Source organism: Deinococcus ficus (assembly GCF_003444775.1).
Lineage (GTDB): Bacteria > Deinococcota > Deinococci > Deinococcales > Deinococcaceae > Deinococcus > Deinococcus ficus.
This window is the reverse complement of record NZ_CP021082.1, coordinates 1-230,686: the sequence shown is the minus strand read 5'-3', so window position 1 is coordinate 230,686 and position 230,686 is coordinate 1. Positions and strand designations below refer to the sequence as shown.

191 protein-coding genes and 1 pseudogene are annotated in these 230,686 nt (G+C 68.7%); 79 read left to right on the top strand and 113 right to left on the bottom strand.

The genetic code is table 11. The features are described 5' to 3' along the window. Positions 1-55 precede the first annotated feature (55 nt). On the top strand, positions 56-856 hold the full coding sequence (locus tag DFI_RS14635) for a hypothetical protein (protein ID WP_027464003.1): 801 nt from the start codon (positions 56-58) through the stop codon (positions 854-856). Positions 857-868: 12 nt separating this feature from the next. Here the strand turns inward: DFI_RS14635 and DFI_RS14630 are convergent, their stop codons facing one another. Together DFI_RS14630 and DFI_RS14625 are read right to left on the bottom strand one after the other, a co-directional pair. Beyond that, complete coding sequence (locus tag DFI_RS14630; protein ID WP_027464004.1) at positions 869-1,852, bottom strand: phosphotransferase enzyme family protein; 984 nt, start codon at positions 1,850-1,852, stop codon at positions 869-871. 82 nt (positions 1,853-1,934) lie between these two features. After that, positions 1,935-2,378: a VOC family protein gene (locus DFI_RS14625; RefSeq protein WP_027464005.1), complete on the bottom strand. Its 444-nt coding sequence runs from the start codon at positions 2,376-2,378 to the stop codon at positions 1,935-1,937. A 134-nt stretch (positions 2,379-2,512) separates the two neighbouring features. Between DFI_RS14625 and DFI_RS14620 the strand changes: the two genes are divergently transcribed. Together DFI_RS14620 and DFI_RS14615 are read left to right on the top strand one after the other, a co-directional pair. Further along, positions 2,513-3,643 (top strand): hypothetical protein, encoded by a 1,131-nt coding sequence (locus DFI_RS14620; protein ID WP_027464006.1) that lies wholly within the window; start codon positions 2,513-2,515, stop codon positions 3,641-3,643. 162 nt (positions 3,644-3,805) lie between these two features. Continuing rightward, positions 3,806-5,041, top strand: a complete 1,236-nt coding sequence (locus tag DFI_RS14615) for an aminopeptidase (protein WP_027464007.1) — start codon at positions 3,806-3,808, stop codon at positions 5,039-5,041. Between the two features lie 6 nt (positions 5,042-5,047). On the opposite strand, the gene DFI_RS14610 is transcribed toward DFI_RS14615, so the two are convergent. Next, positions 5,048-5,473, bottom strand: coding sequence for a response regulator (locus tag DFI_RS14610; protein ID WP_022802711.1), 426 nt, complete (start codon positions 5,471-5,473; stop codon positions 5,048-5,050). Between the two features lie 293 nt (positions 5,474-5,766). Here DFI_RS14610 and DFI_RS14605 point away from each other — a divergent pair, with 293 nt between their 5' ends. Further along, positions 5,767-7,233, top strand: coding sequence for a SulP family inorganic anion transporter (locus DFI_RS14605; protein WP_027464008.1), 1,467 nt, complete (start codon positions 5,767-5,769; stop codon positions 7,231-7,233). Positions 7,234-7,329: 96 nt separating this feature from the next. Continuing rightward, positions 7,330-8,970, top strand: coding sequence for a diguanylate cyclase domain-containing protein (locus tag DFI_RS14600; RefSeq protein WP_043779379.1), 1,641 nt, complete (start codon positions 7,330-7,332; stop codon positions 8,968-8,970). A 24-nt stretch (positions 8,971-8,994) separates the two neighbouring features. Here the strand turns inward: DFI_RS14600 and DFI_RS14595 are convergent, their stop codons facing one another. Continuing rightward, entirely contained in the window at positions 8,995-9,633 is a 639-nt protein-coding gene (locus DFI_RS14595) for a hypothetical protein (RefSeq protein WP_027464009.1), read from the bottom strand. A gap of 86 nt (positions 9,634-9,719) precedes the next feature. After that, positions 9,720-13,037: an ATP-binding protein gene (locus DFI_RS14590; protein WP_155864596.1), complete on the bottom strand. Its 3,318-nt coding sequence runs from the start codon at positions 13,035-13,037 to the stop codon at positions 9,720-9,722. Positions 13,038-13,088: 51 nt separating this feature from the next. On the opposite strand from DFI_RS14590, the gene DFI_RS14585 reads away from it, so the two are divergent. Next, positions 13,089-13,283, top strand: coding sequence for a hypothetical protein (locus DFI_RS14585; RefSeq protein ID WP_022802714.1), 195 nt, complete (start codon positions 13,089-13,091; stop codon positions 13,281-13,283). A 47-nt stretch (positions 13,284-13,330) separates the two neighbouring features. Continuing rightward, positions 13,331-15,010 carry a thiol-activated cytolysin family protein gene (locus tag DFI_RS14580; protein WP_027464010.1) on the top strand — a complete coding sequence of 560 codons (1,680 nt, stop codon included), beginning with the start codon at positions 13,331-13,333 and terminating at the stop codon, positions 15,008-15,010. A 220-nt stretch (positions 15,011-15,230) separates the two neighbouring features. On the opposite strand, the gene DFI_RS14575 is transcribed toward DFI_RS14580, so the two are convergent. Further along, on the bottom strand, positions 15,231-15,692 hold the full coding sequence (locus tag DFI_RS14575; protein WP_051308224.1) for an RrF2 family transcriptional regulator: 462 nt from the start codon (positions 15,690-15,692) through the stop codon (positions 15,231-15,233). A 258-nt stretch (positions 15,693-15,950) separates the two neighbouring features. Here DFI_RS14575 and nirK point away from each other — a divergent pair, with 258 nt between their 5' ends. Together nirK and DFI_RS14565 are read left to right on the top strand one after the other, a co-directional pair. Beyond that, complete coding sequence (gene nirK, locus DFI_RS14570; RefSeq protein WP_051308226.1) at positions 15,951-17,408, top strand: copper-containing nitrite reductase; 1,458 nt, start codon at positions 15,951-15,953, stop codon at positions 17,406-17,408. A gap of 53 nt (positions 17,409-17,461) precedes the next feature. Next, positions 17,462-17,764: a cupin domain-containing protein gene (locus DFI_RS14565; protein ID WP_027464012.1), complete on the top strand. Its 303-nt coding sequence runs from the start codon at positions 17,462-17,464 to the stop codon at positions 17,762-17,764. A 73-nt stretch (positions 17,765-17,837) separates the two neighbouring features. On the opposite strand, the gene DFI_RS14560 is transcribed toward DFI_RS14565, so the two are convergent. From DFI_RS14560 to DFI_RS14520, 9 genes are all read right to left on the bottom strand, one after another. Beyond that, positions 17,838-18,710 (bottom strand): hypothetical protein, encoded by an 873-nt coding sequence (locus tag DFI_RS14560; protein WP_155864597.1) that lies wholly within the window; start codon positions 18,708-18,710, stop codon positions 17,838-17,840. After that, entirely contained in the window at positions 18,707-19,882 is a 1,176-nt protein-coding gene (locus DFI_RS14555; RefSeq protein WP_162145440.1) for a zinc ribbon domain-containing protein, read from the bottom strand. Before DFI_RS14555 ends, DFI_RS14560 begins: the two co-directional genes overlap by 4 nt. Positions 19,883-20,125: 243 nt before the next feature. Further along, a complete protein-coding gene (locus DFI_RS14550) occupies positions 20,126-20,650 on the bottom strand; it encodes a hypothetical protein (protein ID WP_027464015.1) in 525 nt (174 codons plus the stop codon). 457 nt (positions 20,651-21,107) lie between these two features. Next, a complete protein-coding gene (locus tag DFI_RS14545; protein ID WP_027464016.1) occupies positions 21,108-21,815 on the bottom strand; it encodes a hypothetical protein in 708 nt (235 codons plus the stop codon). 298 nt (positions 21,816-22,113) lie between these two features. After that, the gene (locus tag DFI_RS14540; RefSeq protein WP_027464017.1) at positions 22,114-22,785 is read right to left on the bottom strand and encodes a hypothetical protein; all 672 of its coding nucleotides are present in this window, start codon (positions 22,783-22,785) and stop codon (positions 22,114-22,116) included. A gap of 95 nt (positions 22,786-22,880) precedes the next feature. Beyond that, positions 22,881-23,249, bottom strand: a complete 369-nt coding sequence (locus tag DFI_RS14535) for a hypothetical protein (protein WP_155864598.1) — start codon at positions 23,247-23,249, stop codon at positions 22,881-22,883. 86 nt (positions 23,250-23,335) lie between these two features. Continuing rightward, positions 23,336-23,569 (bottom strand): hypothetical protein, encoded by a 234-nt coding sequence (locus tag DFI_RS14530; RefSeq protein ID WP_027464019.1) that lies wholly within the window; start codon positions 23,567-23,569, stop codon positions 23,336-23,338. A gap of 90 nt (positions 23,570-23,659) precedes the next feature. After that, positions 23,660-24,082: a hypothetical protein gene (locus DFI_RS14525; protein WP_155864599.1), complete on the bottom strand. Its 423-nt coding sequence runs from the start codon at positions 24,080-24,082 to the stop codon at positions 23,660-23,662. 422 nt (positions 24,083-24,504) lie between these two features. After that, entirely contained in the window at positions 24,505-24,864 is a 360-nt protein-coding gene (locus DFI_RS14520; RefSeq protein ID WP_155864600.1) for a hypothetical protein, read from the bottom strand. A gap of 2,796 nt (positions 24,865-27,660) precedes the next feature. Here DFI_RS14520 and DFI_RS14515 point away from each other — a divergent pair. The 3 genes from DFI_RS14515 (at position 27,661) to DFI_RS14505 (ending at position 31,963) form a co-directional block, all read left to right on the top strand. Next, positions 27,661-28,820 (top strand): IS3 family transposase gene (locus tag DFI_RS14515; RefSeq protein WP_118375897.1). Its coding sequence is split into 2 segments (ribosomal slippage): positions 27,661-27,925 and positions 27,925-28,820, totalling 1,161 coding nucleotides; the frame shifts between segments, so codons are not numbered across the junction. A gap of 849 nt (positions 28,821-29,669) precedes the next feature. Beyond that, positions 29,670-30,167 carry a hypothetical protein gene (locus tag DFI_RS14510; protein WP_027463684.1) on the top strand — a complete coding sequence of 166 codons (498 nt, stop codon included), beginning with the start codon at positions 29,670-29,672 and terminating at the stop codon, positions 30,165-30,167. 560 nt (positions 30,168-30,727) lie between these two features. Further along, positions 30,728-31,963 (top strand): MFS transporter, encoded by a 1,236-nt coding sequence (locus DFI_RS14505; protein ID WP_027463683.1) that lies wholly within the window; start codon positions 30,728-30,730, stop codon positions 31,961-31,963. Here the strand turns inward: DFI_RS14505 and DFI_RS14500 are convergent. Then, positions 31,935-32,573 carry an ArsR/SmtB family transcription factor gene (locus tag DFI_RS14500; RefSeq protein WP_051308058.1) on the bottom strand — a complete coding sequence of 213 codons (639 nt, stop codon included), beginning with the start codon at positions 32,571-32,573 and terminating at the stop codon, positions 31,935-31,937. The genes DFI_RS14505 and DFI_RS14500 overlap by 29 nt on opposite strands. 1,055 nt (positions 32,574-33,628) lie before the next feature. Here DFI_RS14500 and DFI_RS14495 point away from each other — a divergent pair. After that, on the top strand, positions 33,629-34,492 hold the full coding sequence (locus DFI_RS14495) for an ABC transporter substrate-binding protein (protein ID WP_244940394.1): 864 nt from the start codon (positions 33,629-33,631) through the stop codon (positions 34,490-34,492). 237 nt (positions 34,493-34,729) lie between these two features. Here the strand turns inward: DFI_RS14495 and DFI_RS14490 are convergent, their stop codons facing one another. Genes DFI_RS14490 through DFI_RS14450 form a run of 9 tightly spaced genes read right to left on the bottom strand, consistent with a single transcriptional unit; the run spans position 34,730 to position 44,606 of the window. Then, positions 34,730-35,821, bottom strand: coding sequence for an aminopeptidase (locus DFI_RS14490; RefSeq protein WP_027463681.1), 1,092 nt, complete (start codon positions 35,819-35,821; stop codon positions 34,730-34,732). Between the two features lie 12 nt (positions 35,822-35,833). Continuing rightward, positions 35,834-36,622 (bottom strand): SDR family oxidoreductase, encoded by a 789-nt coding sequence (locus DFI_RS14485; RefSeq protein WP_027463680.1) that lies wholly within the window; start codon positions 36,620-36,622, stop codon positions 35,834-35,836. A gap of 3 nt (positions 36,623-36,625) precedes the next feature. Further along, the gene (locus DFI_RS14480; protein ID WP_081425921.1) at positions 36,626-37,309 is read right to left on the bottom strand and encodes an RraA family protein; all 684 of its coding nucleotides are present in this window, start codon (positions 37,307-37,309) and stop codon (positions 36,626-36,628) included. Continuing rightward, positions 37,306-38,931 (bottom strand): DUF885 family protein, encoded by a 1,626-nt coding sequence (locus tag DFI_RS14475; RefSeq protein ID WP_027463678.1) that lies wholly within the window; start codon positions 38,929-38,931, stop codon positions 37,306-37,308. Before DFI_RS14475 ends, DFI_RS14480 begins: the two co-directional genes overlap by 4 nt. After that, a complete protein-coding gene (locus DFI_RS14470; protein WP_027463677.1) occupies positions 38,928-40,064 on the bottom strand; it encodes a Gfo/Idh/MocA family protein in 1,137 nt (378 codons plus the stop codon). The genes DFI_RS14475 and DFI_RS14470 overlap by 4 nt, the downstream gene beginning before the upstream one ends. After that, positions 40,061-41,140 (bottom strand): ketopantoate reductase family protein, encoded by a 1,080-nt coding sequence (locus DFI_RS14465; protein ID WP_027463676.1) that lies wholly within the window; start codon positions 41,138-41,140, stop codon positions 40,061-40,063. The genes DFI_RS14470 and DFI_RS14465 overlap by 4 nt, the downstream gene beginning before the upstream one ends. A gap of 43 nt (positions 41,141-41,183) precedes the next feature. After that, positions 41,184-42,077, bottom strand: coding sequence for an oligopeptide ABC transporter permease (gene opp4C, locus DFI_RS14460; protein ID WP_081425920.1), 894 nt, complete (start codon positions 42,075-42,077; stop codon positions 41,184-41,186). Beyond that, a complete protein-coding gene (locus tag DFI_RS14455; RefSeq protein ID WP_027463674.1) occupies positions 42,070-43,023 on the bottom strand; it encodes an ABC transporter permease in 954 nt (317 codons plus the stop codon). The genes opp4C and DFI_RS14455 overlap by 8 nt, the downstream gene beginning before the upstream one ends. A 47-nt stretch (positions 43,024-43,070) precedes the next feature. Further along, complete coding sequence (locus DFI_RS14450; RefSeq protein WP_081425919.1) at positions 43,071-44,606, bottom strand: peptide ABC transporter substrate-binding protein; 1,536 nt, start codon at positions 44,604-44,606, stop codon at positions 43,071-43,073. A gap of 279 nt (positions 44,607-44,885) precedes the next feature. On the opposite strand from DFI_RS14450, the gene DFI_RS14445 reads away from it, so the two are divergent. Genes DFI_RS14445 through DFI_RS14435 form a run of 3 tightly spaced genes read left to right on the top strand, consistent with a single transcriptional unit; the run spans position 44,886 to position 48,087 of the window. Next, complete coding sequence (locus DFI_RS14445; protein ID WP_027463672.1) at positions 44,886-46,082, top strand: hypothetical protein; 1,197 nt, start codon at positions 44,886-44,888, stop codon at positions 46,080-46,082. 17 nt (positions 46,083-46,099) lie between these two features. Continuing rightward, the gene (locus DFI_RS14440; protein WP_027463671.1) at positions 46,100-46,888 is read left to right on the top strand and encodes an IclR family transcriptional regulator; all 789 of its coding nucleotides are present in this window, start codon (positions 46,100-46,102) and stop codon (positions 46,886-46,888) included. Beyond that, positions 46,885-48,087: a M24 family metallopeptidase gene (locus DFI_RS14435; protein WP_027463670.1), complete on the top strand. Its 1,203-nt coding sequence runs from the start codon at positions 46,885-46,887 to the stop codon at positions 48,085-48,087. The genes DFI_RS14440 and DFI_RS14435 overlap by 4 nt, the downstream gene beginning before the upstream one ends. A gap of 55 nt (positions 48,088-48,142) precedes the next feature. Here DFI_RS14435 and DFI_RS14430 read toward each other — a convergent pair whose 3' ends face one another. Genes DFI_RS14430 through DFI_RS14420 form a run of 3 tightly spaced genes read right to left on the bottom strand, consistent with a single transcriptional unit; the run spans position 48,143 to position 50,215 of the window. Beyond that, positions 48,143-48,850, bottom strand: a complete 708-nt coding sequence (locus DFI_RS14430) for a class I SAM-dependent methyltransferase (protein ID WP_051308056.1) — start codon at positions 48,848-48,850, stop codon at positions 48,143-48,145. Beyond that, positions 48,850-49,764, bottom strand: coding sequence for an NAD(P)/FAD-dependent oxidoreductase (locus DFI_RS14425; RefSeq protein ID WP_027463669.1), 915 nt, complete (start codon positions 49,762-49,764; stop codon positions 48,850-48,852). The genes DFI_RS14430 and DFI_RS14425 overlap by 1 nt, the downstream gene beginning before the upstream one ends. Next, complete coding sequence (locus DFI_RS14420; protein WP_027463668.1) at positions 49,754-50,215, bottom strand: Rrf2 family transcriptional regulator; 462 nt, start codon at positions 50,213-50,215, stop codon at positions 49,754-49,756. The genes DFI_RS14425 and DFI_RS14420 overlap by 11 nt, the downstream gene beginning before the upstream one ends. Before the next feature lie 183 nt (positions 50,216-50,398). Between DFI_RS14420 and DFI_RS14415 the strand changes: the two genes are divergently transcribed. Next, entirely contained in the window at positions 50,399-51,226 is an 828-nt protein-coding gene (locus tag DFI_RS14415; protein ID WP_027463667.1) for a MerR family transcriptional regulator, read from the top strand. Positions 51,227-51,326: 100 nt separating this feature from the next. On the opposite strand, the gene DFI_RS14410 is transcribed toward DFI_RS14415, so the two are convergent. The 4 genes from DFI_RS14410 to DFI_RS14395 all read right to left on the bottom strand — a co-directional run bounded on the left by DFI_RS14410 (position 51,327) and on the right by DFI_RS14395 (position 54,967). Next, positions 51,327-52,457 (bottom strand): retropepsin-like aspartic protease, encoded by a 1,131-nt coding sequence (locus tag DFI_RS14410; protein ID WP_027463666.1) that lies wholly within the window; start codon positions 52,455-52,457, stop codon positions 51,327-51,329. A 193-nt stretch (positions 52,458-52,650) separates the two neighbouring features. Continuing rightward, on the bottom strand, positions 52,651-53,466 hold the full coding sequence (locus DFI_RS14405) for an alpha/beta fold hydrolase (RefSeq protein ID WP_027463665.1): 816 nt from the start codon (positions 53,464-53,466) through the stop codon (positions 52,651-52,653). Positions 53,467-53,632: 166 nt separating this feature from the next. Further along, complete coding sequence (locus tag DFI_RS14400; RefSeq protein ID WP_027463664.1) at positions 53,633-54,112, bottom strand: GNAT family N-acetyltransferase; 480 nt, start codon at positions 54,110-54,112, stop codon at positions 53,633-53,635. A 48-nt stretch (positions 54,113-54,160) separates the two neighbouring features. Further along, positions 54,161-54,967, bottom strand: a complete 807-nt coding sequence (locus DFI_RS14395; protein ID WP_155864573.1) for a carboxypeptidase regulatory-like domain-containing protein — start codon at positions 54,965-54,967, stop codon at positions 54,161-54,163. Between the two features lie 375 nt (positions 54,968-55,342). Between DFI_RS14395 and DFI_RS14390 the strand changes: the two genes are divergently transcribed. Together DFI_RS14390 and DFI_RS14385 are read left to right on the top strand one after the other, a co-directional pair. Further along, the gene (locus tag DFI_RS14390; protein WP_043778879.1) at positions 55,343-57,868 is read left to right on the top strand and encodes an Ig-like domain-containing protein; all 2,526 of its coding nucleotides are present in this window, start codon (positions 55,343-55,345) and stop codon (positions 57,866-57,868) included. A 110-nt stretch (positions 57,869-57,978) separates the two neighbouring features. Next, on the top strand, positions 57,979-58,287 hold the full coding sequence (locus DFI_RS14385) for a hypothetical protein (RefSeq protein ID WP_027463663.1): 309 nt from the start codon (positions 57,979-57,981) through the stop codon (positions 58,285-58,287). A 246-nt stretch (positions 58,288-58,533) separates the two neighbouring features. Here the strand turns inward: DFI_RS14385 and DFI_RS14380 are convergent, their stop codons facing one another. Next, positions 58,534-59,049, bottom strand: coding sequence for a DUF3592 domain-containing protein (locus DFI_RS14380; RefSeq protein WP_162145428.1), 516 nt, complete (start codon positions 59,047-59,049; stop codon positions 58,534-58,536). A 480-nt stretch (positions 59,050-59,529) separates the two neighbouring features. Between DFI_RS14380 and DFI_RS14375 the strand changes: the two genes are divergently transcribed. Then, on the top strand, positions 59,530-59,877 hold the full coding sequence (locus tag DFI_RS14375; RefSeq protein ID WP_043778875.1) for a KGG domain-containing protein: 348 nt from the start codon (positions 59,530-59,532) through the stop codon (positions 59,875-59,877). 728 nt (positions 59,878-60,605) lie between these two features. On the opposite strand, the gene DFI_RS14370 is transcribed toward DFI_RS14375, so the two are convergent. The 3 genes from DFI_RS14370 to DFI_RS14360 form a co-directional block, all read right to left on the bottom strand. Next, on the bottom strand, positions 60,606-61,283 hold the full coding sequence (locus DFI_RS14370; protein WP_051308052.1) for a DUF1989 domain-containing protein: 678 nt from the start codon (positions 61,281-61,283) through the stop codon (positions 60,606-60,608). A gap of 4 nt (positions 61,284-61,287) precedes the next feature. Then, positions 61,288-62,088 (bottom strand): guanitoxin biosynthesis heme-dependent pre-guanitoxin N-hydroxylase GntA, encoded by an 801-nt coding sequence (gene gntA / locus DFI_RS14365; protein WP_027463660.1) that lies wholly within the window; start codon positions 62,086-62,088, stop codon positions 61,288-61,290. A 637-nt stretch (positions 62,089-62,725) separates the two neighbouring features. Continuing rightward, positions 62,726-63,766, bottom strand: coding sequence for a zinc-dependent alcohol dehydrogenase family protein (locus DFI_RS14360; RefSeq protein ID WP_027463659.1), 1,041 nt, complete (start codon positions 63,764-63,766; stop codon positions 62,726-62,728). A gap of 120 nt (positions 63,767-63,886) precedes the next feature. On the opposite strand from DFI_RS14360, the gene DFI_RS14355 reads away from it, so the two are divergent. Further along, positions 63,887-65,269 (top strand): serine hydrolase domain-containing protein, encoded by a 1,383-nt coding sequence (locus DFI_RS14355; protein ID WP_027463658.1) that lies wholly within the window; start codon positions 63,887-63,889, stop codon positions 65,267-65,269. 232 nt (positions 65,270-65,501) lie between these two features. Here the strand turns inward: DFI_RS14355 and DFI_RS14350 are convergent, their stop codons facing one another. Continuing rightward, entirely contained in the window at positions 65,502-66,887 is a 1,386-nt protein-coding gene (locus tag DFI_RS14350) for a phage tail protein (protein ID WP_027463657.1), read from the bottom strand. Positions 66,888-67,533: 646 nt separating this feature from the next. Here DFI_RS14350 and DFI_RS14345 point away from each other — a divergent pair. Next, on the top strand, positions 67,534-68,964 hold the full coding sequence (locus tag DFI_RS14345; RefSeq protein WP_051308050.1) for a carboxypeptidase-like regulatory domain-containing protein: 1,431 nt from the start codon (positions 67,534-67,536) through the stop codon (positions 68,962-68,964). Between the two features lie 61 nt (positions 68,965-69,025). Here DFI_RS14345 and yedA read toward each other — a convergent pair whose 3' ends face one another. Continuing rightward, entirely contained in the window at positions 69,026-69,928 is a 903-nt protein-coding gene (gene yedA, locus DFI_RS14340) for a drug/metabolite exporter YedA (RefSeq protein WP_027463656.1), read from the bottom strand. 356 nt (positions 69,929-70,284) lie between these two features. Next, positions 70,285-71,223: a DUF5996 family protein gene (locus DFI_RS14335; RefSeq protein WP_027463655.1), complete on the bottom strand. Its 939-nt coding sequence runs from the start codon at positions 71,221-71,223 to the stop codon at positions 70,285-70,287. A gap of 289 nt (positions 71,224-71,512) precedes the next feature. On the opposite strand from DFI_RS14335, the gene DFI_RS14330 reads away from it, so the two are divergent. From DFI_RS14330 to DFI_RS14320, 3 genes are all read left to right on the top strand, one after another. Continuing rightward, positions 71,513-71,887, top strand: coding sequence for an SET domain-containing protein-lysine N-methyltransferase (locus DFI_RS14330; protein WP_199805835.1), 375 nt, complete (start codon positions 71,513-71,515; stop codon positions 71,885-71,887). 468 nt (positions 71,888-72,355) lie between these two features. Next, a complete protein-coding gene (locus DFI_RS14325) occupies positions 72,356-73,627 on the top strand; it encodes an MFS transporter (RefSeq protein ID WP_118375978.1) in 1,272 nt (423 codons plus the stop codon). 317 nt (positions 73,628-73,944) lie between these two features. Then, positions 73,945-74,952: a Gfo/Idh/MocA family protein gene (locus DFI_RS14320; protein ID WP_027463653.1), complete on the top strand. Its 1,008-nt coding sequence runs from the start codon at positions 73,945-73,947 to the stop codon at positions 74,950-74,952. Positions 74,953-75,169: 217 nt separating this feature from the next. Here DFI_RS14320 and DFI_RS14315 read toward each other — a convergent pair whose 3' ends face one another. Beyond that, positions 75,170-75,724, bottom strand: a complete 555-nt coding sequence (locus tag DFI_RS14315) for a hypothetical protein (RefSeq protein WP_051308048.1) — start codon at positions 75,722-75,724, stop codon at positions 75,170-75,172. Between the two features lie 405 nt (positions 75,725-76,129). On the opposite strand from DFI_RS14315, the gene DFI_RS14310 reads away from it, so the two are divergent. Then, positions 76,130-77,134 (top strand): serine hydrolase domain-containing protein, encoded by a 1,005-nt coding sequence (locus DFI_RS14310; RefSeq protein WP_051308046.1) that lies wholly within the window; start codon positions 76,130-76,132, stop codon positions 77,132-77,134. 366 nt (positions 77,135-77,500) lie between these two features. Here the strand turns inward: DFI_RS14310 and DFI_RS14305 are convergent, their stop codons facing one another. Continuing rightward, entirely contained in the window at positions 77,501-77,974 is a 474-nt protein-coding gene (locus tag DFI_RS14305; RefSeq protein ID WP_051308044.1) for a GNAT family N-acetyltransferase, read from the bottom strand. A gap of 124 nt (positions 77,975-78,098) precedes the next feature. On the opposite strand from DFI_RS14305, the gene DFI_RS14300 reads away from it, so the two are divergent. After that, on the top strand, positions 78,099-78,440 hold the full coding sequence (locus tag DFI_RS14300) for an NAD(P)-binding domain-containing protein (protein WP_027463651.1): 342 nt from the start codon (positions 78,099-78,101) through the stop codon (positions 78,438-78,440). Positions 78,441-78,825: 385 nt separating this feature from the next. On the opposite strand, the gene DFI_RS14295 is transcribed toward DFI_RS14300, so the two are convergent. Beyond that, positions 78,826-79,977 (bottom strand): aminoglycoside phosphotransferase family protein, encoded by a 1,152-nt coding sequence (locus DFI_RS14295; protein ID WP_027463650.1) that lies wholly within the window; start codon positions 79,975-79,977, stop codon positions 78,826-78,828. Between the two features lie 239 nt (positions 79,978-80,216). Here DFI_RS14295 and DFI_RS14290 point away from each other — a divergent pair, with 239 nt between their 5' ends. Next, positions 80,217-81,191 (top strand): NAD-dependent epimerase/dehydratase family protein, encoded by a 975-nt coding sequence (locus DFI_RS14290; protein WP_043778868.1) that lies wholly within the window; start codon positions 80,217-80,219, stop codon positions 81,189-81,191. Positions 81,192-81,450: 259 nt separating this feature from the next. On the opposite strand, the gene DFI_RS14285 is transcribed toward DFI_RS14290, so the two are convergent. Then, positions 81,451-83,271, bottom strand: a complete 1,821-nt coding sequence (locus DFI_RS14285) for an ATP-binding protein (protein ID WP_051308042.1) — start codon at positions 83,269-83,271, stop codon at positions 81,451-81,453. A 228-nt stretch (positions 83,272-83,499) separates the two neighbouring features. Between DFI_RS14285 and DFI_RS14280 the strand changes: the two genes are divergently transcribed. After that, a complete protein-coding gene (locus DFI_RS14280) occupies positions 83,500-86,238 on the top strand; it encodes a GAF domain-containing protein (RefSeq protein ID WP_027463649.1) in 2,739 nt (912 codons plus the stop codon). Positions 86,239-86,374: 136 nt separating this feature from the next. On the opposite strand, the gene DFI_RS14275 is transcribed toward DFI_RS14280, so the two are convergent. Next, positions 86,375-88,786: an EAL domain-containing protein gene (locus tag DFI_RS14275; RefSeq protein ID WP_081425917.1), complete on the bottom strand. Its 2,412-nt coding sequence runs from the start codon at positions 88,784-88,786 to the stop codon at positions 86,375-86,377. 145 nt (positions 88,787-88,931) lie between these two features. Between DFI_RS14275 and DFI_RS14270 the strand changes: the two genes are divergently transcribed. Together DFI_RS14270 and DFI_RS14265 are read left to right on the top strand one after the other, a co-directional pair. Continuing rightward, the gene (locus DFI_RS14270; protein ID WP_027463648.1) at positions 88,932-89,516 is read left to right on the top strand and encodes a TetR/AcrR family transcriptional regulator; all 585 of its coding nucleotides are present in this window, start codon (positions 88,932-88,934) and stop codon (positions 89,514-89,516) included. Next, positions 89,513-90,820 (top strand): glycosyltransferase, encoded by a 1,308-nt coding sequence (locus tag DFI_RS14265; protein WP_051308040.1) that lies wholly within the window; start codon positions 89,513-89,515, stop codon positions 90,818-90,820. Before DFI_RS14270 ends, DFI_RS14265 begins: the two co-directional genes overlap by 4 nt. Before the next feature lie 512 nt (positions 90,821-91,332). Here DFI_RS14265 and DFI_RS14260 read toward each other — a convergent pair. Further along, positions 91,333-94,434, bottom strand: coding sequence for a YhgE/Pip domain-containing protein (locus tag DFI_RS14260; protein WP_051308037.1), 3,102 nt, complete (start codon positions 94,432-94,434; stop codon positions 91,333-91,335). A 222-nt stretch (positions 94,435-94,656) separates the two neighbouring features. Between DFI_RS14260 and DFI_RS14255 the strand changes: the two genes are divergently transcribed. Next, the gene (locus tag DFI_RS14255) at positions 94,657-95,208 is read left to right on the top strand and encodes a P-loop NTPase family protein (RefSeq protein WP_081425916.1); all 552 of its coding nucleotides are present in this window, start codon (positions 94,657-94,659) and stop codon (positions 95,206-95,208) included. Positions 95,209-95,422: 214 nt separating this feature from the next. Here DFI_RS14255 and DFI_RS14250 read toward each other — a convergent pair whose 3' ends face one another. Then, positions 95,423-98,173, bottom strand: a complete 2,751-nt coding sequence (locus DFI_RS14250) for an HD domain-containing phosphohydrolase (RefSeq protein WP_051308036.1) — start codon at positions 98,171-98,173, stop codon at positions 95,423-95,425. A gap of 227 nt (positions 98,174-98,400) precedes the next feature. Between DFI_RS14250 and DFI_RS20965 the strand changes: the two genes are divergently transcribed. The 3 genes from DFI_RS20965 to DFI_RS14240 all read left to right on the top strand — a co-directional run bounded on the left by DFI_RS20965 (position 98,401) and on the right by DFI_RS14240 (position 102,039). Continuing rightward, positions 98,401-98,535 (top strand): hypothetical protein, encoded by a 135-nt coding sequence (locus DFI_RS20965; protein WP_276345307.1) that lies wholly within the window; start codon positions 98,401-98,403, stop codon positions 98,533-98,535. Positions 98,536-98,770: 235 nt separating this feature from the next. Beyond that, on the top strand, positions 98,771-100,852 hold the full coding sequence (locus DFI_RS14245; RefSeq protein ID WP_027463646.1) for a tetratricopeptide repeat protein: 2,082 nt from the start codon (positions 98,771-98,773) through the stop codon (positions 100,850-100,852). A gap of 617 nt (positions 100,853-101,469) precedes the next feature. Further along, positions 101,470-102,039 carry a DUF1349 domain-containing protein gene (locus DFI_RS14240; protein WP_043778863.1) on the top strand — a complete coding sequence of 190 codons (570 nt, stop codon included), beginning with the start codon at positions 101,470-101,472 and terminating at the stop codon, positions 102,037-102,039. Positions 102,040-102,646: 607 nt separating this feature from the next. On the opposite strand, the gene DFI_RS14235 is transcribed toward DFI_RS14240, so the two are convergent. The 6 genes from DFI_RS14235 to kdpB form a co-directional block, all read right to left on the bottom strand. Continuing rightward, entirely contained in the window at positions 102,647-104,833 is a 2,187-nt protein-coding gene (locus DFI_RS14235; protein WP_027463644.1) for an APC family permease, read from the bottom strand. Between the two features lie 99 nt (positions 104,834-104,932). Next, positions 104,933-106,021 carry a universal stress protein gene (locus tag DFI_RS14230; RefSeq protein ID WP_027463643.1) on the bottom strand — a complete coding sequence of 363 codons (1,089 nt, stop codon included), beginning with the start codon at positions 106,019-106,021 and terminating at the stop codon, positions 104,933-104,935. A gap of 3 nt (positions 106,022-106,024) precedes the next feature. Further along, a complete protein-coding gene (gene kdpC, locus DFI_RS14225; RefSeq protein ID WP_027463642.1) occupies positions 106,025-106,684 on the bottom strand; it encodes a potassium-transporting ATPase subunit KdpC in 660 nt (219 codons plus the stop codon). Continuing rightward, a complete protein-coding gene (kdpA, locus tag DFI_RS14220; RefSeq protein WP_027463641.1) occupies positions 106,681-108,384 on the bottom strand; it encodes a potassium-transporting ATPase subunit KdpA in 1,704 nt (567 codons plus the stop codon). The genes kdpC and kdpA overlap by 4 nt, the downstream gene beginning before the upstream one ends. Continuing rightward, a complete protein-coding gene (gene kdpF / locus DFI_RS14215; RefSeq protein ID WP_081425915.1) occupies positions 108,385-108,465 on the bottom strand; it encodes a K(+)-transporting ATPase subunit F in 81 nt (26 codons plus the stop codon). A gap of 210 nt (positions 108,466-108,675) precedes the next feature. Beyond that, positions 108,676-110,715, bottom strand: coding sequence for a potassium-transporting ATPase subunit KdpB (gene kdpB / locus DFI_RS14210; RefSeq protein WP_027463640.1), 2,040 nt, complete (start codon positions 110,713-110,715; stop codon positions 108,676-108,678). Positions 110,716-110,883: 168 nt separating this feature from the next. Here kdpB and DFI_RS14205 point away from each other — a divergent pair, with 168 nt between their 5' ends. The 3 genes from DFI_RS14205 (at position 110,884) to DFI_RS14195 (ending at position 115,990) form a co-directional block, all read left to right on the top strand. Continuing rightward, positions 110,884-112,449, top strand: a complete 1,566-nt coding sequence (locus DFI_RS14205; protein WP_043778858.1) for a sensor histidine kinase — start codon at positions 110,884-110,886, stop codon at positions 112,447-112,449. Continuing rightward, complete coding sequence (locus DFI_RS14200; protein WP_027463638.1) at positions 112,442-113,098, top strand: response regulator; 657 nt, start codon at positions 112,442-112,444, stop codon at positions 113,096-113,098. The genes DFI_RS14205 and DFI_RS14200 overlap by 8 nt, the downstream gene beginning before the upstream one ends. Positions 113,099-113,902: 804 nt before the next feature. Further along, positions 113,903-115,990, top strand: coding sequence for a hypothetical protein (locus DFI_RS14195; RefSeq protein ID WP_155864572.1), 2,088 nt, complete (start codon positions 113,903-113,905; stop codon positions 115,988-115,990). 99 nt (positions 115,991-116,089) lie between these two features. On the opposite strand, the gene DFI_RS14190 is transcribed toward DFI_RS14195, so the two are convergent. From DFI_RS14190 to DFI_RS14170, 5 genes are all read right to left on the bottom strand, one after another. Continuing rightward, positions 116,090-117,634, bottom strand: coding sequence for a glycoside hydrolase family 36 protein (locus DFI_RS14190; RefSeq protein ID WP_081425914.1), 1,545 nt, complete (start codon positions 117,632-117,634; stop codon positions 116,090-116,092). A 55-nt stretch (positions 117,635-117,689) separates the two neighbouring features. Beyond that, positions 117,690-119,759 (bottom strand): beta-galactosidase, encoded by a 2,070-nt coding sequence (locus DFI_RS14185; protein WP_043778854.1) that lies wholly within the window; start codon positions 119,757-119,759, stop codon positions 117,690-117,692. A gap of 29 nt (positions 119,760-119,788) precedes the next feature. Further along, entirely contained in the window at positions 119,789-120,676 is an 888-nt protein-coding gene (locus DFI_RS14180; protein WP_051308034.1) for a carbohydrate ABC transporter permease, read from the bottom strand. Continuing rightward, positions 120,673-121,566, bottom strand: a complete 894-nt coding sequence (locus DFI_RS14175; protein WP_051308032.1) for a carbohydrate ABC transporter permease — start codon at positions 121,564-121,566, stop codon at positions 120,673-120,675. The genes DFI_RS14180 and DFI_RS14175 overlap by 4 nt, the downstream gene beginning before the upstream one ends. A gap of 78 nt (positions 121,567-121,644) precedes the next feature. After that, entirely contained in the window at positions 121,645-122,916 is a 1,272-nt protein-coding gene (locus DFI_RS14170; RefSeq protein WP_027463634.1) for an ABC transporter substrate-binding protein, read from the bottom strand. 313 nt (positions 122,917-123,229) lie between these two features. On the opposite strand from DFI_RS14170, the gene DFI_RS14165 reads away from it, so the two are divergent. Beyond that, on the top strand, positions 123,230-124,354 hold the full coding sequence (locus DFI_RS14165) for a LacI family DNA-binding transcriptional regulator (RefSeq protein ID WP_081425913.1): 1,125 nt from the start codon (positions 123,230-123,232) through the stop codon (positions 124,352-124,354). 292 nt (positions 124,355-124,646) lie between these two features. Here DFI_RS14165 and DFI_RS14160 read toward each other — a convergent pair whose 3' ends face one another. From DFI_RS14160 to DFI_RS14150, 3 genes are all read right to left on the bottom strand, one after another. Further along, positions 124,647-126,209, bottom strand: a complete 1,563-nt coding sequence (locus tag DFI_RS14160) for a glycerol-3-phosphate dehydrogenase/oxidase (RefSeq protein ID WP_027463633.1) — start codon at positions 126,207-126,209, stop codon at positions 124,647-124,649. 106 nt (positions 126,210-126,315) lie between these two features. Next, positions 126,316-127,836, bottom strand: a complete 1,521-nt coding sequence (glpK, locus tag DFI_RS14155) for a glycerol kinase GlpK (RefSeq protein ID WP_027463632.1) — start codon at positions 127,834-127,836, stop codon at positions 126,316-126,318. Positions 127,837-127,957: 121 nt separating this feature from the next. Then, positions 127,958-129,724, bottom strand: a complete 1,767-nt coding sequence (locus tag DFI_RS14150; RefSeq protein ID WP_244940392.1) for an alpha/beta hydrolase family protein — start codon at positions 129,722-129,724, stop codon at positions 127,958-127,960. A gap of 216 nt (positions 129,725-129,940) precedes the next feature. Between DFI_RS14150 and DFI_RS14145 the strand changes: the two genes are divergently transcribed. After that, positions 129,941-130,978, top strand: coding sequence for a sugar-binding transcriptional regulator (locus DFI_RS14145; protein WP_370568105.1), 1,038 nt, complete (start codon positions 129,941-129,943; stop codon positions 130,976-130,978). Positions 130,979-131,273: 295 nt separating this feature from the next. Here DFI_RS14145 and DFI_RS14140 read toward each other — a convergent pair whose 3' ends face one another. Continuing rightward, positions 131,274-132,524: a glycoside hydrolase family 1 protein gene (locus DFI_RS14140; protein WP_022802338.1), complete on the bottom strand. Its 1,251-nt coding sequence runs from the start codon at positions 132,522-132,524 to the stop codon at positions 131,274-131,276. A gap of 306 nt (positions 132,525-132,830) precedes the next feature. Here DFI_RS14140 and DFI_RS14135 point away from each other — a divergent pair, with 306 nt between their 5' ends. From DFI_RS14135 to DFI_RS20290, 3 genes are all read left to right on the top strand, one after another. After that, on the top strand, positions 132,831-133,571 hold the full coding sequence (locus DFI_RS14135; protein ID WP_027463630.1) for a carboxypeptidase-like regulatory domain-containing protein: 741 nt from the start codon (positions 132,831-132,833) through the stop codon (positions 133,569-133,571). 340 nt (positions 133,572-133,911) lie between these two features. Beyond that, positions 133,912-134,820 (top strand): hypothetical protein, encoded by a 909-nt coding sequence (locus DFI_RS14130; RefSeq protein WP_155864571.1) that lies wholly within the window; start codon positions 133,912-133,914, stop codon positions 134,818-134,820. Positions 134,821-134,913: 93 nt separating this feature from the next. Then, positions 134,914-135,474, top strand: coding sequence for a hypothetical protein (locus DFI_RS20290; RefSeq protein WP_162899085.1), 561 nt, complete (start codon positions 134,914-134,916; stop codon positions 135,472-135,474). A 19-nt stretch (positions 135,475-135,493) separates the two neighbouring features. Here DFI_RS20290 and DFI_RS14120 read toward each other — a convergent pair whose 3' ends face one another. The 6 genes from DFI_RS14120 to DFI_RS14095 all read right to left on the bottom strand — a co-directional run bounded on the left by DFI_RS14120 (position 135,494) and on the right by DFI_RS14095 (position 140,196). Next, positions 135,494-136,249, bottom strand: coding sequence for an SDR family oxidoreductase (locus DFI_RS14120; protein WP_027463627.1), 756 nt, complete (start codon positions 136,247-136,249; stop codon positions 135,494-135,496). Between the two features lie 240 nt (positions 136,250-136,489). Continuing rightward, the gene (locus DFI_RS14115) at positions 136,490-137,089 is read right to left on the bottom strand and encodes a PepSY-associated TM helix domain-containing protein (protein ID WP_027463626.1); all 600 of its coding nucleotides are present in this window, start codon (positions 137,087-137,089) and stop codon (positions 136,490-136,492) included. Between the two features lie 34 nt (positions 137,090-137,123). Beyond that, on the bottom strand, positions 137,124-137,708 hold the full coding sequence (locus tag DFI_RS14110) for a DUF2271 domain-containing protein (RefSeq protein ID WP_022802349.1): 585 nt from the start codon (positions 137,706-137,708) through the stop codon (positions 137,124-137,126). Between the two features lie 38 nt (positions 137,709-137,746). After that, positions 137,747-138,700, bottom strand: a complete 954-nt coding sequence (locus DFI_RS14105) for an FAD:protein FMN transferase (RefSeq protein ID WP_244940390.1) — start codon at positions 138,698-138,700, stop codon at positions 137,747-137,749. A 357-nt stretch (positions 138,701-139,057) separates the two neighbouring features. Then, complete coding sequence (locus DFI_RS14100; RefSeq protein ID WP_043778846.1) at positions 139,058-139,690, bottom strand: LysE family translocator; 633 nt, start codon at positions 139,688-139,690, stop codon at positions 139,058-139,060. Positions 139,691-139,965: 275 nt separating this feature from the next. Further along, complete coding sequence (locus tag DFI_RS14095; RefSeq protein ID WP_022802352.1) at positions 139,966-140,196, bottom strand: glucose-repressible protein Grg1; 231 nt, start codon at positions 140,194-140,196, stop codon at positions 139,966-139,968. Positions 140,197-140,344: 148 nt separating this feature from the next. Between DFI_RS14095 and DFI_RS14090 the strand changes: the two genes are divergently transcribed. Continuing rightward, on the top strand, positions 140,345-140,818 hold the full coding sequence (locus tag DFI_RS14090) for a peroxiredoxin (RefSeq protein WP_027463623.1): 474 nt from the start codon (positions 140,345-140,347) through the stop codon (positions 140,816-140,818). Positions 140,819-140,843: 25 nt separating this feature from the next. On the opposite strand, the gene DFI_RS14085 is transcribed toward DFI_RS14090, so the two are convergent. Both DFI_RS14085 and DFI_RS14080 read right to left on the bottom strand, forming a co-directional pair. Continuing rightward, the gene (locus DFI_RS14085) at positions 140,844-141,746 is read right to left on the bottom strand and encodes an NmrA family NAD(P)-binding protein (protein ID WP_027463622.1); all 903 of its coding nucleotides are present in this window, start codon (positions 141,744-141,746) and stop codon (positions 140,844-140,846) included. Between the two features lie 223 nt (positions 141,747-141,969). Continuing rightward, positions 141,970-142,359 (bottom strand): VOC family protein, encoded by a 390-nt coding sequence (locus DFI_RS14080; protein WP_027463621.1) that lies wholly within the window; start codon positions 142,357-142,359, stop codon positions 141,970-141,972. Between the two features lie 622 nt (positions 142,360-142,981). On the opposite strand from DFI_RS14080, the gene DFI_RS20800 reads away from it, so the two are divergent. The 5 genes and pseudogenes from DFI_RS20800 (at position 142,982) to DFI_RS14060 (ending at position 147,282) form a co-directional block, all read left to right on the top strand. After that, a complete protein-coding gene (locus DFI_RS20800) occupies positions 142,982-143,497 on the top strand; it encodes an alpha/beta fold hydrolase (protein WP_211235362.1) in 516 nt (171 codons plus the stop codon). Continuing rightward, entirely contained in the window at positions 143,490-143,792 is a 303-nt protein-coding gene (locus DFI_RS20795) for a hypothetical protein (RefSeq protein ID WP_211235361.1), read from the top strand. The genes DFI_RS20800 and DFI_RS20795 overlap by 8 nt, the downstream gene beginning before the upstream one ends. Positions 143,793-143,825: 33 nt before the next feature. Beyond that, the gene (locus DFI_RS14070; RefSeq protein ID WP_027463620.1) at positions 143,826-144,386 is read left to right on the top strand and encodes a hypothetical protein; all 561 of its coding nucleotides are present in this window, start codon (positions 143,826-143,828) and stop codon (positions 144,384-144,386) included. Between the two features lie 685 nt (positions 144,387-145,071). After that, positions 145,072-145,947, top strand: coding sequence for a tyrosine-type recombinase/integrase (locus DFI_RS14065; RefSeq protein ID WP_043778840.1), 876 nt, complete (start codon positions 145,072-145,074; stop codon positions 145,945-145,947). A 550-nt stretch (positions 145,948-146,497) separates the two neighbouring features. Continuing rightward, positions 146,498-147,282 (top strand): annotated as a pseudogene (locus tag DFI_RS14060) (IS5 family transposase). 10 nt (positions 147,283-147,292) lie between these two features. On the opposite strand, the gene DFI_RS20285 reads toward DFI_RS14060, so the two are convergent. Continuing rightward, on the bottom strand, positions 147,293-147,709 hold the full coding sequence (locus tag DFI_RS20285) for a hypothetical protein (protein WP_155864569.1): 417 nt from the start codon (positions 147,707-147,709) through the stop codon (positions 147,293-147,295). Between the two features lie 281 nt (positions 147,710-147,990). Here DFI_RS20285 and DFI_RS14055 point away from each other — a divergent pair, with 281 nt between their 5' ends. The 4 genes from DFI_RS14055 to DFI_RS14040 all read left to right on the top strand — a co-directional run bounded on the left by DFI_RS14055 (position 147,991) and on the right by DFI_RS14040 (position 150,048). Continuing rightward, complete coding sequence (locus DFI_RS14055) at positions 147,991-148,263, top strand: hypothetical protein (RefSeq protein WP_081425910.1); 273 nt, start codon at positions 147,991-147,993, stop codon at positions 148,261-148,263. 846 nt (positions 148,264-149,109) lie between these two features. Continuing rightward, the gene (locus tag DFI_RS14050; protein WP_118375972.1) at positions 149,110-149,421 is read left to right on the top strand and encodes a hypothetical protein; all 312 of its coding nucleotides are present in this window, start codon (positions 149,110-149,112) and stop codon (positions 149,419-149,421) included. A gap of 125 nt (positions 149,422-149,546) precedes the next feature. Further along, positions 149,547-149,768 carry a hypothetical protein gene (locus DFI_RS14045; RefSeq protein ID WP_027463616.1) on the top strand — a complete coding sequence of 74 codons (222 nt, stop codon included), beginning with the start codon at positions 149,547-149,549 and terminating at the stop codon, positions 149,766-149,768. 37 nt (positions 149,769-149,805) lie between these two features. Continuing rightward, a complete protein-coding gene (locus DFI_RS14040; protein WP_027463615.1) occupies positions 149,806-150,048 on the top strand; it encodes an ATP-binding protein in 243 nt (80 codons plus the stop codon). Positions 150,049-150,261: 213 nt separating this feature from the next. On the opposite strand, the gene DFI_RS14035 is transcribed toward DFI_RS14040, so the two are convergent. Together DFI_RS14035 and DFI_RS14025 are read right to left on the bottom strand one after the other, a co-directional pair. Next, positions 150,262-150,648 carry a hypothetical protein gene (locus DFI_RS14035; RefSeq protein WP_118375971.1) on the bottom strand — a complete coding sequence of 129 codons (387 nt, stop codon included), beginning with the start codon at positions 150,646-150,648 and terminating at the stop codon, positions 150,262-150,264. 682 nt (positions 150,649-151,330) lie between these two features. Continuing rightward, on the bottom strand, positions 151,331-151,804 hold the full coding sequence (locus DFI_RS14025) for a response regulator (RefSeq protein WP_027463612.1): 474 nt from the start codon (positions 151,802-151,804) through the stop codon (positions 151,331-151,333). 398 nt (positions 151,805-152,202) lie between these two features. Between DFI_RS14025 and DFI_RS14020 the strand changes: the two genes are divergently transcribed. Next, complete coding sequence (locus DFI_RS14020; RefSeq protein WP_027463611.1) at positions 152,203-152,454, top strand: WGxxGxxG family protein; 252 nt, start codon at positions 152,203-152,205, stop codon at positions 152,452-152,454. A gap of 77 nt (positions 152,455-152,531) precedes the next feature. Further along, positions 152,532-152,996 carry a hypothetical protein gene (locus DFI_RS14015; protein ID WP_027463610.1) on the top strand — a complete coding sequence of 155 codons (465 nt, stop codon included), beginning with the start codon at positions 152,532-152,534 and terminating at the stop codon, positions 152,994-152,996. A gap of 154 nt (positions 152,997-153,150) precedes the next feature. On the opposite strand, the gene DFI_RS14010 is transcribed toward DFI_RS14015, so the two are convergent. After that, complete coding sequence (locus DFI_RS14010) at positions 153,151-153,369, bottom strand: hypothetical protein (protein ID WP_244940388.1); 219 nt, start codon at positions 153,367-153,369, stop codon at positions 153,151-153,153. Between the two features lie 147 nt (positions 153,370-153,516). Further along, positions 153,517-153,948 (bottom strand): response regulator, encoded by a 432-nt coding sequence (locus DFI_RS14005; protein WP_244940387.1) that lies wholly within the window; start codon positions 153,946-153,948, stop codon positions 153,517-153,519. 125 nt (positions 153,949-154,073) lie between these two features. Between DFI_RS14005 and DFI_RS14000 the strand changes: the two genes are divergently transcribed. After that, a complete protein-coding gene (locus DFI_RS14000) occupies positions 154,074-155,270 on the top strand; it encodes a sensor histidine kinase (protein ID WP_027463607.1) in 1,197 nt (398 codons plus the stop codon). Positions 155,271-155,985: 715 nt separating this feature from the next. Here DFI_RS14000 and DFI_RS13995 read toward each other — a convergent pair. Together DFI_RS13995 and DFI_RS13990 are read right to left on the bottom strand one after the other, a co-directional pair. Next, entirely contained in the window at positions 155,986-156,282 is a 297-nt protein-coding gene (locus DFI_RS13995) for a hypothetical protein (RefSeq protein WP_027463606.1), read from the bottom strand. Between the two features lie 68 nt (positions 156,283-156,350). After that, positions 156,351-156,596: a hypothetical protein gene (locus DFI_RS13990; RefSeq protein ID WP_027463605.1), complete on the bottom strand. Its 246-nt coding sequence runs from the start codon at positions 156,594-156,596 to the stop codon at positions 156,351-156,353. Between the two features lie 575 nt (positions 156,597-157,171). On the opposite strand from DFI_RS13990, the gene DFI_RS13985 reads away from it, so the two are divergent. After that, a complete protein-coding gene (locus tag DFI_RS13985) occupies positions 157,172-158,563 on the top strand; it encodes a S8 family serine peptidase (RefSeq protein ID WP_162145427.1) in 1,392 nt (463 codons plus the stop codon). Between the two features lie 79 nt (positions 158,564-158,642). Continuing rightward, a complete protein-coding gene (locus tag DFI_RS13980) occupies positions 158,643-161,240 on the top strand; it encodes an EAL domain-containing protein (protein WP_051308026.1) in 2,598 nt (865 codons plus the stop codon). 162 nt (positions 161,241-161,402) lie between these two features. Here the strand turns inward: DFI_RS13980 and DFI_RS13975 are convergent, their stop codons facing one another. Further along, positions 161,403-162,425 (bottom strand): GGDEF domain-containing protein, encoded by a 1,023-nt coding sequence (locus tag DFI_RS13975; protein ID WP_162145426.1) that lies wholly within the window; start codon positions 162,423-162,425, stop codon positions 161,403-161,405. Positions 162,426-162,801: 376 nt separating this feature from the next. Between DFI_RS13975 and DFI_RS13970 the strand changes: the two genes are divergently transcribed. From DFI_RS13970 to DFI_RS13960, 3 genes are all read left to right on the top strand, one after another. Beyond that, complete coding sequence (locus DFI_RS13970; RefSeq protein ID WP_118375970.1) at positions 162,802-163,656, top strand: hypothetical protein; 855 nt, start codon at positions 162,802-162,804, stop codon at positions 163,654-163,656. A 74-nt stretch (positions 163,657-163,730) separates the two neighbouring features. Beyond that, positions 163,731-165,050, top strand: a complete 1,320-nt coding sequence (locus tag DFI_RS13965) for a multicopper oxidase domain-containing protein (protein WP_027463603.1) — start codon at positions 163,731-163,733, stop codon at positions 165,048-165,050. Positions 165,051-165,137: 87 nt separating this feature from the next. Continuing rightward, on the top strand, positions 165,138-166,136 hold the full coding sequence (locus DFI_RS13960) for a transposase family protein (protein WP_118375969.1): 999 nt from the start codon (positions 165,138-165,140) through the stop codon (positions 166,134-166,136). A gap of 252 nt (positions 166,137-166,388) precedes the next feature. Here the strand turns inward: DFI_RS13960 and DFI_RS13955 are convergent, their stop codons facing one another. From DFI_RS13955 to menC, 11 genes are all read right to left on the bottom strand, one after another. Beyond that, positions 166,389-167,333: a homocysteine S-methyltransferase family protein gene (locus tag DFI_RS13955; RefSeq protein ID WP_027464056.1), complete on the bottom strand. Its 945-nt coding sequence runs from the start codon at positions 167,331-167,333 to the stop codon at positions 166,389-166,391. A gap of 166 nt (positions 167,334-167,499) precedes the next feature. After that, entirely contained in the window at positions 167,500-168,351 is an 852-nt protein-coding gene (locus tag DFI_RS13950) for a MurR/RpiR family transcriptional regulator (RefSeq protein WP_022802389.1), read from the bottom strand. 12 nt (positions 168,352-168,363) lie between these two features. Beyond that, positions 168,364-169,797, bottom strand: a complete 1,434-nt coding sequence (locus DFI_RS13945; protein WP_043779407.1) for a serine hydrolase domain-containing protein — start codon at positions 169,795-169,797, stop codon at positions 168,364-168,366. A gap of 72 nt (positions 169,798-169,869) precedes the next feature. Beyond that, the gene (locus DFI_RS13940; protein WP_244940386.1) at positions 169,870-170,982 is read right to left on the bottom strand and encodes a dipeptidase; all 1,113 of its coding nucleotides are present in this window, start codon (positions 170,980-170,982) and stop codon (positions 169,870-169,872) included. Further along, a complete protein-coding gene (locus DFI_RS13935) occupies positions 170,979-172,610 on the bottom strand; it encodes an N-acyl-D-amino-acid deacylase family protein (protein WP_027464054.1) in 1,632 nt (543 codons plus the stop codon). The genes DFI_RS13940 and DFI_RS13935 overlap by 4 nt, the downstream gene beginning before the upstream one ends. Next, positions 172,607-174,109, bottom strand: coding sequence for a serine hydrolase domain-containing protein (locus DFI_RS13930; RefSeq protein WP_027464053.1), 1,503 nt, complete (start codon positions 174,107-174,109; stop codon positions 172,607-172,609). The genes DFI_RS13935 and DFI_RS13930 overlap by 4 nt, the downstream gene beginning before the upstream one ends. A gap of 57 nt (positions 174,110-174,166) precedes the next feature. Then, positions 174,167-175,840, bottom strand: coding sequence for an ABC transporter substrate-binding protein (locus DFI_RS13925; RefSeq protein ID WP_027464052.1), 1,674 nt, complete (start codon positions 175,838-175,840; stop codon positions 174,167-174,169). Between the two features lie 78 nt (positions 175,841-175,918). Next, on the bottom strand, positions 175,919-176,932 hold the full coding sequence (locus DFI_RS13920; protein WP_244940385.1) for an ABC transporter permease: 1,014 nt from the start codon (positions 176,930-176,932) through the stop codon (positions 175,919-175,921). Next, entirely contained in the window at positions 176,929-177,957 is a 1,029-nt protein-coding gene (locus tag DFI_RS13915; protein ID WP_027464050.1) for an ABC transporter permease, read from the bottom strand. Before DFI_RS13915 ends, DFI_RS13920 begins: the two co-directional genes overlap by 4 nt. Further along, complete coding sequence (locus tag DFI_RS13910) at positions 177,951-178,703, bottom strand: GNAT family N-acetyltransferase (RefSeq protein ID WP_022802397.1); 753 nt, start codon at positions 178,701-178,703, stop codon at positions 177,951-177,953. The genes DFI_RS13915 and DFI_RS13910 overlap by 7 nt, the downstream gene beginning before the upstream one ends. Then, positions 178,700-179,830 (bottom strand): o-succinylbenzoate synthase, encoded by a 1,131-nt coding sequence (gene menC / locus DFI_RS13905; protein ID WP_027464049.1) that lies wholly within the window; start codon positions 179,828-179,830, stop codon positions 178,700-178,702. Before menC ends, DFI_RS13910 begins: the two co-directional genes overlap by 4 nt. Positions 179,831-180,256: 426 nt before the next feature. Between menC and DFI_RS13900 the strand changes: the two genes are divergently transcribed. Beyond that, entirely contained in the window at positions 180,257-180,739 is a 483-nt protein-coding gene (locus DFI_RS13900; RefSeq protein WP_051308248.1) for a DinB family protein, read from the top strand. A gap of 83 nt (positions 180,740-180,822) precedes the next feature. Here DFI_RS13900 and DFI_RS13895 read toward each other — a convergent pair whose 3' ends face one another. Then, the gene (locus DFI_RS13895; protein WP_022802400.1) at positions 180,823-181,821 is read right to left on the bottom strand and encodes an LLM class flavin-dependent oxidoreductase; all 999 of its coding nucleotides are present in this window, start codon (positions 181,819-181,821) and stop codon (positions 180,823-180,825) included. Positions 181,822-182,083: 262 nt separating this feature from the next. On the opposite strand from DFI_RS13895, the gene DFI_RS13890 reads away from it, so the two are divergent. Beyond that, entirely contained in the window at positions 182,084-182,680 is a 597-nt protein-coding gene (locus tag DFI_RS13890) for a TetR/AcrR family transcriptional regulator (protein WP_022802401.1), read from the top strand. Between the two features lie 524 nt (positions 182,681-183,204). On the opposite strand, the gene DFI_RS13885 is transcribed toward DFI_RS13890, so the two are convergent. Beyond that, positions 183,205-183,678 (bottom strand): GNAT family N-acetyltransferase, encoded by a 474-nt coding sequence (locus DFI_RS13885; protein ID WP_027464048.1) that lies wholly within the window; start codon positions 183,676-183,678, stop codon positions 183,205-183,207. A 182-nt stretch (positions 183,679-183,860) separates the two neighbouring features. Here DFI_RS13885 and DFI_RS13880 point away from each other — a divergent pair, with 182 nt between their 5' ends. Beyond that, positions 183,861-184,370 (top strand): NUDIX hydrolase, encoded by a 510-nt coding sequence (locus tag DFI_RS13880; RefSeq protein ID WP_027464047.1) that lies wholly within the window; start codon positions 183,861-183,863, stop codon positions 184,368-184,370. Between the two features lie 110 nt (positions 184,371-184,480). Here DFI_RS13880 and DFI_RS13875 read toward each other — a convergent pair whose 3' ends face one another. Together DFI_RS13875 and DFI_RS13870 are read right to left on the bottom strand one after the other, a co-directional pair. Continuing rightward, on the bottom strand, positions 184,481-185,545 hold the full coding sequence (locus DFI_RS13875; RefSeq protein WP_043779403.1) for a maleylacetate reductase: 1,065 nt from the start codon (positions 185,543-185,545) through the stop codon (positions 184,481-184,483). A gap of 81 nt (positions 185,546-185,626) precedes the next feature. Next, positions 185,627-187,300 (bottom strand): VOC family protein, encoded by a 1,674-nt coding sequence (locus DFI_RS13870; RefSeq protein ID WP_027464045.1) that lies wholly within the window; start codon positions 187,298-187,300, stop codon positions 185,627-185,629. A 74-nt stretch (positions 187,301-187,374) separates the two neighbouring features. Between DFI_RS13870 and DFI_RS13865 the strand changes: the two genes are divergently transcribed. The 3 genes from DFI_RS13865 to DFI_RS13855 all read left to right on the top strand — a co-directional run bounded on the left by DFI_RS13865 (position 187,375) and on the right by DFI_RS13855 (position 189,269). Further along, positions 187,375-187,803, top strand: a complete 429-nt coding sequence (locus DFI_RS13865) for a MarR family winged helix-turn-helix transcriptional regulator (protein WP_022802406.1) — start codon at positions 187,375-187,377, stop codon at positions 187,801-187,803. Positions 187,804-187,994: 191 nt separating this feature from the next. Next, complete coding sequence (wrbA, locus tag DFI_RS13860; RefSeq protein ID WP_027464044.1) at positions 187,995-188,597, top strand: NAD(P)H:quinone oxidoreductase; 603 nt, start codon at positions 187,995-187,997, stop codon at positions 188,595-188,597. A gap of 240 nt (positions 188,598-188,837) precedes the next feature. Next, a complete protein-coding gene (locus DFI_RS13855; RefSeq protein WP_027464043.1) occupies positions 188,838-189,269 on the top strand; it encodes a hypothetical protein in 432 nt (143 codons plus the stop codon). 211 nt (positions 189,270-189,480) lie between these two features. Here the strand turns inward: DFI_RS13855 and DFI_RS13850 are convergent, their stop codons facing one another. Continuing rightward, entirely contained in the window at positions 189,481-190,245 is a 765-nt protein-coding gene (locus DFI_RS13850; RefSeq protein ID WP_043779401.1) for a TetR/AcrR family transcriptional regulator, read from the bottom strand. 104 nt (positions 190,246-190,349) lie between these two features. Here DFI_RS13850 and DFI_RS13845 point away from each other — a divergent pair, with 104 nt between their 5' ends. Then, positions 190,350-190,754 (top strand): VOC family protein, encoded by a 405-nt coding sequence (locus tag DFI_RS13845; protein WP_027464041.1) that lies wholly within the window; start codon positions 190,350-190,352, stop codon positions 190,752-190,754. A 166-nt stretch (positions 190,755-190,920) separates the two neighbouring features. Here the strand turns inward: DFI_RS13845 and DFI_RS13840 are convergent, their stop codons facing one another. From DFI_RS13840 to DFI_RS13795, 10 genes are all read right to left on the bottom strand, one after another. Continuing rightward, complete coding sequence (locus DFI_RS13840; protein WP_027464040.1) at positions 190,921-195,285, bottom strand: HD domain-containing phosphohydrolase; 4,365 nt, start codon at positions 195,283-195,285, stop codon at positions 190,921-190,923. A gap of 330 nt (positions 195,286-195,615) precedes the next feature. Further along, positions 195,616-196,257 carry a hypothetical protein gene (locus DFI_RS13835; protein WP_027464039.1) on the bottom strand — a complete coding sequence of 214 codons (642 nt, stop codon included), beginning with the start codon at positions 196,255-196,257 and terminating at the stop codon, positions 195,616-195,618. A 6-nt stretch (positions 196,258-196,263) separates the two neighbouring features. Continuing rightward, a complete protein-coding gene (locus DFI_RS13830; protein WP_027464038.1) occupies positions 196,264-197,664 on the bottom strand; it encodes a selenium-binding protein SBP56-related protein in 1,401 nt (466 codons plus the stop codon). Positions 197,665-197,945: 281 nt separating this feature from the next. Then, a complete protein-coding gene (locus tag DFI_RS13825; protein ID WP_051308247.1) occupies positions 197,946-198,473 on the bottom strand; it encodes a cupin domain-containing protein in 528 nt (175 codons plus the stop codon). A 458-nt stretch (positions 198,474-198,931) separates the two neighbouring features. After that, positions 198,932-199,528 (bottom strand): hypothetical protein, encoded by a 597-nt coding sequence (locus DFI_RS13820; RefSeq protein WP_027464037.1) that lies wholly within the window; start codon positions 199,526-199,528, stop codon positions 198,932-198,934. A gap of 28 nt (positions 199,529-199,556) precedes the next feature. Continuing rightward, a complete protein-coding gene (locus DFI_RS13815; protein WP_081425990.1) occupies positions 199,557-200,873 on the bottom strand; it encodes an ABC transporter permease in 1,317 nt (438 codons plus the stop codon). Next, on the bottom strand, positions 200,870-201,472 hold the full coding sequence (locus DFI_RS13810; RefSeq protein ID WP_420810883.1) for an ABC transporter ATP-binding protein: 603 nt from the start codon (positions 201,470-201,472) through the stop codon (positions 200,870-200,872). Before DFI_RS13810 ends, DFI_RS13815 begins: the two co-directional genes overlap by 4 nt. Positions 201,473-201,615: 143 nt before the next feature. Next, the gene (locus tag DFI_RS13805; RefSeq protein WP_244940384.1) at positions 201,616-203,013 is read right to left on the bottom strand and encodes an efflux RND transporter periplasmic adaptor subunit; all 1,398 of its coding nucleotides are present in this window, start codon (positions 203,011-203,013) and stop codon (positions 201,616-201,618) included. Next, the gene (locus tag DFI_RS13800) at positions 203,010-204,047 is read right to left on the bottom strand and encodes a TolC family protein (protein ID WP_043779399.1); all 1,038 of its coding nucleotides are present in this window, start codon (positions 204,045-204,047) and stop codon (positions 203,010-203,012) included. Before DFI_RS13800 ends, DFI_RS13805 begins: the two co-directional genes overlap by 4 nt. Next, positions 204,044-205,330, bottom strand: a complete 1,287-nt coding sequence (locus DFI_RS13795) for a TolC family protein (RefSeq protein WP_244940383.1) — start codon at positions 205,328-205,330, stop codon at positions 204,044-204,046. Before DFI_RS13795 ends, DFI_RS13800 begins: the two co-directional genes overlap by 4 nt. Positions 205,331-205,618: 288 nt before the next feature. Between DFI_RS13795 and DFI_RS13790 the strand changes: the two genes are divergently transcribed. Both DFI_RS13790 and DFI_RS13785 read left to right on the top strand, forming a co-directional pair. After that, complete coding sequence (locus DFI_RS13790) at positions 205,619-206,299, top strand: response regulator (RefSeq protein WP_022802419.1); 681 nt, start codon at positions 205,619-205,621, stop codon at positions 206,297-206,299. Next, a complete protein-coding gene (locus DFI_RS13785) occupies positions 206,296-207,555 on the top strand; it encodes a sensor histidine kinase (RefSeq protein WP_043779397.1) in 1,260 nt (419 codons plus the stop codon). Before DFI_RS13790 ends, DFI_RS13785 begins: the two co-directional genes overlap by 4 nt. Positions 207,556-207,740: 185 nt before the next feature. On the opposite strand, the gene DFI_RS13780 is transcribed toward DFI_RS13785, so the two are convergent. Beyond that, complete coding sequence (locus tag DFI_RS13780; RefSeq protein ID WP_022802421.1) at positions 207,741-208,220, bottom strand: hypothetical protein; 480 nt, start codon at positions 208,218-208,220, stop codon at positions 207,741-207,743. A 512-nt stretch (positions 208,221-208,732) separates the two neighbouring features. On the opposite strand from DFI_RS13780, the gene DFI_RS13775 reads away from it, so the two are divergent. After that, positions 208,733-209,959, top strand: coding sequence for a TCR/Tet family MFS transporter (locus DFI_RS13775; RefSeq protein ID WP_027464032.1), 1,227 nt, complete (start codon positions 208,733-208,735; stop codon positions 209,957-209,959). 150 nt (positions 209,960-210,109) lie between these two features. Beyond that, positions 210,110-210,913 (top strand): GNAT family N-acetyltransferase, encoded by an 804-nt coding sequence (locus DFI_RS13770; RefSeq protein ID WP_022802423.1) that lies wholly within the window; start codon positions 210,110-210,112, stop codon positions 210,911-210,913. A gap of 67 nt (positions 210,914-210,980) precedes the next feature. Here DFI_RS13770 and DFI_RS13765 read toward each other — a convergent pair whose 3' ends face one another. The 5 genes from DFI_RS13765 to DFI_RS20280 are packed head-to-tail and all read right to left on the bottom strand — an operon-like array spanning position 210,981 to position 216,293. Beyond that, positions 210,981-212,216 (bottom strand): MFS transporter, encoded by a 1,236-nt coding sequence (locus tag DFI_RS13765; protein WP_022802424.1) that lies wholly within the window; start codon positions 212,214-212,216, stop codon positions 210,981-210,983. Then, a complete protein-coding gene (locus DFI_RS13760) occupies positions 212,213-213,592 on the bottom strand; it encodes an FAD-binding oxidoreductase (RefSeq protein WP_027464031.1) in 1,380 nt (459 codons plus the stop codon). The genes DFI_RS13765 and DFI_RS13760 overlap by 4 nt, the downstream gene beginning before the upstream one ends. After that, complete coding sequence (locus DFI_RS13755; protein ID WP_027464030.1) at positions 213,589-214,848, bottom strand: ATP-grasp domain-containing protein; 1,260 nt, start codon at positions 214,846-214,848, stop codon at positions 213,589-213,591. The genes DFI_RS13760 and DFI_RS13755 overlap by 4 nt, the downstream gene beginning before the upstream one ends. Before the next feature lie 18 nt (positions 214,849-214,866). Further along, entirely contained in the window at positions 214,867-216,120 is a 1,254-nt protein-coding gene (locus tag DFI_RS13750; protein WP_022802427.1) for an ATP-grasp domain-containing protein, read from the bottom strand. Then, positions 216,117-216,293 carry a hypothetical protein gene (locus DFI_RS20280; protein ID WP_162145441.1) on the bottom strand — a complete coding sequence of 59 codons (177 nt, stop codon included), beginning with the start codon at positions 216,291-216,293 and terminating at the stop codon, positions 216,117-216,119. The genes DFI_RS13750 and DFI_RS20280 overlap by 4 nt, the downstream gene beginning before the upstream one ends. 284 nt (positions 216,294-216,577) lie before the next feature. Here DFI_RS20280 and DFI_RS13745 point away from each other — a divergent pair, with 284 nt between their 5' ends. From DFI_RS13745 to DFI_RS13720, 6 genes are read left to right on the top strand one after another with little or no spacing between them, the layout of a single operon-like run. Beyond that, positions 216,578-217,873, top strand: a complete 1,296-nt coding sequence (locus DFI_RS13745; protein WP_027464029.1) for a lysine N(6)-hydroxylase/L-ornithine N(5)-oxygenase family protein — start codon at positions 216,578-216,580, stop codon at positions 217,871-217,873. A 17-nt stretch (positions 217,874-217,890) separates the two neighbouring features. Beyond that, positions 217,891-218,262 (top strand): cupin domain-containing protein, encoded by a 372-nt coding sequence (locus DFI_RS13740; protein WP_022802430.1) that lies wholly within the window; start codon positions 217,891-217,893, stop codon positions 218,260-218,262. Further along, positions 218,259-219,815: a class I tRNA ligase family protein gene (locus DFI_RS13735; RefSeq protein WP_051308242.1), complete on the top strand. Its 1,557-nt coding sequence runs from the start codon at positions 218,259-218,261 to the stop codon at positions 219,813-219,815. Before DFI_RS13740 ends, DFI_RS13735 begins: the two co-directional genes overlap by 4 nt. A 3-nt stretch (positions 219,816-219,818) precedes the next feature. Further along, complete coding sequence (locus DFI_RS13730) at positions 219,819-220,943, top strand: NAD(P)/FAD-dependent oxidoreductase (protein ID WP_051308240.1); 1,125 nt, start codon at positions 219,819-219,821, stop codon at positions 220,941-220,943. Beyond that, positions 220,924-222,186, top strand: a complete 1,263-nt coding sequence (locus tag DFI_RS13725) for an ATP-grasp domain-containing protein (RefSeq protein ID WP_027464028.1) — start codon at positions 220,924-220,926, stop codon at positions 222,184-222,186. The genes DFI_RS13730 and DFI_RS13725 overlap by 20 nt, the downstream gene beginning before the upstream one ends. A 25-nt stretch (positions 222,187-222,211) precedes the next feature. Beyond that, the gene (locus DFI_RS13720) at positions 222,212-223,063 is read left to right on the top strand and encodes an ABC transporter substrate-binding protein (protein WP_051308238.1); all 852 of its coding nucleotides are present in this window, start codon (positions 222,212-222,214) and stop codon (positions 223,061-223,063) included. 60 nt (positions 223,064-223,123) lie between these two features. Here DFI_RS13720 and DFI_RS13715 read toward each other — a convergent pair whose 3' ends face one another. The 3 genes from DFI_RS13715 to DFI_RS13705 are packed head-to-tail and all read right to left on the bottom strand — an operon-like array spanning position 223,124 to position 225,723. Next, positions 223,124-223,960, bottom strand: a complete 837-nt coding sequence (locus tag DFI_RS13715) for an isocitrate lyase/PEP mutase family protein (RefSeq protein WP_022802435.1) — start codon at positions 223,958-223,960, stop codon at positions 223,124-223,126. Next, complete coding sequence (locus DFI_RS13710) at positions 223,957-225,504, bottom strand: carboxypeptidase M32 (RefSeq protein WP_051308236.1); 1,548 nt, start codon at positions 225,502-225,504, stop codon at positions 223,957-223,959. The genes DFI_RS13715 and DFI_RS13710 overlap by 4 nt, the downstream gene beginning before the upstream one ends. 15 nt (positions 225,505-225,519) lie before the next feature. After that, entirely contained in the window at positions 225,520-225,723 is a 204-nt protein-coding gene (locus tag DFI_RS13705) for a hypothetical protein (protein ID WP_027464026.1), read from the bottom strand. A gap of 248 nt (positions 225,724-225,971) precedes the next feature. Between DFI_RS13705 and DFI_RS13700 the strand changes: the two genes are divergently transcribed. Further along, on the top strand, positions 225,972-227,942 hold the full coding sequence (locus DFI_RS13700) for an AfsR/SARP family transcriptional regulator (protein ID WP_027464025.1): 1,971 nt from the start codon (positions 225,972-225,974) through the stop codon (positions 227,940-227,942). A 310-nt stretch (positions 227,943-228,252) separates the two neighbouring features. Here DFI_RS13700 and DFI_RS13695 read toward each other — a convergent pair whose 3' ends face one another. Continuing rightward, complete coding sequence (locus DFI_RS13695) at positions 228,253-230,433, bottom strand: sensor histidine kinase (protein WP_244940382.1); 2,181 nt, start codon at positions 230,431-230,433, stop codon at positions 228,253-228,255. Positions 230,434-230,686 lie beyond the last annotated feature (253 nt).

Genomic DNA, 230,686 nt, shown 5'->3' with positions numbered 1-230,686 from the left:
ACGGCGCGGCGCAACGCCATGCACGCCCGGACCAGACGCGCTTTACACTGAACGGGTGAAACGACTCCTGTGCCTGACCGCGCTGTGCTGCGGCGTCCCGGCCTCCGCGCAGTCCTGGCTGAGCGCCGCCGTGCCCGGCACCGGCTGGCTGCTGCAGCAGCCGGGCACGCCGGGCACGGCGTACCAGGTGCGGGCCACTGACTGGACCGCGGACCGCAGCCGGCTGATCGTCCGCCTCACCCCCGTGCGGCTGACCGGTGAGCCCGCCCTCACCGGGGCCGCCCTGAACGGGTACCTGTACGCCCAGGGTGACGTCGCCTGGATCGTGTTCGAGGACGGCCCGGCCCGGTACGCGTGCGGGGTGCCCCTCGCCAAGACGCCACCCCCGGTGTACCCGCAGGCCAGCGCGGGGCGCAGCGTGCGGCAGGCCGCGCAGGGCAGCGAGCCGCTGCCTCAGGGCTGCCTGGTGAGCCGGACGCACCGGAACCTGTTCGTCAAGCTCACGGCCCTGCCGCAACCGCAACTGCGGCAGGTGTGGCAGCTCGGCTTCAACGGCCTGATCCAGACGCGGTACAACGTCGTGTGGGGCGCGCCCGCGCCAGCCGGGCAGGCCACTGCGGGCGCGGCCTACGACGTGGAAACCGGACGGGCCTACCGGGCGCAGCACCAGACCCTCCCCGGAAACCAGGGCAGCGTGATCACCGTTCAGATCGGCGAGGAACGGCTGTCCTGCGTGACTACGCCCGCCGACCAGGCCGGCAGCGGGTACGCCGGCATGATCTACCTGCAGGAACCCGGCAAGGCAGACCCCACGCCCACCCTGCAGGACTGCGACCTCGAGGTCATGAGTCCCTGACGGGCACGCGCCTCAAGAGGCCCGCCCCCCGCCTGCCGGGAGGCGGAACGGGGCGTCCAGCAGCGCCAGTTCCAGGAGCAGCGGCTCCTGGGCCGGGTCCTGCCAGGCGTCCGCGCTGTCCTGCAGCTGCCACAGGGACTCATCCATCCAGGCGCACAGCAGGACGTCCGCCCAGCAGGCCCGTTCCGCCGGCGTGAAGGTCACGAACTCCAGGTAGCCCGCCAGGAACCGCTGCCACTCCTCGGGCGTCCACAGGCGCTGCGGGCCGCGGTGCAGTGTGCCGTCCAGCGGGAACGACAGCGCGGTGATGGCGAGGTCGTACACCCTCGGCAGCCTCGCCGCGTTGTCCGGATCGATCAGCACGGGCGCGTCCGGCGTGACGTAGACGAGGTTCGCGGCCTTGTGGTCCCAGCTGCAGTTGACCAGCGGCAGCGCCTCCCCCTGCACCCGTGGCAGGGCCGCCTGAAGGTACCGCTCGGTGCGCTCCAGGAGCAGTCCTTCCAAGCGCCCGGCCTGCTCCGGGAACGCCTGCCGGACGTGCTCCACGATCACCTCGGCGTCCATAGCCAGACTCTCCCGGGGGAAGGCGCGGGCCGAGGCGTGCACATTCAGGCCGAAGTCACGCTCCGCTTCAAAGGCGTGGATCTGCCCCAGCAGCCGGCCGGCCGACCGGATCTCCCGGGGCGCTCCCGTGTACGGGCGCCCCTCCACGAAGGGATAGATCACCCACCGCTCCTCCCCGTCCGACGTCACCCGCGTCCGGGGGTTCGGACTGAACGCGCGTTCCGGCGCCACCACGCCCACCCCGGCGTCCCGCAGCGCCCCACTCCAGACCGCCACCGCCTCCCCGGACGTGCGGGCCGTGCGTTTGAGCACTCCAGTCCCGGACCGCCCCGGCAACTGCAGCTGCCAGACGGGCGCGTGGGCGTGCAGGGGCCGCAACGCCGCCTCCGGGGGAAGATTGAACAGGTCAAGGGGGGGCAGGTCCTGGGGCATGAGGGTCCTTTCAGGGCGAGTATAGAAAGGCGGCCGTCCCCGGACGTCCGCAAAATGACGCACGCCCCCAGGCCCGTGACGCTCAGCCGGGCACGCGGAGGTCCTCGGCCAGCGCAACGATGATCCCGGCCGGTCCGCGCACGTAACAGAGCCGGTAACGGCCTGCGTATTCGGCAACCCCTCCGATCAGGACCGCCCCGTGAGCCTGCAGGCGCTCGAGCGTCTCGTCCACGCTCTCCACGGCGAACATCACACTGCGCAGCCCGGGCATGTTGGGCGGCGCCGGGTCAGCCGGCTGCAGGGGTGGGTGACGGAAGCGGGTGAGTTCCAGCCGCCCATGCCCGTCCGGGGTGTGCATCATCACGATGTCCACCTGCACCCCATCCATGCCGTTGATGCGGTCCACCCAGGCGCCCTCCACGGGCGCGCGGCCGGCGACACTCAACCCCAGCGCAGTGAAAAACCCGGTTGCCGCCGCGAGGTCCTCAACGACGACACTGACGTGGTCCAGTCGCTTGACGGTCATGGTGCCGGCATCGTACTGCCGCGCAGGGCGCCGTCAGCCCCACGCCACGCCCCCGCTCTGCCCGGATGGCCGTTCTGCCATCCGGGAGCCATGCACCCCGGCCTACGGTGAGTCCCGAACCGAGGAGGACACCCATGATGACCGCCACCCTGTCCCTGACCCTGCTGACCACCGCGCTCACGACCCTTGGCGCGGGCAGTCCCACTCCACCCACGCCGCCTGGGAATCCCGTCGGCCTGGAACGCACCGTCACGACCCCCACGCCCGGCGACTCCCGCTTCACGCTCGCCGCGCAACCCGCTGTCATCCGCATCGATCCCGGCCGGAGCGGCACTGTTCAGGTGATGACCGAGCAACCTGGTGGTACCCCTGCCGCCGTGACCCTGACGGCCGAAGGACCTTCCGTCGGCAGCGGCCCGGAGAAGATCACGGCTGTGTTCGGCGGCCCGTCCGGCGCGGCACTCACGCTCACCGCCGGCACGGACGTCCCGGTGGGCCAGCACACCATCACCATCCGCGGGCGGAACGCGGACGCCGAGCACACCACGCAGGTCACGGTGATCGTCGAGCGCTGGCTGCTCGTGGATGACGACCGCTCAGGCAACAACTGGCCCGCGAACAACCCGGACGCCCCGGATTCCCACGCGGACCAGTTCGCCCGCGCGGCGCTCACCGCCTCCGGCCGGACCTTCGAGGTCACCGTGGTGCCCTACAGCGGCTCCGGGCAGGACAAAGACGAACCGGACGGTCCGGACGCGCAGGCGCTGTCCCGGTACAGTGGCGTGCTCTGGTACACCGGGAACACCACCGTCCACCCCCTCACCGATACCGACCGCGAGCAGCTCAGCGCGTACCTGAACATGGACGCCCGCCGGGTCCTGTTGTTCTCCCCGGGGTTCGTCCGGGACGGGACGACGAACGGCGCCACACCCGCCGCGCCCAGGGCGGCGTACGCTCCCCTGATCACCGGACATCTGGGCCTCGATCAGGTCGCCTTCCCCGGCGCGGCGGCCTTCGCCCTGACCGGCGAAGCGAACACGGTAACCAGCGGCCTGACCCTGAATGTCGCCAGTTCCGTGCGCGGTGTCCTGCGTCCCGCCGCGGGCACCTCGGCCCTGCTGAAAGAGGGCGCCAGTGTCATCGTGAGCGGGAAAGCCAACGTGGGCGCGCGCGGATCGTCGAAAGCGGTCCTCGCCGCGCTGAGCCTGTCGCACCTCAGCCGGGCGGACGCGGTGACCCTGCTCGGCAAACTCATGACCTTCTGAAACACTCCTGCGAGCGGGACAGAGTCCCCAGTTCCGCAGCACCCCAGGGACGTGTTCTGAAGCGGGCACCTCCTTTCCGCCAGCAGGCCCGGGCGTGCTGGCGCTGCGGTAGGCAAGAGCGCCCATCCCCAGGCAGTGACGGGTCGCCTATGCTGCGCTCCCATGACCGCACCTTTTGAACGGCGACTGGAGCGCTATGCCGAACTGCTGGTCCGTGTGGGCGTCAACCTGCAGCCCGGGCAGCGGCTCCTGCTCAGCGCGGACCTCGACGCCGCCCCGCTCGCCCGGCAGGTCGTCAGGCACGCCTACCTGGCAGGAGCGCCGCTGGTGAACGTGATCTGGAACGACGCGGAAAGCACCCGGCTGCGCCTGCTGCACGCCGCACCGGACACGCTCGCCGACTTTCCCGGCTGGCGCGCGCAACTGTGGCAGGACACCGCCGAACGGGGGGACGCGTTCCTGCACGTCACGTCCGAGGACCCAGCCCTGCTCGCCGGGCTGGCCCCCGACCTGGTCGACCGGGAGCGCCGGGGCCGGCAGCGGAGCCTCCAGGGCTTCGCGGACCTGATGCGCCGCAACGCCTTCCCGTGGTGCCGCGCCGCGGCGCCTGCGCCCGCCTGGGCGGCGCGGGTCTACCCGGACCTGCCCGCTGCGCAGGCGGTGTCCCGGCTCTGGGACGCCGTGTTTCACGCCAACCGGGTGGACCTGCCGGACCCCGTGCAGGCGTGGCGCGATCACCTCGCGGCCCTGGAGGCGCGCGCGGCCCTCCTGACGGCCCGGCAGTACCGCGCCGTGCACCTGCGGGGCCCGGGCACGGACCTTGAGGTGGGCCTGGCCGACGGGCACGTCTGGGTGGGGGGCGCCTCGCCCACCCCCGCGGGCGTGCCGTTCGCGGCCAACATGCCCACCGAGGAGATCTTCACCGCCCCGCACCGGACGCGGGTGACCGGCACCGTGCGCGCCACCAAGCCCCTGAGCCTGTCCGGCACCCTCGTCGAGGGCATTGAGATGCGCCTCGAGGCGGGCCGCATCGTGCACGCCCGGGCCGACCGCGGTGAGGAGGTGCTGCGCCGCGCCCTGGACACCGACGAGGGGGCACGCTTCCTGGGTGAGGTGGCCCTGGTGCCGGGCGCGTCGCCTGTCGCGGAGACCGGCACGCTGTTCCTGGACAGCCTGTACGACGAGAACGTCGCCTGCCACCTGGCGTTCGGGTACGCCTTCCAGGAAAACTTCGCGGGTGGGGACCAGCTGACCGGGGACGAGGTCGCCGCGCGGGGCGGCAACGACAGCCTCACCCACGTGGATTTCATGGTGGGCAGCGCAGACGTGACCGTCGACGGGCTGCGCGTGGACGGGTCGCGTGAACCGCTGCTGCGGGACGGGCAGTGGGCCTTCTGAGAGGTATCAGCGCGGCCGGTGGCCGACCTTGGCGCCCTTCCAGAAGCCCAGGAACGACTCGATCTGCGACAGGAACCCGGGGAAATCCGGCGCCTTGACCATGTAGGAGCTGGCGTGCAGTTCGTACGCGTCCCGGATGTCCTCCGGGCGGGTGGAGGTGCTCAGGACCACCACCGGAATCATCTGCAGGCGCGGGTCGGCCTTCATGATGCGGATCACGTCCAGGCCGGTCATGCCGGGCATGTTCAGGTCGGTGACCACCACGTCCGGCACCGGTTTTTCCTTCTGCTGCAGGTGCTCGATGGCTTCCCGGCCGCTGGTCATGGTGACCACCTGATTCACCCACTCGGGGTGTTCCGCGCAGGCTTCGCGGGCAAGTTCGAGGTCCGCGACGTTGTCGTCGATGACCATGATGTTCAGGCGGTGCGGCATGCTGCCCAGTGTAAGCCAGCCGCACCCGCGCCGGCCCGCGATCCAGACAACGTTTTCCCGCCTCACGGTCCGGGCGTTCGCCGCGCCTGACCGGTGGCGCGCGTGATTGTCACGCCCGGCCGGGTCTGACATACTGCCCGGGCCGCAGGCGCGGGTCCCCTGACCAAGGTCAGCCGAGTGATCCCCTGACGATAACTCCACCGGGCCGCACGTCCCTCACGGGACGACCGCGGATGGCCCGCCCACCTGCGCGCCCGCCAGGCGGAGTTCATCACGGCACCTCCGAGGTGTGCATGACCCCAAGATCCGTCCCCGCCCGCCCTTCCGGCGTGAGCGCCTACCTGAACGAGTGGGTGCGCAGTCCGCGCGCGGACCTGCTGTCCGGCGTGCTCGTCGCCCTGGCCCTGATCCCCGAGGCCATCGCCTTTTCGATCATCGCGGGCGTCCCCCCACAGGTGGGCCTGTACGCGAGCTTCATCATCGCGATGGTGATCGCGTTCGTGGGAGGCCGGCCCGCCATGATCAGCGCCGCCACCGGCGCGATGGCGCTCCTGATGACCGGACTCGTGGAAGACCACGGCCTGGAGTACCTGTTCGCCGCGACCGTGCTGACCGGCGTGCTGCAGGTGTTCTTCGGCTGGGCGAAACTCGCCCGGTACCTGAAGTTCGTGCCGCGGCCGGTGATGACGGGCTTCGTGAACGCCCTGGCCATCGTGATCTTCCTGGCGCAGCTCCCGCAGGTCGTCGGGGCCGGCTGGCCGACGTACGCCATGGTCGCCGCGGGCCTCGCGATCATCTACCTGCTGCCCAGGGTCACCAGGGCTGTGCCGAGCGCCCTGGTCGCGATCCTGGTCCTGAGCGCCGTGTCCATCCTCACCGGCGTGGACGTGCGGACAGTGGGGGACATGGGGGTGCTCCCGACGGCCCTGCCGCCCTTCCACCTGCCGGCCGTGCCCCTGACCCTCGAGACGCTGGACATCGTCTTCCCCGTGGCCCTCACGCTCACCCTGGTGGGTCTGCTCGAAAGCCTGCTCACCGCGCAGCTGATCGACGAGAAGACCGACACGACCAGCGACAAGAACGCCGAATCCCGCGGGCAGGGGATCGCCAACATCGTGACCGGGCTGTTCGGCGGCATGGCCGGGTGCGCCATGATCGGGCAGAGCATGATCAACGTCACCGGCGGGGGACGGGGTCGGCTGTCCACCTTCGTGGCCGGGGCGGTGCTGCTGCTGATCCTGGTGCTGCAGGACCTGCTGGTGCAGATTCCCATGGCGGCGCTCGTCGCGGTGATGATCATGGTCAGCCTCAGCACCTTCGACTGGAAGAGCCTGCGCGCCATGGCCACCCACCCGAGAGGGGAGAGCGTCGTCATGGTCGCCACGGTGGCGGCCACGGTCCTGACACACGACCTGTCCAAGGGCGTGCTGACCGGCGTGGTCCTCTCGGCGCTGTTCTTCGCACGCAAGGTCTCGCAGCTCTCCGGCGTCACCGCCGTGGACGCCCCGGACGTCACGCGCACCTGCCGCGTGACCGGCCAACTGTTTTTCGTCAGCACGCACGATGTCCTGCACCGCTTCGACTTCACGCCCCCACCCACCCGCGTGGTGATCGACGTGCACGGCGCGCACTTCTGGGACAGCAGCGCCGTGACGGCCCTCGACCAGGTGCTGCGCCGGTACCGCGCACAGGGCACGCCGGTGGAGTTGATCGGCCTGAATGGGGCCAGCGGGGCGCTGTTCGACCAGGTGATCCGGTGACCGGGTAACGGCGTTCTCCCGCGCTCCGGCTGAACCGTGAGTTAATGCGGGCCTGCGGTGAGGTTTGTGCGAGCCCGGGCCCCTATGCTCGTCAGCATGACCTGCCTCGTGGACAGCCTGGAGACGCCGGCTGCCGAACCGCTCCCGGCCGACCTCGCCGCGCAGATCGCGCTGGCGGACGATCTGCTGGTGATGCACCCCACCCGCGCCGAGCAGGTGGCCCGCAGCGCCATCGCGCTCGCCGAGACGCAGGAGGAGGGCGTTCAGGCTGGGCGGGCGGCCGTGCTGCTGGGCGGGGCGCTGTTCTTCCAGGCCCGCTACGACGAGGCCCGGGACGCGTTCGGGCAGGCGCTCGGCACTGCCCGCGCCCATCACGACCGGGTGCTGGAAGCGCGGGCGCTTAACGGCCTCGGGAACGTCGTCAGCTACCAGGGTGACTACGCCGGGGCGCTCGAGCACTTCATGGCCAGTTCCCGCGTGGCGCTCGACGCCGGGGACGAACTCGGCCGGGTGCGGGTGCTGAACAACATCGCGGCCGTCTGGTCGGAGCTCGGGGAGCACGGCAGCGCCCTGCAGCACCACCAGGAGGTCGTCACGGTGGCCGGCCGGGTCGGGGACGCCTCCCTGGTGAGCAGCGCGCGCGTGAACGTGATGGTCGACCATCACGCCCTCGGGGAGTACGGCCGGGCGCTGGACCTCGCCGAGACCCTGGTCCCGGCCCTGGAGGCGGCGGGCCTGCGCCAGCACCTGGTGGTCGCGCAGGCGTACCGGGCCGACAGCCTCCTGCGGCTGGGCCGCGCGCAGGACGCGCAGCAGGTCATCCTGGCTGCCCTGCCGCTCGCCGAGGCGATCGGGGAGCAGGCGCACACCTGCTTCCTGCTGGGCACCCTGGCGATGACGCACCAGCATCAGGGCCAGCCGGCGGTGGCGCTGCCGGTGCTCGAACGCGCCCTGGCGCTGGCCGGCGAGCACCGCCTGGCCGGTCAGGAACGCGACCTGCTGGGCCGGCTCAGCGAGGTGCGCGAAGCGCTCGGGGACTTCCAGGGCGCCCTGCGGGACCTGCGGGCGCATCACGCCCTGGAACGGCAGATTCACGCGGAGGACGTGGACCGCAAGACGCGCTTTCTCACCGCGCAGTTCCAGCTCGACTCGCTGAAACGCGAGGCGGAACTCGAGCGCCAGCGGGCCCGGCAGCTCGAGGAGGACCACTCGGCCCTGCAGGAGGACCACGCCCTGCTCGCGCACGTCGCCGCGCACGACGCCCTGACCGGACTGGCCAACCGCGCGCATTTCCAGGCCGTGGCCGAGCAGACCCTGGCCCGCGCCGGAGAGGCGGGCGTGGGCCTGCTGTTCCTGGATCTGGACGGCTTCAAGGCGGTGAACGACACCCTGGGTCACGACGCCGGCGACGACCTGCTGCGGCAGGTCGCCGGGCGGCTGCGGTCCCAGGTGAGGCGGGGGGACCTCGTCGCCCGCCCCGGCGGAGACGAGTTCACGGTTCTGCTTCCGCACCTGCGCACGCCGGGCGACGCGCGTCAGGTTGCCCAGAAGCTGCTGGGCGTCCTGACGGAGCCCTTCGTGGTGTCTGGGAACACCGTGACCATCAGCGCGTCCGTGGGCGTCGCCGTGTCCCCTCAGGACGGGACGGAACTCGCGGTCCTGCAGCGCCGCGCCGACGAGGCCATGTACCGCGTGAAACGCAGCGGCCGCGCCGGCGTGCAGACCAGTTCCGCCTGAGAGCCCACCCCACGCGGGCCAGGGTCACTTCCGGCAGGTCAGGTTCACGCGGAAGCTGGGGTCCGGCACGCTGAAGCGCGTCTTCAGGGCGGGGCTGACCTCGGGTTTGACTTCCAGCAGGAACTTCACCGGGGCCGGCAGCGGCTGGCCGCTGGGCACCTGCTGTTCGGAGTACAGGCGGAAGGTGTACACCGTCCCGCCGCCCTGCTGAATTTTGGCCATGGTCTTGTCCTGCCAGCCGCCGCCGCGCCCGTCACTCCAGCTGTCACCGCTCGCGAAGCTCACCGCGGCGGCATTGTCGTACGACAACCCGGCCTGGTTGAGCTGGATGGTCTGGTTGATGCCGTTCTTGAATTCGGCCGTGACCGCGTACCCGGGGTAGGCGCTGCCCTTGTCCTGGTACGTGAGTTCCACCTTGGTCACGCGCATGCGCACGATGCCGTTGAACAGCCACTCGTTGACGCAGCCTTCGACGCTGGCCTTCTGGTTCGCGCCGCCCGCGCCGGTCAGGGCGCGTTTGAGGTCGTCGAGCAGCACGTAGGTCTTCCCGCCGATGACGGTGGTGGTGAGGGTGGCCGGCTGACCGTTGAGGGTCAGGGTGACCTGAGCGGCCAGGGCCTGGCCGAGCGTCAGGGCCGTGAGAAGCGCCGTCGTCCGTTTCATAGGTGACCTCCGGGGGGCGGCGCGGAGCGCGCCGCTCAGGGACCCCTGGAGGGTAGGCCGCCCGGCGTTGCGGGGGCGTTGCAGTCTCAGGCCAGGGCCGGGGTGATCCGGCCCAGGAGCCGCTCGAGGGCGCCGCCGTGCGCCGGCCAGGACGCGGTGAGACGGGCGAGCCGCGCGTCCCGGTCCCGAGCCGCGGCCTCGTCACCCTGAGCGGCGCGGACGTGGGCGAGCAGCAGGGCGTCGAGGGCCGGGACCTCCTGTTCACCGGTCACGCGCGGTCCCGGCGTGATCCCGGGCGTGGCAGCCGTGAGCAGCGCGGCCAGGCGCGTGCTCGGCAGGGGTTCGCACAGCAGCGCCCGCACGCCGGCGTGATCCCCGGCGAGCAGCCGGCCCAGGCCCACCACCCAGGCGTGCCGCTCGCGTTCGTCCTCGTTGGGCGTGAGCGCGTCCAGCAGCGGCTCCGGCGGTGCACCGCAGCGCAGCAGCCCGGCCTCCACCTGCACGCAGGCGAGCTGGTGACGCAGATCGTCCAGGCCGAGCGCGGTGATCTCCTCCCGCAGCTGCCCGAGTTCCTCCGTGGTGGGCACAGCCCCGCAGCGCAGGCGGGCCTCGGTGAGGCGCAGCTGCCGCCGGGCGGCGACGGCCACCTCGCCCCGGTCCCGGGCTGTCGCGGCGGCCTCCGCCAGGCGCTGCAGGCCGCCCCCCAGGTCGCCGGCGAGGATCAGGGCCGTGCCGATGTTCGCCTGCGCGGCCGGCTGCGCCTGCGGCGGCAGGTGTGGCAGGGCCGCCCCGTACAGCGCGAGCGCGCGGGTGTACCCGCTCGCGGCGAGCATCAGGCCCGCCAGGTTCGCGCGGGCCGGGGCGCCCAGCGCGTCCAGGCCGTGCTGCTCGGCGAGCTGCGCGGCCGCCTCCAGGTGCGTGCGCGCGCGGGTCTCGTCCCCCATCACCGCCGCCAGCGTGCCGCAGGCGTGCTCGGTCTGCAGCAGCCGCTCCGGGTCGCCGAGCACGGTCGCCACGCGGCGCAGGTACGACGTTTCCTCCAGGCCCTCAGCGTGCGCGCCGCGGGCGATGGCGAGACTCACCAGCGTCAGGGACGCCTCGAACGCCCGGCGGGTGTGATCGAAGGGATCCACGTCCCGGGCGGCGAGCAGGTCGGCGCGCGCCGCGTCAAACTGCCCAACCTTCACGCGCGCCATGCCGCGCAGGTGCAGCGCCCGGGCCCGCACCGCCGGCAGGAGGTCCTCCACGGCCAGCACGCCTTCGGTCAGGGCGAGGGTGTCCGCGTACGCGGCGTCCATCAGGTGCAGCTGCGCTTCACGCAGGTTCAGTTCCGCCTGCCGCTGCCGGTCGGCGCCCACCCGGGCGCGCAGGCGAGGCAGGACCGCGCGGGCCTCCTCGGCCGCGCCGCTCAGCATCTGCAGGTCGAACAGCGCCGTCAGCACCGTCCAGGCCTGCGCGTCATCCAGGCCGAGGTTCAGGGCGCGCTCGAAGGCGCTCCTCGCCTCGGCCGGCGCCAGGGCGCTGCGGGCCGCCTCCCCGACCTTCACCCACGCCAGCGCGGCCTGCCGCGCGCACCCGCCGGCCTCGTAACACAGGGCGACGTCCTGCAGCGGCGCGCCGGTCGCGTGCAAGGCCCCGGCAAGTTCGGCGTGCAGCACCTGCGCTTCCTGCCCGGACAGCGCGCCGCGCAGCGCCTGACGCTGCAGGTCGTGGCGCAGCACGAACCCCCCGGCGACCTCGTGCGCGAACCCGCTGGTTTTCAGGAGTGCCGCCTGCTGCAGCACCTCCCACTCGCTGAGGTGACTCGCGCCGGCCAGCGCGGCCGCGCCGAGGGGCCGGGTCTGCAGGCACAGGACGTTCAGACACAGCCGCGCCGGGCCCGGCAGCAGGGCCGCGCGGGCCAGCACCGCCTCGGACACGCTGCGGGGAATCGCGAGGTGCCGGTACCCGCCGTCCTCGTCGAGCCGCGCCAGCCACGTCTGCCCGTCCGTGGGGTACACCTCCCCGCTCGCGAGCAGAGCCCGCAGGATCTCCTGAAAGAACAGCGGGTTCCCGCCCGAGCACTCGTGCAGCCGCGCGGCGAACTGCGCGCCCCCCTGCGCCTGTCGGCTCAGGAAGTGCACCAGGCTGAGCATGTCAATCTCCCCCAGGGGCGGCACCTCCGCCCGGCGCAGCGCCCCGCGCGCCTCCTGCTCCGCCACCCACGCCCCGGGACGGCCGCGCTGCAGTTCCAGCGCGCGGGCCGTGGCGACCACCTTGACCTGCTGCGCCGGCGAGCGCTGCGCGTTGAGATGCAAGACCCGGCCCAGCACCTCCAGGGTCGCGGCGTCCAGGTCGTGCAGGTCATCCACGATCAGGACGCGCCGCTCCGCGAGGGCCTCCATCAACGCCTGCGCGAGCCCGGCGTGCAGCGCCTCCTGGCGGGACGGCGTGAACTCCGGCGCCTCCCACTCCCGGCGCACCTGCGCCAGCGCGCGCCGGGCCGCCGCGCCGTATGGCACCTCGCCCACCTCCTCCAGCGTGAACAGCAGCGCCGAGAGCGGCGCGCCCGCCACCGCGCCGGACAGCATCAGCGAAGGCCCCAGCTGCCGGGCGACCTCCACCGCCAGGCGCGTCTTGCCCACCCCCGGTTCCCCCAGCAGCAGCCACGCGCCCGGCTGCAGGACGTCACGGAAAAGCTTCTCCCGCCCGACCAGCGGCAGGCGCGGCAGGGACGCCGCGGCCGGCAGGCTGCTGCCCTCCGCCAGTTGCGACAGCCACGCGCGGGTGGCCGGCAACGGCTCCCGCCCGAACTCCGCGCGCGTCATGCGCTCACACTCGCCGTACACGCGCCGCGCCGCGCCGGCGTCCCCCTGCAGGACGCACGCCCGCAGCGCCCGGGCGTACGCCGTCTCCGACAGGGGATCGACGCCCAACCAGGCCTCCGCGAGCGCCCGCACCTGAGCGTGCTCCCCCTGCCGCTCCGCGTCCCGGAGCGCCGCGTCCAGCCAGCGCAGGTACTCCGCCTCCCAGCGGGCCCGCTCCCGCCCCAGCCACTCCTCGGAAGGCGCACTCGCCGTCACCCACGGCAGCAGCAGCGGCCCCACCAGGTCCACCGCGGCCGCGAACGCCCCCGCGAGCGCCCGCTCCCGGGCCTCCTGCACGTCCACCTGTACGGCACTCCCCAGCGCCAGGCGCTCCGCGTCCGCGTCCACGAACCCCGCGAACGGCCCGCGCTTGAGGCGGTGCAGTTCCACCCGCAGGTTCGACCGGGCGTGCGGCGAGTCCGGCCACAGCAGGTCCGCCAGGGCCGCCCGGGCGACCGGGCCCTGCAGGGCGATGACCCCCAGCAGCAGGGGAGCGGTCGGCTCCCCCGGGCGGGGCGCGCGGGTCAGGCACAGCTGCATAGCCCACTTTAATGACATTTGCCGCCGCGTGTAACGGCCGGGCAACGCCGCGCGGCCTACCCTTCAGGCATGAGTGACCCGGTGACCCCCCCCGACAGCACCCTCGGCCGGTTTACCGTCACGGTGCGGCGCGAGCACGTCCTCGTGCAGGACCACGCCGACCTCAGCACTCACGACTTCGCCTCCCTGCTCGGCGCCTTCGGGTACCTCGAACAGGTCGTCCGGGACCGCCGCCAGGCCCGGCAGGACGGCGAGCTCCTCTGACGCCCCGCGGCCCCGCGCACGTCCTCTCGCCTTCAGGAGGTTCCGTCATGAACGCACGCCGCGCCCTGAGTGCCGCCCTGCTGTCCACCACCGCCCTCGCCCAGGGGCCCGTGATCCTGCCCGTCAACCCGGTCCGGCCCGGCCCCGTCATCCCGGTCATTCCCACCAACCCGGGCGTCACGCCGCCCGTGCGCACCGACCTGCTCATCCCCGTGGACCTCGTCGCGTACTTCCGCAACCTGCAGCGCAGCAGCCCCCTCACCAAGCCCACCGGCCTGAACACCAGTGCCCCCGGTCCCGCCGCCACCACGGCCGTGCCCGGATCCGGTGGCGCCCCGCTCGCCTGCACCACCCGGAAGGTCAACATGCAGTCCGCCCCGGAACGTTTCGCCGCCTCGGGATACGACCAGGACAAGCTCTGGCTCGGATCCCTGCTGCAGGCGCAGTCCCTCAAGGACGGCATCGGGGGCCTGCGCGCCGCGTACGTCCCCGAGGACAAACGCCTGCCACTCAAGATCACGTCCGCCGCGCCGGTCGCCATCGCCTCACAGACCATCCAGCCCAATCAGTCGGCGTACAACGTCGCCCTCGCGAAAATCCGCCAGGGCATGCAGGGCACCGCCCTGGGCTCCACCGTGTCGTACAGGATCACCGAGGAGAAATCCTTCGAGAGCAGCGCCCTGAAACTCGGCCTGAACGCCCACTACCTCACCGCCCGGGTGTCCGGCGAGTTCCAGTCGAGCACCACAACCTCCAGGAACCGCGTGACGGCCGTGTTCATGCAGGAAGCCTTCACGGAGAACGTCGCGCTCAATAGCGTCCCTGCCGCCGGCCTCTTCCACGACCTGAGCGTCGAAGGGGCCGCGGAGTTTGAGAAGACCCGGCAGTGGGGCCCGGGGAACCCGCCCGTGCTGGTCAACTCCATCACGTACGGCCGCCTGCTGTTCGTAAGCATGGAAAGCAACTACTCCGCCGCCGAGATGCAGATCGCCCTGAAAGCCGCCTACGAGGGCGCAGTGGCCGGTGGCGACGCCAGCCTGAACGTGCAGACCAGCAAGGTCCTCGCCGACTCGACCTTCGATGTGTACGCCGTCGGCGGGGACGAGGAGGCCGTGACCTCCCTGATCCGCACGCAGCAGCTCGCCAGCTACTTCGAGAAGACCACCAACCCCACCACCTTCCAGCCGATCAGCTTCACCGTGATCAACCTCGCCGACGGCACCAAGGCCGCCGATCTGCGGGCCGGCGAGTACGCCGAAACCACCTGCAACCTCGCGAGCATGAAGCTCTACCTGAAGGTGCAGGTCTACGCGCAGGACACGGACGACAACAGTTACGACGACGTGTACGGCACCATGCACGTCAACGGCACGCAGCTCTGGCGGCGCGGCACCGAGGACCCCTACGAGTTGTACCGCGGCACCACCGTGTACCTGTACCCGGAAGACACCCGGTACATCTACAACCGCGGCACCACCCCCTTCACGCTGGACGCCGACATGACCACCGACCAGTACGCGAAGTTCGAGGCGTCCTTCACGGACTTCGACAAGTGGCCTAACGGCGACGACTTCCTCGGCAGCGTGAACGAGAACATCAACGTCTCCGCTGTCGCAAGGTACTTCCGGGACAACCCAGGTGCGGGCTCGTACGCCTACCGGGACCTGCCCCTGCGCGCGAAAGACAACACCTACCAGATCAAGATCACCTTCTACCGCAACTGGTGAACGGCACCGGGACGATGGCCGGGTAGCGTTGAGCAGAACTTGCTGTCTGGCTACTGGCCACGTCTGTCAGGCGGCGACAACGAGAAACAGAGGGGGCCAATCCGGCAGGCCGAGGATCGGAGCGGCGCGGTCCACCCCGGATTCCCCCAGATGGTCCTGCCCTGGTCGTCTGGCGACGGAGGCTGATCTTCGGTCGGGCGTGCGGCTGTGGTTGAGCAGGTCAGCGGTATTCGGGATCGCACAGCTGGGCGAGGGTGATGCCCCCGAGGATCTCGCGGATGCCCAACGAGGCGCTGAGCCAGGCCCGTTTGAGGTTGCATTTTCCGGTGCGCTGCTGGGTGGCGCAGCGAGGCTTGGTTTGGCAGGGATCGAGGATGACCGGTCCGCTGATGGCCTCGATGATGTCCAGGAGTGAGATCTGCGCCGGGTCCACCTTGAGGGTGACGCCGCCTCCGCGGCCCTTGGCGCTGGCGACGTAGTTCATCTCTGTGAGGCGGCGCAGGACTTTGGTCAGGAAGGTGTAGGAGATCTGGAGTTGCTCTGCGATGGTGGCGGCGTTGGTTCCGGGATGCTGCGCGATGTTCAGTAGGGCGTGGATGGCGTAGCTTTCTTCGCGCTTGAGGAGGCTGCGCCAGGGATCGTGCGGGAGGATGGAAGAGCCGGCAGCGGGGAGCGCGGTCATGACCGGAGTGTAGTAAAAATGGACTGTGATGTCGAATTATTTGGTGCCATCCGGGTCCTTGGTCGGAGGGGATCTGAGTGTGGAATGCGGATTGGAGTCTTTTAGGCGGATGTCCCGGATAGATTTATTTGGATAGATTAGTCTAATTTTACAAGGGATCCAGGCACGGGAGCCGATACCAGAGACCAGCAGAGCAGGTGTCATCCTCCCGCGAAACTGGACAACAAAGTCCAATAAAGCCCTTGCGGGAGATTCACCATGTCACACAGCCACCCCAGCACCCTCGACAAAGCCATCACCACCAGCCGCAACGTCGTCATCACCTGCACTGTCACCCTCACCGCCGCCCTCCTCGGCATGACCCTGCCCAGCCTCCCCGGCAGCCAGAGCCACGCCCAGACCCCGGCGCACAGCATCCCGGCCGCCCCAGCCGCCGCCACCCCGACCGGCAAAGTGGTGGCCTACACCCTCGAAACCGTCATGGAAGGCGGGAAGATGGGCTTCAAAAGCCCCGACGGCACCTTCAACCCCGTCCTCCACGCCCAACCCGGCGACACCGTCAAAATCACCCTCATCAACGGCGACGGCATCCTCCACGACATCGCCATCCCGGAACTCAACCAGGACTCCACCGACATCGGCACCAAGGGCAGCCGCACCGAGCTGAGCTTCGTGGCCGAGAAGGCCGGCACGTTCACGTACATCTGCAACCTCCCCGGCCACGTCGCCGCCGGCATGACCGGCCAGCTCATCGTCGGCAACCCCGCCGCCACCCCGGCCGCCTCCGCTCCATCAATCGCCCGGAACCCCACCGACCTGCCCGCCCCGCTCGCCCGCCGCGCCCCCCAGCACCTCAAGTACGAGTTCGAAACGATCGAGAAAGTCGGGCACCTCGCCGACGGCACCACCTACAACTACTGGACCTTCAACGGCCAGGTGCCCGGCCCCTTCGTGCGCATCCGCGTCGGCGACACCGTCGACGTCACCCTGAAAAACCCCAAGGACAGTGTCGCCCCCCACTCCATCGACTTCCACGCCGTCACCGGCCCCGGCGGCGGCGCGGCCGCCACCCAGACCGCCCCCGGCGGTCAGACGAACTTCACTTTCAAAGCCCTCAACCCCGGCCTGTACGTCTACCACTGCGCCACCCCGATGGTCGCCCATCACATCACCAGCGGCATGTACGGCCTGATCCTCGTCGAACCCGAAGCCGGCCTCCCCAAAGTCGACCGCGAGTTCTACGTCATGCAGGGCGAACTGTACACCCAGAAAGCCATCGGAGAGAAAGGCGACGCGGGCTTCGACGTCGACAAGCTCCTCCACGAAGACCCCGAGTACTTCGTCTTCAACGGCAGCACCGACGCCCTCACGAAGGAATACCCCATGAAAGCCAAGGTCGGCGAGACCGTCCGCGTCTTCTTCGGCGTCGGCGGCCCCAATTACGCCAGCAACTTCCACGTGATCGGCGAGATCTTCGACACCGTCTACCCCGAAGCGTCCATGGCGAACGCGCCCATGAAGCACGTGCAGACCACCCTGGTCCCCGCCGGCGGCGCCACCATGGCCGAATTCAAACTCCAGGTCCCCGGCAACTACCCCTTCGTCGATCACGCGCTCAGCCGCATGGAACTCGGCCTCAAGGCCATGCTTCACGTCGAAGGTCCCGAGAACCACGCCATCTTCAAAGGCAAAGTGCAAAGCGGCGGCGGTCACTGACCCAGGCTCACCCCACCCCCCCCACGCCCCTTACCCTCCCCAGGAGACCGCAGATGATCAAACGCCTCGACCAACCCGGAGTGCTCGTCCAGGGCACCAAAGTCCGCGCCCTGCTCAAAGTTCTCGCGCCGCACGCCACCATCCCCACCCACACCCACCCCAACCACCACGTGATCGTCACCGCACTGAAAGGAGACGTCGTCCTCGAAACCCCCGACGAGCACCTCGCCCTCGCCCCAGGCGAACTCGCCTGGCTGGACGAGATCACCCCCCTCGCCCTGCGGGCCGGCGCGGCCGGCGCGACCTTCACCGTCACCCTCGCCCGCCAGCCCAAAACAGCAACGGCCAGCACCTGAGACACAAAGGAAGAGGCGGTGCCCGGCATGCCGGGCACCGCCTCCCCATTCCCAGTTTCTGCCAGCCCCCGAATCAGCCCGGCCGGCTGGCCCTGCCCGCCCGGTACGCCCGGGCTGTGGCCAGCGTTCGGGACAGATACGCGGGCGTCAGCCCAGCCCGAGCGCGCCCCGACGCCAGGAAGCACTCCACCACCCCGGTGTCCTCCGGTGGATCGCCGAGCCAGTACAGGAGCATCATCATCAGCGCCAGGTCGCCCTCGGACCGTGACGGATACCCACACCGGCCGCCCGCCCACAACGCCCCGAACCTCGCCCCGTTCCTGGCCCGGGACGCCCGGCGCAACAGGGCCTCAGGGTGAGCGACCGGAGCGCGCCGCCGCGCCGCAGGCCGCCCCACCACGGCCAACTGCACCGGGGCGTGACGCGCATGCCATCCCGCGAGGTCCACCGCAGCGCCCACCACCCCGGCACGGAGCTCCTCACCAGTCACCGTCAGAAACCCGTTGTGCACGAGATCGACGCCCGGAGCCCGCCGCCAGCCGTCCGGAAGCGTTCCCGGCACCAGCAGGTGGACGCCCTTCCCAGATGGGCTGGTCTCCACGTACGTGCCCGGCAGGTCTGCCATGATCTGCAGCGCTTCCGGCGTCAACTCCCCCTCCGGGGACCGGCAGTGATCGAGATCCACCCCCACCCACCCGAGGTCCGGCGTCAGACACAGGCCAACCCCGCTGGCCCGCCCCGACCGGACCAGCGCGGCGGCCCCTTCCACGCCCTGCCAGTGCGCCGGGTCACGGGCGTCCACCGCCACCCACCCGACCCCATTCCAACCAACCGGGACCTTCGCGAGGCGGCCTGAGGGACGCACCCGGCCCTGCCACGGCAGGAACCGCCGCACGCCCCGCAACGCAGGCGGCCACCCGGGCGGCAGGACCGGCCTGTCCGTCACGACCCGGCCTCCTCCAGGGCGCGGCGGCGCATATAGCGGGCGGCATTCACGTCCGCGTCATCGGAGTGCGTGCAGGTCCCGCAGGTGAACTGCCATTCGGTGACCGTGCCCGATTGGTCACACGCGCTGCAGGTACACGACGAACCCGTGGGCGATACCTCCACCACCCGTGAACCCGACACTGGCGACAGCGCCCGCACCCAATCCAGAACCGCGGTCGCGCCCGTCAGCATCATGCGCGTCACCCGCTCGCGGCCGTCCACACGCCCACTCATTCTCGTCCAGTTCGTGCGTTCCACCCCAACCACCTCGTGGGCCAGCACGACCTTCAGGACCTCATCGAGCTCCGCTGCCTGCCGCTCGAACACAGACCGCCGGACCAGGGCCGACGTCGATGCGGACACAAACGCCAGGTTCAGGTCGATGGCCGGATGTCCCTCCACCATCCAGCGCCCCCCGCCACTCGCTGCAGTCAGCACTCGCCGGAGACCCACGTCCACCCCGACAGCGTCTGCCACATTCGCCGCGGGCAGCCACCCATGCGGAATGCGCACCGACCAGGTCACTGTCCACCCGGGCGTGCCGTCCGGCCGGGTCACCCGCCGCAACGTGGCGTGATCGGCCCGCGCCGGCACCGCGGGACCGCCAGGCACCCGCGGCTCGTCGACTCCGAGCAGCGCCCCATAGCGGCGCAACGTGACATCCAGATCCGAGAGCGCAGGCCTGTACCCGTCGGAAGCGGCCCTAAGCATCGTGCTGACCTCCCGCTCAGTGCCGTGCCGGAAGGCCTGCCCCGCGCTCACCAGCGCGCCCGTCAGTCCCATTGGCAACTGCCACAGATCCGCCACCACCGCCGTGTCCAGGCCGTCGATCCATACCCGGTCCGGTCCGGTCGCCTGGATGCCCGCGTCCAGTGGAACGTGAACATGCTGGAATCCTGTTTGTAGTGTCTCGGCAGGGACCGTCCGCCCATGGTACCGGCTGGTCGCCCTGTGCACCTGGGAGGCGACGCCCCGCACGAGGGAGGGACTGACGCCCGGGAAGAATGCGCTGCAGACACCAGCGAGGTCATCGATGGAAATTTCCGGGACCGTGACCCGGGACCGTGGACTGGGGGCCGACAGGGGAGAGGCGGGATCCGCCAGGCCACCATGGCGGTACCAGGCGAGCATGTGCGACTGGCACGCCTGGGCGACAGCCTCCAGGTGCGCCAACGACGCTGCCTGAGCCGGGGTCGGATGCAGAGCAGTGGCCAGGCGGACAAGTGCGCGGTCGGGACGGGGGGTGGAACGGGGGTGTTGGTGTGTCATGGCAAACCGGCCTCCTGGGCCGGAACGGATCATGTGAGATGTGTGGTCCTGAGGAGATGGTGCGGTGTGGCCGGGGACGTCGGAATCGAGCGGCTCAGCCGACGGTCAGGCAGGGGCGTCGGCCGAGAATCGGTCCTCGCTCCAGGTGCTCCACTCGTCGTCGTCCTCGCCGTCGTCGCTGAACTCAGGCGGCACAGGGATAAACCGGACGTCCAGCGTCGCCTGTGCCTCGTTGTGCCAGGACACCACCACCACGCCGTAATCCAGGGGGCCACTGCCCCCACCCATGCCCACCACCTCCAACGGCATCGGCAGCCCTTCGACGTGGCACTGACGGGCATCCGGGGTGAATCGCAACGGGCGCCACCCGAGCGCAGCGAAGAGCAAGCCGCCTGGCACCTGCGCGAGTGCCTGCTCCCCAGCCTCGGATTCGGCCCACAGGGCAGCGGCCTGAATGGGGGTCGGATCGGAGGGAATGTCGTCAGTCCCCAGTGCCGATAGCCAGCGGCGTTCCGCGAGATCGACCGCAGTAAGCAGTTCCACCTCTGCCAGGCGCTCAGCCTCCGTCAGGTGATCGGGACGGTAATCCCGTTGGTCGTGCGGCGTGAGCCAGTAGATCTGTATGGTCATGTGTGCTCCATGCCCGACGGGTGCCTGGAATCCAAGAGGGTTCCCTGCAGAACCTGATCGGGTCCACCTGCGTGGTGCAGGGTGCCAGCGCGGGCCCTGTCTGGACCTACTTGGTTTGCGCGCTTTCACGCCCTTTCTTTGCACCCCCCGTGCCGGAGGCCGGAGGGGTGGGTCAGTTCCGTGCCCGTGTCGTAACTGGGTTTCGCCCACCTTCAGTTCTTTCCCCAAGTTGGCAGCTGACGATGCGTGACCGCCTGTCAGGAACGCCTCGTAAGCCGGCCCGATCGCACTGCCGGAATTGTCCGTCTGGCACAAGCAAAACCGCCGACGCATCAAGCATCCGCTGAGAGCCCATGTATATAAGGTGAAAACTGCCGCGGTGCCTGGAAGAAGCAGGGGGCGAGGCCGCCGTAGTCCCGCCCCGTCATCCATGGTCAGGTACCGACGGCGCGGCGGATCAGGTCGGCCGGCCGATGGACCTGAATACCTGCCGGAGCGTCATGCGTGAGGCACCAACAGAAAAGAGGGGAGAAGACCCGCCGGCCTCCTCCCGCTGTGTCATCCGTACATGGCCGCGCGCCGCTCCCGGGCCGCGAGTTGCCGCCCGGTCCGGGGCGACCGCGTCACCCAGCAGGACTTCCAGGTCCTCCACCGTGAGCAGCAGCGGGCCGCTCAGGCGGGTGTGCGTGAATGCGAGCGTCAGCGGCAGCAGATCGTGGATGTGCACGGTCGCCCCGGACCGGGCGGGCCACAAGGCCGTCTCGCCGAGGTGCAGGGTGCTGGCCACCCGGGTCAGCCAGCGGACCAGGTCATCCCCGAACCCGCTGCGGGAAACCTGCGCCCCAAACCGCACGGCCGGCAGGGTGAACACCATCACATCCCCATCGCCGGTGACGGATGTGTCATCCGCGACCGGCGCCTGTGCCCGCAGCGCCTGGGAGATCACGCCGAAGTTCGCGCCGAGGTCCACCAGCGTGACCAGCGGTGTCGGCTGCCCGCCGGTCTGCGGCATGAGCAGACTCAGGCGCGCCGACCCGCGCAGCAGGTTCCGGGCGAACCGGTCGCCGGGGCGGGGGTGCGCCAGTTCGGCCGCGTACGCCACCCGCATCACGCCCCAGGTGCACGGCACGTCCCCGCTCGTCCGCGCGTCGGGGAGGGCGGCCACCTACCCCGCCTCGTCCGGGCTGAGGAACACATGCCCGCTCTCACCGGGCAGGTCAAAGGGAAGCCGGAAGGGGTTCACGTCACGCCGCCGCCTGCTCAGGAAGTTGATCATGTCCCGCTCCGGACCGGGGCCGTGGCGCAGCCCGGCCCTGGTGAACAGAAACGGGGGAGAGCCTCACGAGAAAAGGGGAGAGCAGCCTGCGCCGCTCTCCCCTCGGTCGTCACGCGGCGGCCGTCTCCCGCTGCTGACTCAGGAACCCCCGCAGGGCACTGTGGTCATGCCGCCCGGTGAACAGCGCCTACAGGTCCGCGGCGGTCAGCATCAGCGGCGCGGCGAGGTCCACGTTCGCGAAGGACAACGCGCGTTCCCCGAGTTCCACCTGCACCACCGTCACCCCGTCACGCGGCCGGCTCAGTGACCACTGCCTCGCCCGCAGGTCCAGCCCGGCCTGCGCCAGCCACTCCAGGCTGTCGTCATGCAGTCCCGCGCGCGGCACCTGAGCCCTGAACTTCAGGGTCGGGGCGTGGAAGACCAGCACGTCCGACTCCGCGCTCACGTGGCACAGGCCGGTCGTGCCTTCCTCCGGGGACCGCAGGGCGCGGGCGATCACCTCGATGTTCCCGCCGCGGTCATGAATCAGACCCAGCTCCAGCCACGTGCCCTCGGTCAGGAGACCGACGTCCCTGGTGAGGGTCACGTCCAGTCGGATGTACCCGCCATTCACGACCAGGCGTTCACTCCGAGCGAGGCTGGGTGTCTGCGCGCGGACCGTCTCGCCGGTCGTGACCCGGGCCCGGATGGTCCCGAACGAGCAGGGCAGTTCACCCGGGGAGCGGGAGTCCAGCAGGTCCGCGAGTCCGGCTGCCTCCGCCGGGCTCAGGTGCACCGCGCCAACGTCCTGGTGTTCCAGGGTCGCCGCGAGGGACAGGACGTCAGGGTGAAGCCGCAGGCCGTTCAGGAAACTGATCATGCCCCCACCCGGACCGGGGCCGTGCCGCAGGCCGGACCTGGTGAACAGGAGAAGAGGGGGAGCAGCCTGAGCCGCCCCCCCTGTGTCCCCCTCGTCTACCGCCGGCGTCGCCAGGGTTCGGAGCCGCCCCGCTCCCGAATCACCGGGCCACCCTGCGGGCGGTCCAGGTCCGTGGGCGTCCGCGCCAGGGTCACCGGTTCGTCCGCCGCGAGGGAAGACAGGACCCCGACCATCCGCATCTCCCCGGGCAGATGCCTCCGCAAGGCCGCGACCACCTCCGCCACCACCCGGGACGCCGGGATCTCCACGACCCGCGCGCCGTGCCCCGTCATCGCATCGAGACCCGAACGCGGGACCGACCCGGCGGACACCACGACCAGGTGCTCACCCGCCGCGGCCGCCAACTCGAACGCAGACATCAACTCGCGGATCACCGGGTCGTCACTCGTCACAGGCTTCATCATGCCCACCCTCAGACCGGGGACGAGGCGACAGCCCGGCCCCGGTGAGCAAGAAAAGAGGGAGAGCGGACCATGCCGCTCCCCCCGAGTCACCTGTGGCCGGCACCATAGCCGAAGTCGTACGGCACGGCCCGCCCGTCCACTCCTGCCTGCCGCTCGACGATCTTCACGCCCAGCCGCCGGAGGGTGTCGACACTCACGCGGGGCTCCGGGCTGGTCGTGAGGTCCAGGCGCTGTCGCTTCCGTCCCCGCCCGACTTCCAGGAACTCGATTGTCGTGCGCGTGGTCACCTGGTCTGCTTCGCTCGGCATCTGGTTCGTCATGCCCACCTTCAGACCGGGGACGAGGCAACGCCCGACCCCGGTGAAAGAAGAAGAGGGGAGAGGTGGCTCGGCGCTGCCTCTCCCCCCACTTCACTTCGCGACGAGGGACCCGCCCGGGTGCCGGACCTGGTCCGCGTCCAGGGTCAGCACGAACGCGCCGCGTACCGGACCGGTCACCTCGCCCACCACCGGAGCACAGGCGGCCGTGACTCCGGACTCACTGAGCGCCTGGGTCGGAACCGCCCGGAACTCCCCAGCCGTGGCCGCCTCCTCCCACGGAACGAACACCGTCACCCGGGCCGGCCGGTCCAGGTGAGGCAGCAGGAGCCCCGCGTCCGCCCGGATCAGCAGACCCCGTCGGGCCTCCACGATCATCGCCACCCGCAGCGGCCGGGTCGGGCCACGCGCGTCCCGGGCCTTGATCCGCAACCTCACCAGGGCCAGTCGCCGGGCCTGGTCAAGCGGAGGAGTGGGTGGAGTGGACAGCAGCCGTGGAGAGGAAGAGGCACGCATGCTCACCTGTGGACCGGGGACGTGGCAGCGCCCGGCCCCGGTGAAGCCGAGCCCGAGAAGAGTCGAAGTCGAAGACGGGAGAGACCGTGACTCGTCACCCAGAGTCCGGCGCGCGGACAGCCCACCGGACCGGCAGCGTCCAACCATCGGGCGGCGGCGGGCGTGTCGTCAGACCGTCCGCCGGGGCAAACTCCCACGGCCGGACCAACCGGAAGACTGAGGCCAGACCCTCACCGGGCCAGGCCAGGGCCCATGCCCCGACCGGTTCACCGGCAGTGATCAGAGAGGACGAAGGCGAGGCCGGCAGTCCGGCGTGCGGAGGGTTCCTGAGGTGCTGCGCTCCTGTCCCCCCTCGCTGCCGGGGACCGTGCCCCACCGGGGCCGGGCACCGCCTTCCTCTCCACCCAAGGGTCGAGCCCCTGTCATCCGGCGTGGGCTGGCGCCTTCTTCTTCGGCAGAATCACCAGGCGGCTGACGCCATGAGGCAGCACAGTGTCCACCGACATCAGCACGCTCCGCCCCTGACCCGTCACGCGGGCCGTGCCCACTTCAAACCAGTCCGTCCCCCCACGCAGACCCGGACGGGTCACGAACAGGCGCAGCAGTTCCCCCGGCGCGAAGCCGCGGTTGTCCGCCAGCACCACCGGACTCGCCGGGATGGCACCCTTGAACTCCACATTCCAACCCCCGCCGTTCGGCTGACGGAATCCGGAACCGACGGTGACCCACTCACCTCCATCACGAACCAACACGGGGAACATCGAACGCAGAGCTGACTTCATACCCCACCCCGGCGGCGGACGTGCCCCAGCGGGGCCGGACGCCGGAAAAGAATCCACGGACCCCAGACGAGGACGAGCCGACTCGCCCCGATCACCGCTGCCGGGCGTGGGTCACCCGGAAGGAGCGCCGTCTCCCCGGGGAGGTTCACCTGCCATCCACCGGAAGGAGAGGAGTCATCAAGCGGAGGGAGAGGAGTCATCACGCGCAGGGAGATTCACCTGCCATCACCCCGAAGGGAGAAGAGCAGCACGCAACACCACCCCGGGTCCGGCGGGGACCGTGCCGCCAGGCCGGGCACCGGAACCCAGACTCGGAGCGAAGCCGCCCCGCCGTGAACGGGAAGCGGACCACCCGCGTGAAGAGTCACCGATCATCAAGCCCGGCGAGAGTCGCGAGCCTTTCACCGCACAGAGCCGTCCCGCCCGGGGAGGTTCACTTGCCATCACCCGGAAGGAGAAGGGCCGTCATGGCTGAGGAGAGTCACGGGCCGTACAGCGAAGGGGGAGTCACTTGCCGTCACCCGGAAGGAGAGGAGCCATCACCCCAGGGAGAGTCACCAGCCATCACCCCGAGGGGAGAAGAGAAGCACGCAACCCACCCCGCGTCCGGCGGGGACCGTGCCGCCAGGCCGGGCACCGGACGCTCGGCCCGCTTCGACATTGGCATGCCCCCTCCCACCTGCGGAGAATCACCGGCCGTCACCGCTGAGGGGAAGCAGCACGGGAACCGGGCATGCCCGCCTCGTCACCTGGGCCCGTCGCCACCCCCGGGAGCATCACCGGCCCTTACCCCGAAGGGAGGCAACGCGGCACGCCGCACCCCCCAGGGCCCGGCGGCGACCGTGCCGCGAGGCCGGACGCCGGACCCCAGGCCCGCCCCGCGAGCGCCAAGCCCAGAGCCCCGCACCACCCCCGACCCGGCTCGCCAGTCGACGCCCCGAGGCGACCACCCCGGCACGGCACACCCACCCTGCCCCGGCCGCGACCGTGCCGCCAGGCCGGGAGCGGGAAGCCAGGAACGCTGGCCGCACCCTCCACCCGGGACGCCAGCCATCCCACTGCCAGGGCAGGTGCCAGAGCCCCGAAGTGAGCAGCGCAGATGCTCACCCCACCCCGAACGCCAGGCCGCCACCCACCCCAACAGCAACACCCACCCCACCCCGGCGGCGACCGTGCCGACAGGCCGGACGCCGGAACCCCGCCAACGCCCACGCCCCCGCCACCCCAAAAACACCCCCCGACGCCAACCCCAAATGCCAACCAACAGCCCCCACCACCACCAAACCAACAAGGCCAGCAAAAACCCACCCAAAAACCCTGCACCCAAGACCAAAACAAACAAGCCCCACCCACCCGCACGAAAAAAAACAGGCATCCAAAGCGGCGGGTTGTCAGGCTAGGACTGTAAGACTTATGTAAAATCCTCATTTCTCTGGCCTTGTTCTGGCCTCCTGAATCAAGTTGCTTTCCAATACCATGAGAGAGGGAGTTTTCTGACTCCTGCGCACAGTCCGTGTTCGAGGAAACGCCTGCGAGTCTTCGCCTCTCTCAGCCTGATCGCCAAACGGAAATCACCGTTCCCGGAGTGAGCCCTGCCGTAGAAATCTCCACTTCGCCACAGGCGATCAACGGCGTTCTCGTGGAGACCCGCCCTCCAAATCGACTCTGTGACCGGGCGGTCAGAGTGGAGGCGATCAGGTTCAGCGAGCCCGTCTGGAGATGAGCGTTTCTGCTCAGGGGGTGCTCAACGAGAGCTGACCACCCTCTCGTCCCACCACTGCCAATCTCGTGAAGGCGTCGGCCGACATCGACGGTGGCCTCATTCCCACTCCGGGCATTCAGGTGCTCGCTCCCTCCTCGGAGGCTCACCGGCCAGTGTTTCAAACGCATCGGTCACTCCAGCGGGAGTTGGCCGATAACGCCAATCGTCTCTCGGTCTCTCCACGATTGAAGGGTCAGGCAACTCATGCCAGGGTGCCGAGAGTGCCACTCCAGAGTTTGATACAGGTGCACATCCGATCGTGATCAGGAGGGTCAGGAGGCGAACCTGGTTCGGAGGTGGCGACCAGGTCCCAACCCGACATTGACCGCCAATGTCTTCCCAGCCACCTGAGGGGTCAGCCCCCTCACCTGCGCCTGCGTGGACCGAGCGGCTGGCGCCACACCAAAACCAGAAGAGAGGGAGAGCCTCGATTGACTTGGACATGGGGCGATTCGGAGAGACGCGGCGGCGTGACCCGCGTGTGTCGGGCGGGTAAGCAGGGGAATGGAATGACGCCTTTTCGGAGATGTCCGGCCAGGCGGAGAGCTGAGTGAACGCCGGATGGGGCGACGACCAGACACCGTCAGTTGCTCCGGGCGGATGATCATCAAGTGATGGCTGGAGGAGGCGCGTCGGCCGGCCAGGCATTCGAGTTCGCTTGCTTGCTGGTCGGCGGTGGGCCGCGCAGGGTAGGGGCGGGCCGCCGGGGGAGGCGCCGTCCAGAGTCGTTCCCCTGCTGGAATCCGGTCAAACGCCGCGCGTGATTCATGGACGATGCGTGCATCTTCCCTTGCCCGCACTCATTCGGTGGATCAGGATCTTTGGAGCAAGGTCGGTCGGCGTGCCGGACGCTGGAGCCTTGCCGTGCACCTTTCGTAAGTGATGACGGGTGAGGTCAAAGGCCGGTCAAGGCCAGGTCGCCAGCGTCGCTTCAGTCTCAAGGGTGCCCGCGTTCAAGGGTTCATAGGGTGCCACCTGAGGGTGACCCGATATGGCGTAGATGGAGATAAGCCTCGAACATAGGAGGCGCCATCATGACGAACCGAAGAATCCATACCGCCGAGTTCAAGCGAGATGCTGTACAACTCGCCCGAACCAGCGGCAACCTCGCGGGCACCGCCCGCGACCTGGGCATCAACGCCTCTTTGCTGCGGAAATGGATGAATGCCGAGCAGCAGAGGGGGGAATCCGCCTTCCCCGGTCAAGGGAAGCAGGTGTTGACCCCGGAGCAACAGGAGATTCAGCGACTCCGCAAAGAGAACGAGATTCTGCGTCAGGAGCGTGAAATCCTGAAAAAAGCAGCGGCCTTCTTTGCCAAAGAAATCACACGATGAGGTACCAGTTCATCCGAGACCACCGCGAGCAGTACCGCCTGGACGTGATGTGCCGGGTCCTGGAGGTATCGGTGAGCGGGTACCACAGTTGGCGGAGAAGGCCGATTTCCAAGCGCACGCAGCAGGATGCGCTGCTCCAGCAGCGCATCCGAGACACTCACCAACGCAGCAAAGGACGTTACGGGGCACCACGCGTTCACGCAGAACTGCGAGCTGAAGGTCTCCGGGTCTCCCGGAAGCGGGTCGCGCGCCTGATGCGCCTGGGTGGTCTGCGGGCCAAAGGAAAGCGCCGTTGGGTGCAAACCACGCACAGCAGTCACACCATGCCGGTCTGCCCGAATCTGCTGGCACGCCAGTTTGAGGTGCAGCAGCCGAATCAGGTGTGGGCGTCAGACCTGACGTTCCTGCCCACCCGGGAAGGCTGGCTGTACCTGGCCGTCACCCTGGACCTGCATTCGCGGGCGGTGGTGGGCTACGCCATGGACACGCAGATGCCGGCCACCTTGCCGCTGGCTGCCCTTCAGATGGCTGCCCGGCGCCGTCTTCCATCTCCCGGTCTGATGCATCACAGTGACCGGGGCAGTCAATACGCGAGTGGGCTCTTTCAGGCAGAACTGGCCCGCATGCGGGCCAGAGGCAGTATGAGCCGCAAGGGGGATTGCTGGGACAATGCCGTGGTGGAAAGCTTCTTCAGCTCCCTGAAACGGGAGCTGATGGACGAGAACATCTTTGAGACTCGAGAGGTGGCCCGACAGGCGGTGTTCGAATTCATCGAGGTCTTCTACAACCGCCAGCGTCGCCATTCCACCCTGGGCTACTTGACGCCCCACGAGTTCGAACGGCAAGCTACAGCCGCTTAACTTCAGCTACGCAGTGTCGGGGCAAGCCCAACCTGACCCCACCCGAATGTTGCACGGGACCGGCTTCTGCCTGTGGCGAGGGAAGTGCGGGCGTGGTCATGACGCCTTGGGCGGACGTCCCCCGCTCGGACTGAGCAGGGCATCGAGGGACGAAGAAGCCGTGATGCCTGGCCGGCTGTGGCCCGCCGATCCTGATCACGGGTGGGAGCCGGGGCAGCCGAAAGGCGGCGCTGAGGATTCAGGCGCGGACACTCCTCTGCCTGGACGGGTGGTGGGGGCCGGCCGCCTTCAGGAAGGGTCGGGGACAAGCAGTGAGCCTGGGGGTGCGGCCCCTGTGCAGGGCGCTTCATCCCGTGCGGCCCTCTGACCGGTCCGGTCAACGGCTCGGGGTGTCAGATGCTCAGGCATCTGGAGTGCACGTCGGTCAGTGGGAGGGGACTGAACGGCGGCGTCAAGAGTGAGGGATCTGGAGAACTGAGATCGAAGGTCGGAGGGGGCTTCGCCCGCAGTCTCCGGTCACGCGTACCGGTTCACCGTCGAGCCTGGAGGTGCGAGCCTCGGGGGCGACGCGTGGTCCGTCCGCGGCTTCGGAGCCCCGCAGAGGGAGAGTGCGGCACAGGGCAGGCCCGCCCCTGATGTCCCTCCGCTGCCGCTTCACGGCTGGCCTTCCGCAGACAGCGCCGGCCGTTGACGGGAAGGCGGCGAGGTGCACTCAATGGACCGGGCCCGCCTGGCCTGTGGCGTTGGGCGGTCGCTCCTTAGTCCTGGCGACCGGTCGGCGTGATGGGTGCGGGGAGGTTTTGCCTCATCGCCACCGGGGAGTTCAGCCCACCCTCCTATACTCCGGGCGTGCAGACACCGTTCTCGACAAGTCGCCTGGAAGTAGGTTGGACGCTGATCGCCGCCAAGTATGACCTCGCGCCTCGCACCGCCCGGCGGTACGCCCTCACGTACAGTGACACCCTGTTCCGCCTGCGCGGCCGTCGACTCGCCCACAGCGGAAAGGGTCGGTCCCTGATGTTCACTGCGGACGACTGGGCGCTGTATCAGACCCTGCATGACCCGCGGACGGTCACGGGACCGGGTGACGTGGCGGCAGCGATGGTGAACTACTTCGTCGAGGTGGACCTGACCGGCACCCCCGGCGCGGGTCTGGTGGAACTGACTCGGGAGGTCCGGGCGGAGGTCCAGAGCCTGACCGAGCTGGTGGAGGAGCAGGGCCGGGCGTTGGCGGAGCAGACGAAGGTGATCGCCGCGCTGGGAGAGAAGCTCGCGGAGGCGACGGCGGTGTTGGATCACCTGAGCAAGGGCGTGAACATCCTGGCGGAAACGGCACTGGAACGCTGATCGTCCACGCGACCTCAGCCCGAGGAGGCCGGCGAGGCTGGGACGCGGGGCGGATGGGGTTCCCGTAACATCGGAGCGGGGAGCGCCGAGCACCCTTCTGCATCTCGTGAAGGTTGGGCCAGTGGACGGGGAAGTCCAGGTTGCCTGAGACAACCCAGGCGGAAGGGGGATTCACTCAGTCTCGCACGAGGAAACACCTACCTGCGGCCATTGAAGTCCGTAGACCCTCCTTATAGATCGGCTTGTGTTCGTGAAGAGCCCTCGCCGAAGCAGCTGACAGTACCGTGGATCAGGTCAGTGGTTCGGCAGGCTTGGGTTATGGCGCGCGGTGCCAGATGAAGGGAATGGGTTCAGTTTGATCAGGCCATTGAGGAACGCAACCCTACACGGAGCGGAGGCGTTGAGTGAGTTGCCGTTCTACTTTTCGGATTGCTGGGACAGAGATGAGGCTTCGTCGGTAAGTCACTGAGGGTCCACAGCGTCAATTGGGTTTGAGGAGAAGCATCGCTTGTCCACAGCACCCTCTGTTGCGTGGAGTAGCCGTGGGGAGAAGGTGGAGCATGACCACACCACCTACAGTTGACGCACCGGCCACCCTCTGGAATCGCCACTTCGTGATCTGGTGGCTGGGAACGGCGCAAAGTTCCCTGGGCACCGCGCTGGCCAGTATCGCCACCAGTTTTCTGGTGCTGCATCAGACTGGGAGTGCGGGGGCGATGGGCGTCAATCTCGCCCTGGCGCTGATACCGGCGCTGCTCTCGCCGCTCTTCGGCACCCTGGTCGACCGTCTGCCACTGAAGCTGCCATTGATCGCAGGCAACCTCCTGCGCGCCGCGCTGCAACTGGGCGTGGGATTCGCGGCCCTGCACGGGGACATGCCGTTGTGGGTCATTTACAGCGCGTCGTTCCTGACGGGACTCATTGGCGCGTTCTACGGACCGGCCAGTCAGGGCGTCACGCCCCGCCTGGTCCCCGCCGAGCAGTTGCAGCGGGCGAGTGGTCTGATGCAAGGGGCCTCGCAGACGATGCAGATGGTGGGGACGGTGGGTGGTGGTGCCCTGGTGGCCAGCATCGGCAAGGGCCCGGCCATGCTTTTGGACGGCCTGTCCTTCTTGGTCTTTGCACTGCTCCTGCTGCTGGTACGCCTCCCCACCCACACACGGCCGAATCAGGGTGAGCGGTTCTGGACGACCTTCCAGGGAGGGTTGAAGTACGTTCGCGGCCGCCCACTGTTGATCAGCCTGCCTGTGCTGGCCCTGTTGCTGAATGCTGCTTTTGCTCCGGTGCAGCTGCTGATTCCGGTCCGGATGGAAGCGCTGGGCGCTGGGCCGCAGGGGTTCGGGCTGTTCTTTGGTCTGGTGCTGGCTGGCCTGGCTTCGGGCAGCTTCCTGCTGGCCGGCCTGGGTCAGAAGGTGAGCCCCGAGCGGGCCTCGGTGGTCGGGATGGCAGGGATGGGCCTGGTGATGCTGGGCCTGGCACTTTCACAATCAGCGCCCCAGATGTATGTGCTGGCGTCCCTCCTGGGTCTGGTGAACGCACTGACGAACGTGGGCATCAGTGTGCTGTTCCAGAAATGGGTGGCGCCCGAGTATTACGGGCGGGTCGGGAGTCTGCTGAGTATGGTGGGCATGGCGGGGATGCCGCTGATCCTGCTGCTCCTCGCGCCCATTGCTGACCGGTTGACCGCCGGGGTGATCTTTGGTGTCGCGGGCATCGTGGGTTTGTCGGGCGCGCTGGCCTGGCAACTCATCTTGCGACGCGAATCGGTCAACTTTCCTCAACCTGTCCCGGCGTGAACAGCAGCGCCAGGATGCAGGGGGTCGCCTCCGGGTGGCCCCCCTCTTCCTGTGCCGTGACCCAGTCGTTGAGGTCATTGAGTCGCCGCTTGAGTTCCTGAATGGCCGCCGGTTTCAAGGTGGCGTTGCGGACCATGCCGTAGCCCCGGCGGTGGCTGGTCGGATTCCCCTGGGTGGCCAGGCTCATGTGGAGGTGCTGGTGGTCGTCCAGGACTATCTGAAGGACATTGTCCTCGTCGAAGCGGTACGTGTCCGCGACGGCCCGGCGGAACGCACTCAGAAAAGGGCGCTGCATCCCCTCGAGCCATTCTTCGACCGTTGCGGCGGCGGTCAGGGCCATCGGAACCTGGTACGTCTCGCTGACCGCCCGGTACAGCTTGATCGGTCGGCCACCGCGTGGGCGCTCGCCGACAACTTCGATCAGGCCGGCGCTTACCAGGCGCGTGAGCCGGTGGTGCACCTGCTTCACGGAGTTGTTGGTCACCTGGGCGATTTCGCTGGCGCTGGCTTCCTTGCCGATCAGCACAGCCAGGGCAGGCGCATAGGCGAGGTCGAGCAGCAGTCGCGCCTGCTCTGGCGTCTGCGCGACGAAGGGCTCATCGGACGGCACCGTTTAAGCTTGCCATACCTCAGGATCGTCAGGGTGTTTGCTGTGAACGACCCGAGGGGTCGTGATGGCCTGGGCATGGACCGGGTTGGGATGCCGCGTGAAAGTCAGGCCGAGATTCATCGGAAGCAAGGACGAGACATTGGTCAAATCAGAGGTCTAGCCTATCTATGCCCTAAGGCTGCTTAGGGATGAAACGAGAAATAATGGGCGGTGACCGCTCCTGCTTCATGGAAATCACCTCATGGCTGTTGCATTCCGGCACCTGCTCCAGCTGTCATTTCCCACGTGCTCATGACATGGCACCGGACGCAGTGGTCAGCCTGGTACAGAACGGTCCATGTCTGCGCCGGCCGAACGCTGTGTCTGACAGGGATTTTGTCGATTGTTCCCCAAACTTTCTATAGGCTTGACGATTTCCGTTTCCAGGGTCCATTACCCCTCGGGACGCGTCGCAGGCCCCTTCACGGCCCTCCTGTGAGCGAGGCGTAAATTTGCCGTCCAGAACGGCGAATTTCTGGAGCAATACGGCGGATTTGGACCATTTGCCTTATAGACAGCCCTCCGAGTCCAGATTCAGGGCACCTGGTCACGCCTGAACGCCCGCAATTCTCCCTTAACCGTCGGGATCTGTTCAGGGATCCTGGAAAGTGAATGGCCAGTCCGCTCGACCGTGAAACGGAACCATCCGTACCCGGTGCGGAATTTGCCGTGACTCACGGCCCTGCACGTTGACGCCCTGAACTGTGATGCATGTCCTGGACAGACGCTGAATACGGCGCTTTTTTGTTTCCTATCAAAGCCGCTCCGTGCGGCTTTTTCCTTTGAGGCGCCAGTACCCCCGGCCCATGGCACGTGTGAGCCCGGCGGCAACGGCCGGAGCACAGCACGGTCAGGCATCGCCCGTTCCGGTTGGGCGGAATCTGTCAGACTCTGCAGGCCTCTGAACGGCGGGCGTGAAGGCCGCGTTCGAAGCCCAAGGAGTTCCTATGCTGAAGCGGTTGAGTTCCGTTCTGTTGGTCTGCGCACTCGGAGGGGCCTCGGCGGTCACCTACCCCATGACGGTCACCCACACGGCCGGGTCCACCACCCTCCCTAAAAAACCCGTCCGGATCGTGGCGCTCGGGCCGCACGCGCTGGACCTGCTGCTGTCCCTCGGCGTTCAGCCGGTCGGATACGGTGAAGCGTCGACTTTCCTGAAAACGCCGGCTTTCGGGTCGCCCATTCGTGACATCAAGTACCTGGGCAGCCGCATCACCGGCAGCCCCATCAACGTCGGTGACCGCTTCAATCCGAACATGGAGATTCTGGCTGCCCTCAAGCCCGACCTGATCGTGGGCGAGGACTACGCGGCGCCCGTCTACCCGCAGCTCAGCCGCCTGGCACCGACCCTGCTGTTCAAGGGCATTGACCGGAATGAGTGGCAGAAGACGATGCTCGTGCTGGCGCAGGCCCTGGACCGGACGCAGGCGTACAACACCGTCCTGAAGGCCTACAACAAGGGCGTTCAGGACACCCGGGCGAAACTGGCCGGACCGTTCCGGAACAAGAAGGTGCTGGTCGTGTGGACGGCGGGCGGCGACGCGAAGTACACGTACACCATCAGTGGCCGCAGCGACTGGACGGGCGGGCTGCTCAACGACCTGGGCCTGAACGTGATCGACGGGGACAAGCGGGATCAGGTGATCAGCATCGAAGGCCTGGTGGCCCTCGACCCTGACGCCGTGATCGTGCTGGCTGCCGGGACGAGCACGCCGGCGCGGGCCCGCACGGACTGGAATGCCAACCCCCTGACCAGCCGGCTGCGCGCCACGAAAGCCAACCAGGTGTACTACTTCGACTATCACCTGTTCCGGAGGATTCGTGGACCGATCGCCGCGCAGCTGATCGAGCGGCAGCTGCTGAACGCCGTTCCCCGCTGAGGGAGAACGGCGGCCCGGAGCAGTGACGCCCCTCGCTCACGCCCTGCCGCCCGAACTGTGCTGCATCTCCTGGACAGGGCGTGCATACCGCGCTATATTTTCCCCTATCAAAGCCGCCCAGTGCGGCTTTTTCCCATTCACTCACCGGCACGCCGCAGATGCTGCTTTGGATTCGACGATGTGTCTCGGACATGAATGAGCATCACCTCGGTGCCCGCTCGGCGATGCTGAGCATTGTTAGTGAACGGCGGACTCGACGAACTGGCCGTCCACCTGGAAGTCCTCGCCGTCGAGTTGCATCCGGCCGCCCTGCCGCAGGTCGAGAATCATGTCCCAGTGCAGCGCGCTGGTGTTCGTTCCGCCGTTTTCCGGGTAGGCCTGTCCGACGGCGAGGTGGACGGTGCCGCCGATCTTCTCGTCGAACAGGATGTTCATGCTGGGCTGCTGGATACCTGCGTTCGTGCCGATGCCCAGTTCGCCGAGAAACCGTGCTCCGCGGTCCGTCTGGAGTGCGGCGTGCAGCACATCCTGGCCTTCGGACGCGGTCGCGTCGGTCACCTCTCCGTCGCGGAAGGTCAAGGTGACGCCGCGCACGAGCACACCCTCGTACAGGGTGGGCACGTCGAAGGTGACGGTGCCGTTCGCACTCGTTTCCAGGGGGGCGGTGAACACCTCGCCGGAGGGCATGTTGCGTTTGGCGTCGCTGTTGCTCCAGGAGCGGCCTTTCACGCTCAGGCGCAGGTCGGTGCCTGCGGCGGTGGTGAGCCGGACCTCGTCGGCGCGGCTGAGCCGGTCGATCAGGCGGGCCTGGAAGGCGCGCACCTCTCCCCAGCGCGCCACCGGGTTGGGGGCGTCCAGGAACATCGCTTTGGCCACGAAGTCCTCGTACTCGGCCAGGGTCATGCCGGCGGCGCGGGCGCCCTCCTCCGTGGGGTACAGGGTGAGGTTCCAGCGGGGGTGCAGGCGGCTCGGGCTGATGGGCGCCTGGCCGGCGCGGTACCGGGCGGCGCGCTGCGGGTCGAGACCGGGGGCCGAGGGGGTCGGCGTGAGAATGCGGATGGAGGCGTCGAAGGCCCGGGCGTCGTCCACGTCACCGGGATGCAGGGTGTCGAGAACGGCGTCGCTGGCGTAGCGCTGCACGTCCTCGACCTGGCCGGGGTAGCTCAGGCGGATGACCGGCCGCGCACCGCGCTGCAGCAGGGTGCGGTGCAGGGCCTCCACCAGGGGAAGGGCGAGGGTGCTGGCGGAGACCAGCACGCGGTCTCCAGGTTGCGCCGCGACGCAGTAGTCCGCGAGGAGGGTGGCGTGGCGGTCGGGATCGTAGGTCATGGGAACTCCGGGTCAGAAGGAGGTGACGGCGCCGCCGTCGACGAGCCAGGTGCTGCCGTTGACGTACGTGGCCGCTCCGGAGCACAGGAAGGCGGCGACCCGCCCGAACTCCTCGGGGGTGCCGAGGCGCCGCATCGGGATTTCCTGTTCGGACCGCTCGCGGACCGCCTGCCAGGTCGTGCCGCGCCGGCGGGCGGCGGCTTCGTCGAGCACCTGAATGCGTTCGGTGAGAATGCGGCCGGGTGCCAGGCAGTTGACCTGCACGTTGTCTGTCGCAAGTTCGATGCTCAGGGACTTGCACAGGCCCTGGACGGCCGGGCGGTAGGCGTTGGAAAGGGTCAGGTTCTCCAGTGGGCGTTTCACGCTGCTGCTGACGATGCTCAGCACGCGCCCGCCGCCCCCCTGCCGGAAGTGTGGCAGCGCGGCGTCCACGCTCCGGACGACGCTCATCAGGGTGAGCTGGAACGCGGTCATCCAGTCGCTCTCGCTGAGGGTGGTGAAGCTGCCGGCGGGGGGACCGCCGGCGTTACACACGAGGACCTTCAGGCCGCCGAGGTCCTGCGCGGCCTGATCGATGAAGCGGCGCAGGGCGTCCCCGTCGGCGACGTCGGCTTCGTACGCGTGGACGGGGCGGCCGGTCGCCTGTTCGATCCGGTCGGCGGCCGAGCGGGCGCGCTGGCCGTCACGGGAGCACAGGGCCACGCGTGCGCCTTCCTGGGCGAGGGCGAGGGCGGTGGCGTACCCGAGGCCGGCGCTGGCGGCCGTGACGACTGCCGGTTGATCGTGAAGGGTGAGGTCCATGACTTACACGTGCCCGTACTTGGTCAGGACGTCTGGAAGGCTCATGCCCGCGTCCAGGTCCTCGCGGATCCGCGCTTCTTTTTCGGTGAGCGCTTCGGCGCGTTCCAGCACCGTTTCCACGATCTCCTGTGGGATCACCAGGGCGCCGTCGGCGTCGGCGAGGATGAAGTCGTCCGGGCGGACGCGCACGCGGGCGCTGGTGGCGCCCGGCAGGTAGATGTCCACCTGCCAGGCGTTGACGGCCCAGCGGCCGATCGACTGCACCGGCGTGCGGTAGCGGGCGTAGACGGGGAAGTCCATTCGGGCCAGCCATTCGATGTCGCGGATGCCGCCGTCGACGAGCGCGCCGGTGCACCCGCGCAGCTGCATGCCCCGCGCGATGAGCTCCCCGAAGAAGCACACGCCCTCGGCGCCCCCTCCACTCCAGACGCTGAGGTGGCCGGGCGTCAGTCCACTGACCGCTTCCATCTTCTTCGGGTCGCCGGTGCCGGGGTAGGGCGTCATCTGCCCGCGAATGGTGTAGGCCCAGCCGGCCATGCGTTCCAGGCGCTCGCGGATGGGCCACAGGTCGCTGGCGAGGCCGCAGTCCAGGTGGCCCATCTCGTCGAGGATGTCGGCCACGTTGGCCGTGTCGACGCGCAGGAAGCGCTGCTGAATGTCTGTTTTCCGGTCCTGGGTGAGGGTCATGCGGTCTCCTGGGTGTGCGCTTGGCGCAGTTCCTCGGCGATCCATGAGACGGGTGCGTGGCCGTGGGCGAGCAGCGCGTCATGGAACGTCTGGGCGGGCAGGTTCAGTTCGGCCCGCAGGTCTTTGATGGCTTCGGTGCCGAGCCAGTACATCAGGCGGGTGGCGGGGAACATGGAGTTCCGGGTGGTTTCGCTCCAGATCCGGGCCGGGGCGAAATTTGCCTGGTCCCGGTAGAAGGCGCGCATGTCGTCCAGGCTCCACTCACCGAGGTGAAGTTTGATGTCGGCAATGCACGAGGCGGCATTGCGCCGCTCGAAGCTCTTGAGCAGCAGCGCCTCGGTGGGCGAATAGAAGCCTGGGGCTTCGAGGAGGAGGTCCTCGGCGTAGCAGGCCCAGCCTTCGACGCTGGTTCCGGCGCTGAGCATGGCGATGCCGCTGGCGCAGTCGGTGCCGGCCACGCGCGCCAGGACGCTGTCAGCGTTGCGGGCGCGGGCATTGTGGGTGTGATGGCCGATGCTGCCGTGGTGCACGGCGTGCACCAGCTTGATGACGCTGGTGTTGTGGGCACGCAGGTACGCGCCGAGGTCCTCGCCCGGCGGGAACACCCAGTACACGCTGCCGGTGCCCGGGCGCCGCGGCGCCGGGGAGCGGTAGAACAGGAAGTACAGGTCGGCGGTGCCGACCGCCCAGTCGGGCACGCTGCGGAAGTCGAGGTCGTAGGTACGCTCGGGCGTGACCAGGCCCGCGGCGGCGTCCAGGGCGGCTTCGTGTGACGCGCGGTAGGCGTCGGTGACGCGGCCGGGAGCCGGGGTGACCTGTTCCAGTCCGGCCACCTGCTCCTGCCAGGAATGGTGTGGCGTCAGGCGCGCGGCGTCCTCCTCGAGTTCCCGGCTGAGCCGTTCGAACGCGAGCGTGGCCTGTTCGAGCGCCTCGCGTGGCCCGAACGCGAGGCCGTGCCCTTCGCGCATCAGGAGGTCGAGGTGCGCTTCCCCGCAGGCGACAGTGCCGGTGGTGGGCAGGCGGCTGAGCTCGTCGGCGTGGGCGCGCAGGGCCCGGACCGCCCGGTACGCGGGGCCCTGCATCGGCGCCTGCCACAGTGGGTGGCGGGGCAGGCCGCGTTCCAGCAGGTTCGCCGTGGCGTGCGCTTCCAGGCAGGCGCGCCGGGTCCAGTCGCCCGGCGCGCCGCGGCCCTGGAGGTGCGCGCGGGCTTCCCCCAGGAATCCGGGCAGCGCTTCGAGGCGCACGCGCAGCGCGTCGGCCCGTTCGGCGGCGCCGCTGTGCTCCCCGGGGAGCAGCAGGGAAATCACGGAGAAGGCGGCCTCACCGGTCGCCCAGGCCGGGTTCTGCTGCCGGGGCGCGCGCCGGAGTTCGGCCTCGGTGACGGTGAGCTGCGCGCCGAGCAGCCCCGCGTCGAGGCGGGCGCCGGCCGTGGTGGGGCGGGAGGCGTGCCGCAGCCGGCCACGCAGGGTCGCCAGGGCGTCAAGTTCGGCGTCGACGCAGTCCAGGCTGGCGGGGGGCAGCTGGTGGTCATGGCCGGACAGACCCATGAAAGTCGCGTCCACCGGGCGGAGCTGGGCGTGCAGCCGGAGGTAGTCCTCGGCCAGACTGGACGCGTCGGTCATGCCGGGGTCCCGGCGTCCACCATGGGGAGGTCCACCCAGCGGCGCTCACGGTGAGACTGCACGATGGCGTTCACGGCCTCCTGGCTTTTCGCTCCGTCGTAGAAGGTGCATTCCTCCGGGGTGTCGTCCAGGATTTCGTCGACGAAGTGGCGCACGAGGTTGCGGTAGTAGAGTTCAGGCCAGGGCGTGTGCAGGGTCGTCCCCGGTGGGTAGGCGCTCTCCGGGAGCGCCACATCACGGAACTCTACCTGATCCGGCGTGGCGAAGCGGAGCGTCTCGGCGATGCCGTTCTCTTCGACCAGCCGGGCGACGGCCGCGCCCTTGCTGCCGTAGACCCTCAGTTCGACGCCGGGATAATTGCCGACGGCGATGTAGCTGGTCTGGAGCATGCCCTGGGCGCCACTGGCGAACTCGGCCAGGGCCACCGTGCCGTCCTCGACCTCGATGCGCTGCAGGCCTTCGCCGTACCCCCGCACGACGCGTTCCGGCACGAAGTTCTTCATGCTGCCGATCACGCTGGTGTACTCGCCGGCGCACCAGCGCACCAGGTCCAGCAGGTGGGAGCCGTACCCGACCACGGAGGAGGGAATCAACGTGGCGAAGTCTGCTCCCTGGGGCACCTGCCGCAGCGGGTAGTGCGGGTCCAGGAACTGGCTGTTCTGTTCCAGGCCGTGGATGTGGAAGATCTCGCCCAGCGTGCCGTCCGCGATCCAGCGCTGCAGCTGACGCACCGCCGGGGAGTAGCGGAAGGTGAAGCCGAGTTTGGTGCGCACGCCAGCCTCCCGCGCCTTGCGGGCGGCCATGAAGGCGTCGGCGGCATCATGCGCCAGGGGTTTTTCGCTGAGCACGTGTTTGCCTGCGGCGATGGCCGCCAGGCTCAGTGGCAGGTGCGTGTCGGTGGGCGTGCACACGTCGACCATCTGAATGTCCGGGTCCCTGAGCATCTCGCGGTAATCGGTGTAGACGCGCCGGGCACCGAACTTCTGCGCGAGGCGCTCAGCGCGCTCCGGCACGGTGTCGCAGATGGCCACCAGGTCCGCGCGTTCGTACGCGGCGTAGCCGGGCAGGTGGGCGGATTCGGCCCAGGCGTGCGCGCCGATCACGCCGACCCCGAGCGGGCGTGGGCCGCTCATGGCAGCGCCTTGCCGAGGCTGTTGACGTACGTCTCGAGCTCGTCGTAGTTGTGGAAGCCGAGTTCGCGGCGTCCGTCCTCGATCTCGTAGATCATTTCGCACAGGCGGGCGTTGAGCCTGGTGTCGGCACCGGCCTGCTGGCCGAAATCGATCAGCTTGCCGTTGCTCGAGCGGACTTCGCTGGGTCGGTTGCGGTACACGATGTCCCACCAGATGCCGCTGCCTTTTTTCTTGAAGGCGTGGGTCTGGGGCTTCTGGTCTTTTTTGAGCAGCCAGATGGCGTGGTGAATGTTGGCCAGCAGCTTCTGGGTGTCCTCCGGGGTGCTGGGCTTGTAGTTGGCCGGGTCAAAGAAGTCAAAGGCTTCCACCTGGATGCCGTTCGCCTCAGCGATTTCGAGCGCTTCCCGGACCACGGCCCCGGCGATGCGGGCGTAGCGTTCCACGCCCAGGCTGTCGGTCACAGGTGCGTTCACCAGGGCGCTGAAGACGACCTGGGCGCTGTACACCTCTTTGGCCCAGATCTGCCCCCAGATGTTGTCGGACAGCTGCACTTCCGTCAGGGCTTCCAGACACCGCGCCAGCTCCAGCAGCCGGGGGCTTCGCACACCGGTCATCTCTCCCAGTTGAATCGGGCCTTCGTGAACGAATTCGATGTGGCCAGGATCGACCAGCGCACCGCCGTAATTGGGGATGCTGCCCATGACGCGCTCCGCGCCGCCCAGTCCGGCGGCTTCCAGCCGGGCGATCAGGTCGGGTTCGTTGAAGCCGTTCTGGAACGACACCACGAACGTGTCCGGGCCGAAGAGCGGCAGGACGCTTTCCAGGGCGTCGAGGCTGTGCTGGGATTTGGTCGCGATCATCACGCACTCCAGCGGGCCGCTCAGCTCATGCGGGTGCACTGCGCGGACCTGAAAGTGGTGGTTGCCGCGGACCCCGTCCACGGTGAGCCCGTGGGCTTTGAGGGCGTCGATGTGCTCGGCCCAGCGGTCGGTGAGGGTGACGTCGTGTCCGGCCTGGGTCATCCAGGCGCCGGCGAGACCGCCGATCGCTCCGGAACCAACAATGGTGATGCGCATGGGAACTCCTGTGAAGGGGGACGAAGTGCGGATGGGGCGGGCTTCAGCTGCGGGGGTCGAGCGCGTCCCGGAGGCCGTCGCCGAGGAAGTTCACGGCCAGGACCGTGATCAGGATCATCAGGCCGGGGAAGATCGCCAGCCATGGGGCGCCGCTCAGCCACTGGCTGGCGCTGTTCAGCAGGTTGCCCCAGGTGGGCGTGGGGGGCTGCACGCCCATCCCGAGGAAGGACAGGGCCGATTCGAGCATGATGCCGGAGCCCACGGCGAGGGTGGTGGACACGACGATCGGACCGATCGCGTTGGGCAGGATGTGGCGGAACATGATGCGGTTGTTGCTGCCGCCCAGGGCGCGGGACGCTTCGATGTACTCGCGTTCACGCAGGCTGAGGAACTGGCTGCGCACCAGCCGCGCGGTGCCCATCCACCCCAGGCCGCCGATGATGCACACCAGCAGCAGGATGCCGGGGCGGGTCATCCCGGACAGCAGGATCATCAGGGGCAGCAGGGGGATGCTGAGCATGATGTCGGTAAACCGCATCAGCAGCGTGTCGATGTGCCCGCGGTAGTACCCCGACAGGGCGCCCACCAGCACGCCCAGGCCGGTGGCGATCAGGGCGCTGAACAGGCCGACGAGCAGGGAGATCCGCGCGCCGTACAGCACGCGCGTGAAGCCGTCGCGGCCCAGTTCGTCGGTGCCCATCAGGTGCGCCCGGCTGGGCGGCTGCGGCTGCCCGATGATGCTGAAGTCCTGCTCGTCGTAGGTGTACGGGGTGAGGAGTGGCGCACTTACGGCCAGGACGCCCAGGACGAGCAGCGTCAGCAGGCCGATCACGGCGAAGCGGTGCTTGCGGAACCGCCGGACGAAGCGGCGCCAGGGCGTGTCCGCCAGGCGGGGCCCGCGGGCAGGTGAGGCGGTGCGCAGGGTGGCGTCACTCATAACGGATCCTCGGGTCGGCGACGGCATAGGCGAGGTCGGCGACCAGGTTGCACAGGAGCAGGGCGAGCGAGCCGATCATCATCAGCGCCATCAGGACCGGGTAGTCGCGGCCGTTCATGCTCTCGATAAACAGTCGGCCGATGCCTGGCCACGCGAAGATGGTTTCCGTGATGACCGCGCCGGACACGATGCCCGCGAAATCCAGGGCGATCACCGTGATCATCGGGACCATCGCGTTGCGCAGAGCGTGCCGGTAGACCACCTGGCGCGGCGGGAGGCCCTTGGCGCGGGCGGTGCGCACGTAATCCTGCCCGAGCACCTCCACCATGCTTGAGCGCATGTAGCGGCTCCAGCCGGCCACGCTGGCGAACGCCAGGATCGACGCGGGCAGCACGAGGTGCCGCATCAGGTCGAGGGGGGAGCCGTCACCGATGGTGGTCATGCCGGCCGACGGCAGGAGCCGCCAGTGCACCGAGAACAGCAGCTGCAGCATCAGGGCCAGCCAGAACACCGGCATGCTGATGCCGAGGAACGACCCGAGCGTGATGACGTAGTCCACGGCACTGGACCGCCGCAGGGCACTCAGCACGCCCAGTGGAACGGCCACCAGCAGGGCGAGCAGGAAGCTGACGCCGCCCAGCGTGAGGGTCGGCCCCAGGTGCAGCGCCACTTCGCGCGTGACCGGCTGACCGGTCCGGATCGAGTACCCCCATTCGCCGGTGAGGAACCCGCGGACCCAGTGGAAGTACTGGATGTAGGCGGGCTGATCGAGGCCCAGGGCCAGCCGCATTTGCTCCAGCGCCTCGGGGCTGACGCTGGGGTTGTCGGCGTAGACGTCCAGCGGGGTGCCCGGCGCCAGGTGCAGCACCCCGAACAGGATCAGGGAGACGCCCAGGAGAAGCGGCACCATGCCGGCCATTCGCTTGACGAGGAAACTGACATTCACTCTCGCACCTCAAACTTCGGGGAGGGGCGAGCCCCTCCCCGGTTGACCTATCTGCGCAGATACCACTCGGCCACATCGACGAAGTTCGTCATGTTGGTCGGGTTCGGTGTGAAATTCACGAGCTTGTCGGTGACGGCGATCATGGAGATGTTGCTGGTGATCGGCAGGGACGGCAGGTCCTTCATCAGGGCCGTCTGGAAGTTGAACAGGATGGTCCGGCGGGCGGCGTCGTCCAGGGTGGTTTCGGCCCGCGCGAGCAGCTGGTCGATGGCGGGGTTGCTGTAGCCCTGTCCGTTGTTCACGCCTTTGCTGCCGAAGAAGACGCTGTAGACGGGATCGGCGGAGGTAATCCAGCCGCCGTACCAGAGGTCATAGGTGCCGTTGTAGCGGGCTTCGCGGAAGGCCACCCCCGACTTGTTGTCGGGTTTGAGTTCAACGCCGATGGTCTTGAGGTTGGCGATGATCACCTGCTGGGCGATCTCGTCGTTGGCCCGTCCGGCCTGCACCATCAGGTTGAAGCTCAGGCGCTGGCCGTTCTTGGCGCGGATCCCGTCGGCGCCGCGGCGGTAACCGGCGGCGTCCAGGATGGCGTTGGCGCGGCTCACGCTGTAGGGGTACTTGGGCACGTTCTTGTTGTAGGTGTCGAAGACCGGCACGACCACGCTGTCGATCGGCACCGGGTAGCCGCCGAGCGCCTTGGACACGGCGTCGCGGTTGATGGCGTGCGCGAAGGCCTGACGCACGGCGAGGTCGCGGAGCGCGGCCGGGCCCTTGAAGTTGAAGTCGAGGTGCTGCCACGAGAGGACCTTGTTCTGGACGATTTTCAGGTTGGGGAGCGCATCGAGCTGTTTGACCTGCGCGTAGGGCACGTTGTACGCGAGCTGGACCTCACCGGAGCGCAACTGGGTGACCAGGGTGTTGCTGTCCGGGATGATCTTGAAGTTCATGGCGTCGAGGTACGGCAGCTGCTGGCCCTTGGCGTCCTTGCGCCAGTAGTTGGGGTTGCGGGTGAGCGCCACGTACTGACCGCGGCGGAACTCCTTGACCATGAACGGTCCGGTGCCCAGCGGCTTGGTGTTGTAGGGATCGGTGTTCAGGTCCTTGCCTTCGAGGGCGTGCTTGGGCAGGATGCCGAAGGTGAAGAGCGTGCTGGCGAAGTCCGGGGCGATGCGCTTGTAGTGCACCACGGCCGTGAGCGGGTCGGGCGTGTCGATGCGCAGGATGTCCTCGGTGCCGTCCTTGCTCTCCGCGATGAATTTCGGGTTCTTGACGGCTTCCCAGGTGAACTTAACGTCCGCGGAGGTGAAGGGCTTGCCGTCGTGCCATTTCACGTTCGGGCGCAGCTTGTAGGTGATGGTCATGGTCTTGCCGTCGGCCGCGACCTTGATGCCGCCGTTTTTGACGGTGGGCACCTCGCGGGCCAGCACCGGCACGTACTTGGCGTTCTTGTCCGGGGCGAGGAGGCCTTCGACGACGGGGGCCACGGCGTCGTGCAGGAAGCCGGTGCTGTAGACGTTCAGCGTGTCGATGTCGTAGCTGAGGCCGACTGTGAGGGTGCCGCCCCGCTCCTGCGCCGCTGCCATTCCGGAGAGCAGAATGGCCGAGGTGAGAATGAGTCGAAGTGGATTTCGGAAGGTGGAACGGTGCTGCCGCTGCTTCTCCATACCCAGGACCTCCTGGACTGACCTTCCTCGGAAGGCCGTCAGTAACACGTTTTTGTTTTGTGTTGGGTGGAGTGTAGGAGGAAGGATGGTTCAAAGTCAATGCAATCCCCCTAGCTCATTCCACCATGCGGAATTATCTGGAGCGAGTATAATTCCGCATGGTGGAATTTTGAGGTAGGGTGAAGGCGGAGGAATCCCATGCAAATTCACGATCACACCACGCTCGACCAGCAGGTCGGCCGCCGCCTGACCGCCCTCACCATCGGAATGGACCGCCTCGAACGCCGGCTCTCCCGCGGCCACGGCGTGCTCGACAGCGAAGGCCTGGTGCCCATCTACCTGGGCGATCACCTCGTGCCCGCCCCGCAGTTCGAGGACTGGGACACCGTGCACTCCGAACTCGCCGACCTGGAACGTGACGTCAGCGGCTACCCGGCCGGGTCCCGCCGCGCCTTCCTGGAAGACATGCTCCGCTCGCTCAAAACCGCTGCCCGCCTGTTCGAAGGCGAGGAACTGAGCTTCAAGGAAAAACTCGAACAGCTCGTGGGGGTGCCCGCGGCCCCCGTCAGCCCCGACCAGATCGCCGGGATCCAGGCGGACCTCGACCGCCTGCTGCAGGAAGCCGGCTACGCCCACGGCACCCTCGCCGAACGCACCGCCCGCTGGGAAGCCGAACGCTACCTTCCCCAGGACCAGCTCGAAAGCACCTTCACCGCCCTGATGGCCAGCGCCCAGCAGCGCACCGACAGCATGATCTACCCCACCGGCGACTACCACATGGCCCTGAACATGGTCCGCGGCGTTCCCTTCACCGCCCGCTGCAACTTCAGCGTCGGCCAGATGGACCTGAACGTCGACCTGAACTTCACGCGCTCCGCCCTCAAGCACCTGGTCGCCCACGAGGTCTTCCCCGGCCACTCCACCCAGCTGCTCTACACCCGCGACCACGCCGAACGCGGCCTGAGCACGGCGGACGTGCTGCTGTGCACCGCCAATGCCGTGACCGGCTGCATCCAGGAAGGCATCGGCGACCAGGGCATCCACCTGATCGACTGGGTGGACAGCACGGACGACGCCATCTACATGACCCTGCGGCGGCTGCGCAGCTCCGCGGCCACCAGCGGCGCCTGGTACCAGATGGGTGAAGGCTGGGCCGAAGACCGCGTGCGTGACTACCTGGAACGCACCTGCTTCGGCCAGAAGGTCTGGATCGAAGGCCGAATCCGTTTTGCCAGCTATAGTTTCCGCGGGCCCTTTATCGCGTCGTACTGGTTCGGAGATGAGGCCGTCCGCACCGTGCGGGAACGCATCACGCCCCAGCAGCGCCCGGCCTTTATCGCATCCCTCTACGGCGAGATGCACTCCCCTCGCAGCCTCCTGATGTTCCAAGGCTGAAAAGACAGGCTGCCGCTATGAGTGAAAATGTCCAAAGTGTGGAACGGGCGCTCGACCTGATCAACACCATCGTCGAGGCGCAGCGTCCCCTGAGCATCGCCGAGCTGTCCCAGGCCATGGAGCTCGCGCCCAGCACCATTCACCGCATGATGCAGACCCTGTCCAACAAGGGCTACATCCATCAGGACCCCTGCACCAAGCGCTACGACATCGGCCCCGAGATCGTGCAGATCAGCCGCTCGCTGTACCTGCGTTACGACCTGGTGCGGCGCGTGCGCCCCTACCTGCAGGACCTCGTGGACCTCACGGGCGAAGCCGCTCACCTGGCCGAGCTGTACGGCACCACCGCGATGTACCTCAGTCAGCTCGAGCCGCTGAGCATGGTCCGGATGTTCACCACGCCCGGGTCCGTGGCGCCGCTGTACTGCAGCGACGTGGGCAAGCTCTTCCTAGCCGACCTGCCTCCGGGGCGCGTGGACGACATCATCCGCAAGACCGGGCTGCGCCCGCGAACCCCCAACACCATCGTGGACCTGCAGACCCTCGAAGCCGAACTGGAACGCGTCCGGGACCAGGGCTACGCGGAAGACAACGAGGAACGCGAAATCGGTGTCCGCTGCCTGAGTGCCCCCATCCTCAACGGCGCCGACAAGGTCATCGCCACCATCGGCATCGCCGGCCCGACCGCCCGCATCACCAAAATCCGCGTTCCCGAACTCAGCGGGTACGTCAAAAGCGTCGCCGAGCGCGCCTCACGCGACCTGATCCTGCAGCCGCAGGCCGAGCAGGAACCGAGGGAAGCGTGACGCCCCCCCGCCTGGAAATCGGCGCCGCCGAGTACGCCGAACGGCGCGCCCAGCTCGCGCGCACCCTGCAGGACCACGAGATCGACGTGATGGCGGTGTTCGGCCCCACCCGCGTGGCCTACCTGACCGGGTTTTTCTTTTCGGCCACCGAACGGCCCATCGCACTCCTGCTGGGCAGCGGCGGGGACGTCTGCATGTTCCTGCCGGAAATCGAGGTCGGACACTTCGCCATGCAGTGCCCGGACCTCCCCTCCCCCGTCACGTATCCGGAATACCCGGGGGGCGGCAGCGGCGTCCACCCGGTCCGGCAACTCGGCGCCCACCTGCGCCGCCAGTTCCCCCGGGCCGGGCGCGTCGCCGCCGACCACGACGGGTATGAGAACCGCTGGGGCTACCGCGGCCCCACCCTGTCGGACGTTCTTGACGCGCCCGTCGCGGTCCGGCTGGAACTGATCGACGACCTTCGCGCCGTGAAAAGCCCCGCCGAGATCGCCCTGATCCGCGAAGCCTGCCGGTGGGGGGACCGCGCCCACCGCCTGATGCAGGACTCCATCCGCGTCGGCAGCAACGAACTGATGGTCTCCCACGAGGCCAGCCTGAGCGCCACGCGCGAGATGCTGGCCGCCCTGGGCGAGTCGTACGTGCCCAAAGCCCGCGAAGGCCTCCCGGCCAACACCATGTTCATCACCGGCGCCAACACCGCCTACCCGCACGGGCTGCACCGCAACACCGGCGTGCGTGCCGGCGACGTGCTCGTCACCGGCGCCTACGGCACGGTCGGCGGGTACGAGAGCGAACTGGAACGCACCATGCACGTGGGCGAGCCGACCGCCGAATTCGTGTCCTACTTCGAGGCGATGGTCGCCGCTCAGGACGTGGCGCTGCAGGCCATCCGGCCGGGCCGCACCTGCGCGTCCGTCGAAGCCGAGGTGCGGGGGTTCATCCGCGACGAGCTGGGCCTCGACCACCTCGTCCGCCACCACACCGGGCACGCCTTCGGGCTCGAGGGACACGAGCACCCCTTCATTGACCTGGACGACCCCACCCCGATCCGCGAGGGGATGATCTTCTCCGCCGAACCCGGCCTGTACGTGCCCGGCCTGGCCGGCTTCCGCCATTCGGACACCGTCGTCGTCACGGCGCACGGCGCCGAACGCCTGAGCCTCTACCCGCGTGATCTGGCGAGCCTGGTGATCTAACGCCCGCACGGAGAACGCCCGCCACGGCAGCAGTGCAGGTTCACGGCCCGGTCACTCAGACCGGGCTTTCCTCCGTGTGGCCCGGGTCTCCCCCACGTACCGCCACCCATCCCCGGAAGGACAGGGCGGCGTAAAACAGGGCCACGTCCGCGAACCCCGCTTCACGCAGCAGGTCTTCCTCCTCGGCGGGGGAACACAGGGGGAGAAGCTGAGCCATCCGCTCTCCCGCCGCAGCCGCCTGCGCGGCGGCTGCGGGATCGCCGAAACGAACGGAGCGGGCCAGCCACTGCTCCGCGCCTGCAGCAGGCGGGGCGTGGTGGGCCACCACCAGGCGGGCGCCCGGCCGGAGCCGGCGGCGGATTTCCCGCAGGGTGTGGAGCCGCTCGGCCCGGTCGAGGAAATGCAGCGTCAGCAGGCAGGTGGCGCCGTCATAGGGCCCCTGGGGGGCCAGGTCGACGCGGCCCTCGATGAGGTCGATGCGGTCCCCCGCGGCGGCCGTGGCCTGCCGCGCCTGAGTCAGCATGACCGGGGAGGGATCGACGCCCGTGAAATGCCACCCTGGCTGCGCGCCGGCCATGGCGCTGAGTTCCAGGCCGCCGCCCGCGCCGACCACCAGCATCCGGGCCCCTGCCGGGGCCTGCTCGGCCAGCAGCAGCGTCACCATGCGGTGCAGGTCGTCCAGCCCCGGCACCTTCGCCCGGGTCTGCGCGGCGTACGACGTGGCCACGGCCGGGTCCGAGAACGGGTCGGGCCGGCCGGGCATCAGGTGCCCGTGCCGAAGATCAGGGACTGATGCAGGGCCACGCCGGCCATCACGCCGTCCGCCGCGGCCAGACTGGCGTTCCCGGCACGCAGCGTGATGTCGCCCGCCGCGAACACGCCAGGCACCGTGGTCCGCTTGAAGGCGTCGGTGGTCAGCAGGGGGCCCTGCGGGCCGTCCTCTGCGGCGCAGCCGAGCTGCTGCGCGAGGTCACTGGCGAAGCGGAGCCGGGTGCCGAGGAACAGCGCGTCGATCCCGAGGACCCGCTCGTCGGCGAGCTGCACGCCGCTCAGTTCAGGGGCGGTGCCCATCAGGGCGGTGACCGGGGCGGCTTCGACCTGAATGCCGCGCTGCGCGAACTGCTCCAGGGTGGCGGCGTCCGGGGTCTCGTGACCGTTCAGGAAGTACGTGACGGGCCCCCAGTCGGCAATGAGCAGGGCCTGGTGGGTGGACCACGGACCGGTGGAGAGCACGCCGAGGCGCTGGCCCTTGACCTCGTACCCGTGGCAGTACGGGCAGTGCAGGACGCTGACACCCCAGCGCGGCTGGAGGCCGGGAAGGTCGGGCAGCTGATCGACCACGCCGTAGGCCAGCAGGAGCCGCTGGGCTCGGAGGACGTCTCCTCCATCGGTGGTCAGGGTGAAGCCCCCGTCCTGCGACGCGGTGAGGGCCCGCGCCTGGAGGTGCGTGACGTTGGGGTACTGCAGGAGGTCCGCGCGGGCCTGCGCGATCATCTCATGCGGGGGGCGGCCGTCCTGACCGAAGAAGCCGTGGGAGTGCGCCGCGAAGCGGTTGCGGGGCTGGCCGCTGTCGAGGACGCACACGGGCCGGCCGCTGCGGGCGATCTGCATGGCGCCGGAGAGGCCGGCGACGCTGCCGCCCACCACGACGGCGTCGAAACTACCTTCAAAAGACATGAGTGGCCTCCTGCGGTCCGGGTTGCAGAGCGGCCCGCCGCTGCTGGAATTCCGCCGCGAGGTCGGCGAGGGTGAGGGTGCCGAGCTGGGCCGTGATCAGGGCTTCGGCCTCCCGGAGGGTGTCGTTCAGGGCGCGGTTGACGGCCTGCTCGACGAGGCAGGTGGGCTCCTCGCAGCGGTTGCCGAGTGCGAAGAGCCGGGGGGAGCCGAGGGCGCGGTACACGTCCAGCACGGTGACCTGGGCCGGGTTGCTGGTGAGTCGCCAGCCGCCGCCGTGGCCTTTTTCGGAGCTGACGATGCCGGTGTCGCGCAGGCCGGTCATGGTGCGGCGGACGACGACGGGGTTGGAATTGAGGGCGGCGGCGAGCTTGTCCGAGGGAATGGGGGCGGGGGCTTCCATCAGGTGGAGGAGCAGGTGGAGCACGCTGGAAAGACGGCTGTCGAGGTTCATGACACTTCAACTGTGTCATGAAACTGTTGAAGTGTCATGAGTGCGGAGGACCTGCATCCGTTCGGTGGGCATGGTGTCCGGGATGAGCGCCCAGGTGGCGAAGCCTTTGCCCGCCCCTTGACCCTTCCCCAGGGGCAGACCGCACACTGCACGTACCTATAGGCAGGACCTCCGGAGGGCAGCATGACGGACACCACCGACCCCCACCTCACCATCGGCGCCTTCGCCCGCGCCTCACGCCTGAGCCTCAAGGCGCTGCGGCTGTACGACGAACTGCACCTGCTGCCGCCCGCCCGCACCGACCACCTCACCGGGTACCGCTACTACGCCCCGGACCAGCTCGACCGGGCGCAACTGATCGGCCTGCTCAGGCAACTCGGCCTGCCCCTCAGCGCGGTACGCGCCGTCCTGGACGCCCCAGCCCCGGCACGGGCCGCGCACCTCCACCAGCTGTGGAGCGAACAGGAAGTCGAGCACGGCCGGCGGCGCTCCCTGGCCCGGTACCTCACCGAGAAACTGCAAGGAGACACCACCATGACCCACTACGAGATCCAGGAACGCTTCGTGCCCGCCCAGCAGGTCGCCACCCTCGCCCGCCGGGTGTACGTCGCTGACCTGCCGGCCTTCATCGAGGAGGCCGGCACCACCCTCACCGACCTGACCGGACCGCACACCTCCGGCGCCGCCATCGTGATTTACCACGGCGAGGTGAACGCCGACAGCGACGGCCCCGTCGAAGTCTGCGTGCCCTACCGCGGCGAGCTGACGGCCCCTCCCGAAGTCACCCTGCGTGAAGAACCCGCCCACCACGAGGCCTTCGTTCCCCTCACCCGCGACCAGTTCGAGTTCCCGGAGATCCTGCGCGCGTACGACGCCACCCGCCAGTACGTTCAGGAGCACGGGCAGTGCACGGCCCTCAGCCCCCGCGAGGTCTACCCGGTCAGCTGGGCCGGTCTGCCCGGGAACGCCTTCGCCGGCGACGTGGCCCTGCCGTTCGAGCCCAGCAGCTGAGACCGCCCCCCGGGCCCCCGGACTCGGAAGTCAGGATGGGCTTCCACTCAGCTGGCGCTGCCTGGCCGGAGGGGAAGAGACACCCGGGCCGGGAACCGACTCAGGGCAGGACCGCCACGACGGGCACGTCCACGCGCCGGGGCGTGCCTTCCCGGCGGAGCGTCACCGCCAGCACCTCGCCGGGCGCGCCGCTCAGAGCGTTCACCGCCTCCCCGAGATCACTTCCCTCCAGACACTGGTCACCGACGGCCACGACCTCATCGCCGGGGCTCACCTGCGCCCGCGTCGTGGGATGGGCCGAGTCCGCGACGCGGGCCACGACCCACCCCGCACCCCCAGAACGCAGGCACAGTCCCGCGCTCTGGGGGTCCTGCCTCCCCTCCACCACGCGCGGCTGAACGTGCAGACGCTGCCGGCCGTAGTCCATGGTGAACCGCAGGTGCCGCAGCACGTTCCCGGCCAGCGCCCCGACCACCGGCGCCGTCATCTGCGCGGACATGTACCTCTCGAACACGCCCGCCGGCCGGGTAACGAACCCGGCATTCCTCAGCCTCACGTCCCCGAGACGCGCTTCAGGCACCCGAACCATGCTCAGAAAAGCCTCGTCCCCGCCGCCCAGCATCTGCGCGCACCCGTACGCACCCCGGGTGACCGGCCAGTCGGGCCGCGCCGCCTGCCAGCGTTCCAGCACCGCACTGGAGATCATGCTGTAGGACGCCCCCGTGTCCAGCAGGAACCCCAGGCGCTCCCCGGCGATTTCGAGTTCGACACGCACAAACGCCGACTGCGGATGCACCGGGGCCTCGACGACGGCGCCCGCGTCAGCCGCGGCCCCCGGAGTGTCGAGATGCACCTCGCGCCCAGGGTAGTCGAAGGTCACCGTGAACTGACGAAAAAACCGCGCGGGCAGGAAGGCCGGTGCCTGAAAGGCGGCCGGCCCCACGCTGGGCCGGTCGATCATCAGGGTGGGGACGCCGTGGAGTGGGAGCGCCAGATCACCCGCATACACGGCCGGACTGGCTACGGGCGTCAGCTGGCTGCCCTCTTCCATGAAGGACTCACCGGCCCGCTCGAGGCGCAGCGCGCGGACCAGGGGCTCCGCGAGAATCACCGCCCCCCCGCCTGTGTCCAGCCACGTCCAGGCGAGCACGGACTGGTCCTGCCGACTGTACCGAAGCTCGACAAATGGCCGGTTGTGAACAATCAGGAGGGGAAGGGCGGGCGCGGCCATGGCTCAGCATACGAATGGCCGGCTGGCGGAGCCGCCCAGGTTGGGGGACTCTGCCGGATGAGCTCCGCCACAGGATGTGTGGGGGCCTTCATCCTGCGCACGTGTGGTCAGCCGGATCACCCGTGGCGGAGGGACCTCACATCCCACAGCAAGGGGTCCGGACGTGCTCGGAGTATGGACGTCAGCCCGCGGTTCAGGCCGTGTCCAGGCTGGTCAGGAAGTCCATGAGAAGGGCGGTGAAGGCTTCCGGTTCCTCAAAACTGGGCAGGTGCGCGGTGCCCTCCATCTCCCTGAAGTGGGCGCGGGGCAGCTGCTCCGCCATGCTCAGGCAGCGCTGGGCCACATGAGGGAAATCCAGGCTCCCGCAGATCAGCAGGGTGGGCGCCTGAATCTCCGGCAGGCGAGGCCAGGCAGGCCCCGCAGTCACTTCATCCCCCATGGACCCGGCACGCAGCGCGGCGCCGTTCATGTCCAGGAACAGCTCGCGCCGGGCGCCGCGCACCCGCTCAGCCGGGGCCAGGACCCCGTCCAGCCACACCCGCGCCTCAAGTTCGTTCAGGCGCGTCAGGTCTCCCGCCGTTTCGGCCGCGTCGAGTTCCTCCAACAGTGCTTCGACCGGTGGGAGGAAGGTACTGGGGCCCGGCGCCCCGCCGACCGCGGGGGCGATCAGCACCAGCGCCCTGACCCTCGCCGGGTGAGCGAGGGCGAAGTCCACCGCGATTCTGGCCCCCTGCGAGCAGCCGACGAGGGTCGCCCGATCGATGCCGGCGGTGTCGAGCACGGCGAGCAGGTCATCGACGTGGGAATACGCTTCCGGGGTGGCCTGCGCGCTCCCGAAGCCCCGGCGGTCGTAAGCGACGACGTGGTACTCGCCTGCAAGGCGCGGGATGACCTCCGCCCACATCCGGTGATCGGCGACCCCGGCGTGCAGGAAAATCACCGTCTCCCCATGCCCCGCGCTGATTCCAGTCAACGTCGCCTTGCCGCTCCTGACCTGCAGTTCTGTCATGAAATTCTCCTCTTGAGATCACGGCGGTTGTCGCCGGAACGTCTCTCGCGAACACCCCCGGTCCCGCCACCGGAGGGCGGGCGGGATGACCTGAGGCGCGGTCAGCAGCCAGGCTGGGAACGCGCGGCCGTGCGTCCATCCGAACCAGCCACGCTCCCAGCGCGATCTACCCCAATGGGGACAGCACGAACCGCGCGACGACCTCGTCGTCTTCCTGTTCACCGGTCTCCTGGAAGCCCAGGCCGCGGTACAGGTGGGCGGCGACCGCGTTCGTCGGGTGGTAGGACAGGGCGAAGCGGGTGTGGCCATGCTCGTGGTGCAGGTAGGCCAGCGCGGCGCGCATGGCCGCCTTGCCGTACCCGCGTCCCTGCACACCCTGGTCGATCATGACGCCGCCCAGCCAGCAGAACCCGTCGGCGGGATCCACCGCCCACATCAGGAAGCCCACCACCCCATCCCCGGTCAGGACCGCCAGCGGCGCCCAGCCCACCGGGCTGTAGTGACACAGCGCCAGGTTGAAGACGGGCGCGTTCACGTACTCCGTCTGATCCGGGTGCACCGTCAGCGCGGCGACGGCGCGCCAGTTCTGCGCCGTGACCGGAGCAACGAAAAGAGGAGAGGTGGTGTGTTCGGGGAGTTGGGTCATGCTGCTCCTGGTCACAGTACTGCGGCGGGATGGAAGAAATGGCGGCGTTCAGGGCAGCGGGGCAAGCTTCAGATTGACGTCGGTCATGACCCCGTACTGGGGCTCCTTGCGGAACATCAGGATGGTGGAGGGCGCGAAGGTGTCCTCGTCCTGGCGCATCACCAGCATGTTCCGCGGCGCGCCTCCTTCCGGCACGTGCCGGGCCGTGACCTTGTACCGGCCGATCGGCACGTCCGCGATGGTGTTGCCGTCCACGAAGCGCGTCAGGGTCTCGCCGGTACTGCCGTCGAGCAGCGGGCCGTCCGGGGTGAGGGTCAATTCCACGTCCCTGTTCTTGAAATCGCCCGCGCTGTAATTCCCGTACACCCACACGGTGCCGCCGTAGTAGTGGCCGTCGGGCCGCTCGCCCGAGGTTTTGAGCGTGAAATTGCGGAATGCGCCTGTGTCGGCCGTGAAGGCCGTTTCGTCGTTCACTTCCAGGCTGAGCTCGTACGTCTCGCCGTGGTAGCTGCGCTGGAAGCGCCCACCGGCGCGCCAGGTGCCCAGCACGTCACGCGGCAGTTCGAGGCGGTACCGCCCCTGTGCGTCCGTGACGCCGAGCACGTTCATGTTGTAGTACAGGGTGTTGTCCGCCCATACCTCGACGCCTGCCAGAGGCTGACCCTGCGCGTTTTTCACCACGCCCTGCATGACGTAGGGCGCGGGAGCGTCGGGATTCGTGGGCGCAGGCGTGCCTGGGGTGGCGGGGGGCGGAGTGGTTCCTCCGCCGCCGCTGGGTGGTGTGGTCCCGCCGCACGCGGCGAGCAGGGCAGTGAGGAGGAGAACGGTGAAGGTCCGGGTGGCGTGTACGGTCATGGTGGGCTCCTTGTCGTCCCGCCCGAGGCGGGCGTGACCGCACGTTAGGAAAGGCAGGATGGTTGAGGTATGACATGCTGGCGGTCGGGGCGCCCCTGGTGACCGGCCACGCCACGGCCAATGAGGGCACCTGCCCCCCGGAGTTGCCGAATGGGCCCCGACCGACCGCCTGATCGGGTGGCCGTGCCCTTCACAGCGCCAGCACACCCGGTGAACGGCCGCAGCACTCCTCGCTTTCCTCGTCATTGCGGAGCTTCATCCGCACCACCGCACGGCTGCGCGTTCGGCGGCGTGCACCGTGTGACGCGACCGCCGCCAGGTGGCGCAGAAGGCGCAACACCCACCAGCCATCCTGCGCTCTCTAGCGTGCCACCCATGCCATTTGCACCCTCGTCCACCCACAAGCGTCCCGCACTGCTGCTCGCCTGCCTCACCGCCAGTCTCCTCACCGCCTGCGGGCAGGGCGGCCCCCCGGCCGGCGCGCCCATCACCCGGCTGGAGGTGGATGCCCCCGTCAACCTCCTGACCTGGGAAGCGCAGACCGTGCAGTTCGGCGCCTCGGCCTACGACTCGGGTGGCGCGCGCGTGAGCACCCCGGTCACGTGGACGTCGAGTGCGCCGGACGTCGTGAGCGTCCGCGCGGACGGCACGGTGGTCGCGGGCGCCGCGATCGGCACGGCTGTCATTACCGCTGAAGCCGGCGGGGTGCGTTCGGCCCCGGTCACGGTGACCACCGCGCGCCTGCAGCAGGGCGCCAGCCTGGTGCGGGACGAGGCGATCGTCGCCGCCCCGGCACGGAACGCCGAGCCTGGCGACGGCGCCCTCGGCGTGCGCTTTCACGTCACCCTGCGTGGCGTCACCGTCACGCCAGGCCAGGTGCTGATCGCCACAGGTGACCTGCCGTTCGCGGGCCGGGTCGTGAGCGCGGAGCAGACGGCCGCCGGCACGCTCGTCACGCTGGAAACCGTCGCGATGACCGACGCCTACCGCGACCTGCAGGTGCGCCACCAGGAGCATCTCGACGCTTCCGGCCTGGTGCCGCTGACCGGCCCCGGCGCGCCTGTGCGGGTGCAGCGTCACCCGGACGGGCGCGTCACCCTTACCTACCGCGTTGCCGCCACGCCGTCCCTCCGGGCGCAGTCCACCCCGGCCCCCGCGCCCGCGGACGACGTCCTGCCCGGCCCGTTCGTCAAGAAGGACTTCAACGTCGGACCGTTCGCGTGCAGCAGCACCCTCGACACGTTGATTTCCGGTGAATTGATCAGCATCAAGCTCGACACGAAACTCGACGTGGATCTCGTCTCGACCATCTCGGACGGGCACCTCACGGCGTTCGGTGCGCAACTTGGCGGTGAGATCGTCGGGACCCTCGCGGGCGGCCTCGACGTGGACCTCGGCGTCCAGGGCGAACTGAAGTGCCGCGCGACGCTCGCACGTCTGCCCATCCCCGTGACCGGGCCGGTCTCGGCGTTCTTCTCCCCCACCGTGCCGGTCGGCCTGGGCATGCAGCTCGACGGGAAACTCAAGCTTGGCAAGGTCCAGGTCGGTCTCGAGGGCAAGCTCGGCGCGAAGATCAACGCGGGCTTCACGCTCGACGTGCCGACCGGCGAACTCAAGCCCACCTTCAAGCTCGAGCCGGTGAACACGCTCGTGCCGAACGTGAAGGTGCTCGGCGCGGCCGACGCGGCGCGCCTCGAAGGCGGCCTCGGCCTGCACGCGACCGCCGGCCTGGACTTCACGACCATGCCCTGGCTGGGTGCGGCCGCGCCGAGCTTCGGCGCGCTCGACCTCACCGTCGGCCCGCGGCTGGAAGGCAGCGTCGCGCCCATCGCGACGCAGGCCCGCGTGAGCGACTACTCGTCGAGCTTCGCGCTCAAACTGCTCGGCACGCTCGGCCCGGGTGATCAGCTTCAGGAGCTCCTGGCGGTCGCCGGAACGCGCAACCAGGTGAAACTCGGGAACTTCAGCGGCAGTTACGACGTGATGATCGGCCGCTCCCCGAACGGCACCCTGGGCGGTGACGGGGCCGTGAAGGCCGGGGAAACCGGGGCGGTCACGGTCGACCTGAACCTCGCGAACCTGTCCATCCTTCCGGGCGCCTACAACGTCGACGAGGTGCAGCTCTACCGCGAACGTGACGGCCAGCTCGTCCTCCTCGACCGCAGGAGCGCGCAGGGCACGCAGGCCCACTTCGACTTCACGTGGACGCCGGACGCCGCCGACGCCGGCACCGCGGTGGTGCTGCGCGCCTTCGTCACGACCCGCGCAGGCGGCAGCATTCCGCTGGAAATCGACGACGACGCCAAACTCAGCGTGAACGTCACGGCGCCGACCCCCCCGGAGCCCCCGGTCAACCAGACCGGCACCTGGACCGGCACCGTCACGTACGCCTGGTCGCGCACCAAGTCGTACACCGACACGTACGACAACCGCAAGACCGACCTTCAGGATCAGGGATCGCTGACCTGCACGTTCAGTGACGGGCAGCTGTCCGGGTCCAACGCGTACCGGGGCAAGCAGACCTGGACGCTCACGTCCTCGGCGCACGCGGTTGTCCAGCATGGCTGGTACCGCACCGTCACCGACAGCTCGGGCTCCTGGACCGCCACGAACGAAACGCTTGCGTATGGCGACGGCCTGCCGACGGTCGAGCGCAGCGGTGAGCGCACCGGCGGCGTGAACACGGTCACGCGGCAGTACGAGGGTGAGACCCTCGTGTCGGAGGTGGCCTCCGACAACTCCTTCTACCTGCACCTTCGCGCGGACTGCGGCGTGCAGGCGGAGCTCGACACGGATCCGGACCCGAACCGCGTCGTGTACTCGGCCCCGATCAAGACCTGGTACTCCGACGAGTATTCCGACGCGACCGAGACAGTCAGCGTGAACCTTGTGCGACGGTAAGGCGCGCGCGTACCACCGTGCGCGTCGCACCGGGTGGGAACGAATGCCTGGTCCCACCCGTACCTCAGACAGGTCCCCCTCCTACTCCTCACGCACACCCAGAGGTCCCCATGAATGTCCGTCTCCCCTCCCCCCGCTCCCAGAGGCTGCGTCCCTCCCCCCTGCTGGTGCTGGGCGTGTTCGTCGTCCTGGGCCTGTTCGTCGTCCTCCTCCGGCTCGGCAGCCTGACGGACCTCGGGTTCGTGCTGGGCCTTACCGGTCTCGTCGTGGGTGGGGGCGCGTGGGCGGCACGCTCGACGTCCCCCGTCCGCTACGGCCCCACCTACTCGGGCATCGGCATGTGGAGCACGTCGACGGTTGAGGTCAGCTCCGGCGGTGGGGACACGGGCGCGTGCGACGCTGGCGGCGACTGCTCCTAGGCCACGGACGTCGCGATGCCCGGCAGGGAAACGGATGAACTGTACCGGAAGCCTTGCGGATGCTGTACAGGACGGCGTTTCCTGCGAACACCCTGAACTGTGGTGTATGTCCTGGGCGCCTGGTGCATAGCGCGCTATTCTTTTCCCATCAAGCCGCCAAGTGCGGCTATTTCCTTTTCGTCCGGCGCACGTGATCGGAGGAACTCCAGCAGATCAGGAGGGATGGGGGCAATCTCCTTTGGACCGTCAGGCGGGCCAGAAGGTGATCCTGACTGTCCCCCGGTCCTGAGGTCCCCGCGTCAGCAGCAGGCCCGTACCGACGATGATCGCCGCCCCGGGCAGCAGGAGCCAGGCCCACAGACCCGGCTTCACGCCGGGCTCGAGGACGGCGCGCGCGCCATCCGGGGAGTGGTACACCCGAACCGAGCTGCCCGCCGGGTAGTGCCCGCTCTGCTGCTGCGCCCAGGCCTCACTGGAGGACCACGCCTCCATGAGTGAGAGCGACCCACCCTCATGGCTCTGGCCACCGGCTTCGTAGCGGTACGTGACGCGCGGCGTGAAGAGCCAGCCCTCGAACTCCCCCTGGTCGCCGAGTGAGGCGCGCCGCTCGACGGTGGACGTCAGTACCGTGCCCGTCACTGCCGGCCAGCAGCTGGAGGCGGCCACCTCCCGGAGGCCCTGGACGAGCGCCACGAGGATGACGAGGCCGATGAGCAGCAGCCCCAGGCCGACCACGATCCGCTTGTTGACCATTATTTGCATCTGCACCCTCTCCATGCGCTGCACCGTACGTGAACGTGGATGATTCGAGGATGGTTTCACTCGTGAGGGTAAGCCCCGGCACCTCGCCTCACTTCCGCAGCACTGCCGCTCCTGGTTCAAGGTGCTCCTGGCTGGACGGCCGCAGCATACGAGACACGAGAAGTTGTGAGCTGCGTCGGACGGCCTCCGCAACCCACCAGGGTCAGGCCCGGACGCTCAGTCCAGGTATGAGGGAGAAGCCCTGGGGATGCGCCCAGCGCGCCCTGGCTTTCCCGACGGCCCGGCTGGAGTGGCGGCTCAATAACGCGGAATGGCCGGCAAGATGAAGGGACATTCATCTGTTTGGAGAGGGACCCACAGTACGGCAGAGGCTGGCCTGAGTCGCCTGTCATCGCCTGAGGGCAGGCAACGTCCAGAGTACATGGAACAGGCGAACACGACAGGCACCGAGACCTGTAATTCCCCCAAGGAGGCATCACCATGACGAACAGCGACAGAAACCACACCAGCAGCAAGGGGGACGGCAGAACGCAGGTCAGCACCCGCCGCCGAGGATTCGCCGGCATGGACCCTGAACGCCAGCGTCAGATCGCCAGCATGGGCGGACGTGCCGCGCACGAGAGCGGCAACGCCCACGAGTTCACGTCTGAGGAAGCCCGCGAGGCCGGCCGCAAGGGCGGCGAGGCCGTCAGCCGCAACCGTGAGCACATGGCCGCCATCGGCCGCCGTGGGGGCGAAGCCTCCCGCAGTGGTGAGAACGGCAGTCGGCGTGAGGGTGCGGGCCGGTCACAGGCCGCAGCAGGCGGGCAGAACCGCGGAACCGATTGAGGTGAGGTTCCGCTGACTGGTCAAGAGTCAGCAGGAAGGGCGCCTTGAACGGGCGCCTTCATTTGTTGCATCCCGAGGACGCTCCCCGGACGCGAATGCCCTCGAACCGGCGCGGAGCGCGGTCCAAGCATCCGGTGACCCGTGAAGTCGCGCGTTTTACTCCGCCCACCCCGCCGATTGACCAGACGGCTGCGTCCTTGGGCAGAAGCGCGAACCGGGTGTGAAGGTGTCCGCCGCCCACGCGCAGGAGGTCGCGTTCGGGGGGCCCGAGGTGGACAGTCGGGCCTCCAGATGGGTACCGGGCGAATGGGGGCGTCACCACCCGCTTCCCCGTGTTCTGTGAATCACGTGGTCGGATGGTCTGGGTGGAGGCAAGGCCGCCAGCGACGGCCCATCACTTGCACCTCATTCTGCACGGGACCGGTGGGTGGGCTTTACAGGTGGAGGATGACGATTTCTTCCGGCGGCCAAGGACATGGCAGAAGATGCAGACCTCCACTGCTGCCTACTGAGGAGGTCGCACCTGGAAGGCGATTTCTCTGAAGCCGATGCGGCTCCCGGGAGGAAGAGAAGTGGCCTGCCAGGCGCGGCATGAGCAAGGCGCGCTGTCAGGACCTGCTGGCCGAGATGTGCTAGGTCAGGAAGTCCGACGGAGACCATCGTGGGGGCCAGCCGGGACCAGAGGGTGTGCCTGCACACGGGTTACCCATCGAGAGCACAGGTCACCCTCAGTGACTGTGTTTCCGATCCTGAGTTCCGCCCAATCTGCTCTGGTCCTCTTTGGCAGGCAGGACATAGAAGTCGATGGGTTTGAAGGTGCCGTTGTTGCTGCCCTCGGCGGAGCAGGCGGTCAGCCCCACGATCAGGTCCATCTCGGCGCGCAGTTCCAGCCGCTGCCCGGGCCTGGAGACGGGCGGGCCGATGTGCAGACGGCCGCTCGCGTCGACCAGCACGTTCATGAAGATGTTCAGCGTGGTCGGAATCTGGTCCGGCTGGATGCCGAAAGGCGCGAAGGCCGCCACCAGGTTCCCGAAGCAGCTGGGGTGACCCTCGGCCGTTCCGGGCGGGTAGAGCAGCTCGAACGTTTCCGGGGAGCAGGGCGTGAGCAGGAAGTCGTGGCGGCCCACGTCGTCCCGCAGCAGCGTGAACATCACCCTGGAGCGGTTCGAGTACAGCTTGTGTCCGCTGGTCAGGTAGATCGTCTCGTTGTAGTCGAAGGTGCGCCCGGACGACAGCCACTCCGCAGGCTCGTCCGCCGCGAAGGCCATCAGGTCCGCGACCTGCTCCCCCATGGGGTCAATGACGACCAGGGTCTCACCGCGAGAAAGGCGAAAGCCTGTGCCGGACTGCGGTGCGATGCGGGCGGGACGCTGCTCGGTGGGGCGGAGATCGGGGATTTGGGTCATCAGGTCAAGGTCCTTTGGTGTCATGGCCGAACGGGCAGCGGCCCCCTGCGGGCGCGCTGGGAAAGGGGGCCACCCAGCCAGGTTCGACGGCCCGGCCGGAATACTGCCGGGCTTCGGGCGCTTCACCGTGGTTGGCGAGGTTGGGGTTGAGACTGCCCTGCAGTGTCAGGTCCCGCGTGCGGATGGTGCTCTGCATACGGTCGAAGCGGCCGGTGTCCCGCAGCGACTGGAACTGCCGGTGGGCATTGAAGATCAGCGCCGGCACGGGAAAGCGGCGGGCGAGCCGGCTGCTGTGCGGATGCACGCCGACCACAAAAAAAGCCCGGCCGGCGAACGAAAAACCGAAGCGGGGATCGGTGGGGTCCGGAGATACCTCCGGGCTATAGGGAGCGGTGTCGAGGAGGTGCAGGGCGCGGAGCTGCGCCCAGAGCAGGCGTTCGAATTCCTGTTCGCTCATGGCCTCGTCCGTGTCGAATGTGGCCATCATGGTGGAGAACCCGCTGTCCATGGCGTCCTGATCCCGCGTGAAGCGCTCCAGGTCATGGGCCAGCCCGAGCGTGGCTTCCAGACTGCCGAGACCGGCGTACACGCCCAGCGCGTAGGCACTGGTGTTCACCGACGCTTTGGCCGCCACGCACGGAAACGTCGTGGCTTGAATGGTTTCACGCAGGGCCTGGTGAACCACCTCGGCCCGGGCGGTCACCGACCCGCGAACAGCCCGGAGCGCACCGGAGTCCACCAGGTGGTACTCGCCGGGCACGGTCGGCGGAAGGTGGGTGGGGTGATGGGTGGAGGAAATCGTCATGGGCAGCGCTCCTGAGGCGAGGCTGGACCCGTCGGAGGGTGGCCTCGCTGCGGGTCTCACCTTAAGGAGCGTGTTCCGGGCCGCCGTGTGGGCAGCGTTGGTCCGCTTTTGGAAAGAGCGAACGCTACCTTGAGAAAGTGGGCCAGACCGAACTTGAATTGTGCGCCCCGACGCTGTCCCCGTGGTGCGTTACGCACCTGATGCCCCGCCTGCGGGTCGAAGGCACGGCGGTCTCAGTGCTCTGTCGCCAGCGGGCCAGAGCCATGAACGTCGACCGGCGGGGGGCCGAACCGCGTGAGGAGCATCGACCGAGGGGATACCCCTGAAATTTGCTGCGCCAGATGCTCAGAATGTCCGCCCGGCTGAACTGTGGTGCATGTCCTGGGCACCTGGTGCATATGGCGGTATGCTGTTTCCCATCAAGCCGCCGAGTGCGGCTTTTTGCTTTTCCCATCAGCCTGGACGTGCCAGTGGGCGTTCCCAGGCAGCCGAGGTTCACGTTGTCCGTGCTGCTCGATGTGGTGAGCCCCCAGCTTGCGACAGGGATGCCTGGTGAACGTCCCCGCGGCCGGCCAGGATCCACCCTGACCGGGAGGCGTCTCCTGAGCGAACGCTCCCCCTGGACGGCTTCAGTGACTCAGAAGCGGTCGATGACGCTGACACCGGTCCCCACGAACCGGTCCATGGACACCAGCGCTTCGATGCCGGAGTCCAGCGTGAGCCGCTGGCCGATCAGGGCTTCCGGGTGAAGAAGCCCCGCCTCGATCATGCCCAGCATGTCCGGGTACGTGTGGGCCGCCATGCCGTGGCTGCCGTACACCTCCAGTTCCTTCGCGATCACCGCGTCCATCGGCAGGGGCGCCCGGCTGTCGTCACCCAGCAGCAACCCCACCTGCACGTGCCGGCCCCGCCGGCGCAGGCCGGCCACGGAGTTGAAGGCCGTCTGCGGGTGCCCCAGGGCGTCCAGGGACACGTGCGCTCCGCCGCCGGTGTGGTCGCGGATGGCCTGGACGGTGTCCGCGACGGACCGGCTGTTCACCGTGACTTCCGCGCCCAGTTCCCGGGCCCGCGCCAGCTTCGCGTCGTCGATGTCCACCGCGATGACCCGGGCGCCAGTGGCCCGGCCGATCATGACGGCGGACAGGCCGACGCCGCCGCAGCCGTGCACGGCGAGCCACTCGCCACCCCGCACGCGGCCCTGCTGCACCACCGCCCGGAAGGACGTCGCGAACCGGCACCCGAGGCTGGCGGCCGTCACGAACGACATGCTGTCCGGGAGCCGCACGAGGTTGTGGTCCGCGTAGTGAATCCCGACGTACTGCGCGAACGAGCCCCAGTGCGTGAACCCCGGCTGGAACTGCGCCTCGCAGACCTGCTGGTGCCCGGCCTGACACTCGGCGCAGTGACCGCAACCGGCGACGAAAGGAAGCGTCACGCGGTCCCCGGGGCGCCAGCGGCGCACGTCCGCCCCGACCGCCACGACGGTGCCGGCAATTTCATGTCCGGGGACGTGCGGGAGGCGGATGTCCGGGTCGTGTCCCATCCAGCCGTGCCAGTCGCTGCGGCACACCCCCGTGGCGCCGACCTCCAGGACGACCCCGTCACGCACCGGCGTGGGATCCGGGACGGCCCTGAGTTCCGGCCGCTCACCGAACTGGTCATAGACGACTGCGCGCATACGTCCCACGCTAACAACCCCACGCGGGGCCGTCCGGCCGCGTATAGACCGCCGGGAACCCCAGCCTCTCACCGGGTAGTCAGGCGCGGTCCGGCGTCCCAGGCGCATTACCCTGTGCGCATGCCCCTGCTCGAGACCGTGCGCGCCCTGTCCCCGTACCTGGAGTCCTGGCTGGAGTTTCAGCGCGACCTGGCCCGCGTGCCGGGGGTGCAGGTGGCCGTCCGGGTGGACGGTGAACTGGCCGCGTCGTTTGCCCTCGGCGTCGCCAGCGAGGCCACCGGAGAGCGGCTCACGCCGCGGCACCTGTTCCGGATCGCCTCGCATTCCAAGACCTTCACGGCCACCGCGGTCTTCCAGCTGGTGGAGGCGGGCGCGCTGCGCCTCGACGACGTGGCGGGCCAATGGCTGCCGGAACTGAAGGACTCGCCCGCGGCCGGCATGACAGTGCGGGCCCTGCTCGGACACCAGGCGGGCATCAACCGCGACGGCGCGGACAGTGACTACTGGCAGCAGCTGCACGACTTCCCCGGACGGGACGCCCTGATCGACCTGTGCCGCGCCGAGGCCGTGTACGCCCCCGATCAGTTCTTCAAGTACTCGAACATGGGGTACTCGCTGCTGGGCCTGATCATCGAGGCGGCCAGCGGCCAGTCGTACGCGGACTACGTGGCGGCCCACATCACCGCCCCGCTCGGCCTGCGTGACCTGGGGGCGGAACTGCCGCCCGAGCGCGAACCGGAACTGGCGGCCGGGCACAGCGCCCGGCTGGCCGGCCAGGACGCCCGGCGGGTGCTGCCCTCCTCGGATACGAGGGCGATGGCGGCCGCCACCGGGTTCTACGGAACGGCCGAGGACGTGACCGCCTACCTGGCGGCGCACGTCCCAGGCCGCCCGGAACTGCTGACGGACGCGTCCCGCCGCCTGATGCAGCGCAGGGAATCGGAGATCCACCGGCCGGTGCAGCGCTGGTACGGGCTCGGGTTCATGCTGGAGAAGATCGGGGACCGCATGGTCGTCGGTCACTCCGGCGGCTTCCCCGGTCACATCACGCAGTCGTGGCTGGACCCGCAGTCAGGCCTGAGCGTGTCCGTGCTGACGAACTGCCTGGGCGGCCCGGCGACCGAATGGGCGGCGAACCTCATCAAACTGATCGACCTGGCCATGAAGCCGCAGGCGGACGTGCCCGGCCGCCCGGCTGCTCCCCTGGCGCCCTTCACCGGCCGCTTCGCCACCGACTGGGGCGTCTTCGACATCGTCGATCTGAACGGCCGACTGGTGTCCCTGACCCCGCTGGGCGATCCCGCGCTGAGCGCCACGGAGCTGACGGTCGTCGACGCGCAGACCCTGCGGCCCGCGCCGGAAGCGGGCTTCGGCGCGGTCGGCGAACCCCTGCAGTTCCAGCGCACGGCCGGTCACGGCATCGAGTGGGTGCGGGTGGGCGGTGGGCGGGCGTGGCCCATCGCGGCGTACCGGGAGCGGGTGGGCCTTCCCGCCCTGGAATGAGCCGGGAGGAGCTGCGGCACGGGACGTCGTGGTCTGTCCTTGGGGGTCGATGACCAGGGGGGCGCTGGAGGCTTTCCGGGTGACCCCCTGAACCGGGCTGGACCGTGATCTGCAGCACCTCCGGACCACAGGTGGCCGGACGAGGAGGTGAGGTTCCGCACGCCCTGAGGTCATCGCCAGCAGAACGCGGGGACCCACTTGGGAGTCCCCGCGTTCTGCTGTTCAGCGACGGTCAGAAGGTCATGAACCGGGCGAGGAGGGTGTTGGCGTCGGCCTGGGCAATGTCATTGATCTCAAAGCCCGCGATGATCACCTTGGACGACCCGCTCGCGCCGGTCAGGGTCTTGCCGGTCGCGATCACCTGGTCTCCCTCCTTGAACAGGGTCTGGGTTCCGGCCGCGGGCGTCACGTAGCTGCGGAACGACCGGGCCGCCACCGGCACGTTCAGGCCCTGGGTCACGGTGTCCGCCTCGCCGGCGAGGACGTACGCGGGCATCATGATCGTCTCCCCCGACGCCGTCTGCGCCAGGCCGGCGCGCGTCACCAGGAACGGCCGGTACCGTTCGTCGGGCACCTGCAGCTGGTTGCGGCCCCCCACCGAGTTGCGCAGAACGGCCGAGGACAGCACGATCAGTTTCCGGCCGGGCGCGTCCACGAAGGTGCTCATGCTCGCGAGGTCATCGTTCGTCATGGCCGTCGCGAAGCTGCTGCCCGAGTAGTACACGATACCGCTGTACCGGCTGAGCTGGGCGGCGCTGGGCCCGTCGGGAATGTCGGGTTCGTAACCGCCCGTACCGGTAGGCACGACGAACACGTCGTAGGGCCGGCCCGCGGCGGTCATCGCCGCCCGCACGATCTTGTCGGCAGCCGAGTCGGGAAGGTACGCCGGGTTGGCGTGGTTGCTGTTGTTGCTGCTGTCGTCGTCATCCACCACCGCCCACCGCTCGACGTTCACGGTGACCTGCACGGTCTTCTCGACCGTTCCGTTCCGTCCACGCACCGTCAGGGTGTGGGGGCCGACGGCCACCTCCGCGCCGACGTTCAGCATGAGGGTCGTGCCCGACGCCCCGCCGAACGTGCCCTGAATGCGGTCCGGGCCGCTGCCCACACTCGCACCTTCCAGCGACAGGACCACCGTGCCCTCGGGGTTGGCTGGCCGCTCGACGGTGATCTGCGCGGAGCCGCTCCGCCCGGCCAGCACGGTGAGCGCGAGGGGCTGGGCGCTCAGGGTGAAGTCGGCGTCGCCCGGGGCGGGCGTCGTGACCGTGCGTTCCACGCCGCTGCTCGCTCCGGCCGTGTTGGAGGCCTTGAGACGGTACGTGTAGGCGGTGCTGGCCGTCAGGGTCGTGTCCGAGTACGTCAGGGTGTTGGTGGGCAGGTTCGCGGCGACCGCGGCGTACGCGCCGGTGTTCGTCTTGCGCTCCAGGGTGAAATTGGTGGCGTCCGGGACGGCACTCCAGTTCAGCTGGGCGGAGGTGCTGCCCGTGGCGGTCACGGTAAATGTCGTGGGGTTGCCGGGCACCGTGACGGGGGCCGGGCCGCCACCTCCGCAACTGGCGAGGGTGGCGGTGAGGAGCATCAAGCCCAGGGACAGCGTCGGCTTCTTCGTCGTGTTCATTCTCGTTCCTCCTTGTTTTCGCTGTCACCGTAGGCAAGGGGGGATGGCGCGAGGATGGCACCCGACCTGTCCTGTTGGGAAGGCGTCGCCGGCGCCGTCAGGACCGACCCGCTGAGGGGTGCGCGGGAGGACTCGCCCGCCCAACGGCGGTCACCCCGACGACGGCCGAACTGGCCCCTTTGAGTGAAAGGCCCGTGTCTGGATGTTCGGCTGGCGCGCTCAGGGCGGCCCTGGACCCTGTATGTGGAGCGGGCTGAGGTGTCCATCCCGGGCCTGTCATGCGGCGACCATCCTTATGGTTCTGACCTGCAGGGGGGGGCGCTCACCCTGGTTGCTTTTCTGCAGAATGCCGCTGCGAAGACTTTCGCGTGGAGGCCGGTGGGCGCGGGCCTCTATCGGCTCGCCGGGGGCGCAGCGCTGCACTCCTTCGGCTGCACTGACGGACCACACGGGTCGGGTGCGGTCGTCCTCATGCCCAGGGGCTGGAGGCCAGCGGATGTCGACTTCACCCCCGGGGCGCCCTGCCTGGCACCCGCTGGTGAGCGACGCCCGTCCCCACTGGCCGGGGTATGTCACAGGTCAGCCATCCACCTCTGACTACCGTGTCGGCACGACCGCGACTTCACGCTGCGTCCAGGAGACCCGAATGAAACTGACTTTGAAGCACGCCTTTGGCCCGCTGCTCGTGACTGCCGTGATGGCCGGCGGCATGGGCACGCCCTCACTCGCCCAGAAGGCCCCGGTCACGACCGCGGCGAAAAACCCCGTGAGCGGCGAGTGGACGGGCAAGCTCGACTGGATCGACGTCCGGTCGACCCTCACCTTGCAGGGCAACAAGGTCACCGGCACCTTCTACTTCGGGGATCGGCCGCACCCCATCGAGGCGGGCGTATGGGACGTGAAGACCGGACAACTGAGCTGCCGCTGGATGAACGGCAGCCGCCCCGTGACCGTCAAAGGCATCCTGAAAAACGGGACGTTCACGGGAACGGCCACCATCAGTGGCGGCACCGACCCACTCGTCATGAAGCGCGCGGCCCCTGCGCCCACCACTGCCGCACCGGCGCAGGTCACCCCCTACGTCATGCAGGGGGTCGTGCGTGACGCCGCCGGCCGGCCACTCGCGGGTGTGGAAGTGTTCGCCGACAACACGCTCTACTACAACGCGAACGTCCTCGCCCGCACGGACGCACAGGGCCGCTACCGCCTCGAACTGCCCAGGAACGAGCCGGGAACATGGAAACCGGGCGCGTACGTGAAGCGGGAGTACCACGGCGTCTTCTACGAACTGCGGTTGTACCCGGGGGACGACAGCCCCTTTGCGGCGTCCAAAGGAGCCGTGCGCGACTTCGTGTGGCGCCTGAGCGGCCGGCAGGAAGACGGCCTGCTGGGCAAGGTGGTGTACGTGTACGGCGAGGAAGGCGTCAATGTCGCGAATGTCGAGGTGACCTTGACGCCCAGCGGCCCGCTGATCGACGGCAGCGCGGGCAGGGCCATCACCCGCCGCGTGACGGGCGGCCGCATTGAGGACGTGCCCATTGGGCGCTACACGATGACTGCTCGGCTGCTGCGCGACGGTACTGCGCCCACCCCGCTCCTCGTCAGCCCCGGCCAGGGAGGCAAGTATGGGGCGTCGGCCACCAGTGATTTTCAGAAGACGAACTACGGCGTCATCATGGAGTTCACCGTGAAACTGGGCGCCGCGCCCGCGCCGGCGGCCGTGGGGAACTCAGGGGGCACCGCCGGCCGTTCGATCTCCGGGGTGCTGCAGTCCAGCGCGGACCTGCAGGGCACGGCCGTGATCCTCTGTGAGGTCAGGAACGGCGAGTGCGATGAATCTACGGAGCGGCAGACGAAGATCACGACGTCCGGCACGAGCGCATGGTACAGCTTCTCCAATGTCACCGAGGGAAAAAGCTACTTCATCTACGGCTGGAAGGACACCGACGGGAACGGCCGGGCGAATGCGGGGGATCTGGTCGGCATGTTCGGCGCGCAGTACGGCGTGAGCAGTGAGCCTCAGGCGGTGACGGCACCCAGCATGACCGCCGACTTCGACGTCACAGTCCTGAACTGAGGCGGCGCAGCGTGGTGCCTTTCAGATGAGCCCTGCATGTCCTTGTGCGTGAAAGCCGTGCTCAGTGAGCCGGGCCCTCTGATGCCGTCCGCCGGGGCCAGGCGACCAGCAGCACTCCGGTCAGGATGACCAGCAGGGCGGACCAGCCCAGGCCGCTCAGCTGCTCGCCCGCCAGAAACACGCCCAGCAGCACCGCCACCACCGGGTTGACGTAGGCGTAGCTGGTCGACAGGGCGGCGCGCGTGTGCGCCACGAGGTACATGTAGGCGCTGTAGGCGATCAGACTTCCGAACACCACGAGGTACGCCAGGGCCCAGGCACTGCGGCTGCTGACCGGCCCCCAGTGTTCTCCCACCACGACGCTCAGCAGGGCGACCACCGCCCCACCGGCCAGCATCTCGGCGGCGCTGGCCATCAGGCCGACTGGCAGCGGCAGCCGGCGTGACCACTGGCTGCCGAACGTCCAGCACAGCGGCGCCAGCACCAGCAGCGCGGCAGCGGTGGGCGTGGCGCGCAGCTCACCCAGGTTCAGCAGCACGATCCCGATCAGGCCGACCCCAATCCCCAGCCACTCGCGCGTCCCGGTGCGTTCCCCCCACAGACGGGCGAACACGCTGGCGAACAGGGGCGAAACGGCGATCATCAGGGCCGCGACGCTGCTGCTGGCCTCCCGTTCGGCCAGCGCCACCAGCCCGGTGCCGCCGCCCAGCAGCAGCGTGCCGATCACGCCACTCCAAGCCCATTCCCGCCGGGACGGTGCGGGCACGCCCCGCCAGCGCAGCACGGCGTACAGGAGGGCGCCGGCCAGCACGAACCGGACAGCCAGCATGCCCAGCGGCGGGAGGGTTTCGATGGCGACTTTCATGCCGTAGTAGGTGCTGCCCCACACCACGTACACGGTGGCCAGCGCGGCCAGGACTGGTGGGGTGAGGGCGGCGCGCGTGGTGTGGGTGCCGGAAACCATGCCCTCCAGCCTAGCGGCCCTCGGAGACCGGATCGCGGGGCCGTTCAGATCGGCATGAGGCGGCCATCCGTGAGGGCAGGGCACCTGCCAAGCCGTCCTGCCGCGGGCGGAGAGGCAGGGGATTCAGGGCGTGCTCTGGTTGGCATGCGTTTTGGGCTGGCACTTCGGCGCCTTCTCGACCAGTCGACGCGACCATGCGGAACCCGGCTGGCCTGCGACCCACCCGCCTGCCTGCTTCTGTGCTCTCCCAACCCGGACTGTCGTGCATGTCCTGGACAGGACATGCATACGGCGCTATTTTGTTTCCCATCGGAGCCGCTCAGCGTGGCTCCTTATTTTTTTTCCAGGACCGCGCCTCAGCGGATTGCCGGTTCCCTCCTGGCCGTCGCCTGTTCCAGTCCGTCTCGGTCCCAGGCGCCCAGGGTCGCGGCCGCCTCGTAGGTGGACTGCAGAAAGCTGAGCAGCGCCGTGTCTGGGTCCGCCGCACTGCGCACCGCCTCGTAGGGCAGGACGAATTCCCGCAGGTCGGTGCTGTAGTACGCCTCTGCCGGCGTCACTGCGGAAGAGGAGAACCCGTCCGGCTCGGGGTACGCGTAACTGTAGAACATCGGAAACGGGCTGGCGGCGCTGCCCGGCCAGAAACCCGCACTGCTCACCTCGTGCGTGTACGCCTCCCGGGCGATCCAGTCGGGCAGGTTCGGAATGCCCCCCGGGTGCGGCGGGGCGGTCTCCCCGGAAAAGCGGGTGACGGCAAGGTCACCGCTGCCCCAGAAGAAGTGGACCGGGCTGCACTTGCCCGCGAAGCGCGCCCGGAACTGCTGAAACACGCGCTGACTGTGCAGCAGGACCAGCCAGAACCGGTGGGCGGCTTCCGGGTCGTAGGACGCGTGCATGTGATCCTCCGCGAACGGCAGGTCATCCTCCAGTTCATTGGGGCGCCCATGAATGCTCAGGTCCAGCCCGAGGTCCCGCAGGACCCCGAACACCTGCTCGTAGAACGTGGCCACCGGCATCGGCTGGAGCGGCAGGGCCCGCCGCTGTCCGTCACTGAGCTGGATGAGCAGCTCATGGTCGATGAAGTCGAAGGTGAGTTCGAACGCGCCGTCGCCATACGGGATGGCCGTGGTGGTCAGCCCCCGTGGCGTGACTGACAGGGTGACGTGCCAGGAGTGGTTCACCCACGGGGTGTGCGCCGTGCGGATCTTCCCGACGATCTGCAGCCAGCGGTGCAGGGTGTGCCACGTGTCGGACCAGTCGCGGTAGTCCAGGCTGGGCCATGGGTGAGCTAACGTCATGAGTTCCTCCCTTCGTGGGCTCGAGCAGCAGATGCCTGGGGCCGCCCCGGCATTCCAGATGCTCGCATGATCACGGCGTGGAGGTGGGCCTCCTGTCGGGCAACCTGGATTCTGCCCTGTACGCTGGCGGTCAATCCTGATCCTCAGGGCCGCCGGGTGTTCTGGCCGGGTCGTCGCTGCGCACGGCGGCCTGGCGGTTCGCCCTTCGCCGCGGAACGGCCTGGGCAACGGGAGGGGGTGGGCCATCCGGCCGATTCGGGAGGCGAGGTCCGGCGCCTACAGTCTGTTCATGAGGTCACCCAGCCAGCCCACGACGATGTGGTTCGATCACCGCCTGGTGATGCGGCCCTCCCCCATCCATGGCGTCGGCACGTTCACGACCCAGGACATCACGGCCGGGGAGCTGCTGATCCTCGTGACTGGCGGCCTGATCTACACGCGTGAGGACCGGGACCTCGGGCGGGTGCGACTGGCCGGCGAGCTGTACAACGAAGAGGAGTTGCCTACGGGCGAACTCATCGTGACGCCGAAGGTGTTCCATTACTACATCAACCATGCCGACGAGCCGAACATCGTGGACCTGACCCGCCACCCCGCCTCGACGCAGTACGTGGCTCTCCGCGACATTCGCGCGGGAGAGGAACTCACCGCCCGCTACCTGTGACCCGGGGCGTGCCCTGGCGGGAGCAGTGAAGGTCAGGCTGGCTGGCCCTGCTGCATCTGTCCGATTCGGTGGATCTGAAGCGGTGTCAACCTGAGGTTGACCGGCCGGTGGTGCCGTGTCTGCCAGACTCGGCAATGGTTCTGATCAGGCTTGTCATGTTTATGGCCGTGTCCGCTTGTATCTGTTGAGAGTCGCAATACAGTGAGCGAATCGCACAATCCCTTGGTGGAATCTCGTCCTGCCACTGAGTGGGTCATTCCTAGACAACCGCCGACCTGTAAAAAATACTCGACGGTCTATACTGCTGGCTTTGAGCGCGAGTAAAGTTGCCTCTTCTCAAGCAGACTCAGGGGACCGATTGAAAAATTTCAGGGCGGTCTCATAAAAAGAAGCTTCGATCAGCGTCCGACGCCATAGGGTAGGCAGCACCTTCGGTGGGCTCCGCACTCGGGAGCCCGCCGTTTCCTTCTGCCCCCTCCAGATCCTCCGCCTGCCAGGAGCCCCACTGTGTCCCACTCATTCAAAGCGCTGTCGTCCCTGCGCCATGTGCCCGGATTCCCCCAGTTCTCCACCTCAGCCCTGCTCCTGGGAACGGCAGCTTCCTTTGCCGTGCCGTACATGCCCCTGTTCGCCAGAAATGAAGCCCACATGTCTCCGCTGCTGCTGGGAATCTTCATGACCCTGATGTCCCTCAGTGGCGTCCTGATCAGCACCAGGCTGGCCCGGCTGTCGGACGGTCCGCTGGGCAGCAAGCCCATCATGCTCACGGCGCTCGTCGGTGCCGCCGTCGGCTACGTGCTGCTCTGCACGACGCACAGTTTCGTGCCCTTGGTCCTGATCGCCAGCATCTTCCTGGGAACCGGCGCAGCGGCGTTCCCTCAACTATTCGCGTTCGCCAGGACCCACTTCACGCTGGCGGGTGATGAGCTTGCCGAGCGGAGCATGATCACGCTCCGGTCCATGTTCTCGATCGCGTGGATGCTCGGGCCGGCGGCCGCGGCCGTCATTCTGGAGGTCGCCGGGTTCAAGGGGCTGTTCCTGTCCACCGCTGCGTTCTACCTGCTGGTGTGCATTCCCCTCGTCCGGGCGAGCTCACGTCCCGTGAGCCGGACGCCGGTGGCTTCCGGGCCCGTTGCTGAAGTCTCAGCGCCTCAACGCCCCCTGGCTCTGGTGGCGCTCTGCTTCGTCCTGTTCGGCATGTCCAACACCATGGGCTTCATCGCTCTGCCGCTTCACGTGACCGGTGCCATGCACGAACCAAGCAGCACCGTGGGCTGGCTGATCGGTCTGTGCGCCTTTCTGGAGATCCCTTTTATTCTCGGCTTCGCGTTTTTTTCCGGCCGGTTTTCGAACGAACGGCTGATCATCCTCAGCCTGGGCATGTTCGTGGTGTACTTCATCCTGATGGCGGTCGCCCCCGCCGTGTGGGTACTCGCGGCCGCCCAGCTGATCCGCGCGGCGGTGATTGCGGTGACGTCCACGCTCGGCATGGCCTACTTCCAGGAGTTGATGCCCAACCGGACCGGGACCGCGCTGACGCTTTACGCGAACACGAACAGTGTGGGCGCCGTCCTGTCCGGCGTCGTCTCCGGTGCGTTTGCGCAGGCCTTCGGGTACCAGGCGGTGTTCCTGCTGTGTGCGGTGCTGACCGGCGCGGCGTTTGTCCTGCTGTCAGTCATTACGCGGCGCCCCTCGACGGGAGCGGCGGAACTGAGGGTGGCCGCCCCCAGTCCGAAGTGACCGCAGGGCTGCTCCAAGGTCTCCAAACGGTCACGACCTCCTCTGCCCCGTGACCATGACGCTGTCCTGGGTCCACCCACACCGCCCAATGTTCTCCCACTACTCCCGAACTCATTTCGCAACACGCCGCGGCGGAGGGAACGCGCCGCTGTCCCCCCCGATCCCAGAGGTGCCCGCATGAATTCACGGAAGATCCAGATGACCGAGCCCTTCGAATTCGCGGCAGACGCGTCCCGGTGGTCCTGGACGCAACCAGACGGCGCCCGGCCCGACACGGGGCAATCGCACCGAAGTGGCCAGGCGTGCCCGGTGAAGGCATGAAGCGGCAGGACAGCGTCTCTCCCGTCCGGGTCGGCGTGATCGGCCTGGGGGCCATCGGCCAGAGCCTGCTCAAGGCGTTGACCGCCCACCCTGAGATGCAGGTCACCGCGGTGTGCGATGTCAATGCCGCCCTGGCGGAAACGACGGCCCGGACGCTCTCGGCCTCGGCCTGGACCGACCACCAGAGCCTGCTCGCCGCCGCCGACCTGGACCTGGTGTACGTGGCCGTGCCGCCGCAGTACCACCACGCCATCACCCTGGACGTCATCGCGTCCGGTCGGCACGTGCTGTGCGAGAAGCCCCTGGCGCTTACGTTGAGCGAGGCGCAGGACATGCACCGTGCTGCGCAGGCGGCGGGCATTGTGCACGCCCTGAACCTGCCGCTGCATATGGACCCGGGGATCGAGACGTTCCGGCGCCTCGTTCGGGAAGTGGGGCCACTGCGCCGCGCTGAGTTGACACTCGTCTTCCCGCAGTGGCCGCGGCCCTGGCAGCACAATCCCTGGATCGGCGGGCGGGCGCAGGGCGGCCCCGTTCGAGAGGTCGGCCCGCACATGCTGCACGTCATCCTCACCACCCTCGGAAAGGTCACGCGGGTATGGGCCCACGCGGAGTACCCCGCGCACGACCCGGCCGCCTGTGAAACCGCGGCGCTGGGAACGTTCGAACTCGAAGGCGGATCCCTGGTCGTCGTGTCATGCCTGACGAACGTGCCGCGCCCCGAACAGGTGAGCCTCACGGTCTACGGTTCGAACGGCACTGCTGGACTGGTGAACTGGGCCTCGCCCGTGCTGGCCTGGGACCAGGGACCGCTTGAAGCGGTGGCGGTCGGGGAACCTCGGGTGCCTGCCGGGGAACGGCTGGTGCATGCCCTCGTGAGCCGGGTGCGCGGGGAGCCCGGGGACCTCGTGGACTTTTCCATGGGCGTCCGCATTCAGGCGGTCCTGGAGGCCTGGGAGCGTTCGTCCGCCGTGGGCTCCTGGGTGGACGTCCCGTCCACCTGAAGTAGACCTGTACGCGGAGGATGCCACTGGTCTCTGCGCCCTTCCTCGGTCGGTGGTGGGTTGCGCTTCTGCCCTGGCGTGGCGCCTGGGGTCATGCGTCACGCGGGTTAACGACCAGCAGGACGGTCAGCTCAGGGAGGCTGACCGTCCTGTTGGTCGCCCCTGCGTGGCGACATGGCAAAGGCGCCCGTGTGGGCGCCTCGCTGGGGATGTGTGGTCAGGCGTGGCTGAGGGTGGGCTGCGGGGCGCTGAGGGGCGCGGGGCGGCGGGCGAAGCCCAGCAGCATCACCAGGGCGCCCGCGGCGATCACGGCGTACCCGGCATAGAGGGCGATGCTGCCCATGAGCCAGAAGGCATACGCGGTCAGGAGGATGCTTCTCAGGCTGTCGCCCATGAACAGCGTCTGCCGCAGTTCACCCAGCTTGGCGACTTCCGCCTTGTCGGCCGTGGGGTCCTTGCTCGCTTTCATGAACGCGCCGCTGACCTCGGTGTACGTCTTGCCCTGACTGGAGGCCATCATGTGTTCCCAGATGTAGTTGTTCGCGTACACCTGCGCCTTGGGGCCGGTGTCCAGGTCCGTGCCCAGGTAGGGCTTCAGCGCATCCTGGGAGGCCTGGGGGAGATTGGCGATGCCTTCGGCGGCGGGCATCACGATGCGTTCCTGCTTGAGCTGGTCGGAGACGTACCCGTGCGCGAAGTTCCCAGCGACGGCGAGAACGATCCCCACGACGAAGAGGACGAGGCTGGCGATCATGCTGGTGGTCTTGTTCATACTCATGGCTCCTTGGAGCGGTAAGGGCGGTTCGGCGAACGCTTCAGATGAAGTGGTTGCGCCTGTGCAACCGCCGACCTGAGGGTAGAGTAGGCGCATTTCGAGGGCGAAGTGTCCCCGGGACACTTGCCCTTTTCGGCGTCCTGGCGCGAGTTTTTACCGGATTGTCCCGGGGCCCCGAAGCGGCCTCCTCGAGTTTCCCGTGCCACAACCACGTGACCGGCGTCAGTGTGGGTTCTCGCCGTCCTTCATGCGGCCGCTGCCTGCCGGTGGTCTGTTCCAACATGACCACCGGACCCCAGGCAAGACAGGGAAACGGTTTTGCCCGGGGAAGCCCCATGACGTCACCCAGAACGGTGATCGTGCATCGTGAAACTTTTCAGCCGACCCAAGCCTCTAATGGATATGCGTGCCCTGCTCTTCATGGCGGCCCTGCTGGGGTCCACCGCCGCTGGCATCGACTCCTCCAGCCTCAGGGCCGCTGCCGATTACTCCCGCGACCACCGCGGCAGCGCGGTCCTGGTGATGACAGGCGGCCAAGTGGTGTTCTCCGAGGGGCAGAACGGCTTTTCTCTGTCTCAGGCGCACATGCTGGCCAGCGGATCGAAATCCTTCGCCTGTGCGCTGGCGGTCGCGTTGATGGATCAGGGCGTGCTGTCGCTGGACGAGCGTGTCAGCACCACCCTGCCTGAATGGGCCACTGACCCCCTCAAGCGGCAAGTTACCGTGCGTCACCTGCTGAGCTTCACGAGTGGTCTCCCCGGGCGGATCGGGCCCAACGCCGTCCGCCTGAACGCGGACCTGTTCGGGAGCGCCCTGCACGCGCCCTTCCAGGCCCCGCCAGGCGGCCGGTTCACGTACGGGAACGCCCACCTCGCCGCGTTCGGACTGCTGGTGCAGCGCAAGACCCGACTGGACCCTGCCCTGGTCCTGCAACGCCAGGTGCTTGACCGGATCGGAGTGCGCGCGCAGTGGACGCGCGATCAGAAAGGGCAGCCGAACCTGGCCGGGAGCGCCAGCATGACGGCCCTCGACTGGGCAAAGTACGGGCAGCTGATCGTGCAGGGCGGGGTCTGGAACGGACGGCAGGTCCTCTCCAAAGAGGGACTGAAGCAGTGTTTCAAGGGCAGCGAGGCGCTGGCCACATACGGGCTGACCTGGTGGCTGAACGTGCCGTTCGGCGGGACGCTGGATGCCGGGGATGAGGTGCCCGTTCAGGCCGTAGGCGTGGGCAGCGGAGAGGCGCAGCAGATTGCACCAAGCGCACCGATGTCGATGGTCATGGCGGCCGGCGCACTGAACCAGCGGCTGTACCTGCTGCCAGAGGAGCAGACCGTGGTGGTCCGGTTCGGCGAGGGTGGCCCCTGGAGCGACGACGCGTTCCTGGCCCAACTGCTTGGGAAACGCTGACAGACAAATTGGCAAGCCAGCAGCATCCTCAGGGACCGGCAGACTGATCTTCAGGCCCGGCGCGGGCATCTCCTGGGCCAGGTCGCGCGGTCTGCGTGGACTGAGACATCAGTTGCATACGTCTCAGGGCACGTCCGGTCCCGAAGCCCTGGTGAACCTGGAGATGGGCGACCAGTGCTCCATTCCGTGTGAGGTCCGTCAGGAGATGGCCGTCAGTGCGTTAAAGGACTTGCCTGCAAGGCCCCACACCCTGAGGGTGTGACGCAGACAGCGGACGCCGTCCTCACACTTTCTGTGCCGGGAAGTGCGGTTTGGAAGCACATGCTGGCGGCCCGCCGGGGGGGAGGAATTTGAATCACGCCGCCGTCAGGTGGAGGGCTCGCTGGCGGGGTTCACGGACAGGTCCTTGCGCAGCAGATACAGCGTGCAGCCCGCCGGGTAGTCCTCCAGCACCCCGTAGACGCTGTAACCGCGCGCCTGATAGAACGCCGGGGCCTGAAAATCGAAAGTGGAGAGCTTGACGTGGCGAGCGCCCATCCGCTGGGCCTCCTGTTCAGCCTGGTCGAGCAGCATTCTGCCAATTCCCTGGCCTCGAGCCTCGTCACTCACCCACAACAGGTCCACGTCCAGCCACCCCCTGCGCACGGACCCGGCCAGACCGCCCACCAGGTGTTCCTCGCGATGCACGGTCAGCTCAAAGGGCACGGCGGTGTCCAGCTCGGCCGCCACACCCCGTGCAAAAGCCGGCGAGGTGGTGACGTTGTGACGGCCAAGGCGGTCTCGCAACCGCTCGCGAACGTCGTCGCTCATGGTCCGGGTGAGATGAACTGCTTTCAACATGGGCCTCCTGTCAGGCGCACATTATGCGGGCATCTCCCGGCCAGACGGTGATGGACCCAGCCATTGAACAGGGGCCGCCACACGTCAACAGAAAGGCGGAGTCCCCCGGTGCACTGGATGCCTCGTGCAGCGCCTCGCTCCGATCAGCGTTCTCGGCACCGGCATGATGAGCCGCACCCTGGCCCGCCGGCTGGCCGCAGCCGGGTACCCGGTCATGGTGGAGTGGCGTGATCCTGGCACGGCTCAGGCAGTGGCGCACGATCTCGTCGGCCCAGTTCGGGCTGGCAGACTCAGCGAAGCCGCCCGCGCCGGAGACGTCGTGGCCATCGCCTTCGAGCATGTGTCGGCCACCGGGGCGGACGCCGGGGAGCTCACCGGCAAGGTCCAGCTCGATTTGACCAGTGCCTGGGACACCACCCGGCAGCCCATTCCGCTGGCTGTTGGGCACACCTCCTCCGCCCCCTAGAAACTCGCGCGGCGGGCCCCAGGCGCGCACTTCGTCAAGAATCTCAATTTTCTCTCCGCCGAAGTGCTCGACCGGCCCAACTTCGATGGGATTGCGTCAGCCGGGCTTTACTGCGGAGATGACGAGGTGCCAAGGCGGTCGTGGCGCAATAGCTGGGGGGCTGGGTCTCGATCCCAGGGACGCCGGGCCGCTCTCCAGCGCTCGTCCTCTCGAACCGCTGGGGCTGCTGTGATTGCGTCTGGCCCGCCATTCTGGCGCAGGTCCGTTCTCGACGTTCACGTTGTTGTTCCGGTCTGCCCCGGGGCCCTCCCAGGCAGCGCCAGCACCGCTTCAGTGCTGCCTACAGTCCCTCAAGCTGCCTGGCCTGACCTTCACGCCCTTCTGCTCAAGGGTGGGCGGTCGATCCTGGCAAGGTGTCACCCGTCCAGTCCCAGAGCGCGCGGGCCTCGTCTGCGCGGGCGAGGCTCCACTCGCACAGGGCAGTCCACCGCGCCGCGAGCTCGTCGGGCGCCGCGCCGAACAGTTGTCGCGCCCGTGCCTGCCGCTGCTCCTGTGTCCAGAAGGCCACCAGGGTCGGTGCCGTCACGCCGAAATGAAGCGGCATCCACGCGGCGTACCCGAGCCGCACCAGACGCTCGTCCCCTGACCAGCCGGCCTGACGAAGCCCCGCGACGTACGCCGCGAACACCGCGGCCTCCAACGGCCCGATCTGCCCGACGTCCCACTCGCCGAACATGCAGGTGGAGCCCACCAGCGACACCAGGTCCCCGCCCTCCGGGCCGAGGCCGCACCACGCCCAGTCCAGCGCGACCACCGCCTCCGCCTGCATCAGAAGATTGCGGCGGTGGAAGTCGAAGTGGGAGAACACCTGAGGCAGGCGTCCCAGCACGCCCAGGAAGAACGCCCGCTGCTCCCAGGTCCGCTGAATCCGCTCGGTCAGCGCTGGGGTGAAGGCGGACGGCACCCTGTGTGGAGCCTCACCTCCCCCCGGGCCGAACATGCTGGACCACTGCCGGACCAGGTCCCGGAGCAGCCACGCCGTGTCCGGCAGGGGCCGTCGTGTCAGAACGCTCCCGTGCCACTCGCCCAGTTGCCGCGCCGCGCGGGTGTACTCGTCCAGCGTCCATCGTCTCCCGACGGACTCGGTCACGTGTTCCAGCCACAGCCACGTCTGCCCCTCCTGCTCGGTGACCGCGTAGGCACGCGGCGCCCGGAGGCCCGCGGACGGAGAGGTGAGCAGCCCGGAGCGGTAGGCCTCGACTTCCCTGGCAAGGAACAACAGGTGGCCGGGGTCAGCGTCCTCGTCGGGCGTGGTGAAGGTCTTGACGACCAGGGCCCAGGCCTGCCGTGATTGACCGGCCTGGGCGTGGCCGCGGACGAGAAACAGGCTGTCCTGACTGGTGACGCCCTGGTCGCTGAGGAGGGCGACCGTGAAGTCGGTGACCTGCAGGTCTGGGCGCCGAGCCGCTTGGCGGACGACCGGGTCAAGGGTTTGGGGCTGGAGGCGTTCAAGCGTGTGCAGGTTCGTTGAGGGCATGTCGACCTTGCTGACTCACGAGTGGCCTGAGGCCGCCACTCATGCTGGGTGCGCTGTCCACCGGGCGGCCCACCTCCTTGCGCGTCAGGGACGCCGTGATCGAAGTGCAATTGATTTTCTCCCTTCAGAAGACCGATGATCGGTTGCGCTTTTGAAGGGCGATTCCGCCAGGGGGGTGCACCTCACCGCCCGTTGTAGTGAGCATCGGTTGCGTCCACGCCGGGTGACGATAATGAACCATGCGTGCCTTTGTGACGGGAGCCACGGGCTTCATCGGCCAGCGCGTCGTTCATCACCTGCTTCGCCACGACCATCAGGTCACGGCGCTGGTGCGCCATCCGGAGGCGGCCACCCATCTCCGGGCGCTCGGGGTGCAGCTGATCCCCGGCGACGTCACCCGGCCACAGGGTCTGGTGGCCGCCATGCAGGGCCACGATTGCGTGTTGCACCTCGCCAACCGGTACAGCCTGTACGAACCGGACGAGGCCCTGTACGAGTCAGTGAATGTGGACGGCAACCGCCATGTCATGCAGGCGGCTTTGGAGGCGGGAGTGGGCAAGGTGGTGCACGTCAGCAGCATCGTGGCGTTCGGCGCTTCCCCCGATCAGCCGCTGAGGGAAGACAGCCGCGTGGGACCCCATGCGAACGCCTACGCCCGCACCAAGCACGCCGGGGACGAGGTCGTCCGGGCGTATGCCCGCCGCGGCCTGCCCGTCGTCATGATCTACCCGGGAGCGGTCCTGGGGCCGGGGGACCCGAAGGACACAGGCGCCTGGATCCGTCGGCTGGTGCGCCGGCAGCAACCCGCCCGGGTATTCGAATCCGGGGGATTTACGTTCGTGCATGTGGATGACGTGGCCGAAGCGATCGTCCGGGCCGCGGAGCGGGACGGGAATGCCGGAGAGAGCTACCTCATCGGACGCGAGTACCTGTCAAACAGGCAGTTCATGTCCCTGGTGAGCGAGCTGTCAGGCGTGCCTCAGCCGCGACTGGCCCTGCCGGACTGGCTGGCGCACGCAGCGGCGCGGGTGGCGGGGGCCGTGTCGCGCGTGACGGGTCGGCCCCCGCTGCTGGGCTTGTCGCCTGACACGGCCCGGCACCTCTCGCAGGGCTTCCGGTTCGACAGCGACAAAGCGGAGCGTGAACTGGGATTGACGTACACGCCGGTGCGGGAGGCTCTGCGCGCCGATATCGCGACCTTTCACGCCGGGTGAACGGAGCGCGCCGCCTGGCGCTCTGGCGCATGCGCAGGGCCGTGTCACGTCCACCCCGGGCCAACGTGGGATGCGCCGCCCTGAACGGCCTCTCCACGTCTCCCAGACTGGCCTGGGGAGAGCGGGTGCTTGATTCCTGAGAGCGAGGACGACCCGGCGAGTACCCCCTGACTGACCGCCCAGGGTGCGGACCCGCCAAGCGCCGTAGCCACCGCGGCCCAAAGGCGTGACCCGGGATGTGCACTGCGTTCCCCCTCGTTCAGGCAACGTGCCCTTTGGGCAGCGTGAAGCCGAAGGTGGCGCCCTCGCCGGGGCGGCCCTCGGCGAACACCTGGCCGCCGTGTTTCAGGATCAGGCGGCGGACACTGGCCAGCCCCACACCGGTCCCGCTGACCTCATCGGCCCGGTGCAGCCGCTGAAACAGGTTGAATAAGCGGTCCTGATACCGCGGATCGAAGCCCAGGCCGTTGTCTCTCACGCTGACCTTCCACGCGCCGCCCAGGTCTTCTGCCCAGATGCGGATGCTGGCCGGGTCGCGGCTCTGCGTGAATTTCAATGCGTTCTCCGTCAACTGGGTCAGCACCTGACTCAACGCCTCCTGGTCACCCCACACCTGGGGCAGGTCAGTCACTTCCCAGGCGACGTTCCGGGTCAGCAGATCGGGAAGCAGGGTCGTCTGAATCCGGGCCATGAGTTGATTCAGGTCGACCAAGCTGGGCTGCAGGGTCCGCTGGGCGGCGTTCGACAGGTCGAGCAGCCCATCGATCAGGGTGTTCATCTGCCGCCCCGACTGTTCGACGACGTCGAGGTAGCGGGCGCTACGCTCGTCGAGCCGGCCGTCCAGAGCTTTGCGCGCCAGTTCGAGAAAGCCGATCATGTGCCGCACCGGGGTCCGCAGGTCGTGTGACACCGAGTACGAGAACGCCTGCAGTTCCGCCGTCGACTCGGCGAGTTCCCGGGTGCGAAGGTCGAGCGCGTCGCGTTGTACGGTCACGGTGCGGGTCTGCCGCGCCCGGTCGAGGGCCAGGTCCAGACTGCGGCCGACCGCGCGGAAGATTCCTTTGCTGCGCTCATCCCAGACGGCCGAGGTCTGGGAGCCGATCATCAGAACGCTCTCCAGCGTTTCGTCCTTGAAGTACGGGTACCCGGCGGCCGCCTGGTAGATCCCGGATTCCGGAATCAGCAGTCCGGAGTCGCGCCAGTGGTCGATGAAGGTGGCGGTGTTCTGTTGAAGGCCCCTGGCGATGCTGGAGTGCTGCAGTGGAAAACCGCGTTGCAGCAGGGGCAGCAGGGCGGGATCGGCTGAGGGGCTCCAGACGCTGGCGCGGAACAGGTCGCCGTCCCGCTCGAAGTAGGCGGCTTCCACGTCACAGGTCTCGTGCAGCAGGGTGATGGCCTGACCCACCAGCTGGGAGAGGTTCGTTTCGCTGCCCACCGCCTCGGTGAACGCCACGAAGGCCGCCTGAGCGGCGCGTTCTTCCTCGAGCTGCCGGGTCTGGTCCTCCAGCTGCCGGGTGCGCTCGTGAACGTGGGCTTCCAGTCTACTGATCGCCTCTGCGCGGCCCAGGGCAATGGCGCACTGGGCGGACAGGATCCGGAGGAACCGCCGCTCCTCGGGCGAGAAATGATGGGGTGCGGCGAAGTCGAGCACGATGACCCCGAAGGGCCGGTCGTCGAGGAACATCGGCAGCGCGGCGTTGGCAATGGCCTCCAGGTCCCGGGTGCGGCGTTCGAGTTCCGGGTAGGCATCCCTTAACGCGCCGGCGTCCTCGAAGTACTGCGCCTCACGCAGGCGCAGGATGTCGGCGATCAGGACGTGGTCTTCGCTGGCGCTCTCCTGCGGGACGGCGATCGTCTCGCCGTCCGCGCCCCGGCGGCCTGTGATCTTCAGTGGCTGATCGGGCTGGTTCACCAGCAGCACGGTCCCGGCGTCCGCCCCAAGCGCGGCGAGGGCCGGGGCAAGCACCGTTTCGATGACCTCCTGCACCGTGCTGGTGGCAGCGAGGGCGTCGGTGATGTGCTGAAGGCGCTCTGCCAGTGGTGCGACGAGCTCCAGATCGGAGCCGGGCAGAGAAGTCATGCCTCAACATAACCGCTGGTTTGTCTGCGGGCCGTTGGCGGACGCTTCACCCAGCGCGGCCGAGCCCGCTTCCAGGCGGCGCCGAACGGGCACCATGGCGCCCGTTTGGCCCTGCAGGGCTCCCTGCGAAGGCTCTACACGGGACACTTCCCTTGCCTTGGGTGGGCCTACCTGCCATGGAACCTTCACGCCCGGCAGGGGTCGTCACCCCGCGGCCTAGAATGACGCGTGCTCAACGCCCAGACCGGTCCCGCTGCCGGTGCCGATTCACCGCTCCTGACCCTGAACCGCCTGCTCGCCACGGCCCTCACGGCCGGTGACGTGAAGCGCGTCATTCTGGAGCACGCCATACCTGCCAGTGGCGCCTGCGCCGGCAGCCTGATCAAGGTGGTCGACGCCGACACGCTGGTGATGGTGGGCTCGCACGGCTACCAGGTGCCCTTAACGGAGGTCTGGCAGCAGTTCCCGGCCGATCGTGGGTTCGCGGTGGCGGACGCCATTGCCCGTCAGGCACCGGTCTTCGCTTCCGCGCAGGACATCGAGCGGGACTACCCGGCGATGCACGGCCTGCTGCAGCCGGAGACGCGTGCCGTCGCTGTGCTTCCCCTGGTCGCCCGTGGGCAGGTGCTGTCCGCCGTCACCCTGTCGTTCACCCACGAGGACGCCATCTCCCCAGAGCGGCAGCAGTTCCTGCAGGCACTTTTCGAGGACTGCGCCCTCGCACTGTGCCGCGGCCGTCAGTACGACGACGAGCATTACGCCCGGGAACGCGCTCAGCTCCTGAGTCTGGCCAGCGAGGTGCTGGCCGCCTCGCTGGACGTGCCGGCCACGCTAGACCACCTCACGCGCCTCGCCATCGAACACGTGGCGGACTGGTGTGTCGTGTACCTGCCGGACGGCGATGGCCGGATGTGGCCGGAAGCGGTGGCGCATCAGGACCCCGGGAAGATCGATCTGCTGAGGTGGTACATCGGCCGCTACCAGGAAGACCCGGAGCGGCCAGGGTCGAACGGCTGGATCATGCGCACCGGGGAGCCGGTCCTGGTGCCGGTCGTGCCGGAGGCGGCCATCGACGCGCTGCCTGAGGAAGCGCAGCGCGAGGCGATCCGGTCGATGGGGCTGCACTCCGTGATCTCCGTTCCGCTGCCGTCTCCGCAGGGTCCCATCGGTGTGTTGGGGCTCGCCAGCAGCCACCTCGGCCGGGCGTATGGGGCGGACGATCTTCAACTCGCACAGGAGCTCGCGAAACGCGCGTCGGCCGCGCTCCTGAACGCCACGCAGCATCAGGCGTCCGTGCGGAGCGAGGAACGCTACCGCTCCCTGGTCGATGCCACCACGCAGACGGTCTGGACGGCAGACGTGAAAGGGGAACTGCACGGCGAGCAACCCGGCTGGGTCGCGCTGACCGGTCAGACCCCCGAACAGTTCCACGGGGTGGGCTGGGCGGAGCGCATTCACCCGGACGACCGGGGCAGAAGTGTCCGCGCCTGGCTGGCCGCCACGGAGCAGCGGGCCGTGTACGAACTGCAGCACCGCATCCGGGTGCGGAGCGGGGAGTACCGCACTTTCCACTCCCGCGCCGTTCCCGTCCTGGAGGCGGGCGGTCAGGTGCGCGAGTGGGTCGGCGTTTCGACCGACATCACGGCGCAGATTGAAGCGGAGCAGGCCCTGCGGGCCATGAACGCCACGCTGGAGGAGAAGGTGGCGGTCCGCACGCAGCACCTTCACGCGGCGCGGCGTCAGGCGGAAGTGCTCGCGTTGCTCGGGGACGCGCTGCAGCGCAGCACCTCGCCGGAGGAGGTCGCCCGAATCACGCTGGAAACCATCGGGAAGGAACTGGGGGCGAGCTGCATGATCGTCGCCCCGGTGGCCGACCATGCCCTGCTGCCCCGCACCACCTGGGGGGACCCGCCCCCGCTGGTCAGCCGGCAGCTGGCCCAGCCGGCCCTCAGGCTCGAGGACACGCCGATCCTGAAAAGCGTCGTGGACCAGGGCGAGGCCATCTACCTGGACTCGTATGCGGAGGACGCCCGCAGCGTGCCCGGGCTGGAGGAGTACGCCCTGGCCGTGGAGCCGATCCTCACGCAGGGCGGGGAAGTGAAGGGTGGTCTGGTCGCGTGGCGTCCTGCCCAGGCCGGCGCGTGGACGCCGGGCCAGCAGGACCTGCTGCGCCGCGCCGCGCAGACCATGGCCCTGGCGCTGCAGCGCACGGAGATCGCGGCAGAGCTGCAGCGCCAGCGTGACGAACTGGAAGCGGCCAACGCCTCCCTGAAGCGCAGCAATGCCGAGCTGGAACGCTTCGCTTTCGTGGCGTCACACGACCTGCAGGAGCCCCTGCGGACCATCACCAGCTTCACCCAGCTGCTGGACCGCCGGTACGGAACGCAGCTCGACGACTCGGGCCGGAGGTACCTGGGGTTCGTGGTCAGCGGCGCCGGGCGCATGAAGGGCCTGATTGACGATCTGCTGGTCTTCTCGCGCCTGAACACCGTTCAGGACCCGCTTCGTCCGCTGTTCGCCGGTGACGCGGTTCAGGGGGCCCTGAGCGGGCTCCAGGGTCTGATCGAGACCACGGGCGCGCGGGTGCACGTTCACCCATTGCCCGAGGTGGCCGGGGATCTGCGGGAGCTCACGCAGGTGTTCCAGAACCTGATCGGCAACGGCATCAAATTCCACCGTCCGGACGTCACACCCGAGATCTCCATCAGTGCGGAGGCCGACGGAGGGGACTGGCTGTTCCGCGTGCAGGACAACGGTATCGGCATCGAGGCCGGGTACCTCGACCGGGTGTTCGGCATGTTCCAGCGCCTGCACACCCGCGAGGAGTACGAGGGCACCGGCCTCGGCCTCTCCATCGTCCGCAAGGTCATCGAACGCCACGGTGGCCGGGTCTGGCTGGAATCCGAGGTGGGATCGGGAACGACCGTGAAGTTCACCCTCAGGTCCGCGGGCGCTGTTCCCGGCTAAAGCGGTGTCAACACTGCCGGGGACTGTGAGCGGGTCGGGTAGACAGAACAGCGTGGGGAAGAGCCCCGGGCCTCTCCACGATCAGGCCCTGGAAGAGGAGCGTGTTCACCTGGGCGTTCCGGCGTCGTCTGGGTGACTAACGGGCCGGGTCCGGCGAGCCGCTCAGGATGAGCCGCGCCTCACTGGCCGGGGATGGACGGGCGAGCAGGTAGCCCTGCACCCCGTCGCAGTTCAGCGACTGAACAAGGTCGAGTTGCGCTGCGGTCTCCACCCCCTCGGCGACGACGTGGAGGCCGAAGGCGTGCGCGAGGGAGACGATCGCGCCCACCATCACCTCGGCACGGTCGCCCTGGACGAACGAGCGGTCGATTTTCAGCGTGTCGATGGGAAGTGACCGCAGCAGGCTCAGGCTGCTGTACCCGGTGCCGAAGTCGTCCAGCGCCAGGCGCACGCCCAGGTCCCGCAGGTCCTTGAGCAGCGTGATGGCGGCGTCCGGGTTGCGCAGCACGACGCTTTCGGTGAGTTCCAGGATGAGCAGGCGCGGGTCCAGGCCGCTTTCTGCCAGGGCGTCCCGGACGATGGTCAGGAAGTCCGGCTGCTCGAACTGCCGCGCACTGACGTTCACACTCATCTCCACGGCCCTGTCCCCGGTCTGCCATTCGGCGGCCTGACGGCACGCCTCGCGCAGCACCCACGTGCCGAGCGGCACGATAAGCCCCGATTCCTCCGCCACCGGGATGAACTGCCCCGGTGGGATCAATCCCTGCTCGGGACGGGCCCAGCGGACCAGGGCCTCGCACCCGTGGGGCTGCCCACTCACGGCCCCGAACACCGGCTGGTAGTGCACGAGGAGCTCACCCGTGGCCAGCGCGGCGCGCAGGTCCCGCTCCAGGGCCAGGCGCTGCGCGGTTTCGCTCCCCATGCTCGGCTCGTACGTCCGGACGCTGTTCCGTCCGGCCTGCTTGGCACGGTACATGGCGATGTCGGTGTGCTTCTGCAGGGCGGTCACGTCCTGGCCGTCCCGCGGGGCGAGGGCCACACCGATCGAGGCGGTGACGTGAAGGGTGTGCCCGTCCACGTCGAAGGGCGCGGCCAGGCTGGTCAACAGGAGTTGGGAGAGACGTTCGGCGGCCCTGGGGTCACTCAGCTCCCCAAGGGTCACGGTGAATTCGTCGCCGCCCGTGCGGGCCACCATCCCGCTGCCGGGCACCGCGGCCTGCAGGCGGCGGGCGACCTGCTGCAGCAGGCGGTCCCCGACGTCATGGCCGAGGGCGTCGTTCACGGCCTTGAAGTGGTCCAGGTCGATGAACAGCACGGCGAGGGGCGTGCCCCCCGCCTCGCCAAGGCGGCGGTCGAGTTCCGCCTGGAACTGTGCGCGGCCCGGCAGGCCCGTCAGGAGGTCCAGGCGGGCCTGGTCGGTGAGGTGCTGTTGCGCCGTGGTGAATTCTTCCGCCATTCGCGCATACGCCGCGCTCTGATCCTGTTCTGCCCGCGCGTCCCGGGCGAGCATCTCGCTGTGCAGCTGCACGCTGAGCACCCGGGCCCTGCGGTCAAAGTCCTGCACGCGCCGCGTGTCGTCCAGCGCCTGCGCTTCCTTGACGAGCGTGTAGGCCCGCTCCCACTCCCCCCGCCGGGCGTGCAGATCACTGAGGTGGCCGAGGGCGAGGCGCTCCTGCGGGGCGCGGCGGTCACTGCGCGCGGCCGCGAGCGCCTGCTCGAGCAGCGCCTCCGCCACGTCCAGCTGACCGCTCTCCAGCAGGGCGTGCCCGTGGGTGAGGCGGCAGTGCGTCAACTGCTCGCGGGTGGCAGACTGCTCCGCGAGTGCCAGCACGTGGTCCCCGAGGAGGGCGGCCCGAGCCGCGCGGCCCGTGGCGGTCAGGCTGGCCATGACGTTGACCTGCAGCACCAGTTCATGCTGGGTCAGGCCCTGGGCCTGGATGAAGGGCAGGTAGGCCGAGGCGGTTTCCAGGACCTCCTCGTGCCGGCCGAGTTCGTGCAGGGCGAACACGACGTTGACGCCCGCGGCGGACTGCAGGGTCACATGACCGGCCCGCTGGGCCAGCAGGCGCATCTCGCGGAACGTCTGCAGCGCCAGTTCGTGATCCCCGAGGTCCGACTGGATCGCCCCGATGTTCCCGAGCGTGCGGGCCTGCCCGGCGTCATCCTCGTGCGCCTGGGCGAGGTGCAGGCTGGCGAGGTGATGCTCCATCGCCTCCCCGTACTGGCCGTGCGCACGGGCGACGAGGCCCAGGCCGTTCAGGGCCCGGGCCTCCGTAATGCCGTCACCGACGTTCAGGGCAGTGTCGCGGCTTTGAGTGAAGGCCTCCCGGGCCGCCGGGAGGTCTCCGCGGGTGAGGAACGCGCCTCCAAGCAGTGTCAGCGAGCGGGCCTGGCCGCGCAGGTCTTCCTGCTCCTGCACAAACTGGTAGATGCCCTGGAGCAGAACGGTCGCCTGCAGGGAATCGGTGGGAATGCGGCGTTCCGCTGCGTCCAGCCTCGCTTGCCAGGGAGAAGAGGGTTCCGCGGGGAACCTGGAGTTTTGCAGCACACCGGACGATAGATCACCCAGGCTGACATGGGGAAGCCATGAGTAGGGCGGCTCGGGGGGGGAGGTCATCCTGGAGCGTCGTGTTAGGGTATGAATGACCATTCATTCAACTGAATGACCATTCACTTTCGCCCGGAGACCCTCTATGACCCTGCAGGACAAACTCACCACCACGAAAAGGACACACATTCTCAACGCCGCCGCACGCACTTTCGCCGAAAAGGGCTACCACGCCACCACCGTCCGGGACGTCGCCCGGGCCGCCGGGGTGGCCGACGGCACGATCTACAACCACTTCCAGAACAAGTACGCCCTGCTGCTGGGCCTGTTCACCCAGATGACCGAGGCGGCGGAGCCGGCCCTCAACCCGGCCGCCCTCACCGGACTGCACCTGCGAGAGCTCCTGCGGGAAATGCTTGACCAGCCCCTGCAGTCGCTCAGAGGTGAGAATTACGAACTCGTGCGCGTGGTGCTGTCCGAGGCCCTGATCAACCGCGACCTCGCCTCCGCCTTCCGGACCGGACTGCTGACCCCCATGCTGGCCGGGACGGTTGAGGTGCTGCGCCGCCGCGGCGACCTGCGGGCCGACCCCGAGGACACCGTCCGGCTGCTGTCCAGCCTGGTGCTGGGTCTGCTCCTCCAGGCCGCCCTGGGAGACGAAGAGCTCCAGGAGACCTGGGCCGTGCTCCCGGACCGCCTGGCCGATCTGCTCGTGGGGGGACTGGCATGAAGGTCGGGATGCTGGCCTTCGGCACCCAGGGCGACGTGCAGCCCTACCTCGCGCTCGGCGCGGCCCTCGTTCGGGCCGGCCACGACGTGAAGCTCGTCACCCACCACGGCTACGCCATCACCGGGCGGAAGCTCGGAATCGACGTGACCGAGGTGCAAGGCAACGTGCAGGAGGCCATGCAGTCCCCTGAACTGCGCGAACTGCTGCGCCGGGGCAACTTTCTGAAAATCAACGCCTACACCAGCCGCCTGATTCAGGAGTACGCCGTCGGCTGGCTGCGCACCGCCCTGGCCGCCCTGCACGACCGCGACCTGCTGGCCTGCGGCATCGGAGGACTTCACCAGGCCAGGGCGCTTTCAGAGCACCTCCGCATTCCAGTGATCGAGGCGCACGTCGTGCCGTTCACCCCCACCCGCGAATTTCCCGCGCCTCTGGTGCCGGCCTGGCTGGGTCGCCTGGGGGGCGGGGTCAACCTTCTCACCCACCATGCCTTCCGGCAGGCGATGTGCCAGGGCTACCGCCGGGCCGACGCCGTGGCCCGACACGCCGTCCTGAATCTTCCCCCTGCCCCATTGACGGGCTCCACCGGCTGGAAAGGGCACGTCACCCCCCCGGTGCTGTACGGCATCAGCCCCCGCGTGCTGCGCCGCCCGGGTGACTGGCCGGCCCACGTTCACCTGACCGGGTTCTGGACGCTGGATCACGCGCCGGACTACCAACCGCCCGGCGCCCTGCAGGCCTTTCTGGACGAGGGACCGCCCCCGGTCTCCATCGGGTTCGGCAGCATGGGTAACACTGACCCGGCGCAGACGGCGGAGCTCGTCCTGACGGCCCTGCGCCGCACCGGGCAGCGCGCCGTGCTCCTGAGCGGCTGGGGCGGCATCCTGAACGGCGGAGCCCCGGAAGGCGCCTTCGTGAGCGGCCCGGTCGCGCACACCTGGTTGTTTCCCCGCATGGCCGGCGTCATTCACCACGGGGGGGCCGGCACCACCGCGGCCGGGCTGAGGGCCGGCGTGCCGGGCGCCGTGGTGCCCTTCTTCGGGGACCAGCCGTATTGGGGACGCAGGGTGCACGAGCTCGGGGTCGGCCCCGCTCCGGCCCCCCGCCGCACGCTGACGGCCGACCGGCTCTCCCGGATCATCGAAGCCGTCACCAGCGATGAGCAGCTCCGGAGGAATGCCGCGCAACTCGGTCAGCACCTTCGCCAGGAGGACGGCCCTGCCCAGGCCGTCCGCGCCGTCGAGCAGTTCGGACGGGCACTGGGTCCCCGCGCCAGCTCCGCGGTCTCCGGCGTCCGGCGCTAGCGCCTGTCCCGACCGCGCGTGACCTCCACGCCCACGTTGCACGCGGCGCTGGGCTGCAGGCGGGAAGGAAGCACGTTCAGAATATGCTGGCCACGCGGCGGGTGAACCGGGACCATCGGAGCCGAGCCCGGTGAAGCCGCCCACCAGAACGGCACTCGGAAGGTTCCGATTCGCTCCCGTCCGGTCCGGCGAATGCCCGCCCGGTACTGGGACGGCACAGGGCCAGAACCGCCGCGGGAAGCCGGGGCGATCACCGCATCCCTGCCGGGATGATGGTCCTCTCCCCCTTCGTTCCGGAGGGCTGTAAAGCAGGGTTCCGAGCTGACGAGGGGGCGGGGCCGTCGTCAGCCCTTGTCAGGAGGCCCGCCGCACGCCTGCTCGAAGCCAGGCGGACACCATCACCGGCGGCCCGACCAGGCCAGGCGCCTGGAGGTCCGGGGCAACGTCGCGTGCCTTCATGACCAATCAGGGGCACCGAAGTGCCCCTTCCTTTCCGCAAGGGTTCAAAGGGTTCAGGCGGGCGGCTCGGTGTGCTCGAAGGAGGAGACGATCGGACTGGAGACCAGGGGTTTGAAGTCCTCGTCCTTCACGAATTCCCAGCGTCGCGTGCCGAGCAGGCCCAGCAGTCCGGCAACCACCCCCATGCTCAGCAGGTACAGCATCAGCCGGGGGTACTGGCCCTCGTAGGCCCCAGTGACGGCGTGACGCAGGGCATATACGGACTGCGTGACCGGTGCCCAGTTGTGGATGGCCTGGAACGCCTGCGGCGCGGTTTCGACCGGGTAGCTGCCGCCGGACGCGGCGAGTTGCACGATCAGCAGGATCAGCGCGAACAGCCGCCCCGCCGCACCGAACAGGAAGATCAGGGCCAGCACCAGCGCCAGGAACGCCAGGCTGGACAGCACGGCGGTGGCGAGCACCTGGGCCGGGTGCAGGTAGTGCACGCCCAGCAGGTGAACGGCGACCACGACCCCGATTGCCTGAACGGTGACCAGCAGGGCGGGCACCGCTGCCTTGCGCAGCATCCGCGCCACCTGACTGGTGCGCAGGCCGCTCAGGGGAAGCTGCTGGTAGGGGAAAATGAAGGTGGTCATGGTGACGCCCACCCACAGCGCCAGCGCCATGAAGTACGGCGCGAAGGCCGTGCCGTTGTTCGGAGCGGCGGCGAAGGTCTGCACGTTGGTCTGCACGCTGGCGCTCAGGCCCTCGGGGTCACCGCCGAGGGTTTCCACATCCTCCGGCAGTCTGGAATACAGCTCGCTCAGGCCGTCGTGCAGTCTTGTCGCCCCGTCCTGCAAAGACACAGAGCCCTGATTCAGTTGTGCCGCTCCGCTGCTCAGCTGGTCGAGGCCCTGGCTGAGGTCCCCGGTTTTCTGCGCGAGGGTGCTTGCGCCGCTGCCGAGCCGGTCCAGGTCCTCCTGGGCCGGAAGTTGACCGGTGATGGTGCCCAGCGCGCCCTTGATCTTCAGGTTGCCCTGCACCAGCTGGTCCACGCCGCCCTGCAGCTGGGCCGCGCCGCTGGCGAGGGCCTGGGCGCCCTGGGCGGCTTCCCTGGTTTTCCGGGCCAGGGTGGCGCTGCCCGTCTGGAGCTGCGCGGTGCCTCCCGCGACCTTCTGGCTGCCGCTCGCGAGCTGCCGGGCACCCGCGGCCGCGGTGCCGGCGCCCGTCTCGGCTTTCTTCAGGTTCGCGGCGAGGGTCTCTGCGCCCTCCTGAAGTTGCGCGGTACCGCCGGCCAGCGTCCGGCTGCCGGTCGCGAGGCTTTTCGCCCCGTCCACCGCGGCCTGACTGCCCGCCTGCGCCTCGCGCAGTTTGCTCGTGAGGATACCGGCGCCCGCTTCGAGTTTTGCCGTCCCCTCGGCCAGCCGGGTGGCCCCGGTCCCGAGTTGCCGGGCGCCGGCCACGGCCGAAGCACTCCCAGCCTGCGCCTCCTTGAGTTTCCCGGCGAGGGTGGTCGCGCCCGTTTCCAGTTGCGCGGTGGCGTCGGCCAGGCGGGCAGCGCCGCCACTGAGCTGCGTCGCGCCCGTGACGGCCGTTCCGGAGCCGCCCCCCAGGTCGGTCAGGCCGCTGACCAGCGCGTCCGTGCCGCCTTTCACGGCAGCCGCGCCCTGACTGATCTGCGCCGCCCCGGTTTTCAGCGTGGCGGGCGCCAGCGCATTGCCCTTGACCTGGTCGTCAAGCTGGCGCGCTCCGGCCGCCAGCTGGGCGGCGGCGCTGCCCAGGTTGACGGCCCCGGTCTTCGCCTGGTTCAGCCCGGCCTGCAGTTGCGGCAGCTGGGTGGCGAGCTTCTGGCTGCCTGCGGCCAGCTGTTGCGCACCTGCATTCGCGGCCTTCGCGCCGCTGGCCAGTTGAGTGGCGCCTCCGGCGAGTTGCCCCAGGCCGCTTTGAAGGTCCGGGAGCTGACTGGCGAGCTGCTGGTTGCCCTGGGCGAGCTGCCGGGCACCCTGGTTGGCCGATTGTGCGCCGCTGGACAGCTCGGCCGCGCCGTCGGCGAGCTGTCCCAGCCCGGACTGCAGTTGCGGCAACTGGGCGGCGAGCTGGGCGTTGCCCTGCGCCACCTGACGCGCGCCGCTGTTCGCGCGGTTCGCGCCGGCCGAAAGCTGAGCGGCTCCGTCCGACAGCTGCCCCAGCCCGGTCTGTAACTGGGGGAGCTGAGCCGCCAGCTGTTGGTTGCCGGAAGACACCTGCTGCGCGCCACTGTGGGCTGCCTTCGTGCCGGCGGCCAGCTGGTCGGCCCCGGTGGTGAGTTGCTTCAGTCCGCCGGCCAGGGTCCTCGAGCCGTCCTTGAGCTTCGCCGCGCCACTTTGCAGGGGAGCCAGCTGGCTTGTTCCCGGTGCGGCAGCCTCCAGCTGCCTCAGTCCGCTTCCGAGCCTGGCGCTGCCGTCGGTAAGGCGGTTCACGCCGCTGGCGAGGTCGCGTGCCCCGGCGGTGAGCTGCTTCGCGCCGCTGGCGGCCTGCTGCGTCCCGCCGGCCAGGGTGCTGGCGCCGTCATGCAGCCTGACGGTTCCGGTTCGGAGGTCCTCGGCCCCATCACGCAGCTTCCTGGTGGCGATGCGGATGTCCTTGAATCCCTGCTGCACGTCGGCCAGGGAGTTCTGCACGGCTTCCCAGCGGTTTTCGCCCAGGGTCTTGTTGAGGTTCTCGGCGAGCGTGGTCCCGAAACTGCTGGCGACGCGGCTGGCGAAGTAATTGGCGCCCTCGGAGACGTAGAGGTTCAGCAGGCCGTGTTCACTGCTGCTGCCGGCCAGGGATTTCCGGCTGAAGTTCGCAGGGAGGGTGAGGGAGAAGTACACGTCGCCGCGCCGCACGGCGGCCTGCGCTTCCTGTTCGGTTTCGAAGTGCACGAACTTGAACTTGGGGTCGTCCTGGAGGGTGTCGCTGACTTCCTGGCCGAGTTCGTAGTGCGTGCCCCGGTAGTCGGTGCCCTGGTCGAGGTTCACGAAGGCGACGGGCAGATGCTGGAGGTTCCCGTAAGGGTCGTAGCTGCTGGAGAGGTAGACGGTGGCGTAGAGCAGTGGGGTGGCGGCGATGGCGGCGGCGGAGAGCCACATCATGGGGTGGTGCCACAGGCTGCGTTCGGCTGGGGTCAGGACGGTGTAGTCACGCTTCAGGGACATGTGGGGGCTCCTCTCCGGCAAGGCCGACGCCTTCCAGAGTGAGGGCAGTATCGATCCCTACTGTCAATCTGTCAAGTGACGGAAAGTCAGAAAAAAGGATTGGTGTGGAACATGGCTTCAGCTGCCCGGCTCCCCAACCCGCCACCTCGAAGGCTCAGGGCCGACCACCGCGCGAACCGGTCCTGCAAGGCGCCGCCGGTCTCAGCCCGATATCCTGAAAGGGTGTCCCCCACGGTCTTTCATCTGATCGGCCCGCCCGGCAGTGGCAAACGGACGGTCGGACTCCACCTGGCCGCCCTGACCGGGGCGGTGCTGCTGGACAATCACCTCTTCCGGGACGCCGTGTACCGGCCGTACGGCGCCGACGGACTCCGGCCGATCCCGCCTGAACTGCAGGCGCTGGGGACGCAGGTGTGGGCACTGGGATTGCAGGCTGCCCGAATGGCCCCCGGAGAGGTGAGCCAGATCTTCACCGCTCACCATGCCGGGGATGCGGCGGGAGCGGCGGCGGCAGAGCAGATTCGTGCCGTGGCGGTGGACCGCCAGGCGCGGTACGTTCCGGTGTGGCTGCAGTGTGAAGTGGAGGAACTCGCGCGCCGGGTGGCACTCCCGGACCGCCGTGATCGGGCGAAACTCCGTGACCCCGCTCAGCTCCGGCAGGTCCTGGAGGCACGGGGCATGCTGGAACCCCACCCGGGCGCCCTGGTGATCGACACGGGCGCGGCGCCACCTGTCGAAGCTGCACAACGCATTGCGGCGTGCATCACCAGCTGAGCACAGTGGGCCGGAGAGGGGCGATGGAGGTCGGCGGTCATGCCCTAGCCACCTGCACTCCTGGGGTTGCGAGTTAACCGGACCTGGCCGCCCCGCACGAGGTAGCGAAACGGCAGGTGCGGGCAGCGTTCAACACAGGGGCTCTCGGTGGTCCCGTCGCCCCTGCCCCCATTCTGGGTTTGGGCACGCCTTAGTCTCAGGTGACCTCCGCCCTTCAGAGTTCAGGCAGATCCGTGAACGGATCCGGCGTCCGGGCCCGCGGTCCCAGTTCGTCCATGAGGGTCAGGAACACACTCGCCAGTGCAGGATCGAAATGGGACCCGGCGGTCCGCTGAATTTCAGCGAGCGCTTCCTCGTGAGACCATGCGCGTTTGTAGGGCCGTTCGTCGGTGAGGGCGTCGTACACGTCGATGAACGCGAACAGGCGCGCCGCGAACGGAATGCTCTCCCCTGCCAGGCCGTGCGGGTACCCGCTTCCGTCCCAGCGCTCGTGGTGGTGCAGCACGACGTCCAGGGTGGTGCCGGGCAACGTGGGAATGTGCCGGAGCAGTTCATGCCCGATTTCGGAGTGGCGTTTCATGGCGGTCCATTCGGTGGCGTCCAGCTTGCCGGGTTTGAGCAGGATGTCGTCGGGAATGGCGATCTTGCCTGTGTCGTGCAGGTACGCGCCCCACCGGAGCGCGTCCAGGTCGGGTCCGGCGAGGTTCAGGCGGCGGCCGAACTGTTCGGCGAGGGCCACGACCCGGTCGGTGTGGCCTGCCGTCTCGTAATCGCGGTACTCCAGGACCAGACCCAGTGCGCGCAGCGTCTCCTCGCGGGACGCGTCGAGTTGCGTGACGTGCAGGCTGCGTTCCATGGCGGTGCCGGCGTACTCGCTGATGGTGCCCAGCAGGCGGCGGGCGTCCGCGCGGACCTGCCCGTACTCGCTGAACAGCAGGAACGCGCCCAGCAGCTCCCCGTGTGCCATGACAGGCAGCGCGGCGACGCCCTGGTACTCGGTGAGCAGGGCCAGTACGGGCGGGGGAAGCCTGGCTGCGTCGAGGGTGGTGAAGTGCGCCTGACCGGCAAAGAGCGGTGGCCCGAGCGTGCCCAGCGACGAGGTGCGGCCAGGTTCCGCTTTCAGGAAGGTGACCAGGGGCTCCTTGAGCCCGTGGGCGTGCACGGCGTCCATGCGCGGCCCGGTGATGCGGATGTACAGTCCGCCCGCGAAATCCGTGAGGTCCACGCAGCGTTCCAGCGCTTCCCGCGCCAGTTCCAGCGGGTCATGCTGCGTGGCGAGGGTTTCCGCGAGTTCCAGCAGCGCCTGGTACCGCTGCACCTGCGCCTGCAGCTGCCGTTCGGCCTGGAGCTGCGCGGTGACGTCCTCCACCACCACCAGCCGAACGTCCCGTTCAGTGATCTTCAGGCTGCGGCCATGCACGACCACGTCGATGGACGTGCCGTCCCGGAGCACGTGGCGCGCGGGGGTGCTGTTCACCTCATCGTGATCGATGGCGCGGATGATGCCGGGCAGCGACTGACTCTGCTCCGGGGGACGGAACTCCAGAAGGGTCATGTTGAGGAACTCCTCGCGGGCGTAGCCGTACTTTTCGACCGCTGCGCTGTTCACTTCCAGGACGCGCAGGGTCTGCCGGTCGTACAGCCACATAGGCAGCGGGTTGCGCTCAAACAGGTGCCGGAAGGCCGTTTCGCGGTTCGCAAGTTCCTGCCCGAGGCGAACGGTGGCGCTCACGTCCCGGGAGTTCACGAGGATGCCGCCGATGTCCGGATCGTCGAAATGGTTGGCCGCGATGGATTCGATCCACACCCACTCGCCGCTCTGGTGCCGGAAGCGGAACGTGGCCCGAACAGGCTCGGCGCGTCCATCGGCCAGGGCACCCAGGGCTTGAGCGACGAGCTCGTGGTCGTCCGGGTGAATGAAGTCGAACGCCGGCCGGTTGTCCAGGTCCCCTTCGGGATACCCGAGGATCTTGCTGGTGGCGGCCGTGGTGAAGATCAACTGCCCGCCCGGGTCGAGGATGCTGACAAGGTCCGCGCCGTAACGATTGAGTTTCTGATGCCGGGCTTCGCTGGCCTTGAGCTGTTCGTGCAGCAACGCCCCCTGCAGCGCCTGCACGCCCTGCCGAGCGAGCGTCTGCATGAACACCAGCTCCCCAGGGGTGAGCGGGTGGACGCGCGTGAAGCTGAGTGCCAGCACGCCCAATTGGTGGCCGTCGTTGTGCAGGGGCAGCAGCGCCGTGAGGGGGTACGGCCCGGGCGGCATGCTCGGGTAGCGCACCTGCCAGTCGTGGGCCGTCACGATGATCGGCCCCTGCCCGCTGGCGGCGTCACGGACCTCGTGCAATTGATCAGCATCCAGGAATTGCTGCCAGCGGGCGGAGACAGCCCCGTCGTATCCGGTGGCGCCCACCGGAGTGAGCGGCAGGTGCGGCGCGCGGCGCAGCACGATCATGCCGGCCTGCGCGCCGAGCGTGGTGGTGGCGTCCTCCACCACGGCCCGGGCGACCTCCTCCGCCGAGAGCGCTCCGGCCAGCGCGGCGGTGACCGTGTGTCCCGAGGCGCCAGTGCTGGCCCCCCGAACGGTGAGGGTGATGTCCTGCAGGGTGAGCAGCACGCCCGCGATCAACGGATCCTCGCCGTGATGGGCAGCCGTGCCGCTCAGCCAGCGCCACGCCCTTCCGTCCGGCGTCACGCGGAAGGCCGGCAGGGTCGCCGCCTCTCCCCCACGAAGTGCCGCGAGGACCCCGGCCAGGGCCAGCTGGTCCTCAGGATGAATCCACGTTCTCAATTGGGCGCCGGGCGCGGCAGACGGCAGGACATGCCGCGCGGCCGGCCCGAGGTACTTCACCTGACCGCGTGGCGTCACGATCATCACCAGGTCCGCGTGATGCGCGAACAGGCGGTCAAGGACGGTCCGGTCTGAAATGGGGGCGCCGTCGGAGGAGGGAGGGGTGGGTGGGTTCATGTCTCCTGGGATCTGCTGATTCTACGCGGCTGCGCGCAGATTTCCGGGTGAACCCGGTCACGATGACGCCGAGCAGCGTTGGTCACGCGAACCGGGGTGCCCGGTGAGCCCGACCAGGACATGCCCGCATTCCCTTCCAGCTTGGTGGAGCATCACGGCGGCCAGACCCTCCTCGCGCCTCGGGGAAGGGCTCGCATCGACAAGAATCCCCCGACTTCTCCCGGTCAATGATCGTGCTGACCCCGGAAACGATTGGCCGCCGCTTCTCCATGGAGGTCGCGCAGGGAATCAGTGCGCCCGGCCACCCCGACCTGGCCAGGGTGGAGGCAATCACGCCCAGACACAACCTCGTGCCCGTCTGAAGAACATGCGCGCCGGCTCCCGTCTCCAATGGAGCGTGGGCACTTCCAGCTCAGCCCACACTCTTTAGAGGACGCTGGCACGTCTCTTGGATCGGGGGGTGAGGCGGGCCGCGGTTCACTGGCCGCTACCCCGTGAATTGTCAGGTGCTCTGGGGGGTAAGCCGGAGGTCAGGGCGTCACGATGGCCCTTCCCCACGACATCGCTGAGCCATCCTGCTCCTCGTACCGTGCAGCCATGAAAAGGTCCCTGCCCGTCCTGCTCGCCGCGTGTTCCACCGCCCTTGCCGTGCCGGTCCCGTTCCGCGCCTGGAGCGACGCGCGGCCCCTGCCGTCCGAAGCGAGCTTCGCCACCAAGCTCCCGAGCTTCGCCGCGTGCGGCTCAGCGGACTTCGACCGTTCCAAACTCTCGCCGGACGTCCTCACCGGGTATGACAACCTGACGAAGCTGGTCGCGAGTCTGAAGGCCGACGATCCCCTGCGCGCCACGATGGAAAAGACCCTCGAGCAGATGCGTGGACAGCTGGTCAAGGCGGCGCCCGCCACGGCACCCACCATCCCGACCTCGCTTGCCGCGGCCGTGGGGAACGCCCAGACCTGGCTGGAAAAGAACGAAGCCCGTGGGTGGCAGGCCTTCACGGCCAGTCCGGACGCCAAAAGTGCCAGGAACGCCTCCCAGGCCGCCCTGGCCGCCGCCATGCTCGGCAAGCCGAGTGCGGCCCTCGCCGCCCTCCTCACCGCACACAAACTCGATCCGCACAATCCGGAGACCCTCGCCAACCTTGGCGGGGTGCTCGAAACCCTGGGCTTGCCGGGTGAAGCCCTCGTCGTGCTGGACGCCGCCATGAAACTCGCCAGGAGCGACGTGGGCGCCTTCGGGTGGTCGAATACCGCGACCCTGAACACCAACCGGGGCCTGGCCCTGGCGGACCTGCGTCGCTGGCACGAGGCCGAAGCGGCCCTGTCGAGCGCCCTGCAAGGGGCTCCGATGCTGGCGGAAGCGCGGCTGGGGATGGCGCGCGTGCTGACGTGCCAGGGCAAGGTGGCGCAGGCCGCCCGGTATGCCCGCACCGGCCAGCGCCGCACCCCCCCAGCGCCGCCCGCTGTTAAACCACCGGCGGGAGCGCCAGGGGACGCCGACGGGGTGAGCGAAATCGCGTCCGGGAAAGACACAAATGCCGTGGCGCACCTGCCCGCGTCGTTCACCTTCGACCTGTCCCGCGGCAAGGACTTCGCCCTGCCGAACCTGAAGCTGCCGCAAACCCTCAAGGACGCGGTGGTGCTCTACGACAAGTACGAGAAGTTGCACGCCGACCTGCACGCCCGCTGGGAGGCGATTCGCAAACGCAGCGAGGAGGTCGAGGCGCAACTCCGGCGCCAACCCGGAGGGTCACCGGTCGTGCAGGCGCGCCGCGAAGCGCTCTGGCAGGCAAGCCTGCACCTGAACGACGAGCCGACCGTGAAACGCCTGTACGAAGCTCAGGTCAAGTCGTCCCTCGCCGTCACCAAGGTCGACGCGGACTTCTCGCACTGCTCAGGCGGCTGCATCGCCGACGACTTCATCAGGAAGGCGCGCACGCCCGAGGAACTCGAGGCGCTGTGTCACGCGGCCATGTCCACCCAGAACGACAGGTGGCGCAGCGCCATGCACAGCCACGCGCAAAACCTCGGCGCGTACCTGAAGGCCGCGTACAGGTTGGAAACCGCCCTGGCCGCGAACTACAGTGATCCCCTCTGGCACGAGCGGCTCTCCCTGAATGCCGAGTTTCTCGCCACGACGGAATTCATGGGGTACGTGAGCGACGCCCTTCACTGGGCGCACGACATCAAGGCCTTCAGTTGTTACGAAAGCCCCACGACCGACACGAGCGACCCGATTGCCGGCGAACTCGTCACGCCCAGGGCGGATCCGTGCAAGGCGGTGTACGACGGGATGAGCCTCTCGTTCTCGGTGAGCGTCGTCGGCTTCTCGATTTCGTGCGACGCCATGAGTGTCTCGGCGGCCACGCCCGGCTGGATCGGCGCGTTCGGCTCCTTCTCGCAGAGCTTCGGCAGCAAGGAGTACACCGTCACCGTCGGCATCCAGGAAGGCGTGAGTGTCGGAGTCGGCAGTGTCTCGGCGGGCGCCACCTCGCAGCAGGGTGCGTACGTGTCGTGGGGCAAAGACGGCGTGACGGACGCCGGCGTGTCCATCACCACGGGCGCGGCGGTCGGTGCGACCCGCGGCTCGGTCGGCGGGTCGAAGGACCTCATCACGGACGTCACGGGCGCGTTGAGCGGCAAGTGGAGCTTCATCGCCAGCCCCGGCGGCGTGAAGTGAGCTGAACGCGTCAAAGTCGAGGGAGAGCGGTGGGTTCCGGCCCACCGCCCGTCCTGCCCCCCCAGAGTGACCATCGTCATCAGACGTTCAGACCAGGCAAGCCGCCTGTTTCATTGACCTCCTGCTCATGCCCGGTCTGGCTGCCTGGCCTCAGCCGGAACGCATTCTCGGCAACGCAGGAAAAAGGGAGGAAGGGAAACGGCTTCTCCCCCAAACCCCAGAGAGGCCCGTCTGCTCCGCGCTCCGACAGTGGCGAAGTGGGTTGCGATGCTTGACGACTGATGGCGACCTCCTGTCCTGCTCACGGTCACCGCCACCCGGCTGATCCCTGGCGTCTGGACGCAGGTGCGTCGATTCCAACCTGTGCCGCACGTTCCGAACTCCTTTCTCGTGCCGGAGCCAGCAAGCGCCGTTTCTCCCGCGGCAATCCTCAGCGAGGACATCAGGCGAACCCCCTGGCACCTGTACGGTAGAACCGATGACGGCGCTTCACCCGTGCAGCCCACCCTCCTGATCGTGCTGGGAGGGGCGACGGCGGGCTGTGTCTGGCACACCGCCTGTGTCCGGGTCCTCATCGTTCAGAGCCCTTCATTGGCTGAGTGAAAAGGAGTCACTGTATGCCTCACCCCACCTGGACTGCCCTGTCATGGCTAAATGAGCCCTCCTGGACTGTGCGAGACGACGCCCTGATCGTTCAGACCTCCGAACGGACCGATTTCTGGCGTGAGACGCACTACGGGTTTATCCGGGATTCCGGGCATGTCCTGCACACGCCACCGATGCAGGAATTCACCGCGCAGGTGCGCGTGCGGGGACGGTACGAGGCGCTCTACGACCAGGCAGGGCTGATGCTGCGCGCCGATCCCGCCTGCTGGGTCAAGACCGGCGTGGAGTACGTCTCTCAGCAGCAACTCAGTGCCGTGGTCACGCGCGAGTACAGTGATTGGAACGTCTGCCCGGCCGGCATGCCGGAGCACGTGGACCTGCGCATGACCCGGCGGGGAGATGCGGTCAGCATCCAGACCCGCCTCCCGGGGCTGGACTGGCAGTTGCTGAGGCTCACCTACTTTCCCCCGGAGCGGCCCGCCGTGGTCGGCGTGTACGCCTGCAGTCCGGAGCGGGGCGGCTTCGAAGTGACCTTTGAGGACTTCAGGCTGGGTGAGCCGGACGCCTCGAAGCCCTACTGAACCGCCGGCCAGACGTGACCCCTCCTGTGTCCTGGGGCCCCTGACCCATGCTGACCGCGCAGGACACCATCCGGGGGGCCTTCACCGCTGGGGCGTCCGGTGTCCTGCCCGGGCACGATCTGCGCCGCCGAAGCACATGACGCCCCGTGTTCCAGACCCTCGCGCCTGCGCGGCACTCCGATTTGCCCGGCCCGGTCGTCCCCCGCCCAATAGGCCAACGCAGGCTTTTGGTCCCGCTGCAAGGCACACTGCAGCATCCACAGGTGCTGGGATTGCCTGGACGTCGCCAGGAGGTCGTGAGGAACGTTACCCCAGCAGAAGGCCGTACCCAGCCCGCCGTCCCGGTCCGGGTGGCTCAGGGGGACCAGCGTCGCACTGATGCGGAACGCAGACCTCGTCCAGTCGGCGGGCCAGACGGGACTGCTCCATCACAGCGAGGCCCGTGACGAGCGCGGTGTGCGTCACCATCAACAGTGCCTGAATGGGCGTGAGGGTCCTTCCGGCTGCCAGATTTGCTGTTACGACAGCAGGCCCGCCCCACAAGAGTGTTCGCGGCAAAGGTCAGTGCGGTCCCCTGCGAAGGCGTCCGGCGGGCCATGCCGGTCGCTCAGCCCCCCACATGCACGACGGGTCGGCGCGGCGTTTCCGGCTCGGCGAGGCGCAGGACTTCGTGCGTGAGCGGCGCAATGTCCCCCTCACCGGCCAGCAGGAACCGCAGGGCGTTCTGGGTGGGGCCTTTTTCACTCCACTCGAAGTACACGTGCGGGGGAATGCCGGTCAGGTCACGCACGTGAAGCAGGACGGCGGCGATGGTATTCGGCACGCTGCTCCCGGTCGCCCGCAGGATGGCGTGCTGGCCGATGCGGGTTCCGGTGACATTCACCGTGGTGGAGAAGTCGCTCGCGTCCCGAATGGCGACTTCCAGGAAGAGGGCCGTTTCGCCGGCGCTCAGGTGGTTGTCGAGGCGGACTTCGAGCGCCTTTTCCTGGTATTCCGCGTCATCCCCCTCGTTCAGGCGGTTGGCGATGAAGCGCACGGGGGCCTGGTAGTGCGTGGCGCTGTCGAGGAGGCCGCGGGCCGTGTCGTCCAGGAGGACGCGCTCCACGCGCAGCTCGGTGCTCCGCCCGATGCGGGACCAGACGCTCACGGCGACGATGCCGGCAATGAAGTACAGTGCGATCCAGAGGCCCTCGGGGCGGTCCTTGACCGTCACCACGCTGGTGTACACGAAGATCACGCTGACCAGCCCGAACAGTGCCGCGGTCAGGCGGTGCCGGCGGCGCAGCTCGGTCAGGAACACCGCGATGGCAGCGGAGGTCATCAGGGCCAGGACGCCCGTGGCGTACGCCCCGGCCTGGGCGTCCACGTTCGCCTGGAACAGGACGGTGACGAGCGCGCTGACCAGCGTGAACAGCACCACCAGGGGCCGCGTCGCCCGCGCCCAGTCGGGCGCCATGCCGTAGCGCGGCAGGTAACGCGGCACGATGTTCAGCAGGCCCGCCAGCGCCGACGCCCCCGCGAACCACAGGATCAGGATGGTGCTCACATCGTACGCCGTGCCGAAGGCGTCCCCGAACCGGTCGTGGGCGAGGTACGCCAGGGCCCGGCCGTTCGCCCGGCCGGCTGGCGTGTCCACCTTCACGGTGCTGGTCTGCCCGCCGGGGGTGACGGTGACGGTCATGGGGACCGGGCCGCCCACCGTGTCCGCGGTGACGCGGTAGGTGCCGGTCCGCCCGGCGGGCACGCTGAGGGTGTAGATCTCCCTGGGTCTCGTCGGATGATCCAGGGGCACGCCGACCGTGCCGCGTCCCGCCTGCCAGTCGCGGGCGTTGAGGGTTTTGGTGATGGTCGTCGCGGCCCAGAACTCGTGCCGGGGGATGAGCAGGGTCGTCACCGCACTCGACCCGATCAGCATGACGCTCATGATCAGCGCGGCGGTGGTCAGGAGTTTCTTCGAGTTGCGGATCCGGCCGAGGGGGCGGGCCGGGGTGTCTCCCGCCTCGCCTTTGACCAGGGGCATGACGACCACGCCGGTCTCGAATCCGGAGAGCCCCAGGGCCAGCGCCGGGAACACCAGGAGCGCCGCGCCTGCCACGGCCAGCGGCGAGGTGTGCGCCTGAAGCAGCGTCTCCCACCAGCCGCTGAGCAGCGCGGGGTTCGCCACGACCTCGGTCAGGCCACGGCCGACCACCACGGCACTCAAGCCCAGGTACAGGGCGACGATTCCCACCGCGATCCCGATGGCTTCCTTGAAACCTTTGAGGAACACCGCGCCCAGCAGCGCGAGAAGCACCAGGGTGATCAGCACCTGTCTGCCCTCCAGGGCGTGGCGCAGGAAGGGGTTTTCGATCAGGTGCGCGGTGGCGTCCGCGGCCGACAGGGTGATCGTGATGACGAAGCCGGTGGCGACGAAGCCCAGCAGGGCCAGCACGAGGGTCTTGCCCGGCCAGTAGCTGAGCAGGCGCTCGAGCATGCTCAGCGACCCGTCCCCGTGAGGGCTTTCCTCCGCGACGCGGCGGTACATGGGCAGCGCGCCCAGCAGGGTGACGAGGACCAGGATCAGCGTGGCGACCGGCGCCACCGCGCCCGCCGCCAGCGCCGCGATGCCCGGCTGGTACCCCAGCGTGGAAAAGTAGTCCACGCCGGTCAGGCACATCACCTTCCACCACGGCTGGGTGTGGTGGTGCTGCTCGCGGATCTGCTGCTCCCCTTCGTAGAAGCCTTCCGGTTCCGGCTGGTTCGTCTCCAGGAACCACTTCATGAACGGGCTGCGTGCCGGGGGAGGAAGGGGCATCCCCGAACGATATGAGAGCACCTCTCCCCCGGACACTGGCCACCTGGCCAGTCCCGGGGGCATGCGGTGGAGTTCGCCGCTGCGTGCCTGGCACCCCGTTCAGTCGCGACTGATCACGTGCACGTCCACGCCCCGCGTTGCCCGCAACACGAAGCGGATCACGTTCCCCCGCCAGAATTCCGCCCAGCGGCTGCGGCTGGTTTCGCCCATCACGATCTGGGTGGCGTGCGCCTTGCGGGCATAGGCGACGAGCGTGTCCCCAATGCCCCCCTGCCGCTCGAGCACTTCAAAATGGCCGCCCAGCGCCCCGGTGATCTCACGGAAGGTGCCGAGCAGCCGGCCCTGCTCCGGCGTCAGCCGCTCGGCCCGCACCGTGACCACATGCAGTTCCCCGTGCAGACGCCCGGACAGCTGCCCGCCCCGGCGAATCAGCCGCGCGGCGGTGGCCTCGGCGGCGATCGCCACCACCACGACCTCATGGGCCGCAGGCTGCCCGTCCGGCACGTCCAGTTCCACAGCCTGCGCCACGTGCCGCAGGGCGATTTCCCGGAGTGCCATCAGGTTCGGCACCGTGAAGAAGTTCCCGAGGGCCTGCTCGATCTTCTCCGGCCCGTAGACCTTCCCGGCGCGCAGGCGAGCCCGCAGGTCCTCGGGGGGCAGGTCGATCAACACCAGCTCATCGGCGGCGCGCAGCACGTGGTCAGGCACGCGCTCACGGACCCGCACCCCGGTAAGGCGCGCCACGGTGTCGTTCAGCGATTCCAGGTGCTGCACGTTCATGGTGGACAGGACGTGAATGCCGGCGTCCCGCAGGGCCTCCACGTCCTCCCAGCGCTTCTCGTGCCGGCTGCCGGGCGCGTTGGTGTGCGCGATTTCGTCAATCAGCACGATCCCCGGGCGGCGGGCAATCAGGCCGTCCACATCCAACTCTGACAGCGTGACATTGCCATGCTGGATCTCGCGCCTGGAAAACACGGGGAGGCCGTCCGCCGCCCGCTTGGTCTCCTCCCGGCCGTGGGTTTCCAGCACCCCGATCAGGGCGTCCTCCCCCGCGCTCAGGTGTTCATGCAGGCTGCCCAGGGCGCGGTAGGTCTTGCCCACGCCCGCCGCCATGCCGATGAACATGCGGTGCGTGCCCCGCAGCGCGCCGGAGTCGCGGTTCAGAGTCAGGCGGACCGGGTCAGGCATGAGCTAGTTCATTCCGTCCAGCGCGAGGTTCACGGTCAGAACGTTCACGCGCGCTTCGCCCAGCACGCCGAACTGCCGGGGCGTGAGGTGATCGCGGATGACGCGTTCCACCGCGGCTGGCTGAAGGCCACGCGCCCGGGCGACGCGGCCGACCTGGAGCAGCGCCGTCGCCAGGGAGACGTCCGGGTCGAGGCCACTCGCGGAAGCGGTCACGGCGTCGATGGGCACGGGGGCGTTCGCGCTCAGGCCGTTCACCGTGCGGAAGGCGGCCAGGCGTTCCTGCACGGCGTCCCGCAATTTGGCGTTCGTCGGGCCCCAGTTGCTCGCGCCGCTGTTTTCCGCGTTGTACGGGTCCGGGCCGCGGCCGTCGGTCCGGTTGGTGATGCTGGGCCGGCCGTGCAGGTACCGCGGCGCGCTGAAGCTCTGCCCCAGCACGGCGGAGCCGACGACGGTGCCCGCCCGGGAGATCAGGCTGCCCCGCGCCTGGGTCGGGAACAGCATGCCGGCCACGGCGGTGGTCAGCAGCGGGTAGGCCAGCCCGCACACCAGGGTGAACAGCCCGGCGGCCAGCAGCGCGGAGAGCATCAGGCGGGGCAGCGGTGTGGGGCGGGCGACCGGTACTGGCTGCGGACCGTCAATGGGAAGCGGTTCGGTGAAGGTCATTTCAGGACAACTCCTTGCTGCATTTGCAGGTGGTCCGCCACAGGCCCCAGGGTCAGGGCCGGGAGGAAGGTCAGCGCGCCGACGATCAGCAGGACGCCGACGGTCAGGGCGCCGAACAGCGGCGTGTCGGTGGGCAGCGTGCCGGCACTGACGGGCACGCGTGTTTTCGTGGCCAGCAGTCCGGCGACGGCCAGCATGGGCAGCAGCGTGAAATACCGCCCGATCAGCATGGCCAGGCCGAGGGTGAGGTTGTAAAAGGGCGTGTTCGCGCCCAGGCCCGCGAAGGCCGAGCCGTTGTTCGCCGTGCCGGACGTGTAGGCGTACAGGAGCTCGGAAAACCCGTGGGGGCCAGGGTTGTTCAGCGAGTGCAGCGCGCCGGGCAGCACGCTGGCGAGGGCGGTGAACCCCAGGATGCTCAGCGGGTGGGCGAGCACCGCCAGCATCACCAGCTTCACCTCCCGGGCCTCGATCTTCTTGCCCAGGAATTCCGGCGTGCGCCCCACCATCAGGCCCGCAATGAACACGCTGAGGAGGAGGTACTGCACGAAGTTGATGAGCCCCACTCCCTTGCCGCCGAAGACGCTGTTGAGCATCATCTGGAGCGTCGGCACGAAGCCGCCCATGCCGGTGAACGAGTCGTGCATGGCGTTCACGCTGCCGGTCGTGGCCGCGGTGGTCGTCGTGGCGAACAGGGCCGTCTGGGCGATGCCGAACCGCACCTCCTTGCCTTCCATGTTCCCGCCCGCGTGCGTGGCCGTGACGGTCTGGTCAGCGCCCAGGCGGCTGAGGATGGGATTTCCCACCTGCTCAAAGGCGTAGGTCATGCTCAGGAAGCCCACGAACATCACCAGCATGCCGCCGAAGATGGCCCAGCCCTGCTTCCGGTTGCCCAGCAGCCGCCCGAAGGCGTAGGTCAGCGCCGAGGGGAGCAGCAGCATGGACAGGATGTGCAGGGCGTTCGTCAGCGGCGTCGGGTTTTCGAAGGGATGCGCGGCGTTCATGCTGAAAAACCCCCCACCGTTCGTGCCGAGGTGCTTGATGCTCTCCAGGCTGGCGACCGGCCCCAGGGCGATCCGCTGCGCCCTGCCTTCCAGCGTCGTGGCCGCCGCATAGGGATCAAGGGTCTGCGGCACACCCTGCCAGACGAGCACGAGGGCCAGCACAAAGCTGATCGGCAGGAACACGCGGTAGATGATGCGGGTCGCGTCCACCCAGAAGTTCCCCAGGGACGCGCCGCTCCGGCCGGCCAGGCCACGCATGAACGCGGCCGCAGCCGCGAAGCCGGTGGCGGCCGACGTGAACATGAAGGTCGTGATGACCGCCATCTGGGAGAAGTACGAGAGCGACTGCTCCCCGCTGTACGCCTGCCAGTTGGTGTTCGTCATGAAGCTCACGGCCGTGTTCCACGCCAGGTCGGGGGCCTGGGCCTTCAGGTCCGACGGGTTCCACGGCAGCAGCCCCTGCAGCCGGATGAGCAGGTACGACAGCAGCAGCATGACCGCGTTGGTGACCACGAGAGTCAGGCCGTACCGCTTCCAGTCCATGCCCTCAGCGGGGTCAATGGCGAGCAGGCGGTAGGTCAGGCGCTCAGGGACGGTGTGCCGCGACCCGGTGAACACGCCGTGCAGCCACCTCCCGACCGGCACCACCAGCGCGGCCATGATGGCGAGCAGGAGCAGCAGTTGCAGGGCAGCCGACATTCAGGAGTCCTCCGGGCGAAGCAGCGAGCGCAGCAGGTAGGCGAACAGGGCCAGCGAGATCAGGGCGAGCGCGAGGATCATGCGAACTCCGGTGCAGCAGGGGCAAAAAGCAGGCGGCGTCTGAGCGGATGCGTGTGGAGGACGATCGGGGCGGCTGGGCGCAGGACGGTCAATCCCACCGCGGAAGGCAGGGTGGCTACGCTCACAGCTGGTCCATTCCTTTCAGGTACGAGGCGCACAGTCCGAACAGCGCCAGGGTCAGCAGCACGAACAGCAGGTCCATGTCAGGCCTCACAGGAGGGGGGTGATGAGCAGGTCGATGACCTTGATGGCGATAAATGGCGCCAGAAGCCCGCCCAGGCCGTACACCAGCAGGTTGCGGGACAACAGCTGCGCGGCGCTCATGGGGTGATACGGCACGCCCCGGAGGGCCAGCGGAATCAGGACCGGGATGATCAGCGCGTTGAAGATCACGGCGCTCAGCACGGCGCTGGTGGGGCTGTGCAGGCCCATGACGTTCAGAACGCCGAGCTCGGGGTAGGCCGTCACGAACAGCGCGGGGAGGATGGCGAAGTACTTGGCGACGTCGTTGGCGATGGAGAACGTGGTCAGCGCGCCCCGGGTAATCAGCAGGCCCTTGCCGATCTCGACGACCTCGAGGAGCTTCGTGGGGTCGGAGTCCAGGTCCACCATGTTCCCGGCTTCCTTGGCGGCCTGCGTGCCCGAGTTCATGGCGAGCCCCACGTCCGCCTGCGCCAGCGCCGGGGCGTCGTTGGTGCCGTCGCCCATCATGGCGACGAGCCGCCCGGCGCGCTGCTCCTCCTTGATCATCTGCATCTTGTCTTCGGGCGTCGCTTCCGCCAGAAAGCCGTTCACGCCCGCCTCCTTGGCGATGGCCTCGGCGGTGAGCGGGTTGTCGCCGGTGATCATCACGGTTCTCAAGCCCATGCGGTGTAATTCGGCGAACCGCTCGCGGATGCCGGGTTTGATGATGTCGGAAAGGGCCACCACGCCGAGCAGGCGGTCATTCTCGATCACGGTCAGTGGGGTGGCGCCGCCGCGCGACACTTCATCCGTCATGCCGGCCAGTTCGGGTGGAATGCGGCCACCACGTTCCTGCGCCAGGGCAGAGATGCGGCTGCCTGCTCCCTTGCGGATGCTGCGGCCGGGGGCGTCCACGCCGCTCATGCGGGTCTGCGCGGTAAATTCGATGAACTTTGCATGCTGCGGCTCGGGCGCGTCCACGCCACGCTGCCGGGCCAGCGCCACGATGCTTTTGCCCTCGGGGGTCGGGTCCGCCAGGCTGGAGAGCAGGGCCGCGTGCGCCAGGTCGGTCTCGCTCACCCCGGGCAGCGGATGGAACGCGGTCGCCATGCGGTTCCCGACGGTGATGGTGCCGGTCTTGTCGAGCAGCAGCACGTCCACGTCCCCGGCGACCTCGACGGCTTTGCCGCTCTTGGCGATCACGTTCGCCTGGAGGGCCCGGTCCATGCCCGCGATGCCGATGGCGGGCAGGAGCCCGCCGATGGTGGTGGGAATCAGGCAGACGAGCAGCGCGATCAGCGTGACCGGGCTGGCCGGCGCGCCCGCGTACACCGTGAACGGGTAGAGGGTCACCACCGCGAGCAGGAAGATCAGGGTCAGGCCCGAGAGCAGGATGCTCAGGGCGATCTCGTTCGGCGTCTTCTGACGGCTGGCCCCCTCGACGAGGGCGATCATCCGGTCGAGGAAACTCTCGCCGGCACCGGACGTGACCCTCACGACGATGCGGTCGGACAGCACCCGCGTTCCGCCGGTGACGCCGCTGTGATCTGTGCCGGCCTCGCGGATCACGGGGGCACTCTCGCCGGTGATGGCGCTCTCGTCCACGCTGGCCAGCCCCTCGACGATCTCACCGTCGGCGGGAATCATCTCACCCGTGTCCACCACCACGAGGTCGCCGCGTTTCAGGTGCGTGCCCGCCACGACTTCCTCGCGTCCCTGAACGAGCCTTCTGGCCTTCACCTCCTCGCGGGCCGAGCGGAGCGAAGCGGCCTGCGCCTTGCCCCGCGCTTCCGCGAGCCCCTCAGCGAAATTGGCGAACAGCACCGTGAGGAGCAGCAGCAGGGTCATGGCCAGCTCGTACCCCCACGGCTGGCCGGTCACCACGTTCGCCACCGTGAGGTACGTGGTGAGCAGCGTGCCGACGTACACCACGAACATCACCGGATTCCGGGCCTGATCGCGGGGAGAGAGTTTGACGAAACTGGCCCGCGCGGCGTTCCGCATCAGGTCCGGCGCGAAGATGCCCGGCTTCGGTGCCGGTTTTGACGGGGTGGAGGCGGCGGTCATGGGTCCCCTCCAGGCGTGGCGGTCTCGATGTCAGTCATCGCTGCGGATGCTCCGCCTGGGGGGCGGGGAGCGGTATCGGTCAGGTGGCGGCCCCGGGTGGCCGGGTGGCGGGCCGGGTTGGCCACCTGGCCAGTCCCGCACCGCAGCCCGCCGGATTACGCTCTGGGCATGTGGCCCCGCCTTCCCTCCACGCCCCGCGGGTGGCTGCGGGAACTCTTCCCACCGCCCGCCTTTCCGCTCAGCAACCGGACGGTGTGGACCGTGGCCCTGACTGTGCTGGTCACCGCGCTGCTGGCGGACGTCCTCACGCCGGCGTCCCTGGCGGTCGGCACGGTGCTGAGCGCCTCGGTGGCCTTCGCGGCGCTGGGCACGTCCAAGCGGGCGGTGTGGCAGCTGATGGTCCTCGCGGTCCTCGCGAACATCGTCGCGGGCCTCTGGAACGGCTGCCGGGATGGCCTTCAGCCCGAACACCTCGCCAATCGCGCCGTGAGCATCCTGGCCGTGCTGCTGGTGGGGTTCCTGTCCCTGCGGGCGCGGGAAGCGTCCGAGCGGGCGGCCTCCCTGGCCCACGAAGAGCACGAACTGGCCCGCGAACGCGCCCGGCGTCAGCTCGCCGAGGATCTCGGCGGTCCCCTCGGGCAGGCGGAGTTCGTGGACCGCGCCGCCGGCGCCCTGCTGCGCCTCACCGGGGCGAGCAGCGTGGAGATCGGCGCCGTGGACCGGGCCGTGCTCGTTCAGCCGTATGCGCTGGCCCTGTCGGCCGACCTCGCTCCTCAGGACCACCCGAGCCGCCTGGGCACCCGCGTCCCGCTGGACTTCCTGGCGCACCCGGTGGGGACCGGCGACATGTGGGCCGCGGAGGGGGGCCACGTCCACCTGGCGCGGCTGCGGCGGCCCACGGACGGCGACCTGCTGCTGATCCTGACCGGGCCCAGAACGCCGCCCAGCCGGACAGCCATGGCCATCCGCGCCATGCAGCCCCTGCTGGAACGCACGGCCCTTCTCGACGATCTGCGCCGCAACCGGGAGCAGCTCGCGGAACGTGGGGAACTGCTCCGCGACCTGGTGTACGCCTTTAGCCACGACCTCCGTACGCCGCTGCTGGCGAATGCCATGAATATGCAGGCGGCCCTGAAAGGCGCGTACGGCCCGCTCCCGGACGCGTACCTGGCAACCCTGCGCAACGGCCTGGAAGCGAACGAAACCCTGCTGTCCCTGGCGGACCAGCTGCTGCTCATCGCCCGGTACGAGAGCGGCGAGGCGGACCAGAACGCGGCCGAGGCGGAAGAGCCCCAGGAGGTCCGCCTGCGGGAACTGGTCCTGAGCGTGGTCCGGGATCTCGCCGCGCGCGCGGACGCCCGGGGTGTCACTGTGGACACCCAGCTGGACGGCGTGAGCGTCCATGGGCGGAGACACGACCTGCGCCGCGCCGTGCAGAACCTCTTGGACAATGCCGTGAAGTTCGCCCAGCCGGGCGGGCAGGTCCTGGTCAGTCTCGCCGAGCAGAACGGCGAGGCGGTCATCAACGTGCTTGATGACGGCCCCGGGGTGCCCCCTGCGCGTCAGGCCCGGTTGTTCCAGCGGTTCCGGTCCGGCGGCGCAGGGAGCGGCACCGGCCTGGGCCTGTACCTCACCCGGCGGATCGCGGAAGCCCACGGCGGAACCGTGACCTATACTCGCGCCGCGAGGGCCCAGAGCCTCTTTACCCTGACCCTTCCCCGCCACCATGCCTGAGCCCACCGAGACCACCAGCGCCGCCCCGGTCCGTATCCTGCTCGTCGAGGATCACGCCTTCACCCGGGACGGCCTGAGGGCCACCCTGAACCTGGAAACCGACCTGCGGGTGACCGCCGAGGCCCGCAGCGGCGAAGAAGCCCTCGAACGAGTGGGCGAAAGTGCGGTGGACGTCGCCATCATCGACATCGGCCTGCCAGGCATGGACGGCATTCAGACGGCGGCCGAGCTCAAGCGGCGCCACCCGGCCACGCGGATCGTGATGCTGACCGCCCATGACCTGCGCGAGGAGGTGCTGGCGTCCCTCGCGTCCGGCGCGGACGCGTACTGCCTCAAAAGCGCCTCACCGGACCTGCTGCTGCTCGCGGTCCGGGCGGCCGCGGCGGGCAGCGCGTACCTGGACCCGCAGGTCGCCCATCACGTGCTCAGCGGAGTGCGGGCTCCGGCGGGCAAGGCGCCCCTGACGGCGCGGGAGATGGAAGTGCTGCGCCTGATGGCGGACGGCCTGCCGAACCGCGACATCGCCGCCGCGCTTGAGGTCAGCGTCAGCACGGTGAAGCTGCACGTGCAGGAGATCCTGGTGAAACTCAAGGCGGCGGACCGGACGCAGGCCGCCGTGAAGGCCCTCCGGGTCGGGTGGCTGGATTGAGTCCGGTTCGCCTGTGCTGCGCCTTCCCGCCCGCGCTGCCGTGCTTGGTTCTGCTCAGGCAATGGCACGTGTCCGTTCCCCGACGTGGACGGGCCTGTCGGAACCCGTGAACCAGACTCTGCCCGGCCTGTGCCATTGACGAACGCGTGGCGGGCAAAGAATGCCGGATGGTCCCAGTGTCTGCTGCTGTTCGGGACGCTCCTGCTGCCAGGAGTGAGCCAGAACGCCAGGTTCAACACCAGGCGGTCCGCCCGCAGGACGGTCCCTGTTCGGGGTTTTCCTCACCACTGTTCCTGACTCTCGTCCGGATTGCCTGCTCCGGTCAATGGAGCAGAAGGAGCTGGCCAAAACCAAATCGTTGCGCAGGTCTGAGCCCACCGCTCATTGCCTACCTTCCCGCCCTGAGCGCAAGCCATGCGAAGCGAATTCTGGTTCGGTCAGGCAGGGCAGAGTGTCTCACCTTGTTCCCCTTGCAGCCGGGGGGTGGAAGGAGAACAATGAGGGCAATTCTTCCAGAAGAACAGCCCGGCAAGCCGGCGGCACTCTTGGGTTGAGCGGGAAGAACCGCTGCGGCTGCATCAACTGACGCGACAAGTCATCCGATTTCCCCTCCTTGCCTGTCACAAGGAGCAGTTCCGTTTCGCAGGAGGCGGTATGAAAGCATGTGGACGGTGGCTGTCGACCGGCACGCTGTGCCTGCTCGTTGCCTGTGGAGGTGCACCTGGTTCAACCCCTCCACCCGTGCCTGGTCCGGAGTCCTGCTCAACACAGTGGGGGGCCACGTCGGGGAAACCGGGCACACCTGTGACGTTTACTCCCTCGGTCGATGTGGCGGCACTTCCTGTCGTGACGCTGGTGGGCTCCGGTGAAGTTGCTGCCACGCTTCCAGTGAGCCGCACGGGCGTCGGCGGGCAGTATCAGTTCCTGATGCCGTTCGGTCCGCTGATCAGAGGCCCGGGGACGCTGACCGTGCGTGTTAACGCTGGAAGCGTCAATTGTGGGTCGACTGCCCTGCAGATCATTGGACCCGGTGACACCGACGCATACCAGGGGGCGGCCGCCCGGTACTTTTCCCACGTCAGGGGGGCGGTTCTGGCCACGGCCTCCAGGGCGGGCATCGACGTCACCGATACCCAGGGCGACTGGGGTGAAGTCGCCAAGCGAAATCTTCCCTTTGCCATGGTCGAACTTCTCCTGAACCATCCGTCGAACCCCTCTTCCTTCGGCCAGATTCTGGAAACCAGGACGGTGCCTCACCAAGGTGCCCCTGGCCCAGTGGACCTGGACGCGTTCGACATGATCTTCTCGGTGATTGACCAGCGGCAGTCCGCGGCCGGATCCTTGGCCTCGCCGGGCACCCTGGCCAAGGACGGCGTGACGTCACAGGACACCGGTGGCACTTGTCAGTTCGGACCTGACTGGAGGCCGGTGATCGGCGGCGCCGCGGGCCTCGTGAACTGTCTGCGGGAGCGCCCGGGCGGGGCCGAGACACAACAGTTGGCCCGGCAGAGGCAGGCCGCGCTTGAGGTGGTTGCCGGGCTCCTTGCCGTCTATTCGGTCACAAGCGACAACCCCACCACACTTCCGGCGCGGAAGGCCGTGATTGCCGCTGCTTCGACCGTGATCGCCTCGCTCTCAGCGGTCCAGACCTGGAACGACTACCGGACCGGCGTCATGCCTGAGGGCGTCATCCCGGAGTCTTTTGTCTTTGATCTGTCGCGGACGGCGCTGACGCCTGTCGCGCCTGATACCGAATGGTCCAATGTCCTGGTCACGCCCAGGAAGACCGCGGGGGCGAACATGACTGCCGTCCTCCACCGGGCCATGACGTCGGCCTATCAGCAGCTGAGCGGCCTCTCCGGAATGGGCACGACGGACCTCGACCGGCTCCTGCTGGAGCAGGGGTCAAGACGCTTCCAGGCGCTGCAGGCCCAGATCCATCAGGCGTTGACCGAAAAATCTCTCATTGATGTCATTGCGCCGCAGACATTCGGTCCTGTGGACCTTACGAACTATCCGGGCGCCTACTCGGCCAGCCTGAAACATCCCGAACCGTTCAAAGTCACCGTGGAAGCCCACCGGATCGAATGGCTTCCGCCCTTTGACCCGGTGACGACCCATCTGATCCTCACGCTGAACAAAACGCTCTTTCTGACCGACACGTCGGCCCATAAGGCGATCAAAGGCAGCAACGAGCAAACCTACATGTACTTCACGTTGAAGACCACGGTCCTCGCCCACGGTCAAGGAGGCGGGTCCGAGAACGATGGGCAGACGAGCTTGACCTGGACGGCGTCCTTTGGCGAGACCACCGTCAACACCTTCGACTGCGGTGGTGCGATGCCCACCTACGCGCTTGAGCCCGGCCATTCGACACCGGTCACGCTTGCCTGCCGGCTCGTGGGATCAGCGGACAAACATCACGACGCGACATCGACGCTCGTGACGCATACCGACCCGTACCAGTCGGTCAAGACGACGACGGTCACGGGCCGGGGGGGAAAGACCGCCGGGCCACTGGACTGGACGCTGTCTGCGCGCCTGACCGCTTTGGACGACAGGTTCATCTTCAGCAACGTGCCCCCAGAACCGGGAGGGACCTTCCTGATCGGCCACCCGGAATTCTCGTACCCCTATGTGACCAGGACTGACGCCGTGATTACCGGCTACGGTGCAGGCAGCGACAGTCGGCACGAGAGCCAGACCACCAGCATGTCCGTCACCGACTTCTTTACGGTCGAATCCAGGAGAGGGGCCGCGGACGTCACCATGGATTCCGGCTCATTCACGGTGGTGTCCCCAGAGAAATGCGATCAGGCCCAGTACCCCGGCTGCACGTGGCAGAAAACCGTGGACTGGACCTTGTTCCTGAACAACCCGTGGGGCTATTGACCTCAGCGCCTGCCCGTCCCGGCACGGGTCCAGGCGCGGGGTGTCCCCCGGTCACCGGGCGCGCGGATCAGGGGGCCGACCGGGAGTGAAGCACACCGTTCAAGAGCGGGCCAGGACCGGCTCGGCCGGTTGCCCGGTGTCCTGCCCATGTCCCTCTGGCCCTGCCGTGAAGCTGTGGGGCGGGTGGTCCCCCACCCGGCGGTCCATCAGGTTGAAGGTGCCGCGTGTGAAGTGCGTGACCGCGCCGCCCCACTGCCGGGTCAGGCCGCGGGGCCGGTCCGGCGTGCTGATGTTCAGGCTGCGCCGCAGCAACTCCAGGCCAGCCTGGTCGAGCAGGTGGATGGGATCACTGCTCGCACGCAGGCCCCCGATCACGTCCAGCAGCCCGAGCAGGGCGCCGCGCTCATGGTCGTTCAGCAGGCTCTGCTCACGCCGCGCGATCATCACGTCCGGGTCCGGCTGGTACCAGGTGTGCTGGTACCAGCGTGACAGGGCCGTGTGCAGCGCGTTGCGGGTGCTGGGTCCGGCCGCGTCGCCCAGCCGGACCCGGCGCGTTTCCTCATCCCAGAGGGGCGCCACGTCCGGCCCGGTGCGCATGGCGTCCACCAGGCCGATGCTCTGCGCCAGTGGCGCCCCGCACGCCAGCAGGAACCCGTCGTCCCCGAACCCGTCGCGCAGCGCCTGCAGCCCCATCCGGTAGGCCTCGGCCCGGCTGACGGCCGGGTCGTGCCGCCGACCTGGGTGGGCGGCGGCATACAGGAAATCCACCTTCAGGTAGTCGTAGCCCCACTCGCGGCAGGTGGCCGCGAGGGTGCGCAGCCACGCCAGCGCGTCCGGGTGCGTGGTGTCGAGGGCGTGATACGGGCCGCCCCAGTTGTCGCCCAGAAGCATTGGCGTGCCGTCCTCGGCCTGCAGCAGCCACTCGGGATGCTCGGCCCGCAGCCGGGAGCGGGGGCCGACCAGGAAGGGCGCCAGCCACAGGCCCGCGCGGAAGCCCAGGGCCTGCAGGGCGCCGGGCAGGTCACGGGCGTGGCCGCCGAACCCGGCGCTGGGCTCAAACCAGTCGCCCAGGTCGGCCTGAAAGCCGTCGTCCAGCTGAAAGACGTCGAACGGCAGGCCGGCGTCACGCGCCTGGCGGGCGTTGTCCAGCATGTCCGCCATCGTGACGCTCCGGTAGTAGCTGTACCAGGAGCACCACACCCGCAGGGGTGGGGGCGTGCGGGCGGCCATGTTCCGGGCCAGCCGGGCGCTGAGCGCTTCCAGGGTGCCCAGCACGTCCGCGGTGTCTTCTAAGGTCACGGGCGCCGCGGGCCCCTCCAGGGTGCAGGTCAGGGTGACGTGGTTGCCGTCGGCGCGCGCTTCCCAGTGCGCGAAGGTGCGCCGGGCGTTCATCAGGCAGCCCACCCAGCCGCTGCCGTCCTCGCGAATCAGGGCGATCAGGGTGTGGCTGCGCCAGACGCCCGCCTCACCGGTGGGGGCGAAGGCCGGATCCTGACCCTGGTCAAGCATCCATTGGTAGGCGGCGCGGGCCTGAAGATCGGTGAGGGGCCGGAGCTCGGCTTCGCTCCAGGACTGGTAGCCGTTGGTGAGGACCTGCACGGCGCTGGGGTGCACCGGCAGGGTCCAGGTATGGGGAGAGGTCATGGGAAAACTCCGGGGCAGGGAAAGGGGGCGGCAGCGGCAGGGCGCGTCTCTGGGGCTAGTGGCTCAGCGTCAGGGCCGCGGGCGCCTGCGTGAGCTGCAGCTCATCAAGCGCCACCTCGCCTTCGAATTCGATGAGGGTCACGCCGTAGGGCGGCAGCGTGAGTGAAGGTGCGGCCGGGCGGCCGTCCTCGAAGTGCACGCCACCGGCGGGCAGGGTGACCGCCAGGGCCTGCGTGGGATGGGCGTTGAGGAGGTGCAGAACCGAGCGGCCACCCAGCCGGGAGACGGAGAGGCTCACCGTGTCGGGCAGGCGGCAGGTGGGGACGCCCGCGTGGGTCAGCGCCTCCTCGAACACCTGGGCCAGCGCGGCCTGAGGCAGGTCGCCCCCGACGTAGTACGCGCGTCCCGCCCCGTAGCCGTGCCGGGTCACGGCCGGCTGGCCGGCGATGAAGTCCTGCTCGAAGGTCGCGAGCGTCTCGGCGCCTTCCGGGTGAATGACTTCGGCCCAGTGCAGCACGTCGTGGGCTTCGCCCTGGGCGCCGAAGCGCACGCGGTTGTGCTCACCGGGCGGCAGCACCACCCATTCCTCCACCCACAGGCCCAGCACGTCCGTGAGAAGGGCCGGGTAGCCGCCGAGTTGAATGTGCTCGTGCTCGTCCACGATGCCGCTGAAAAAGCCCGTGACGAGCGTTCCCCCGCCGTCCACGAACTGGCGGATGTTCTGGGCGCTGCCCTGGGCCAGCAGGTACTGGTTGGGCATGACCACGAGGTCGTAGCCTTGAAGGTCGCCGTCCGGATGCACGAAATCCACGTTCTGGCCCAGGCTGCGCAGCGCCGCGTACCACTTCTGCACCAGGGGCAGCAGCGGCAACACCGCCGGTTTGCTGTCCACGTTCAGCGCCCACCAGCTGTTCCAGTCGAACATGATCGCGGCGCGCGCCGGCACCTGCGCCCCCGTCAGCCGGGTCAGGGTCCGCAGCTCCTGGCCGAGTGACCGGATCTCCTCCCACACGCGGGAGCGGGCTGGGCCCACGTGCTGCACCATGCCGCTGTGGAATTTTTCCGCGCCGGCCCGGGAGGCCCGCCACTGGAAGAACATCAGCCCGCTCGCCCCGTGGGCCAGCGCCTGGTGGTTGAGCATGCGCATCAGCCCGGGCCGCTTGGGGGCGTTGTAGGGCCGCCAGTTCACGGCGCTGGGCGCCTGCTCCATCAGGATCCAGCGCTGCCCGCCGCGCAGGGAGCGCATCATGTCGTAACTCATGCCCGCTTCCAGGTGCGGGTGGGGGCCCGCCGGGTCCGGGTAGGCGTCCAGGGACACCACGTCCTCCTCCTGCGCCCATTTGAAGTAGTCCAGCCCGGGAATGAAGCCCAGGAAGTTGGTGGTCACGGGAATGTGGGGCGTGACGGCCCGCACCACGCCCGCTTCCATGCGGTAGAGCTCCAGGATGTTGTCGCTGCTGAAGCGCCGCCAGTCGAGCTGCTGCGTGGGATTGGCGAAGGTGGGCGCCCGGCGGGGCGGCTGGATCTCGGCCCAGTCGCCGTACCGCTGGCTCCAGAACGCGGTGCCCCACGCGTCATTCAGGGCGTCGAGCGTGTGGTACTTGCCCTGCAGCCACGCCCGGAACGCCTCGGCGCACAGGGCGCAGAAGCACTGGTCCACGTGGCAGCCGTACTCGTTGTTGATGTGCCAGAGCTTCAGGGCCGGGTGCGGCCCGTACCGCTGCGCGATCTGCTCGACGAGCTGCCGCGCGTGCGCCCGGAACGGCTGGTGGCTCGGGCAGTACAGCTGCCGCGCGCCCACCTCCAGCCGCACGCCGTCGGCTGTGACGGGTCTGGAGTCCGGGTATTTCAGGGACAGCCAGGGTGGCGGGGAGGCGGTGGCGGTGGCGAGGTTGACGTTGATCCCGTGCTCGTGCAGCAGGTCCATCACCTCGTCCAGCCACGTGAAGTCGTATTCGCCCGGACGGGGTTCCAGGTGCGCCCAGGAGAAGATGCCCAGGGACACGAGGTTCACGCCGGCCTCGTTCATGAGCCGGGCGTCGTCACGCCAGGTGTCGCGGGGCCACTGCTCCGGGTTGTAGTCCGCGCCGTAAATGATGCCGCCAAAGGGCTGGATCTCGAACATGGGAAGTCCTTTGCTAAAGAGAACGAAGGTCAGTCCTTGACCGCGCCGCCGGCGATGCCCGCCACGAAGTGGCGCTGCAGGGCCAGGAACAGGGCCAGGAACGGCAGGGTGGCGATGGTCGTGCCGACCATCAGGGCGCCCCACGACACGCGCGTGAGGCCCACCAGGGTGCCCAGGGCGACGGGCATGGTGTAGCTGTCTTTCTGGGTGAGGACGATCAGCGGCCACAGGTAGTCGTTCCAGCTGGCCAGGAACAGCAGGATGGCCAGGGCCGCCAGGGCCGGGCGGACGACCGGCAGGGCCACCTGCCAGAAGGTGCGCCACTCGCTGGCGCCGTCGATGCGCGCGGCGTGCAGCAGGTCGTCCGGCACGGTCTGGAAGGCCTGCCGCATGTAGAAGATGCCGATGGTGTTGGCCAGGGTGGGCAGAATGACCGCCCAGTAGGTGTTGCTCAGGTGCAGGTCGCGGGCCACCAGGATGAACTGCGGAATGATCGTCACGAAACTGGGAATGGTCAGCGTGGCCAGAATCAGGCCGAACAGCACGTTGCGCCCGGCAAAGTTGAATTTCGAGAAGGCGTATCCGGCCATGCTGGTCAGCAGCATGCTCACGGCCGTGTAGACCGAGGCGATCACCACGCTGTTGAGCAGGGTGCGCAGGAAGTTCGTGTCGGCCTGCAACTGCTGGAAGTTCTCGCGGAACGCGCCGCCCGGCGCCAGCGGGGGCGCGGGACTGAAGATCGCCGTTTCCGGGTGGGTGCTGAACACCACCATCAGGTACAGCGGCGCCAGAAACAGCAGGGCGAGCGGAATCAGGGCAGCGTGCAGCAGCACGGAGCTGCCCAGCCGGCGCGACTGCGCGCGGCGGGCCGAGAGGCGGGCCAGTTCCGCGGTGGGCGGCTGGGTCTGAACGGTCATGACTCCCTCCCGAACAGGCGCAGCTGCACCAGGCTCACCACGGCGGCCAGGGCCGCCACGCTGTAGGCGATGGCGCTGGCGTACCCGAAGTTGAAGCTGCGGAAGCCCTGCTGGTACAGGTAGGTGCCCAGCGTCATGGTGGCGTTGCCGGGGCCGCTGTTGGTGATCAGGGCCGGTTCGGTGAACAGCTGCAGCGTGCCGATCACACTCAGGACCAGGCAGAACAGCAGGCTGGGCCGCAGCAGGGGCACGGTAATCTTCCAGAACTGCTGCCAGGGCGTGGCGCCGTCCAGGGAGGCCGCCTCATACAGCTCCTCCCGGATGCCCTGAAGTCCGGCGAGCAGAATGATGGCGTTGTAGCCGGTCCAGCGCCACGTGAGCGCCAGAATCAGGACGGCCATGGCCGGGCCCGGCTGGTTCAGCCAGTCCACGGCCGGCAGGCCCAGCCCGGTCAGGGCGCGGTTCACCATGCCGAAGTCGGTGTTGAACAGCAGGCGGAACACGGCCGAGTACGCCACCGTGCCCACCACCAGCGGCGCGAAGAACGCGAAGCGGAACAGGCCCCGGGCGCGCAGCAGGCGGCTGTTCAGGGCCACGGCCAGGCCGGTGGCCAGCATCAGCATGGACGGCACCTGAATCACCAGGATCAGCAGCGTGTTTTTCAGGGCCGTGCGGAAGAAGTCGTCGCCGACCAGCCGCGTCCAGTTGGCTGTGCTCCACGGGGCGCCCGCGCCCAGCCGGGCGTCTTTGAAGCTCAGCAGGAAGGAACTGATGATCGGCCACGCCCAGAAGGTCAGAAAGATCAGCAGGTACGGCAGGATGAACAGGTAGGGCGCCGCGCTCAGGCGGCGCCGGCGCCGGGGGCGGGGCGGCGCGGAAACAGTGGTCATGAACTCACCTCAGGGACGCGGCCAGCGCGGGGCGGGTCATGGTCACCCGCCCCGCGCATTGACGGCCAGCGGCGCGGCTTACTTGGCGACCGGGAGGCCGGTGGCGGAGCTGATCTTGCGGGCGGCGTCGGTCAGGGCCTCCTGGGCGGTCTTGTACTTGCCCTTGAGGTAGTCGGCCTGCACCACGATCATCACCTGCCGCGCGTCCTGGAAGTACTGGGTGCCGCGCGCCTGGGGCACGTCACCGAGGGTGCCCAGGATGGTCTGCCAGACTTTCTGATTGCCCCAGTACGCCTGCCCCTGCGCGACGTAGGGGTCCTTGGAGGCGGCCAGCAGGCTGGGCACGAGGCCCTGGGACTTGAGCATGGCCACCTGCCCCTGCGTGGTGCCCAGGGCGTGCTGCAAGAAGGCGAAGGCCGCTTCCTTGTTCTTGCTGCTGCTGGGGATGGCCAGCGCGCTGCCCCCCAGGTTGGCGGCGCGCACGCCGCCGGCCTTGCTGGCGGGCATCAGGTACACGCCCCACTTGCCTTTCTGGTCCGGGGCGTTCGTGCGGATGGTGCCTTCGTACCACGCGCCGAACATGGCGCTGGCGGTCTTGCCGGCCTTGATGTTGGTGATCTGACCGCCCCAGTCGCCGACCGCGAGCACGCCCGCGTCATTGAGCTTCTTGATGGTGGTCAGCGCCGTCACGCAGCCGGGGCGCGCGATCGTCACCTGGGAGGCGTCGTTGTCGAAGTAGAAGCAGCCGTTCTGGTTGGCCAGCATGCGGAACCACTCGTCGTCCTGGCCGTTGGCGATGGTGGCCATCTTGACCTTGTTGCCGAACTTGGTGTTCAGTTTGCGGCCGGCCGCGATGAAGTCGTCCCAGGTGCGGATGCTGGCGGGATTGATGCCCGCCTGCTGGTACAGGTCACGCCGGTAGAACATGGCCACGGGGCCGGAATCCCAGGGCATGGCATAGCGTTTGCCGTTGGCGGTCAGTTCGGTCCATTTGAAGGCGGGGAAGGCCTTGGCGAGTTTGTCGGCGCCCAGGGTGTTCAGGTCGGTAAAGCAGTTCGGGAAGCGCGCCCAGAACACCTCGGCCTCGTTGTTCTCGATGCTGTAGATGTCCGGCAGGTCCACGCCACCGGCCGCGCAGCCGGCCAGGCCGCGGTCGTAGACGTTCTGGTTGCCCAGGTCCACCACGTTCACCTTGACGTTGGGGTACTTCTTGTTGAAGTCCGGCACGGTGCTCTGCAGCGCTTTGGCGGCCACGTCCCAGGACCAGATGGTGACGGTGCCGGACAGGCTGCCCTGGGCGTGGGCGGCGGTGGCGAGGGCAAGGGCGGACAGCAGGAACAGTTTCTTCATAGCGTCTCCTGAACAGGGCCTGAACGGCCAACGCAAATGGGCAGTTAAGGGCAGATGGGTGGGGCTCAGGGGTTGAGCAACCGGTTTCTCGAACGGCGGGCTATGACCGGACACTCAGCGTCAGCAACCGGTTTCTCAGGTGTGTGTAGAGGCCTCCAGTGGCCTGTTGCATTCACAGGCGGGGCGGGGGGCACTGCACCAGTCAGGCGTTGCAAGGGCTGGTGCAGTGCCAAAAAGGCCGACGGAAAGCAGGCTTGAACTCGAAGGCCAGGGCTTGCGGGAAACCACGGAAACGGTGCGCGGGCGACCACGCATGAGGTTGTTTGACTGCTGTACCCCCGAAGCATACACTTCGAGCAACCGGTTTCTCAAGGGGGACATCATCCGCAAGAAAGCCCCAACCATCTACGACGTCGCGCACCACGCGCAGGTGTCCGTCTCCACCGTCTCCCGGGTTCTGAACGGCAACAGCACCGTGAACGACGACCTGCGCGCCCGCGTGGAAACCGCCATGCGGGACCTGCGCTTCCGGCCCAACCGCGTGGCCCAGACCCTGTACCACCACCGCTCCAACACCATCGGCTGCATCCTGCCCGACATCGTCAACCCCTTCTTCGCGCAGATCTTCATGCAGCTGGAAGTGGGCGCCTTCGAACGCGGGTACACCATCATCCTCGGCAACACCATCAGCACCCGCTCCCTGGAACGCACGTACCTGCACACCCTGGCCGAGCGGCAGGTGGACGGCCTGCTGTTCCTGGGCGGGATGGCCAACGACCCGGCCCCCCTGGCCGAGGACCTGCACCTGATGCAGGAACTCGCCGACCGGCTGCCCATCGTGGCGGTCAACGGTGACCTGCCTCAGGTCAACATCGTCGCCAGCGTCCGGTCCGACGAAGCGGGCGGCATGCAGGCCCTGATCGACCACCTGCACCAGCAGGGTCACACCGACATCGCCTTCCTGGGCGGGCAGCTCGACGTCACCACCAGCCTCGAGAAACTGGAGGTCTACCGCCAGGCCTGCGCGCCCCCACATCCCGAATGGGAGCAGCTGACCGGCCTGACCCTCGACGCCGGGGCGCAGGCGCTGCAGGGGCTGCTGCAGGCACCGGCGCAGCCCACCGCAGCGGTGTGCATCAACGACCTCGTGGCCGCCGGCGTCCTGACGGCGGCGCGGGAACGGGGGCTGCGCGTCCCGCAGGACCTGTCACTGGTGGGGTTCGACGACATCTTCGTGGCACAGGTGCTGGCCCCGAGGCTGACCACCATCAACCACAACTACGCGGAGGTGGCGCGCCAGGCGCTGGACGCCCTGCTGGCCGGCATCAACGGTCAACCCCCCCAGCGGAACATCACCGTGCCCACACTGCTGATCGAGCGGGAATCCGCCATCCCCCGGCAGCCCAGGCGCCGCCGCAAGGCGGCTCCGGTGAACTGAAGCGCCCGGATCAACGACGCTGACACAGGGCTGGACAAACAATCGCTTGGGGTGAAGGACCCGCAGGCGGATTCGCCTTCATGGAGTCAGCTGAATCGCTCCCGTGGACTCCGGACGGCCTGCGCCCTGCGGGTGACCGGTCGGCGACCTTGTCTTTGAGACGGCCGCTGACCGGTCACGCCATTGTTCTGGAGATGCCTCCGAAACCTGCCGCTGGACTCCAAGGCCATTGGGTGAGGGTCAGTGCAGTGGACAGTTCGGCGGTGACGCAAGGGGCGCAGTGGGCCCTGCCTCAGGACGGGAGCTGGTAGCCGCGTGCCAGGTCCTGGTAACTCTGCGTCTGAAGTTCAGCCCAGGCCGCGTCCCTGCCGAGTTCCTCGGCGAGGATGGCGGCGGCGCGGGGCGCCGTTTCGCTGCTGGCCCGGGCATTGAGGAGGAGGGCACGGGTTCGGCGGGCCAGAAGATCCTCGACCGTTCGGGCGCCTTCGAAGCGGACGCCCCAGCGGAGTTCCGCCTCGGTGTAGGGCAGGTCCGGGTGCAGGGGCGTTCCTGCGCCGGGCAGGCTCTGCACCTGTGCGGCGTCGCTGCCGTACACCCGCCAGTGATCGTCCCGGGGCTCCTCAGACCAGCCGTGCAGGTGCAGGCCGGGGGTGACCGTGAGGCGCTGCGCCAGCCCGGCCAGCGGCTCGGCGCGGTTGATCGTGTCCTCCCCCATCCGGCGGTACGTGGTCCATTTCCCACCCGTGAGGGTGATCAGGCCGCCGTCGGAGATCCGGATGATGTGGTCACGCGAGAGAGATGCCGTCGAGCCGGCGCCGTCCGTCTGCTCGGACTTGACCAGGGGGCGCAGGCCGACGTAGACGCTGCGGACGTCCGATTTGGTCGGCGCGGGACTGAGGTAGCGCCCCGCGGTGCTCAGGATGAAGGCGATCTCCTCCTCCAGTGGCCGGGGTTCGAAGCTCGCCTGCGGCACGGGCGTGTCGGTGGTGCCGATCACCACGCTCCCGTGCCACGGCACCGCGAACAGGACGCGGCCGTCGTCGGTGCGGGGAATCATGATGGCGTTGTCGCCGGGCAGGAAGTGCCGGTCCACCACGACGTGCACGCCCTGGCTGGGGGACAGCATGGGCTCCGCGTCCGGCTTTTCCATGCGCCGAATGTCGTCGACCCACACGCCGGTCGCGTTGACCACGGCGCGGGCGCGGACATCGTGCTCGTGCCCGGTCTCCGCGTCACGGAAGCGGGCGCCGACAACTTTGCCCTCTTCCATGATCAGACCCACCACGGGCGCGTAGTTCAGGGCCACGCCCCCGTGGTCCTCGAAGGTCCTCAGCAGGGTGATGGCCAGGCGAGCGTCGTCGAACTGCCCGTCGAAGTACAGGATGCCGCCCCTGAGCCCGTCCGGTTTCAGGGTGGAGGTCCGGGCGAGTGCCTCGGTCTTGTCCAGGTACTTGCTGCTGCCGAGGTTGAGTTTTCCGGCCAGGAGATCGTAGAGCTTCAGGCCGATGCCGTAGAAGGGTCCGGCCCACCAGTCGTACGCCGGCACCAGGAAGCCCAGGTCGTGCACCAGGTGCGGCGCGTTTTTCCGCAGCAGTCCGCGTTCGCGCAGCGCCTCACGGACCAGCGAGACGTTGCCCTGTGCGAGGTACCGCACGCCGCCGTGCACGAGTTTGGTGCTGCGGCTGCTGGTGCCCTTCGCGTAGTCGTGGCCTTCGAGCAGCAGCGTGCGGTGGCCCCGGGTGGCGGCTTCGACGGCGGTGCCCAGGCCGGACGCGCCGCCTCCGATCACGAGGATGTCCCAGGTCTGGGGTGTGGTGGCGGCGGAAAGGAGAGCGGAACGGGGGTCTTGAGGCATGGCGGCTCCTTTCGGGAGGCAGAGAGGGCGACTTGATTGAACAAACGTTCAATATTCTTGAACATATGTTACACGGTTGTGACTGGCGACGGTGCAGCACCGTCCATCAGGACTGAGGCGCACTGTCCGGCGCGTCCAGTTCCGCCCAGGCGCGGCTGCGTTCTACCGCCTGACGCCAGCGGTCCATGCGGTGCTCCCGTTCCGCGACCGGCATCCGCGGCTCGAACGTGCGGCCCACCTGCCACTGCCGGTTGATCTCCTCGGGTCCCGACCAGTAGCCCACCGCGAGACCGGCCAGGTAGGCCGCGCCCAGCGCCGTCGTCTCCGTCACCTGGGGACGCACCACCGGCACCCCCAGGATGTCGGCCTGGAACTGCATCAGCAGGTCGTTGGTACTGGCCCCCCCATCCACCCGCAGCTCCAGGAGGGGCGTACTGCTGTCCTGATGCATGGCCGTGAGCAGCTCCGCCGACTGATAGGCGATGGATTCCAGCGCCGCACGGACGATGTGGGCACTGGTGGTCCCGCGAGTCAGACCCACCATCGTCCCCCGGGCGTAGCTGTCCCAGTACGGCGCGCCCAGCCCCACGAAGGCCGGGACCAGGAAGACGCCCTCCGACGACTCCACACTGGCCGCCAGAGCCTCCACCTCGCTGCTCGACCGGATGATCTTCAGGCTGTCCCGCAGCCACTGGATCACCGCACCCGCCACGAAGACGCTGCCTTCCAGGGCGTAGGTGCGCGTCCCGTCCAGTTGCCACGCGACGGTCGTGAGCAGCTTGTGCTGGCTGGGCACCGCCTCCTCCGCCGTGTTCAGCAGCATGAAGCACCCGGTGCCGTAGGTGTTCTTCGCCATTCCCCGCTCCAGGCAGCGCTGGCCGAAGGTCGCCGCCTGTTGATCCCCCGCGATCCCCGCCACGGGAATGCGACTTCCGAAGAGACCCTCGGCCGTCTCGCCGTAGACCTCGCTGCTGCTGCGCACCTCCGGCAACATCGACCGGGGCACGTCCAGGAGGCCCAGCAGCTCGTCGTCCCACTGACCGCGGTGAATGTCGTACAGCAGCGTCCGGCTGGCATTCGACGGGTCCGTGATGTGCAGCGCCCCCCCGGTCAGGTTCCACACCAGCCAGCTGTCCACCGTCCCGAAGGCCAGCTCGCCCCGTTCCGCCCGCTCCCGCGCGCCGGGCACGTGATCCAGGATCCAGCGGACCTTGGTGCCGCTGAAGTACGCGTCAAGCAGCAGCCCCGTCTTGCGCTGGAAGGTCGCTTCCAGGCCCTGCGCACGCAGGCTGTCGCACAGCGCGGAGGTCCGCCGGTCCTGCCAGACGATCGCGCGGTGGATGGGCTGGCCATTGGCACGGTCCCAGACCACCACCGTCTCGCGCTGATTGGTCACGCCAATCGCGGCGATGTCACTTGCCCGCAGGCCGGCCCGCACGATCGCTTCCTGCGCGACACCGCTCTGGGTGCTCCAGATTTCCGCCGCGTCGTGCTCCACCCAGCCCGGTTCGGGGAAGTGCTGCTGGAATTCCCGTTGGGCCACCGAGCGGATGTGGCCCTCCCGGTCGAAGACGATCGCGCGGCTGCTGGTCGTGCCCTGATCCAGGGCAAGAATGAATTTGGACATGAGGTCTCCTCGGACGGTCTGAACTCAAGCGGGAGCGGCGCTTCCGCTGTGTGAATGCCGTGCCCCCCAGGCAGGCGGGGCACGGCAGGGCAGGACGCGGCGCCCGGAGCGGGGACAGCCGCTAGAACGCGAACTGCGTGGCCTGGCCCGCCACGATGTACCACGTCAGGAACAGGGACGACACGAACGCGCCCGTGTACACGCGGTCTGTGCGGCGGGCGAAGTAGGTCATGAAGATGGCCAGGATGACCAGGATCGGCAGGAACTGGATCGCCACGATCACGTTCAGCGGCTCGCCGGCCGTGAACAGCTGCCCCGTGCTGAACAGGGTGCCGTACTGCACGAGCAGGAAGAGCAGGAACCCGCCTGCCAGCAGCAGCGCGTTCGTGAGCATGGAGCCGCGCGCGCTGCGCCGCATCTGCCGGTGCAGCACGGTGGCCGCCATCAGGGCGTAGAGCGTGAAGGGAATCAGGTAGGCCAGGAACATCCTGAACTGTCCCGTGGTCATCGGCTTCAGGCCCACGAACCAGAACCGGTAATCCACGTTGAAGAAATAGGACGTGAGCAGGAGCGACAGGTAGCCAGTGCCGACAGCCCCCAGGGCCACCAGCGCGCTCTTCCCGATCTCACTCCAGGTGCTGCCCCGTGCGGCGGGCACGCCATCAGGCTGGGCCGGCGCGTCCACCGCTGGCGCGGCGGCGAGCTGACGACGGGCGGTGGCGCGCCAGAGCAGGTACAGCACCAGCGAGATCACAGTGTTCAGCAGTGCCCAGACCATGATCTGGTTGGTGATGCTCTGGGGCCACAGGCTGCTGGGTTTGAGCCACTCGGCCCCCAGGCGGAAGAACGGGAAGTACGTGAGCACGGGCACGGCCAGCATGACCAGGGCGCCCAGCCACCAGCCTGGACCGGCGGCGCCCTGGGGCTGGCTGGGCACCCGGTTCAGGCCGCCGAGGCTGCGCGTCTGCAGCAGGAGGCCGCCGCTTCCCAGCACCACCAGGACGAATCCGAACCAGCCGAGCGTGGTGCCGAATTCCTTCCAGGGCCAGATCTGGTTGCTGACCGGCAGGGGCGTGCCGCCCTCCAGGGTCTGCCCGAACCAGGACACGGCGTTGCCGATGGCGTCACGGGACAGGTGATCCCCAGGGTGCGTGGTGTTCGGGGTGTAGAGGACGCGTGCGGTGCCCGCGGCCAGGTCGCCGTACACGCGGCCCGGCTCGACCGGGCCAGTCGCCCCGAACACCTTCTGGAGTTTTGTGCTCTGGGCGACGTCGAGCGCGCGGGGCACTTCCCACATCAGGCCCGAGAACTCGTCGTATTTGCTGAAAACGACCGCGAGGTTGCGCGGTGAGGTCGGTGTGCCTTCCGGCGCGAAGCCCGAGCCTGTGGAGGACCCCTCGAGGACCATGGCCTTGTACCCGTCCGGATAGGCGGCCGCGGCGTTGAGGATCGTCCAGCCGCCCATGGAGTGGCCCTCCAGACCGATGTTGTCCTTGTCGACCAGGTCCAGGCTCCGCAGGTAGGCCAGCCCGGCGGGCCCACCAAAGCCGTTGGCAAAGGCGGGCCCGTCGCTGAAACCGTGCCCGGCCTGGTCCATGTTCAGCACGACGTAGCCGCGCCGGGCGAATTCGATGGCAAAGTCCGCGTGGGTCTCGCGGGAGTTGATGTAGCCGTGAACCGCCAGGATCCCTGGGGCCGGTTTCTCGGCGCTGACCCCCCGGGGGATGTACAGCAGGCCACTGAGCTGCGCGCCGTTCGCGCCCATGAACCTCACGTCTCGGACCCTCACCTGCCCGCCTGCGGTCTGGGCCCAGAACGCGATCAGGCCGCCGATCAGGATCAGCGCAGCTCCCAGTCCAAGGAGCAGGGAACTTCTGGACGTTTTCAAATGACGCCTCCTTTGGCCGGGGCGACCGGCCAGTCGAACGAAATGGCTGCGCCGGGGATCCCTTCGTGGCGCCCGGAGGCGGCGCACGAATCGGTCCAGCGCGTTCAAGCGGGAAAGCGATGGGTGATGACGCCACTGATCTCAACACGTCTTGAACAGATTGTCAACGGGACTGAACAGATGTTCAGAGTGGATGGTCCGCGGCGCCGTATGCTGATGGACGTGACCACTGCCGTGACCGACGATCAGGCCGCCCAGGCGGTGCAGGTGGCCCGTCTGTACTACCACCAGGGCCTGACGACCGACGCCATCGCGCGGGAACTTGGCCTCTCCCGCCCGAAGGTCAGCCGTCTCCTCACGATGGCCCGGCGCACCGGCCTGGTGGAAATCCGCATCCATGACCCGCAGGCCCACCCGCAGAGCCTGGAAGTCCAGCTCCAGACGCGCTACCCGTTCCTGCACGCCCATGTCGTGGGGGTACCGGTGAACAGCACCGAGGACACCTGGCTCGACCGGGTCGCCGTCGCGACCGCCAGCGTGCTCGGCAGCGTCGTGCGGCCTGGGCAGACCGTGGGCCTCGCCTGGGGCAACACCCTGGACGCCGTGTCCCGCGTGCTGCAACCGCGGCGCCTCAGCAACCTCGAGTTCGTGCAGCTCAACGGCAGCGCGAGCGCCGTGGACTTCACCGGAGGCTTCATCACCGACACCATCACCCGCTTTTCCCGCGCCTACGGCGGGCGCGCCCACCTCTTCCCCATCCCCACCTTCTTCGACGATCCCGCCACGAAAGAGGCCATGTGGCGTGAGCGAAGCGTGCAGCACGTGCTTCAACTGCAAGCCCAGGCCGACGTGCTGCTGTACTCCGTGGGCAGCCGCCAGGCCCACCGCCCCAGCCACGTCTACGTGTCCGGCATCCTCGACCCGCAGGACCTGTCCCGGCTCGACGCCGAGGGCGTGGTCGGCGACATCGCCACCGTCTTCTACCGCGCAGACGGCAGTTACGACACCGTGTCCCTCAACGCCCGCGCCAGTGGACCCGACCTGCGTCTCATGCAGCAGGCCCCCCATGCCATCTGCGTGGCCAGCGGCCTCGGCAAAGTAGAAGCGCTGCGTGCCGCCCTCCTGGGCCAGCTGATGAACACGCTCATCACCGACGAAAACACCGCCCGCGCCCTCCTTCAACAGGACCCGGCGGCGGACCAGCACCCCCTCCCCGGCGAGAACCCTTCCGAGAAACGCATCAGCCGGGTGTGAACCTGCTTCCTCGCTGCGAGTGACCTTCAGCGCCCTGGAGCACACCACAGCACCCAGTACTCCTGTTCTGTTCGCCGGCACCCTCTTCACATTCGATACCTTTCACTGGTCTCTGCTGTGCGGCCGGAGGTTTTTCAGGACCGAGGTCCGCGCCTTCTCGCGGAACTCCGGTGACGGGACAGGCACGCCGGTCCGGAACCCTTCCCCCAGCCTGAGCGCGGTGACTCTGATATCTGGCAACGGCGACGCGGCAACCCCCAACGGCTGAGCCTGCGACGGGCCTGGAGTGGGCCATTCACGACCAGTCGCGGTCCGGTTGAAGTTGCAGCTGCTGGGCGGCCGCCCGTACCTCCTCCAGGTCCACCGGATCGCTGAAGGGATCCTCGTCGAGCACGGTGACCCGGTTGAGCCGTTTCTGCCAGCGTCGCAGTTCCTCCACATAGGGAGGGTACGGCGCACGCCGCAGCTGGCCGCCTTCCTCGATCAGGTCACAGATGCCGTTGTGCAGCCACGTTCCCTTGTGCCAGTCGGGCATGTCCACCGCCGGGAACAGACAGACGCCGTGCAGGTCAATGCCGCGCGCCATGGCCGCCAGCGACTCCTCCATCACGTCCTTGAGCCAGGCCGGGCGGCCTTCGGCCAGTCCGCTCGTCTCGGCGATGATGATCGGGCGCCCGTAACGCTCCCAGACCACGCCGAGCAGCTCCGCAAGCGGCTGAATGCGCTCGTCCCGGGGCCCGAGGGCCTGATGGGGACCGGACTCCCGGAATTCCATCTGCCCGAACGAGTAGCAGTTCACGCCGACGATGTCGAGAATCTCCGGCGAACCGCCGAGTTCAGGATGCAGCCGCCCCGCGAGGATGTCCCAGGCCGTGAAGGTGTCCTCAAAGGTCTCGTGCCGAGCCTCATCAGCGAGATCGGGCCGGTCGGCGGGCGGCACCACGTAGACCAGCGGATCGACATTCACCATGCGCGCCCGAGGATCGACCTCGCGAATCGCGCCCACCCCTGCGATGGCGGCCCGGCACAACGCGAGGCGCAGCGCCATCCGGTGATCCCTGCCTTTGAGGTACGGCGCGACCCAGCCCCATTCGCCGCCACAGAACGAGAAGAAGGTGATCTCGTTGATGGGCGTGAAAAATGACGGCCCGGGCGTTCGTGTGCGCGAGGTGACGTAATGGGCCGCCGCGTGACAGTACCGCGCGAAACGCTCCGCGAAGTCCGGCGCCTGAGGGTCGAGGTCGTCCGGATACCCGTAATGGCACAGGTCCCAGATCGGCATGATCTGCGAGCGGTTCATCGCCTCGATCACCGGATCCAGGCGCGAGAAGTCGAACTGTCCACCGCGTTCGACCAGGGGCCAGGGGATGCCCTCACGCGCAACGGCGATGCCGAGGCTGCGCAGCATCGCGTAGTCCTCCTGGACGTGACGGTCATGCTGGGTCTCGGCGATCAGGTCACGCCGGCCCTGATGCTGCCAGTGAAAGGTGGAACATTCAAAACCGGAAAGAAAGAACGTCGGAAAGATGCCAGGAGAGCGTGCCATGTTCAAGCCTACCCGCCGCCGTTCCGTTCGGGGCACGGTTCCGTGAAGTCCACGTTCAGCCTTGCCCGGGCGTCTCCGGCAAGGCCGCTCTCCATGCGGGGCAGCCCGGCCCTGAACCGGGACAGCCGCCGCCGGAGCAGGTCGACCCCCTGCCGGCGAGGTCCTGCTCCTGCGGCGCCCTGGATCTCCATCCCAGCCTCCACCCGACGTGAGAACCGGCACCTTGCCACCGGCCAGCCATGCTCCCTTGCCTACCTTCGCGGCACAGAGGAAGCAGCCCGGACCGGTTGCCCAAGGAGAAGCGCCATGAACAAGATCACCCTCGCCGCCGTGCTCACCACCACTCTGCTGGCCTCCGCCGCCAGTGCCGCCACACCCGCCCAGAAGGGGTTCATCACCGGCACCGTCGTCAACGAGAAGGGCCAGCCCCTCCCAGGCGTGGAAATCGACGTGGACAACACGCTGTCGTACGACAGCAGCCTCGTCACGTACACCGACGCCCAGGGCCGCTACAAGGTGGATGTCCGCAAGCTCCCCTTCACGTTCCAGGTCTACGCCAAACTGAAGATCAAGTACGGTGACACCACCGTGAAGGTCGAACTCGTACCCAACAACCCGGACGCGGTGGCCGGCGTGGCAGGCGGCGTTCGGGACTTCGTGCTGAAGCCCAAGCCCGTCACGTCCGAGGACCCCTACGGCAACCTCGCCTGCGTCTTCGTGGAGCGCGGCATCGGCGAGTACGACGTGGACACGGCGCAGGTGCAGGTGACGCTGACGCCGGTCGGGAAGCTCGCCGACGGCTCGGCCGGAACGGCACGCACGTTCAAGCTGCTGCCCAGCGGAAGCGGTCCCGTCATTCCCAACATCATGTGGGGCACCTACAAGGTAACGGCCACACTGAACGGGAAACCGCTGGAGATCCGGCGCCGCACCAGCCCCAACACGTTCCAGTGGTCCACCAGCTTCACGGGCGGGTTCGTGCGGGACTACAACATCAACCAGCCCAACATGTATCTCGAAGTCCGTCTGCCCGGGAGCGGGAACTGACGACCAGGGCAACCCCTTTGAGGCGCCCATGTCGTGCGTCCAGGGTGAGCGCCAGACAGCGCCCTCTGATTCAGGCCGCCTGCGCCCGGATCCCTTGCTGAAGGTGTTGCTTCACCTGGACCCTTCAGGTCCCGCGGACCGCGCGGGGAGACGTGGCCCACCGGCGCTCCCCCTCCTCCTTGTAGTGCAGTCACGCACTGCGCACCGGCCTGTGGGCCTCCTGACCGACCTGACCTCATGCGCGCCCCACGCGGCGTCGCCTCCCGCCATCGACCAGCCATACCCCATTTCCTACTGTCGCCCCACCCCCGAAGAGGGCGAAGTACTCAGGGAGACCACCATGAAGAAGACGACCGGAATGACCATTGCCTTGCTGCTCCTCACCTCACTGCTCGCCGCGTGCGGCGGCCCCCCGCCCGTCGCTGATGAGCCCGGCACCCCTCCAGGGGACACGGGTGGAGAGACGCCTGGCGGCAACACCGGCAGCACAGTCGTTCCCGCGGCGCTGCTCGGCGACTGGCAGGCTGGCGCGGCGTCACCCATCGGCTACTACGACCCGAACAGCGGGGCGTGGCAGGGCGCCACGGGGAGCAGTTTCATCCTCAAGCTGCGCGCGGACGGCTCATACCAGTACACGGGCCTGCTGGCCGTCGGCTCGGGGTCGTGCCAGAGCAAGATCCTCAGCGTGGAACGGGGCCGCGCCGCCTTCGACGGCGACACGATGACCTTCACTCCCAGCGAAGGCGACGTGCAGTCCACCGTGTGCGGCGCCCCCGTCAAGCACGAGCCGGTCACCCCCAGCGTGCGCCGCTGGGCGCTGAGCGTGGACGACTACGGCAGGGAAGCCCTGTACACCCGGACTCAGAACGGCTCCGGCGCCGCTGACGCCTTCTACCGCACCGACAAGGCCGGCCAGACCTTCCCCCGCATCGGCATCAGCGGCGCCGTGACCGCCCCCGAGGGCCGCAGCGTCTCCGGCACCCTGGTGGTGGCCTGCTACGCCGAGGACCCGACCTGCCAGAGCCCCGCGACCAAGATCCAGCCGGTGTCGGGCAGCGGCACCTTCACCTTCCCGGCGCTGGAGGACCGCCCCTACATCCTGAGCGCCGTGCAGGACGCCAACGGCAACGGCGTCGTGGACGCGGGCGACCTCGTGGACGTGTACAGCACCACCGACGCTCCCGGCGCCCGCCCCACCGTCCGTCCCCCCGCGGACGGGGCGAGCCTGGACCTCGTGGTGGTCCAGTAACGCCAGGTTGGACCGTCACATCGTGTGAGCGGCCTTCAGGCCCGGGTTATGGAAAGGGAAGGCCGTTCCCGTCTGCACATGCGGTCCCGGGTGGTGCTGGTCGCCCTGCTGCCACGCGTCGCCCGTGCGGCGCTCCCTCGCTTCGAGCAACGGGTGGCCACCATAAAGGCCGTGCAGGTGCACGCGAAGGCGTACCCCCACCACCTTCGGCAGTGCAGCGGTCCTGGCGGGGAAGGCCAGGACGTCCTGGCCTTCCCCGCCGGATGTGCCGACCGGCTGTACAGCCTTGCGCACGGCACGAGCGGAGCAGAGATCATCATTCATACGCTGGTGTGGGCGGGCGGGACGACCGGGCCCACCGACCTGCTCGGCCTCATGCGCGCCAGGAACGACCGGGCGCTGCTGTTCAGCACGGAAGAAAAGAATCCGTACGACCCCGTGAAGCTGAATTACCTCAGGTACACGTCCGGCACCTCAGCCAGTGCCGCAGTCCGCTTCGAGGTTCCGGGCCGGCCGGGCTGCGGTCGGTTCGACCCGTCCAGGTCGGCACGTGTACGCCGTGCGCCGAGACCAGTGTGGGGTGTTCGTGGCCCGCTTCGACTGGATGAACGATCTACGGACCCCCTGGGTGTACGCCCTGAATCCTTCACCTGAAAGCCGGTAGCCGGTGACCTCAGCGGCCCCCTCCGACATCGATGAAGGCACCGGTCACGAACGAGGACGCCCCCGAAAGCAGCCACACGATGGCCTCGGCCACCTCCTCAGGCGTCCCCGCGCGGCCCAGCGGCAGGCCGGGGCCCAGGCGCGCCGCGCGGCCCGGTTCGCCCCCCGACGCGTGAATGGCCGTGTCGATAATTCCGGGCCGCACCGCGTTCACGCGGATGCCCTCGGCCGCGACCTCCTTCGCCAGGCCCACGGTCAGCGTGTCCAGGGCCCCCTTGCTCATGGCGTAATCGACGTACTCGCCCGGTGACCCGAGCACGGCCGCCCGGCTGGACACGTTCACGATCACCCCGCCTGCCCCGCCGTGACGCGTGGACATGCGCCGAACCGCTTCGGCCGCGCACAGAAACGGCCCGACCACGTTGGTCTCCAGCACGCGCCGTAACCGGGCCGCGCCGATCGCTTCCACCCGGGCCTGCCGGTCCAGGACTCCGGCGTTGTTCACCAGCGCGGTCACGGGTCCGAACGCTTCCTGGAGCGTGTCGAACAGGCGTGGCACGTCCGGTTCGGCGCTGGCGTCCCCCTGAATGGCGACGGCCCGCCCACCCAGCGCGCCGATCTGCTCAATGACCCGCCTGGCGGCCGTGGCGTCCTGGAGGTAGTTCACCCCGACGGCGTACCCCTGACCGGCCGCGAGCACGCAGGTGGCCGCCCCGATGCCCCGGCTGCCCCCTGTGACCAACACCACTCCGTCCGCTGCACGCATACGTGGAGTGTGCCCGGCGGAACTGGCGTTCGCCACCACCCGGTGGAGGTCGGTTCAGCCAGTTGCACTGGTCAATCGATCGGCCGGGGTGCGTGGCGTGGGAACCGGCGGCGTGTGTGCGGGATGGGAGGGCACCCTGCCGCCGACGGACCACGCCACCGTGCAGGTTCGCCATCGCCACGGCCTGCCGCTCGCGGGGAAGGCCGTGAGACGCGACGCGGGTGGATGCTGCTCCTCCCGCTACCGCAGGGCGGCACCCGCCAGGACGAGAACCAGCACGCTGGCGACCCCCATGACACTCAGCGCCTGAACGCGGGTCTTTTTCAGGAACAGCAGGATGCCGATTCCCGTGACGGCGACCAGCGCCAGCACCGCGCCGCTGAGGTCGATCAGCCACTTCCAGCTTCCCCCGGCGTCGCGGCCCTTGTGCAGGTCGTTCAGGACGGCCAGGGCGTCCTGTTGCAATACCCGCGCGGTGTACCGGCCGGTCTGGGCATCAATCACCACGTCCGCGCTGTACCCCGGTGCGGCAAATGCCAGGCTGGCTTCGGTCCCGTCCATACGGGTGTCGCCGGCCCGGCCATGCAGATTCTGTTGCTCGCGCAGGTCCTCGGCCACGCTCAGCCAGTTCACGTCGCCGCCCTGAATCCAGCCGGGCCGCAGAGTGCCGCTGAGTTCGCGGGTGGTTTCGCCACTGCCGAACACCCAGTCCGGGTGGTTGAGGGTGATGCCCGTCAGCGCAAAGAACAGCACCACCAGCAGACTGATCATGCTGGTGTACGTGTGCAGCCACCGCAGCCAGAGGTTCCACTGCGCGCGGGCGTTCCGCTGACGGCGCACGGGAGTGGCGCGCGCCGCACCACCCTTCTGAGCTTCAGGCCCGGGCAAAACTGACATTCACGGCCTCGACGTCGTTGTCTGCGCCCAGGACCTTCTTGAACGCCGTACTCCCGATGGTGAGCTTCTCGCGCACCAGGCTGTAGGGACCATGTTCACGGGCGGCTTCCACGCACACGTAGTAGGTGCCCTGTGGCGCCACGGCCCCCTTGTCCGTCTTGCCGTCCCAGGCCACGGCGTAGGTGCCCGGGTTGCGGGTGGCGCTGCTGACGGTGTCGATCAGTTCACTGTTCTGCCGCGTCCAGCGCCGCAACTCGGCCAGCCACCGGGGGTTACGGCGGCTCTGCTGCACCCACACGGTCAGGTTCCGCACGGCGCTGCCCTGGGCGTCTTCGATCCACACGGCCACGTAGGGCCGTTTGACGCGCCCACCTGCCTGCGTGGCCACGGTGAAGGTGATGTCCAGCGCCATGCCTTTCGCCCAGGATTTGGCGCCGGTGGACGCCGCTGCAAGCGCCGGACTGAAGCGCGACACGGCGAGGAAGGCCGCGCCCGCGGCCAGTCGGGCGAGGAATGTGCGGCGGGTGGCGTGAGGGTCCGAAGTGGGGTGCAGGTTCGTCATGGTGGGGCTCTCCTTGGCGTGAGGGTGCAACGGCGCGTTTAAGTGGGTGTTAATGCGGCCCAGCGGCGGCTGGCGTGCTGGCCGCCCCCCCGGGTGACGATCAGGGCGGCGGCGCCGGGCGTCCGGTCGGCCAGGGTCAGGCCGTCCGGCACACCCAGGACGCTCAGCGCTGTCGCCAGGGCGTCCGCCGTGACGGCCAGGGGGGCAACCACCGTGACCCCGGTAACGCCGGCAACCGGCTGTCCCGTGCGTGGGTCGAGGAGATGCGAATACCACTGCCCGCCCACCTGGAGGCCGCGGTGGGCGAGGCCACTCGTGGCCAGCGCCGCGTCCTGGACCCGCACCTGCGTGAGGGGCGGGGCGTCGTCCCGGGCGGTGGAGGGGTCGGCGACGCTCACGTTCAGGCCGCGTCCCCCCAGGGTTCGCAGGTCCCCTCCGGCATTGACCAGGACCGCCTGCACCCCCGGCTGTGCGAAGGCCCGCTCCGCCATGCGGTCGATGACGTACCCCTTGGCCAGTGCGTTGAGGCCCAACGGCAACGGGGTGTGGATGGTGACCTGGCCTCCAGGGTGCAGCGTCCAGAGCGGCTCGGTCAGGCCCTGGATGACCGGGGCCAGCTCGGCGGGGTGCGGCGGATGTCCCCGCCGGGCCGCGGCTGCCCAGACCGCCCCCAGGGCGTCCGCGCCGGCGTGAAGTGCTCCGTGGCTCGCTTCCTGCCAGTGCGTGGCCAGTGCCAGGACCGTCCTCAGGTCAGCACTGACCTGCTGAAGGACCCCGGGGCGGCTCAGCATGCGCCGCCACTCACTCTCAGGGTCGAAGCGGTTGAGGACCGCGTTCAGGCGCTCCAGTTCAGCCAGCGCCACCTGCTCCGCCGCTTCGGCAGCGCGCCGGGTGGACGCCACGATTTGAATCTCGACCTCGGTCCCGAGCAGCCGCTCATACACGCTGCGCAGGCGGTAGGGAGGGCGGAGCAGGGCATGCAGACGACTCACCGGGAAAGTCTGAGGCAGCTTGGTGAAGATTCTGCGCACCCCCTGTGCTGCGGAGCGCCCTGCCAGGGCAGAGCCGAGGAGGGTCCGGTCGGTGTGCCTCCCGCCGCACCGCGAAAGCCGGTGGCGGAGTGGACCCGCGAAGCCCAAAAGTAGAAGCCGCACACGGCGGCTTGATGCGGACCAAGAGAGCGCCGTATGCCTGGGCAGCCCAGGACATCTGCCACAGTTCGGGTCAGCGCAGGGAAACGCTCCTCTGAAGTGTGGTGTCCACGATCGTCGCGTGTCCGGCAGCTCGCCCGTGCGTCCTTCTGATCTGCCGCGCTCCGACTGCCCAGTCCCTTCCGCTCGTCTCGACCATCAGCGTTCCTGGAAGGCGAGCCGGAGGCCGAGGGCGAGGTATACCGAGCCAACGACCTTGCCCTGGTGCCGCCCCGCCCGGGGATGACGGGTCAACCATCCGGCGACGGCCCCGCCCCCAAACGCGAGGAGCGTGGTGTACGCCGCGCTGAGCAGCACGAACAGCGCACCGAGGACGGACAGCTGGAGGGCGGCGCTGCCCCGCTCGGCGTGGACGAACTGCGGCAGGAACGCCAGGAAGAACAGCGCCGTTTTCGGGTTGAGGACTTCGGTGAACAGGCCCTGCCGGTAGGCCTGGGCGTTCCCGAGGCGCTTGACGGTGGGGAGGTCGATGGGCTGCGGCGGGTCCAGGAAGGCACGCACACCGAGGTAGAGAAGGTAGAGGACGCCGAGGACCTTCACGGCGGTGAAGGCGACGGCCGAGGTCATCAGGAGGGCGGACAATCCCAGGACGGCGCACAGAGCGTGCACGAGGTCGCCGGTGGCGATGCCGAGGCCGGTGGCGATGCCGATGCCGATGCGGGGCCCCCCGCTCGCGGCGCGCGCCAGGGTCAGGAGCATGGCAGGCCCGGGAATCAGGAACAGGCCCAGGACGATGAAGACGTACGCGGTGAGGGTGTGAACATCGACCATGCTCCACGGTAGGAGATGAGGCGCCGGACCGGGCGAAGTGGTCTGCTCCTCCGCATGACGGCCCCTGCCCCTCCGGCATCGCGCAGGTCACCACACCGGCGGCCCTCACGGTTCTCGTCACGTTTCCGTGCGGGCTGGGGACAAGTGTCCCGAGGGCGCTGTGAACGCGAAGAGTGCCGCAGACGTGCTGATCACCCTGGCTGAGATGACGACCCTTCGGTCCGGACAACAGCGTGCAGGCGGCGCCGTGCGGCGCCGCCTGTCCTGGCATGCATTTACTCGCTCGCCTTGTCCGCCTGCTGGTCCGCCCGCGCGCCGTGCAGGTCCGCTTTGGCGTGGTCGACCGCGGCTTTGCCTTCCTCCATCACCCGGTCCACGGGATTGCTGGCCGTTTCCGCGTTGAACTCATGGGCCTCCGCCCGGGTCCGGTCAGCGCCTTGATTGACCTTCTCCTTCACGGCGTCTACAGCGGCGCCGAGCCGTTCGCCGACACTCTTGTCACTCATGCCCTCACCGTACCGCCGGGGCGTGAGTGGGGCCGCCGGGCTGCCTCAACCGCGCTTTACGCTCGGGTCCCTGACGGGCTCAGGGAGAACCAGGACGATGCGAGGCGGCTGACGGTGTTGCCGCGCCCGGTTCCGGTACGCTGACCGGATGTCCCTGTCGATTGGTGATCGAGTCCCTGTGATGACGGCTGTGCAGGACACCGGCCGGCCGTACGAGCTCACGCCCGGCCGCTGGCGGGTCCTGTTCTTCTTTCCGAAGACCGCCACCACGCACTGCCAGTTGCAGGCGCGGCGGTACCAGGCGGTGATGGATCAGTTCCAGGCGCTGGGCGTCGACGTCTTGGGCGTCAACGGGGACGCGAAGCAGGAACAGGCGCTGTTCCGTGACCTGTGCAAGCTGGACTACCCGCTGCTCAACGACCAGGACCACACCCTCAGCGGCGCCTTCGGTGTCCTGGATGAGCCGTGGCCCGGGGAGGACCTGCGCCGCGCGCGACGGGAGACGTTCCTGGTCGCGCCCGATGGGGTGATCATGGATCACTGGACGGACGTCAATCCGGCTGAGGATGCGGGCGTGGTCTTGGCGCGCGTCCGGGAGCGTGTGGCGCGGCCGCCCGTCTGACTTCAGGGCCGCCTGGCCCGCCCTGTCAGGCTGAGCGGCGTCTGGTCATCTGTTCCCGCACGCTGGTCCAGCGCACTTCCGGATAGCGGGCGTTGTCCAGTGGAGTGAGTTTTCCCTGGCCACTGAACATGTCCCGCATGTACTGCATGCCCTGCCACGCGGGGAAGGGCTCCCCGGGCTGAGGGGCGACGCGCTGCGCGACCTTGATCATCAGCCCGAGCGTGCCCAGCCCTCCGGCGCGCAGGGTGCGGTAGCGCTGGCCGGTGACGTCGGTCATGACGGCCGCGAGGTCCCGGGCGCTGAGGGTGTCGCCGGCGATACGCAGGAAGCGGGGCGTGGTGTCGTCCAGCGCGGCGGCCGCCACGTACGCGGCCACGTCGTCCTTGGTCGTGAAGTCCAGAGGCTGGTCGGCGTTCTCCCAGTACAGGACGCGGTGAATCGCCGGTTGGATGATGGGCATCTCGGCGCCCAGCAGGTCCATGAACGCCCCGTTGAGCACGGAAGTGACCTGGATGGGCGCACGGTCGGCGCGGGCCATGAATTCGCGCCGGAGGTCGAGGTTGCGGTTGGTGCCTGGGGTGATCCTGGTGTACTCCTCGGAGTAGTCCGACGGAATGAAGCGCGGCACCCCGGCCTGCACGGCGGCGTGCAGCAGAACCTCCTGGCGGCCGAGGATGACGTCGTCCAGGCCGTTGAGGGCGGAGACGACGCAGCGGGCGCCCTCAACGGCGGCGGCCATGGCGGTCACGTCGTTGGGATCGGCGGGCGTGAGGGTCAGGCCGAGGGACTTCAGGTGCGTGCGGTCCTCAGCAGCGGTGTCGGGACGAATCAGTGCGCGGACCTCCGCGCCGCGGGAGACGAGGGCCCGGGCAATGCGGGACCCGAGGTCGCCGGCGGCGCCCGCGAGGGCAAAGGTGGGGGGCGTCATAGGGAGCCTATCCTCGGCCGCGCGCAGGTCGCGGGTCAATTCACGTCTTCTTGGGCGCTGGCTACCGGGGCAGGCGCGCCACCGCCCCCGTTTCCCGGTCCTGTTCTCCTCCACGCCGGACCAACACCGGGCCAGAGTCAGGGCCCGCCTGTCCATCCCAGGATGCCCACCGTGCTGCTCGGCTGCGTGTGAAGGGTTGCGGAAGTGTGCTGGTGCTCCAGGCTCAGGTCATCGGCGTGCACAGTTCGATCAGTGTGCCGGCAGGGCAGCGGACAAACGACACCGTCTGCCCCCATGGTTTGACGGTGGGTGCCATGAGTTCGGTGGCGCCCGCCGCGATGGCCGCACGGTGAGCCTGCGCGACATCATCCGTCGCGAGGGCAATTTCCATGCCCAGCGGTTGCTCCGAGTCGCTGGCCCGGACGTAACCCGCTGGAAAGTTGCTGGCCCCCAACGTATGGGAGGCGAAGGCCAGCGTCGTCTCACCGGTCTCGAGTTCGCCGTAGTCGCCGGACTCATGCAGAAAACGGCGGGAGAGACCGAAGGCCGACTCGTAGAACGTGAGGGCGGTGGCCACGTCTGGGACGTACATGATGGTGTAGTTCAACTTCATCCGGAATCTCCTTTGGCAAGGGCTGGTCCACGACCATTGGGGAGGCAGGCCCTGTCGGCACCCTCTCCATCACACTTGACGTTCGTTCCGAAGCATAACGCAGGGGCGATATTTTGTATTCACCGCGCCGTGACGGACTTGCCTCAGGCGCCTGGGACACCTCAGCCTGCTCCCGGAGGCGTCGGAAACAACGCAAGCTCCCCGGAGCGCAAAGAGGGGGTGTCCGAGACGGTTGCGCGCGGCGTCACGGTGTCAGGCCACCTGCAGACCGGGGCGAAGGATTCCATCACAGGGGTCCTTCCCTTGGCCTGTTCAGGGCACGAAGCGGCTCCTGCGGCCCTTGGTCAGTGGTCCTGCGCTTTCTGGACTGTGGCAGGTGCATGGGTGCGGAGAAGCATGACGTTCTTCACGGGTGTTTCTCGCCAGCCAACGGCCGACCCGTCTCGCGCGTGCGCGTCGCGGGGGTGGCCTCCGCCCCAGCGTGCTCCCCGGGGCTGCCGGGTGACGCCCTTGCCCCGGGAGACTATGCTCAGGCCTCCACCGCGCCATGACGTCCACGGTTCTCCGGTGGTCCGGGTGACCGCTGCAGACATTCGCGTTCTCCGGGACAGGAAGGAGGAAGATGAACACGGGACACCATGCGGATGTCAACGGTCTGCAGCTGTACTACGAGCGGCACGGTGAAGCCTCGCCCGGACGCAGTCCCCTGGTGCTGATCCACGGGGGATTCGGGGCCACGGAGACATTTGACCACCTGATCCCCAGCCTGGCGGCCTCGCGACCAGTGATCGCGGTGGACCTCCAGGCCCATGGACGCACGGCGGACATCGACCGGCCCATGCGGTTCGAATCCCTCGCCGACGACGTCGCGGCCCTGCTGCGGAGCCCGAACGTCGAACAGGCCGACGTCCTCGGGTGCTCGGTGGGTGGGGGCGTGGCCCTGCGCTGCGCCATTCAATTTCCGCCGCTGGTGCGCAAGTTGATCGTCATCTCGTTTCCGGCGGCGTCCACCGGCTACTTCCCGGAAGTCGTCGCCCAGCAGCGGCAGATTCGCCGGGAAGCAGCCGAGCATCTGCGGAGCGGTCCCCTCTTCAAGTTGTACGCGCGGCTGGCCGGACCTGGTGCACCGCGTGGGTGAATTGCTGGGGCGTGCCTTTGACTGGACGGCGGACATCGGCCGGGTCCGGTCACCAGTGCTGCTGGTGGGCGGAGACGCGGACATGGTGTCCCCGGCCCACATGGTGGCGGTGTTCGCGTCCCTCTGCGGCGGGCGGCAGGAGGCCGTGTGGAACGGCTCGGGCCTGACCCGGCACCGCCTGGCTGTCCTGCCGGCCACCATCCACGACGACGTGCTTCAGTCGCCCTTCCTGATCAGGATCGTGGAGGATTTTCTCGCGTCAGCCGAGCCGGAGGTGGGGGCCACGGCGGAGTGAATGGCGGGTGGTTCATGGCCCGTTGAGCAGGCCGTGCTGTACCGCGTCCGGCAGTTCCTGCGGCTGGGGCTGCTGACGGTCACGCGCATCGAGGCGCGCGCTGGACGGGCCCTGAAGTACTACCGCGCGAGCTCACGGGGGTACTTCGTGCCATTCGCGGCCACGCATGCCGACACGGTGCAGGCGCTGTACGAGGCGTCCCTGGATCACCCGCGCCGTTCGGTGCTCGCCAGCCTCGCGCAGGTCTGGAGTGGTCTGGCCGATGACGCCCGCGATTACGGCCTGTACACGTTCGGGGACGAACGAGGCCTGATGAGTCACGCCCTGCTGCCCTACCGGCCGGCGGTGCCGCAGCGGGGTGGGCCGGCGGGCGGCGGCATGCTGGGGCCGCTTCTGGCGGACGAGGCGCCGGCCGTCTGGAACAACACGGCCACGCTCAGCCTGTCCGCTCGGGACGCCAAGGCGCTGCAACGTGACCTGTATGCCCTGCACCGCAGGTACCAGGATTGCCGTGACCCTGCGGGTGAGTCGTATCTTGTGCGGCTCACCCTGACGCCTGCTGTGGTGGTGGCGCCCAGGCAGAGGCCGTCCTAAGGAGGGCTTTATGGAGCGACCGAGGGTGCCTCTCGGCTGTGCATCCTCATATATAAGATTAGGTTTGACAAGCGAAACACCGTTCATCCCCATGCCGTTCCTGCTCTCTCGCCACGTCTGACTCATCTCTTTCCTGCGCTTCTGCCCGGGCTCCAGCATGGAGAAAGGCGAATCAGACTGACGGGACGCGTCCCTGAGGAACAGTTCCACCCGGTCACGGTGTGCCCCACCTGCAGCATGCTGATCGGATCACACGGCACCCAGGCGCATCTTCATCCTGGCGTGTCAGGACTCACCGGTCCATCCCCGCACGCTTCCCTATGGCCCAAGTGCCTGAGCCGTCGGCGCACAGTGCTGCAGAATCCGACAGCCGGTCCGGCTTCACAAGCATGGTCTCTTTTCTCCATGCCTTTGCCGGTGCATCAGCGAAGTGAAAAGACCAGGCGACTGCGAATGACAACGGCTCATCCTCTTTAAAACGCAGCTGGCTGTGGTGGCTCCCATTCCCCCGCAAGTCGTGTCCTGCTGTGCGTCTGCTCAAGCCTGACACCGCAAAGACCGGGGATCACAAAAGCGTCCGACAAACCAAGAAAAAAGGACGCGGGAGCCAGTGCGGAAGACAAAAGACCACCCCGAGGAGAGCAGGGGTGCCGTTATTCAAATCTAATCTCGTATATTGTGGAGCATGACCGAGATCGAGCGGCGCCTCACCACCGACCAGGCCGGCACCCTCACCCGCGCCTTCCAACACCATGAACTCGACCGCATCATCCCCATGCTCTGGGGCAATCTGCCCACCCGCCGTCGCATTCAACTCACCACCAACCTCCAGACCATCTTCACCCACGCCGAACAGGACGGCGTGAACCTCCTTCATCCCCCCGCCGACCTCCACACCTGGCTCCGCACGCCGCTGACCGACACCCTCCGCGGCCCCGGCACTGCCCGCCCCAACACCATCAACACCCGCTACTACACCCTCAAGCAGATGTACGACCACCTCATCCGCGAAGGCCTCCTCACCACCAACCCCACTGCCGGGTATCCGTTGCCCCCCATCGAGCGCGCCGTGACGCCTCTCCCCTCCTCGGAGGACGTGACCGTCCTCCTCAGTCACCTGGAGCGCCACGATCCACTGCTGCACGCTGCCGCCACGCTCATCTACCACCACGCGCTGCAATACACCGAACTCGAAGCCCTCAAGTGGAATGCCTTCGATTTCAGTCGTGGACTCCTGCTGCGCCCCCGTACGGAGACCAAGCTCAGCAAGGAAGCTCTGCACGCCCTCCAACCCCTGCTGAAACAGGCGGGCGGGCCGCTTCACACCCAGGACTCCCCCAAACCCATCTTCCCCTTCGAGAACCGCGACGCGTTCCGGCTGCCCCTCTGGCGCGCCTGCAAGATGGCGGGGATCGGGAACATCAGCCCCCGGGAACTCAGGTTGTGCAGCCTGCGGGACCACGCCCACACCCCCAGCGACGTCGGCTTCGTGAACGCCGAATCCTACCGCCGCGCCGTCAAACACGCCGAAGACCTCGCCGAACGCCTCACCGACCAGTGACTGGCCATCCATGCGGTCACTGACGCACGTGGGCGCTCTCCCCTCCTGCTGACGGGACAGGCTTGAAGCACCCATGCTCCCCGACCTCATCGGTGCAGACCTCCGCCCCGTGCCCCTGGCCCGCTGACGGGACGAGAGCGAGTTCCTCCTGATCCGCGACGCGCACACTCGCTGACCGACCACCCGCCTGAGATGACGTCGCGAACCAGACTCTGATAGCCCCTCGGCAGACCGGGCATTTCCCCGGACGCAGATGCCCTCCGGTCCTGCCTGTTCGATGAACAGCGGCGTCAGGCGTCCACATCGGATACATCTTGAACGAGGGCGGCCTCCAAGATATGCACGAGCACGTTCAGTCTAGTCTGCGACTCATCAGGAACGCAGACGACATCACCGTAAACGGATCTGATGTCACCAAACTCCGATGAGGAGTAAGGGTGTCCAAGCCATTCTTGTGCGTTCGGGTGACCCCGCACGCCGGTTGACTTCAGCCGCACTAGAAGCCATCCCAAAAAATGAGGTGACAGTCGCGGCTGCGACCCCTGTGCTCATGCAGTCCCAGCAGCATGATGCCGTGGAGTTAACCGATGAACATTGGGGACTGGTCGAGCCGTTCCTGTTTGCGCCACCGCGCCGGACTGATGGCAAAGGACGTCCTCGCATCCCGAGCCGTCCGATCCTGGATGCGGTGTTGTGGATCCTCCGGACCGGTGCCCCCTGGAGAGACCTGCCCACACGCTACCCACCGCGCTCCACCGTTCACCGTCACTTCCAGGAATGGGTCCGTACAGGGACGCTCGACCGCATCCTCCAAGCGCTCTACGAACGACTTGCGGATTAAGGCCAGGTCAACCTGAGCGAGTGCTTCATCGACGCCACCTTTGCCAGCGCGAAAAAGGGGGTCTGGACGTCGGCAAGACGAAGCGCGGCAAGGGCACGAAAATCATGGCGATCACGGACGCTAAGGGCCTCCCTATCGCCGTTCATGTCGCCAGCGCCAGCCCACATGAGGTTACGCTGGTCCACGACACATTGGACGCGACGTTCGGCTTCGACCATCCGACACGGTTGATCGGTGACCGGGCCTATGACAGCGATGCGCTTGATGCGGAACTCGCCAGCGAAGGCATCGAGATGATCGCGCCGAACCGCCGCAACCGCTCAAAGACCCAGGATGGCCGACCGCTGCGACGATATAGACGACGCTGGCGTGTCGAACGACTGTTTGCATGGCTCCATAACTTTCGCCGCCTTGTCACGCGCTGGGAATGGCATTCCAGCAACTTCCTCGGCATGGTGCAGCTCGGTGCCATCGTGATTCTTCTTCGTCAGTGACCTCGACAGCTCACAGCACCAGCGTGATATTCCACAACCTCCCGTCCTGAACGGCAATGAGGGCACCCGACGGTGTTGACCACAGCTGGCCACCACTCTCTTCCCGATCAAGGGCGAGGGTGATGTCATGCTCAGTGCACCAAGCCAGCAGGTCGCCATCGTGCATTGAGAACCCGCACCAATCCACCAGGTCGGAGGGTTCATGCCAGGGGGAGCGGGTCAGCTCAACACTCTGTAAGGTGCCACCCAGCACCCAGAGCACCAGGTTCCCACGCTGGAGCTGACATGTGCCTTTGGAGACGCGTGCAGCATCGAAGGTGACCCTGAAGCGCTCCAACAGATGTTCGATGCGGTCGTCTGTTCGCAACGGGACATGGTCCCGTGAGGTCAGCAGGGTGCGAAGTGAAAGCGTTTTGAGGCGGGGCACGCCTCCACCATGGCAGCAACCGCGGGGGATGCCATCCGCGTTTTAGCCCAGCCTGAAGGGATGCAGGCAGAGGAGTGCCGGACCATGAGGGCCATCCACGTTTTTGGGATGGCTTCTACCCTCAACTCGACATCGGACGGCGCGGCTCCTGCTGTGGCGCAGCCGCAATACCTGAACTACTTCACTGACAATAAGCAAACGGCTGACTTTTCTCGGATATGGCCACTACAAATTATCTCAGCGCGGATAGCTTTTGATGCAATCGCATGCTATGCTGAGGGATGCTAGTTCTCAATGGAAAATATCATGTACAGCCGAATAAAAAATTAACTATTCTGCCCGAGGTAAAGATCCTACCGAAAGGCACGCTTCAGTCTGACATAAATGCCCTCAGTGCGGAGTGCGTCGCGAACGGCCAAACCGCCGTGCAGGTTATGACGCAGCACGGACTGATGTATGGCACACTCGTCGAAAAGAAACCCTTGCAGTTGCGTTTATGGCAATTCGAAGGTCATTTGTTTTTCCCCGAAAAGATCCAGAATCTCAGCACCTGACAGATTAAAGAATCGACGCACCGTTCGGCAGGAAAGACGTAAGGCGGACAGGGTTGATCCGATCGGCGAAAGATGAGCAAGGGACGGCGCAGATGGAAGACAGCGCCGTCGGTGATCAAAGAAGGCAGCTGCAGCAAGAAGGTACTGCCCCGCCTGTCCCAGCAGTTGGGCTCCCACCGCCCGGAGCTGATCTTCCGGGACAGGCACCCCCACACCCTCAGTCAGGCGAGGAAGGGGCTCATTACACGGACCAGGACCCCAGGGACGACTCTCCTGATCCGGCAGGACACGGTCCCCTCAAAGATGTCTGCTTCTCTCGCCCAGGTGGATGCCGACGCCATTGACCCGCAGTCCGGGCACTCCATGCAGCGCGTAGGGCCTCACGGCACAGTCGGTCAAACCCGATCCGCGTGCGGAGAAAGTAGAAAGACACGCACTGGCGGCTCTCTCCTTCCCTCGAATTGCCATGCGGCCACGCGCTCACGCAGGCCCAAATATTCCACCATCCGGGTTGTCCTCTCACGTCAGGCGATTGTTTTGTGCCAGGACGGCCAGCAGATCGCCCTCAGCCACCCCAGTTCGCATGTCAGTCACTTTTTCATGATCCCAGCTGCTGTTCCCGTCTCATTCCGGTATTGGCAGGCCTGTTATTTGTTCCCCTTGAGGCGCGGAGCAAATCCAGGATCCCGCTCCACGATGCCTGACGGCCGATCCGTATTCTGGCCGTCATCACCAAGCACCTGCGTGATCCCCCCCGGAACGAAGGGTGGCACTCACAGAGATGGTGTCTAATGGAGACAACCACGGCTCTGCCAGCGTGTCCTTCTCAGACTCCTGGAGAGCCGTATGATTGTTTTCCCCAAACTTCCGATTTCCGTTTCCCTGCGCTGGGTGCCGGGTTCCATGCACCTCGTCCAGTTCCGCGCCTGGGACCGGACCTTCGTCGTGTCCCTCGTCCACGTGCACTTCGACACCCCCCAGGCCCAGTCGCCCCTGTACCTGCTGGGCACCGTGAGGGTAAGCATGCGCGACGTCCAGCTCTCCACCGCCGAGCAGAAGCTGTTCGACGACCTCGAGGCCGCCGACGGCCGGGACGATGTCCTGAACGAAGCGTGGCCCCGCGGGGGCGGCACACCCTCAGCCGCTTTCGTCTCCTGACTGAACCAGGCCACTGCTCGGGCGGCTGGCCCAGGCCGGCTGCCTCACAGGCGTCAAGGTGACCTTACCGGAACACGCCTGACGCGCCCGAACTGGACCCGCAAGACGGGGGCAGGCATGACGTCATGAACATCACCGTGGTCGTCACTTGGCTGGACGGCACGGTGATGGCCGACTGGTCTGCCGTCGAGTTCTCCAATGAGCTCAACGCCCTTGATTACCTGGCACTGCACTTCCGGGACTGTCCGCGAAGTGCGCTGGAAGCCGCTCTCAAACAAGGACACCTGAGTGCGAACAGCACGCACATGAGTGGGACATACATCACGCACGCCACGATCACCCGGTAACACCCAGAAGGGCCCACTCAGAAGCAGCATAGAGAGCATGACCACAGCACGCCGGCAAGAGAGCGAGGACCTGACCGGCGTGCAGGACAACGGGGTGGGGTTCAACCACCGCCTGCGGGAGAAGGCGGTCGAGTTGTTCGGGCGGCACAAGACCGGGACGCCTGAAGGGTCAGGGGTGGAACTGGCGACGGTACGGCAGGTGTGTGGCTTTACGGGTGGCCGGACGAGGTGTGACTACGGCCCGATCTTCTGGCTGTCGGGTGGCCGGCTCCCGAGGTGAGACGGGTGACCGCTCCGGCCTGACAGGGCCTGGCGGCACCGGGTCGTGGGGACCACGGACCACGGAGCGCCATCGCGGCCTTCCGGGAACAGCTGTTGCGCCTTCGCCGGGAGGCCAGAGCCCTGAAGGCATGGCAGTGGCGTGAGACAGGGACGGCCAACGATCACCGTCCCGTTCGCATACTTCACCGGTGCGGTCGGCACCTGTCCACGGTTACAGCTGAAACCTCACGAACGTCTCGTGCGCCTCGCTCTCGGGGGTAAGGGAGACCAAGCGAGCGTCCTTGCCAACCCCCCACCCCAGCGGCGTACGGACCAGGAGAACTGGGGCCTTCAGCACGGGCGGCCACTCCGGGAGGCCCTGCCGTTCCATAAGCCCCACGAGCTCCGAGAAGGCGTCGATCACCGCGTCCGGTCCATCCTCGTCTGCGGCCTCCTGGGTCACGGCAATGGCTCCCGCCCGGTGAGGGTGGATCTGCCGGGCCACGAACGTCACGCGTGCCGCGCTCGGTTCCACCAGAACCTGAATGTCGCTTCCTGCGGGCAGGGTGGACTGAGCGACCAGCGCGTCCCCAACTTCCTGCATGGCACGGAGCGGCATGGTGGGGCGTGCCCTGGATGCCGGTTCAAACATCGGGAACCGGGGCTTCGACCGCGGACCCCGCGGAGTCTGGCTGGGCACGCTGATCTGCGGGGGGCTGTTCAGCTGCAGCGAGGCGGTCCAGGTGCGCGGCCCGCTCCTGAAGTCTGTGAATCCGCTCGGCGCGGTCTTCCCCATGGATCACGGGAGAGGCCTGTAGCGCAAAGATCTGTCGGCGGCATTGTTGGGCGAGCGTGCGGAAAAAATCAACGCGATCAAAGTCCAGTGGGGAATCCATGTGTCCTCTCTTCGCTGCGGAAGCGTGTGAGGAGGTCCCGTAGTTCCGTGACTAGGAGAGTGCCTGATCAGGCGTTGCTTCACCCACGTCCAGAGCGCGGGGTGAGTCGTGATGGTAGCGCCCCAGCCGGACGCCGAATGTAGCCATGCCAAGGCGATGTCGGGCTCTATGCAGTGCAGGCCCACCAGAAACGACGAACCGCCCCCACCAGCTGCGATGCCAGGGTGGAGGCGGTTCGTGTCCTGAACCGGTCAGGACACCCGAGTGTAGCCTTGAGGTCGACGATTGATAACCAGCGGGGCCGCGGCATCGGTGTCGAAGATGACCGGGTCGTGCCGGTCATGGTCACGCGGTGAGGCCTGCACGCCGCGAAAGTTCCGCTCAGCGCGCCGGACGGGGTCAGGGTCAGTGAAGGGGCTCGGGCAGGACAGGCGTGGACACCGGAACGGGGAGGAGAGGCACGGAGCCGCGTTGCCCCTGCTGCTTGCAGTGGAGGATGAGGTCGACCATATCCTGGAGCTGTTCGACGAGGCCGTCGTACGACACGGGCTTCACGAAATACCCGGCGACGTCCAGAGCGGCGGCCCGGGCGCGGTCAGCCGCTGCCGGCGACGTGCTGAAAATCAGGATGGGCAGTGGCTGACCCGCGTGGCGTGACCGGATGGCCTGCAACAGGTCGAAGCCGGAGGGGCCAGGCATGTTCAGGTCGGTGATCACGGCGTCCTGCGTGATCTGCCCGCGGTCCATGGCAGCGAGGAATAGGTTGACCTGCATGAAATGCTGGCTGCGGACGGGGACGTTCAGGGTCCCCAACGCATCCTGGATGAGGAGATGGTCAGCCTCGCTGTCATCCACGAACGTGAGCAGGGGACCCGGCATTCCACCACCCTATGCCCTGGACTGAACCAAAGTGAACGTCAAGCATTCTTTCCCTGGAAGAGGTGAAGGGCACCCTCACCCACCGAGAGGCGCGAGGGGACGTTCGTACAGGGCATCCACGAGGCACGCCGAGGTCAACGGGCACCCGAACGGACATCCGGATATGCAAGTTGAACGGCCACCAGCCCGGCGCACAAGTGCGGCCGGATCAAACGTCGGAGGGCTGCACTGGCCGGACGTTCTCACGCGCCGCCCATGTCTCCATCGCATCCACCATTCCCTCATGGAATCCAGGGGTGGTCTATGGTCCGCGCAAACACTGTGTATGCAAAGAAAACCAGGGGGGCGTGACAGGGTGCAGGAGCGTACAAATTCACTCGCTTGACGGAGGTTCCCCTATGAAACGAGAAACGAAGATCACCCTGCTGGCCCTGATGCTCGGCGTGGCCTCCATGCCCGCCCTGGCCCAAGACGACACCACCGGCACCACGACCGAAACCACCACGACCCAGACCACGCAGAACGACAACGGTGGCATGGACTGGGGCTGGCTCGGCCTGCTCGGCCTCGCCGGCCTCGCCGGACTGCGCCGCAAGGAACCCACGGTCGTCCACCAGACCACGACCAACCAGACCGCAACACCGCGCTGAGTCTCGCGTCCCGGGCGGCCTCCGGGCCGCCCGCACCCGTCCCGTTCAACCCAGAACGTCCCCGCAGGAGAACCCATATGACCCCCCTTCAACACACCATCGAGAACCTCAAGCACCGGGTCCAGAGCACGGAACACCAGGCCGAGCGCACAGCCGTCACACACGCCACCAAGGCACTGGCCAAGCAGCAGGCCGCCACGGCCGCGATGGTCGCGCAGCACCAGAAGGACCTCGGGCAGCTCCAGCAGGACCTCGCCGACGTCCACCGCCGTTCGTCAGGTGGGCATTTTCCCTGGGCGTGGCTGATCCTGGCCGGCGGCGCGTACGCGCTGTACCGCTCCAACCCCGCCGTGCGTGAGCAGGTGCAGGACCTCCTGGGCCGCGTGAAGAACGCCGGTGAGGACGCCATGACCGCCGTCAAGGAAGGCGACACCAGTGGGGCTCAAGGGGAAGCGCGTCCTCTGGCCGTGGTGGAGCAGGTCGCGGCGGAACTCGAGGAGAAATCCAGGAGGGGCGACGCCGCCGAAGAGCAGGGGCGCTGAAGCACATGACCTGAAACGCTGAAGTGCAAGGAGCAGGCGCACTTCACCCATCAGCGCCCCCACCTGGCCTTCTGGCGGGTGGGGGCGCTGGTTTAGCCTGAAGCTTGACTTGAGTTCACCCCCTGGTAAAGGGTCTTGGCAGAACCCGAGGGGACTACTTCGCGTCTTCTACCCAGATCGCCACATAATCCGTGTCCCGGATGTCCATGGGAAGGCCCTCGGCCGTGATGACCTCCGTGTGGAAGCGCCAGCTCCCGATAACCCTCTGCACAACGAACGCGGGGCCGCCGTCCACCTTGAGCTGGTCGCCGGGGCGGATGCGGATGGGGTCCGTCACGAGTTTCCAGGGCATGTCGCACGCTACCGCGTTCACGCCACCGCCACCGGTGAAATGCCGCTCACGTCCCAGTACAGGAGGGGCACACCCGCCATGAGTGCCTGACCACCCTGCCACGGACAGTCGGACGGGCCTGCGGTTCTCAGATTCAACGTCACCTCACACCTGAACACCCACAGGTGGTCACGGCCGTTCCTCACCCACCAGCTCGCCGATCGTCGGCAGGCGCAGCACCCCACGCCAGTAACTTTCCACCGCCGTCAACACCCTGGTGTACTCGGCGTACGTTCCCGGTTTCACCACGTACCCACTGGCGAAACCCAGGTAGGAGCGCTGCACATCCGTAGGATGGTCGGACGTCGACAGGACCAGCACAGGGAGCGCCCTCAGGTGCTCGTGCGCCTTGACCTCGCGGAGGAACTCGTGCCCGTCCATGACCGGCATGTTCAGGTCCAGCACCACCAGGTTGGGTCGGGGCCGGCCAGCGTAAGGCGCTTTCCCCAACAGGTACTGCAGCGCTTCACCGCCATGTTCGACGTGCTCGACCGTGATCTCGGGCGAGACGTCGGCCAGCATCTCCTGAAACAGGGCCGCATCGGCCAGCTCGTCCTCCACGAGCAGAACGGTAAACGCATCGGATCCCACCGCCTTACCCTAATGGACCACCGCACCGGTCCGTCAAGAGCACGCCGGGGTCTTCTGCCACGCGGCGCCACTTTTGGGCCGTGCTAGCGTTCCGTATGTCCCGTCCAACAGCCTCACCCGGGCGGTACGCGATCGCAGCCTTCGATGCCCTGACCGCCCACATCGCCATCCTCAACCGGGACGGCGTGATTCAGGCGGTCAACCAGGCCTGGATCAGGTTCGCTCAGGCCAATGACGCGGCGGACTTTGTGGGCACCAACTACCTCCAGGTGTGTGACGGGGCCCAGGGAGAGGACCAGCCCGATGCCGCGCAGATCGCCGCGGGCATTCGTGCCGTGCTGGCAGGCACGCAGGAGGCATTCGAACTGGAGTATCCCTGTCACTCCCCCACGGAAGACCGGTACTTCCTGGCGCGCGTGACCTGCTTCGCGCAGGACGGCGCCCAGTACGCCGTGGTCGCCCATGAGAACATCACCCGCCGCAAGCAGGCCGAGATGTCATTGCGCCAGCTCAACCGCACCCTTGAGCAGCGGGTCGAGGCGCGCACGCAGGAAATCGCAACGATCAATCAGGCCCTGGAGCGCAAAAACGCCGAGCTGGAGCGCAGCGTGCGTGACCTGGGCGAATTCGCCTATGTGGCCAGTCATGACCTGCAGGAGCCGCTGCGGACCCTGGGGATGTACACGGATCTCTTGCGACACCGGTATCACGATCAGCTCGACGACCGGGCCCACGGGTACATCACGCACATCACGGAGCAGGTCTTCCGCGCCCGCCAGCTGGTGCGGGACGTGCTCACCCTGTCCAGCGTGAATGCCGAGGCGGAGCCGGACCTGGGCGCCGTTTACCTGCAAGCCTGTTGGGAGGCAGTCACGCCTGGCCTCCCCTGGCCTGAGGATGCCATTGCCACCTGTGGCATCCTGCCGCCCGTCCAGGCGAGCGCACCCCAGATTCAGCAGCTGTTGACGAACCTGCTGGGCAACGCCATCAAGTTCCGCAGTGAACGGCCACTCAGGGTGAGCCTGACCGGCTGGCAACAGGACGGCTGGGTGCACTGCACGTTGCGGGACAACGGGATCGGCATCGACCCGGAGCACCATGAGAAGGTGTTCCTGATGTTCCAGCGCCTGCACCGCCGCACCAGTGCAGGCGGCAACGGGATTGGGCTGGCCGTCTGCCGCCGCATCGTGGAGCGGTACGGCGGACGCATCTGGTTCGGCGACGGCGCCGGGGAAGGAGTCACCATTCACTTCACCCTGCCGGCCAGAGGGGAGTCCCCGGCCGCGCCCTGAGGGAAGATCGGTGACCAGGTTGACGAACTGGGCCAGCGGGCCTGGTCGGCCCCGCCCGGGGAAGCCTGAACGTCCCAAGGGCCTCCACCACCGGCGTTCACAGAATTCCTGAGCTTCAGGCCACGTCGGAACGCCAGCGGAAAAAACCATTCATGTGAGTGAATTCCAGGCCAGTTGAGAATAAACACGGACCCCGAAGGGCCCGTGCTCAGAAGGTGCAACTGGGGTCGAGAGGCTTATTTCAGGGCGTTCAGAAGGGCCGCCAGACCAGTCAGCAGGGAGCTGAGGGCAGTCACAACGACCGCCACCTCACCCCACTTCACTGGCCTGCGCGGACGCTTCGGTGTATCCTTACGGTGTCTAGCCATAAGGAATCACCTCCTTTCGCACCCGAGCTGCAACTCGGGTGCATTTCGCATGTCCCGTGTTGCGCCTCCGCTCCCAGTTGTCATTCACCCCGTCCCACAATTGGGACAGCATGATTTTAGCGTAATGGGTGCCGGCCGATGTCGATCACGCTGGCGGTGCCGAAGAGAGCAATACAGCGTGCGGAGGTGGCGCAGGCGGTTCCACCTGCAGCGAGGGCGAGGGACAGAGCTGACTTCCGTGGACACGTAGACGAACCGTGCGCCGTCTCCCCCGCACCGCTCACATACCGGCTCGACGCCCCGGCAGGGGTCACACTGGCCCCCTCTTCCAAGTCCAGCCCGTGCGTTCAGAAGGGCACGAAGCTGACGCTCGACTCACTCTCGCGTTCCAGGGCAATACCGAATGGAAGCGGACCGACGGGGACGGCGGCGGCGACGTGTGAAGCGGAGACCTTCGCGCCCACGTCCCCGACGCCCTCACGGGTCGCGGAGAAGTACAGCCCCGACTTGGCGGCCCCAGCGGCCGACAGGCCACCAGCGCCGACGTCAACTTTCGCGCCGGCGAACTCGGTCACCTTACCGGAGTACTCCAGTTCCAATTCGGCGAAGAGGTCGAAGAAGCGCAGGCCCTTGCTGAGTGCCACACCGATCTTCTCGCAGTTGAAGCTGATGCCGACGGTTTCCAGGTCCAGGCTGACCTTGTACGGGCCGGTCAGCGGGGATCCGGAAGCTGCTCGACCTGCAGTGGAGGCAGTTCCCCAGCCAGGCCGTAGGGCCGCGCCACCTCGACATGAACCCACAGCATGGCGCCCAGCTCAGCCATGGCCAGCTGATCCTGAATGATGATGCCCATCTGGCTGTTCAGTTCCAGGAGGAGGCCCTGGTAGGCCAGGGGATCGCTGACATTGGCCACGAGGCCCGTGAGCAGCCGGTAAGTGGGCCGGAACGGCTGCGCCAACGCCTCGTCGCACCTGTGCTTTCCGGCGTTCCAGGCACGGAAGCGGTCCTCGGCGGCCTGCGTGCAGTCCTGGCGTCCGCCGCAGGCGCAGGCCTCGGCGGTGACGACTTCCTGAGATGTGGCAATGACCGGGCGGTTCCGCGCCCATCGCCTGGGCGTGTGAGCAGGGGCCGCAGAGCAGCGTGAGCAGCAGCGCCCAGCGGATGAGGGAACGGGCGCTGAGTCGCGTGAACATGAAGGTCGCTCCTCGGCAGGACAGGCGCCGCTCCAGGAGGCCGGGCTCCTCCTCAGTGAGCCCGGGCACCACAACGCACTCCTGAACAGGCACTTGAAAGGGTTCATCATCCACCCTGAAAGAAGCCGGACAGAACCAGCCGTATATGTTCCATGGTGATCCTGGCCCGGTCACGGGTGGGGCGCCCCCCAATAGAGGGGGGCCCTGGGCGAACGCGACAGGATGAAGGCATAATGAAGGCCAGGCCAGGCCCGCCGGGTTCTGTGGCCCCCGGTCTCCCGACTTCCCCCGAGACCCCCTCCTCCTCCGCCTCCCCCGGTTTCTGATGAAGGAGACACCCATGACCCGACCCACCCTGATCCGCTCCTCCATGGGCCTGCTGCTCAGCGCCGCGCTCCTCACCGCCTGCGGCACGTCCACCCCCACCGCCGCTGTTCCGCAGCCCGGTGCAGGGTCTTCGGCCGAGCAGATCGTCACTGTCCTGAACCCCGATCCCGCCCTGAGTGACGTGCAGCTCGCCGCCCGGCACGGCGGCACCCTCGTCACCCGCACGCCGGCCTTCGCCGTGATCGCCGCGGCCGACACCCGGCCCCTGACCGCGCAGAACGCCGGGCTGGGTGTCGTGCGGGAACGCAACCGAGGCGCCCTGAGCCTCCCGGCCATGAACCGCGTCAATGCGGGGAGCAACACCATCGGCGGTCAGGGAGTGAACTACTGGGGCGGCGGCGTGGCCTACTGGGGCAACGGTGTGGCGTACTGGGGCGGCAGCACCACCCTGTGGGGCTCCGGCGTCGCCTACTGGGGCGGGGGAGTGAACTACTGGGGCGGCGGCGTGAACTACTGGGGTGGCGGCGGGCAGAACGGCACCACGGTCGCCAACATCGACACCTGGCAGAGCATCGGCCTGGACGTCGCCCAGACGCGCCTCGGCGCCAACGGCGTCCCCGGGGCCGGCGTGACCATCGCCGTCCTGGACACCGGCGTCGATGTCGCACACCCCATGTTCACCTCCTCGCTCACCCCCCAGGACACCTGGTACGACTTCGCGGATGGGGACGCGCTGCCGATGGACGACGGCACCTTCGGGCAGGACGCCTCCGGGCATGGCACCGAAGTCGCCGGGCTCGCCCTGATCGTCGCCCCCGGCGCGAAAATCATGCCCGTCCGCGTGCTCGACGCGCAGGGCCAGGGGAACGTCAGCTCCGTCGTCCAGGGGATCCTCTGGGCCACCGACCACGGCGCGGACATCATCAACCTCAGCCTCGGCTCCGACGAACCCGTCGAAGCGGTCAAGCAGGCCATTGGGTACGCCAACGACGCCGGCGTGGTCGTGGTCGCCTCGGCCGGGAACGCCGGCACCGAAGGCCTGCGCTACCCCGCCGGGCACTTCGCGGGCAGCGCCCTGAACCTCGCCGTCGGCAGCCACGGGCTCGCGTGGAACAAGAGTGCCTTCTCGCAGTACGGCGCGCTGAGCCTCCTCGCACCCGGTGAGGAACTGGTCGGCCCGGCGCCCGGCGGCCGCCTCGCCGCGTGGAGCGGCACCTCCATGAGTGCCCCCGTGGTCGCCGGTGCCGCTGCGCTCGCGCTGAGCAGCGGCAGCCTGAACGGCGCGGACGCCGTCCGCCGCATCCAGGCCACCGCCACGGGCGTCGATGCGCTCGCCGCCAACCAGCCCTTCGCCGGGAAGCTCGGTGCCGGACGCCTCAACCTAGACGCCCTCACCCGCCCCTGACACTTCCCCCTGACCGCCCTCTCCCTCAGCGTGCCAGGCAAATCGGCACGCTGAGGCCTCTCTTACGGACGTTCCTTCCATGACCTGTGCCCACGATGACGCCCGGCAGCACGCCGAGCAGATCCTCAAAACCGACCCCGCCGGCAGCCTCGCCATCACCCAGGCACTGCTGAGCGACCCACCCTGCGGGGTGCCCGACTGCGCCGCGGACCTGCGCCTGCTGGCCGCGGACGCAGCGATTCGCATTGGGCAGCGGGACCTCGGGAGCGGGTACCTAGCGCAGGTCACGCCGACCACGGCCCGGCAGCGGGTCCGGGCGCTGCTGCTGCGGGCACAGCTCGCTCAGGCGGCCGGGCAGGTCGCGCAGGCCGCTGGGTACTTCCAGCGCTCGGCGCAGGCCGCGAGAGATGAGGGCCTGGGCGCCGAGGAAGGGGATGTGCTGAGCCTGCTCGCGCAGATGCAGCACCGGGCCGGCAAGAACAACGAGGCGCTGGAGGCGCTCGCCCGGGTACTGGCACTGCGCCAGGCGGACGGGGACGTGGACGCGGAGATCCGGGCGCTGTGCAACCAGGTCATCATCCTCAACAGCCAGGGAAGGCTACGCGAGTCGCTCGAACTGCTTGAAACCGCCCAGCAGCGCCTTCCCGACAGCCAAGACCCTCTGCAGAGTGCCCTGCATGTGCACGCGAACCTGGGGTTGCTCCATGAGCAGACCGGGCAGTACGGGGACGCCCACGCGCAGTTCAAGCAGGCGCTGGACGTCGCCCAGCGGGCCGGGAACCAGCCGGGCAGCATCATCATGGCCCTGAACGCCGGGATGATGGCCCACAAACTCGGGCACCTCGACGAGGCCGCAACGCTCCTGACCTCTGCTCTGGAAGGCGCGCGGGAGATGGGGTCCACCAACGAGCAGTCCACGGCCCTGCAGACCCTCGGGATGATCCTGGCGGCGCAGGGGCGGGGCCAGGAGGCCGCGGAGGCGTACCGGGAAGCCGAGTCACTCGCGGAGGCCAGCGGGGACGTGGACCGCCAGCTGGAGATCCTGCTCGGCCGCGCCGAGCACCACCTCAACCACCAGCAGCCGTCGCTCGCCGAAGCGCCGCTGAAGCGCGCGCTCGCCCTCGCCGAGCAGGCGGAGCGCACCCGGGAGATGCTGCAGGCCCACGAGCTGCTTGCCCGCTTATACGAGGACGACGCGCCCCGGGAGGCCATCGCGCACCTGAAGAGCGCAGCCCGACTGGGTGACCTGTTGCGGGACGTGGTCCTCGCGCAGCAGGCGCGCGACCTCACCACGCAGGCGGAGCTCAGTGGCGCACGCCGCGAGGTGTCCCATGAACGCCAGCTGCGCCTGGCGAGCGAGCAGGCGCGCACGGACGCCATCGCCGCGCTGGAACGCGAACGCTTCTACGACGACCTGACCGGCCTGCCGAACCGGCTCCTGATGCGGGTCCTGCTCTCCCGGGCGACCGAGCAGGCCGCGCGCGACGGACAGGGCGTCAGTGTCGCCATCCTCGACATTCACCGTTTCAAACAGGTCAACGACGCCCTCGGGCCGGCCGGTGGGGACGAGCTGCTGCGCGCGGTGGCCGAGCGACTCAAGACTGGCCTGGGCCAGGGGGAGGTGCTTGCGCGGACCGGGGGCAACGAGTTCGTCGTGCTGCTGCTCGGTGAGAGCGTGGAGTCCCGAGAGGCGCGTGCCGAGACGCTCCTGGCGGCCCTGCGGGAGAACTTCCGCGTGCACGGCCTGCCGGTCAGTGTGCAGGGCAGCCTCGGGGTGGCGCACCACACGCAGGACGGAACTGACCCGGACGAACTGCTCCGCGCCGCGCACATCGCGCTGGACGACGCGCGCGAGCAGGGGCACGCACTGGGCCGGTACCAGGGTGGTGGGCAGGAACGGCAGGCGACCCTGCATTTCGAGGCGGCGCTGGCGGACGCGCTGAACCAGGGGGAGTTCGACCTGCACTACCAGCCGGTGATCGACGCGGTCAACGGCGAAATCCGGGGCGCGGAGGCGCTGCTGCGGTGGCACAACCCCGACCTGGGGTTCCGGAGTCCGGCCGAGTTCATTCCGGTGCTCGAACGCACCGGCCTGATCGTCCCGGTCGGGGCGTGGGTGCTGCATGAAGCCTGCCGCCGTGCGAGCACCTGGGGCGGCGTACCGGTCGCCGTGAACCTCTCCGCGCGGCAGTTCCAGCAGGGCGACCTGCTCGGCACCGTCCGCTCAGCCCTGCAGGGCAGTGGGCTGCCGCCCGAGTGCCTCAAGCTGGAGATCACCGAGTCGTTGATGATCCAGTCCCCCGAGCGCGTGCAGGAGATCCTGCTGGGCCTGCGGCAGATGGGCGTGCAGGTCATGCTCGACGACTTCGGCACCGGGTACTCCAACCTCAGCCTCCTGCGGAACATCCCCGTCAGCGGCCTGAAGATCGACCGGTCCTTCGTCACCGCCCTCGAACGCGGAGAGAACGCCAGCGCGCAGGCGATGATCCGCACCATCGTGCAGCTCAGCGAGGCGCTGGGCCTGTACACGGTCGCCGAAGGGGTCGAGCACGCCGATGAGCACCAGTTGCTGCGGGACCTCGGCGTCGATCTGTTGCAGGGGTACCACTTCGCCCGGCCCAGCGCCACGTGGAGCCCGGAGTCACACCGCCCCCCAGGGGTCGGCGCGGCCGTGTAGGCCCTGCCGGTCCGGAGCACACCCTGTCCTGGGCGTTTGGTCCACCTGAGTCAACCTGGGAGGCTCCACCGCCGCATCAGGCCCACCCCTTTGGCGCCGCCCCAAACACCGCTCCGGGACCGGCCCCCCTCAGCACGCCAGCCGGAACGGCCCCGCCAGCCGTCAGGCCGCGACGACGACGCTGTCTCGCCCGGCCGCCTTGGCCTGGTACAGGGCCTGATCGGCGCGGTGCAGCAGCTCCGTCATGCCCTCGGCCTCCAGGGCCTGCGCCACACCCATGCTGGCGGTCACCGTCCCGACCACCGGCTGGGGCTCCCTGCTCAGCTGAAGGCGGAGGTGATCCGCGACCCGCCCCGCCTCCTCCTGCGTCATGCCCGGGAGGACGATCAGGAATTCCTCGCCGCCCCACCGCCCCACCACGCCCGGGAGCCGCAGGTGATCGTTCAGCATCTGTGCGGTCCGGACGAGGACGTCGTCCCCAATCAGGTGCCCGAAGCGGTCATTCACGCCCTTGAAGTGATCGAGGTCCAGCAGGATGACGCTCCCGGGACTGCCCCCCGAGTGCAGGACCGTCTGCACATGCGGGTACAGGCCGTGGCGGTTCAGCAGGCCGGTGAGCGGGTCCGTCGTCGCCTGCTTTTCCAGTCGAAGGCGGTGGAGGTATTCCTGGGTGTACTGCACGCGGTACCACGCCAGGGCGTGGAGCAGGAGGAGCAGGGCGGCGGTGCTCAGGTGAATGCGCAGCACCGTCAGGCCCTGATCCAGAAACCCGTCGCGCAGCGCGATGATCAGGGTGCTCACGGCGTAGGTGCCCACCCCCAGCATCAGCGCGTGTCGTTGCCTGAGGATCATGTACCCGAGGATGCTGGTGGCCAGCAGGAGATTGAAAATGCTCTGAAGCAGCAGCAGGGACTCCGGCGTGTCGGTCCGTCCGACCTGAACCGACTGCAGCACGATCGTCACGACATTGCACAGCAGCACGATTCGCTCCCCGGTGTAGATCGGACGGCCACGCAGCAGCCACTGCGTACACCAGAGGGTCAGCAGGAGTTGAGCGGCGTACGTGAACAGCAACGAGGCATTCGGGGCAGCGCCCAGGAGTTCGACGAGCAGGAGGACAAGAGCGACCAGCCCGCCGAACACCGAGCAGACGACGTAGAGCTTGCGCCGAAGGACTTCGCCCACCTGGACCGCCCCGTCAGACGTCCTGTGGGTTTCGTCCAGGGGAAGTCCCTGCCCAGTCAACCTCGTCATCTTCATCAACTTTAGAGGATGCCAGGGACAGGATTGACGGGAGGGTCGGGACCGTGGGTGGCAGAAGTTAGGATTTGCACCGGCGCCCACCCTGGCAGACGTTCACGTGCTGGCCACATTTCCGCAGGGCTCACCTGCCCCACTCCGTCGGAGCGCGGATCGTGACCCAGGGGTCTGCCGTCCGGTCCGCTCACTCCGACGGACCAGGGCAGCCACGAGCATCATCCTCCAGCCATCATGCTTTTTTTACGGTGTGCTTCAAGAGGCGGCGCTCACGTGAGGAGTGCCTCGCCTGAAGGAGCACACCATGAACAAGATGCTGATCGCCACCCTGTCCCTCGCTCTGACCGCCGCCGCCCTCGCGCACGCCGGGCACGACGAGGCGACCACGTTCACCCTGTCGGAGAAGGACGCGGTGTTCACGCTCGACGGGCCTGCCAGCGTGGCCCCGGGCTACACCGCCTTCGCCTTCAGCAACACGGCCGGGCAGCCTTTCGCGCCTGTCGTGGCGCGGCTCAAGGGGAACGTGAGCGATGCCGACGTCAAGGCGGCCCTGGGCGAGCTGATGGCGTCTCACGGCGAGAACATGAGCGCCATTGAGAAGATCGCCGAATTCACGGGAGGTAGCGCTGGGGTGATGCCGGGCGGCACCTTCGAGTTCGGCACCACTCTCACGCCCGGCCGCTACGTGGTGTTCGGCTTTGGCGCGAGTGAGGACGGCAAGCCGCTGTACGACCTGGGTCAGTACCGTTCCTTCACCGTCGCCGGCGCAGCGAACGGCGTTACGGCGCCCAAGGCGGACGTGAAGGCCACCTTGCAGGACTTCAAGGTCGTGCTCCCCGCGACTGTGAAGGCCGGGAAGCAGGTGTGGGAGGTCTCCAATGCGGGCCAGGAGACGCATCACGTGATGCTGATGCGGCTCAAGGACGGCAAAAAGGTGTCGGACGTGGAAGCCTTCTTCAAGGCGCCCGACCCCTCCCAGGCCGGTGAGCCCCCCTTCGAGGACGTGGGCGGACTGGAGGCGATCTCCAAGGGCCACAGCGCCTTCGTGTCCTTCGACCTCACCCCCGGGGAGTACATCGTGGTCTGCTTCCTGCCCAGCGCCAAGGAGCACATGCCGCACTTCATGCTGGGCATGATGACGGGGCTGAGCGTCAAGTAGTTCCCCCGCGGGCAGGGACGGAATGCGTCCCTGCCCGACGTTCTGGAGCTGACATGTTGCCTTTGCCCTCACGCATGTGCCGCCTTTCGTTCCTCGGGATGCTGTTCCTGCTCCTCGGCGGTGCCGTCGGAGCGCAGGACGTCCCGCACGTTCATGAGGCGCCCGCCGCTTCCCGTGACGCGCTGATCCGGGCCTTCACGCAGGCGCCGAACGGCACGGTGCCCTTGAACAGCTTCACTGGCCAGGTGCGTGAATTCACGTTGGAAGTTCACGAGATCGAGACGGAGATCGCGCCCGGCGTGCGGGTGAAGCAGTGGGCGTTCAGCCTCCCCGGCCAGCCCGGCAGCGTCCCCGGACCGGAATTGCGGGTGGGGGTCGGCGATCTGGTGAGGATCACCCTTCGGAACACCACCGGCCGGGCCCACACCATTCACCTGCACGGCATCACCTCTCTGGCGCAGTCCATGGACGGCGTCCCCCACACCTCGCAGGCGGTGCTGCCGGGCCAGAGCTACACGTACGCCTTCGTGGCCACCGAGGCCGGCACCCACATGTACCACTGCCACGTCGAGACCAACCTGCACCTCGACATGGGGATGTACGGGGCGCTCATCGTCGAGCCGCGGGAGGGGGCGGTCTGGGTCAAAGACCATGTGCTGATGCTCGATGAGTGGGACAGCCACCAGGACCCGGATGTGCTGCCGCACAAGGCCACGCCCAATTACCACCTCGCCAACGGGAAGGCCCATCCCCTGATTCCTGACCTCCAGGTGCCGCAGGGGGAGGTGCATCTGCTCCGCCTGCTGAACGTGGGGCAGGAGGTTCACAGCATGCACCTGCACGGCATGACCTTCCTGGTGATCGCCAAGGACGGGCAGAACCTGCCTCTCCCCTACCAGGCCGACACCGTCTTGATCGCGCCCGGCGAACGCTATGACCTGCTGGTGAAGGGGCGGGACGGCACGTTTCCCCTCCACGACCACATCCCGCCGCACGGCACGAACGACGGCGTTGACCCGGGCGGGATCCACCTGATGGTGGTGGGTGGCCCCGAGCTGACAGCAGACGGAACGCCGGTCGCCATGCCGTCCACGCACGATCACGGCACCTCCACACCCCCGGCGCAGAACGTCCCGGTGCAGAGCGGAACGGTCGAGGTCCACATCAGCGGGTTCCGGTACGCCCCGGCCCCCCTGCAGGTGAGGCGCGGCACCAGGGTCGTGTGGATCAACGACGACCTGGCAGTGCACACCATTGAGGTGAAAGGGGTCACGATCTCGCCGCCGCTGCGGAAGGGGGGGCGCTTCGCCGTCACCTTCGACCAAGCCGGCACGTACACGGTGGTCTGTGTGCAACATCCCTTCATGACCGCGACCGTGACCGTCGAGCCGTGAGCCGGTATCCCACCAGCCCCGCGCTCCCCGGGGAGCGCGGCTTCAAGACCCGTTGCGCAGTTGAGGTGAATTGGGCAGAGTGACGGCATGCTTCAGGTGCCGCGCCTGGCCCAGCGTCCCCGGTCCTTCGAGTCGCTGTGTGGCCTGAACCCCAGCGAATTCACCCTCCTCGCTGAACAGCTCGAGCCCCTGTGGATTCGGGCGCACCGGACGTCCCTCCTGCGGGAGGGACGGCAACGCCGTATCGGGGCCGGCCGGCAGTTCAAACTCGATGTTCCCCACCGTCTGCTGCTGACGCTGATCTACTTGCGACACTATCTCCCGATGCATCTGTTGGGCGTGCTGTTCGAGATGGATGCCGCCAACGTCTGTCGGAACGTTCATGCGCTCCTGCCGATCCTGGAGCAGGCGCTGCCTGCTCCCCTCCGCGCCCGGACGCTGGACAGCCGCAAGGTCACGCCCGACGACGCCCCGCGTCGTCGGCTGCGCACGCTCGAAGACGTCCTCGAAGCCTTCCCGGAGATCGCCGACATCATCATCGACGGCACGGAGCAGCCCCGAGGACAACCCAAGCAGAAGAAAGGCAGCAGTCCCGGAAAGAAGGCCGTCGGGCGGCCCAAGGACCAGAAGAAGTATTTCAGCGTCAAGAAGGGCACCCATACGCTGAAAACGCAGGTGGCGGTGACCCCGGATGGACTCGTCGTGCACCTCAGTGCGCCCGCCGGCGGGCGCACCCATGACATGAAGGTCCTGAAACAATCGCGACTGTTGCCCCGACTCCCCCGGGGGAGTCGCGTGTGGGGCGACCGGGGGTACACGGGCCTGGACAAGCTGTGCCCCGACCACGAGGTGATCGTTCCCCGGATGCGCCCCAAAGGCGGCACGCTGAGTCCGGAGGAGCGGGAGCTCAACCATCAGATGTCCAAGGTGCGGATCACGGTGGAGAACGTCGTGTGTAAGCTGAAGAAGTTCCACGTTTGCCGGGAGTTCTACCGAAACGACACCCGGCGACACGGCCTGTTCTGGGGCTGTGTGGCCGGCCTGGTCAATCTCCGCACCATGAGCCGCGCACCACAGTTCGCCTGAATCACCAGACCACAGATCGGGGGAGGCAGCGCCTCCCCCGATCAACTCGCATCCCAACTGCGCAATCGGTCTTCAATCCACGTCACGGCGTCCTGTCATGACGTGTCGATGCAGACCCCTGGCTTCCCGGAGGTTGACGCCCGCAACCTGGACGCCGGGCCTGCCTGACCAGCCCAGACGAGGGGGATGTCCAGTGTCGTTCCAGAGACTGCCCAGGACCAGACGTCAGGAACGCCCCCAGCTTGCGCCGGATCACGACGAGATTGGCGGCCTCATGCACGCTTCTGCAATCGCCGTGAGATGGCGCAGGTCCGTTCCGCAGCATCCGCCAAGCACCGTGAGTTGCGGGTGCCGCTCGAGAAGCGTGCGGTAAAGCTGCGCCAGGTCATCAGGGTCGCCAGCGTCCAGTTCCGTCATGGCATCCAGTTCCTGGTGGCTGCACCTCGAGGCATTGGCGCGCACACCACGAAGCCGCTGGGTCCAGGCTGCGCCGTCCTCCAGAAGGGAGACAAAGTGGTCGGGGTGGGCGCAGTTGATCATGAAGTAGGCTGGGGACGCTCCGGTGGCCTCATCCACGGCGGTCACCGCTTCCCCGAGAGATTCCCCGGTGGGCAGCCGTCCGTCCGTCTCGACGGTGAACGAGATGGCGACCGGCAGATCGACTTCCGCAGCGGCCAGGGCGATACCGGTCGCTTCGTTGATGTTGGTCATGGTGAGGGCCGAAAGCATATCGACATCCGCTGAGGCCAGCACCCGCGCCTGCTGCCCGTGGTAGTCACGGGCTTCAGTGACGCCCATCACCCGGCCGGGGTCATAGCCGTCGCCCCGGGGCCCGATGCAACCACTGACCACGACCTCAGACGGGTCGATGGCGCACCCGGACCTCAGCTCCTTGAGCAGCTCGACGGCGGCGAGATTGAGCCGGTCGAGTTCGGCCGGACGGAGCGCGAGCGGCGAGGCCCAGTCGGGGCTGGCCCGCCACGTGGCACTCTCGAGAATGAAGCCACACCCGACGTTGCGCGCCAGTTCCAGGTAAGGGCGGTAGTACGCCTCAAGGGCCGCCCTTCCCTCTGCCGTGCCGAGGAGGACGACCGAGGCAAAGTGGGGAAGGTCGAAGCCGCGGTTGAAGAGAAGATCGGTTTCCAGGCCGCCGTCGGTCAAAGCGATGCGCGTGAGCTGAGGGAGCGGTCGTCTCACTGTGTCCTCCACCTGAACGACGGGGCCTGAGGAGCGGCATGCTACGGGATCTCCAGCTTAACACCAGGCCGAAAGGGGCGCGGACGCCCTGTGCACTCCGTGACCGGTCAGGAACGCCACGCTGATGGCTGCCTTTCAGAAGTCCGGATGAATCGGGGGCGCCTGCCTAGTACTCGTAGACGGAGAAGTCGGCCTTGAGGGTCTCGGCCTGCTGCAGGTGCCCGCCGCCGAGTTCCCGGGCGACGAGGGTGGCGAGCAGGGCGGTCACGCTGATGAAGGGGGCGAGCGAGGCGACCACCTCGGAGCCCTGGGTGGGCACGCGGAGGCTCTGGTGGGCGATCTTCCCGAGCGGGGAGGCGCCCTGGTCGGTGATGAGCAGCACCGTGGCCCCCTGGCTGTTCAGGGCGGTCGTGACGCGCGTGGTGGCGCGGCTGTAGCGCCTCAGCGTGTACACCAGGGCGACGTCCTCGGCGTTCACTTCCAGGAGTTGCTCCGGCTGGCCGCTGAGGGTGTCGGCCGAGTGCGCCCGGACGCGGGGCCGGAAGGGTGAGAGCAGCGACTCGGCGATCAGCGCCACGCCGTAGGACGACCGGGCGCCGATGATCCAGACCTGCCGGGCCTGGGTGAGCGCCGCGGCGAACGGCAGCAGCTGGCGCTCCCCGATGCCCTGCAGCACCTCGAGGTTGGCCCGCTCGCTGGCCCAGTAGCTGGCGGCCACGGCGTCCTGCCGCCCGGGTTGTTTGACGCCCAGGGTGGCGCGCAGGTCCTGGCGCACCAAGCGCTGCAGGTGCGGGTACCCTTCGAATCCGACCCGCTGGCTGAAGCGCGTGATGGCCGGGCCGCTCACACCGAGTCGTTCAGCGATCTCGCCGGCACTGAGGAACGGCAGTTCCTCGGCGTGGTCGATCACGAAGCGGGCGATCAGCTGATCGCGCTTCCCCAGGGTGTCCAGAGCGGCGCGCAGTTGCTCGACCACCGTGCTGGGCGGGGCGACCGATGTGGGAGGAACCGTCGTCATGCCCGGTTCACGCTACACGCTTTGCGGCGCGCGCGGGTAGAGGCGTCCGCCGAACCGCAGGAACTCCACGTGACCGTCCTCGCCGGGCAGGAATTCCACGCCGAAGCCGTCGGTGTCGCCCCCGGCGATCACCGCCCGGTCCGGGCCGATCGGGCGCAGCGTGACGCGTTCGGGTTCCTCCTCGGTGAGGGTGGGCAGGATCAGCGTCAGGGCGTCGTTGTCGAAGACCAGGGTCACGCGGACCGGCAGGCCGAAGACCGCGTACTCGCCGGCCAGCGCCTTCATCTGCTCGGGCGGGAGGGGGTAATCCTCGAGGGTGGGGGCGCCGAGGCCCAGCACCTCGCGCTTGACCCAGTCGCTGAGCTGGCGGTGCAGTGCGTGCCCGTTCGACGCGTTCGTCATGGCGATGAAGGCCACGCCCCGGTCCGGGGCGACCCAGAAGTCCGACTGCTGGCCGTGGGTGGTGCCGCCGTGACTGAGGATCAGCGTGCCGGCCGGCCGGTCCACGAACCAGCTCTGGCCCATCTCGCCCAAAGAGCCGGGAAAGCCGTTGAGGGACAGGCCGGTCGGCACGGGGTTCGCCCAGAGCCGACTGCGGTCCAGGGCGGCCAGCAGCGCGGCCGGGGCCGGTTGTGTCTCTTCGGCCACCGGCTCACCGGAGGGCTCTGAAACGGTGCCGGACATGATGTAGTGGGCGTAGCGGGCCATGTCCTGCACGGTCGACGAGCAGGTGCTGCCCGCCGGCGCCGCGGAGCGCATCATCATCCAGGGGCGCTGCACGGCCATCCCGCCCCCGATCTTGTTGTGCCCGGCGGCGAAGCGGTGGGTCATGATCTGGTTGGCGGAGAACAGCGTGGCGTTCATGCCCAGCGGCCTGAGGACGAGTGCGGTGACCGCCGCGTCATACGTCATGCCGCTGAGGACCTCGATGACCCGCCCGGCCACGTAGAACCCGGCGTTGTTGTAGCTCCAGTGGCCGCGCAGCGGCACCATCTGCTCCACGCCCGCCATGAAATCGACCACGCGCGCCACGGCGTCGTCGCCGTCTCCGGTGTCCTCGAACAGGTCGCCCTGGAAGCCGCCCTGGTGGGTGAGCAGGTCCCGCACGGTCAGCGCGGCCGCCACGGACTCGTCGCTCAGCCGGAAGTCCGGCAGGTGCGTGCGGACCGGATCGTCGAGTTTCAGTTTGCCCTGCGCCTCGAGCACCGAGAGGGTCAGGGAGGTCAGGGTCTTGGTGGTGCTGCCGATCTGGAAGAGCGTGTCGGACGTGACCGGCAGTGGGTTTTCCAGGCTGGTCACGCCCAGGTTCACGAAGTGGTCGCCGTCCGGGGTCAGCAACCCGAGGGTCACGCCGGGAATCCCGAGCTCGTCGAGCAGACGGCGGGCCTCGTGCTCGAACCGCTCGGCGAGGTCGGTAAGGGTCGCGGGGGTCGTCGGTGCAGTCATGGGAACCTCCGTTGAAAGGTCGGGTGGGCCGGCAGGCCAGGGGCGCTGTTCCGTCAGTTCAATCGGTCGGCACTACGTGCGGGGCAGGTTGGCGCGCAGCACGCGCAGCCAGTTGCCGCCCAGCACCGCCTCACGGTGCTCTTCGGGCACGGCGCCGGCCAGCCGCGGCCAGTCGGCCGCGTCGTCGAGTTCCTCGGGGCTCTCCTCGCGTCCGGCGCCGGCGTCGAGATCCGAGCCGATCCCGACGCTGTGCCACCCGACCAGTTCCGAAACGTACGCCCAGTGCCGCGCGACCTGGTCCCGCACGCGCACCGGCACGGCCCGGCCTTGCAGGGTCCAGTCGGCGTCGAGAAACGAGTTCATGAGGTTCAGCCCGATCACGCCGCAGCGGCCGCCAATGGCGCGGATCATGTCGTCACTGAGGTGCCGGTCGGGCGGCAGGTCCGCGCGTCCGGCGGAGGTCAGCAGGGCCCGGGCGTTGCTGTGCGAGGCGATCAGGGCGCCGGGGGCCGTGAGGTCCAGCGCCTCCCAGAAGGCCTCCTCGGCAAGGTGCGACGCGTCGTGCAGCGCGCCGCGTTCCCGCATGGCGGCGAGCAGTTCGCGGCCCGGCAGCGTGAGGCCGCGCGGGTCGCCGGTGCCGCCCGCGTAGCGGGTGCCGGTCCAGGCGAGCCCCACCGAGCGCACGCCCTGGCGCCACCACCAGTCGAACTCGTCCGGTGCCAGGATGGGATCGGCGCCTTCGATGGTCAGGACCACGCCGGGCACCGCGTCTTGCGGCCAGCGGCGCAGGTGATCGTCGAGGTCCGGCAGGTGCCGGATCAGGCGCAGGTGACCGCCGTCTTCCCAGCGCCGGTACTGCTCCAGTTGCGCGGTCGCCTGGGCGCGCGCCTCGGCGGGCGTGGTGTACCCGCCCGGGTGGGCCGAGACGAGGTCCTGCGCGAACGAGAGGCTGGCCGGCTGGGCGTACAGCGTGCCGAACACCAGCGCGATGTTGCCGCGCGCCAGGTCCGGGAGTGTCAGCATGACGTTGTCCCGCGTGCGCCTCTCCGCCCGGCGGATCTCCGCCACCGGCCGCGTGAGGTCTCGTCCGTTGGCCAGGCTGCTCCAGGCGAGGTCGAGGTGGGCGTCCACGATGAGGGGCGCCGCGGGATCAGGTGCGGCAAAATCAGGCACTGGGCGCGTCACACGGGTCTCCCAGGGCCGTACAGGCGGCGCCCGGGGCGGGCCCCGGTGTGTTCGCCGCCGCGCAGGACCCGGGCGCCATTCACCCAGACGTCACGCACCCCTTCGGACAGCTGCTCGGAGTCGGCGTAGGTGGCCCGGTCGCGCACGCCGGCCGGGTCGAAGATCACCACGTCCGCGCAGGCCCCTTCACGCAGTTCACCGCGCCCCTGGAGGCGCAGGTGCTGCGCCGGCAGGCCGGTCATGCGGTGTATGGCGTCTTCCAGGGTCAGGAGGTGTCGGCCGCGGACGTAATGGGCGAGCAGCCGGGTGAAATTTCCGAACGAGCGGGGATGCCCGCCGGTGCTGCCGTCCGTCCGGGCGGCCGGGTCGTAGCCGGCGGCATCCGACCCGAGCATGACCCAGGGTTCGCGCAGCTGCCGTTCGATGTTCGCTTCGCTCATCAGGTGAAAGAGGCTGCCCACCCGGCCGGGCTCCGCGGCGATCAGGTCGAGGGCCGCGTCGATCCAGTCCTGGCCGCGCAGGGCAGCGATCTCCGCCAGCGATCGGCCCACGTAGGGCTGGTGGTCCGGGTGCCGCAGGCCCACCGGGAAGACCCCCTCGGGGCCGGCCAGGCTGCCCAGTGGCTCCCAGGTGCCGTCGGGTTCGAGCATCGCCTGGCGAATGCGGGCGCGCTGCGCCGGATCGAGCAGCCGCGTGCGCAGCGCGTCGTCCTCGCTCGCCCAGGGCGGCGTGACGGCCGACAGGCCCGTCCCCCCGGCGGTGTAGAGGTACATGTCGGCGTGAATGTCGCGGCCCGCGGCGCGCTCGGCGTTCACGCGCTCGATCAGCGGCTCTATCAGCGGCCAGGCGGGCCGGCCGGCCGCCTTGAGGTGGTAGAGGTGCAGGCGCGCTCCGCTGCGGGCGGTGATGTCCAGCGCCTCCTCGAGGCCGCCGAGCAGCCCCTCGCCTTCGGAGCGCATGTGGGTGATGTAGATGCCGCCGTAAGCCGCGACCTCCCGGCAGATTGCGACGAGTTCGTCGGTGCCCGCGTAACTGCCGGGCGGGTAGATCAGGGCGGTGGCGAGGCCGAAGGCGCCGTCTTCCATCGCCTCGCGTGTCACCTGGCACATCCGGCCGAGTTCCTCGGGCGTGCTCTCCCCCTGGGCGTGGCCCCGGGCGGCCATCCGCACGGTAGCCCCGCCGAGGAAGGAGCCGAAGTTCACGGCGGCGCCCACCTCCTCCTGCGCCGCGAGCCAGTCCCCGAAGCGGGTCCAGGTCCGCGAGCGGGCTGCCCAGCGTTCGTCTCCGCCGGGCAGGCCGTGCACGGGAAAGCCGTGCGGTTCCCCGGGCACGGCGGGCGCGGGGGTCCAGCCTTCCCCCATGATTTCGGTGGTGACGCCCTGCGTGACCTTGCCCAGGCTGCGGGGGTCGTGCAGCAGCGAGGCGACCGAGTGACTCATCACGTCGATGAAGCCGGGGGCGACCACCTGCCCCGCGGCGTCCACCACCTCGGCGCCGGCCGGAGCGGGCGTGCCGGGCGCCGCGATCCGGGCGATGCGGCCGCCTTCGAGCAACACGTCGGCCCGGCGGCCGGGCGCGCCGGTACCGTCGATCACGGTGCCGCCCGTGATCCAGACGGCGTCGCTCACGCCTCTTCCAGGGCTGGCAGGGGCTGCGCGGTCGCCGGCGCCTCGTCGCGCTGGCGGGGGTAGAGGCGCACGACGACTTTCAGGAACTCGACCTGGCCTGTGTCGTCTCGCAGGAAGTCGATGGCGTACCCGTCCATGTCGCCGCCACTGATGATCGCGCGGTCCGGAGCGATAAAGCGCAGGGCGGCGTCCTTGGTGCCGCCCGCCGCCGTGTCGGGAATCAGGAGGGTCAGCACGCCGCCACGCACTTCCGCTTCCATCTTGAGCGGCTGCCCGACGACCAGGTACGTGCCGGCGAGCTCCTGCAGTTCGGCCTCGCTGGGCTGGTGGTCCGCGGTGTCAGGAGCCGTGAGGCCCAGCACCTCGCGTTTGACCCATTCGCTGAGCCGGCGGTTGTAGGCGTGGCCGTTGCTGCCGTTCGTCAGGGCGATGAAGGCCACCTTGCGGTCCGGGGACAGCCAGAAATCCGACTGGTGGCCGACGGTGGTGCCGCCGTGACTGAGGATCGTCGCGTCGTCGTACTGGTCGATGAACCAGCTCTGCCCGATCTGCCCCTGGTCGCCGGGAAAGCCGTTGAGGGCGATGCCGATGGACCGCACCGGCGCCCACAGCCGGGTCCGGTCGAGTGTGGTGAGGGTCGCGGCGCCGGCCTCCGTACCGGCCTCAGTGGTGTCCCCGGAGGCGTCCTCCGCGCCGGCGCCCGTGTCCTCCTGGGGGCTGGGCACCGTGCCGGACATGATGTAGTGGGCGTACCGGGCCATGTCGTTCACGGTCGAGGAGCAGGTGCTGCCGGCCGGGCCGGCCGACCGGACCATCTGCCAGGGCCGCTGCACGACGAACTCCTCCCCGATCTTGTTGTGCCCGGCGGCGAAGCGGTGGGTCATGATCTCGTTCGGGAAGAACAGGGTCTTGGTCATGCCGAGCGGTTTGAGCACGAGTTCGGTCACCGCCGCTTCCCAGGTCATGCCGGTCACCACCTCGATGACCCTCCCGGCAATGTAGAAGCCGGCGTTGTTGTAACTCCAGTGCCCGCGCAGGGGCACCACCTGCGGCGCGTCGGCGAGCAGGTCGAGCACCTTGGCGAGGGCGTCGTCGCCGTCGCCGGTGTCCTCGAACAGGTCGCCCTGGAAGCCGCCCTGGTGGGTCAGGGTGTCGAGGATGGTCAGCTCGGCCGCCACGGACTCGTCCTTGAGCCGGAAGTCCGGCAGGTGCGTGCGGATCAGGTCGTCGCGGCTGAGTTTGCCCTGCGCTTCAAGCACCGAGAGGGTCAGGGAGGTCAGGGTCTTCGTGGTGCTGCCGATCTGGAAGATGGTGTCGGCGGTGACCGGCAGCGGGTTTTCCAGGCTGGTCACGCCCAGCGTCACGACATGGTCGCCGTCCGGGGTCAGCAGCCCGAGGGACACGCCAGGCACGTCAAATTCCTCGAGCAGGCGCCGGGCTTCGTGTTCGAACCGTTCGGCGAGGTCGGTGGGGGTCGCGGGGGTCGTCGGTGCAGTCATGGGAACTCCTTGAGCTCGGGGGAAGAGGCGGGCGGCAGTAGGCGCGGCGCTCCCTGCTTACTTCGACAGGGTGCGCAGGAGGTTGGTGCGGTGGAAGTTCTGGTAGCCCTTGAGGGTCGAGGCGGTGGCCGCCCAGGTCAGCGGCTGCGGCAGCGGGAAGCCGTACATCTGCTGGTTGAGGTAGGTCAGCAGGGTGCGGTACAGCGGCTTGCGGGCGCTCTGGCCGACCGCGTTGTTCGCCTGGTCGAGCAGCGTTTCGAGTTTCGCGTCCCGGATGCCCGTGGCGGGCGCCAGGATGCCCTGGGCGCTGTACAGGCCGCGCAGCACGGTGTCGGGGTCCGCGCCGCCCCAGGTGAGGGCCGCGACGGGCAGCTTCCCGCCGAGCAGGGCGGCATTGGCGGCGCTGAGTTCCACGGTGTTCACCTGCACGTGGAATTTGGGGTTGAGCCGCTCGATGTTCTGCTTGAAGATGCCGGACACGACCTCGGACAGGCCGCTGCCGGCGAAGAAGTCGATGGGAATGGTAAAGCCGGTGCTCCAGAGTTTGCCGCCCCAGGCCTGACGGAATTCGGCTTCGGCGGTCTTGAGGCTGTACGCGGGGGGCCGCAGGGTCTTGTCGTCGGCCCAGTTGTTGGGCGGGAGGGTGGTGTTCTTCGTCACCCCGAAGCCCTGCAGGGCGTCGCGGGTGAAGGTCTGCGCGTCGAACAGCGCCGCGAAGCCGCGGCGGACGTGAATGTCGCTGAACAGGTTGACGGGCATGTTGTTCTCGGCGAGCTGCCCGGCGGGCAGCAGCGCGGAGTTCTTGACGTTCTGGTTGAACAGCACCACGGTGGACAGGTCGCGGCTGGGCAGCGACTCATACACGGTGACGCCAGCCACGCCCTTGAGTTTGGCGAGCGTGTCGCGGTCCGGCACGATGACGATGTCGGCGTCGCCTTTCTGGAGGGCGAGCACGCGGGCGGTGTCGCTGTCGACCTTCTGCAGGATGACGTTCTTGAGGGCCGGTGCGCCGCCCCAGTAGCCCGGGAAGGCCTTCAGGATGAAGCGGTTCGGGTCGCGCGCCACGAACTGGTACGCGCCGGTCCCTACGGGTTTCTGGGCCAGCACGGAGTTCGCGACGTCCTTGCCGAGGAACGCCGCGAAGTCCCGGGCGGTGCCGCTCCAGTCGCCGCCGGCGACCAGCGCCTTGCGGGGCACGACGTACACCTGGGACAGGGCGTCGAGCAGGCTCGGGAGGTTGCGGTCCAGGGTCAGGACCAGCTGCCCGGCGGCGTTGCACCGCACGGCGGCGGCCAGTTTGGCGAAGGTGTAGGTCTTCCTGACGTCGGCGGTGAAGCCGGGAATGCCGAGGACGGTGCTGCGCAGCTGGGCGGCCAGGGAGGTCTCGGTGCCGACGACGAAGGTGCGGCGCAGCGAGTACTCGACGTCGGCGCAGGTCATGGCCGTGCCGTCGTGGAATTTCACGTTCTTGCGCAGGGTGAAGGTGCTGACCTTGCCGTCCTTGCTCTGGGTCATGCCGGTGGCGAGCAGCGGGGTGTACGTGCCGAAGTTGTTCAGGTACAGCCCCTCGTAGATCTGCTGAACGGGCAGCACGTCGTACGTGGCGACGGCCTGCGCGGGTTCGACGCTCGCCACGGCCGCCGCGACCTGGTAGACCAGGGTGTCGCGCGGCGTGGCGGCGGCCAGGGAGCCCATCAGGGCAACGGACAGGGACAGCAGGGAACGCATCATGGGCAAACCTCCGGACGGAAGGGGGGCGGGCGGACAGGGGACGCGCGGGGCCGCAGGAGTGGCGCGGCTGAGGGGAAGTCAGCGGTTACGGGGATCGAACGCTTCGCTGAGGGCGTCCCCCAGGAGGTTCCAGGCGACGCTGTACAGGACGATGCAGAGGCCGGGAAAGAGCGTGACGTACCAGTAGGCGAAGGGCTCGCCGGGCGGACCCTGAATCCACTTCTGCGCCAGGGCGATCAGCTGGCCCCAGTCGGCGAAGCCGAGCGGCGTGCCCAGCCCCAGGAAGGACAGTGCGCCCGCGACGATGGGCAGCGCGCCCATCTCCAGCACGGCGAGGCTCAGCAGCGGGCCGGTCGCGCCGGGCAGCACGTGGCGCAGCGCGACGCGGCCGGGGCTGGCGCCGAGGCTCTGGGCGGCGGCCACGAACTCCAGTTCGCGCAGCCGCAAGACTTCCGAGCGGACCACCCGGGCGAGCGCGGCCCAGGACACCAGGCTCAGCGCGATGATGATGTTCTGCAGCCCCGGGCCGAGCGCGGCGACGAGGACGAGCATCAGCACCAGGGCGGGAAAGGCGAAGATCACGTCGGTGAAGCGCATCAGCAGGGTGTCGGCGAGCCCGCCATAGAACCCGGCGATCAGGCCCACCAGGCTGCCGATGCTCAGCGTGATGGCCAGCACCGTGACGCCCAGGAAAAACGCGGTGCGGGTCCCCCACACCAGCCCGTAGCGGATGTCGTAGCCGCCCACCCGACCGAGCGGGGCGTCCGGGGCGGGCGGCGTGGGCTGGGCGGCGAAGCCCTGGCGGGGCATCTGCAGGCACGCTTCGGGCGTGAGCAGCAGCTCGCGCAGGTACGCCGCCGGGCCGGGCACCGTCTGCTCGGCGCTCATGCCCAGCGCCCGGCGGCAGTTGCCCTGCGGCGGCGCGAGCACCGGGGCGAGCACCGTGACGAGCACGAACAGGCCGATCAAGAGGGCGCCGAACTGCGCGGGCAGGCTGCGCTGCAGGCGGCGCAGCTGCCCCCGGGCGCCGGCTTCGCGCGCCGCCTGCTGGCCCGGGGTGGGCCCGGAATCGCCGGCCGTGACGTGGCTCACAGGTACCGCACCCGGGGGTCGACCAGGGTGTAGGCCAGGTCGGCGAGCAGATTGACGGTCACGACGATGGTCGCGGTCAGCAGCGCGAAGCCCAGCACGCCGGGCATGTCGCCCAGCGCCGCGGCCTGCGCGGCCCAGCTGCCGACGCCGGGGTAGCCGTAGAGGGTCTCGGCGATCACGGCGCCCTGCAGCAGCCCGGACACGCTGAGGGCCGAGAGGGTCACCACGGTCAGCAGCGCGTTGCGCCGAGCGTGCTTGCGGACGATGACGCGCTCGCTGACCCCCTTGGCCCGCGCGGTGCGGATGTAGTCGCTGTTCAGCGCCTCGATCATGCTGGCCCGCGTGCCTTTGATCAGGCCGGCGCCACTGACGACCAGCAGCGTGAACACCGGCAGGATCAGGTGCACCAGGGCGTCCCAGAAGACGTCGAGCCGCCCGCTGAGCAGCGCGTCGACCGTGACGAGGCCGGTCACGTGGCGGACCTCACCGGTGAGCAGCCGCACGGCGGCGTCGTTGCTGAGGTTGCCGGTGCCGGGCAGCAGGTCCAGGGCGCCGTAGAAGATCACCAGGAGCCACACGCCGAGCACGAAGCTGGGCACGCTGTAGCCCACGACCGAAATCACCCGGATGACCGTGTCGACCGTGCGGTTGCGGTGCACGGCGGCGTGACCGCCCAGCCAGACGCCGAGCGTGATCAGCGGAATGAGGGTGTAGAGCGCGAGTTCCAGGGTGGCGGGAAAGCGCGAGAGCAGGGTGGGGAGCACCGGCTGGCCGCTGGTGCGCGAGAAGCCGAGGTTGCCGCTCAGCGCCTGGCGCAGCCACAGCCCGTACTGCTCGAAGACGTTGCCGTCGAGGTGGTTGGCCTTGATGATCTCGGGAATCTGGGAGAGCTGCTGCAGGTTGCTGGCGTACACCGCGGCGCGCTGCTCGGGCGGGATCAGCTGCATGACCAGCACGATCAAGAGCGTCACGGCCAGCAGAATGAGTGGCAGCGCCAGCAGCCGGCGGATCACGAACGTCAGCATGCCGCCTCCCGGCGGAAGAGGTACTGCCCCCGGCTGAGGTCCACGTCCACGAGGGTGTGGCCGGCCTGGAACAGCCGGCTGAACAGCGGCGCGCTGCGCTGGCGCCACTCGAGGGCCAGGGCCGGATCCTCACGGAGGAGGCGGTAGTAGTCGCGCGGCACGCGGACGGCCAGCGCGCCGGGCAGGTCCACCGGCAGGTCGTCCGCGAGGGGATCCACGGCCGCCCCCGTGGGCCACGGGGCGTGGACCTGCGCGCCGCCCAGCGGCCACACCACCTCGAAGCGGTCGGAGGGCACGCCGGCGTTGATGCCGCCCATCTCGCCGTAGTAGTTGGGAAGGTAGGCGACCGCCACGGCGCCGAGCCGGTGGATGTTCAGGTGGGCGTTGGCAAGCAGCAGCGGATCGAAGGTCCAGGTGACGCGGGTGATCTCCCGTTCCAGGCACCACGCCTGCTGAAAGCGTTTGAGCCGTTCGCCGAGCCCCTGGCGCCGGACGGCCGGGTGCACGCCCAGCCGGTGGGAGTGCTGGGTGTCCGCCCGGGCGGTCGGCAGCCCCACGAGGTACGCCCAGACCTGGCCCTGCGGGTCCACCGCGCCAGCGACCAGGCCGCCGACGCGCTGCACGACCTGCAGCAGCACCGGGTCTTCCGGGCCGTCGTCTTCACCCCAGACCGCCCGTGCCAGGGGCGGCGTGAGGGCGAGTTCCGTCCGGCCCCGGAGCTCCCGGACGGTCAGTGCGCCGGTCATACCGGCGTGACCGGCACCGTCACCGGGCCGAGGTGCTCGGTCTGCCGGGTGACGCTCTCCAGGAACGGCAGGTCCAGGGTCACGCCGATGCCCGGGCCGGGGGGCACCGGCATCAGGCCGCCGCGGGTTTCGAGCGGCTCGTGGATCAGGTCACGCGCCCAGTAGCGCGAGGATGAACTGGTGTCGCCGGGTTTGGTGAAGTTCGCCAGCGACGCGAGGTGAATGTTGTGGGCCCGGCCGACGCCGCTTTCGAGCATGCCGCCGCACCACACCGGGGCGCTGAAGGCGGCGGCCACGTCGTGAATCCGCCGGGCTTCGAGGTGCCCGCCGACGCGCCCGACTTTGATGTTGACGAGGCGGCAGGCCGCGGTTTCGAGTGCCTTGCGGGCGTCCTGGGCGGTGGTGATGCACTCGTCGAGGCACAGGGGCGTGCGCATGAGCCCCTGGAGTTTGGCGTGGTCACGCAGGTCGTCCCACGCCAGCGGCTGCTCGATGTAGTCCAGGCCGAGGTCATCGAGCGCGCGCAGGACGTTGAGGTCCGCCAGGGAGTACGCGGCGTTCGCGTCCACGGTGACCGGCAGCGCCCCGAGGGCGGCCTTGACGGCCCGGACCACCTCGACGTCCCAGCCGGGCTGAATCTTGAGTTTGATGCGGCGGTACCCCTGTTCGGCGTGCCGCACGGCGCTCTCCACGGTGGCGTCGACCGACGCGTGAATGCCGAGCGAGACGCCCACCGGCACTTCGTGTCGCACGCCGCCGAGCACGGTGGACAGCGGCAGGTTCCGCGCCTGGGCCCACAGGTCCCAGTAGGCCATCTCCACGGTGGCCAGGGTCATGCGGTTGCCACGCACGGCACTCAGGTGGCGCGTGAGCTGCTCGGGGTTCTCCCAGCGCCGGCCGAGGATGTCGGGCAGAATGGTTTCGCGCAGGAGGGCCAGCGCGCCGCTGATGGTCTCCTCGCGGTACTGCGGCCGGGCGTCCATGACGCCTTCGGCCACGCCGTGCAGGCCTTCGCCGTAGAGCCGCAGCAGGATGAAGGTCTTGTCGCGGATTTCGCCGAAGGAGGTCCGGAAGGGGCGCAGCAGCGGCAGGGAGACGACGCGCAGTTCGGCGCGCTCAAGCAGCATGGGCAGCGTCCGGGAGCCGGGGGGCGGGGAAGCGGAACGGGACGGGGGCAGATCGCGGCATAGGGCAGCTCCTTCAGGCGTCGGGCGGGCGACACTGAGCGGCGACAAAGGCAGGACAGTCTGTAGTTGGCTTTTCAGAAGCGTACGCGATCGCAGAACCGTTTTCAAGTCGAGAACTGACGGAGCTCAGGCGAGGACCGCGACCACTGCACCGTCCTGTTGTTTCCGCCTTCAGATCCGCCGCATCACGTGACGTGCAGCCGCTCAGCCGGGTACAGTGGGCGGTGTTCCGCGCGCCCACGTTGATCTCGCCTGGGCGCCGACAGGTGTGCGATGGCCAACCTCAACGACCTCCCTCTGCCCTGAAGCCGACCAAACCACCCCACCATGTTCTGCGCCGATCCTCAGGACGGCGCGGGAGGTCCCATGCCCACCGTCAGCACCCCGGACTACCTCAATAACCTGACCGACCTGCTCCGCGAAACCTTCGAAGGCACCGGCGGCCAGGGAAGCCATTACATCGACGGAAAAGGCCACGGCAGCGTCTTCGAAACCCTCGACCGGCTCGACCACGACCTCGCGTCCACGCCGCTGGTCCCGGGCGGCGCGACCATTGCCGCGCACACGGAGCACACCCGCTACTACATTCAGACGCTGCGCCGGTTCATCGCGCAGGAAGAAGGCGTTCAGCCCGACTGGCCGGGCAGCTGGCAGACCCGGAGCGTGACCGCAGAGCAGTGGGACCGCCTCAGGCAGGCCCTCCGGGACGAATACGCCGCCGCCATGACGCACCTCAGTGACATCGACGTGTGGGACGACGACCCCATCGGCGGCTTTCTGAGCATCCTGGCCCACAGTGCCTATCACCTGGGTGCGGTCCGGCTCCTCGCCACCACCCTCCACCCTTAGGGCGCAGCACCACAGCAAAACGCCCCCGCCTCAGGGGGCGTCACGGTCCCCAGTGGGGAGCGCGGCGGTCCTTACACTTCCTTTCAGGAGGTGGTCTTGGGAGCGAGCAGTTCCAGCGTGCGGTGCTGGTGCTCTTCGGCCACGGCCAGGTTGACCAGAATCAGCTCGTCGGCCTGCACTTCCCGGACGAGCGCCTCGAGGCCGCCGGCCACCTGAGCCTGCGTGCCCGCGACGGTGCGTTCGAGCATGCCCAGAATCTGCTGCGCCTGGGGGTGTCCCCGGACGGCCGCCAGGTCCTCCGGACTCAGGGGGGTGCCGCGGCCCAGGAACGTCTGAAGCCAGCCGTCCTCGGCCTGCCGCCGCTGTTCGAGGGCCGTGCTCTCGTCGTCCGCCGCGATGACGTTCACGGCGGCGATGAAGTGCGGTTTCGCGTCCGGCCCGGCGAGAGGACCGCCCGGGTCGAAGGTCTCACGGTAGATCCGGGCCGCGTCGTTGAGTGCCGCGGGAGCGAAGTGCGACGCGAAGGCGTACGGCAGGCCGAACTGGGCGGCCAGTTGTGCACCGAACAGCGATGATCCGAGAATGTAGAGCGGCACATGGGTGCCCGCACCCGGGTACGCGTTCACGCCGGGGATGCGGGACTGACCACTGAGGTAGCCGTGCAGTTCGAGAACGTCGTGGGGAAACCGGTCGGCTTCGCGTCCGTCGCGCCGCAGGGCCCGCATGGTCGCGCCGTCGGTGCCGGGGGCGCGGCCCAGACCCAGGTCGATGCGGCCCGGATGAAGCGTTTCGAGCGTGCCGAACTGCTCGGCGATCACGAGCGGCGAATGGTTCGGCAGCATCACCCCGCCGGCGCCCACTCGCAGGTGGTCGGTCTGCGCGGCCACATGCTGAATCATCAGGGCGGTGGCCGCGGACGCGATGGTGGGTGCGTTGTGGTGCTCGGCGAACCACAGGCGGTGATACCCGAGGCGGTCGGCGGTGCGGGCCAGACGCACACTGCGGGCGATGCCGTCAGCGGCGGATTCGTTCTTCCGGACTCGGGTGAGGTCAAGCAGGGACAGGGGAACAGCAGGGGTCATAGGGAGCCTCAGGAGGGGGGTGGGGCGCAGGCAGCGGCGGGATCCAAGGGCCAGGCGAGCAGCGGTCGGGCCGGGTCAGTGGCTCGCGGGTGATGGGCGGAGCATGCAAGCGGACCGCCTGGGTGGTGCGCTGGTCGTGGTGGGGAGGGGTCGGTGCTGAGCCGGCAAATGAAACGGACTCTGCCTCCGTTTGATATGCTCACAATATGGAGGCAGCCTCCGTATTGTCAAGTCCGTTCCGTTCAACTCCACAGGAGGAGTGATGCAGCCCCGTCCCCCGCGCAAACCCCGCGCCGACGTCATCCGCAACCGCAGCGCCATCCTCGACACCGCCCGGCGTCACTTCCAGAAGCACGGTGTCCACACGTCCCTGGAAGCAGTCGCCAAAGACGCCGGCGTCGGCCCAGGCACCCTCTACCGCCACTTCCCCACCCGCGAAGCGCTCCTGGCCGCGGTGCTGCACCTCCATGCCCAGAACCTGGCAGCCCGGCACGAAGAGCTGACCCGAACAGCGGATCCGCAGCGCGCCCTCCAACAATGGCTCCTGGCGCTCGAGGACTACCTCAGTACGTTCAACGGCCTTCCGGAGCCGCTGCTGACCGCCGCCCGCGCCAGCGAACCGGACAACCCCCTGACCCACCCGTGCGACCAGCTCATCTCCATGACCGACAACTTTCTCAGGGCCGCCCAGCAGACAGGCCACGCCCGGGCGGATATTCACAGCCGCGACCTGTTCATGGCAGCGTCAGCGGTCGCCTGGATCCGAGGCACCGGCTGCGCCGACCCGGCCAACCTCACCGGTCTGCGCACCCTCATCGAAAGCGGCTACCTCTCCCCTGCTGGCGCCGCAGCCGGGTGATGCGTCCACGCAGATGACCATCCGGCGGACCGCCCTCCCCGCCACGGCATCAGGCGGTGATGACCAAGGGAGTCGGCCTGGGCACACTGACCCGGTCCCGTCCGCCTGCCCCGCCCTGCGTCTGCAGGCAGAGTGGTCACGCAGACGCTGGGCCAGGATGTGATCGACGCGGTCACCCTCCGTGCCGCCTCGCCCGATGTATCTGCCAGCCACCGGTCAGGCGAGTCTTGTCAGCTGCCATGCACCACCGGGAGACATTCAGGGGACAGGCGCAGGTGTGAAACGCTCGACGACACTGCTTGCGTTCACAGTTCGTCCCTGGCCGCGGGCGCGCCGAGCCGGAATGACCATCTTGCTGAACGTCAGGAGAGCTGTGACCGTCAACCGCTTCAACACCAGGGTGACGGCCGAGGTGGGCGCCGCAGCAAAGGAGGCCCCTGGCGCCTGGCCACGTGACTCGGAAAGGGCTCCGGCGGTGGCCGGGAAGGCTTCCTTCCATTCGCCCTCGGAGGTGTTGGCGTGTTTCAGGGGGCTTCCGGCCTCCTTCCAGGAGCGCCGAGGAGCAAACGCATGTCATGCCGGTCGAGGCCCGGGGCGTAGTGGTCCCGTTCAATGCTGGTGGTCTCGAACCCCAGGTGGGCGAAGAAGGGCGCGCTGTGCTGACTCGTGTCGAGGATCACCTCCCCCACCTCCGGGGCGTGCTGCCTGAGCCAGTCCAGCCGCGCGTTCAGCAGCGCCCGGCCGTACCCACGGCGGTGCTCGGTCCGACCCACCATGCCCCACGCGAGACCCGCCGTCTGCCTGTCGTGACGGACGAACACCCCGCCGCACGCGACGACCTGCCCTTCGTCTTCCACCACGAAGTACGGGTCGCTCATCGTGCGGAGGTAATTGGCGAAGTCGGCTCGTTCCTGCAGGGTGAAGAAGTCGGGCGTGTTGCTCTCGAAGAGGGCCAGGCAGGCGGCCTCGTCTGTGGCCCGGTACGGTCTGACGTCCATGCGCCCTACCGTAGCGAACATCAGGATGCGGCGACTCCGCCAGTCGGCACATGGTCATGTCGCGCCAATGCCATCCGCCGGGAGGGTCCGTCACGCGCGACCCGTGCAGTGGACGGGCGGACCTCAACTCGACACAAGCCGAGGTCCGCCCTGCACCCGCCCAGATGCCATGATCGCGTGGCGTGACGGAAGAACTGTTTGCCATTCCGTGTATCGGTGCCCTGATCATCCGTGTCTTGAACGGAGAGTTGTTCATGCTGCTGCAGGAGCGCCGCAAGCCCGGCATCGGCGTCGAGGACGGGCTGCTGGAACTTCCCGCCGGGAAACTGCGCGAGTACGAGAACGTCTTCCCGGCGCTGCGCCGCGAGGTGCGCGAAGAAACCGGGCTGCAGCTCACGCGGATTCACGGCGAGGCGGGAACCGACCGGCACAGCGTCCTCGGGTACGACGTGCAGGCCTTCACGCCCTACTGCGTGACGCAGAACCTGACGTCCGGGTACTCAATCCTGCTCAGCACCTTCCTCTGCGAGGCTGAGGGCGAGCCGGTCGCGCAGGCCGGCGAAACCGCCGCACCCCGCTGGACGCCCCTGAGCGACCTCGCGGCCATGCTCGCTCAGCACCCGGACGCCTTCTTTCCCCTGCACCTCCCTGCCCTGCGCAAGGTTGTGAAGGAGCCTGTGCAGCCTGCGTGACTGCCCGTGCCCCTCGTCGGCATTCGATGACCGGGCGATGGACGGCAACCAGGACCCATGTGGGTTCCGCGGCCACATGATTCCCACGGTTTCTGTCGCCCGCTCAGGCCTTACTGTGGTGGGTCGCCCGCCCAGGCCCGGCGCAGCAGGGCGAGCAGTGCCCGCTCCTCCAGAGGGGCCGGGTTGGGGTAGGGCGCCTGCACGGCCAGCGCCGCGGCCTGGCTCAGGCCGCTCTCGGGCATCCCGAGGGCCTGAAGCGCCGGCTCGATGCCGAGCGTCCGGTTGAGTTCATACAGGCCCTGCGCGGCGTCCCGGGTGCCCAGGGCGCGGGCCATCCGCTGGACGGCGGCCGGCACGGCCGGGGCGTTGTAGGCGATGGTGTGGGGCAGCAGCGCGGCGTGCAGTTCGGCGTGAGGGAGGTTGAACGTGCCGCCCAGGACGTGCGCGAGCTTGTGGTGCAGCGCCATGTCCACGCTGCCCAGCACGCTGCCCGCCAGCCAGGCCCCCAGCATCGCCTGCGAGCGGGCCTCCGGGTTCTGCGGTTCCCTGACGATGACGGGCAGCGCCTGGCTCAGCGCGCGGAGGGCTTCCTCGGCCATCAGGGTGGTGACCGGGTTGCCGTTCCTGGCGTAGAGCGCTTCGGCCGCGTGGGCGACCGCGTTCACGCCGCTGCTGGCACTGACGGCGGGCGGCAGCGTGAGGGTCAGCTCCACGTCGTAGATGACGGTCTCCGGCAGCACCGCCTGGGTCCGCCGGGTCGTCTTTCGTCCGCCTTGCGTCTCGCCCAGGATGGGCGTCATTTCCGACCCGGCGTAGGTGGTCGGCAGGATGAGCTGCGGAAGGTCCGTGCGCAGGGCGATGGCCTTGCTCAGGCCGGTGGTGCTGCCGCCACCGAACGCCACCAGGCCGTCGGCGCGCAGGTGCCGGACCTGGTCCAGGGCCTGCTCGGTGACCCTCAGGGGGGTGTGCATGACCGCCCCGCTGAACGTGCCGGCCGCCAGGTCACCCAGCTGTGCGGCCAGCTCGCCGGCCCGGCCGGCCTGGCCAGGCGTGGACAGCACCAGGACCTGCCGGACGCCCAGGCGCTGGACCTCGGCGGTGAGCTGGTCGCGGCTGCCCGGCCCGAAAATCACGCGGGTGGGCAGTGGTTCAAACGTGAAGGGGAGTGTGGTCAAGAGTGAGTCCTTCAGGGGTTGAGCCGGAGGAGGCGCTCCGGAGTGCTGGAGTGGACCGTCCTCCGGCTCAGCAGGTGATCTTCAGACGCTGAGGGCCGCGACGTCCTGCAACATCTTCTGCACGGCGCTGATTTCGTCCTCGTTGATGGTGTGGCCCATCCCCGGGTAGATGCGCTTGTCCACCTTCGCGCCGTGACCGGCGAGAATCTCGGCGCTTTCCTCCACCCGGCGGAGCGGAATGTGGCCGTCCACGTCGCTGCAGCCGATGAAGACGGGCGTGCCGTCCAGCGTGCCGGGGTAGTCGCGGGGCGTGCCGTCCGGGCCGATCAGACCGCCGGAAAAGGCGAACACGCCGCCGTACCGCCGGGCGTTGCGGGCCACGTATTCCAGGGCCAGGCAGGCGCCCTGCGAGAAGCCGCCGATGACGATGTGCTCGGGCGCGATGCCCTGCTCACCCAAGGTGGCGACCACGTCGTCGATCATCTGCAGGCCGGAGGACAGGCCGGGTTCGTTGCGGTCCAGCGGCGCGAGGAAGCTCTCCGGGTACCAGGTGTGCCCCTGTGCCTGCGGGGCGACGTAGGCGAAGGCGGACAGGTTGAACTGCTGGGAGAGGTTCAGGATGTCCTCGGCGCTGCCGCCGCGGCCGTGCACCAGGATCACCGCCGCCCGGGCGTCCTGCAGGGCGCGGCCCGTGGTCATGACCGGCTGGCCCTGATGGGGACCGTCGACCCGTGGTCCGGCTGAAATGCTGGCGCCGGGCTGAGACGAGGTCTGGCCGTGTCCCTTGCCGCCGATGGTCACGCCGTACTCGTGGTTCACGATGGGCTTGATCCGCGCTTCGATCGCGGCCCGTTTGCTTTCGTACCAGGCGGGCAGTTTCAGGTGCTTGCCGAGTCCCTCGACGGGCTCGTCGTCGGGGAAGCCGGGGGCGTCGGTGGCGACTTCGAAGAGGATGCCGGAGTGCTCCCGGAAGTAGATGGAGTGGAAGTACTGGCGGTCCTGCACGGGCGTGACCTGATAGCCGTGCTCGCCCAGCAGAGTCTGGTATTCGAGCTGCTCGGTGTCGTCCACGGTGCGCAGCGCGACGTGGTGAACGCTGCCGGCGCTGAACTGCCCGTGGGGCTGGCCGGGGCGCTCGACCAGGTCGATGTACAGGCCCACGCCGTCGGACTGACCGCGGTAACGGGTGCGCGTTCCTTCGGCGTCCGGTTCGCTGCCGACCCGGGTGAAGCCCAGGGGGCCGGTGAGCAGCGCCTCGGTGCGGGCGGTCTGGGCGACCCAGCCGGTCACGCTGTGAAAGCCGCTGAGGGCGTGTTCGCGGGGCACGGGGCTGTTCGGCCAGAAGCTCGGCACGGCCGCGCCGTCCTCGAAGATCAGTTCGACCCACAGGCCGTCGGGGTCCTCGAAGCGGACGGCGGGGCTGCCGAAGCGGGTGTGTTCGCTGAAGGGGACGCCGAAGCTCTGCAGGCGGGTGGTCCAGTAGCCCTGTGAGGCGGCCGGGGCGGCGTAGGCGGCGGCGACGATTTCGCCGTTGCCGCGCTGGCCGCGGGCGGCGCCGGGCCAGGGGAAGTAGGTCATGATGGTGCCGGGCGCGCCGGTTTCGTCGCCGTAGTAGAGGTGGTAGGTGCCGGGGTCGTCGAAGTTGACGGTGACCTTGACCAGGCGCTGTCCGAGCACCTGCGTAAAGAAGTCCACGTTCTTCTGCGGGTCGCTCGCCATGACGGTGAGGTGGTGCAGGCCCTGGATCGGATTCATGATGCCATCCTAACTTAAACTTTTAAGTGTTATGTGACCACAATTACTTTGTGGAAATGATCTAGAGTCGGGCCATGGGTGAGTCCGACTTCGACCATGCGCTCGAGCAGCCTGCCATCCGGCTCTGGCGGCGCCTGGTGTACACCACGCAGCACAAGATCAGCGAGGTCGAAGCCCGGCTCGCTCCGCTGGGCCTGACCATGACCGAGTTCGACCTGCTGGCCGTCCTGCGCCGGTTCGACGGTGCGACGCAGCAGGAAGTCGCCCAGCGGCTGCTGTTCACGGAAGCCAACATGTCCTACCACGCCAAACGGCTGGTGGCCCGCGGCCTGATCGAGCGCCAACCCAGTGGAAAACGCAAACGCCTTACCCTGACTGGCGCCGGACGTGACCTGGTCGAGCGGGCGCTGCCGATCGTCATCGAGATGCACGAACTTCAGTTTTCCGATCTCAGCGGGGACGAACTGCAGGTCCTGCGCGAACTGCTGCGGCGCCTGAAGTAAGGCCACCTCCCCCAAACCGGATCCTGCCTGGACGCCCCCTCTTGAAACTTAAATCTTTAACTGATTTACTGACTTCGAAGGCGAAGGACCCAGGACCCGCTCAGGTCCGGCCCTTCGAAAAGGCATCCATGACATTCCTCCAACGCCTGCTGAGCGCCCTCTACCCCCAGACCCCCACACAGGAGACCCCCATGCCCATCCCCATCAAGCTCGCCATCGTCTACTACAGCACCTACGGCACCAACCACGCCATGGCCGAAGCCGCCGCCGAAGCCGCCCGCCAGGCCGGCGCCGAGGTCCGCGTCGTGAAAGTGCGCGAAACCGCGCCCCAGGACGTCGTGAACAGCCAGGACGCCTGGAAGGCCCAGCAGGAACGCACCGCCCACGTCCAGGAAGCCACGCCCGACGACCTCGAATGGGCCGACGCCATCCTCCTGAGCAGCCCTACCCGCTTCGGCGGCGCCGCCAGCCAGATCCGCGCCTACATCGACACCCTCGGGGGGCTGTGGGGCACCGGGAAACTCGCCAACAAGACCTTCAGCGCCATGACCAGTGCGCAGAACCCCAACGGCGGTCAGGAAACCACCCTGCAGACCCTGTATGTCACCGCCATGCACTGGGGCGCCATTCTGGTGCCGCCCGGCTACACCGACCCGGTCATCTTCGCCTCCGGTGGCAACCCGTACGGCGCGAGCGTGACGGCCGACGGCGGCCCCCTGAAGGACACCGACATCGCCAGCATCCAGCACCAGGCCCGGCGCCTCGTCGAAGTCACGCAGCAGCTCAAGCGCTGAGCAGCGCTTTCCCATTCATCCACCCAACCGCCCGGCACCCGCGCCGGGCGGTCCTCCTTTGGCTCCAGCCCTCCCGGCAGCCGCCCGGGCCGCGGCGCGTCCATCGCAGATTGAAGGTGGTTTCAGATGACGGGGGATGTCGAGTGCAGGGGGCGAGCGTGAGTGCTCAGGAGGCCCGTCAGGCGCCGGTCAGGGGGCCACCCATCGTCACCTCACGGCAACACACGAGGATGCGGACCCATGCGCATTCTTCCCCTGGCCCTCGCGGTGTCGACGTTCCTTCCCACGGCCCAGGGCGTCACCGTGCCCGCCCCGTTGCACGGCATCTGGAAGTTGACCCAGATGACCCCGGTGGGCGCGAACACGTTGCACACCCCCCTCCCTGAAACGGACCTGATCATCGTGGGCAACTCCGTGCGTGGCCGGCTCGGCTGCGGGCGGTACGAGGGCACCATCGATGCAGGGAACAACACCGTGCAGTTCAAGGTCACGCCGCTGCCGCCCTCGCCAACCGAGCGGTGTCCCTACGCTACACCCGGGGTGTTTCACCAGGCGCTGAACACTGCGTGGGGCTACATCATCAGCGGAGACACCAAGCGCCTCGTGTTCTTTTCCAAGACAGCCTGGTTGTCCTTCGAACGCATCGGGTACGTCACCCCTGCACAGAAGTAGCAAGGGGCTCAGGCGTCTCGACGGGGCACCGCGGTCGGAGAGGCCAGGCTCAAATTTGCCCGTGACCGGAGTGATGCCGTGCGTTCCGCTGTGCCTTCAATGCGAAGGGTGTCGGACAACAGATGGCCGTCCGAGAGTCCCGGCCCCACGTCGGGCCTGGCGCGCGTGAACAACGAAATGGCCCGGGGCCGACTTCGCCCCTTGTTTGCTCTCACGCTTGCCGGCGGCCTTCCAGCAGGACGCCAAGGCCGTCGAGCAGACATGTCAGCCCGAAGCGGAACGTCAGGTCCGGGTTTACCGCAGCCCCGTGCGCTGCTCCGGCCGCCTGGCCGACGCGGCTGGCGACCGGGAACCGGCGGGCATCCATGACCTGCTCCAGGAGAGGGGCATTGACGGTCCACCATTCCTCATCGGTCACGCCGCTGTTCCGCCTTTCCCGGGTCTGGTTGATGGCGAGCCGGGCACTCCCTTCGACATGGGTCAGGACGAGGGTCAGGGCGGCGTCCATCTCCACGTCGGTCAGGCCGATGCCGTCGAGCACCTGGAGGTCCGCATTGTACTTGCGGGTGCCGTTGGGCCCCAGCACCGGGCGGGTGGTGGGGATGTCGAGCAGCCAGGGATGGCGGTGCAGCATCGCCCAGTGGGTCTCGGCAACGAGCGTCAGCCCCTCGCGCCATGCCGGTGACCGGGGGCATTGGTCCGCATCACCGTACAGCTCGCCATAGACGGTGTCGATCATCAGTTCGGTGAGTTCCGGTTTGCCTGGAACGTGGGTGTACAGGCTCATCGTGCCGACGCTGAGGTGGTCGGCAACCCGGCGCATGGACACGGCCTCGATGCCGTGCTGATCGGCCAGGGTAATCGCAGCGCGGACGATCGTTTTGACGCTCAGCCCCGACCGGCCGGTTTTGGTCTGGGGCCCCCACAGGAGGGCAAGAACCCGGGTGGGATCGCTGGGTGTGCCGGGATCGGGCATGGTTGACACTAATTTACATGTACCGTACAGTGTACGCCTCCCATTCATCAGGGGGCCTTTGTGTGTCCGACGTTCCCTCGCCAATGCTCTCTCCGGAGGTCCGCATGCAAGTGACCCAGTCTGCCCTGTCCCTGAACGTCCCCGACCCCGACGCCTCCGCCGGGTTCTTGCAGCGCCATTTCGGCTTCCAGGTGGAGATGGCCATCGACGGCGTGGTCTCCCTCAAACGGGCCGACGTGGGCTTCAACCTGATCTACCTGCGGACTGGCCTGTCCACCTTCAAACCCGCCAGCCACGCCGGCTCAGCTGGCCATGGCCTCCTGGTGGTGTTCGTCGTGGACGATATTGACGATCAGTACGCCCGCCTGCAGAGCGAAGGTGCCCCGATCGTCACGCCGATCGAAACGGAGGACTGGGGGGAACGGTACTTCCAGACCCAGGACCCCAATGGCGTGCTCTACCAACTCGTGCAGTGGATGACCGAGGAAGAGCCCGCCACGCCGACCTGACTCCACCGCCCTGCACAACTCACCGGCTGCTGCACCGGACGCAGGAGCTTTCAGCGGACAACTGCACCAACGAATGTGCCCGCTTAAAACGGGCACCGATCTCCAACGCTGGTGAGGCAATGTGAGGTGGCCCGGCTGCCCGGGAGAGAAGCAATCGGCGTGACGCTCAGGCCCCTGCGGGCCTGGTTTCGTCGTCCTCGTTCATCCCGGGCGACAGGACGCGCAAGGCCGCGCCGATCACTTCGGGGTCGAACTGGCGTCCAGCCTGCTGCCGCAACTCTGTGACTGCTGCCGTGACCGTCCAGGCCGATTTGTACGGCCGGGCACTCGTCAGGGCGTCATACACGTCCGCCACGCTGAAAATGCGCGCGCCCAGCGGAATGGCGGGACCTGCCAGACGGTCCGGGTAGCCCGTGCCGTCCCAGCGTTCGTGATGGTGGCGGACGACGGCCCGGGCGCCCGGGGGAACGGTCGGAATCCGGCTGACCAGTTCGTCCCCGACCACCGAGTGCTGCTGCATCAGCTGCCACTCCTCGGCGTTGAGTTTGCCGGGCTTGAGCAGGACAGTGTCGGGGACCGCCAGCTTGCCGATGTCATGAAGGTAAGCCCCGAGGCGGAGGTCTTCCAGCTGTGCCGCACTCAACCCCAGGGTCTCCCCGATCCGGACGGCCAGGGACACGACGCGTTCGGTGTGCCCCGCCGTTTCGAAGTCCCGGAGTTCCAGGGACAGGCCCAGGGCCAGCAGCGCTCCTTCCCGGGTGGCCTCCAGGTCAGCCAGGTGGGCTTCCCGGTCGAGCACCTGCCCGATCAGCTCTGCGGAACGGGTGAGCAGCGCTTCCGCCGGTCGGGGCAGCTCGCGCAGGGGCCGGAACCAGATCAGCGAGATCCGCCCCACGGGACGCCCGCGCTCCAGGACGGGCACCTCGACCAGGCCCTGGACGCCGGCGCGCGCCAGTTCCGCTGGCATGTCCGCCCTTTGAGCCAGGAGAGGGGTCGCCCGCAGTGGTGCCCCAGCGGCTTGCCGCAGGAAGGTGAGGGTCGATTCGTGATGGCAGGTTTCCGCCACCTGCGGGTGGTGCCCGGGAGAAGTCCCCACGGTGACCTCCACCGCCCGCTCCACACAGGTGAACAGGGCCAGGTCGGCGTCCAGGAAGGTGCGGCTGACCGTCAGGCACTCCCGGGCCACGGCGCTCACGTCGTCCGCGAGTCCGACGTGGGACGCCAGGTCCGCCAGGACGCGCAGTTCATCGGAGCGGCGCTGCTCTTCGGCGGTCACCCGGAGCCGCTCGAAAGCCGTCACCCCGGCGGAGGCCAGTGCGCCCAGGAGGCGCTCGTCCAGGGGGCTGAAGGAGTGCGGGGCGGAGCGGACGACCAGCAGGACCCCGATCGGCGCGTTCGGCGCGCTGAACAGCGGCGCGGAGAGCAGGGTGCCGTCCGGCACGGCGCTGGGGGTATGAATTCTCGGGTCCTGGTCCAGGCGTTCGACGCGCAGCACCTGACCAGCATCGATGGCCTGCCAGGAAATGCCCTGCCCCTCGGGAATCACCCGGTGCGGAAACGTCTCGTACAAACCGGAGCAGGCCACCAGGTGAAGAACGTTTTCCCGCTCGTCGTACCTGGCGAACGCGGCATGCTCCGTGCGGAAGAGGGCCTTGGTTTCCTCGACGAGCATCCGCTCCAGTTCATGCGAATCCTGAACGAGGCTGAGGGCGGCATTGGCGTGCGCGAGCACTTCGAGTTCCTGGGTCCGGTCCGCCTCCCGGGCGCGCCGGTCACGCATCGTCAGGATGGCCGCCACCTGACGCCCGAACTCTTCGGCGATGTCCAGTTCATAGGATTCGAAGGCCTGGTCGGAACGGAGGTTGTCCAGGTTGATCACGGCCACCACCGCCCCGGAGACCAGCACGGGCACGCACAGGGACGCCTGAAGGTGCGCGAGATCCGTCAGGTGCTGGACAGCTTTCCCATGGTCCGCACCGTCGATCCACTCCTGTGGGAGGTGGGCGGCTGCCCGAATGGACGCCGCTCCCCGCAGGACCCGCGCCTGTCCCACGCCCCAGTTCTGCCCCGGGCCATACCAGCGGCTCATGGCCTCCACGGAGTGAGAGACGCCCAGCAGCGCCTCGGAATACCCCACCTGGGCCCGCACGACAAACGACGCGCCCTCCAGCACGTACAGGGACCCCGCCTCGGCGCTGGGCAGAGCGGTGACCGCCGCCTGCAAGAAGGCCTGCCATCCCACCCCGTCAATCACCTCGTCGGCCCTGATCAGGGCCGAGGCGGCGCGCAGGGCGTTCCACATCATGTCCGCGGTCAGGTGGGAATCGCGCAGGAGAAGATGCTCGCCTCTCAGCCCCTGCACGGTACGGTGGGCCGCCTTGTCGCGCAGCATGCGCTGGTCGGCCAGCCGCAGCAGGTCGTTGGGCGAGCGGGCATCGGTGGGAAAGACAGCGGCTCCGATCGAGGCCCGCACGGAGGGAAACCCACACGCGCCCGTGTGCTGCCGGACCCGGTCCATGACCTCGCGTACCTGGCCGGCATCGAACATCTGGCCGATAACCAGGACGACGAACTCATCGCCCCCCTGCCGGTACACCTGACCCTGGGGGCGGAACACCTCCTGAAGGGCCGCTCCGAAGCATTCAAGGAGGCGGTCTCCCTGCGCGTGCCCCGCCTGGTCATTCACGGCCTTGAGCTCGTCGAGGTCGAGCAGCAGCAGCTGAAACTCCCGGCCCCGCCGCGCGGCTTCCTCGAACGCCTCCTCGAACGCCCGCCGACTGGGCAGGCCCGTCAGCACGTCCCGGTAGGCCAGGCGTTCCAGGTCCGCGGTGCGTTCCCTGACCCGCTGCTCGAGGTCCTCGTTTGCGCTGCGCAGCGATGCCTCCATCGCCTTGCGGTGAGTCACGTCGACGAACGACACCGCCGTGCCGTCCTCGGTGGGTGCGGCCGAGACGTCGTACCAGTGCCCGGTGACGGGGGACTGGACCTCGAACTGGACGGAGCGTTCCTGCAGGGCCTGCCTGAGCTGCCGCGACAGGTCAGCGCCGATCACGTCAGGGAGGATCTTCCACACCGGCCGGCCGACGAGGCCCTCGGGCGGGCGACGAAGCAGCTGCGCCGCGACGGGATTGATGTACGTGAAACGCCACTGGTGGTCCAGGGCCACGAACGCACTGGGAAGACTTTCGAGGATGCTGCCCGTCCGGCGCACCTGACGCTCCAGCTCTCCTTCCAGGTCACGTTGCCGCGTGATGTCCCGGCTGACGCCCAGGACACCAAGAAGTTCTCCCTCCACGACGAAGGGATGTTTGGTCGTCAGCATGACGCGCTGCAGCGCCGGGAACGGCATCTCGTAGGTCACCGGCTCAAGCGTTCGCATGACCTGCCGGTCCATGGTCAGAATGCGCTCGGCCTGATCAGGAAAGAGGTCCGTGTCCGTCACGCCAGGCGCCGTGGAGGTCCGGGACTCGAGGAGCTGGCGGGCGGCCGGGTTCAGCATCGTGTACCGGCCCTGGCGGTCTTTCAGGTAGATGGCCTCGGACATGGTGGTCATGACGGCGTTCAGGTGCGACTGGCTGTGCAGCAGGTCCTGCTGCAGGGTGTGGTTCTCCGTCAGGACCAGCAGTTGCCGTGCGGCGAACAGCACGGTGACGCCCACCAGCAGCGTTTCGTCCAGCCGGTCCGGGGTGTGACCGGTGAAGTGCGTGATCACGTAGGCGACGTAGCCCAGCGCGATGAGGTAATGGGGACTGAGGGTCCACCCGATCCGTCTTGACCCGCTCCGGAAGAGGGACGGCCCGTAGTTGAGGCGGGAGGCGGCACTGACGCCGATCAGGGCCGCAGCGAGGCTCCACAGGCTGTCGAGAGGATGCCCCAGCCGGTACTGGCCGTTGGCGAGCAATACGGCCCAGAGGACGTCACCGAGCAGGAAGCTCAGGAAAGCGCCGATCAGAAGGAGCAGCTGAACGCCGTTCAGGAGGAGGGGACGGGCGAGCGCCAGCACCGTCAGCATGGCCGCCAGGAGCAGGTCCATGGCCGGAAAGGCCAGGGCGAGGATGAGCGCCACGGGCTTTCCCGCGTAGCCCTGGGCAGTCGCCTGGCCGCTCACCTCCCAGAGCAGGTGACCGAGGATCAACACCACGAGCGCGGTGTCCAGCACGTACCTGGCCAGAGGCACGGGGCGCGCGGAGGCACGCACGAGGGAGAGCATGCCCAGGGCGAAACACGGCGGGGCCGCCAGATACAGGAAGGCCGCCGGGTGCGGAAAACCACGGATCCCCAGAGCGGCGAGTACAGTGAAGGTGACCTGTCCAGCGCCCCAGGCCGCCAGCCCCAGCCCCGTCCAGGTCCAGAACCGGGCCAGGGCAGGAGGACTCGCCCGGGCAGCCCGCCATACCAGGAACGCAGCCAGCCCGTACACCGGCCAGTAAAACAGGGGCGCGACGCCTTCACGCCAGGGTTCCGGCGGCGCCCCCAGCGCCGTCCAGATGATGTGGGCGACGGTGAACGCCACCAGAACCGCGAAGGCCATGTTCGGGTCAGGATAGCCGTCCGCCCCTCGGCCAAATTCCGGATTCCCGGCGCGGCCTTGGACATTCCTTTGCCGAAGAGCTCGCCGTTCCAGGACCCAAGGGACCAGGCTGAGTCCCGGACTGGCCAACCGGGAGGAGGGCGTGCGCGGCGCCTGCGCTGCCTTGGCCTCGGCGGTTCTCCTCCCGGCGCTTTCAGTGGACTCGCGAGGAGCGCAGCTGAACGGCAACCAGTAGGTTGGGCCACGGCCGCACCCGCCCCGTTGATGCGCCCGCCTCTTCCGGAGAAACGGGAGGCGGCCGGAGTGCGTTCTCGGCCGTCTTCTGGACCTCTAGACCCACAGAAGGGTCGCTGCGCCGGCGGCCAGCAGGGCAACGGCCCACAGGCGGTCGAGGTTGACCCACGCCCGCCGGAGGATGGCCAGGCCCACGTAGTGGTACACCAGCAGCGCGACGACCGTCATCACGCCGAACATGCCCAGGGTGTGAACCCCCAGCGCCGCCAGGCCCGCCCATGCGGACGGTCCGCCCGCCGCCAGATGCCCCGCATGGGCGCCATGGGCAGCGTTCGGGGAGGGCAGGATCAGCGGCAGCAGCATGGGCCCAGCCCCGTGCGCGGTGGACATCAAAAAGGACCACAGGGTCAGGTCGCGAAACCCCACCCGCATGCCGACCCAGCGGGGGTGGGCGTCGGGCCGGAGCAGCTTGTAGGCCCCAAAGGCCAGCACGGCACCGGCTCCCAGGATCCGCAGTGCCCATCCATCAAGCACCAGCCCGGCCAGACCGGCCAGCGTCAGGACCACGAGAATGGAAGCGGCGTGCCCCAGGGCGATCGGCAGCAGCGCCCGCCACACCGCCCGTGATGCGCGCTGCTGCAACCCCAGCGCCACCGCGAAGAGCCAGCCCATTGCAGGGTTCAGGCCGTGCAGTCCGCCCAGCAGCGCCAGGGAAGACCAGGTCCAGGGGTCCGTCACGTCAGCCTAGGGGTTGGGGTAGCAGAACGAATCAGACGAGGCGTCGCCGCCCTGCAGCCGCACCTGATGCGCCCGCTTCTCACCGAAGTCCACCAGGAAGTCCGGATCGAGGGTCAGGCCGCCCCCGGGCTGCACGTCCAGCTTGGCGGCCCAGCCGCGAATGCCGGAGGTGTAGAACTGATCGTCCCAGGAGACGTACAGGGAGTTGGTGACGTAGACGCGCTGTCCGTCGCGGCTCACTTCCACCATCTGCGGCCCGCCGGTCAGCGGCCCGCTCGCGCGTGGGTGGCCGGTGCGCCGCACGATCCCGCCCAGGTGCACCGACCCGACCAGGCGCGGCTGGAACGGATCGCTGACGTCGTACTGGCGGAGTTCGCCGGTACCCCAGCAGGACACGTACAGGAACCGGTCGTCCAGCGAGAGGTTGATGTCCGTGATCAGGGGCGGTACGGCACCGAAGCCCTGAAGCAGCGGGGGCAGGTCCGCTGCGTCGGCCGGTTCAGCCGGCACCTCGATGACCTTCTGGATCTTCCATTCATCGCCGTCGAGGTGCCAGAGCCACACCGATGCCGAGAGGTCCGCCAGGCTGGTGACCACGCCCACGAACCCGTAGGTCTTCCGCGGGTCGTGCGCGGGGCGCAGTTCCAGCACCATCTGCTGCTCCGGGCCGAGGTCCAGTGTCCTGACGTGCTCACGCGTGCGCAGGTTCCACACGTGCAGGCAGTGGCCGTACCCTCCGGCCAGCAGGATCTCCGGATTGAGCCCCTGTTCCACCATGTTGGGCGTGCCCCACTCCGAGGTCAGCATGGTGTCGTGCCCCAGATGCCACCAGAAATCGTAGGACAGGTGCTGAGGCCCCCGGTTCTTCTCCCAGGCGCCCTTGATCTCGAAGGTGTTGTGGTCCAGCAGGAAAACCCCGCCGGGGCCATCCCCGGACGGTGAGCCCAGGGCGTTCATGTACACGGCGTCGGGCCCGCAGTGCACGGTGTGGGGGCGGCTGTACCCCGTCTTGGCGGCCAGGTCCTGCGGTTCGATCACCTTGTGGATCGTCGGCTGGCGGGGGTCGGGCTTGGTGTCCAGAACGTACACCCTGGACGAGCGCAGGCCGGGGATGAGCAGGTAGCGCCTTTCCACGTGGGGATGCGGCATCGTCGGGCAGAGCGCGGCGCTGCAGGCGTTCCAGCCGAAGTGGTGCAGTTCGTCGCCCAGGTTGGGCATGTCCACGCGGCCGACTTCCTGTGCGTAGGTGGGTGAGGCGGGATCCAGGTCGAGCACGACCAGGGCATCCGGCGTGCGGCCTGTGGCGTCGATTTCCACGACGTAGGCCAGCGTCTCACGCGGAGCGTCCTGGGCCATGCTGGGCGACGGGTAGAAGGTGGGGTCGGGCCGGAAGGTACGGGAGGACATGGCGACTCCTTTTCGCGGTGAGATGACCTGCGGGATGGTGGATAAAAGTTATCAGGTTTTCAATGACGAGAGGTGACCAGCTGATCGGGCGTCACCGTTGCGGTCCGGGGTGCAGCACCCGACAGGTCAGCCATTGACCGCCGTCCCGCTCCCTCAGCCCCCGGCATGACCGGTGCCCGGGCCCTCCTGGCAACGCTCCGGAACAGAAGGCAGGGGCGGGTGCAGCGCAACTCGGCGACGCGGCTGTCAGGTCCACAGCCACGAGGAGACGGCCAGGCGGGTCAGGACGCGCTTCCGACCTCCGGGCTGAACGGGCCCGACACCTCTTCCTCAAAGTCCGCGAACTCGTAGCCGTAGCGGTCCGTAAACGCCTCAAGCCGAGTCCGCTGCTCGGCCGTCACCGGCCTGACCTGCAAGGGGTGACGATCCGCCGCCGCTTCCACGAAAAACCGGTCCATGCCGCCCGGGGAGAAGATCAGCAGCACGTGGGTTTCCTGCCCGCCCGGGTTGGAGGGTTGATGCACCACGCCCCGCGGGACGACGATGAACGACCCGGCCTCCGCCTGGAGCGTCTCGTGCGCCAGCCGGAGGGTCAACTCGCCCGAAAGGACGTAAAACACTTCCTCATGGCCGCGGTGCAGATGGGGCCGGGGGCCAGGGGAGCGGGGCGGCAGGACATTGTCGTGAATGGAGTACGAGCCGGCCGTCAGAACGTCGGGAATCTTGAGGACCATGCGTCCCCCGATGGGGTTGACGAGGACGTGGCCGTCCTCCGGTGTAACCCTGCGGACCTGCGCTTGAGCGATCATGTGACCCCCTGGCTGTGCACGCAGCCCTGCGCTGTGCGGTGGCGTGACCTGATCTGGACGCGGCGCGACCGTCCTGGCCTCACCAGGAACAGCTCAAGCGTACTCGGAACCGGGCGGCGGGGGCGACTTTGCTCCGCGGAATGGTGGACCTCCACGAACGGGTTGCCCGGCAGGGTCAGGTGGGACGACTGGAAGTCTCGGCATCATCCGGCGGGACGTCTCCGCCCTTCCGCGCGTGGTGAAGGGAAAGCAGGACCCGCCTCGTGTTGCTGTCCAGTCGCAGCTGCCCGGGGAACGAGAGGCGCCCACCCGGGCAGGTGGCCGGGTCCTGCCGGGGACGCCCACTGCGCGCTCCCCGATCGACGGCACGACCTGACTGATGCTGGGGTCGCACACAGGCGAACGCCACCCGTGGCCCGGGTCACCGGGGTGCCCCTGCACCCCCCTATCCGTACTCCTCACTTTTTCTGCAGCACCTTCATGTACGCCGTCAACGCCTCGGCGGTACGTCCCTGCTTGAAGGGATTGAACTGCCCCGGCTGCCGGGCGCCTGGGCCCTGGCCTGCCTGATTCTGCCCACCCTGACGGGTGCGGTTCTGCCCCTGACCGGCCATTCCGGGCAGCGGCATCCCGGGAATGCGGGGCTGCCCAGTTTGGCCGCTGCGCTGGGCCTGCGCGCGACTGGCGGCACGCTGCTCCTCGGCCTTGAGCAGCAGGCTGTCCAAGGCCGTCAGCTGTTTGCTCGTCAGGATCTTGTCTTCGATCTGGGCGAGGTACTTTTTGGCGTCATTGGGTTGAACCGCGGCTGCTTTCTGCAGGGCGGTCAGAATGCTCAACAGGCTCTTGGCCTGGGTGCGGGTGACGGCGGTGGCCTTATTCTTTTCCAGTTCCGGCAGCAGCCGCACGGTCTCGGCGAGGTCGGTGATGGGCTGCATCTGGGCCATCCGGGTCCGCATCTCTGCGGTCATCTGGGGCGGGGTGGCTCGTGGGGTGTTCTGCTGGGCGCTGGCCAGACCGGTCAGTAGACCCAGGGTGAGCAGGGGGCCGTAGTTCATGGGTTCTCCTTGCAAAGAGCTGGGGGACTTATTCGTAGCGGAGGCTGTCGACCGGGTCGAGCCGGGCAGCCCGCGCGGCCGGGTAGTAGCCGAAGAACACGCCCACCAGCGCGCTGAAGACGAAGGCGACGATCATGGGGATCGGAGAGAAGACCGGGGCGATGCTGAAGAAGTTGCCGGCATAAGCCGCGGCCACCCCGAGCAGCATGCCGATCATCCCGCCGCCCACGGAGAGCAGCGACGCTTCCACCAGAAACTGCGTGAGGATGTCGCGCGGTTTGGCCCCCAGCGCCTTGCGCACCCCGATTTCACGGGTGCGTTCGGTCACGGAGACCAGCATGATGTTCATGATGCCGATGCCGCCCACCAGCAGGCTGATGCCGGCGATGGCCCCGACCAGGATGGTGAGGGTGTTGGTCACGGCGCTGAGGCTGGCCAGGGAATCGGCCTGGTTCTGCACCTGGAAGTCCAGGTTCTCCGGGTCGGTCTGGTCGTGGCGTTCGGACAGCAGGACGGTGACGTCCGCCTGCAGCGCGGTGAGGTCCTTGGCGGAAGTGGCCTGAATGTAGACGTTGTTGACGGTGGGTTTCCCGCCGGCACTGTTGGTGCGCGCGAAGCGCTGCGTGAAGGTGCTGAGTGGGACCAGCACCTGGCTGTTGGCGTTACCGAAGCCGCTGTTGCCCTTATCGGGCAGGACGCCCACCACGGTGAAACTCACGCTGCCCAGGCGGACGCGCTGCCCCAGGGCGTCGTCGGGGGCCGCGTCTTCACCGAACAGGTCCATCAGGACCTGACGGCCAATCACGGCCGTGCGCTTGCGGCCGTCCACGTCCGCCTGCGTGAAGTAGCTGCCCGTTTCGACCGGGCTGTTGCGCACCGTTTCGAAGCTCGGCCAGGTGCCGGTGACGCTGACCTGGGTGTTGCTGCTGCCGTACTTGGCCTGGAGGTTGCTCTGGGCAGTGGGGGCCACCCCGGCCACGCGCGTGCCAAAGGCCTCGGCCAGCGCCTCGGCGTCCTCGACGGTGACCGTCTGGCTTGGGCCACCCCGCACGAGCGTGCCGCCGGGGCGCCCACGTGCGCTTTGAACGGTGAGCAGGTTGGTGCCCAGCGACTCGAGGTTGCGAGTGACGCCCGCGGTGCTGCCCTGGCCGATGGCCGTCAGGGCAACGACCGCCGCCACGCCGATGATGACCCCGAGGGCGGTGAGCACGGAGCGCATGGGGGTCCCGACGATCGCGCGCCACGCAATGACCAGGGCGCCTCCGAACCCGATGCCCCCGCGCCGCGCGGGGGGGGCCCCTGGGGTACTCACCTCAGGGGCCGGAGCCACAGGAGTCACGGTCATGACCGCCTCCTGAGCCTGGGGCTCTGGCGCAGGTCGCGTTCGATCAGGCCGTCGCGCACCCGGATCACCCGTTCGGCGTAGGCGCCGATGTCGTCCTCGTGGGTGACGATCACCACCGTCGTCCCTTCGGCGTGCAGTTCGCTGAACAGGGCCATGACCTCCTCGCTCGTGCGGGTGTCAAGGTTCCCGGTGGGCTCGTCGGCCAGCAGCAGGCGCGGGCTGCCGGCGAGAGCGCGGGCCACGGCGACGCGCTGCTTCTGGCCCCCGCTGATCTGGGACGGCAGGCTCCGGGCCTTGCTTTCCAGGCCGACGCGGGACAGCACCTGCATGGCCCGTTCCCGCCGCTCCCGGGGCGGCACCCCGGCGTACGTCAGCGGCACTTCCACGTTCTCAAGCAGGTTCAGGCGCGGCAGCAGGTGAAAGGCCTGAAACACGAAGCCGATCTCGGTGTTGCGCGCCTCGGCCCGCTCGTTCTCGGTGAGGGTGGTGACGTCGCGCCCGCCGAGGACGTAACTGCCCGCGGTGGGCCGGTCGAGCAGCCCGATGATCTGCATGAGGGTCGTCTTGCCACTGCCCGAGGGGCCCATCAGCGCGACCATCTCCCCGGCGGCGATCTGCAGACTCACCCCTTTCAGCGCCTCGAACACGACCTCGCCCTGCTCGTAGATTTTCGACACGTCACGCAGGTCCACCACGGCTGCCGCAGTGGACGGTGCCGCCGGGGAGGTGAGGGCGCCGGCCGTCACGGCTGGCCCCCACCGAAACCTCCGGGAGGCCCGTTCACTCCGCCCTGCTGGCGGCCGCCGGAGGCCGCAGCGCTGCCCGTGCCCGCTGCGCCCACTCGTCCGGGAACGATCACCTCCTGCCCGGCCTCCAGGCCGTCCGTGACCACCGTGTTCGTGCCGTCGGTGGCGCCGGTCTCCACGCGCACGTGTTCAGGATCGCCTCCCGCGGCGGCCGGGACCTGCACGTAGCTGCGGGACCGGACGGTCTGAATCGCCTTGCTGGGCACGAGCAGCCCCCGCGCCTCGCTCTGGATGATCTCCGCTTCGGCCGTCATGCCACTGCGGAGCTGACCGCTGCCGTTGTCCAGCTGGACGGTCGCGGTAAACACGCTGATGCCGCTGCTCTGGGTGGCGCCGGGCGAGACGCGCACCACCTTGCCGGTGAAGGTCTGATCCTCGAAGGCGTCGAGGGTCACGCTGGCACTCTGCCCCACGCGGACGCCGGCGATTTCGGTTTCGTCCACTTGCACGGGCAGGTTCAGGGTGGTGTCGTCCATCAGGGTCAGGATGGTGCTGCCGGCGGTCACGACGGTCCCGTCGGTGGCCGCGACGTTGCTGATCACGCCGCTGATGGGCGCGTAGACCTTGAGGTCACTGCGCGCCTTCTGGGCGGTGTCCAGGGTGCTCTGCGCCTGCTGCACGGCGATCTGGGCGCTGCGGAGGTTCTCGGCGTCACTGGCCTGCCCGGTCCGGGCCTGCGTCAGGGCGGCGCTTGCACTGGTCCGGGCGCTGCTCAGCGTCAACTGGGCCTTGTCCAGTGCGGACTGGGCGTCCCCGAGGGTCTGGGCGCTGATGGCGCCCACGGCGTAGAGCTCCCGCTGGGCCCTCAGGGTGCGCTGGGCGCTGACCACGGCCGCCTCGGCTTCCGTCACCGCGGCCTGGGCCTGCGCCGCGCTGCTCTGCCGCTGGGCCGTGCTGCTGGCCTGCGAGGCGCGCGTGGCGTCCAGGCTGGCGCGGGCCTTGTCGAGGTTGAGTTGCGCGGTCCGGACGTTCTCCTCGACGGTGTCGCTGGTGAGGGTGGTGATCAGTTGTCCTCGGGTCACGCGTTCGCCCACGGCGGGCACCTGACCCACGGTGGCAGTCAGGTCGGCGCCCACCGTGCGGGTGGCGTTGGCTTCCAGGGTGCCGGGCCCGCTGACCGAGACCCGCAGGACGCCGGGGGTGACCACCTGGGTGGAGGTGACCGCAGTCACGCTGGCGTCGGCCGTGCCCTGGCGGCTTTGCCAGAGGGCGCCGCTGATCCCGCCCAGCAGCAGCAGCAGCCCGCCGAGGACCCAGGGCCAGCGGCGGGGACGTCTCCTGGTGACGGTCCGGGTGGTCTCGGTCTGCGTGATGGTGGTCTGGCCGGCGGTCACAGGCTGCCGCCGATCCCGGTGAGGTTCTGCCCGGAGGCCACGGAGAGTGAGGCCAGCGCTTCAAGCACATTGTTCTGGGCCTGCAATCGGGCGTACTGGGCTTTTTTCAGGGCCAGCTGGCTGCTTTGCAGGTCGACGGCACTGATGGTGCCGCTCTTGAGCCGGGCAGCATTCTGGGTGTACGTGTTTTGCGCGGCGGTTTCACGGCTGCCGGCCACTTTCAGCAGCTCGTAGGTGCTCTGGGCGCTCTGATAGGCGCTCGCAAGCGTCTGCGCCGCCGCCTTCTCCGCGCTGTCCAGGCTGCGGTTGGCGTTCGCGAGGGCGGTGCGGGCGTCTTGCAGGGTGCGCGCGGGCGTGAAGTCGTTATCCGCCAGTTTCACGGCCAGCTGCGCCTCGGCCACCGTGCCGGCCGCGCCCACCACACTGCTCAGGCGGCCGAGGTTCTTCTGCAGTTCGGTCAGGGTGACGCTCAGCTTGGGCGCCGTGACGCCCGCGGCCGCCCGGGCGTTGCTCACGCCGGTCAGGGTGCCCAGCCGGGTGCTGGCCAGGTTGACCTGCGCGCGGGCGTCGGCGAGGTCCTGCTGGCTGCCTGAGAGGGTGGTCTGGGCATTTTGCACGTCCAGGGTGGTGGCGTTGCCGATCTTGAGTTTCACCTGCGCCACCTGCACCGCCTTGCTGTCCACCTGGGTCTGCAGGGTCTGAAGTTCCACGTTCTCCTGCGCTTCGAGCAGCGCGGTGTAGGCGTTGATGGTGCTTTGCAGGGTCGTCAGGCGGGCGCCGCGCAGCTGCGCCTGCGCCTGCGTCAGCGAGTTCTGCGCGGCCAGGCGGGCCGCCACCAGGGTGCTGGGATCGGCGAGGGCAGCCGCGGCGGCGGCACTGGCCTTGTCGGCGTTGGCCTGGGCGGTCTTGACGTCGGCGTTGTTGCTCAGGGCGGCGGTGACGGCGGCCGGAACACCGACCGCACTCTGGGCCAGGGCTGCCGGGAGGAGCAGGGCGGCGGTGAGAGACAGGGTGGAACGGAGCATGCGGTTCATTGGAGGCCTCCAGCGGCGTTTTGAAGTTGAATCAGGGTGGTCTGCACGGTGGCCCGGGCTTCGAGCAGGTCGCGCTGGGCCTGCGCCAGGCTGAGTTCGGCCGCCGCGGCGTCATCGGCGGTGGCCGTGCCTGCGGTGAGGCGGGCACGCGCGGCCTCCAGGGCGCTCTGGGCCAGCGTCACCTGGGTGGTCCGGGCCTGCAGTGTCAACAGGGCCGTTTGGGCGGCGGCGTAGCGTTGCCGCACGTCCAGTTCCACTTCCTGCTGGGTGACGCTCAGGGTGAGGGTCGTCTGGGTGACCAGGGCTTCCGCGGCGGAGAGCTGCGCCCTGGCCGAGGGGGAATACACCACGTAACTTCCACTGATGCTCGCCACCACCCGGTTGGCGGAACCGGTGTCGGCCGCCAGGGGCACGGTGTAGCCGGCCCCGAGCGTGCCCTGCTTGAGGTTCAGGCTGGTGCTCAGGCCGCCGCTCCCGGCGGGACCGTAGCGCAGCGAGGCCGTCAGGTCCGGCAGCGTCTGATCGCGCCGCATGGTGGCCAGGGCGTCCTGGGCGGCGGCCAGATCGTTCTGGGCCGCGATCACCTCGCGGCGGGCGGCCCGGGCCTGAGCCACCAGGACGGGCAGGTCCGGCAGGTCGAAGGTTTCGGCCGGAACGCTGACAAACTCCACGTCGCCCAGGGATCGGCCGAGCGCCGCCTCCAGATTCAACCGGGCGGCGTCCAGGCTGGCCTGCGCCTGCACCTGAGCGGCCTGGGCCGTCTGCACGGCCGCCTGAGCGCTCAGCACCGTCTGGGCGGTGGCGTTGCCGTCCTGCTGCTGGGCCTGCGCGACCTGCAGGGCGCGGGTGCGCAGCGTGAGCGTCTGGGCGGCCAGGGCCACGTCCCGGGTGGCGACCACGGCCGCCAGGTACTGCTGAGCCACATTGAGCCGCGCCGTGCGCTGCGTCTCGCTCAGGCGGGCCCTGGCGAGCGTGAGGCTGCGCTGCGCGCTCTGCAGGGCGGCGGTGTTGCTGGACCAGGGCAGGACCCCGAGGCTCAGGTTCACCCCGGCGCTTCCGCTGACGCTGCCTCCCGTGGGATCACTGGTGCCGTCGGCAGTGGTGGACGCCGACCCGCCACTGTAAGAGGCGTTTCCGCTCACGCTGACGGTCAGGCCCAGCGCCGTTCTCGCCGCGTCCAGATTGGCCTGGGCGACCTGAACGCTCAGCTGCGCGCCCCGGACGCTGGGGGCTTGCGCGAGCAGGGCCAGGGCCGCGTCGAGCGTCAGGCCGGGCGCCGCCACCTGAGCGCGTGCGGCAGCGGAGATCAGGACCGCGCCCAGGAGGAGGGAGGTGCCTGCCCTGCCCCTGCGGAAACGTCGGCACGAAGGGGACGCATCTGTCATGCCCGGCAGTCTCCGCTGGCCGGACGAAGAGTCCGCGCAGCTTTTTTGAAGATTTATCGAAGACGGCGATCACCCGCCTGAGAGGCAACGGGCACCAGCAGGGCCACAGGGAGCGCCGTGGCCGATGACGCCGGGCCGGGTCCTTCTTCGCGCTGCCTTCACGCGACGGACTTAGCATGACCGCGTATGAGCGCCCTGATCCTGATCGTCGAAGACGAGCCGCAACTGGCGGAGGTGCTGGAAGCGTACGCCCAGCAGGACGGGTACCGCACCGAACGCGCCGCGGACGGGTACAGCGCGCTGACCGCTTACCGCGCGGCCAGCCCGGACCTGATTCTGCTGGACGTGATGCTGCCCGGGCGCAGCGGCCTGGACGTGCTCAAAACCGTCCGGGCGGAAAGCGCCACGCCGGTCATCCTGGTGACCGCCCGCGCGGAGGAAAGCGACCAGATCGTGGGCCTGGAACTGGGCGCGGACGACTACGTGGTCAAGCCGTTCCGACCGCGCGAGGTGATGGCCCGCGTCCGCGCCGTCCTGCGCCGGACCGGCAGCGGTGCGGATCCGGCCCGGCGTCCCCTGCGGGTGGGCAAACTGGAGATCGACCGGCTGGCCGTCACCGCCCGGGTCGACGGGAAGGTTCTGATCCTGACCCCCGCCGAGTTCCGTCTGCTGGCTCACCTGGCGGAGACCCCCGAGCGGGCCTTCACGCGAGACGAGCTGCTGGCCGCCGCCCTGCCCGACAGTGACGCGCTGGAACGGGTCGTGGACGCTCACCTCGCCAGTGTCCGCCGCAAGCTGGAGGCCGCCGGGGCGGCGGGGTTGCTGCGGACCGTGCGCGGCGTGGGTTACCGGCTGGACAGCAGATGACGCCCGGCACCTCCCGCCGGGGTGGGCCCAGCCTGCTGGTGACCCTGCTGGCTTCCATGCTCGCGGTGGTGGCCCTGGCGGTCGGCGGGATGTTCTTCTTCTCCGACCTGGCTGTCCGGCGGGAGGTGGCGCGGCTCCCGCCCGAGGTGCAGAGCTACCTGCGCGCCCGCGCGGAGGCCGAGCGGCGCGGCGAAGCGCCCCCGCCATTCCCCGCGCTGCCCCAGACCACAGCGCCAGCCCCGAACTCCACGGAGAGGGCAGGGGACGGCACTGGGCAGGCGGGGACCAACCGGCCGCGGGGCCCGGGCCTGCCGGCCGTGCTCAGCCCCCGCAGCCGGGATTTCGTTCGCGGCGTGCAGCGCAACATGGTCGAAGGCGGGCTTCTGGCGGCGGCCCTGGGGGCGCTGCTGAGCGTGTGGCTGGCCCGGCGCATCGCCCTGCCCCTGGGCGCCGTGGCCCGCGCGGCCACCGGCCTGGCAGGCGGGAACCTGGACGCCCGCGCCCCGGTGCTGCGCGGCGACCGTGAGGTGGCGGACCTGGCGCGCACCTTTAATCACATGGCCACCAGCCTGCAGGCGCTCGAACGTGAGCGGCAGCAGGCGGTGGCGGATATCGCCCATGAGCTGCGCACCCCGATCGCGGTGATGCAGGCCCGCCTCGACGCTCTGGAAGACGGGGTCTATCCACTGACCACCGAACAGATCGAGCTGCTCAGTGGACAGACGCAGCTGCTGACGCGCCTGGTCGGTGACCTGCGCACCCTCACCCTGGCCGATGCCGGGCGCCTGGGCCTGCACCGACAGGAGCTGGACCTGGCGGACCTGAGCGCGCAGGTGGTCCGGGACCTGCGGGACCGCGCGGCATCGCGGGGCCTGACCCTCGTCCTGCACACCGTGCCCGCCCCGGTGCAGGGGGACCCCGACCGCCTGCGGCAGATGATTTCGAACCTGGTGGAAAACGCCCTGGTTCACGCACGACGTGAGGTTCAGCTCACCGTCACCCGGCAGGGAGAGGTGGCGCGCCTGACGGTCGACGATGATGGGCCCGGAATTCCCCCAGACAGCCGTCAGTTGATCTTTACGCGCTTTGCCCGTCTGGACGAAAGCCGCTCGCGTCACACCGGCGGAAGCGGACTCGGACTGGCCATCGTGCGCGCCCTGGCTGCAGCGCATGGCGGACAGTGCGACGTCGCCGAGAGTCCCCACGGAGGCGCCCGCTTCTCCCTGACTCTTCCGGCAGGACCGGGCCCAGGGTAGGGAGGAAGCGGGCCACCTCCTTGCAGGTCAGGCCAGGATCTGAGTCTCCCCGGCGAAGGCCAGGCTGGGACAGAGATGGACTCGGCACTCGCTCAACACTCCGTCACGCCTTACCTGTCGGGGACAGTCGATGAGAACCGGAGGGGCCTGGACGTTGAACAGGGCCTTGACCCCTCCGATTCTCGTCAGTTCACACTGCGGTACTGACGGGCGAAATCCTTGACGAGATCGGCGATGTTCTTCGCGAGAAACGCCGCGTAGTCCGCGCCGGTACGGGTGGTGAAGCCAAAGGACCCGTCGTCATAGATGATCGCGCCGGCGGGCGCGGCGTCATAGTCGAACACCTGCACGTCGAATACGTAGATATTGGTGTTGCTGCCCTGCGGGCCTTTGATGCTGTCGATGGAGACCTCCAGGTCGAACTGGGTGTCCTTGCAATTCGTGTCGTACTTGATCCCGTCGGCCTTGAGCTGGGCGGTCACGGCATTGAACACCGCGGTCGGCAGGGTCGGGCTGGCGGCGGTGGCGTCCTTGGAGGCGTAGATGGTCTCTTTGGAGAAACACACGGTGATGCCTTCGAGGTTGTCCGCATAGGCATCCTGGGCGTTGGCGGCGCCGAAGGTCAGGAGGGTGGTCAGGGCGAGCAGGGTGCGAATGTGGGTCATGGGAATCCTCGGGAAGTCGGGAGAGCGGTCAATTGGGGATGGGCCGCATTCCAAACGGCGCGGCACCGCGGGGCGTGCATTCAGCGTAACGGGAGGAGAACGCAGGCACGAGCGAATGTGCGCTTCTCTGCGACGACGCCAACCCGTTCCAGGCTGTGACACCTCCTCATCGGAGGCGGGGTGAACGGGAAACCCTGATCGTCCGCTTGCTGTCATCGTTCACATATTCCCTGAACTCCCGGCAGAGCGGGGCTGTGGTCCAGGACGCAGGTCATGCCGCAGGGGATGGAAGCGACGCAAGCTCCGCCGTGCAGCCAGCCGGCATGGCCCGGCGGTTTAGGCTGAGGCGCTGCACGCGACCATTCGAAGGCCCGCCGGGGAACAGACTGTCGTGCGAGGCTGCACCAGGGCTGACAGGCGACCGGTCCGGCCGACCTGGAGGAGGTGACGCACAGGAGTCTTAGGTGAAATGGCTGAGCTGAGCCGCTGGGCGCGACCCTACAATTGCACGGATGCGTTCCCGTCCCGCCGCCCTCATTTTCATCCTGCTGACCGCTCTGATTGACGTTATCGGCATCGGGTTGATCATTCCGGTCCTGCCGGGACTGGTCAAGGACCTGGCGGGCTCGGAGGTCGCCGGGGCCCGCACCATCGGGCTGCTCACTGCCGCCTACGCCGTGATGCAGTTCGTGTTCGCGCCGATCCTGGGGGCTTTGAGCGACCGTTTTGGACGCCGGCCGGTCCTGCTGCTTGCCCTGGCAGGTATGGCCCTGGACTACCTCCTGCTGGCGGTCGCACCGAATCTCATCTGGCTGTTCGTGGGCCGCATCGTTTCAGGCATCACCGGGGCAAGTCTGACGGTGGCGAACGCCTACATTGCCGACGTCTCCCCTCCTGAGCAGCGCGCGAAGAACTTCGGTCTGCTGGGGGCGACCTTCGGTGTGGGCTTCATCCTGGGGCCAGCACTTGGCGGGCTCCTGGGCGAGTACGGGTTGCGTGTCCCGTTCCTGGTGGCGGCCGCCCTGACTGGACTGAACGTGCTGTACGGCCTGTTCGTGCTGCCGGAGTCCCTCCCGGCGAGTGCGCGGGCCAAAGACATGAAACGCAGTGACCTGAATCCCTTGCTGCCCCTGCGGGCCCTGGGGGAGTACCCGATCCTGCGGAGCCTCGCGCTGACGTTCGTGCTGCTGGGACTCGCCGGGCAGGTGATCTTCAGCACCTGGGTCTTGTACACCGAACGGGTCCTGACGTGGAGCCCGGGTCAGAACGGCCTGGCACTGGCGTTCTTCGGCCTGCTCACGGCCGCGGTGCAGGGCGGCCTGATCGGTCCGTTCATCGCAAGGTTCGGAGACCGGCGCACGATCATGACAGGCCTCATCGCGTCGACTCTGGAATTCCTGGTGCTGAGCGTGGCGCGTAGTGGGGCGCTTCTGTACGCGTCACTGGTCGTGGGCGCACTGGGGGGCCTGGCCAACCCGGCGCTTCAGGGCCTGATCTCCCGGCAGGTGAGCGAAACCGAGCAGGGACGCGTGCAGGGAGCATTGACCAGCCTGAACAGCCTCGTGGCGGTGATCGGCCCGGTCCTCGCGACGACCGTCTATGCGGTGGGCGTCAGCCAGGGCTTTCCGGGCATGGCCTTCCTGATGGGGGCCCTCCTGTCCATTGCCGGAACCCTGCTCATTCTGGGCGTGCTGCGCGGCATCCCCGGCACCGGGCGAGTGGCCACCAAGGAGGCCTGACATGACCTCTGCCCCGAGAGATGCGGGGCGGTCCCGTCGTGGCTGCCCATCCCGACCGGTCGTGCGCCTGAAGCAGCCGCGTCCCTCCAAGTGCTGCCCGGCTGTCGTTCCCACCTCTCCCCGCTCCCACCCTTCAGAGGATGACCTGACGTGAATCTCCGCTCCCTTGGGTACCGCACCGACCTGATCTTTGCCCGCTTTCATGGCCGGGTGACGGACCTCGGCGAGGCCGTCGCGGTCGCCAACCCCAACAGCCCCGCGCATTACTTCGGCAATCTCCTGGTCTTCCGGGCGCCGCCTGAACGTGGTGACCTGCCCAACTGGGAACGGCTGTTCGCGCAGTACATCGGCCAGCCGCCCCTGACCCCACACCGCCTGTTCGGCTGGGACGTTCCCGCTCTGGGCCCGGCGGATGTGACCGAATTTCTGGAAGCCGGCTATCACCTGGAGGAGAACGCGGTGATGGCCGCCCCCCGGCTGCACGCACCACCGCACCTGAACTCCCGCGCCGAGTACCGGCCGGTGCTGGACACGGATGAAGAGTGGGCGCAGGTCCTGGAGAACCAGGTGGGCAGCCGCGAGGACGGGTACGACGAGGCGCGCTACCGCCAGTTCAAGGCCACGCAGCTGCGTGGCCTGCGTGACATGTGCCGCGCGGGCCTCGGGGTGTGGTACGGGGCGTTCATTGATGGGCAGTTGACCGCGGACCTGGGCGTGTTCACGGACGGGCATGGTCTGCTGCGCTATCAGAGTGTCGGCACGTCCCCGGCCTTCCGGAGGCAGGGCCTGTGCGGCTCGCTGACCTTCAGGGCGGGAGAACACGCCCGCGCTCACTTTCAGGCCGAGCAGCTGGTTATCGTCGCCGATGAACATGGGGGCGCAAAGCGGGTCTATGAGTCGGTGGGGTTTCAGGACGTGGAGCGCCAGCAGCTCCTGCTCCACCGGGGACGCTGAATTGCCCGGCCCACTGAACGAAACTGCCCGCCGGTGAAGGCGGGCGGGGCAGCGATGGGCAGGCGTGTCAGGCGGAGGCCGGAGCGCCCATCCCGGCCCGCGCGGGCCGCATCCCGATCAGGATCAGGCCGGCCGAGGCGAGTGTGAGGGCCAGGCAGCCCACCCACACCAGCGTGGGTTCGGCCCGGAAGAGGGCCACCCCGGCAATGGGCCCGAGGGCGTTCCCAGCGGAGAAGGCGGCCTGGTTGGCGCCGATGTACTTGCCGCGCACCTCCAGGGGGAAGGACGCGGGGTAGGCGAACATGGTGGGCCCGCTGGTCATCAGGCCGAGCACCATGAAAATCACGCTGAGGATCAGCCCGGGCGTGAAGCCCATGGTCAACCCGAAGGAACTGACGCTCAGGCACAGCACTGTCGTGCCCACCAGCGCCGGCAGCCACGCCGCGTAGCGTTTCACGAGGGCCGTAATCTTGAGTTCCATGGCGATCACCATGGCGCTGGAGATGGTCAGCAGGGTGCTGTACACGGCGAGGTCCTTGCCGCTGGCCTCGATGGCCATGGGGAGCGTGGAGAACACCTGGATGTACACCATGCTGCTGAGCAGCATCGCGCCCAGGAACGCCAGGAACCGCCCGTCAGTGAGCACCTGCCCCCACTGTGAGGCGCTGGACGCCGCCGCGGCTGGGCGGTCCGGGGTGGTGACCGGGCGGTCGTTCGGGAGTTTAAGGAAGGCGATCACCGCGAACGCCAGGCTGCACGCGGCGTTCACCCAGAACACCGCCGCCCAGTCGAGGCGGGACAGGGCCGTCGCCAGGAGCGGGCCCAGGGTCGCGCCGAGGTTCAGGGCGATGCGGTACATGGAAAAACCCATGGCCTGCTGGTCCGCCGGGATGTGCTGACTGAGGATGGTCGCGGCGGGCGGGCGGAACAGCTGTCCGAACAGGCCCATCAGCAGGATCGTGGCGCCCCACACCGGGGCGGGCAGGGCCGGCGTGACGAGGAAGGGCGCGGCCGCGACGCTGCCAGCCAGCGCGAGCGTTCCGGCGATCACGGCGTTGCGGTTCCCTATGCGGCCGCCGAGGGTGGCGCCGATGAGGGTGCCGGCCACCGCGCCGACGCCCAGCAGGGTGACGCCCAGGCCGGCCTGGATGGGCGTGAAGGTCCGGGCAAGCATGAACACCACCAGGAACGCCTGGATGAAGAAGCCGAGCTGGTTGATGAACGCGCCCAGCAGGAGGAAACGGACGGTGGCGTTCGTGCTGCGGAGCAGGGCGAACACGGACGGGGTCGCGGGTGTGGTCATGGCTGACGTCCAGTGGGGGGAGAGGGGGCAGGTGGCCAGGACGGCGCGAGGCTGACCTGCCGGCCCAGGTGGTCCGGGTCGAGACGGGCCGTCCAGGCCTGCAGGTCCGCGAGGAAGGGCTGCTGATGCCGCGCCTGGAACGCCTGGTCGTCGGAGTCGGGGAAGTTCACGTACGCGCAGCTGCTCAGGAGGGTGCCGGCCAGGGCGTCCAGTTCGTGCACCCACCTGAGCTGCCCGTCGGTGAGGGCGGGGGTGTCACGGGCCGTCCAGGCGGTGTCGAAGGACGCGAGGTACTCGCTCTGGCGGCCCGGCACGCAGGACTGCTGCGGCGGGAAGTGACGGACCGCACCGCCCCAGGCGAACAGGCCGAATCCGGCGCCGTCGGGGTTGGTGGTGGGCGTCCAGGTCAGCAGGTGATCCAGAAGGGCGTTCAGGCCGCCGCCCACGGGCGTGAAGGCGTGCCGGCTCTTGATCTTGAACGCCCCGCCGGCCGTCTGGTGCCGCGCGCCGGCCATCGCCTCGGCGTACGGCAGGGTCTGCTCGGTCCAGTGGGCGTGGCGGCGCAGGGCGCCGAAGTGCCGGTCCAAGGTGGCCGAGCCGGAGAAGCACTGGCCGCTGAGGGTGAGCTGCCGCGCCCGGTCCGGGCCGGTCACGTTCGCCCCGACCCGCATGGACAGCGAGTCCGGTGCGCTGATCAGGCGCTCCTCGAGCAGATCGATCGGAGGCGCGGCGCCGTCCAGCGGCCAGTGGGCGTGGAAGGTGAGCACGGGAGTGATGGGGTAGGTGCGGAAGGTCAGGGCTGTGACCACCCCGAAGTGCCCGCCGCCTGCGCCGCGCAGCAGCCGCATCAGGTCCGGGTGGCTCTCGTCCGTGACGTGCAGGTGCTCCCCGGTAAAGGTCACCAGGTCGGCGGCCAGCAGGGCGTCGCAGGTCAGGCCGTGCTGGCGGGACGTGTAGGCCGCGCCGCCGCCCAGGGTGAGCCCGGTGATGCCGACGTCCTGGTTCGTGCCGGTGGAGATGGCCCGCCCGTGCGCGTGCAGGACCTGGTTGATGTCGTACACGACCGCGCCGCCGCCGATGGTCACCCGGGTGGTGCGCGGGTCGTATTTCACAGCGCGGAAGGCGCTGAGGTGAAGGATCACGTCCCCGCTCAGGGAGCGGCCCTCGAAGTCGTGTCCGGTCGCGCAGGGGCTCAGGCGCAGGCCGCGGGCGCGGCAGAAGGCGACGACCTCCTGCACGTCCTGGACGGACTGCGGGGTCGCCTGGAAGGCCGGCAGGGTCACGGGGATCGCCTCGTTGTATGCGGTGACCGGCGTGGCCGGGCGGGTCAGGCAGGCCGGCAGCACGCCGGGCGGGCGGGGCGAGGCGGCAGTCATGCGGGCTGGTCGGGCGTGATGGTGATGTCGATGGCGCTCAGCGCGGCCCGGGCGCGCGCCTGCGCCTCCGCCGCGCTGGGCGCCTCGACGGTCAGGGCGCCCAGGCGGTGCCAGGACATGCTGGGCGTGAATGCCCGCGCCCCGACCTGGGTGGTGAGGTAGTGCGCGGCCACCCCGCTGCGCTCCAGGGCGGCCTCGTCCACGCGAATGCTGCTGACCAGGCCGTCGTGCCCGCCCAGGAAGTGCACCAGGGCCGCCTTCACGGGCGCGGCCGGCAGCGGACCGGGGTGCTCGCCGCGCATGAGCGCGTGGTACGCGCCCACCAGGTCGAAGGCGTAGGCGCGTTCGATCAGGTCGATGATGCCGTCTCCCGCGAACCGCCCGGCGCACTCGATGAGGTAGGGCTGCCCGTCCCTGACCTTCCACTCGCAGTGGACGATGCCAGTGTGAAAGCCGGCGGCCTGGATGACCCGGCGGGTGTCCTCGATCAGGCGCCCGGTGAGGGGCGCGTCAATGGCGGCGGGCACCAGGTGGCCGCGCTCGACGGGATTCACGCCGTCGAACAGGTCCTTCTCGGTCACGTTCTGGAACAGGAACTCCCCGCCCCGGACAAGGGCTTCGACGCTGAATTCGGGACCGTCGACGAACTCCTCGACCAGGGTGACTTGGTCAAAGGGCCGGTCCGGGACCATCATGCCCTCGTCGCGGACCTGCGAGGCGGCCCAGGCGGCCGGGAGGTCCCCGGCGCGGCGGACGATGACGGTGCCCACCGACCCCTGACGGTTGGCGGGCTTGATGATGCACGGCAGCCCGAACGTGTCCACCGCGGCCTGGACGTCCTCGAAACTGGTCACGGCCACCGAGCGGGGGTTGAGGATTCCGGCGGCCCGCGTGACCTCGCGCAGGCGGTCCTTGTTGCGCAGGATCACGCTGGCTGCCGCGGTGGCGCCCGGGCGTCCGTACAGCTCCGCGAGCTGCGCCGCGAAGGGCGTGGCGTACTCCACGATGGGCACGACGCTGATCACGTCAAGGTCCGCGTGCTCGCCGTGGAACTGCCCGGCGGCTCCGGCGAGCTGGTACGGGAAGGCGTGCAGGGCGCGCACCACGCTGTGGCTCTCGACGGCGGCGTTCAGGCCGCGTTTGCGGATGACGTCCGGTTCCTCGATCAGCAGGACGGACCCTTCCGGGCGCAGCTGCTGGAGGGAATTGAGGGCGGCGGGGCTGTACCCCACGACGATGGTGACGGGGATGGTCATGCAGTTCTCCTGAGGGGGCTAGACCGGGGCGAGTTCGGGAGCGGACAGGCGGGCCTGGACCGTGACCGCCTGCGCGAGCGTCTCGCTCAGCGCGCGGCAGGTCTGGGCGTCCGGGCCGGTGACGACGGCGTACGCGGCGCGGCCCACGAACGCGCTGGGCGGCAGGCCCAGGGCCGCGCCGGGCGCCGCCAGGGCCACGCACTGCCCGGCGTAGTCCTCAGGCAGGGCCAGTTCGGGCAGGGTAACCCGGTCCACGGTGAGGTCGGCGTCCGGGTAGCGGAAGGCAATGGCGGCACTCTGGCAGACCGTGCGCGTGGCCTCGCCGGCGCGGCGCGTGGCGACCTCACCGGCCAGCTGACCTGGGCGCAGGCCGGTGGCGAGCGTGGCCAGGTGGGGAATCAGGTCCCCGCCGAGCCGGCCGTTGATTTCCACGATCACGGGACCGGCGGGCGTGAGCTTCAGTTCGGTGTGGGTCATGCCGTCCTGGAAGCCGGCCGCGGTGTGGGCGCGTTGCAGGACGTCCTGCAGGCCCGGGTCGGTGAGGAGGGGATCGGCGGCGTCCACGACGTGCCCGGTCTCCTCGAAGTGGGGGGGCAGGCCCACGCTCTTGCGTGCCACCCAGAGGGCCTCGAACTGGCCCGCGACGACCCGGCCGTCCACGCTGATTTCCGGACCGGTCAGGAACGTTTCCACCAGGGCGCCGTGCTGGAAGGCGGCGGCGCCCTGCAGGCTGGAGTCGGCGGCTTCCTGGAAGCGCAGGCGGAGGTCGGCGTCACTGTCGGCGCGTGCCACGCCGATGCTGGCGCCCATGCCACGCGGCTTGACCACCACGGGGTACCCCACGCGGCCTGCGAACGTCACGGCCTCGTCGGGGGTCAGGCAGTAGCGGCTGTGAGGTTGTGGCAGGCCGGCAGCGCGCAGGATGTCGCGGCTGGCCGCCTTGTCCCGGCAGGCCCGGACGCCTGCCGGGCTCGCGCCGGGCAGCCCCAGGGTGTCGGCGACGTCGGCAGTCACGATGATGTACCGCTCATCCCAGCTGAGCAGGCCCGCCACGGGCCGCTGCGCCTGCACGTCCCGGGCAGCGGCGAGCACCTGTTCATGGTCCAGGGCGGCGACTCGGGTGGTGCCGGTCAGGTACGGCGCCTGCCAGTCCACGGACTCGTCGGTGATCAGCCACACGGCGAAGGCCCCGGACAGCTGTGAGAGCAGGTACTCCCGGTAAAGCTGCTGTCCGCTTGAGACCAGCAGCACCAGGGGTGCGCCGGTCGTCACGGGGTCTCCGTGGTCACCGGGGCGGGCTGAGCTGCGGCCGTGACCGGGCTCTGCGGGGGGACGGGCGTGGTCGCGGTGATCAGGCCGGGGCCCGCACCGCTGGTGGGGTCGGCAAGGGCGGTGGAGTTCAGGGTCAGGGCCAAGGCAGCGGCCAGCAGGGGTTTTCTCTTCATGGGATACCTCCGTAAAGCTCATGAAGCGTACGGAGGAGCTGTGTTGGGGGCGTCTTGGGTAGGCGCCGGAAACGGTCAGGAAGGCGCGCCAGCGCAGGTGAAATCCGCTATGGCGTCTCGCCTGGAAGGCAGCAGAACGGCCGGGCACCCAAGATGAGGCCAGGACGAAGGCTTCATAAGCTCACCGCGACTGCCTGGAAGGTGCCCGACGTGGGCCCGGCAGGCAGTCGCCGGACGTGACCCGGGGCTCCGCCCGCCGCGGCCGGTCACTCACGAGGTGATGCATGACCATTCAGACGACCGAACTCCTGGCCCTGGGTGCCGGGCCGTCCAACCTGGCGCTGGCCGTGGCGCTGGAGGAACTGGCGCCGCACCTGGCGAAACGGTGCGTGGTTGCCGAGCAGCACGGCGACGTCCGTTGGCACCGCGGCACGCTGATGCCCGGCACGCTCAGCCAGGTGTCGTTTCTTAAGGACCTGGCCACCCAGCGCAACCCCCGCAGCCGCTTCACGTTCCTGAACTACCTTCGGGAGCAGAACCTGCTCGACGCGTTCATCAACCTGGGCACCTTCACGCCGTACCGGCAGGAGATCTCCGACTACCTGCAGTGGGTGGCCCGGCAGTTCGACCACGTGCAGGTGCGCTACCACGCCCGGGCCGAGGCCATCACACCGGACTACGACCCGGCTGGCCGGGTGCGCGGCTGGACCACGCGCTTCACGGACGGGCAGACGCTCACCTCCCGGCACCTGGTGATGGGCGTGGGGCGGGACCCGAACGTGCCGGCGGTGTTCCGCGGCGTGCGGACCGACCGCGTGGTTCACAGCAGCGCGTACCTGCACCAGACCCGCGACCTGCTCGGGCGCCCCGCCCTGCGGATCGCGGTGGTGGGCGGCGCGCAGAGCGCCGCGGAACTGTACCGCGCGGCCCTGCAGGACTGGCCGGACGCCGACGTGCGGATGATCATGCGCTCCATCGGGCTGGTGGCGTACGAGGGCAGCCGGTTCACGAACGAGCTGTTCTACGCCTCGTTCGTGGACGACTTCTACAGCTGCGAGCCCGGCACGCGCGAGGCGATCCTGGCGGAGATGCACCGCACGAACTACGGCGGCGTGGCGCCGTCCCTGCTGGACGAGCTGTACCGCCTGAGATACCAGCGGATCATCACCGGTCAGGGCGACGGCGACATGCTCACCATGACCGACATCGTGGACGCCCGCGACAGCGCTGACGGCGTGCTGCTCACCCTGAAAGACAAGCGCACCGGCGCCGTGCAGACCCTGGAAGTGGACCTGGTGCTGCTGGGCACGGGGTTCAGCCCGCAGCTCCCTCAGCTGCTCGCGCCGCTGGCGCAGGAACTGGGCCTGGACGCGCTGGACGTCAGTCGCCACTACCGCGTGCAGTTCGGGCAGTTCGCCGGCGCGGGCCTGTACGTGCAGGGCATCAACGAGGCGACGCACGGCATCGCCGACTCGCTGCTCAGCGTCCTGGCCGCCCGGTCCGAGGAGATCGTCATGGACCTCCTCGCCCTTCAGGACGACCCCGCCCTTCCCCCTGCCCGCGACCTGATCGGCGCGTGACCCCAAGGAGCCCCACCATGGACCTCAAACCCCTGCGCCGCGAACAGCTGAACTTCGAAAACGGGCTGCACGCCCAGCGCCTCCTGCCCTGGGCGAACCTGAACGCCCCCTTCGAGGGCTCGTGGTGCGTGATCGCGCCCGGCACCGCCTCCACCGCACACGCGCACCACGAGTACGAGATCTTCATCGCCCTGGCCGGTGAGGCCTGGCTGGAAAGTGAAGGGCAGCGCCAGCCCTTCCGGGCGGGCGACATCGTGCACTTCACGCCCGGCACCCCGCACGCCGTGGTCAACGAGGGCACTGAACCCTTCGAGATGTACTCCGTGTGGTGGGACCTGGCGATGGCCGAGTGCTTCATGACCCGTCACACCCTGCGGAGCGGTGGATGACGACCCTGATCATCGCCCCGCCCCCCACCCCGAACGGCGACCTGCACGTCGGTCACCTGGCCGGGCCGTACCTCGCGGGGGACGTGTACGCCCGCATGCTGCGGGGCGAAGGTCAGGGCGTGCTGTACGCCACCGGGACGGACGACAGCCAGACGTACGTGGTGACCAGCGCCGCGAAGCTCAATCTCACGCCGGAGGCGCTGTGCGCGCAGGCCGCCCGTGACATTCAGGACACCCTGAAGCTCACCGGCGTGCAGGTGGACGGCTTCGCGCCGTTCGACGAGCGGTACCGCGCCACGGTCCTGGCGTTCCTCACGCCTCTGTTCGAGCAGGGCAAGTTCGAGTGGCGCACCGTCACGTTCCCGTACGACCCGGTCCGGCAGGAATTCCTGGTCGAAGGCCTGGTGGGCGGCACGTGCCCGGTGTGCCTGAGCGGCAGCCGCGGTGGGCTGTGCGAGGCGTGCGGCCACCCGAACAACTTCATGGAGCTGCTGGACCCCGTGTCCACCCTGCACCCGCGGCACCCGGTGGAAGGCCGCGAGGCCCGCATTCTGGTGTTCCCGCTGGAACGCTACCGCGCGCCGCTGGAAGCCTATTACGCCCGGCAGGAAGGCCGCTGGCGGCCGCACATCCTGCAGCTCGTACGGGAACTGCTCGCCGCGCCCCTGCCGGACTTCCCGGTTACGTACCCCGTCACCTGGGGCATACCGTCCCCCTTCCCCGGCACCGAAGGGCAGGTGCTGAACGCCTGGGTGGAGGGCATGCCCGCGTCCATGTACTGTTCCGCGACCGCCGGTGAGGCGGGCGGCCTGAGTCCCGAGCAGGCCGCGGCGCTGTGGGAGGACCCGCAGGCGCGCCTGGTGTACTTCCTGGGGTTCGACAACTCGTACTTCTGGGGCGTGGTGCACCTGGCCCTGTTGATGGCGCATGGGGGCCGCTTCGTGCTGCCGGACGTGATCGTCCCGAACGAGTTCTACGAGCTGGAACACGAGAAATTCTCCACCAGCCGCGGGCACCTGATCTGGGCCCGGGACCTCACGCGGGACGTGCCCCGCGACCTTGCCCGGTACTACCTGGCGCTCACCTGCCCGGAACACCACCGCACGAACTTCAGCCGCTCAGCCCTGGAAAAACTCACCCGGGAACGGCTGCTGGTCCCCTGGGCCGGCCTTCAGCGGCACTTCGTGCCGGACGGGACCGGGCCGCTGCCCGTCACGCCTGCCGGGCAGGACGCCGCCCGGCGCATGGCCGAGCGGCTGCGCGCGTGCTACGCCCTGGAGACCTTCAGCCTCACGCGGCTGGCCGACACGCTCACCCAGCACCTTCAGCGTCTGTACCGCGAGGCGGACGAGGCGCGGGCCCAGGGCCACGCGCCGTCCGGCGACCTGTGGCACCAGCTGCGCGTGCTGCTGCACCTCGCCAGCCCCCTGCTGATCGATGCGACCGCGTCCCTGCTGCTGGACCAGCAGCAGCCCTGGACTGCGCTGCTCGACGAGTCCAGCGTCACGCCCTTTGCCCTGCCGCCTTTGGTGCCAGAGCCGGCACTGGCCTGAACGGTGCGCGTCCTCATCGTGGGTGCGGGCATCCTGGGCCTGCTCACGGCCCGGGCCTGCGCGCTGCGGGGTGCGGCGGTCACCCTGCTGGAGCAGGGGCCCCTGCCCGCCACCGGCGCCACCTCCTGGGACCAGCACCGCATCGTCCGGACCCTGCACCCGGGCCAGCCTCACCTGACCGCCCTGGCCGCCAGGGCGGAGCGGCACTGGCGTGACCTGGCCCGCGGGTTCAGCGCGCCCGTGTACCAGCGCACCGGCAGCCTCACCGCCCTGCCGCCCTCCGCTGCCCGGGCCTCCGGTGACCTGCTCACCAGTCAGGGACTCCGGCACGCGCACCTGCCGGCCGCGGAGCTGCACCGCCGGTACCCGCTGATCCGCTGGCCGGACGGCCTGGACGGCGTGCACGACCCGCAGGCCGGGGTGCTTCTCGCCGATCAGATCCTCCTGGAACTCACCCGCGAACTCGCCCGGACGCCCGGGGTGACACTGCTGCCAGGCCAGACCGTCACTCACGTGAACGCTGACGCCCTGCACGTGATCACCCCCGGGGGCAGGCACAGCGGGGACGCCCTGGTGCTCACGGCGGGCCTGGGCACCCGGCGCCTGCTGCCGGCCGAACCGTCCGAGGAGCGGCGGCAGCTGCTGCTGTACGTCACGCCACCCGTGGCGCACCGGGCCGCGTGGGCGACCCTGCCGGCCGTGCCCGCCATCGGCGACGCGGACGGATCGTGGCTGATCCCCCCCGTCGCTCACACTGCCCTGAAGCTCACCAGTCACGCCGCGAGCTGGGTGGAAGGCACCCGCCCTGACGTTCAACCTGCGTACGACCGGCTCGTCACGCAGTTCGCGGAGCTGATCCCGGGGTTCACGCAGGCGTGGGTGTCCGGCCGGCGCACCTGCGCGTACCGCATTCACCCTGAGCGGGGCACGCCGGTCATCCGCCCGCTGGACGCGGCCGGGCGCGCCTGCGCCGTGACCGCCTGCGGGGGCGGGGCGTTCAAGTTCGCGCCCCTGATGGCCGACCACCTCGCCCGCCGCATCCTGGACGCCGCGCCGGTCCCGGCGCTCTTCGACCCCCCACCCCCCTCGCTCCCCCTGGAGGACTCCCATGCGGCTCCTGGCCATTGAAACCGTTCAGTTAGGTGATTACTACGTTTCCCGTTACGAGCAGGTCGAGGCCTACGGCGCCCAGGTGTCCGTGCTGAGCGGCCTGGCCGACGCGGATCACTGGCCGGCCGACCGGTTCCGCGTGGCGCAGTCCCAGCACATCGGGAACCTCATCGCCCTGGCCGTGCGCTGGCACCAGGACACCCCGTTCGACGGCGTGTTCACGTTCGCGGAAAGTTCCGTGATCGCCGCGGCGGCCGTCGCCGAGGCGCTGGGACTGCCGGGCATCGGCGTGGACGCTGCGCAGAAAAGCCGCAACAAGTTCCTGATGCGCCTGGCGCACGAGGCCCACGGCGCCGCCCACCCGCCCTTCCAGCCGGTGGGGACGCTGGACGAGGCGCAGGCGGCTGCGGCCCGGATCGGGTACCCCGTCATCCTGAAACCCACCCTGGGGGCCGGCAGCAGTTTCGTGTTCCGCGTGGACTCGCCCGGCGAACTGGCGCGGGCCTTCCCGCAGGCGTGGGCCGGCATTCAGGACATGGGCTTTTTCACCAGTGAGGTGCAGGGCCTGGACCTCGGGCCCAACGGTCTGCTCATCGAGGGCTTCCTGGACGGCCGGGAGTACCTGATCGAGGCGCTGTGCTGGGACGGGCAGGTCACCCTGGGCTCCATCGTGGACCGCGTGACCGTGGAGAGCGCCACCTTCGACGACGACGTGCACCACGCCCCCACCGACCTGGACGACGCGACCATCGAACGCGTCCGGCAGGTCGTGGAGCGCGGCGCGGTCGCGCAGGGCCTGCACCGCAGCGTGCTGCACGCCGAGGTGCGCTTCCACCACGGCGAACCCTTCCTGCTGGAGATCGCCGCGCGGCCCGGCGGGGGCGGCCTGGACCACATGGCCCGGATCAGCGCCGGGTACTGCCCCATTCAGAGCGTGATCGCCTTCGCGGTGGGCGAGCGGCCCGCCCACGCCGCGTACCAGCGGACCGCGCGGCACACTGCGGCCATGGTGCTGCTGTGCCCGGCCGGAACCATCGAGGCCATTCACGTGCCGGAAGACGTGCGCCAGGACCCGGCCCTTTTCTTCCTGAAAATTCTCGCCCGGCCCGGCGACGTGATCCGTCGCCCCCCAGCCGGGAACAGCATCCTGGGCTTCGCCGGTTCCACCGGAACGTCGTTCGAGGACGCCATGGCGAACGCCGAGCGGGCCGCGCAGGCCATCGACGTGACCCTGACCGAAGCCGTCCTCGCGCCCGCCTGAGGCGCCCACCCATCCTGGAGGTTCCTTGACCACCCTGACCCCGGCCATCCCCCTCGGCCTCGCCATCGACCTGTCCGGCACGGCCAGCGCGCACACCCGGACGTTCCTGCACGCCACGCGCGCCTGGGCGGCCGGCACGCCCGGGGCGGACCTGACCCTGGTGTCCGACGACCGCAGCGCTGACGGCGGCGAGCGTGCCGCGGCCGAGCTGCTCCGGCGCGGCGTGCGGGGCGTGGTCGGCCACTACTCCAGCCGGGCGGCGCTGGCCGCCCTGCCGCTGTACGGAACAGTCGGCGTGCCGCTGCTGCTGCCGGCCGCCACCGCCGACACCTTGCCCGGGCCGGGCCGGGCGCACGTGGGTCGGCTGTGCGCCAGCGACGCCGACCTGCACTCGGCCCTGGGTGACTTGACGGCGCCCTGGCGCGACGCCGGCCGGCTCGCCTGGCATGTGGAGACCTCGCACGCTGCGCCGGAGGCGGCGCCCGCGCCCCGGGGTCCCGGCACCTTGCAGGTGGTGCTGGGCAGTGAGGCCTTCGCGAGAGAGGCCCTCGCCCGCCCGGCCGCGCCGGAGGAGCGCTGGCTGCTCGTGGACGACGCGGGCAGCCCGGCCCTGCTGGCCCTGAGCACGCCTGCCCGGCCCATTCAGGCGTTCGGGAACCGGTCCCGCTGGCCCGTGCCGCCCCCGAGGCCAGAGGCGATGTTCTACTGGGAAACCTGGTGCGCGCTGGACATCGCGTTTCAGCTCGCCAGCCGGGGGCGGCACCGGGTGGCCGGACAGTCCTTCAATACGACCTGCGGCGTCCTGACCTTCGGTGACACGGGTCAGGCGGAGACGGCCGCGCACGGGGTGTGGGAGGCCCCCCTCCCTGTGGGCTGAGCTGATAAGGCGTGGCCCGTGACCAGTCGCAACCCTGGTCACGGGCCATCTGATTCCGGGTTACGCGGTGGGGCGGTGGAAGAGGTCGTGGCCCTCGCCGAACCCCAGGAAGTACGAGTCCATCAGCGGAGACTGCTCGGCCGCGTGCAGTTCTGCCGCCATGCGCTGAACGAGGCCCAGCGTGGCGAGCATCAGGCTCTGGCCGAAACTGACCCGCGCCGCGCCGGCGTCCAGCAGGGCCCGGGGGACGGGGCTGCCGGGGAAGGCCATCACGTTCAGCGGCACGCGCAGCGCGTCCGCCAGCGCCCGGATGTCCTGCGACTGCAGGGCGAGCGGCACGAAGATGCCGTCCGCGCCGGCATCGGCGTACGCCTGCCCGCGGCGGACTGTTTCGGCGAGGCGCTCCTCGTCCGTGGCGCCGTGGCCTTTCAGGAAGGTGTCGGTGCGGGCATTGAGAAACACGGGCACCCCGGACGCGTCGATGGCGGCGCGGGCCGCCTCGATCCGGCGCAGCTGACTGTCCAGGTCGTACAGCTCGGTCGGGGTGAGCCCGGTGGCGTCTTCCAGGTTGACGCCGGCCACGCCCAGCGCCGCGAAGTGCTCCACGGTCCGGCGGACGTCCTCGGGCGCGTGGCCGTATCCGGCTTCGATGTCGGCGTTGACGGGAATCGCCACGGCCCGGACGATTGCCTCGACCTCACGGCCCATCTCGTCGCGGGTCAGGGTCTGGCCGTCGGTGCGTCCGCGGGCATGCGCGATGCCTGCACTGGTCGTGCCGATGGCGGTGAAGCCCGCCGCTTCCAGCAATCGGGCGCTGGCGACGTCCCAGGCGTTGGGCAGGAGGAAGCCGGTCTGGTGGAGGGCGTGGAAGCTGCGGGCGTGATCGGCGTGGGTCATGGGGTCTCCTGAAGGAAGTGGGGGGCGGGGGGTGACGTGAGCGGGCTGACCTTGCGGGTCAGGGCAGTGATGAAGTCGGCGCTGCCCAGAGGAGACCCGGTGACCTGCTCGATCAGCTCGGCCGGACGGAACAGGCCGCCGTGCCGGTAGACGTGCCGGGCAAGCCAGCCGTGCAGGGCCGTGAACGACCGCCGTTCCAGGTCTCCGTGCAGGTCAGGCAGGGCCGCCTGCGCGGCGCGGAACAGCTGGGCGGCCATCAGGTTGCCCAGGGCGTAACTGTGGAAGGCGCCGCCCAGCTGACCGGCGTACCAGTGGACGTCCTGGAGGACACCCCGGGCGTGGTCGGGGGGCGTGAGACCCAGGTTGGTTTCGTACGCGGCGTTCCAGGCGTCCGGGAGGTCGCGGACGGCCAGGGCACCGTCCAGCAGGGCACATTCCAGCTGGTACCGGACGATGATGTGGAGGTTGTACGTGAGTTCGTCCGCCTGAACGCGGATCAGGCCGGGCGAGACGCGGTTCACGGCGCGGTGAAGGTCGGCCGCGTCGACGCCGCCCAGCTGCGGGGCGAAGGCCGCCTGCACGTCGGGCAGGTACGCCGACCAGAACGGCAGCGACCGGCCGACGAGGTTCTCCCACAGCCGCGCCTGGCTTTCATGAACGGCGGCGCTCGCCCCGAAGCCAGCGGGGGTGCCGAGCAGGTCCTCGCCCACCCCCTGCTCGTACAGGGCGTGGCCGGTCTCGTGCAGGGTGCTGAACAGCCCCGGGGCAAGGTGGTCCGGGTCGAAGCGGGTGGCGATGCGGATGTCCCGCTGACCCACCCGCACCATGAAGGGGTGAGGAGCCTGCGCCTGCGCGCCCCGGTCCGGGTCGAAGCCCAGGTCCGTCATCAGCTGCTGCGCCAGCCGGCGCTGGGCGGCCACGTCAAAGGGTCCGGCCAGGGGATCCGGTCCGGGCTCGCCCGTGGGCGCGGCCCGGAGCATCGCCTGCAGGGCCGGCTGCAGCTCGGCGAACAGGGCGCTCACCTGAGCACGCGTGAAGCCCTCGTCCACCTGGTCGATGAAATGGTCCATGGGCGTGCCCGCCTCGGGGAAGTGCGCGGCGGTTTCCAGGCGGGTGTCCAGCAGGCGCTCCAGGACGGGGGCCACCCGCTGGAAGTCGCTGGTCGCGCGGGCCTGCACCCAGGTGCCGTACCCCTCGGCGTTCAGTTCGGCGGTGCGCTGCACCAGGGCGCGCGGCAGCCGCTCGGCCCGGTCGCGTTCCCGCCGGGCGAGGGCCAGCAGGCGCTGCTGGGCCGGGGAGCGGTCGCGGTGCGCGCCCTCGTCGTCCAATGCGCGGCCGTAGGTGGCGTCGGTGAGCTGGTCCTGGCGCCACACGGCCACCTGGGCCAGCAGGCGGCCGCGGTCCGCGCCGGCCGCCTGGGGCAGCTGGGTGCTCTGGTCCCAGATGAGCAGTTCCTCCAGGTCCCGGAGGTCCGTTTGACTCTGCCAGCGGCGCAGCAGGTCGGTCCAGCAGGTGTCCGGTCGGGGGGGGTGGGTCAGGGTCATGGGCGCTCCAGGGGGTCAGGAGGGGGCGGCGGGCCGGGGGAGCGGGCCAGTCAGGGCGGCGCCGGTCAGGCGGGCGCTGCCCACCGGGTACTCGGTGTCCGCGTGCAGCACGCTGGCGGTCAGGGCGGACGGGCCAGTTGCCAGGCACGGAGCGGGAACCGGGCCGGGCGGCCCGGTGAGGCGGGCGCTGCCGACGGGGTAATCCAGAAGGCTGTTCATCAGGGTCACTTCCTTCGCGTGTCGCGGACCGGTCCGAAATGGCCGGCCAGGCGCTGAAAAGCACTGCCGCCACGCTAGGACGGGGGTGTGCTGGGCCCGTCCTGGGTGTGCACGGGACAGTGACGGGCAGTCCGTCACACCGACCTGATCGGGCAGTGTTACAGTGCCCGTGCTCCCCTCACTTCAGGCCCCTTCCCGCTCTCCCCAACGTTTCTTGTGCAACCCGGTTGTGAAAGGTGAATTCAGGTATGCCCCACGCGGCCATTCGAGGCAGGAAGTTCCTCTCCCCCGCCCCCTCGCCCGCCTCTGAGCTCAATCCCGTTCTCCTTCGTATTCTCGCCGGCGATTACGGGGGGGGCCTGGCGCTGTACCGCACGCTGGCGCATCCCGGCGCGGAGGACCGCCGCTGGGCGGCCATGTGCCTGATGCACGCCAGCCAGTGGGTGGACGCCAAGGTTCTGCTGCTCGACGCGGTCGCGCAGGGCTACCAGGAGGCCAGTATCGAACTGGCCACGCTGTACCGGACGCTGGGGGAGGTCGGGCTGGCACAGGCGACCATCGGCGCACTGCCTCTTGAGGCACTGCGGAAACGCGACCAGGCACTCGCCTACCGGGAACTGGGGTTGCAGGCCTACCAGCAAGGGGACCTGGGGCAGGCGGCCACCCGGCTGCAGCAGGCGTGGGCGGCGGCGGCGGCCAGCCGGCTGGGCACCCCGCTGATCACGCCCATTGCGCACGCCCTGGGGATCGTGTGTGCCGAGCGCGGCCTGGACGACCAGGCCGACAGCTACTTCGACTACGCGCAGCTGCACGCCCACCCGACCCGGCAGGTGTTCGTGCAGGCGTCCCGCGCGATTTCCGCGGCGTATCTGGGGCAACTGGACCGGGCAGTGGAGTGTCTCGCGCAGGCGCCGGCCTGCCCGGCCGACGCGGCCTCGCCGGCCGACCTGCAGGTGCTGTACGCCCGGGGGATCACGGCCCGCGCGGCGCGGGCCTACGCGGAGGCCGCAGAACACCTGCAACTGCTGAGCGGCCGGGCGACCGCCGCGGGGGACATCGAGCTGGCCTGCTACGCGGAGTTGTGGCTGGCGTCCGTGGCGCTGGCCCAAGGACAGTTCGGGGCCGCGCAGCGGCACGTGGCTCGCGCCGAGCAGCTCAGTGCCGCGCCCAAGACCGAGGCGATGGTGCTGCTGCGCCGCGGCCTGCTGGCCGCCCGGCGGGGACAGGACGGCACGGCGGCACTGGAAACGGCCGCCCGGCTGTTCTCCGGCCCGGGCCGCCGCCGGGAGGAGGGCTGGTGCTGGCTGTGCCTGTGCGAGGCGCACCTGGCCCTGGGAGACGACGTGCGCGCCGAGGCGGCCCTGGCACAGGCGCTGCAGATCCGGTATGCGGTGAACACGTCCTCACTGGCGATCGAGCTCGACAGCCTGCCGCTGGTGCGCCAGCACCTGGAACGCCGGGGCGCGGACGATGCCCGCTGCCTGCTGCAGGACGAACGCCGGTTCAGCCGGGGCGGACAGACGCAGATCCGGTTGCAGACCATGGGTGCCGCCCGCATCCTCGTCAACGGACAGACGCTGGGCCTGAACATGGCCCGGACGCCGGAGCTGCTCACGTACTTCCTGACCCACCGCAAGTTCACGCTGCCGCAGCTGCAGGTCGCGCTGTTCGCCGACCATCCGCACAAGCGCTCCAAGAGTTACATCCATCAGGTCCGCGCCGAGCTGCAACGCCTGGTTCCCGGGCTGACGATCCCGTTCGATCCGGCGACCCGGACGTACACCCTGCACCTTGAGGAGCACCTGAGCCTCACCTGGGATGTGGACGTGCTGCTGGGCGCGCTGAAGACCGAGGACCCCGCCGTCATCCTGGAACACATCGCCCTGTATGAGGGTCCGTTCCTCGCGGAGGCCACGGCCGAGTGGGCGGAGTTCACGCGCACGGAGTTGCAGCAACTGGTGCTCTCCCGCTGCCGCGCCCAATTGGACCGCTGGAAGGCCGCCGGGCAATGGGTGCCGGTGCTGTCGCTGTGTGAGGCCCTGCAGCGCGTCGAGTTCGATGAGGTGCTCTGCGCGGATCTCGTCACGGCCCTCGAACACGTGCACGGGCCCGAGATGGCCAGCGCGCGGCTGAGTGCGCTGGCCAAGCGCTGGACGGCAGAGTTTGGCGAACCGTCCCCAGTCCTGACGGCGTTGATGGCAGAGCTCGCTCCTGCGTAAGGCCCAGCGACGCGGCTGTCTTCAACTCATGAATTTATGGGTGAGTTTGACCTGCCGGGCTCCCTGGTGCGGTCTTCCCAGCTGCCGTCCGGAGAGGTCACAGGGCAAACTTGAGGCCGGTCGTTGAGACGAACATGACCACCGGCACAGCACGAATTCGGCAGTGAACGTCCTTAACGTCACGGCCTTGAGGTGCATTCATCCCCTGACCGGCTTTCTGATTCCTCTGAGCTCACACTCCAGCTGCACGTGACCTCACATCCTTTCCGGGGGCGGCACCCATTTCAACCGTAAACGCCACAGTGCTTAATCAGGGGATGGGGTGTGTCCCCGCTCCTGAGTCCGGTATCAGCGAGCGGGGCAGCGTGAAGCCGAACGTCGCTCCCTCACCCGGGACCCCGTACGCTGAGACCTGCCCCTCATGCCGGGTGATGATCCGGCGCACGGTCGTGAGCCCCACGCCTGTGCCCTCGAACTCGTCTGCGCGGTGCAGCCGCTGGAAGACGCCGAAGAGCTTGTCCTGGTACCGGGGGTCAAAGCCGACGCCGTTGTCCCGTACGAACACTGCCCACGCGTCCGGGCGCTCCTCCGCCCATACTTCAATCACCGCCTCTTCCCTGCCGCGCGTGTACTTGAGGGCGTTGGAGAGCAGGTTCAGCACCACCTGACGCAGCAGGTCGTGATCGCCCGTGACGAGCGGCAACGGCTGAACGTGCCACGTCACCTTTCGCGCCAACATGTCCAGTTCCATGTCCCCGCGCACCGAGGCCACCAGCGCCCCGAGGTCCACCATGCCCACCCGTAGGGGCTGGCGGGACATGCGCGACAGGTCCAGCATCGCGTCGATCAGGGTGTTCATGCGTACCGCCGCCTCATCGACCACCTCGAGGTACCGGGTCGCCTTGGCGTCCAGCCCGGCCCCGAAGGATTTGCGCAGCAGCACGTTGAACCCCTGGATGTGCCGCACCGGGGTGCGCAGGTCGTGTGAGACGCTGTACGCGAAGGCCTCGAGTTCCTCGTTGACGCTCGCCAGCGCCGCGCTCTGCCCGGCGAGCCGTTCGCGTTCCCGCGCCAGTTCCGTCACCTGCTCCGCCCGGTCGAGCGCCAGGCTCAGGCTGCGGCCCACCGTCTCGATGACCGTGCGGTCCACCGCCGTCCAGCCGACTCGCCCGAAGACCGCCAGCCCGAAGATGCCGCGAATCCCGCGGGAGGTCCTGAGCGGCACCATGGCCGTGGCGGTCACGTGCGTCATGTGCGGCGCCATGTGGTCGGTGTTCTCGTCGTACATGTCCTGGTAGTACGGTTCTCCCGTCTCGAAGGGCGTGCGCAGATTCATGGTGGTCGCGTGCGGCAGGCCCTGCTCATGGGCGCGCCGCAGTTCGGCGTTGCCGTATTCGCCCAGCATCCGCTTCACGAACCACCGCCCGCCTTCCTGTTCGTAGTACACGGCGGCGTCCAGGGGAATCAGGCTGCCGATCAACGCCTGGGCCCGCCCGACGAGGTCGTCGGGTTCCAGGTAGATCGTGAGGTCGCGCGTCCATTCCTCGAAGGCGTCCAGGGCCCGGTTGCGCGCGTCGAGCTCGGCATTCCGCTGCTGCAGTTCCCCGGTGAGCCGGGCGGTGCGCAGGGCGGACGTGAGCTGACCACTGAACAGGTGCAGGAAGTCCCGGTACGCGTCGTCGAGGTGCTTGCGGGGGTTCAGGCCCACGGCCAGGACCCCCAGTGGTCGGGCCTCTCCAGAGGGGGTGAGCGTCACGACCAGGAATTGCGTCACGGGGTCCGGCCAGGGCCCGGTGGCGAGGGGCGGGACCGGAATCACCTGCTTCCCAGCCGCCTCCAGCCAGGCCCGGGGCGCGTGACGCCACGGCACGGTCTGCTCGTCGCTGAGCCCGGCCGCGCCGCCGAGCTCCAGGTCACCCTCGGCCGTAGGCACGTACACAAGCAGGCACGGCAGGTCGTGGGGATTGTCGCCAGCGACCGTCAGGGCAGCCTGCACGACGTCCTGAGGGTCGGTCGCGCCGAGCAGGGCGGCCGTGAGAGCAGCAAGGGTGCGGGTGCGGCGCGCGGACAGCACCCGCTCGGTGGTTTCGTTCACGGAGGAGAACACGCCCGCGACGTGCTGATCGACGTACACCGGGGTGTAGCCGACGTCGAAGTAGCACTCCTCCAGATAACCGTGACGGACCAGGGGCACCAGCAGATTTTCAAACGCGGCACTCTCTCCGCGCAGCGCCGCGTCGAATACCGGCTTAAGCCCGGGGTAGCCGTCCTGACCGAAGATGTCAGCGGTGCGGGCCCCCAGCGCGGCCGGGTGCTTGTCGGCGCCGAGGATGGGGCGGTAGGCGTCGTTGTACAGCGCGATCAGGTCGGGCGTCCACGCAAGGTACATGGGTTGCTTGGACGCGAGCATGAGGTGCACGGAGGTGCGCAGCGCCCCCGGCCAGGTGCTGGACGGCCCGAGGGGCGTGGAGGCCCAGTCCAGGTCACGCATGAGCGCCCCCAGTTCACCCCCCTCACGGAAGAGCGGGTCACGCGGAGTGGGGATGTCGGACGTCATAATGCTGCTCCCCAGAGTACCGTGCAGAGGATCCACCGGCCTCTACCGTGGCTTCATGGGATCCCACGCCACCAGGGAGGCCGCGTGTTGACTTCCTGGAGCGGGAACCGCCGTCCAGACTGCAGCCCGGGGAGCGCGCGGCCGGAGGCTCTGGACTCGGGGCACGCGCTCAGCTAAAGCCAAGGCT

Coding starts and splice junctions, on each gene's coding strand:
- DFI_RS13830 (WP_027464038.1), bottom strand. CDS start 197,664: ATGTCCTCCCGTACCTTCCGGCCCGACCCCACCTTCTACCCGTCGCCC.
- DFI_RS14620 (WP_027464006.1), top strand. CDS start 2,513: ATGATGACCGCCACCCTGTCCCTGACCCTGCTGACCACCGCGCTCACG.
- DFI_RS13765 (WP_022802424.1), bottom strand. CDS start 212,216: ATGACCACACCCGCGACCCCGTCCGTGTTCGCCCTGCTCCGCAGCACG.
- DFI_RS13865 (WP_022802406.1), top strand. CDS start 187,375: ATGGGTGAGTCCGACTTCGACCATGCGCTCGAGCAGCCTGCCATCCGG.
- DFI_RS14180 (WP_051308034.1), bottom strand. CDS start 120,676: ATGACCGTTCAGACCCAGCCGCCCACCGCGGAACTGGCCCGCCTCTCG.
- DFI_RS14040 (WP_027463615.1), top strand. CDS start 149,806: ATGACCACAGCACGCCGGCAAGAGAGCGAGGACCTGACCGGCGTGCAG.
- DFI_RS14575 (WP_051308224.1), bottom strand. CDS start 15,692: ATGACCGCGCTCCCCGCTGCCGGCTCTTCCATCCTCCCGCACGATCCC.
- DFI_RS13890 (WP_022802401.1), top strand. CDS start 182,084: ATGCAGCCCCGTCCCCCGCGCAAACCCCGCGCCGACGTCATCCGCAAC.
- DFI_RS14305 (WP_051308044.1), bottom strand. CDS start 77,974: ATGTTGAAAGCAGTTCATCTCACCCGGACCATGAGCGACGACGTTCGC.
- DFI_RS13980 (WP_051308026.1), top strand. CDS start 158,643: ATGACCTGTGCCCACGATGACGCCCGGCAGCACGCCGAGCAGATCCTC.
- DFI_RS20800 (WP_211235362.1), top strand. CDS start 142,982: ATGAACACGGGACACCATGCGGATGTCAACGGTCTGCAGCTGTACTAC.
- DFI_RS14050 (WP_118375972.1), top strand. CDS start 149,110: ATGATTGTTTTCCCCAAACTTCCGATTTCCGTTTCCCTGCGCTGGGTG.
- DFI_RS13985 (WP_162145427.1), top strand. CDS start 157,172: ATGACCCGACCCACCCTGATCCGCTCCTCCATGGGCCTGCTGCTCAGC.
- DFI_RS13895 (WP_022802400.1), bottom strand. CDS start 181,821: ATGACCCCTGCTGTTCCCCTGTCCCTGCTTGACCTCACCCGAGTCCGG.
- DFI_RS14585 (WP_022802714.1), top strand. CDS start 13,089: ATGAGTGACCCGGTGACCCCCCCCGACAGCACCCTCGGCCGGTTTACC.
- DFI_RS13855 (WP_027464043.1), top strand. CDS start 188,838: ATGCGCATTCTTCCCCTGGCCCTCGCGGTGTCGACGTTCCTTCCCACG.
- DFI_RS13695 (WP_244940382.1), bottom strand. CDS start 230,433: ATGCGTGACCTGGACTGGGCCTCCACGCCCCTCGGGCCGTCCAGCACC.
- DFI_RS14380 (WP_162145428.1), bottom strand. CDS start 59,049: ATGCAAATAATGGTCAACAAGCGGATCGTGGTCGGCCTGGGGCTGCTG.
- DFI_RS13740 (WP_022802430.1), top strand. CDS start 217,891: ATGGACCTCAAACCCCTGCGCCGCGAACAGCTGAACTTCGAAAACGGG.
- DFI_RS14170 (WP_027463634.1), bottom strand. CDS start 122,916: ATGAAGAAACTGTTCCTGCTGTCCGCCCTTGCCCTCGCCACCGCCGCC.
- DFI_RS14310 (WP_051308046.1), top strand. CDS start 76,130: ATGCGTGCCCTGCTCTTCATGGCGGCCCTGCTGGGGTCCACCGCCGCT.
- DFI_RS14055 (WP_081425910.1), top strand. CDS start 147,991: ATGCTAGTTCTCAATGGAAAATATCATGTACAGCCGAATAAAAAATTA.
- DFI_RS14610 (WP_022802711.1), bottom strand. CDS start 5,473: ATGCCGCACCGCCTGAACATCATGGTCATCGACGACAACGTCGCGGAC.
- gntA (WP_027463660.1), bottom strand. CDS start 62,088: ATGACGATTTCCTCCACCCATCACCCCACCCACCTTCCGCCGACCGTG.
- DFI_RS14120 (WP_027463627.1), bottom strand. CDS start 136,249: ATGCGTGCAGCGGACGGAGTGGTGTTGGTCACAGGGGGCAGCCGGGGC.
- nirK (WP_051308226.1), top strand. CDS start 15,951: ATGTCACACAGCCACCCCAGCACCCTCGACAAAGCCATCACCACCAGC.
- DFI_RS14230 (WP_027463643.1), bottom strand. CDS start 106,021: ATGCCTGACCCGGTCCGCCTGACTCTGAACCGCGACTCCGGCGCGCTG.
- DFI_RS20280 (WP_162145441.1), bottom strand. CDS start 216,293: ATGAAGAGAAAACCCCTGCTGGCCGCTGCCTTGGCCCTGACCCTGAAC.
- DFI_RS14595 (WP_027464009.1), bottom strand. CDS start 9,633: ATGAAACGGACGACGGCGCTTCTCACGGCCCTGACGCTCGGCCAGGCC.
- DFI_RS14235 (WP_027463644.1), bottom strand. CDS start 104,833: ATGCCCCTTCCTCCCCCGGCACGCAGCCCGTTCATGAAGTGGTTCCTG.
- DFI_RS14190 (WP_081425914.1), bottom strand. CDS start 117,634: ATGACCTCTCCCCATACCTGGACCCTGCCGGTGCACCCCAGCGCCGTG.
- DFI_RS14475 (WP_027463678.1), bottom strand. CDS start 38,931: ATGACCGACGCGTCCAGTCTGGCCGAGGACTACCTCCGGCTGCACGCC.
- DFI_RS14025 (WP_027463612.1), bottom strand. CDS start 151,804: ATGCCGGGTCCCCTGCTCACGTTCGTGGATGACAGCGAGGCTGACCAT.
- DFI_RS14290 (WP_043778868.1), top strand. CDS start 80,217: ATGCGTGCCTTTGTGACGGGAGCCACGGGCTTCATCGGCCAGCGCGTC.
- DFI_RS14445 (WP_027463672.1), top strand. CDS start 44,886: ATGCAAATTCACGATCACACCACGCTCGACCAGCAGGTCGGCCGCCGC.
- DFI_RS13735 (WP_051308242.1), top strand. CDS start 218,259: ATGACGACCCTGATCATCGCCCCGCCCCCCACCCCGAACGGCGACCTG.
- DFI_RS14420 (WP_027463668.1), bottom strand. CDS start 50,215: ATGAACCTCGACAGCCGTCTTTCCAGCGTGCTCCACCTGCTCCTCCAC.
- DFI_RS14080 (WP_027463621.1), bottom strand. CDS start 142,359: ATGAAGTTGAACTACACCATCATGTACGTCCCAGACGTGGCCACCGCC.
- DFI_RS14350 (WP_027463657.1), bottom strand. CDS start 66,887: ATGAACACGACGAAGAAGCCGACGCTGTCCCTGGGCTTGATGCTCCTC.
- DFI_RS14260 (WP_051308037.1), bottom strand. CDS start 94,434: ATGTCCCTGAAGCGTGACTACACCGTCCTGACCCCAGCCGAACGCAGC.
- DFI_RS13705 (WP_027464026.1), bottom strand. CDS start 225,723: ATGAACAGCCTTCTGGATTACCCCGTCGGCAGCGCCCGCCTCACCGGG.
- DFI_RS13715 (WP_022802435.1), bottom strand. CDS start 223,960: ATGACCCACGCCGATCACGCCCGCAGCTTCCACGCCCTCCACCAGACC.
- DFI_RS13945 (WP_043779407.1), bottom strand. CDS start 169,797: ATGACTGCACCGACGACCCCCGCGACCCTTACCGACCTCGCCGAGCGG.
- DFI_RS14205 (WP_043778858.1), top strand. CDS start 110,884: ATGTGGCCCCGCCTTCCCTCCACGCCCCGCGGGTGGCTGCGGGAACTC.
- DFI_RS14565 (WP_027464012.1), top strand. CDS start 17,462: ATGATCAAACGCCTCGACCAACCCGGAGTGCTCGTCCAGGGCACCAAA.
- DFI_RS14270 (WP_027463648.1), top strand. CDS start 88,932: ATGACCCTGCAGGACAAACTCACCACCACGAAAAGGACACACATTCTC.
- DFI_RS14535 (WP_155864598.1), bottom strand. CDS start 23,249: ATGATGAAGCCTGTGACGAGTGACGACCCGGTGATCCGCGAGTTGATG.
- DFI_RS14590 (WP_155864596.1), bottom strand. CDS start 13,037: ATGTCATTAAAGTGGGCTATGCAGCTGTGCCTGACCCGCGCGCCCCGC.
- DFI_RS14385 (WP_027463663.1), top strand. CDS start 57,979: ATGAATGTCCGTCTCCCCTCCCCCCGCTCCCAGAGGCTGCGTCCCTCC.
- DFI_RS20965 (WP_276345307.1), top strand. CDS start 98,401: ATGATCGTGCTGACCCCGGAAACGATTGGCCGCCGCTTCTCCATGGAG.
- DFI_RS14130 (WP_155864571.1), top strand. CDS start 133,912: ATGAAGAAGACGACCGGAATGACCATTGCCTTGCTGCTCCTCACCTCA.
- DFI_RS13850 (WP_043779401.1), bottom strand. CDS start 190,245: ATGCCCGATCCCGGCACACCCAGCGATCCCACCCGGGTTCTTGCCCTC.
- DFI_RS13965 (WP_027463603.1), top strand. CDS start 163,731: ATGTGCCGCCTTTCGTTCCTCGGGATGCTGTTCCTGCTCCTCGGCGGT.
- DFI_RS14580 (WP_027464010.1), top strand. CDS start 13,331: ATGAACGCACGCCGCGCCCTGAGTGCCGCCCTGCTGTCCACCACCGCC.
- DFI_RS14285 (WP_051308042.1), bottom strand. CDS start 83,271: ATGACTTCTCTGCCCGGCTCCGATCTGGAGCTCGTCGCACCACTGGCA.
- DFI_RS14395 (WP_155864573.1), bottom strand. CDS start 54,967: ATGACCGTACACGCCACCCGGACCTTCACCGTTCTCCTCCTCACTGCC.
- DFI_RS14065 (WP_043778840.1), top strand. CDS start 145,072: ATGACCGAGATCGAGCGGCGCCTCACCACCGACCAGGCCGGCACCCTC.
- DFI_RS13900 (WP_051308248.1), top strand. CDS start 180,257: ATGCCCACCGTCAGCACCCCGGACTACCTCAATAACCTGACCGACCTG.
- DFI_RS13930 (WP_027464053.1), bottom strand. CDS start 174,109: ATGACTGCACCGACGACCCCCGCGACCCCCACCGACCTCGCCGAACGG.
- DFI_RS14390 (WP_043778879.1), top strand. CDS start 55,343: ATGCCATTTGCACCCTCGTCCACCCACAAGCGTCCCGCACTGCTGCTC.
- DFI_RS14175 (WP_051308032.1), bottom strand. CDS start 121,566: ATGACCACTGTTTCCGCGCCGCCCCGCCCCCGGCGCCGGCGCCGCCTG.
- DFI_RS13825 (WP_051308247.1), bottom strand. CDS start 198,473: ATGATCGCTCAAGCGCAGGTCCGCAGGGTTACACCGGAGGACGGCCAC.
- DFI_RS14370 (WP_051308052.1), bottom strand. CDS start 61,283: ATGACCCAAATCCCCGATCTCCGCCCCACCGAGCAGCGTCCCGCCCGC.
- DFI_RS14470 (WP_027463677.1), bottom strand. CDS start 40,064: ATGAGCGGCCCACGCCCGCTCGGGGTCGGCGTGATCGGCGCGCACGCC.
- DFI_RS14375 (WP_043778875.1), top strand. CDS start 59,530: ATGACGAACAGCGACAGAAACCACACCAGCAGCAAGGGGGACGGCAGA.
- DFI_RS13725 (WP_027464028.1), top strand. CDS start 220,924: ATGCGGCTCCTGGCCATTGAAACCGTTCAGTTAGGTGATTACTACGTT.
- DFI_RS14320 (WP_027463653.1), top strand. CDS start 73,945: ATGAAGCGGCAGGACAGCGTCTCTCCCGTCCGGGTCGGCGTGATCGGC.
- DFI_RS14505 (WP_027463683.1), top strand. CDS start 30,728: ATGACCACACCACCTACAGTTGACGCACCGGCCACCCTCTGGAATCGC.
- glpK (WP_027463632.1), bottom strand. CDS start 127,836: ATGTCCAAATTCATTCTTGCCCTGGATCAGGGCACGACCAGCAGCCGC.
- DFI_RS14530 (WP_027464019.1), bottom strand. CDS start 23,569: ATGACGAACCAGATGCCGAGCGAAGCAGACCAGGTGACCACGCGCACG.
- kdpA (WP_027463641.1), bottom strand. CDS start 108,384: ATGTCGGCTGCCCTGCAACTGCTGCTCCTGCTCGCCATCATGGCCGCG.
- DFI_RS14330 (WP_199805835.1), top strand. CDS start 71,513: ATGAGGTCACCCAGCCAGCCCACGACGATGTGGTTCGATCACCGCCTG.
- DFI_RS13960 (WP_118375969.1), top strand. CDS start 165,138: ATGCTTCAGGTGCCGCGCCTGGCCCAGCGTCCCCGGTCCTTCGAGTCG.
- DFI_RS14430 (WP_051308056.1), bottom strand. CDS start 48,850: ATGCCCGGCCGGCCCGACCCGTTCTCGGACCCGGCCGTGGCCACGTCG.
- kdpC (WP_027463642.1), bottom strand. CDS start 106,684: ATGACCTTCACCGAACCGCTTCCCATTGACGGTCCGCAGCCAGTACCG.
- DFI_RS14140 (WP_022802338.1), bottom strand. CDS start 132,524: ATGGCACGCTCTCCTGGCATCTTTCCGACGTTCTTTCTTTCCGGTTTT.
- DFI_RS14625 (WP_027464005.1), bottom strand. CDS start 2,378: ATGACCGTCAAGCGACTGGACCACGTCAGTGTCGTCGTTGAGGACCTC.
- DFI_RS13790 (WP_022802419.1), top strand. CDS start 205,619: ATGAGCGCCCTGATCCTGATCGTCGAAGACGAGCCGCAACTGGCGGAG.
- DFI_RS14345 (WP_051308050.1), top strand. CDS start 67,534: ATGAAACTGACTTTGAAGCACGCCTTTGGCCCGCTGCTCGTGACTGCC.
- kdpB (WP_027463640.1), bottom strand. CDS start 110,715: ATGACCGCCGCCTCCACCCCGTCAAAACCGGCACCGAAGCCGGGCATC.
- DFI_RS13710 (WP_051308236.1), bottom strand. CDS start 225,504: ATGACCCTGACCCACCCCCCCCGACCGGACACCTGCTGGACCGACCTG.
- DFI_RS14240 (WP_043778863.1), top strand. CDS start 101,470: ATGCCTCACCCCACCTGGACTGCCCTGTCATGGCTAAATGAGCCCTCC.
- DFI_RS14410 (WP_027463666.1), bottom strand. CDS start 52,457: ATGGCCGCGCCCGCCCTTCCCCTCCTGATTGTTCACAACCGGCCATTT.
- DFI_RS14015 (WP_027463610.1), top strand. CDS start 152,532: ATGACCCCCCTTCAACACACCATCGAGAACCTCAAGCACCGGGTCCAG.
- DFI_RS13925 (WP_027464052.1), bottom strand. CDS start 175,840: ATGATGCGTTCCCTGCTGTCCCTGTCCGTTGCCCTGATGGGCTCCCTG.
- DFI_RS14165 (WP_081425913.1), top strand. CDS start 123,230: ATGAGGTTGTTTGACTGCTGTACCCCCGAAGCATACACTTCGAGCAAC.
- DFI_RS14315 (WP_051308048.1), bottom strand. CDS start 75,724: ATGAACAAGACCACCAGCATGATCGCCAGCCTCGTCCTCTTCGTCGTG.
- DFI_RS14425 (WP_027463669.1), bottom strand. CDS start 49,764: ATGTCTTTTGAAGGTAGTTTCGACGCCGTCGTGGTGGGCGGCAGCGTC.
- DFI_RS14600 (WP_043779379.1), top strand. CDS start 7,330: ATGACCTGCCTCGTGGACAGCCTGGAGACGCCGGCTGCCGAACCGCTC.
- DFI_RS13745 (WP_027464029.1), top strand. CDS start 216,578: ATGACCATTCAGACGACCGAACTCCTGGCCCTGGGTGCCGGGCCGTCC.
- DFI_RS14245 (WP_027463646.1), top strand. CDS start 98,771: ATGAAAAGGTCCCTGCCCGTCCTGCTCGCCGCGTGTTCCACCGCCCTT.
- DFI_RS14185 (WP_043778854.1), bottom strand. CDS start 119,759: ATGTTCGAGATCCAGCCCTTTGGCGGCATCATTTACGGCGCGGACTAC.
- DFI_RS14355 (WP_027463658.1), top strand. CDS start 63,887: ATGCCCCTGCTCGAGACCGTGCGCGCCCTGTCCCCGTACCTGGAGTCC.
- DFI_RS14555 (WP_162145440.1), bottom strand. CDS start 19,882: ATGCTCGCCTGGTACCGCCATGGTGGCCTGGCGGATCCCGCCTCTCCC.
- DFI_RS14550 (WP_027464015.1), bottom strand. CDS start 20,650: ATGACCATACAGATCTACTGGCTCACGCCGCACGACCAACGGGATTAC.
- DFI_RS13760 (WP_027464031.1), bottom strand. CDS start 213,592: ATGACTGCCGCCTCGCCCCGCCCGCCCGGCGTGCTGCCGGCCTGCCTG.
- DFI_RS13700 (WP_027464025.1), top strand. CDS start 225,972: ATGCCCCACGCGGCCATTCGAGGCAGGAAGTTCCTCTCCCCCGCCCCC.
- DFI_RS14020 (WP_027463611.1), top strand. CDS start 152,203: ATGAAACGAGAAACGAAGATCACCCTGCTGGCCCTGATGCTCGGCGTG.
- DFI_RS14415 (WP_027463667.1), top strand. CDS start 50,399: ATGACGGACACCACCGACCCCCACCTCACCATCGGCGCCTTCGCCCGC.
- DFI_RS13885 (WP_027464048.1), bottom strand. CDS start 183,678: ATGGACGTCAGACCGTACCGGGCCACAGACGAGGCCGCCTGCCTGGCC.
- DFI_RS13785 (WP_043779397.1), top strand. CDS start 206,296: ATGACGCCCGGCACCTCCCGCCGGGGTGGGCCCAGCCTGCTGGTGACC.
- DFI_RS14525 (WP_155864599.1), bottom strand. CDS start 24,082: ATGCGTGCCTCTTCCTCTCCACGGCTGCTGTCCACTCCACCCACTCCT.
- DFI_RS14360 (WP_027463659.1), bottom strand. CDS start 63,766: ATGCGCGCAGTCGTCTATGACCAGTTCGGTGAGCGGCCGGAACTCAGG.
- DFI_RS14335 (WP_027463655.1), bottom strand. CDS start 71,223: ATGACGTTAGCTCACCCATGGCCCAGCCTGGACTACCGCGACTGGTCC.
- DFI_RS14400 (WP_027463664.1), bottom strand. CDS start 54,112: ATGACCCAACTCCCCGAACACACCACCTCTCCTCTTTTCGTTGCTCCG.
- DFI_RS13845 (WP_027464041.1), top strand. CDS start 190,350: ATGCAAGTGACCCAGTCTGCCCTGTCCCTGAACGTCCCCGACCCCGAC.
- DFI_RS14135 (WP_027463630.1), top strand. CDS start 132,831: ATGAACAAGATCACCCTCGCCGCCGTGCTCACCACCACTCTGCTGGCC.
- DFI_RS13775 (WP_027464032.1), top strand. CDS start 208,733: ATGCGTTCCCGTCCCGCCGCCCTCATTTTCATCCTGCTGACCGCTCTG.
- DFI_RS14045 (WP_027463616.1), top strand. CDS start 149,547: ATGAACATCACCGTGGTCGTCACTTGGCTGGACGGCACGGTGATGGCC.
- DFI_RS14520 (WP_155864600.1), bottom strand. CDS start 24,864: ATGAAGTCAGCTCTGCGTTCGATGTTCCCCGTGTTGGTTCGTGATGGA.
- DFI_RS13840 (WP_027464040.1), bottom strand. CDS start 195,285: ATGGCCTTCGCGGTTCTGGTGGCGTTCACCGTCGCCCACATCATCTGG.
- DFI_RS14265 (WP_051308040.1), top strand. CDS start 89,513: ATGAAGGTCGGGATGCTGGCCTTCGGCACCCAGGGCGACGTGCAGCCC.
- DFI_RS14090 (WP_027463623.1), top strand. CDS start 140,345: ATGTCCCTGTCGATTGGTGATCGAGTCCCTGTGATGACGGCTGTGCAG.
- DFI_RS14440 (WP_027463671.1), top strand. CDS start 46,100: ATGAGTGAAAATGTCCAAAGTGTGGAACGGGCGCTCGACCTGATCAAC.
- DFI_RS13950 (WP_022802389.1), bottom strand. CDS start 168,351: ATGACGACGGTTCCTCCCACATCGGTCGCCCCGCCCAGCACGGTGGTC.
- DFI_RS14615 (WP_027464007.1), top strand. CDS start 3,806: ATGACCGCACCTTTTGAACGGCGACTGGAGCGCTATGCCGAACTGCTG.
- DFI_RS14465 (WP_027463676.1), bottom strand. CDS start 41,140: ATGCGCATCACCATTGTTGGTTCCGGAGCGATCGGCGGTCTCGCCGGC.
- DFI_RS14200 (WP_027463638.1), top strand. CDS start 112,442: ATGCCTGAGCCCACCGAGACCACCAGCGCCGCCCCGGTCCGTATCCTG.
- DFI_RS13970 (WP_118375970.1), top strand. CDS start 162,802: ATGAACAAGATGCTGATCGCCACCCTGTCCCTCGCTCTGACCGCCGCC.
- DFI_RS14085 (WP_027463622.1), bottom strand. CDS start 141,746: ATGACGCCCCCCACCTTTGCCCTCGCGGGCGCCGCCGGCGACCTCGGG.
- DFI_RS14405 (WP_027463665.1), bottom strand. CDS start 53,466: ATGACAGAACTGCAGGTCAGGAGCGGCAAGGCGACGTTGACTGGAATC.
- DFI_RS14480 (WP_081425921.1), bottom strand. CDS start 37,309: ATGACCCTCACCCAGGACCGGAAAACAGACATTCAGCAGCGCTTCCTG.
- DFI_RS13820 (WP_027464037.1), bottom strand. CDS start 199,528: ATGAACTACGGCCCCCTGCTCACCCTGGGTCTACTGACCGGTCTGGCC.
- DFI_RS14160 (WP_027463633.1), bottom strand. CDS start 126,209: ATGCCTCAAGACCCCCGTTCCGCTCTCCTTTCCGCCGCCACCACACCC.
- DFI_RS14485 (WP_027463680.1), bottom strand. CDS start 36,622: ATGGACCTCACCCTTCACGATCAACCGGCAGTCGTCACGGCCGCCAGC.
- DFI_RS13910 (WP_022802397.1), bottom strand. CDS start 178,703: ATGACCGGCGCACTGACCGTCCGGGAGCTCCGGGGCCGGACGGAACTC.
- DFI_RS14110 (WP_022802349.1), bottom strand. CDS start 137,708: ATGACGAACCTGCACCCCACTTCGGACCCTCACGCCACCCGCCGCACA.
- DFI_RS14490 (WP_027463681.1), bottom strand. CDS start 35,821: ATGACCTACGATCCCGACCGCCACGCCACCCTCCTCGCGGACTACTGC.
- DFI_RS14100 (WP_043778846.1), bottom strand. CDS start 139,690: ATGGTCGATGTTCACACCCTCACCGCGTACGTCTTCATCGTCCTGGGC.
- DFI_RS13815 (WP_081425990.1), bottom strand. CDS start 200,873: ATGACCGTGACTCCTGTGGCTCCGGCCCCTGAGGTGAGTACCCCAGGG.
- DFI_RS13780 (WP_022802421.1), bottom strand. CDS start 208,220: ATGACCCACATTCGCACCCTGCTCGCCCTGACCACCCTCCTGACCTTC.
- DFI_RS14095 (WP_022802352.1), bottom strand. CDS start 140,196: ATGAGTGACAAGAGTGTCGGCGAACGGCTCGGCGCCGCTGTAGACGCC.
- menC (WP_027464049.1), bottom strand. CDS start 179,830: ATGCTGCTTGAGCGCGCCGAACTGCGCGTCGTCTCCCTGCCGCTGCTG.
- DFI_RS14605 (WP_027464008.1), top strand. CDS start 5,767: ATGACCCCAAGATCCGTCCCCGCCCGCCCTTCCGGCGTGAGCGCCTAC.
- DFI_RS14145 (WP_370568105.1), top strand. CDS start 129,941: ATGGACGTGACCACTGCCGTGACCGACGATCAGGCCGCCCAGGCGGTG.
- DFI_RS14250 (WP_051308036.1), bottom strand. CDS start 98,173: ATGAACCCACCCACCCCTCCCTCCTCCGACGGCGCCCCCATTTCAGAC.
- DFI_RS13915 (WP_027464050.1), bottom strand. CDS start 177,957: ATGCTGACGTTCGTGATCCGCCGGCTGCTGGCGCTGCCACTCATTCTG.
- DFI_RS14000 (WP_027463607.1), top strand. CDS start 154,074: ATGTCCCGTCCAACAGCCTCACCCGGGCGGTACGCGATCGCAGCCTTC.
- DFI_RS13800 (WP_043779399.1), bottom strand. CDS start 204,047: ATGAACCGCATGCTCCGTTCCACCCTGTCTCTCACCGCCGCCCTGCTC.
- DFI_RS14295 (WP_027463650.1), bottom strand. CDS start 79,977: ATGCCCTCAACGAACCTGCACACGCTTGAACGCCTCCAGCCCCAAACC.
- DFI_RS14630 (WP_027464004.1), bottom strand. CDS start 1,852: ATGCCCCAGGACCTGCCCCCCCTTGACCTGTTCAATCTTCCCCCGGAG.
- DFI_RS14495 (WP_244940394.1), top strand. CDS start 33,629: ATGACGGTCACCCACACGGCCGGGTCCACCACCCTCCCTAAAAAACCC.
- yedA (WP_027463656.1), bottom strand. CDS start 69,928: ATGGTTTCCGGCACCCACACCACGCGCGCCGCCCTCACCCCACCAGTC.
- opp4C (WP_081425920.1), bottom strand. CDS start 42,077: ATGAGTGACGCCACCCTGCGCACCGCCTCACCTGCCCGCGGGCCCCGC.
- DFI_RS13870 (WP_027464045.1), bottom strand. CDS start 187,300: ATGAATCCGATCCAGGGCCTGCACCACCTCACCGTCATGGCGAGCGAC.
- DFI_RS13810 (WP_420810883.1), bottom strand. CDS start 201,472: ATGGTCGCGCTGATGGGCCCCTCGGGCAGTGGCAAGACGACCCTCATG.
- DFI_RS14450 (WP_081425919.1), bottom strand. CDS start 44,606: ATGGCAGCGGCGCAGGAGCGGGGCGGCACCCTCACAGTCGGCCTCAGC.
- DFI_RS14035 (WP_118375971.1), bottom strand. CDS start 150,648: ATGCCGCTCCGTGCCATGCAGGAAGTTGGGGACGCGCTGGTCGCTCAG.
- DFI_RS14540 (WP_027464017.1), bottom strand. CDS start 22,785: ATGATCAGTTTCCTGAACGGCCTGCGGCTTCACCCTGACGTCCTGTCC.
- DFI_RS13755 (WP_027464030.1), bottom strand. CDS start 214,848: ATGACCATCCCCGTCACCATCGTCGTGGGGTACAGCCCCGCCGCCCTC.
- wrbA (WP_027464044.1), top strand. CDS start 187,995: ATGCCCATCCCCATCAAGCTCGCCATCGTCTACTACAGCACCTACGGC.
- kdpF (WP_081425915.1), bottom strand. CDS start 108,465: ATGATCCTCGCGCTCGCCCTGATCTCGCTGGCCCTGTTCGCCTACCTG.